At 70.1% G+C, this 185285-nt stretch carries 173 protein-coding genes and 3 pseudogenes; 79 read left to right on the plus strand and 97 right to left on the minus strand.

Translation table 11 applies throughout. The features are described 5' to 3' along the window. Positions 1–110: 110 nt before the first annotated feature. The gene (locus tag ABGB08_RS15765) at positions 111–1259 is read right to left on the minus strand and encodes an acyl-CoA dehydrogenase family protein (RefSeq protein ID WP_347590838.1); all 1149 of its coding nucleotides are present in this window, start codon (positions 1257–1259) and stop codon (positions 111–113) included. Positions 1260–1367: 108 nt separating this feature from the next. Between ABGB08_RS15765 and ABGB08_RS15770 the strand changes: the two genes are divergently transcribed. Together ABGB08_RS15770 and ABGB08_RS15775 are read left to right on the plus strand one after the other, a co-directional pair. Continuing rightward, complete coding sequence (locus ABGB08_RS15770) at positions 1368–1925, plus strand: TetR/AcrR family transcriptional regulator (RefSeq protein WP_347590840.1); 558 nt, start codon at positions 1368–1370, stop codon at positions 1923–1925. Next, positions 1915–3027, plus strand: a complete 1113-nt coding sequence (locus tag ABGB08_RS15775; RefSeq protein ID WP_347590842.1) for a CaiB/BaiF CoA-transferase family protein — start codon at positions 1915–1917, stop codon at positions 3025–3027. The genes ABGB08_RS15770 and ABGB08_RS15775 overlap by 11 nt, the downstream gene beginning before the upstream one ends. A 64-nt stretch (positions 3028–3091) precedes the next feature. Here ABGB08_RS15775 and ABGB08_RS15780 read toward each other — a convergent pair whose 3' ends face one another. The 6 genes from ABGB08_RS15780 to ABGB08_RS15805 form a co-directional block, all read right to left on the minus strand. Continuing rightward, positions 3092–3430: a hypothetical protein gene (locus ABGB08_RS15780; RefSeq protein ID WP_347590844.1), complete on the minus strand. Its 339-nt coding sequence runs from the start codon at positions 3428–3430 to the stop codon at positions 3092–3094. A gap of 220 nt (positions 3431–3650) precedes the next feature. Beyond that, positions 3651–4808 carry an FAD-binding oxidoreductase gene (locus tag ABGB08_RS15785; RefSeq protein WP_347590846.1) on the minus strand — a complete coding sequence of 386 codons (1158 nt, stop codon included), beginning with the start codon at positions 4806–4808 and terminating at the stop codon, positions 3651–3653. A 94-nt stretch (positions 4809–4902) separates the two neighbouring features. Then, positions 4903–5850: an LLM class flavin-dependent oxidoreductase gene (locus ABGB08_RS15790; protein WP_347590848.1), complete on the minus strand. Its 948-nt coding sequence runs from the start codon at positions 5848–5850 to the stop codon at positions 4903–4905. After that, complete coding sequence (locus ABGB08_RS15795) at positions 5847–6929, minus strand: CaiB/BaiF CoA-transferase family protein (RefSeq protein ID WP_347590850.1); 1083 nt, start codon at positions 6927–6929, stop codon at positions 5847–5849. The genes ABGB08_RS15790 and ABGB08_RS15795 overlap by 4 nt, the downstream gene beginning before the upstream one ends. After that, a complete protein-coding gene (locus ABGB08_RS15800; RefSeq protein ID WP_347590852.1) occupies positions 6926–7744 on the minus strand; it encodes an enoyl-CoA hydratase/isomerase family protein in 819 nt (272 codons plus the stop codon). The genes ABGB08_RS15795 and ABGB08_RS15800 overlap by 4 nt, the downstream gene beginning before the upstream one ends. Positions 7745–7769: 25 nt before the next feature. Next, entirely contained in the window at positions 7770–8588 is an 819-nt protein-coding gene (locus ABGB08_RS15805) for an FCD domain-containing protein (protein WP_347590854.1), read from the minus strand. A 113-nt stretch (positions 8589–8701) separates the two neighbouring features. On the opposite strand from ABGB08_RS15805, the gene ABGB08_RS15810 reads away from it, so the two are divergent. The 14 genes from ABGB08_RS15810 to ABGB08_RS15875 all read left to right on the plus strand — a co-directional run bounded on the left by ABGB08_RS15810 (position 8702) and on the right by ABGB08_RS15875 (position 24274). Then, the gene (locus ABGB08_RS15810) at positions 8702–10213 is read left to right on the plus strand and encodes an AMP-binding protein (protein ID WP_347590856.1); all 1512 of its coding nucleotides are present in this window, start codon (positions 8702–8704) and stop codon (positions 10211–10213) included. Between the two features lie 62 nt (positions 10214–10275). Further along, positions 10276–11079 (plus strand): enoyl-CoA hydratase/isomerase family protein, encoded by an 804-nt coding sequence (locus tag ABGB08_RS15815; RefSeq protein WP_347590858.1) that lies wholly within the window; start codon positions 10276–10278, stop codon positions 11077–11079. Continuing rightward, positions 11076–12275 carry an ABC transporter substrate-binding protein gene (locus ABGB08_RS15820; protein WP_347590860.1) on the plus strand — a complete coding sequence of 400 codons (1200 nt, stop codon included), beginning with the start codon at positions 11076–11078 and terminating at the stop codon, positions 12273–12275. Before ABGB08_RS15815 ends, ABGB08_RS15820 begins: the two co-directional genes overlap by 4 nt. Before the next feature lie 31 nt (positions 12276–12306). Further along, the gene (locus tag ABGB08_RS15825; protein ID WP_347590862.1) at positions 12307–13176 is read left to right on the plus strand and encodes a branched-chain amino acid ABC transporter permease; all 870 of its coding nucleotides are present in this window, start codon (positions 12307–12309) and stop codon (positions 13174–13176) included. Next, positions 13173–14225, plus strand: a complete 1053-nt coding sequence (locus ABGB08_RS15830; protein ID WP_347590864.1) for a branched-chain amino acid ABC transporter permease — start codon at positions 13173–13175, stop codon at positions 14223–14225. The genes ABGB08_RS15825 and ABGB08_RS15830 overlap by 4 nt, the downstream gene beginning before the upstream one ends. After that, entirely contained in the window at positions 14222–14962 is a 741-nt protein-coding gene (locus ABGB08_RS15835) for an ABC transporter ATP-binding protein (RefSeq protein WP_347590866.1), read from the plus strand. The genes ABGB08_RS15830 and ABGB08_RS15835 overlap by 4 nt, the downstream gene beginning before the upstream one ends. 5 nt (positions 14963–14967) lie before the next feature. Beyond that, on the plus strand, positions 14968–15771 hold the full coding sequence (locus tag ABGB08_RS15840; protein WP_155352749.1) for an ATP-binding cassette domain-containing protein: 804 nt from the start codon (positions 14968–14970) through the stop codon (positions 15769–15771). Next, entirely contained in the window at positions 15768–17330 is a 1563-nt protein-coding gene (locus ABGB08_RS15845) for an AMP-binding protein (protein ID WP_347590869.1), read from the plus strand. The genes ABGB08_RS15840 and ABGB08_RS15845 overlap by 4 nt, the downstream gene beginning before the upstream one ends. 5 nt (positions 17331–17335) lie before the next feature. Then, complete coding sequence (locus ABGB08_RS15850) at positions 17336–18127, plus strand: SDR family NAD(P)-dependent oxidoreductase (RefSeq protein WP_347590871.1); 792 nt, start codon at positions 17336–17338, stop codon at positions 18125–18127. Further along, on the plus strand, positions 18114–19286 hold the full coding sequence (locus ABGB08_RS15855; protein WP_347590873.1) for an acyl-CoA dehydrogenase family protein: 1173 nt from the start codon (positions 18114–18116) through the stop codon (positions 19284–19286). The genes ABGB08_RS15850 and ABGB08_RS15855 overlap by 14 nt, the downstream gene beginning before the upstream one ends. Next, complete coding sequence (locus ABGB08_RS15860) at positions 19283–20317, plus strand: acyl-CoA dehydrogenase family protein (RefSeq protein ID WP_347590875.1); 1035 nt, start codon at positions 19283–19285, stop codon at positions 20315–20317. The genes ABGB08_RS15855 and ABGB08_RS15860 overlap by 4 nt, the downstream gene beginning before the upstream one ends. Next, positions 20314–21486 carry an acyl-CoA dehydrogenase family protein gene (locus ABGB08_RS15865; protein ID WP_347590877.1) on the plus strand — a complete coding sequence of 391 codons (1173 nt, stop codon included), beginning with the start codon at positions 20314–20316 and terminating at the stop codon, positions 21484–21486. Before ABGB08_RS15860 ends, ABGB08_RS15865 begins: the two co-directional genes overlap by 4 nt. Then, positions 21486–22430 (plus strand): acyl-CoA dehydrogenase family protein, encoded by a 945-nt coding sequence (locus ABGB08_RS15870; RefSeq protein WP_347590879.1) that lies wholly within the window; start codon positions 21486–21488, stop codon positions 22428–22430. Before ABGB08_RS15865 ends, ABGB08_RS15870 begins: the two co-directional genes overlap by 1 nt. A 164-nt stretch (positions 22431–22594) precedes the next feature. Beyond that, positions 22595–24274, plus strand: a complete 1680-nt coding sequence (locus ABGB08_RS15875) for a thiamine pyrophosphate-dependent enzyme (protein ID WP_347590881.1) — start codon at positions 22595–22597, stop codon at positions 24272–24274. 4 nt (positions 24275–24278) lie between these two features. On the opposite strand, the gene ABGB08_RS15880 is transcribed toward ABGB08_RS15875, so the two are convergent. Then, positions 24279–27167: a BREX system ATP-binding domain-containing protein gene (locus ABGB08_RS15880; RefSeq protein ID WP_347590883.1), complete on the minus strand. Its 2889-nt coding sequence runs from the start codon at positions 27165–27167 to the stop codon at positions 24279–24281. 90 nt (positions 27168–27257) lie between these two features. Here ABGB08_RS15880 and ABGB08_RS15885 point away from each other — a divergent pair, with 90 nt between their 5' ends. Both ABGB08_RS15885 and ABGB08_RS15890 read left to right on the plus strand, forming a co-directional pair. Beyond that, positions 27258–27560: a nickel-binding protein gene (locus ABGB08_RS15885; RefSeq protein WP_155352758.1), complete on the plus strand. Its 303-nt coding sequence runs from the start codon at positions 27258–27260 to the stop codon at positions 27558–27560. A gap of 11 nt (positions 27561–27571) precedes the next feature. Further along, entirely contained in the window at positions 27572–28432 is an 861-nt protein-coding gene (locus tag ABGB08_RS15890; RefSeq protein WP_347590885.1) for an AfsR/SARP family transcriptional regulator, read from the plus strand. Here the strand turns inward: ABGB08_RS15890 and ABGB08_RS15895 are convergent. Together ABGB08_RS15895 and ABGB08_RS15900 are read right to left on the minus strand one after the other, a co-directional pair. Continuing rightward, positions 28394–29581 (minus strand): FAD-dependent monooxygenase, encoded by a 1188-nt coding sequence (locus ABGB08_RS15895; RefSeq protein ID WP_347590887.1) that lies wholly within the window; start codon positions 29579–29581, stop codon positions 28394–28396. The genes ABGB08_RS15890 and ABGB08_RS15895 overlap by 39 nt on opposite strands. 371 nt (positions 29582–29952) lie before the next feature. Then, positions 29953–30729 carry a FadR/GntR family transcriptional regulator gene (locus ABGB08_RS15900; RefSeq protein ID WP_347590889.1) on the minus strand — a complete coding sequence of 259 codons (777 nt, stop codon included), beginning with the start codon at positions 30727–30729 and terminating at the stop codon, positions 29953–29955. Positions 30730–30830: 101 nt separating this feature from the next. Between ABGB08_RS15900 and ABGB08_RS15905 the strand changes: the two genes are divergently transcribed. After that, positions 30831–31586: a class II aldolase/adducin family protein gene (locus ABGB08_RS15905; protein WP_347590891.1), complete on the plus strand. Its 756-nt coding sequence runs from the start codon at positions 30831–30833 to the stop codon at positions 31584–31586. Here ABGB08_RS15905 and ABGB08_RS15910 read toward each other — a convergent pair. Beyond that, positions 31583–32836, minus strand: a complete 1254-nt coding sequence (locus ABGB08_RS15910) for an MFS transporter (RefSeq protein WP_347590893.1) — start codon at positions 32834–32836, stop codon at positions 31583–31585. The two genes, ABGB08_RS15905 and ABGB08_RS15910, sit on opposite strands and share 4 nt — an antisense overlap. Positions 32837–32912: 76 nt before the next feature. Here ABGB08_RS15910 and ABGB08_RS15915 point away from each other — a divergent pair, with 76 nt between their 5' ends. From ABGB08_RS15915 to ABGB08_RS15945, 7 genes are all read left to right on the plus strand, one after another. Beyond that, a complete protein-coding gene (locus ABGB08_RS15915) occupies positions 32913–33734 on the plus strand; it encodes an NAD(P)-dependent oxidoreductase (RefSeq protein WP_347590895.1) in 822 nt (273 codons plus the stop codon). Between the two features lie 97 nt (positions 33735–33831). Further along, positions 33832–34458, plus strand: a complete 627-nt coding sequence (locus ABGB08_RS15920) for a cupin domain-containing protein (protein WP_347590897.1) — start codon at positions 33832–33834, stop codon at positions 34456–34458. An 85-nt stretch (positions 34459–34543) separates the two neighbouring features. Next, on the plus strand, positions 34544–35668 hold the full coding sequence (locus ABGB08_RS15925; RefSeq protein ID WP_347590899.1) for an ABC transporter substrate-binding protein: 1125 nt from the start codon (positions 34544–34546) through the stop codon (positions 35666–35668). Then, the gene (locus tag ABGB08_RS15930) at positions 35665–36777 is read left to right on the plus strand and encodes an extracellular solute-binding protein (protein ID WP_347590901.1); all 1113 of its coding nucleotides are present in this window, start codon (positions 35665–35667) and stop codon (positions 36775–36777) included. The genes ABGB08_RS15925 and ABGB08_RS15930 overlap by 4 nt, the downstream gene beginning before the upstream one ends. A 74-nt stretch (positions 36778–36851) precedes the next feature. Next, positions 36852–38582 carry an iron ABC transporter permease gene (locus tag ABGB08_RS15935; RefSeq protein WP_347590903.1) on the plus strand — a complete coding sequence of 577 codons (1731 nt, stop codon included), beginning with the start codon at positions 36852–36854 and terminating at the stop codon, positions 38580–38582. Between the two features lie 29 nt (positions 38583–38611). Further along, positions 38612–39757 (plus strand): ABC transporter ATP-binding protein, encoded by a 1146-nt coding sequence (locus ABGB08_RS15940; RefSeq protein ID WP_347590905.1) that lies wholly within the window; start codon positions 38612–38614, stop codon positions 39755–39757. After that, entirely contained in the window at positions 39750–40973 is a 1224-nt protein-coding gene (locus tag ABGB08_RS15945; protein ID WP_347590907.1) for an MFS transporter, read from the plus strand. The genes ABGB08_RS15940 and ABGB08_RS15945 overlap by 8 nt, the downstream gene beginning before the upstream one ends. A gap of 1 nt (position 40974) precedes the next feature. On the opposite strand, the gene ABGB08_RS15950 is transcribed toward ABGB08_RS15945, so the two are convergent. From ABGB08_RS15950 to ABGB08_RS15975, 6 genes are read right to left on the minus strand one after another with little or no spacing between them, the layout of a single operon-like run. Next, complete coding sequence (locus ABGB08_RS15950) at positions 40975–42738, minus strand: thiamine pyrophosphate-binding protein (protein ID WP_347590909.1); 1764 nt, start codon at positions 42736–42738, stop codon at positions 40975–40977. Further along, complete coding sequence (locus ABGB08_RS15955; protein ID WP_347590911.1) at positions 42732–44177, minus strand: aldehyde dehydrogenase family protein; 1446 nt, start codon at positions 44175–44177, stop codon at positions 42732–42734. The genes ABGB08_RS15950 and ABGB08_RS15955 overlap by 7 nt, the downstream gene beginning before the upstream one ends. 53 nt (positions 44178–44230) lie before the next feature. Beyond that, complete coding sequence (locus ABGB08_RS15960; protein ID WP_347590913.1) at positions 44231–46003, minus strand: thiamine pyrophosphate-binding protein; 1773 nt, start codon at positions 46001–46003, stop codon at positions 44231–44233. Further along, positions 46000–46896 (minus strand): AAA family ATPase, encoded by an 897-nt coding sequence (locus ABGB08_RS15965; RefSeq protein WP_347590915.1) that lies wholly within the window; start codon positions 46894–46896, stop codon positions 46000–46002. Before ABGB08_RS15965 ends, ABGB08_RS15960 begins: the two co-directional genes overlap by 4 nt. A gap of 2 nt (positions 46897–46898) precedes the next feature. Further along, positions 46899–47966 (minus strand): cupin domain-containing protein, encoded by a 1068-nt coding sequence (locus ABGB08_RS15970; RefSeq protein WP_347590917.1) that lies wholly within the window; start codon positions 47964–47966, stop codon positions 46899–46901. Beyond that, on the minus strand, positions 47963–48949 hold the full coding sequence (locus ABGB08_RS15975; protein WP_347590919.1) for a cupin domain-containing protein: 987 nt from the start codon (positions 48947–48949) through the stop codon (positions 47963–47965). Before ABGB08_RS15975 ends, ABGB08_RS15970 begins: the two co-directional genes overlap by 4 nt. A gap of 134 nt (positions 48950–49083) precedes the next feature. Between ABGB08_RS15975 and ABGB08_RS15980 the strand changes: the two genes are divergently transcribed. Both ABGB08_RS15980 and ABGB08_RS15985 read left to right on the plus strand, forming a co-directional pair. After that, the gene (locus tag ABGB08_RS15980; protein ID WP_347590921.1) at positions 49084–49437 is read left to right on the plus strand and encodes a 2Fe-2S iron-sulfur cluster-binding protein; all 354 of its coding nucleotides are present in this window, start codon (positions 49084–49086) and stop codon (positions 49435–49437) included. Next, positions 49434–50684, plus strand: a complete 1251-nt coding sequence (locus ABGB08_RS15985; RefSeq protein ID WP_347590923.1) for an FAD-dependent oxidoreductase — start codon at positions 49434–49436, stop codon at positions 50682–50684. Before ABGB08_RS15980 ends, ABGB08_RS15985 begins: the two co-directional genes overlap by 4 nt. Here ABGB08_RS15985 and ABGB08_RS15990 read toward each other — a convergent pair. From ABGB08_RS15990 to ABGB08_RS16000, 3 genes are read right to left on the minus strand one after another with little or no spacing between them, the layout of a single operon-like run. Further along, complete coding sequence (locus ABGB08_RS15990) at positions 50681–51703, minus strand: amidohydrolase family protein (protein WP_347590925.1); 1023 nt, start codon at positions 51701–51703, stop codon at positions 50681–50683. The genes ABGB08_RS15985 and ABGB08_RS15990 overlap by 4 nt on opposite strands. Further along, positions 51700–52389 (minus strand): 4-carboxy-4-hydroxy-2-oxoadipate aldolase/oxaloacetate decarboxylase, encoded by a 690-nt coding sequence (locus tag ABGB08_RS15995; RefSeq protein ID WP_347590927.1) that lies wholly within the window; start codon positions 52387–52389, stop codon positions 51700–51702. The genes ABGB08_RS15990 and ABGB08_RS15995 overlap by 4 nt, the downstream gene beginning before the upstream one ends. A gap of 13 nt (positions 52390–52402) precedes the next feature. Beyond that, positions 52403–53512, minus strand: a complete 1110-nt coding sequence (locus ABGB08_RS16000; RefSeq protein ID WP_347590929.1) for an alcohol dehydrogenase catalytic domain-containing protein — start codon at positions 53510–53512, stop codon at positions 52403–52405. 82 nt (positions 53513–53594) lie between these two features. Between ABGB08_RS16000 and ABGB08_RS16005 the strand changes: the two genes are divergently transcribed. Beyond that, positions 53595–54530 carry a hypothetical protein gene (locus ABGB08_RS16005; protein WP_347590931.1) on the plus strand — a complete coding sequence of 312 codons (936 nt, stop codon included), beginning with the start codon at positions 53595–53597 and terminating at the stop codon, positions 54528–54530. Between the two features lie 11 nt (positions 54531–54541). After that, positions 54542–54994, plus strand: coding sequence for an RpiB/LacA/LacB family sugar-phosphate isomerase (locus ABGB08_RS16010; protein ID WP_347590933.1), 453 nt, complete (start codon positions 54542–54544; stop codon positions 54992–54994). Positions 54995–55105: 111 nt separating this feature from the next. On the opposite strand, the gene ABGB08_RS16015 is transcribed toward ABGB08_RS16010, so the two are convergent. From ABGB08_RS16015 to ABGB08_RS16030, 4 genes are all read right to left on the minus strand, one after another. Beyond that, positions 55106–55960: an alpha/beta hydrolase gene (locus tag ABGB08_RS16015; RefSeq protein WP_347590935.1), complete on the minus strand. Its 855-nt coding sequence runs from the start codon at positions 55958–55960 to the stop codon at positions 55106–55108. Between the two features lie 127 nt (positions 55961–56087). Beyond that, complete coding sequence (locus tag ABGB08_RS16020; RefSeq protein WP_347590937.1) at positions 56088–56909, minus strand: 3-methyl-2-oxobutanoate hydroxymethyltransferase; 822 nt, start codon at positions 56907–56909, stop codon at positions 56088–56090. Positions 56910–56931: 22 nt separating this feature from the next. Beyond that, complete coding sequence (locus tag ABGB08_RS16025; protein WP_347590939.1) at positions 56932–57441, minus strand: hypothetical protein; 510 nt, start codon at positions 57439–57441, stop codon at positions 56932–56934. 2 nt (positions 57442–57443) lie between these two features. Then, positions 57444–58730 (minus strand): Rieske 2Fe-2S domain-containing protein, encoded by a 1287-nt coding sequence (locus ABGB08_RS16030; protein WP_347590941.1) that lies wholly within the window; start codon positions 58728–58730, stop codon positions 57444–57446. A gap of 434 nt (positions 58731–59164) precedes the next feature. On the opposite strand from ABGB08_RS16030, the gene ABGB08_RS16035 reads away from it, so the two are divergent. Beyond that, positions 59165–59395 carry an SDR family NAD(P)-dependent oxidoreductase gene (locus tag ABGB08_RS16035; protein ID WP_347590943.1) on the plus strand — a complete coding sequence of 77 codons (231 nt, stop codon included), beginning with the start codon at positions 59165–59167 and terminating at the stop codon, positions 59393–59395. A 1024-nt stretch (positions 59396–60419) separates the two neighbouring features. Here ABGB08_RS16035 and ABGB08_RS16040 read toward each other — a convergent pair. Further along, positions 60420–60662: a hypothetical protein gene (locus tag ABGB08_RS16040; RefSeq protein WP_347590945.1), complete on the minus strand. Its 243-nt coding sequence runs from the start codon at positions 60660–60662 to the stop codon at positions 60420–60422. A gap of 425 nt (positions 60663–61087) precedes the next feature. Here ABGB08_RS16040 and ABGB08_RS16045 point away from each other — a divergent pair, with 425 nt between their 5' ends. Continuing rightward, positions 61088–62254 carry an ImmA/IrrE family metallo-endopeptidase gene (locus tag ABGB08_RS16045; RefSeq protein ID WP_347590947.1) on the plus strand — a complete coding sequence of 389 codons (1167 nt, stop codon included), beginning with the start codon at positions 61088–61090 and terminating at the stop codon, positions 62252–62254. Here the strand turns inward: ABGB08_RS16045 and ABGB08_RS16050 are convergent. The 4 genes from ABGB08_RS16050 to ABGB08_RS16065 all read right to left on the minus strand — a co-directional run bounded on the left by ABGB08_RS16050 (position 62230) and on the right by ABGB08_RS16065 (position 70051). Next, positions 62230–62625, minus strand: coding sequence for a hypothetical protein (locus ABGB08_RS16050; RefSeq protein ID WP_347590949.1), 396 nt, complete (start codon positions 62623–62625; stop codon positions 62230–62232). The two genes, ABGB08_RS16045 and ABGB08_RS16050, sit on opposite strands and share 25 nt — an antisense overlap. Positions 62626–62911: 286 nt before the next feature. After that, positions 62912–65098: a BTAD domain-containing putative transcriptional regulator gene (locus tag ABGB08_RS16055; RefSeq protein WP_347590951.1), complete on the minus strand. Its 2187-nt coding sequence runs from the start codon at positions 65096–65098 to the stop codon at positions 62912–62914. A gap of 129 nt (positions 65099–65227) precedes the next feature. Next, positions 65228–68929, minus strand: a complete 3702-nt coding sequence (locus ABGB08_RS16060; RefSeq protein WP_347590953.1) for a hypothetical protein — start codon at positions 68927–68929, stop codon at positions 65228–65230. 87 nt (positions 68930–69016) lie between these two features. Continuing rightward, positions 69017–70051: a GNAT family N-acetyltransferase gene (locus ABGB08_RS16065; RefSeq protein WP_347590955.1), complete on the minus strand. Its 1035-nt coding sequence runs from the start codon at positions 70049–70051 to the stop codon at positions 69017–69019. Positions 70052–70367: 316 nt separating this feature from the next. On the opposite strand from ABGB08_RS16065, the gene ABGB08_RS16070 reads away from it, so the two are divergent. Next, a complete protein-coding gene (locus ABGB08_RS16070) occupies positions 70368–71300 on the plus strand; it encodes a lysophospholipid acyltransferase family protein (protein WP_347590957.1) in 933 nt (310 codons plus the stop codon). Positions 71301–71405: 105 nt separating this feature from the next. Here the strand turns inward: ABGB08_RS16070 and ABGB08_RS16075 are convergent, their stop codons facing one another. Next, entirely contained in the window at positions 71406–72203 is a 798-nt protein-coding gene (locus tag ABGB08_RS16075; RefSeq protein WP_347590959.1) for a PHP-associated domain-containing protein, read from the minus strand. A gap of 24 nt (positions 72204–72227) precedes the next feature. Between ABGB08_RS16075 and ABGB08_RS16080 the strand changes: the two genes are divergently transcribed. The 7 genes from ABGB08_RS16080 to ABGB08_RS16110 all read left to right on the plus strand — a co-directional run bounded on the left by ABGB08_RS16080 (position 72228) and on the right by ABGB08_RS16110 (position 77453). Then, entirely contained in the window at positions 72228–72590 is a 363-nt protein-coding gene (locus tag ABGB08_RS16080) for a hypothetical protein (protein ID WP_347590961.1), read from the plus strand. Positions 72591–72701: 111 nt separating this feature from the next. Next, on the plus strand, positions 72702–73400 hold the full coding sequence (locus ABGB08_RS16085) for a methyltransferase domain-containing protein (RefSeq protein WP_347590963.1): 699 nt from the start codon (positions 72702–72704) through the stop codon (positions 73398–73400). Then, positions 73397–73987, plus strand: a complete 591-nt coding sequence (locus ABGB08_RS16090) for a GNAT family N-acyltransferase (protein WP_347590965.1) — start codon at positions 73397–73399, stop codon at positions 73985–73987. The genes ABGB08_RS16085 and ABGB08_RS16090 overlap by 4 nt, the downstream gene beginning before the upstream one ends. A gap of 52 nt (positions 73988–74039) precedes the next feature. Then, positions 74040–74819 (plus strand): ArsR family transcriptional regulator, encoded by a 780-nt coding sequence (locus tag ABGB08_RS16095; protein WP_347590967.1) that lies wholly within the window; start codon positions 74040–74042, stop codon positions 74817–74819. Next, entirely contained in the window at positions 74816–75211 is a 396-nt protein-coding gene (locus ABGB08_RS16100) for a VOC family protein (RefSeq protein ID WP_347590969.1), read from the plus strand. The genes ABGB08_RS16095 and ABGB08_RS16100 overlap by 4 nt, the downstream gene beginning before the upstream one ends. Positions 75212–75379: 168 nt before the next feature. Then, positions 75380–76255 carry a phosphorothioated DNA-binding restriction endonuclease gene (locus ABGB08_RS16105; RefSeq protein WP_347590971.1) on the plus strand — a complete coding sequence of 292 codons (876 nt, stop codon included), beginning with the start codon at positions 75380–75382 and terminating at the stop codon, positions 76253–76255. A gap of 100 nt (positions 76256–76355) precedes the next feature. Further along, positions 76356–77453: a serine hydrolase gene (locus ABGB08_RS16110; protein WP_347590973.1), complete on the plus strand. Its 1098-nt coding sequence runs from the start codon at positions 76356–76358 to the stop codon at positions 77451–77453. A 77-nt stretch (positions 77454–77530) separates the two neighbouring features. Here ABGB08_RS16110 and ABGB08_RS16115 read toward each other — a convergent pair whose 3' ends face one another. Continuing rightward, positions 77531–78436: a hypothetical protein gene (locus tag ABGB08_RS16115; protein ID WP_347590975.1), complete on the minus strand. Its 906-nt coding sequence runs from the start codon at positions 78434–78436 to the stop codon at positions 77531–77533. A gap of 259 nt (positions 78437–78695) precedes the next feature. Here ABGB08_RS16115 and ABGB08_RS16120 point away from each other — a divergent pair, with 259 nt between their 5' ends. Both ABGB08_RS16120 and ABGB08_RS16125 read left to right on the plus strand, forming a co-directional pair. Beyond that, positions 78696–79913 (plus strand): MFS transporter, encoded by a 1218-nt coding sequence (locus ABGB08_RS16120; protein ID WP_347590977.1) that lies wholly within the window; start codon positions 78696–78698, stop codon positions 79911–79913. Positions 79914–79963: 50 nt separating this feature from the next. Next, entirely contained in the window at positions 79964–80659 is a 696-nt protein-coding gene (locus ABGB08_RS16125; protein ID WP_347590979.1) for a CGNR zinc finger domain-containing protein, read from the plus strand. 5 nt (positions 80660–80664) lie between these two features. On the opposite strand, the gene ABGB08_RS16130 is transcribed toward ABGB08_RS16125, so the two are convergent. Next, on the minus strand, positions 80665–81159 hold the full coding sequence (locus ABGB08_RS16130; RefSeq protein WP_347590981.1) for a hypothetical protein: 495 nt from the start codon (positions 81157–81159) through the stop codon (positions 80665–80667). Here ABGB08_RS16130 and ABGB08_RS16135 point away from each other — a divergent pair. Then, a complete protein-coding gene (locus ABGB08_RS16135; protein WP_347590983.1) occupies positions 81148–81666 on the plus strand; it encodes a response regulator transcription factor in 519 nt (172 codons plus the stop codon). The genes ABGB08_RS16130 and ABGB08_RS16135 overlap by 12 nt on opposite strands. A 46-nt stretch (positions 81667–81712) precedes the next feature. Here the strand turns inward: ABGB08_RS16135 and ABGB08_RS16140 are convergent, their stop codons facing one another. Further along, on the minus strand, positions 81713–82174 hold the full coding sequence (locus ABGB08_RS16140) for a VOC family protein (protein WP_347590985.1): 462 nt from the start codon (positions 82172–82174) through the stop codon (positions 81713–81715). Then, positions 82171–82758: a DinB family protein gene (locus ABGB08_RS16145; protein ID WP_347590987.1), complete on the minus strand. Its 588-nt coding sequence runs from the start codon at positions 82756–82758 to the stop codon at positions 82171–82173. Before ABGB08_RS16145 ends, ABGB08_RS16140 begins: the two co-directional genes overlap by 4 nt. 62 nt (positions 82759–82820) lie before the next feature. On the opposite strand from ABGB08_RS16145, the gene ABGB08_RS16150 reads away from it, so the two are divergent. From ABGB08_RS16150 to ABGB08_RS16160, 3 genes are all read left to right on the plus strand, one after another. Continuing rightward, positions 82821–83846 (plus strand): YafY family protein, encoded by a 1026-nt coding sequence (locus ABGB08_RS16150; protein ID WP_347590989.1) that lies wholly within the window; start codon positions 82821–82823, stop codon positions 83844–83846. 144 nt (positions 83847–83990) lie between these two features. Continuing rightward, positions 83991–85142, plus strand: a complete 1152-nt coding sequence (locus ABGB08_RS16155; protein ID WP_347590991.1) for an MFS transporter — start codon at positions 83991–83993, stop codon at positions 85140–85142. A gap of 213 nt (positions 85143–85355) precedes the next feature. After that, positions 85356–86267: an aminoglycoside phosphotransferase family protein gene (locus tag ABGB08_RS16160; protein ID WP_347590993.1), complete on the plus strand. Its 912-nt coding sequence runs from the start codon at positions 85356–85358 to the stop codon at positions 86265–86267. Positions 86268–86341: 74 nt separating this feature from the next. Here ABGB08_RS16160 and ABGB08_RS16165 read toward each other — a convergent pair whose 3' ends face one another. Next, entirely contained in the window at positions 86342–86941 is a 600-nt protein-coding gene (locus ABGB08_RS16165) for a helix-turn-helix domain-containing protein (RefSeq protein WP_347590995.1), read from the minus strand. Between the two features lie 91 nt (positions 86942–87032). On the opposite strand from ABGB08_RS16165, the gene ABGB08_RS16170 reads away from it, so the two are divergent. Beyond that, on the plus strand, positions 87033–88430 hold the full coding sequence (locus ABGB08_RS16170; protein WP_347590997.1) for an MFS transporter: 1398 nt from the start codon (positions 87033–87035) through the stop codon (positions 88428–88430). 42 nt (positions 88431–88472) lie between these two features. Here the strand turns inward: ABGB08_RS16170 and ABGB08_RS16175 are convergent, their stop codons facing one another. The 4 genes from ABGB08_RS16175 to ABGB08_RS16190 form a co-directional block, all read right to left on the minus strand. Continuing rightward, positions 88473–89249: an HNH endonuclease family protein gene (locus ABGB08_RS16175; protein WP_347590999.1), complete on the minus strand. Its 777-nt coding sequence runs from the start codon at positions 89247–89249 to the stop codon at positions 88473–88475. 249 nt (positions 89250–89498) lie between these two features. Then, positions 89499–89831, minus strand: coding sequence for a hypothetical protein (locus tag ABGB08_RS16180; protein WP_347591001.1), 333 nt, complete (start codon positions 89829–89831; stop codon positions 89499–89501). Between the two features lie 295 nt (positions 89832–90126). Beyond that, positions 90127–91143 (minus strand): CNNM domain-containing protein, encoded by a 1017-nt coding sequence (locus tag ABGB08_RS16185; protein ID WP_347591003.1) that lies wholly within the window; start codon positions 91141–91143, stop codon positions 90127–90129. Next, the gene (locus ABGB08_RS16190) at positions 91140–92489 is read right to left on the minus strand and encodes a hemolysin family protein (protein WP_347591005.1); all 1350 of its coding nucleotides are present in this window, start codon (positions 92487–92489) and stop codon (positions 91140–91142) included. Before ABGB08_RS16190 ends, ABGB08_RS16185 begins: the two co-directional genes overlap by 4 nt. A 315-nt stretch (positions 92490–92804) precedes the next feature. Between ABGB08_RS16190 and ABGB08_RS16195 the strand changes: the two genes are divergently transcribed. Then, positions 92805–93776: a sporulation protein gene (locus ABGB08_RS16195; protein ID WP_347591007.1), complete on the plus strand. Its 972-nt coding sequence runs from the start codon at positions 92805–92807 to the stop codon at positions 93774–93776. A 360-nt stretch (positions 93777–94136) separates the two neighbouring features. After that, on the plus strand, positions 94137–94976 hold the full coding sequence (locus ABGB08_RS16200) for a hypothetical protein (RefSeq protein WP_347591009.1): 840 nt from the start codon (positions 94137–94139) through the stop codon (positions 94974–94976). 1 nt (position 94977) lies between these two features. On the opposite strand, the gene ABGB08_RS16205 is transcribed toward ABGB08_RS16200, so the two are convergent. After that, positions 94978–96078 (minus strand): alpha/beta hydrolase, encoded by a 1101-nt coding sequence (locus tag ABGB08_RS16205; RefSeq protein WP_347591011.1) that lies wholly within the window; start codon positions 96076–96078, stop codon positions 94978–94980. Positions 96079–96176: 98 nt separating this feature from the next. Between ABGB08_RS16205 and ABGB08_RS16210 the strand changes: the two genes are divergently transcribed. After that, positions 96177–96767: a TetR family transcriptional regulator gene (locus tag ABGB08_RS16210; protein WP_347591013.1), complete on the plus strand. Its 591-nt coding sequence runs from the start codon at positions 96177–96179 to the stop codon at positions 96765–96767. A 54-nt stretch (positions 96768–96821) separates the two neighbouring features. On the opposite strand, the gene ABGB08_RS16215 is transcribed toward ABGB08_RS16210, so the two are convergent. Both ABGB08_RS16215 and ABGB08_RS16220 read right to left on the minus strand, forming a co-directional pair. Continuing rightward, positions 96822–97157, minus strand: a complete 336-nt coding sequence (locus ABGB08_RS16215) for a hypothetical protein (protein ID WP_347591015.1) — start codon at positions 97155–97157, stop codon at positions 96822–96824. A gap of 31 nt (positions 97158–97188) precedes the next feature. After that, positions 97189–97345, minus strand: a pseudogene (locus ABGB08_RS16220) (thioredoxin domain-containing protein); the annotation flags it as partial. Positions 97346–97552: 207 nt separating this feature from the next. Here ABGB08_RS16220 and ABGB08_RS16225 point away from each other — a divergent pair. Beyond that, a complete protein-coding gene (locus tag ABGB08_RS16225; protein WP_347591017.1) occupies positions 97553–97774 on the plus strand; it encodes a hypothetical protein in 222 nt (73 codons plus the stop codon). Positions 97775–98215: 441 nt separating this feature from the next. Here ABGB08_RS16225 and ABGB08_RS16230 read toward each other — a convergent pair whose 3' ends face one another. The 11 genes from ABGB08_RS16230 to ABGB08_RS16280 form a co-directional block, all read right to left on the minus strand. Then, a complete protein-coding gene (locus ABGB08_RS16230) occupies positions 98216–98689 on the minus strand; it encodes a low molecular weight protein-tyrosine-phosphatase (RefSeq protein WP_347591019.1) in 474 nt (157 codons plus the stop codon). A 31-nt stretch (positions 98690–98720) separates the two neighbouring features. After that, positions 98721–99830: an AAA family ATPase gene (locus ABGB08_RS16235; protein ID WP_347591021.1), complete on the minus strand. Its 1110-nt coding sequence runs from the start codon at positions 99828–99830 to the stop codon at positions 98721–98723. Then, positions 99827–100465, minus strand: a complete 639-nt coding sequence (gene pnuC / locus ABGB08_RS16240; protein ID WP_347591023.1) for a nicotinamide riboside transporter PnuC — start codon at positions 100463–100465, stop codon at positions 99827–99829. Before pnuC ends, ABGB08_RS16235 begins: the two co-directional genes overlap by 4 nt. A 139-nt stretch (positions 100466–100604) precedes the next feature. Then, entirely contained in the window at positions 100605–100928 is a 324-nt protein-coding gene (locus tag ABGB08_RS16245) for a DUF202 domain-containing protein (protein WP_347591025.1), read from the minus strand. Next, entirely contained in the window at positions 100925–101278 is a 354-nt protein-coding gene (locus tag ABGB08_RS16250; RefSeq protein ID WP_347591027.1) for a DUF202 domain-containing protein, read from the minus strand. The genes ABGB08_RS16245 and ABGB08_RS16250 overlap by 4 nt, the downstream gene beginning before the upstream one ends. A 13-nt stretch (positions 101279–101291) precedes the next feature. Next, positions 101292–102422, minus strand: a complete 1131-nt coding sequence (locus ABGB08_RS16255) for an ROK family transcriptional regulator (RefSeq protein ID WP_347591029.1) — start codon at positions 102420–102422, stop codon at positions 101292–101294. Positions 102423–102429: 7 nt separating this feature from the next. Next, complete coding sequence (locus ABGB08_RS16260) at positions 102430–103470, minus strand: Gfo/Idh/MocA family oxidoreductase (RefSeq protein ID WP_347591031.1); 1041 nt, start codon at positions 103468–103470, stop codon at positions 102430–102432. Beyond that, a complete protein-coding gene (locus ABGB08_RS16265; RefSeq protein WP_347591033.1) occupies positions 103467–104477 on the minus strand; it encodes an aliphatic sulfonate ABC transporter substrate-binding protein in 1011 nt (336 codons plus the stop codon). Before ABGB08_RS16265 ends, ABGB08_RS16260 begins: the two co-directional genes overlap by 4 nt. An 11-nt stretch (positions 104478–104488) precedes the next feature. After that, complete coding sequence (locus ABGB08_RS16270; protein ID WP_347591035.1) at positions 104489–105265, minus strand: ABC transporter ATP-binding protein; 777 nt, start codon at positions 105263–105265, stop codon at positions 104489–104491. Then, positions 105265–106113 carry an ABC transporter permease gene (locus ABGB08_RS16275; protein WP_347591037.1) on the minus strand — a complete coding sequence of 283 codons (849 nt, stop codon included), beginning with the start codon at positions 106111–106113 and terminating at the stop codon, positions 105265–105267. Before ABGB08_RS16275 ends, ABGB08_RS16270 begins: the two co-directional genes overlap by 1 nt. Before the next feature lie 17 nt (positions 106114–106130). Next, a complete protein-coding gene (locus tag ABGB08_RS16280) occupies positions 106131–107117 on the minus strand; it encodes a hypothetical protein (protein ID WP_347591039.1) in 987 nt (328 codons plus the stop codon). A 376-nt stretch (positions 107118–107493) separates the two neighbouring features. On the opposite strand from ABGB08_RS16280, the gene ABGB08_RS16285 reads away from it, so the two are divergent. Beyond that, entirely contained in the window at positions 107494–108402 is a 909-nt protein-coding gene (locus ABGB08_RS16285) for a sugar phosphate isomerase/epimerase (protein ID WP_347591041.1), read from the plus strand. A gap of 110 nt (positions 108403–108512) precedes the next feature. Further along, positions 108513–111407, plus strand: a complete 2895-nt coding sequence (locus tag ABGB08_RS16290; protein WP_347591043.1) for a PQQ-dependent sugar dehydrogenase — start codon at positions 108513–108515, stop codon at positions 111405–111407. A 44-nt stretch (positions 111408–111451) separates the two neighbouring features. On the opposite strand, the gene ABGB08_RS16295 is transcribed toward ABGB08_RS16290, so the two are convergent. Continuing rightward, positions 111452–112642 carry an ROK family transcriptional regulator gene (locus tag ABGB08_RS16295; protein ID WP_347591045.1) on the minus strand — a complete coding sequence of 397 codons (1191 nt, stop codon included), beginning with the start codon at positions 112640–112642 and terminating at the stop codon, positions 111452–111454. A 127-nt stretch (positions 112643–112769) separates the two neighbouring features. Between ABGB08_RS16295 and ABGB08_RS16300 the strand changes: the two genes are divergently transcribed. The 5 genes from ABGB08_RS16300 to ABGB08_RS16320 all read left to right on the plus strand — a co-directional run bounded on the left by ABGB08_RS16300 (position 112770) and on the right by ABGB08_RS16320 (position 118688). Continuing rightward, a complete protein-coding gene (locus tag ABGB08_RS16300; protein WP_347591047.1) occupies positions 112770–113141 on the plus strand; it encodes a DUF488 family protein in 372 nt (123 codons plus the stop codon). A gap of 121 nt (positions 113142–113262) precedes the next feature. Then, complete coding sequence (locus ABGB08_RS16305; RefSeq protein WP_347591049.1) at positions 113263–114942, plus strand: alkaline phosphatase D family protein; 1680 nt, start codon at positions 113263–113265, stop codon at positions 114940–114942. 143 nt (positions 114943–115085) lie between these two features. Beyond that, positions 115086–116852: an ABC transporter ATP-binding protein gene (locus tag ABGB08_RS16310; RefSeq protein WP_347591051.1), complete on the plus strand. Its 1767-nt coding sequence runs from the start codon at positions 115086–115088 to the stop codon at positions 116850–116852. Positions 116853–116908: 56 nt separating this feature from the next. Then, complete coding sequence (locus tag ABGB08_RS16315; protein WP_347591053.1) at positions 116909–118012, plus strand: AAA family ATPase; 1104 nt, start codon at positions 116909–116911, stop codon at positions 118010–118012. Between the two features lie 25 nt (positions 118013–118037). Next, positions 118038–118688: a DUF4276 family protein gene (locus ABGB08_RS16320; protein WP_347591055.1), complete on the plus strand. Its 651-nt coding sequence runs from the start codon at positions 118038–118040 to the stop codon at positions 118686–118688. 793 nt (positions 118689–119481) lie between these two features. Here ABGB08_RS16320 and ABGB08_RS16325 read toward each other — a convergent pair. Beyond that, positions 119482–119970: an SRPBCC family protein gene (locus ABGB08_RS16325; protein ID WP_347591057.1), complete on the minus strand. Its 489-nt coding sequence runs from the start codon at positions 119968–119970 to the stop codon at positions 119482–119484. Beyond that, positions 119967–120299, minus strand: a complete 333-nt coding sequence (locus tag ABGB08_RS16330) for a metalloregulator ArsR/SmtB family transcription factor (RefSeq protein WP_347591059.1) — start codon at positions 120297–120299, stop codon at positions 119967–119969. The genes ABGB08_RS16325 and ABGB08_RS16330 overlap by 4 nt, the downstream gene beginning before the upstream one ends. A gap of 127 nt (positions 120300–120426) precedes the next feature. Between ABGB08_RS16330 and ABGB08_RS16335 the strand changes: the two genes are divergently transcribed. After that, positions 120427–121593, plus strand: coding sequence for a sensor histidine kinase (locus tag ABGB08_RS16335; RefSeq protein WP_347591061.1), 1167 nt, complete (start codon positions 120427–120429; stop codon positions 121591–121593). A gap of 110 nt (positions 121594–121703) precedes the next feature. Beyond that, a complete protein-coding gene (locus ABGB08_RS16340) occupies positions 121704–122228 on the plus strand; it encodes a hypothetical protein (RefSeq protein WP_347591063.1) in 525 nt (174 codons plus the stop codon). Between the two features lie 54 nt (positions 122229–122282). Here the strand turns inward: ABGB08_RS16340 and ABGB08_RS16345 are convergent, their stop codons facing one another. Further along, the gene (locus ABGB08_RS16345) at positions 122283–124802 is read right to left on the minus strand and encodes a LuxR C-terminal-related transcriptional regulator (RefSeq protein ID WP_347591065.1); all 2520 of its coding nucleotides are present in this window, start codon (positions 124800–124802) and stop codon (positions 122283–122285) included. Positions 124803–124890: 88 nt separating this feature from the next. On the opposite strand from ABGB08_RS16345, the gene ABGB08_RS16350 reads away from it, so the two are divergent. Then, positions 124891–126081: an NAD(P)/FAD-dependent oxidoreductase gene (locus tag ABGB08_RS16350; protein ID WP_347591067.1), complete on the plus strand. Its 1191-nt coding sequence runs from the start codon at positions 124891–124893 to the stop codon at positions 126079–126081. 32 nt (positions 126082–126113) lie between these two features. On the opposite strand, the gene ABGB08_RS16355 is transcribed toward ABGB08_RS16350, so the two are convergent. From ABGB08_RS16355 to ABGB08_RS16365, 3 genes are all read right to left on the minus strand, one after another. Continuing rightward, on the minus strand, positions 126114–126455 hold the full coding sequence (locus ABGB08_RS16355) for a DUF5713 family protein (RefSeq protein WP_347591069.1): 342 nt from the start codon (positions 126453–126455) through the stop codon (positions 126114–126116). Between the two features lie 46 nt (positions 126456–126501). Next, a complete protein-coding gene (locus ABGB08_RS16360; protein ID WP_347591071.1) occupies positions 126502–127083 on the minus strand; it encodes a hypothetical protein in 582 nt (193 codons plus the stop codon). An 83-nt stretch (positions 127084–127166) separates the two neighbouring features. Then, the gene (locus ABGB08_RS16365; protein WP_347591073.1) at positions 127167–127568 is read right to left on the minus strand and encodes a phosphotransferase; all 402 of its coding nucleotides are present in this window, start codon (positions 127566–127568) and stop codon (positions 127167–127169) included. Between ABGB08_RS16365 and ABGB08_RS16370 the strand changes: the two genes are divergently transcribed. From ABGB08_RS16370 to ABGB08_RS16380, 3 genes are all read left to right on the plus strand, one after another. Next, positions 127540–128355 (plus strand): APC family permease, encoded by an 816-nt coding sequence (locus ABGB08_RS16370; RefSeq protein ID WP_347591075.1) that lies wholly within the window; start codon positions 127540–127542, stop codon positions 128353–128355. The two genes, ABGB08_RS16365 and ABGB08_RS16370, sit on opposite strands and share 29 nt — an antisense overlap. 97 nt (positions 128356–128452) lie before the next feature. After that, entirely contained in the window at positions 128453–129622 is a 1170-nt protein-coding gene (locus ABGB08_RS16375) for an AAA family ATPase (protein ID WP_347591077.1), read from the plus strand. A 283-nt stretch (positions 129623–129905) separates the two neighbouring features. Further along, entirely contained in the window at positions 129906–130199 is a 294-nt protein-coding gene (locus tag ABGB08_RS16380; protein WP_347591176.1) for a helix-turn-helix transcriptional regulator, read from the plus strand. On the opposite strand, the gene ABGB08_RS16385 is transcribed toward ABGB08_RS16380, so the two are convergent. The 17 genes from ABGB08_RS16385 to ABGB08_RS16465 form a co-directional block, all read right to left on the minus strand. Then, entirely contained in the window at positions 130196–131812 is a 1617-nt protein-coding gene (locus ABGB08_RS16385; protein WP_347591078.1) for an amidohydrolase, read from the minus strand. The genes ABGB08_RS16380 and ABGB08_RS16385 overlap by 4 nt on opposite strands. A gap of 10 nt (positions 131813–131822) precedes the next feature. Beyond that, positions 131823–132017, minus strand: coding sequence for a flavin reductase family protein (locus ABGB08_RS16390; protein ID WP_347591079.1), 195 nt, complete (start codon positions 132015–132017; stop codon positions 131823–131825). Then, positions 132005–132322 (minus strand): flavin reductase family protein, encoded by a 318-nt coding sequence (locus ABGB08_RS16395; protein ID WP_347591080.1) that lies wholly within the window; start codon positions 132320–132322, stop codon positions 132005–132007. The genes ABGB08_RS16390 and ABGB08_RS16395 overlap by 13 nt, the downstream gene beginning before the upstream one ends. A gap of 8 nt (positions 132323–132330) precedes the next feature. Then, positions 132331–133227 carry an alpha/beta hydrolase gene (locus ABGB08_RS16400; RefSeq protein WP_347591082.1) on the minus strand — a complete coding sequence of 299 codons (897 nt, stop codon included), beginning with the start codon at positions 133225–133227 and terminating at the stop codon, positions 132331–132333. 17 nt (positions 133228–133244) lie between these two features. Then, positions 133245–134399: an aromatic ring-hydroxylating dioxygenase subunit alpha gene (locus ABGB08_RS16405; RefSeq protein ID WP_347591084.1), complete on the minus strand. Its 1155-nt coding sequence runs from the start codon at positions 134397–134399 to the stop codon at positions 133245–133247. Then, positions 134389–135474, minus strand: coding sequence for an LLM class flavin-dependent oxidoreductase (locus ABGB08_RS16410; protein WP_347591086.1), 1086 nt, complete (start codon positions 135472–135474; stop codon positions 134389–134391). Before ABGB08_RS16410 ends, ABGB08_RS16405 begins: the two co-directional genes overlap by 11 nt. A gap of 139 nt (positions 135475–135613) precedes the next feature. Continuing rightward, positions 135614–136063 carry a MaoC family dehydratase gene (locus tag ABGB08_RS16415; protein WP_347591088.1) on the minus strand — a complete coding sequence of 150 codons (450 nt, stop codon included), beginning with the start codon at positions 136061–136063 and terminating at the stop codon, positions 135614–135616. A gap of 12 nt (positions 136064–136075) precedes the next feature. Continuing rightward, a complete protein-coding gene (locus tag ABGB08_RS16420) occupies positions 136076–136867 on the minus strand; it encodes an enoyl-CoA hydratase-related protein (protein ID WP_347591090.1) in 792 nt (263 codons plus the stop codon). Then, a complete protein-coding gene (locus ABGB08_RS16425) occupies positions 136864–137769 on the minus strand; it encodes an OB-fold domain-containing protein (RefSeq protein ID WP_347591092.1) in 906 nt (301 codons plus the stop codon). The genes ABGB08_RS16420 and ABGB08_RS16425 overlap by 4 nt, the downstream gene beginning before the upstream one ends. A 7-nt stretch (positions 137770–137776) precedes the next feature. Continuing rightward, on the minus strand, positions 137777–138931 hold the full coding sequence (locus ABGB08_RS16430; RefSeq protein WP_347591094.1) for a thiolase domain-containing protein: 1155 nt from the start codon (positions 138929–138931) through the stop codon (positions 137777–137779). Further along, entirely contained in the window at positions 138928–140052 is a 1125-nt protein-coding gene (locus tag ABGB08_RS16435) for a hypothetical protein (protein ID WP_347591096.1), read from the minus strand. The genes ABGB08_RS16430 and ABGB08_RS16435 overlap by 4 nt, the downstream gene beginning before the upstream one ends. A gap of 31 nt (positions 140053–140083) precedes the next feature. Continuing rightward, positions 140084–140794 carry an SDR family oxidoreductase gene (locus tag ABGB08_RS16440; RefSeq protein WP_347591098.1) on the minus strand — a complete coding sequence of 237 codons (711 nt, stop codon included), beginning with the start codon at positions 140792–140794 and terminating at the stop codon, positions 140084–140086. After that, complete coding sequence (locus tag ABGB08_RS16445; RefSeq protein ID WP_347591100.1) at positions 140791–141159, minus strand: hypothetical protein; 369 nt, start codon at positions 141157–141159, stop codon at positions 140791–140793. The genes ABGB08_RS16440 and ABGB08_RS16445 overlap by 4 nt, the downstream gene beginning before the upstream one ends. Further along, positions 141156–142280 carry an acyl-CoA dehydrogenase family protein gene (locus ABGB08_RS16450; protein WP_347591102.1) on the minus strand — a complete coding sequence of 375 codons (1125 nt, stop codon included), beginning with the start codon at positions 142278–142280 and terminating at the stop codon, positions 141156–141158. Before ABGB08_RS16450 ends, ABGB08_RS16445 begins: the two co-directional genes overlap by 4 nt. A gap of 19 nt (positions 142281–142299) precedes the next feature. Beyond that, positions 142300–143472 carry an acyl-CoA dehydrogenase family protein gene (locus ABGB08_RS16455; protein ID WP_347591104.1) on the minus strand — a complete coding sequence of 391 codons (1173 nt, stop codon included), beginning with the start codon at positions 143470–143472 and terminating at the stop codon, positions 142300–142302. Beyond that, positions 143469–144386: a cyclase family protein gene (locus ABGB08_RS16460; RefSeq protein WP_347591106.1), complete on the minus strand. Its 918-nt coding sequence runs from the start codon at positions 144384–144386 to the stop codon at positions 143469–143471. Before ABGB08_RS16460 ends, ABGB08_RS16455 begins: the two co-directional genes overlap by 4 nt. 56 nt (positions 144387–144442) lie before the next feature. Next, on the minus strand, positions 144443–145435 hold the full coding sequence (locus ABGB08_RS16465) for an LLM class flavin-dependent oxidoreductase (protein WP_347591108.1): 993 nt from the start codon (positions 145433–145435) through the stop codon (positions 144443–144445). Positions 145436–145656: 221 nt separating this feature from the next. Here ABGB08_RS16465 and ABGB08_RS16470 point away from each other — a divergent pair, with 221 nt between their 5' ends. From ABGB08_RS16470 to ABGB08_RS16480, 3 genes are all read left to right on the plus strand, one after another. Further along, positions 145657–147369, plus strand: coding sequence for a helix-turn-helix domain-containing protein (locus ABGB08_RS16470; protein WP_347591110.1), 1713 nt, complete (start codon positions 145657–145659; stop codon positions 147367–147369). Between the two features lie 55 nt (positions 147370–147424). Beyond that, complete coding sequence (locus ABGB08_RS16475; RefSeq protein ID WP_347591112.1) at positions 147425–148993, plus strand: AMP-binding protein; 1569 nt, start codon at positions 147425–147427, stop codon at positions 148991–148993. A 93-nt stretch (positions 148994–149086) separates the two neighbouring features. Further along, positions 149087–149983 carry a cyclase family protein gene (locus ABGB08_RS16480; protein ID WP_347591114.1) on the plus strand — a complete coding sequence of 299 codons (897 nt, stop codon included), beginning with the start codon at positions 149087–149089 and terminating at the stop codon, positions 149981–149983. A 52-nt stretch (positions 149984–150035) separates the two neighbouring features. On the opposite strand, the gene ABGB08_RS16485 is transcribed toward ABGB08_RS16480, so the two are convergent. After that, positions 150036–151820: an NAD(P)/FAD-dependent oxidoreductase gene (locus ABGB08_RS16485; RefSeq protein ID WP_347591116.1), complete on the minus strand. Its 1785-nt coding sequence runs from the start codon at positions 151818–151820 to the stop codon at positions 150036–150038. A 257-nt stretch (positions 151821–152077) separates the two neighbouring features. Between ABGB08_RS16485 and ABGB08_RS16490 the strand changes: the two genes are divergently transcribed. From ABGB08_RS16490 to ABGB08_RS16505, 4 genes are read left to right on the plus strand one after another with little or no spacing between them, the layout of a single operon-like run. After that, positions 152078–153193 (plus strand): substrate-binding domain-containing protein, encoded by a 1116-nt coding sequence (locus ABGB08_RS16490; protein ID WP_347591118.1) that lies wholly within the window; start codon positions 152078–152080, stop codon positions 153191–153193. A 5-nt stretch (positions 153194–153198) separates the two neighbouring features. Next, positions 153199–155679, plus strand: coding sequence for an ATP-binding cassette domain-containing protein (locus tag ABGB08_RS16495; RefSeq protein WP_347591120.1), 2481 nt, complete (start codon positions 153199–153201; stop codon positions 155677–155679). A gap of 2 nt (positions 155680–155681) precedes the next feature. Then, positions 155682–156674 carry an ABC transporter permease gene (locus tag ABGB08_RS16500; protein ID WP_347591122.1) on the plus strand — a complete coding sequence of 331 codons (993 nt, stop codon included), beginning with the start codon at positions 155682–155684 and terminating at the stop codon, positions 156672–156674. Positions 156675–156715: 41 nt separating this feature from the next. Further along, entirely contained in the window at positions 156716–157333 is a 618-nt protein-coding gene (locus tag ABGB08_RS16505) for a TetR/AcrR family transcriptional regulator (RefSeq protein ID WP_347591124.1), read from the plus strand. 9 nt (positions 157334–157342) lie between these two features. On the opposite strand, the gene ABGB08_RS16510 is transcribed toward ABGB08_RS16505, so the two are convergent. The 4 genes from ABGB08_RS16510 to ABGB08_RS16525 form a co-directional block, all read right to left on the minus strand. Beyond that, the gene (locus ABGB08_RS16510) at positions 157343–157798 is read right to left on the minus strand and encodes a nuclear transport factor 2 family protein (protein WP_347591126.1); all 456 of its coding nucleotides are present in this window, start codon (positions 157796–157798) and stop codon (positions 157343–157345) included. Continuing rightward, positions 157791–158801 (minus strand): LLM class flavin-dependent oxidoreductase, encoded by a 1011-nt coding sequence (locus tag ABGB08_RS16515; protein WP_347591128.1) that lies wholly within the window; start codon positions 158799–158801, stop codon positions 157791–157793. The genes ABGB08_RS16510 and ABGB08_RS16515 overlap by 8 nt, the downstream gene beginning before the upstream one ends. An 83-nt stretch (positions 158802–158884) precedes the next feature. After that, positions 158885–159643 carry an SDR family NAD(P)-dependent oxidoreductase gene (locus ABGB08_RS16520; RefSeq protein ID WP_347591130.1) on the minus strand — a complete coding sequence of 253 codons (759 nt, stop codon included), beginning with the start codon at positions 159641–159643 and terminating at the stop codon, positions 158885–158887. Next, on the minus strand, positions 159643–160050 hold the full coding sequence (locus ABGB08_RS16525) for a nuclear transport factor 2 family protein (protein ID WP_347591132.1): 408 nt from the start codon (positions 160048–160050) through the stop codon (positions 159643–159645). The genes ABGB08_RS16520 and ABGB08_RS16525 overlap by 1 nt, the downstream gene beginning before the upstream one ends. A gap of 91 nt (positions 160051–160141) precedes the next feature. Here ABGB08_RS16525 and ABGB08_RS16530 point away from each other — a divergent pair, with 91 nt between their 5' ends. Both ABGB08_RS16530 and ABGB08_RS16535 read left to right on the plus strand, forming a co-directional pair. Next, positions 160142–160900, plus strand: coding sequence for an SDR family NAD(P)-dependent oxidoreductase (locus ABGB08_RS16530; RefSeq protein WP_347591134.1), 759 nt, complete (start codon positions 160142–160144; stop codon positions 160898–160900). A gap of 18 nt (positions 160901–160918) precedes the next feature. Further along, a pseudogene (locus ABGB08_RS16535) lies at positions 160919–161203 on the plus strand (zinc-binding dehydrogenase); the annotation flags it as partial. Positions 161204–161283: 80 nt separating this feature from the next. Here the strand turns inward: ABGB08_RS16535 and ABGB08_RS16540 are convergent. Then, entirely contained in the window at positions 161284–162030 is a 747-nt protein-coding gene (locus ABGB08_RS16540; RefSeq protein WP_347591136.1) for a hypothetical protein, read from the minus strand. Positions 162031–162269: 239 nt separating this feature from the next. Here ABGB08_RS16540 and ABGB08_RS16545 point away from each other — a divergent pair, with 239 nt between their 5' ends. Beyond that, the gene (locus ABGB08_RS16545; protein WP_347591138.1) at positions 162270–162410 is read left to right on the plus strand and encodes a hypothetical protein; all 141 of its coding nucleotides are present in this window, start codon (positions 162270–162272) and stop codon (positions 162408–162410) included. A gap of 376 nt (positions 162411–162786) precedes the next feature. Here the strand turns inward: ABGB08_RS16545 and ABGB08_RS16550 are convergent, their stop codons facing one another. The 9 genes from ABGB08_RS16550 to ABGB08_RS16590 all read right to left on the minus strand — a co-directional run bounded on the left by ABGB08_RS16550 (position 162787) and on the right by ABGB08_RS16590 (position 173722). After that, the gene (locus ABGB08_RS16550; RefSeq protein ID WP_347591140.1) at positions 162787–163605 is read right to left on the minus strand and encodes a neutral zinc metallopeptidase; all 819 of its coding nucleotides are present in this window, start codon (positions 163603–163605) and stop codon (positions 162787–162789) included. Between the two features lie 102 nt (positions 163606–163707). After that, entirely contained in the window at positions 163708–163923 is a 216-nt protein-coding gene (locus tag ABGB08_RS16555; RefSeq protein WP_347591142.1) for a hypothetical protein, read from the minus strand. Between the two features lie 75 nt (positions 163924–163998). Next, on the minus strand, positions 163999–164439 hold the full coding sequence (locus ABGB08_RS16560) for a GtrA family protein (RefSeq protein WP_347591144.1): 441 nt from the start codon (positions 164437–164439) through the stop codon (positions 163999–164001). Continuing rightward, complete coding sequence (locus ABGB08_RS16565) at positions 164427–164816, minus strand: hypothetical protein (RefSeq protein ID WP_347591146.1); 390 nt, start codon at positions 164814–164816, stop codon at positions 164427–164429. The genes ABGB08_RS16560 and ABGB08_RS16565 overlap by 13 nt, the downstream gene beginning before the upstream one ends. Before the next feature lie 14 nt (positions 164817–164830). Further along, entirely contained in the window at positions 164831–166918 is a 2088-nt protein-coding gene (locus ABGB08_RS16570; RefSeq protein ID WP_347591148.1) for a galactose oxidase early set domain-containing protein, read from the minus strand. After that, positions 166918–167658 (minus strand): polyprenol monophosphomannose synthase, encoded by a 741-nt coding sequence (locus ABGB08_RS16575; RefSeq protein ID WP_347591150.1) that lies wholly within the window; start codon positions 167656–167658, stop codon positions 166918–166920. The genes ABGB08_RS16570 and ABGB08_RS16575 overlap by 1 nt, the downstream gene beginning before the upstream one ends. 22 nt (positions 167659–167680) lie before the next feature. After that, on the minus strand, positions 167681–169213 hold the full coding sequence (locus ABGB08_RS16580; protein WP_347591152.1) for a glycosyltransferase family 39 protein: 1533 nt from the start codon (positions 169211–169213) through the stop codon (positions 167681–167683). Beyond that, positions 169210–170460: a glycosyltransferase gene (locus ABGB08_RS16585; protein ID WP_347591154.1), complete on the minus strand. Its 1251-nt coding sequence runs from the start codon at positions 170458–170460 to the stop codon at positions 169210–169212. The genes ABGB08_RS16580 and ABGB08_RS16585 overlap by 4 nt, the downstream gene beginning before the upstream one ends. A 469-nt stretch (positions 170461–170929) precedes the next feature. Then, positions 170930–173722 carry a M14 family zinc carboxypeptidase gene (locus ABGB08_RS16590; RefSeq protein WP_347591156.1) on the minus strand — a complete coding sequence of 931 codons (2793 nt, stop codon included), beginning with the start codon at positions 173720–173722 and terminating at the stop codon, positions 170930–170932. A 363-nt stretch (positions 173723–174085) separates the two neighbouring features. Here ABGB08_RS16590 and ABGB08_RS16595 point away from each other — a divergent pair, with 363 nt between their 5' ends. Continuing rightward, complete coding sequence (locus ABGB08_RS16595; protein WP_347591158.1) at positions 174086–175237, plus strand: DUF6596 domain-containing protein; 1152 nt, start codon at positions 174086–174088, stop codon at positions 175235–175237. Positions 175238–175262: 25 nt separating this feature from the next. On the opposite strand, the gene ABGB08_RS16600 is transcribed toward ABGB08_RS16595, so the two are convergent. The 4 genes and pseudogenes from ABGB08_RS16600 to ABGB08_RS16615 all read right to left on the minus strand — a co-directional run bounded on the left by ABGB08_RS16600 (position 175263) and on the right by ABGB08_RS16615 (position 178923). Next, on the minus strand, positions 175263–176057 hold the full coding sequence (locus ABGB08_RS16600; RefSeq protein ID WP_347591160.1) for a Gfo/Idh/MocA family oxidoreductase: 795 nt from the start codon (positions 176055–176057) through the stop codon (positions 175263–175265). Continuing rightward, positions 176054–176815: an ATP-binding cassette domain-containing protein gene (locus ABGB08_RS16605; protein WP_347591162.1), complete on the minus strand. Its 762-nt coding sequence runs from the start codon at positions 176813–176815 to the stop codon at positions 176054–176056. Before ABGB08_RS16605 ends, ABGB08_RS16600 begins: the two co-directional genes overlap by 4 nt. After that, the gene (locus tag ABGB08_RS16610) at positions 176812–177780 is read right to left on the minus strand and encodes an ABC transporter permease (RefSeq protein WP_347591164.1); all 969 of its coding nucleotides are present in this window, start codon (positions 177778–177780) and stop codon (positions 176812–176814) included. Before ABGB08_RS16610 ends, ABGB08_RS16605 begins: the two co-directional genes overlap by 4 nt. Before the next feature lie 96 nt (positions 177781–177876). Further along, a pseudogene (locus ABGB08_RS16615) lies at positions 177877–178923 on the minus strand (substrate-binding domain-containing protein). A 199-nt stretch (positions 178924–179122) separates the two neighbouring features. Between ABGB08_RS16615 and ABGB08_RS16620 the strand changes: the two are divergent. From ABGB08_RS16620 to ABGB08_RS16635, 4 genes are all read left to right on the plus strand, one after another. Further along, positions 179123–180442 carry a sugar ABC transporter substrate-binding protein gene (locus ABGB08_RS16620; RefSeq protein WP_347591166.1) on the plus strand — a complete coding sequence of 440 codons (1320 nt, stop codon included), beginning with the start codon at positions 179123–179125 and terminating at the stop codon, positions 180440–180442. Between the two features lie 66 nt (positions 180443–180508). After that, positions 180509–181387: a sugar ABC transporter permease gene (locus tag ABGB08_RS16625; protein WP_347591168.1), complete on the plus strand. Its 879-nt coding sequence runs from the start codon at positions 180509–180511 to the stop codon at positions 181385–181387. Further along, positions 181384–182217 carry a carbohydrate ABC transporter permease gene (locus ABGB08_RS16630; RefSeq protein WP_347591170.1) on the plus strand — a complete coding sequence of 278 codons (834 nt, stop codon included), beginning with the start codon at positions 181384–181386 and terminating at the stop codon, positions 182215–182217. The genes ABGB08_RS16625 and ABGB08_RS16630 overlap by 4 nt, the downstream gene beginning before the upstream one ends. Beyond that, entirely contained in the window at positions 182214–184076 is a 1863-nt protein-coding gene (locus ABGB08_RS16635; protein WP_347591172.1) for a beta-L-arabinofuranosidase domain-containing protein, read from the plus strand. The genes ABGB08_RS16630 and ABGB08_RS16635 overlap by 4 nt, the downstream gene beginning before the upstream one ends. Here ABGB08_RS16635 and ABGB08_RS16640 read toward each other — a convergent pair. Continuing rightward, a complete protein-coding gene (locus tag ABGB08_RS16640; RefSeq protein WP_347591174.1) occupies positions 184024–185082 on the minus strand; it encodes a LacI family DNA-binding transcriptional regulator in 1059 nt (352 codons plus the stop codon). The two genes, ABGB08_RS16635 and ABGB08_RS16640, sit on opposite strands and share 53 nt — an antisense overlap. Positions 185083–185285 lie beyond the last annotated feature (203 nt).

Here is a 185285-nt window from a genome sequence, read left to right on the forward strand (position 1 = left end):
ATTTGGAGACGACCAGGATCACTCGGCACGCGTTCCGCCCGGACTGGAACTACACCATCCACCCGGCTACCACATCGAAGATCACGGTCGAGCCAGCCTGAGGCGTTATTTCAGGCTGAGCTCTTAGTGAGCGCACGACTGATCACCAGACGCTGGATCTGGTTCGTGCCCTCGAAGATCTGCATGACCTTCGCTTCGCGCATGTAGCGCTCGACCGGGAAGTCGCGGGTGTAGCCGTAGCCGCCGAGGACCTGGACGGCGTCGGTCGTGACCTTCATGGCGTTGTCGGTGGCGATCAGCTTGGCGATGGCGGCCTCCCGGCTGAACGGGCGGCCCTGGTCCTTCAGGCGCGCGGCGTGCAGCGTCGTGGCGCGGGCGCTTTGGACGGCCGCGTCCATGTCGGCGAGGAGGAACGCGAGGCCCTGGTGCTCGATGATCGGCTTTCCGAAGGTCTGGCGCTCCTTCGCGTACTCCACCGCCTGGTCGAGGGCGCCCTGGGCCAGGCCGGTTGCGACCGCCGCGATTCCCAGCCGGCCGGAGTCGAGGGCGGTCAGCGCGATCTTGAGGCCGTCGCCCTCGGCGCCGATCCTGCGGCGGGCGGGAACGCGGACGTGGTCCAGGCGCATGGTGGCGGTCGCGGATCCGGTCAGGCCCATCTTGCGCTCGGGCGGGTCGGCGGTCAGGCCTTCGGCGTTCGCCGGGATCAGGAAGCAGGAGATGCCCTTGCGATCGTCCGAGGTCCGCGCCATCACCTGGTAGAAGTCGGCGTGCCCGCCGTGCGTCGTCCACGCCTTCGCGCCGTCGAGCACGTAGTCGTCCCCGTCCCGGACGGCGCGGGTCCGCATCGCGGCGGGATCGGAGCCCGCGTGCGACTCGCTCAGGCAGTACGCCCCGAGGAGGTCGCCGCCGAGCATGCCGGGCAGCCACTCCCGCCGCTGCTCCTCGGTGCCGAATTCGACGAGCCCGAAGCAGGACAGCGCATGCACGCTGACGCCGACCCCGACGCTCGACCAGATCGCCGCGATCTCCTCGAGCACCTGCAGATACACCTCGCACGGCTGGCCCCCGCCGCCGTACTCCTCGGGGTACGGGAGACCGAGGACGCCGGCCGCGCCGAGGATCCTGAAGACCTCGCGCGGGAACTCCTCGTCGGCCTCGGCCCTGGCGGCCCGGGGCGCGAGTTCCTTGCCGGCGATGTCCCGGACGAGGCCGATCAGCTCGGCGCTCTCGCTGGTGGGCATGACACGTGACGCGGGCATGAACAATCCTCCGAGAACTAATCTGAGTACTACAGTATCAGCTCTGGTACTCTGCCATAAGGTCAGCGCATGCCACTTCCAGGGAAAGCTCGTGCACGCCGCGAGGAGATGCTGGTTCAGCTCCGGGAGCTGTTCCTGACCGAGGGATTCTCTTCGTTCAACATCGGAGACCTGGCGGAACGGCTGCGCTGTTCGAGAACCACTCTGTACGCCGTGGCGCCGAGCAAGGAGCAGATCGTTGTCGCAGTCGTGCGCTCGTTCTTCAAGACCGCGGCGGAACGCATCGAGGCCCGGGTCGCGGCCTCCGAGGACCCGGCGAGGCGACTGGCGATCTACCTGGAGGCCGTCGCCGCGGAACTTCAACCGGCCTCGGCCATGTTCTTCGCCGACGTGGCCGACTTCGGCCCGGCCAACGACGTCTACCAGGAGAACACCCAGTACGCGGCCCGGCGGGTGCAGGCTCTCGTGACCGAGGGAGTGCGGGCCGGAGCGCTGCGCCCGGTGCACGCGTCGTTCGTGGGAGCCGCCGCGGCCGAGGTCATGGGCGCGATCCAGCGCGGGACGATCCAGGCGACCACCGGGCTGGACGCCGCCGAAGCCTACCGCCAGCTCGCCGACCTGGTCATGACAAGCCTGGCCGATCCGAAAGAACACCGTGACCACTGATACCGGCCCCCTGGCGGGCTTGCGCGTCCTGGAACTCGCCGGGCTTGGGCCGGCCCCGCACGCGGCCATGGTGCTGGCGGATCTCGGCGCCGACGTGGTCCGGGTGGACCGGCCGAAGGGACGCGCGCTGGAACTCGGGAACCCCGGCGACGATGCCGTCCTGCGCGGCCGGCGCTCGATCCCCGTGGACCTGAAGGAGCCGGAAGGGCGGGCTCTCGTCCTGGACCTCGCCGAGCGCGCCGACGTCATGATCGAGGGCTTGCGCCCCGGAGTGGTGGAGCGGCTCGGAGTCGGGCCGCGGGAGTGCCTGGAGCGCAACCCCCGGCTGGTCTTCGGGCGGATCACGGGATGGGGTCAGGACGGGCCATGGGCCCGGGACGTCGGCCACGACATCAACTACATCGGGCTGACCGGCGCGCTGCACGCCATGGGCCGCGCCGGCCAGCCCCCCGCTCCCCCGCTCAACCTCGTCGGCGACTTCGGCGGCGGCTCCATGCTGCTGCTGATCGGCGTGCTGGCCGCGCTCTGGGAACGCTCCCTGTCGGGCAAGGGGCAGGTGGTCGATGCGGCGATGGTCGACGGGACCGCGCTGCTGAGCCAGATGACCCTGGCGCTTCGCGGCATGGGCGAGTGGCACGACCAGCGGCAGGCCAATCTGCTTGACGGCGGCGCCCCGTTCTACGACACCTACGCGTGCGCCGACCAGCGGTATGTGGCGGTGGGCGCGCTGGAACCCCAGTTCTTCTCGGCCCTTCTGGACGGGCTGGGCATCGACGCGCGCGAGTTCGGAAGGCAGCACGACCGGGCGTGCTGGCCGGAGATGAGAAGGCGCTTCACGGCCACGTTCGCGACTCGCACGCGCGAGGAATGGGCCGCCCGTTTCGCGGGCACCGACGCCTGCGTCACGCCCGTGCTCACCTTCGCCGAGGCGACCGGGCATCCCCAGCTGGCGGCACGCGGCACGTACGTCGAGGTGGACGGGGTGGTTCAGGCGGCGCCCGCACCGAGGTTCTCCAGAACTCCCAACGCGCCGCCGGCGCCGGTCGACAGCCGGGCGCTGAGCGCGGAGGAGATCCTCTCGCGGTGGGCGCGCGGACGCTGAGCGCGGTGGGGCGCTGAGACCGCCGGACGCTGAGCGCGGAGGGCGTGCTGAGACCGCCGCGCTCCTACCCCTGCTCGGTCGGTAGTTCGGCGCGTCCAGCTCGGCCGTTCCAGGTCGGGGGTGGCACCAGCGCCGGGACCCGCAGTGCGCTCAGCACATCCGGCAGGGTGTCCTGGGCCGCCCGCAACTCGGGTGTCTGGGTGAGTCGGCGGCCAGCACATTGGTGATCGCGCCGTCCCCCTCGGTGACGGCCAGCTTCAGCATGCCGGGCCGCAGCGCTCCCACGATGACCTTCGGCCGCACGCCGCTCGCGGAACGCCCAGCCGCGCGCGTCACGCGCGTCGTCGACGTACGACAGCGACACGACGTCCTTCAGCCCGGCCAGGTCGCGCACGATGGCCACCCGCTGCGCCCACGGTCACACGTACGCGACGTACACGTGGTAACGGCCGGGCTCGGCCGGATAGCCGCTGGAGCCGTCGGCGGTGATCCGGCCCTGGAACGGGTAGACGGGCCGGTCGTTCGGACGGTCGAGCCTGCCCGGCCCGTACGGCCGAAAGCGGCGACGTCGGCGGGACCGGCGTAGGCGGGGGCATGGGTGGTCATGGGGCCTCCTCGGTGGGTCAGCCGATGATCCGGGCCGCGCCGAACCCGGCGGCCAGTTCGCCGCCGGTCGCGAAGCGGGAGGGACCGAAGGCGGCGAAGCGGGGGTCGGGGTCGTCCAGAAGCAGCCGGGCGACGTGGTCGCCCCAGGCGGGCGCGAGTTTGAAACCGTGGCCGCTGGTGCCCGCGTCGACGAACACGTGCTCGCTGACCTGACCGGCGACCGGCTGCCAGTCCGGGCTCACGTCGTAGACCGAGGCCCAGCCGCCGATCACCGTGGCGGGGCGGCGGGCGGCCGAGCGGGCGGCGGAGGCCGCGGCGAGCTGGTGCAGCTCACCGGGGAGCGGGCCGGGGAAGTCGCCGGGGTCGGCGGCGGAGCCCGGGATGACACCGCCGGTCAGGTACTGGGTGCGGGGCTGCGGGGTCGTGTAGTAGCCGCCGGGGATGTCGATCAGGATGTGCGGCACGAGTCCGGCGGTGTCGGCGGGGTCGTGCTCGGCGACGTCCACGACGTGCCGTTCCACGGTCAGCGGCAGGTGCACGCCGAGCGGCCGCAGCAGGGCGGCGGTCCACGGCCCCGCGGCCACGAGCAGCCGTGCGAATCGGTGCACCCGGCCGTCGGACGTGGTCACCGCCGCCCCGCGGCTCTCCTCGGTCAGCGCGACGGCCGGTCGGTGGGGGTGGAACACCGCCCCGTGGCGCCGCGCCGCCGCGGCCAGCCCGACCGTCGCCGCGTACGGGTCGGCGTATCCGGCGTTCGCCTCCCACACCGCGACGGCGACGCCGTCCAAGTCCAGGTCCGGCAGCCTGGCGGGCAACGCGTCGGCGCCGACGAGCTCGCTGTCGACGCCGAGCGAGCCGAGCCGCGCGGCGGTCTCGGCCGCCGCCGCGACGTCGTCGGGGCCGTGCAGGTAGAACGCGCCGGTCCGGCGGAACCCGGACTGGTGCCCGCCGGTGCGCTCCTCGAAGTCGGCAAGGAACGCGATGCCGTCACGCGCCGTCTCCGCCAGGAACGGGTCGGTGTAGTAGGCCCGGCAGATGCCGCCCGAGCGCCCGGTGGGGCCACCCGAGATCGGACCCTGATCGAACACGACCACGGACACGCCGCGCCGGGCGAGGTGAAACGCGGCGGCCGCGCCGTGCACACCGGCCCCGATGATCCCGATGTCGTACGTCATGCCACGACCTCCAGATTTCCTAGTAAAAAGGTAGGAAAAGTGGCTTAATCTGTCAACAGCCTCCAGGTCAGTGATTTCGGCGCGGTCGCCCTGCTCACCAATTCGAGTTCGGACGCGCGACAGCGTCCTCGACCTGCTCGGTCAGTAGTTCGGCGAGCATGGCGACCCGTTCGACGGCCTCGACCGCCTCGGCCGCCGGAACCGAAATGCTCAGCCGGGTCGCGCCGGCCGCAATGTACCCCGCCAGCCACGCGGCGATCTCGGAGTCCTCCCCCACACCACACAGGTGGAGCAGGCGAGGGGCCGCGGGGCCGAACCAGCGGCTGAGGCTCGACTCGAGCTGTCCCCGGGAGGACGCGCACCAGACATTGAGACCGAACCAGTCCGGAGCGGGACGGCCCAAGGCCGCCGCCCGCCGGACGATCTCCTGGCGGGTCTCGCGGTACCGGCGCGGCGTGCACAACAATCCCAGCCAGCCGGATCCGTAGGTGGCCGCGCGCTCTATGGCCGCCTCGCCGGATCCGGCGATCACCAGAGGCGGGGCGGGACCCGTCGGCACGATCGACGCCTGCTCCAAGTCGAAGTGCGCGCCATGGTGGTCGACCACCTCACCGCGCATGAGCCGGGTCAGCACGTCGAGACTCTCGTTGAGGCGCTCGCCGCGGCGACGGGGGTCGACGCCGCAGTTGGAGACCTCCCTGGGGTCGTCGCCGCCCGCCCCGACGGCGAGGACGATACGTCCCGGCGCGAACGAGGTCACGGTGGCGAGCTGCCGAGCGGCGACGAGCGGGTGCCGCAACGCCAGCTGGAAGGCGCCGACGACCACGCGGAGGTCGGGTCCGGCCGCCAGGAGCGCCGCCGCCGCGACGAGACCATCGATACCTTGGCCGCCCCGATAGCTGACGTGATCGCCCACCGACACGTGGTCGAGGCCGGCGTCGCGGACGGCCTGGGCGAACTGGGCGAGATCGGTGGCGGTGAGCAGGTCCGGCTGTATCGCGATCCCCACCGCGCAGGCCCTGCGCGGCGACGCGGCCGTCATCGGTCGGCCTGAACCGGATCGAGGCCATAGAGCTCGTTGTGCTCGCCCAGCGCCGGAGCGTCGGGACATGCGGTGACGGCCTGGCCGTCGAAGAGCAGCGGTTGCCGGACGGACTGGTGGCCTGACGAGACGTCGAGCAGGAGCCGTCGTGCCTTGACCTGCGGGTCGCCGAGCACGTCCGAGGGACGGCGCACGTGGCCGCAGCTGACACCCCGTTGTTCAAGCCGGCGAATGACGTCACCGGAATCTCGCGCGCCGAGCGCACGGCTCAGGAGTGTTCGCAACTCGTCGGCGCGACTCTCCCGTTCACCGGTGCGGAGTTCGCCGAGATCGCCCAGCTCCAGCACGTCGCAGAGCGCGGCCCACTGCGGCTCCTCACCGGCGATCGCAAGCGTCACCGAACCGCCGTCCCCGCACCGGAACACCCCGTACGCCGGTTCCCGAGGCGGATAACCCGTGGTCTCGTCGCCCGTCAGGTGTCCGGCCATCCGCACCGCCTGCCAGGCCACCAGGCAGTCGAGCATGGAGACGTCGACGTGCGACCCGCCGCGAGCCTGACGTCCGAGGAGGCCACTCAGCACCCCGATGACGGCGAAGGCTCCCGCCACGAGATCAGCGGTAGGGACCACCCCGACGCCATCCTGAGCCCCGTCCAGCAACCCGGCCCGTCCCTGCACGGTGAGGTCGTGGCTGCCGAGTTCACGATCCGGCCCCGTCTGCCCGTAACTCGACACCGACGCGATCACCAGGTCCGGGAAATCCCGCCGAAGCTCTTCCGGGGGGAAGCCCAGCCGTCCCATCACGCCGGGCCGGAAGCCCTCGATCAACACATCGGCGTCCGCCAGCATCGACCGCAGGGCCGACTGCCCCCGCGGGGTCTTGAGATCGAGCGCGATGGACCGCTTGTTGCGGTTCAACGCCCGGAAGAGCGCCGCGTGACGCCGAGTGGGGTCACCAGAAGGCCGCTCGACCATGGTCACCTGCGCGCCGAGGTCGGCCAGCACCATGGTGGCGAAAGGCCCGGGATACTGCTCGGCCAGGCTGACGACGACGATTCCCGCCAGGGGTCCGGAACTCATCCGGCCGTCCACCGGGGCTCACGGCGCTCGGCGAACGCGCGGGGTCCCTCGACGAAATCCGGGTGCGACCAGTGGGATCGCACGAGCGACCAGCCGTACTCGGCGGCCTGGGAATAGGGCATCTCGGTCGACGCCCACACGGCCTGCTGGGACAGGGACACGGCCTGCGGCGAGTTGGCGGCGATGTCCCGGGCGATCTGCAGCGCCGTGTCCATGAGCTGATCGGGCGCGGTCAGCTCGTCGACCAGGCCGAGCTGGTACGCCCGTGCCGCCGGGAGGCGGAAGTTGCGCCCCTGAAGCGTCATGCGGAGCGCCGTACCAAGCGGGAGCCGCCTGGCCAGGCCGGTGTTCTCGATCCCGCCCACCTGCCCCACGTTCACATGCGTGTCGAGGAACTCCGCGTGCTCGACGGCGACCACGATGTCGCTGTCCACGACGAAGTGCAGGCCGCCGCCGGCCACCAGCCCGTTGACCGCGCAGATGACCGGCTTCCACACCCGGTTCTGGCGGGAGGTGAAGTGGAGCTCGTCGGAGATGTTCCCGCTGCCCATGGCGACCCGCCCGGTCTCCGCGACGGAGTCGACGTCGACACCGGTGCAGAAGTGCCTGCCGCCCGCTCCCGTGATGATCACGCAACGGATCTCGGCGTTCATCCGCACCTCCTCCCAGACGGCGCGGAACTGCGGGAACATCGCCACGGTGAGCGAGTTGCCGCGGGCGGGACGGTTCAGGGTGATGCGCGCGATGCCGTCGGCGACGTCGAACAGCAGATCGGCGTCGGCATCCTCGGGCAGGGCGCCGAACGGCACAGGCATGGAAACTCCTTGATGGTTGGTACGCCTAACGCCCGCCGGTCGCCCTGGAATGCGTCAGCGGCGTGACCGGAAGGTGCTCCCGCTCCGCCAGGACGTGGTGGTGCGACGCCAGGGAGTGGGCGCGCATCAGTGTCGTCGCCTGATGCCTGTCCCCTGCCGCGATAGCCGCGATGATCATGCGGTGGGTCTGCAGGACACGGCGCTGCTGCTCCAGCGCGGGGTAGCTGGCCGTGATGGCGACGACGTCGGCCCACTCGAGCTCCTGCGTCGACCAGAGGCCCGCCAGGGCTCCGGCCGTCAGCGTGAGCGTCGCGTTCCCGCACAGCCGGACGAGCGTCTCGTGGAACTCCCGGCCGATGAGGGTGAACTGGTGCGCGACGCCGAGCGCGCCTTCCTGCTTGTCCACCAGCTCGTTGAGCTGCGGGACGACTTCGCGCTGCCGGTCGGGACGGGACGCCGCCACCCCGGCGCAGAGCGGTTCGATCTCGCTGATGGCGTCCGCCAGGTCGCCGACGGTGACCTGCTGGAAGCGGAGCAGGAGTCCTAAGCTGTAGGTGGTGCCGATCTGGGACGGCGCGTGGACCACCGCCCCGCCCTGGTTCCCGCGCCGCACCGACACGAGCCCCTCCGCCTCCAGGATGCGCAGCGCCTCCCGATACGACGGCCGGCTCACGTTGAGCTCGCGCATCATCTCCTCCTGCCTCGGCAGGAGCGAGCCCTCCGGCAGTTCCCCGCTGATGATCCTGTTCCGGATCAGATCCGCCACCATGTCCGCGATGGCGGGCTGGGCCATCTGCGGGAGGGTTCCGGCGGGCTGCCGGACCAGGTCGGAGTCGCTGCTCACGCAGCCTCCTTCTCTTCCACCGTCACGGGAACTTACTGTACAAAGATAACACAGTTAGCGGGTTGTGGTGGACCAGTCAGGAGACGATGATGACGACTGAAGGTTGCGCTCAGATGACCTTCGCGCACGCGTTCTGGCAACGTTGTCGCGAGCGCCCCGACCGGACGGCGCTCGCCACGGCGGAAGCGCAGCTCTCCTACCGGGAGCTCTATCGCCGCGCGGAGGCGGTGGGCCGGGCGCTTCGCGAGCTCGGGGTCGGGCGCGGTGACCGGGTGGCGGTGCTCGCGCCGAACCGGCTCGAGGTGGCGCTGCTCATGGTGGCTACGGCCACGGCCGGCGCCGTCGTCGCGCCGGTGAACTGGCGGCTCTCCGCCGAGGCGGCCACGGCGGTCGTGGCGGATCTCGCGCCGAAGGCGGTCTTCGCGACGAACACGTTCGCCCAGGTGGCGCGGGCCGCCACGGACGTCCCGGTGGTGGACCTGGACGACGGCGATCCCCGGTGGCTGGGGCTCGGCGCGTCCGGGGCGGACGGGATCGACCCGCACGCGGTCCAGGGCTCCGACCTGATCACCATCATGTCGACCAGCGGCTCGACGGGACGGCCCAAGGGCGTGGCGATCTCCCAGGCCGCGATGGTGGCCCGCGCGCTGGTGCTCCACGCCGAACTGGGCGTCGAGCCGTCCGACGCCTTCATCGGCTGGGCGCCGCTCTTCCACATCTCCTCGGCCGACTACCTGTACGCCACGCTCATCCTGGGCGGCACTTTCGTGCTCCTCGAACGCTTCGACGCCGAAACCATCGCGACTGAGCTGGTCACCCGCGAGGTGGGCTGGCTGTTCCTGATCCCCGGCGTGATCGACGATGTCCTCGGCGCGCTGGGCACCCGGCGCCCGCGCTCGCTCAGGTGCGCGGGCGCGATGGCGGACCTGGTCCCCGCCGAACAGCTCCGCGAAGCGGAACGCCGCCTGGGGGCGCCCTTCCTGAACACGTTCGGGAGCACGGAAGCGGGTCTCGTCCCCGGCGCGTCGAGGCTCACCTGGGCCGGCGACCAGCCGCTTCTCGACAAACGCCCCACGCTGTTCTGCCAGCACCGGGTCGTGGACGCCGACGGCGGCGACGTCGACCCGGGCTCGACCGGTGAGCTCTGGCTGCGCGGACCAACGCTGTTCAGCGGCTACTGGTCGGCGGGTAGCGTGTCGAGGGCGGAGTTCACGGACGGCTGGTTCCGGACCGGGGACCTCGTCCGCGCCGGGGCCGACGGCGCACTCGCCTTCGTGGAACGGCGCGGGCGCATGTTCAAGTGCGGCGGCGAGAACGTGTACCCCGCCACCATCGAGCGGGCCCTGCTGAGCCATGCCGCGATCGCCGAGGCCACGGTCATCCCGGCGGCCCACCCGCGGTTCGGGCAGGTGCCGGCGGCCTATGTGGCGCTGGCCCACCAGGCCGACGCGCGCGCGGTGCTGGAGTCCGCGACGGCCACTCTCGCCCGCTTCGAACGCCCTCAGGCGGTGCACGTCCTGGCGGCGGAGGAGTTCCCGAGAGGCGTGACCGGCAAGGTCGAGCGCCTTCTGCTCGCCGCGGCGCACCAGGCCTGCGGGCCCGGCTGCTTCATCCCAAGCCGTTGACTATCTTCTAAAAGATAGCTTAGATAGCCGTCACCAACCTCACAAGTCAGGAGAGCCGCATCGTGATATCCACGCCGTCGTCGACCTTCGTCCGCGTCGAGGTGGCGGATCGTGTCGCGTGGCTGACGCTCGACCGGCCGCGGGCGAAGAACGCCCTCAACCGCGAGATGTACGCGGCGGTGCGCGATGTGGCTCGTGCCGTACGCACCGACACCTCGATCGACGCCCTCGTCGTCCAGGGCTCGGCCGGGGCCTTCGCCGTCGGCGGCGACCTCAAGGAGATGCTGGCGCTGCTCTCGGCCGCGGACCCCGCGGCGATCCTGTCCTACGAGGACGATCTGCCGTTCGAGGCGCTGCGGCAGGTTCCGAAGCCGACCGTCGCGGTCATCGACGGCCTGTGCATGGGCGGCGGTCTCACCCTGGCCATGATGTGCGACCTGCGCCTGGCCACGGCGACGTCCACCTTCGCCATCCCGGAGGCCCGGGTGGGGATCGTGGACGGGCACCTGCCGCGCCTGCTCCGGGGGCGGGTTCCGGACGCCGTGCTGCGCCGCTGGATGTACACGGGTTCGCCGTTCACGGCCGAGGAGGCCCTGCGCGCCGGGCTGCTGTCCGAGGTCGCCGGGGACGCCGGCGACCTGGACGCCCGCGTCCGCACCCTGCTCGACCAGCTCAAACAATCCTCGCAGGCGGCCATCGCGAAGCTGAAGTCGATCTTCAACGAGGCGATGCCGCTGCCGTCCATGAGCGATGCCTACGACTCGCTCCTGAGCGAGGAAGCACGACTTCATCTCCAAAGGTTCGGGGCGAGAGTGAAGCCGGATGTCCCACAAGTTCCACAAGGTGATGAAGGGAACGACCAGTGATTCACAAGAACACTCCGGCCGCCGCCGCCCTGGCGGCCGGCCTCGCGGCGACGCTGATTCTGGCGGGCTGCGGGGGCGCATCCGAATCCTCGGCCGAGGGTGACTACCCCATCGGGATGTCCATGGACCTGTCCGGCGCGATCTCCTTCAACGGCAAACCGGCGGCGGCCGGATTCCAGGCCTACGTCGCCGACCTCAACGGCCGGGGCGGGGTGAACGGCAAGAAGATCGACCTCAAGGTCCTCGACGACGGCTCCGACGTCGCCAAGGGCCGGGCCAACGTCCAGCAGTTCGCGTCGGAGAAGCGGCTGGCCACGTTCGGCTTCATCCTGTCCAACCTCAGTCTGGCCACGCTGCCCGTGGCCACCCAGAACAAGATGCCGATCGTGGGTCTCGGCGGTCCTGCCAGCCTCTTCGACCCGGTCCAGTCCTACTACTTCTCCTACGAGCTCCGGGCGGAACGCCTGGAGTCGGCCATCCTGAACTACCTCGCCACGCGCGCGCAGGAGGACGGGATCGAGAAGCCGCGCATCGCCGTCTTCTCCGTCGACACCCCCTCCAACCGCGACATGGTGAAACTCGCGACCCAGGACATCGCCAGTCGTGGCTGGACAGAGGCGACCGTCCAGTACATGCCCGTGGCGCCGACCGACGTGACCGCGCAGGCGTCCGAGATCAAGGCGAGCAACCCCGACTACGTCCTGATGAGCCACAACGACGCCGGATCGCTGGTCGCGGTGCGCGGTCTGCGCGCGCAGGGTGTGGACGTGCTCGTGGTGAACCAGTGGGCGGGCTCGTCCGACGCCACCCTGAAGCAGCTCGGCGACAAGTACGCGGCGTTCCGCACCTACGCGAGCCCGACCGAGACGGGCAACGCCGCCGTCGACGCGATGAAGGCGGCGGCGACCAAGGCGGGCGAGGCGAACAACATGACCAACCCGTACTTCACGCAGGGCTGGGTGGCCGGCTCCCTGCTGGAGAAGACGCTCCAGGCCTGCGGCGCGCAGTGTTCGACCGGGGAGAGCTTCCGGAACGCCCTGGAGAAGCTCGGCGACATCGACACGAGCGGCCTTTCCGGGCCGCTGCAGGTGAGCGCCGGCAGCCACGAACTGGTGAAGACCGTGCGTTTCTTCACCTGGGACCAGAGCGCCGACCAGGCCAAGCCGCTGACGGACTGGGTCAAGGCCGTCTCATGATCGTTTTTCTCTCGCGGCGGAGGGTCCGCCGATGCTGACCCTCCTGCTCGGCACGCTGACGCTGTCCGCCATCTACGCTCTGGTGGGATTCGCCTGGGTGCTGCTCCGGCGGACGAACGGCATCCTGAACCTGGCCACCGGCGCCCAGCTGGCGATCGGGGCGTTCATCTTCAACCAGTTCGCGACCAGCTGGCAGCTGCCGTGGCCGGTGGTGGTGCTCGGCACCCTGGCCACCGTGGCCGCGCTCGGCGGCGTGACGCACTGGGTGGTGTTCAAGAAGCTGTCGGGGCAGCCCGAGTTCGCGCTGGTGGTGGCCACGCTCGGCCTGGCGAGCGCGCTCAAGGGGGTCAGCTCCCTCATCTGGGGCACCGAGGCGCGCGTCATGCGGGAACCGGTGCCGAGCCAGGTGGTCACCTTCGGCGACCAGGCGACGACCACCCTCTACGGCCTGTGCGGGCTCGGGGCCGCCGTCCTGGTGTTCGCCGCGGCGCACACCTTCTTCAAGTTCTCGACCGTCGGGATCCGCATGCGGGCGGCGGCGGAGAACCCGGTGCTGTCCGCGCAGGGCGGCATCGCCGTCGACTGGGTCTACGTCCTGGGCTGGGCGATGGCGCTCACCGTGGCGGCCATCGCGGGGATCATGTACGCGTACCAGACCGCGCTGAGCTTCCACGGCGTGGAGGCGCTCGGCATGCGCGGTCTCGCGCCGGCCCTGATCGGCGGCCTCACCAGCGTCCGGGGCGTGATTCCCGGCGCCCTGATCGTGGGCCTGGCCGAGACGTTCGGCACCAAGGTCTTCGGCGGCTCGTTCCAGGACGTGGCCGCCTGGATCGTCATCCTCGTGGTGCTGCTGATCCGGCCCCAGGGACTGTTCGGAGACAAGCAGGTGCAGCGGGTATGACGACGGTACGGACCCTCTTCGACGCAGCCGCGACCACGAGCGAAGGTGGCCGGGGCCCGGCGCTGCGGCGCGTCGCGATCCTGGCCCTGGTCTGCGTCCTGCCGCTCGCGCTGCGGGACTACCAGCTCTCCCTGGTGACCACCGCCCTGATCGCGGCGCTGGGGGCGCTCGCCCTGACGCTGGTCACCGGGTTCGTCGGCCTGGTGACGGCGGGGAACAGCGCGCTGCTGGCGCTGGGCGCGTACGGGGCGGCCATCGGAGCCGTCCAGCTGGAGCTGCCCTTCCTGGTCGTGCTCGTCGGCTCGGTGCTGGTGGGAGCGGTGGTGGGGCTGCTCGCGGGCCTGCCGGCGCTCCGGGTGTCGGGCATCTACCTGGCCATCGCCACCCTCGCCCTGCACTTCATCCTCATCTTCGTGTTCAACGAGTACCAGACCCGCGCGGTGGGGTCGGCGGGGTTCTTCCTCCCGACGGCCTCGATCGGCGGCCTGCTCATCGACAACGCCATCAAGTGGTACGCGGTGCTCGTCGTGGTGGTGCTCGCCACCTGGCGCCTGGTCGAGAACCTCAAGAGGAGCAAGTTCGGCCGCGCGTGGATGCTGATCAGGGACACGCCGCTGGCGGCGGCGAGCCAGGGCATCTCGCTGCCGGCCTACAAGCTGGCGGCCTTCGTGGTCTCCTCCGCGATCATCTCGATGTCGGGAACGTTCCTCGCGTACTTCCAGCAGGCGGTCTACATCGAGAACTTCACGCTGGAGCTGGCCATCCAGTACATCGCGATGGTCATCATCGGCGGCATGGGCTCGAGCGGCGGAGCCATCGCCGGCGCCTGCTTCGTCGTCCTGCTGCCGCCCATGTTGTCCCGGGCCATCGCCCTGCTGCCCTCCGACGCGGTGGTGGCGGGATTCCTCCAGCAGAACCTGGGCGACTTCCAGCTGATCATCTACGGCACCCTGGTCGTGGTGTTCCTGGTCTGGCGCCCGGACGGCCTGGCCGGTCTCGGCCGGCGGGTGGCGGCCCTGCGGCTGCCGTCCCGGAAGGGGGCGCGATGAACGGCCCGCTGCTGGAGGTCCGGTCCCTCACCGTCTCGTACGGCGGTGACATCGTGGCGGTGGACGGCGTGGACCTGGTCGTACGCGAGGGCGAGGTCTGTCTCGTGCTGGGCGCCAACGGGGCGGGCAAGACGTCCCTGCTCCGCGGGATCGGCGGGTTCGCGTCGAGCGAGCCGGGACGGGTGCGCGGCGGGCGGGTGACGTTCGCCGGAGCGGACGTCACGGGCCTGTCGCCGCGCGCCATGGCCAGGCGCGGGCTGGTGCTGGTGCCGGAGGAGGCCAAAGTCTTCGCGAGCCTCACCGTGGACGAGAACCTCCGGGCCGTCCCCATGTCCGGGGGCAGGGCGGCGCGGCGGGCGCTGGTCGACGAGGTCACCGCGATGTTCCCGTTCATCGCCGAGCGGCTGAGCCTGCCCGCCGGTCAGCTCAGCGGCGGGGAGCGGCAGCTGCTGGGCATCGCGCGCTCGCTGCTGCTGAAGCCGCGGCTGCTGATGGTGGACGAGGCTTCGCTGGGCCTGTCGCCGATCGCGGTCGAGATGGTCTTCGACATGCTGCGCTCGGTGGTGGCGTCCTGGGGCACGACGCTGCTGGTGGTCGAGCAGAACGTCCGCGCCGCGCAGAGCATCTCGGACAACGCGTACGTGCTGGAGACCGGTTCGGTGGTGCTGAGCGGCCCCGCGGGCGACGTGCTCGGCAGCGAGCGGGTACGGCAGACCTACCTCGGCCTGGAGATGTGACGGCGATGTCGGCTGAAGCGAAGAACGACGCGGTGCGTACCGAGGCCCTCGACGTCTGGCTGGGCGGCACGCACGCCGTGTGCGGCGTCACCGTGGCGTTCGCGGCGGGGCAGACCTCGGGCCTGGTCGGCCCCAACGGCGCGGGCAAGAGCACGCTGCTCAACTGCGTCAGCGGGCTCGTCCCCGCGAGCTCGGGCGAGGTCTACCTGTACGGCGACCGGACGACCGGGATCAAACCCCATCAGCTCGCGCTCCGCCGGATCAGCCGGTCCTACCAGGGCGCCCAGCTGGTCCGCGAGCTCTCGGCGGTGGACAACGTGATGGTGGGCGACCATGTGGGCCTGCGTACCGGCCTGGTCTCGGCGGCGCTCGGCCTGCCCAGGGCCCGCAGGGCTGAGCGGGCCGCGCGCGAGCGGGCGCTGCACGCGCTCGAACGGGTCGGTCTGGCGCAGTACGCCTTCCGGCCGGTCAAGGAGCTTCCTTACGGCATCCAGAAGCGGGTCGATCTGGCCAGGGCGCTGGTGAGCGACCCGCGCTGCATCTTCCTGGACGAACCGGCGGCCGGGCTCTCGCGCGCGGAGAAGGAGGAGGTGGTGGAGGTCCTCGCCGGTCTCCGGGTGGAGGGCGGGCCGACGCTGGTCGTGGTGGAGCACGACATGCGTGTGATCAACCAGCTCTGCTCGGATGTCGTGGTGCTGGCCGCGGGGGCCGTACTCGCCGCAGGACCGCCGGAGACGGTGCTGAACTCGCCGGAGGTCGTCGCGGCCTACATCGGGCGCGGCTCGAAAGAACAGGTGGAAAGCGAGTGAATCCCCTTCCGCGGCTTCTGGACACCTGGCTGAGCGGCGACGCCGGTCTCCGGGTGGACGGCGCCGACGTGCAGAAAACGTCGTTGATGGGGCGGGTGAGCGCCGTCGGCGAGCAGTTGCGGTCGCTCGGGGTCGACAGTTCGTCCCGCGTGGCGACCTACATGGACAACAGCGAGGAGGCGATCGCCGTCTGGTTCGCCTCGGCGCTGCTCGGCTGCCTGGAGGTGCCGCTCAACACCAACTACCGCGGCGAGCTGCTCACCTTCCTGCTGCGCGATTCCGGAGCGCAGGTCGTCTGCTGCGACGCCCAGCACCTGGCCACCGTGCTGGCGTGCGTCGAGGGCACCGACGTCCGCCACGTCCTGGTGTCCGGCGCGGCGGAAGAGGTCCTGGGGAGAACGATGGTCCACCCGCTGGCTCCCGCGTCGGGCGCGGCGGACTACGGGAAGCTGCGTTCTGCCACGTCGTCAGGTGTGGTCCTCTACACCTCCGGCACCACCGGGCCGTCCAAGGGCGTGCATCACTCGCAGGAGTCGTGCGTGGAGCTGGCCCGCGCCGTCGCGCGGCTCAACGGCTACGGCCCCGGCGACGCCCTGCTCAACTTCTTCCCGCTCTACCACCAGAACGCCCGGTACACGGGCGTCGCCGCCGCGCTCGTCGCCGGCTGCGGCGTCCAGCTGGACCGCGCGTTCAGCAGCTCGCGCTTCTGGGAGATCTGCCGCGCGGGCGGGATCACCGCGTTCAACTACCTCGGCTCCGTGCTGGGAATGATCCTCAAGGCGTCGCAGGAGCTCAGCGCCTCGGAGGTACGCGACCACGCGGTCAGGCTCGCCTGGGGCGCGGGCGCGCAGCGCGAGGTCTGGGCCCGGTTCGAGGGCCGCTTCGGCGTGGCGATCACCGAGGTGTACGGCCTGAGCGAAGCCCCGATGGCGACGATCAACCGGTCCTCTGACCCCTCCCCCGTCGGATCCGTCGGCCGTGAGGGCGACCTCTTCGCGGTGCGGGTGATGCGCCCCGACGGCCAGGAGGCGGACCCGGGCGAGGTCGGCGAGATCTGCCTGCGTCCCAAGCGGCCGAACATCTTCATGCGGGGGTACCTGGGCAGGGAGCAGGACACCGTTAAGGCCACCCGTGACCTGTGGTTCTGGACGGGTGACTCGGGCTGGCTCAACCCGGACGGGGATCTGTTCTTCAGCGACCGCATCAAGGACGCGATCCGGCGCAAGGGGGAGAACATCTCGGCGTGGGAGGTGGAGTCCCTCCTGCTCGCGCAGCCCGGCGTCATGGACTGCACCGTCTACGCCACCCGTCCGGACGCCGCCGAGGAGGACGAGGTCATGGTCGCCCTGGTGCTGGCACCGGAAGCCGACCTGGACGAGGTGATCGCGCGCGCCGCCGAGGACCTGCCCCGGTACGCGCTCCCCCGCTACTGGCGCGTCCTGCCGGCACTCCCCCGGACGCCGACCCACAAGGTGGAGAAGGCGCGGCTGCGGGCCGAGGGCCTGACCGCCGGCGTGGTGGACCGCCTGACCAGCAACGATTCAACGACAGGTGAGTGAAGTCAGTGGATTTGGACATCGAGGGCCGGGTGGCGATCATCACCGGCGGCAGCAAGGGCATCGGCCTGGCGGCGGCCGAGGAGCTCGGCAGGGCAGGCGTCAGGCTACTCCTGACAGCCAGGGGGGAAGCCGAACTGGAGGCCGCGGTGGCACGGCTGCGGGCCGCGGGGGTTGACGCCGTGGCGCACGTCGCCGACGCCGCCCAAGCCGATGCCGTCGACGGCGTGTACGAGGCCGCGATCGCCGCGTACGGCCAGGTGGACATCGCGGTATGCGTGGCCGGCGGCGGGCACGGCCCGCTGCGCACCTTCAGCTGGGCGGAATGGATCCGGCTGTACGAGCTCAACGTGCTCAGCGCCGTGGCCCTGGCGATGAAGTGCGTGCCGTCCATGCGCGAGCGGAAATGGGGGCGCGTGCTCTTCGTGGGATCGACGGCCGCGCGAGAGGCCGATCCGCGCTGGGCGGCGTACGGGGCGGCCAAGGCCGCACTCCTCCACGCGGCGAAGTCGCTGGCCCTCGCGTACGCGAAGGACGGGGTCCTGACCAATTGTGTGCACCCTGGCCTCACCCGGACTGAGGGAATCGTGGCGGGCTACCAGGCGCAGGCGGAACGCCTCGGGTCGACGCCCGAGGAGGTCGAGCGCCGCATGCTCGAACTGCAGCCCGTCGCGGCGGGGCGGGTCGGCGAGGCCCGCGAGATCGCGGACGCCATCGCCTTCCTGTGCTCGGAGCGGGCGTCGTGGATCGCGGGCGCGTCGCTTCAGGTGGACGGGGGAACGATCCGTGTCACTCCCTGAACAGAACGGCCCGGCCGATCTCGCCGGGGAGGTGCGGACCTGGTGCCGGTCCGAGGACGCCGCCGGGTGGCGTGAACGCATGAGCGCCTCTGATCCGGCGGAGCGGGCGGAGCTGCAACGGGCGTGGTTTCTCCGGCTGGCCGAGCGGGGCTACGCGTTCCCGCACTGGCCCGCCGCCTGGGGTGGCGGCCGGTCGCGAGCCGATCAGCTGACGATCGCGCGCGAGCTCATCCGGGCCGGCGCTCCCCGGCTGGATCTGCACTTCGTCGCGCTCTACCACGCCGCGGCCACGCTCATCACCGCCGGCTCGGACGAGCAGCGGACGGAGTACTTGCCCGCGATCCGCGCCGGGCAGCGGTGGTGCCAGGCGTTCTCGGAGCCGGGCGCGGGCTCCGACCTGGCGAGCCTGCGCACCCGGGCCGAACGGCGCGGCGACCACTACGTGCTCAACGGCCACAAGACGTGGTCCAGCGGCGCCACGCAGGCGCAGATGTGCCTGCTGCTCGCCCGTACGGGAGGTCCGGGACGAGCGGGTATCTCCTACTTTCTGCTCGACCTGTCGGCTCCCGGCGTGTCCGTCCGGCCGATCCGGAACGCGAGCGGGCACGAGGAGTTCGCCGACATCTTCCTCACCGACGTCGCGATTCCGGTGACGGCCCTGGTCGGCGCGGAGAACGAGGGCTGGCGGACCGCGAACGCCACCCTCGGCGAGGAACGCGGTCTCACCATGCTGGAGCGATCCGAGGAGATGATCGCCGGTCTGCGGTACCTGACGCTGGAGGTGGCCGCGCTGCCGCCCGGCGAGCGGGCCGCCGCCCTTGAGACGCTGGGGTGTTACGCCGAGCGGGTGGAGTCGTTTCGACTCCTGGTCGCCCGCGTCCTGGACGCCTCGATCGACGGGACGGACACCGCCGCAGCCTCCATTCTCAAGCTCGTCTACAGCGAGCTGCTGCAGGACATGACCAAGGAGGGGCTGGCCATGGCGGGGCTGGCCGGGCACGAAGGCAAGCACGGCCGGTCGGGAGCGTGGCAGACCGGTCACTGGTTCGACGACTACCTGAGCTCGTGGGAGTGGACCATCGGCGGCGGCGCCAACGACGTGCTCCGCAACGTCGTCGGCGAGCGCATCCTGGGCCTGCCCAGAGGAGGCTCCCGATGACCGCCGAGCGCGCGAGCTTCCGGCAGGTCGTGCAGCGCGTGCTGGCCGACTCGTGGCCGCCGCTCGCCGAGTACGCGTCCAGCGGCGCGCTTCCCCCCAGCGCGGAGCGGCTGCGCAAGGTGTCCCACGGTCTGGGCTGGTGGGATCTGGAGGACGAGGACGACGGGTTCGCGTTCGCCTCGATCGCCATCCAGGAACTGGGCGGCGTCCTCGGCCCGGGCGAGCTGCTGGCGGGCCTGTGCGTCAACCCGGTGCTGCCGGCGGATCCCGGCGGGGTCGCGTGCTCCTGGGGCTCCGATCCGCGGCGGGACGCGCCGCCGAAGCTGGCGGATGGGCGCGTCTCGGGTGAGGTCTCCTGGTGCCTGGCCGCCGCCGACGACGTGGAGCGTGTGCTCGTCTTCGCGGAGGACGACGGCGAGCCCGTCGCGGTCCTGGTCAGGTCGCATGGAGAGGGCGCCCGGCTGGAGGAGATGAGCGGCTCCGACCCGACGCGCAGGTTCTGGCGCCTCGTCATGGACGACGCTCCGCTCGACGAAATTCTCGCCCGAGGTGATCAGTCGACCGCTCTGAGGCTCGCGGTCGAGCGGCGGATCTCCGTGGGCCTCGCGCTCGACAGCCTCGGGATCGCCAAGAGCGCGCTCGCGCTCTCCGTGGCGTACGCGAAGATCAGGGAGCAGTTCGGGGCGCCGATCGGGTCCTTCCAGGCGGTCAAACACCGCTGCGTGGACATGTTCGTCCTGGTCGAGTCGGCCGATGTCCTGGTGGAGGCGGCGGTGGCGTCCGGCGACACCCCGTCGATCGCCATGGCCAAGGCGGCCGGCTGTGACGCGGCCGCCGAGGTCACGCGGCTGGCCCTGCAGATCCACGGAGGCATCGGTTACACCTGGGAACATCCCTGCCACCTGCTCGTACGGCGAGCCAAGCTCAACCAGGCACTCGGCGGCAGCGCGCGATCGCTGCGGCGCGCCGTGGCCGGCGGCCTGCTGGCCGCGCTCGGCACCGATATTCCCGCACGGGGTGAGAGGAGATGACAACCGTGCTCGACTTCACCATGGGGGAATCCGCCGCCGAGCTGCGCGGCAGGCTGCGGCGGATGGTGGCCGAGTTCTTCCCGGCGGACTTCCTGGGGGCCTTCACCGACGACCCCGCCGACCTGGCGATGACGCAGCAATTCTCGCGCAAGCTCGCCGGCGAAGGGCTGCTGACGGTGGCCTGGCCCCGCGAGTTCGGCGGCTCGGACGGATCCGTGTGGGAGCAGACGGTCGTCCGGGAGGAGATGTGGGCGCACCACGAGCCACGGGGGCCCCAGTACATGGGGTTGAACTGGGTCGGCCCCGCGATCATGGCGTACGGGACGGCGGAGCAGAAGGCTCTGCACCTGCCTCCCATCGCCACGGGTGAGGCGATCTGGTGCCAGGGGTTCAGCGAACCGGGAAGCGGCTCCGACCTCGCCTCCCTCCAGACGCGCGCGACGCGGGTCGGCGACCATTGGGAGATCACCGGGCAGAAGATCTGGACCTCCTATGCCGGTATGGCCAGCTGGTGCGTGCTCGCCGCCAGGACGGGTGCCAAGGACAGCGGCCGACGGGGCATCTCGCTCTTCCTGATTCCGATGGACCGCGAGGGCATCACGGTCCGGCCGGTCCGCACCATGCTCGGCCCGCACCACCTCAACGAGTGTTTCTTCGACTCGGTCGTCGCGGCCGACGGCGAGATGCTCGGCGAAGTCGACGCGGGCTGGAGCGTCATGCGGACGGCTCTCGCCCACGAGCGCGTCGGCATCGCCCGGTACGCACGCTGCGAACGGCTGCTGTGGTTGCTGCGAGCCGTGCTCCGCCATGAATGGGCCGATCACGACGAAGGGGTCAGAAACGACTGGGCCAGCGCTCTGGTCCAGGTAAGGGTGGCGCGCCTGCTGGCCTATCGCGTCGTCGAACGCCAGGAAGGGAACCAAATGGTCGACCTGGAAGCCAGTCAGGCGCGGATCGCGGCCACCACCTGCGATCAACAAGTGGCCGAGGTGGTGTCCCAGCTTCTCGGACCGCGTTCCCTCCTCGGTCCCGCAGCCGGCGCACCCTCACACGGCGCGTTCGAAGACCACTGGCGATACGCCCAGGCCGCGACGGTCGCGTCCGGAACGATCGAGATCCAGCGCGAGATCGTGTCGCGCGAGCTGCTCGGCCGCCCGGCGGTGGGCTGATGCGGATAGAACTGCCGGAGGCGGCGCTCGACTTCGGACGCGTCGCCGACAGCGCGCTGCGCGGCGCGGGAGGCATAGATCTGGCGCGTGACGCGGAATCCGACCCGCGTGCCGCCGCCAAAGCGGAGGAATGCCTCGCGAGCATCGGGCTGTACGACATCGACCCGCGCGACGGCCTCGACGACGCCGTCGCCGCGGCCGAGCTGTGCCGGGTGGGCGGAAGCCACGCCGTGCCGTACCCCCTGGCCGGGGTCCTGCTCCGGACCTCCCCCGGGACACCTTTCGCGCTCGTCGACGCCCAGCATCCCGTCATCGATCACGCCCTGGCCGCCGGGACGTGGACGGCCGCGACCCTCGCGGGAGACCTGTTCGACGCCGAGCCCGTCACCGCCGTGGACTCGAAGATCGCGCCATTCGCGATGACGGCCAAGCTGCGGCCCCTGGCGGGCACGGCGACCGTGCTCGACCGGCGGCTCAGCCTGGTGCTCGGGGCCTACCACCTGCTCGGGATCGGGCAACGGGCGCTCAAGCTCGCGATCGGGCACACCAAGGTCCGCAAGCAGTTCGGTCAGCCCCTCAGCGACTTCCAGATGATCCGGCACAGCCTGGCCGACCAGTCAGTCGGGCTGGAGGGCTTGGATCTGCTGTGCCGCTTCAGCCTGTGGAGCACGTTCACCGACTCCTCCCCCTCGCTGGTCGACGCCCTGAGCGTGCGCCTGGAGGCGCAGCGGGTCGTCAAGCACACGCTGCGCGTGGCGCAGCAGCTGCACGGCGCGTCCGGCTTCGCCGACGAGTACGACATCTCGGTTCTCGTACGCCACGCCCAGCCGGGACTGCGGCTCCCCACGGACCGGGGGGCGACGCTCGCACTGCTCCGCACCGCCATCGAGGAGTTCGGCTTCGCCGGGCCCTTCTCCCTCGCGGAAGAGCAGGGCGCAGGCTGACCCCGGTCCACATCGCGTGCGGCGTCCGTACCAGGGCGGCGCTCCGATCCGGTTGATCGCGGCGGCGTCCGTACCAGGGCGGCGCTCGGTCCGGTTGATCGCGCAACGGGAGGCCCCCCCCCCGCGCGCCCGCTGCCCTGTTCGATGGAGAAAGGTCGACAACGGTGAATTCGTTCCACGCAGAACTCGCTCGGGTATGCGCCGAGCTGGAGACGCCGCTCTTCGGCGTGACGGGTGACAGCAACCTGTTCTTCGTCGACTCGTTCGTTCAGCGCGGCGGACACTATGTCGCCGCGACCCACGAGGGCGCCGCGGTGCTGATGGCGGCGGGTTACGCCAGCGTCTCGGGCCGGGTGGGCCTCGCCACGATCACGCAGGGGGCTGTCACCAACACTGTCACAGCGCTCGCCGACGCGACTCGGTCACATCTTCCATTGGTGCTATTCGCCGGAGAGACGCCGTCCTGGGACGACGACAACGTCCAGCGCGTGCCCACAGACGCGATCGTGCGCTCGTCCGGAGCCGAGTATCTGCGGCTCGAACACCTGGCCGACGCGGACGACGTCCTCTCCCTCGCGTTCCGCCGCGCCCGCCGCTCCGCGCAGCCCATCGTCGTGGGCATCCCCACCGACTACGCGCACGAGCCCTGCTCCCTATCCACCCTGTCCACGACTCCGTCCGGATCCCCGTCCCCGTTCCCGTCCGAGATCGCACGTCCGGGTCCGTCCGGGGCCGAGATCCTGCCCGCCCGGGACGCGGTGCGGTCGGCGGTGGACGTGCTCCTGCGGGCGCGCCACCCGCTCATCCTGGCGGGACGCGGGGCGATCGCCGAAGCGGACCGCGCCGCGACGCTCGCCCTCGCCCGCCGCCTGGGCGCCCGGGTGGCGACGACCCTCCGCGCGAAGGAGTTGTTCCGCGGCGACCCCGCCGACCTCGGGATCTTCGGGGGCCTCAGCGCCGGTCGGTCCGCGGCGTATTTCGACGCGGCCGACGTGATCGTGGCCATCGGGGCGAGCCTGAACTCCTACACCACCTCCCAGGGAGCCGCGACACACGGCAAGCGCATCGTCCACATCGACGCCGACGCGGCGAAGGCTCGCTCCACCCCTTTCATTCACGGCGGCGCGGCACCGACCGCGCGGGCGCTGCTGGAGGAACTGGCGGCGCACGGCATCGATTCCGACCAGCCGCTCTGGGATGTCGTCAGCCCCGCGGACTCGGCGAACTCCATCGAGTCCGGACCGGCACACCGTCCGCCGTCCGATGACCGGCGTCCCGGCACGGTCGAGTACATCGAGAGCCTCGACCTCCTGGATTCGCTGCTCCCCAAAGATCGCCTGCTCACCGTCGACGGCGGCCGGATCTTCTTCGAATCGGTGCGGCGCGTCTCGGTCGCGTCGCCGCGCGATTACGTGCACACGATGAGCATGGGATCGATCGGCCTCGGTCTCAGCCTGGCGATGGGGGCCTCCTTCGCCGACCCGGCCCGGCTCTCCGTCCTGGTCAGCGGTGACGGAGGCTTCATGCTCGGCGGCCTGTCCGAGTTCACGACGGCTGTCCGCCATCGACTCAAGCTGCTCGTCGTCGTGCTGAACGACGGCTGCTACGGGGCCGAGCACAACCACTTCGTCAAGCGCGGCCACGACCCCGCCACGACCTACTTCGACTGGCCTGACCTCGCCCCGGTCGCCAGAAGCCTCGGCGGACGCGGCGTGGAGATCCGTCAGCTCGCCGACTTCCAGCAGGTCACGGACGCGATCGCGAGCGAAACCTGGCCGCTCCTGGTCGACGTCAAACTCGACCCGAACCGGATCCCGATGGACTTCCACCGAACCCGGCCCTGAAGACTCACTGTCCCGGCGGCTCGCGCCGGACGGTCGCGCACCAGGCCGCGATCTCGGTACGCCGTGCCGCGCCCAACTTGGTGAGGATGTGCTCCACATGCGCTGACACCGTCTTCGGCGACAGCACGAGCCGCTCGGCGATCTGCCGATTGGTGAGCCCGGCCGCGACGAGTTGCGACACCTCGAATTCGCGTCCACTGAGTGGATGCCACGGATCCACGGGCCGACCGCCGCCGGACGGGACGGCGAGCCGGTCGGCCGCGTCGACGAGAGTGGTGGCCCCGACTGATTCCGCGCTACCGCGCACCTGGGCCACGAGCCGCGCCGCCTCAGCATGGCGCCGGGCTTTGGCGGCCACGGCCGCCAGGTCGAGCAGCGCCCAGGCGCCCTCCCAGAACCGGCGCCTGACCTGCCACGACTCACTCGCCGCCGCAATCGTCCGCTGCGCCGCGGCTACGTCCCCGCGGGCAAGAAGGAGGAGTCCGCGCGCGTGCTCGACGGCGGGCAGCGTGCCGGGGATGCCACGGGCCGCGAGCACCACGCCGACCCGGTCCGACCAGGCCTGCGCGGCCTCGACGTCGTCGCGCGCCAGGTGCGCCCGTACCCCCGTGAGCAGGTACGGGAACAGATAAGCGGCGTCGGTGACATTCGCCGAAACCTCGTGGCCACGCTCACAGAGCATGAGCGCCGTGTCATGATCGCCCCGGCACCGCGCGGCCTCGGCCAGCCCCCACAGCGGTGGCGACAGCCGCTGCAGCTCGGCCATCCGCTCCCCCTCGGCGAACGCCTCCCCCAGCAACTCGGCGGCGGCGTTCCAGTCACCGCGTCCCATCGCGAGGTAGCCCAGCACGTACTGCGCGGTGATCCTGGTCGTGATGCCGCCACGCCCGTCGGCGAGCGCCTGCTGCGCGGTCATCTTGGCCGTGTCCCACTGACCGGTGGCCCACTGGACATGCGCGAGATGCGACGCCATGTAGTGCCGGTGGTTCCAGAGCTCGACCTTCTCCCCGTAGCGCACGCCTTCCGCGAGCCAGTGCTCCGCGCGGTCGTACTCCACCAGCACGGACGCGCACGATCCGATCATCCGGTATCCGCGCGCCGCCTCCGCCTCCTGATCGGTGTCGCGGGCGCGGGCGATCGCGCCTTCGAGCAGCTCCCAGCCCTGTTCCATCCGGCCCACGAAGACCAGCACCGAGCCGAGCGTCGCCTCGGCGTTGAGCACGGCCTCGTCGTCGCCGATGCGCCGGCTTTCCGCGCGACCGCGCTCACCGTGGACGATGGCCTCGTCCAGGCCGTCGTCCATCAGGAAGGTGGCGGCCATGGCCGAGCGCAGCCTGGCCCGCTCGCGATCCGCGCCAGTCACCCCCTCCAGGCTGTCGAGAGCGCCGCGCAGGGTCCGTACCCGGGCGTCGAGACCGGTGCCGAGCAGGTGCGCGACCGCGACCATGCGCGGCACCAGGGCCGCCGCCGCGCGCACCTCACCCACGCCGGTGGCCAGGTCATGAGCCGTTTTGTACGCCTCGGCGGCGGCCGTGTTGTCGTCAGTGGCCGCCGCCTCGTCGCCGAGCGCGGCGAACAGGTCCGCCCGATCCACCGCCGAGAGCCCGGCGGGCAGGTTGCGCACCGCCCGGCGGAACAGTTCGCGCGCCTCACCGTGAGCCGATATGGACGCGGCCTCACGCGCGGCGATGAGCGCGTGGTGGTACGCGCGTTCGGCGAGTTGTGCCTGCTCGAAATGGGTGGAGATGAACTCGTCGCGATAGCCGCGTTCTGACGCGGTCCGTGCCACGCTCTCGTGGAGGCGGCGCCGTACGGGCAGGTCGGTGTCGGCGTACAAGGTGTCGCGGATCAGCGCGTGCCGGAAGTCGAAGGTGACGGCGTCGGTTCCCGGCATGACCAGGTATGCCTCCCGCAGCTCGCGCAGGGCGTCGGCGACCTCGGCCGGGGCGGCTTCGGTGACCGCGGTCAGCAGGTCGAAGTCGAAGGAGCGGCCGATGACGGCCGCCGCCGACGCCACCTCGCGGGTCCGCGCGGCCAGATGCCGAGCGCGGCTCAGCACCGCGTCGGCCAGCGTGTCGGGCACCGCCGCGGCCAGCACCACCGCGCCGGACTGCGGCGTCAGCGCGTCCTGGTCGATGGCGGCGAAAAACTCCTCCACGTGCAGCGGGATGCCGTTGCTCCGGTCGTGGATCGCCGCCACCACCTGGGCCGGAGCCGGTCGGCCCAGCACCGCGCCGGTCATGGTCGCGATCTGGTCCGGGTTCAGGCGCGGCAGCCGGATCTCCTCGGCGAGCCGCTGCGGCAGCAGGCGGGCTCGCAGGTCGCGCATGGGCAGCTTCGGGTACAGCTCGTCGCTGCGGTACGCGCCCGCGACCAGCATCGGCCTCGACGCGAGCCGGCCGGGCAGGTGGCCGAGCACGTCGAGGCTCAGCTCGTCGGCCCAGTGCAGGTCCTCCAGGATCAGCAGCATCGGGCCGCCCGGCTCGGCCATGACGAGCAGGTCGACCACGTTCTGCACCAGCAGGCGGCGCTGGCGATGCGCGTCGCCGTCGGCCGTGGAGATCGCGCGCAGCCGGGACGACAGGCTGCGGCCGAGGTCGCTCAGCGCGGGCTCGCGGGCCGACGTCAGATCCCCGGCCAGGTCAAGGAGCAGACCCGCGAACGACTGCGCGTCACCGGGGAAGGCCGCCGCGCGTACCACCGTGAAACCCCTCGCCCGGGCACGCCGCGCGATCGCGCCGAGCAGGCGCGTCTTGCCGATGCCCGCCTCACCGGCGACGAACAGCAACTGGCCGGCCCCGGCCGCCGCCTCGGCGAGCCGGCGATCCGCCAGCGCGACGAACTCGTCCCTGCCGACGAGAACGGGCGACTGGACCACACCATGAGCCGGCATTGCGCACCCCCTCCACGTCAGTATCCGGCAACGGCGCAATAGGTCACCTGACCGATGATTCGCACGCTATCCGCATGGAGGCTTGTACCTATGGCGAAGTTCATGGACGTGCACAGCGGATTCGTCGATGTCACGGAAGACCAGTTGCGTGAGGTGCACGAGCGCGCTCTGGCGGTCGAAGCGAGCGAGGGCGTGCGTTTCGAACGCGCGTGGCTCGACCCGGAGGCGGGCAAGGTCTTCTGCCTTTCCTCCGGTCCGTCGAAGGAAGCGGTGCTCCGGGTCCACGACAAGGCCGGACATCCCACGACGGAGATCTACGAGCTGCAGATCGAGCTAGCCGGTCGGGCAGACCAGGTACGGGGCGATGGTGCGGGTAGCTCCCGCCGGATATGAGGAAAACTGAGATGGGCCAACCGACAACCCTCCACGCGGCAATCGAGATCCGGCGCGGGACGTGGGCGATCAACGTGCTCGGGCCGCTCGAGGCGCGGTGCGGGGGCCGCGCCGTCGAGCTGCCCCCACGCCGCAGGGGCCTGCTGGCGCTGCTGGCGCTCAAGGCGGGCAGCATGGTCACGGCCGAGCAGCTGGTGCACGGACTGTGGGGTGAGGACGCGCCGCCCACGGCCATGCGCACGCTGCAGGCGCACATCGCCAAGCTGGGCGCCGCCCTGACCGAGGTCGAAGGAGGGCGGGCGATCCAGCGGCGGGATCCGGGGTACGCGCTGGCCGCGGATGCCGTACGGGTCGATCGGGACTGGTTCGAGGAACTGGCCACGAGCGGCTTGCGCCACAGCGCGGAAGGGCGATACGCCGAAGCGGCGCGGAGTTTCGCCCGCGGCCTGGCGCTGTGGCGCGGGCAGGCGTTGACGGGCTGCCCGGTGCACGGCTGGGCGGTCGCGGAGGCGAACTACCTGGAAGGACTGCGGCTCCAGGCGTACGAGGGCCTGTTCGCCGCCAGGCTGGCCGCGGGCATGCGCGACACGACGGTCAGCGAGGTCGAGCGCCTGGTCGCCGAGCATCCGCTGCGGGAGCGGCTCTGGGAGCTGCTGATCGTCGCGCTGCAGGTGAACGGCCGATCCGGGGACGCGCACCGGACGTATCGGCGGGCCCGCCGCACGCTCATCGACGAGCTCGGCATCGAGCCCGGCGAAGGGCTGCGGCACGTCGTGGCCGGCGTCCTGCGGGGAGTCGCGGATCCGCGGCCGCTGCTTCGCCTGGCGCCGGCGTCAGGCCGTCCGCACGACGGAAGCCGTCGCGCATCCTGAGGTCAGGAGCTCCACCTCCTGGCCCATCGCCCCGGAGAGGCGGCGCAGCAGGCGGTGGACCTCGCGCAGGTCCCAGTCGTAGGAGGCGATGGCGTCGGTGGCGGTGAAGAGGTCGGCGGACAGCTCATCCCGCATGCGCTCGTAGCGGGCGAGCGCCGTCTCGATCGGTTCCGATCCGCCGTGACCGGCGACGATCGATTCGGCGAGCAGCTGCGCGTCCCGCAGGGCCTGCGTGATCCCGTGCGTGCCGAGGGGGTCCTTGAAATAGCCGGCGTCGCCGACGAGCGCCCACCCGGGGCCGTGCGCCGCGCGGATGAGGCCCGGGACGCCCGGCCAGCCGCGTACCGGCCCGGCGGGGACGGCCGAGCGGAGTTCGGCGGACGCGTTCGGGGCGGCCCGGGCGAAGGCGTCGGCGAGCGCCTGCCGGTGGTCCTGCACGCGGGACACGCCGAACAGGCTGGCGGGCATGCCGGCGAACACGCAGGTGGCTCCCCCGTTGGTGGGGATGAGGCCGGCCGCCGCCCCCGGCCGGTAGAACCAGCGGTAGCCCTCGTTCGCCAGGCCGGTCACGTACGAGTACCACACCGCTCCCGCGCTCCCGCCGCGTCTGGTCACGGGCGCGCCCACCACCTCGGCGATGGTCGACCGCAGGCCGTCGGCGCCGACGACCAGCGGCGCGTACGCGTGGAACACGTTCCGCCGTTCCCGGCCGGTGATACCGCACACCCGGCCGAGCCGATCATGATGGACGCCGGTCACGTTGACGCCGAGCGCGATGTGGGCACCGGCCGCGGCGGCCTTGTCGAGGAGCAGGGCGTCCAGCACGGTCCGCCGCGGCGCGTACAGGGCCGGCACTCCCGCCGCGGCTCGAATGGGGACGGTGGCGGCGTGGGTCCCGTAGTCGAAGTGGGTGTGGGTGATCGCCGGCGTCCCGGCCGCGATGATGCTTTCGAGCAGCCCCCACTTGGCCAGCTGCAGCACGCCGGCGCGCATGAGCGCGTGCGTGGACAGGGTGTCGGTCCCGGATTCGGCGCGGTCGACGACCAGGACGCGCAGTCCGGACCGGGCGAGCAGCATCGCCGTGGCGGCTCCCGCGCAGCGGGCACCGACAACCAGTACGTCGTACCGGCCGGCCGATGGAGAGTGCATGGGGAACCCCTTCCGTTCCTCGATCAGTTGGCGGCGACAGGGGAGGCGTCGCTCATGTCGAGGTCTCCTCGAGACGATGTGGCGCGGCCGGACGGCTGCACGCTGAGACATGAATAGCCGGGCCCTGTTGCCGCCGCGTTGCCGCTCAGCAGCCGGCCGCGATGACCACCCCATGTTCGTGTCGGGCCTGCGGGCCCTGCTCGACGCCGAGGCCGACATGACGGTGCTGGCCGTCGCCGACACCGGTCAACCGAACCCCGGTAACGACCTCCCGGACACGACATCACCGACCCGGACAGCCATAAGGGCCTCGACCAACGTTCAACGCTCGAGAAACTCGGGATCGGTGAAGACTGCTGCGAGGGACTCGGTCAGGTTTCCGAGGTGCTCTTGGCGACTCGGTCGGCTGTGCGCTGGAGGTGTTCGCGCATGATCTTGGTGGCGGCCTCGGTGTCGCCTGCTTCGATTGCGTCCACGAAGGCCTGGTGTTCGGTGTTGCCGCGGCGGCCCATCAGTGGAGCCAGTGTTTGAGCCTCTCGCAGGGACATCAGCAGGGGGCCGTGGAAGCTCTGCACCAGCATTTCGATGGCGATGTTGTGGGTGCAGGCGGCGACGCGGACGTGGAACTCGGCGGACAGGGTCATCGAGTACGAGTCGTCCTTCAGCGCCGCGCGCTGGCGGGCGCAGATCTCCTTCAGCGCGGCGATGTCCTCTGCGGTGGCGCGCTCCACCACGAGCGGGACGATGCCGAGTTCGAAGACCATGCGCGCCTCGGTCACCTCGGCCGCGGTGAGCGGGCTGAGCTTGAGCAGGTCGGCGAGGCCCTCGCCGAGGCGGGCGTTGGTCGGCGTGGTCACGAACGCGCCGCCGTGTGCCCCTACCCGGATGTCGACCAGGCCGCCGGCCTCCAGCACCCGCAGTGCCTCGCGGACGGTGACCCGGCTCACCCCGAAGCGGCCGCACAGCTCGCGTTCGCTGGGCAGGCGGTCGCCGGGCTTGAGCTTGCCCTGGCGCATGAGGAGGCGGATCTGGTCGACGATGACCTGGGAGACCCGCGAGAGGCTCACCGGACTGAACAGTTCGGCTCCCGACTCCACGGACCCGAATCGGGAATCCTCATCGCCGGCCATCAGGTCGTCCTCTCGCATCGAGCGCCGCTACCCGCCGCTGTCGATATTGTACGGTGCGATGGGAGTGTGGTCATACCAATAGACTATTCCCCAGTTTGGTCAAAAGGAGGGCGGGGTTGGTGACGTCAACACCAGCGGGACGGCTGCGTCGAACCGTGGCGCTCGCGTGCCGGATCCTCGCCAACGCCGGACTCGCCTCGGACATCCTCGGCCACGTGAGCGTGCGCGCCGGCGCCGACACGCTGCTCATCCGGTGTCGCGGTCCGCGCGAGGAAGGGCTGCTCTTCACCACCGAGCAGGACATCCACCTGGTCGGCCTCGACGGTGGGGACCAGCCGCTCGACGGCTGGTCGGCCCCCGCGGAGCTGCCGATCCACACCGAGGTGCTGAAGGCGCGCCCCGACGTCGACGCGGTCCTGCACGCCCATCCGCCCGGCGTCCTCCTCGCCGGGCTGGGGGACGTCCCGCTGCGCCCCGTCTTCGGGGCCTACAACATCCCGGCCGCCCGGCTCGCCCTCGACGGGGTGCCGGTCTACCCGCGCTCCGTGCTGGTCCGCCGTCCCGAACTGGGCCGCGAGGTGGTCGCGGCGATGGGCTCGGCGCCGGTGTGCGTGCTCAGAGGCCACGGCATCGTCACGGTCGGCTCGGGTGAGCACGCGGTCGAGCAGGCCGTCGTCCGGGCGCTGAATCTGGAGGTGCTCGCCGGGCTCGGCCTCGAGCTGGCCCGGCTGGGACGCCCGGTCGCCGACCTTCCGCCCGAGGACGTGGCGGAGTTGCCCGATCTGGGCAGCGCCTTCAACGACCTGCAGATCTGGCGTCACCAGCTCGCCCGGTTGCGGCTCGCGGGGCTCGGCCTGCCGGAGACAGAAGACTAGGCCGAGCCGGTCGCCCGGGCCCGGCGCAACATCGGTGTCACGGCCGCCGCGGCGGCGCCGACCGAGACGGCGGCGAGCAGCAGCCCGGCGCCCGGGCCCCACCGCTGGCACACCAGCCCGGTGATCGGGCCGCCGATCGGCGTGCTGCCCAGGGAGATGAGGCTGTGCAGCGCGATGACGCGCCCCTGCATCGCGGGCTCGACGCCGATCTGCAGGAGGGTACGGGCGAGCGTGTTGAACACGATGTTCGCGACGCCCAGGCCGACGATCACCGCCAGCGCGGCGGCCAGCCACGGGGTGACCGCGGCGACCGCGCTCACCCCCGCGAACACCCACGTCCAGCGCAGCAGGGACCAGGCCATGACGGACTGGCGGGCGGCGCTGCCCAGCGCGCCGATCACCGCGCCCACGCCGAGCGCGGAGGTGAGCCAGCCGTACACCTCGGCGCCGCCGCCGAAGGTGTCGCGGGCGAGCAGCGGGAAGACCACGCGGAAGTTCTGGCCGAGCAGGGCGACCACCGCCACCAGGACCAGGCAGGCGCACAACTCGGGACGGTGCCAGACGTACCGGAGCCCTTCCCTGGCCTGGCCCCGGGCCCTGGCCACCGGCGGGAGCCGGCGTAACGCCGTGGGGTCCATCCGGGCCAGCCCGAGCAGCACCCCGGCGAAGGACAGCGCGTTGACCGCGAAGGCGATGCCGACGTCGACGGCGGCGATGAGCAGACCGGCGATCGCCGGGCCGACGAGACGGCCGACGTTGTGCACCGTCGAGTTCAGCGACTGGGCGTTGATGTAGTCCTCCGGGCCGACCATGTCGGTCACGAACGCGTGCCGCGCCGGGGTGTCGAGCACGGTGACCAGCCCCAGGCCGAGCGCCAGGGCGTACACCATCCAGAGCCGCACGCTGCCGGTCAGCACGACCGCGGCGAGGGCGGCGGCGAGCAGGGCGCTCACCGTCTGGGTCAGCATGATGATGCGGCGCCGGTCCCACCGGTCGACGAGGACGCCGCCCCACAGCCCGAAGACGAGCGTCGGCAGGAACTGCAGCGACGTCGAGATGCCCAGGGCCACCGCCGAGTCGGAGAGCTCGAGCACCAGCCAGTCCTGGGCGACGCGCTGCATCCAGGTGCCCGCGACGCTGATCGCGTGCCCGGCGAAGTAGAGGCGGTAGTTCCGGATGGCGAGGGACCGGAACACCCGTTGCCCGGCGGCACGCGCGCGCACGGCGAGACCGGCGCTCAGTCGACGCAACGAGCAACCCTCCCAGATTGGACGAATGGTATTACATTTCTACCACACGTGAATCACCACGATCAGGAGGAAAATCATGGGAGTTGCGGTGATCGGCCTCGGGGCGATGGGGCTGCCCGTCGCGCGGCACCTGCTCGCCGCCGGCGTGCGGGTGACGGTGCGCGATCTCGACCCGGCGGCGGTCCGGGCCGCGCGGGAGCACGGCGCCCACCCCGCCGCCGGCGACGCCGAGGCCGCCAAGGACGCCGACGCCGTGGCCGTCTTCGTGCCGACCGACGCGGACGTCCTGGAGGTCTGCCTCGGTTCCTCGGGCGTGCTGGCCGGCGCCCGCGCGGGCGCCGTCGTCCTGCTGTGCTCGTCGGTACGGCCCGAGACGTGCCGGCAGGTCGCGGCGGACGCGCCGGCGGGCGTGGACGTGCTCGACGCGGCGCTCACCGGCGGGGTACGCGGCGCGGAGGCGGGCGAGATCAACCTGCTCGTCGGAGGCGACCCCGCCGCCCTGGAGCGCGTGCGCCCGCTGCTCGCCCCGTGGACCGCCGCGGTCCACCACCTTGGCCCCCTCGGCTCCGGGCAGGTCGGCAAGACCGCGAACAACCTGGTGCACTGGGCGCAGATCTGCGCGGTCACCGAGGCGCTGGAGCTGGCGCGCCGCGCCGGAGTCGACGTCCGCGTGCTGCGCCGGGCGCTGATGGACGGGCCGACCGACTCCCGGACGCTGCGGGAGCTGGAGCAGATGCGCCTGACCTGGCACGCCAAGGATCTCGCCAACACGGCCACGCTCGCCGCCGAGGTCGGCTTCGAGATTCCGGTCGCCGAGACGGCGCAGCGGATGATGACCGCCATCGGCGTGGGTGATGTCGCGCGGCTGCTGGGTAACGGGCCGCTCTACCAGTCATAACGGGCGTAACATTCACGTAACAGTATGGACCATAGGTTAGACCTTTAGCCCCAACAGGGATCTACTCATCGTCAATACGGCGTTCTGGAGGAAAAAAGTGCGTGACGAATACCTGAAAGGCGTCCTGTCGAGCGAGAAGAAGAACCGCGACGCGTCCGAGATCGCGGCGCGGGACGAGTTCAACAAGCGACACCCCCCGATCAAGGGCCTCGTCGTCCCGCACGACCTGCGGAAGATGGATCTGCCGGAACGGCCGTGGCGCAACAACCGTGGCCAGTGGTTCGACCTGGCCGACTACGAGGTGCTCAACGCGCACCTCGCGGAGCTCAAGCCGGGCAGCGCCTCGGTGCGCCACCGGCACACCACGGAGGCCTACCTCTACATCGTCAAAGGCAGCGGCTACTCGCTCCTGAACTACGATGACGACCCGGTCGAGGTGGTCGAGTGGTCGGAGGGAACCCTCTTCGCGCCGCCGCGGTGGGCCTGGCACCAGCACTTCAACCTCGACGAGAACGACACCTCACGGTACCTCGCGATCCAGGACACCGGTCTGCTGCGCACCATGCGGCTGCACAACATCGAGCGCCACTCGGTCCAGCTCACCAAGGAGCAGGGGTTCGAACTCCTGCGGGCCGCGATCGACAGCGGGACCGTCCACGGCGGGCACCAGGGTCGCGAGGCCGACTCGATCGTCGAGCCGGTCAGCGACCCGCACACCAGCTGACCACCGCTCATCTCTCGGGGGCACATGAACCACGCCATCACCGCGCCGGCGGACACCGGCCCGGTGAGCACTGCAGGAGCTGCATATGCGACACCCCTCGATCCTTCCCGCGGTCGCCGCGATGGCGACCGCGCTCGTCCTCACGGCCTGCGGTGCGTCCCCGACCGCGACCGGCACCACTGACACCAACGCGAAAGACGCGGCCGCCGCCAAGGCGCAGGCGGTCTACGACCGCATCAACGGTCTCACCGGCGAGGAGCGCCACAAGACGCTGGTCGAGCTCGCCGAGAAGGAGGGCAAGCTCTCCATCTACACCTCCAACACCGACATGGACAGTCTGGTCGAGGGGTTCGAGAACACCTACAAGATCGACGTCAGCGTGTACCGCGGCAACTCGGAGTCGGTGCTGCAGCGCGTCCTGCAGGAGCAGCAGGCGAACTACTTCGGCAACGACTTCATCGACACCAACGCCGGTGAACTCAACATCATGAACAAGGAAGGCTTCTTCTACCCGTACCAGGGTGAGCTTCGCGAGGCGGTCCGCAAGGAGGGCAAGGCCGAGGGCTGGACGGCGTCGCGGTTCAACGCCTTCGTCGTCGGCTGGAACACCACCAAGGTCAAGCCGGGCGAGGAGCCCAAGACCATCGAGGATCTGGCCGATCCGAAGTGGAAGGGCCAGGTCTCCATGGAGGTCGGGGACGTGGACTGGTTCGCCGGTCTGTACAGCTACTTCCTGCAGCAGGGCAAGTCCGAGGCCGAGGTGCGCGACCTGTTCACCCGGATCGCCGCCAATTCGAAGATCGCCAAGGGGCACACCACGCAGGGCGAGTTGTTGTCGGCCGGGCAGTTCGGGATCACGGTGTCCTCCTACAGCCACACCGTCGACAAGGCCGCCGACAAGGGCGCGCCCGTCAGCTGGCATCCGGCGGCCGGCGGCCCGGTCCAGCCGATCATCGTCCGGCCCAACGGCGTGGCGCTGATGAAGACCGCGACCAGCCCGGCGGCGGCGATGCTCTTCATCGACTGGGAGCTCACCGAGGGGCAGAAGATCCTCGCCGAGGCCTTCCGGGTGGGCTCGATCCCCGGTGCCACGGATCCGTTCGCCGATCTCGCCGTGGTCCCCGTACCGGAGCAGGAACTGCTCGCCGACCCGAAGAAGTGGGACGACCTCTACGCCCAGATCCTCAGCGCGGGACAGGAAGTGCAATGAACGCGAACCGGACACGGGTCGCCCTCGCCGGGCTCGTCCTGACGGTGGCGGCGACCGGCTGCGGTTCGTCCCCGACCGCAAGTACCGGCGCCAGCGGCGCCAGCGGACCCAGCGCAGCCGAGAAGCTGTACGCGGAAATAGGCCCGCTCTCCGGTCAAGCCCGGCGCGACAAGCTCGTCGAGCTGGCCGAGAAGGAGGGCACCCTCGACCTGTACACGTCGATGACGAGCGACGTCGCCACCGTGGTCACCGACGCGTTCGCCGACACCTACGACGTCGAGATCAACCTGTACCGGGCCGGTTCCGAGACCGTCCTGCAGCGGATCCTGCAGGAGCGCGGCGCCGGTTACCAGGGCAACGACATGGTGGAGACGAACGCGAACGAGCTCTTCGCGCTCAACAAGGAAGGGCTGCTCGGCACGTACGCGGGCGAGCGCCGGGACCTGGTGCCGGAGGCGGGCCGGTTCGACGGCTGGACCGCGACCCGCTTCAACCTGTTCGCGCCAAGCTGGAACACCACCCTGGTACCCGCCGGGCAGCAGCCCAAGACCTGGGAGGAGCTGGCCGACCCGAAGTGGGACGGCAAGCTCTCGATGGAACTCGCCGACTACGACTGGTACCTGACGCTCTACACCTACTGGCAACAGCAGGGGAAGTCCGCGGCGGACATCGACAAGATCTTCGCCGACATGGCGAACGGCGCGAAGATCGTCAAGGGGCACACGGTGCAGGGCGAGCTGCTGTCGGCCGGCCAGTTCTCCGTGGTCGCCTCCAACTACTCCTACATCGTGCAGCGCGCCAAGACCAAGGGCGCTCCGGTCGACTACCTGCCGTTCGTCGAGCCGATCGTCGCCCGCCCCAACGGCTTCGGCCTGATGAAGAGCGCCAAGCATCCGGCGGCGGCGATGCTGTTCGCGGACTGGATGCTGCAGGAGGGCCAGAAGCTGCTCGTGGACGAGGGGCTCACCCCGGCCATCGTCGAGGGCGACGACCCGCTCAAGCAGCTGAAGATCATCCCGATCGACGTCAAGACGCTCGTCGAGAAGGGCCCGGAGTGGAGCCAGCGGTACGAGAAGGTCGTCGCCGGCGGCGAGGTGCTGTCCGAATAGCCCGTGCGGGCGCCGGCCCGGCGCCCGCACCGCCATCACGCGTCCCCACGTCCGTACGTCCCAAGGAGAGAGGTATGTCGACCGCATCCCCCGTCGTGACCGCCAACCGGTCGGCGCCGCTCACCCCGCGACGCCGGTGGTGGCCGACCCCGAAACTGATCATCATCATCGCGGTCGCGGGCGCCATCGGCTACCTCGCCCTCGTGCCCCTCTACTACCTGCTCTGGGGCACCTTCTTCGACGCCTCGGGCTTCACCCTCGGCGGGTTCGCCACCGCGTACGGCGACTCCCGGATCGGCAGCCTGATCGGCAACTCGCTCTGGTTCGCGGCCGGCTCCGCGGTGCTCTCCCTCGTGGTCGGCACCAGCCTGGCCTACCTCAACGTCCGGACCGACGTGCCGTTCAAGGCGCTGTTCTTCGCCGCGTCGATCATCCCCCTGATCATTCCGGGGATCCTGTACACCATCTCGTGGATCTTCCTCGCCAGCCCCGACATCGGCCTCATCAACAAGGCCCTCGAACCGGTCTTCGGCCCCGCCGCCGTCGACGTCTTCACCATCTGGGGCATGATCTGGGTCGAGGGGCTGCACCTGTCCCCCATCGTCTTCCTGCTGATGGTCGCCGCGTTCCGCTCCATGGACCCGTCGCTGGAGGAGTCGGCGCTGATGTGCGGCGCGAGCCGCCTGCAGGTGTTCCGGAAGATCACCGTGCCGCTGACCCGCCCGGCCATCGTCGCGGCCGTGCTCGTCATGGCGGTGCGCAGCCTGGAGAGCTTCGAGGTGCCGGCGCTGCTCGGCCTGCAGAACGGCATCTACGTCTTCACCAGCCGGATCTACTTCGTACTCCGCAGCTACCCGCCGGACCTCGCCGCCGCCGGCGCCCTGGCGCTCGGCCTGCTGGTCCTGGCCGTGCTCGGCGTGGCCATCTCCAACCTGGTCGGGCGGGCCGGGAAGAGCTTCCAGACCGTGACCGGCAAGGGCTTCCGCCCGCGCCCGATGGAGCTCGGCAGGTGGCGCCCGGTGATGGGCGCGGCGATCGTCTGCTACTTCCTGCTGACCGTCGTGGCGCCGCTGGTCGTGCTCCTGTACACCTCGCTGCTCAAGTTCTACCAGGCGCCGTCGATGGCGGCGCTGCGGTCGATGTCGCTGGACAACTACGTCGAATTGCTGGGCCTGTCGCAGGCGGCCACCGCGCTGCGGAACTCGCTGTTCCTCGGGGTCGCGACCGCGACGCTGGTGATGGCCGTGATGGCGATCGCCGCCTGGATCACGGTGCGCTCCCGCATCCCCGGGCGCCAGCTGATCGACCAGTTCGCGTTCGTCCCGCTGGTCATCCCCGGCCTGGTGCTCGGTCTCGCGCTGTCCTTCGTATACCTGCGCAGCCCGATTCCGATCTACGGCACCATTTTCATCCTGCTCATCGCGTACGTCACCCGGTACATGCCGTACGGCATGCGCTACTCGGTCACCTCAATGCAACAGATCGCCACCGAACTCGAGGAGTCGGCGCAGGTCAGCGGTGCCAGCTGGTGGCAGACCTTCCGGCGGGTGCTGCTCCCGCTGCTCGCGCCCGGCCTGCTGGCCGGCTGGATCTACATCCTCGTGGTCTCGTTCCGCGAGCTGTCCAGCTCGATCCTGCTCTACAGCCCCGGCAACGAGGTCCTGTCCATCCTCATCTTCGAACAGTACGAGAACGGCCAGTTCACCGTGCTCGCCGCGCTCGGCGTGGTGATGGTCCTGACGCTGGTCGTGCTCGTCACGGTGGCATACAAGCTCGGCGCCAAGGTCGGCTTGCGGGAGAACTAGGCCCGGCGGGCCACGATCAGGAGGACACGATGCTTCGCGTCGAGAATCTCGTCAAATCGTTCGACGGCGAACGTCGCCGCCGCCGCGCGGCGGCCACCGGCGCCACCGACCGCGTCTTCGCCGTCAACGACGTCAGCTTCACCGTGCCCGAGGGCGACATGTTCACCCTGCTCGGGCCGTCCGGATGCGGCAAGACGACCACCCTGCGGTCGATCGCCGGGCTGGAACGGCCGGATTCCGGGACCATCGAGGTCGGCGGCCGGGCGCTGTTCCGATCCCTGGAGGGCCAGCGGGTGCTCAGCGTGTCCGCGAACGAGCGCGGGCTCGGCATGGTCTTCCAGTCCTACGCGATCTGGCCGCACATGTCGGTCTTCGACAACGTCGCCTTCCCCCTGCAGGTACGCCGGCGCGGGCAGCGCCCCAGCAAGCGGGAGATCGCCGAACGCGTCGGCCGGGTGCTCGCCACGATGGAGCTCGACGCGCTCGCCGGCCGGCAGGCGACGAAGCTCTCCGGCGGCCAGCAGCAGCGCCTCGCCCTGGCCCGGGCGCTGGTCATCGAGCCGCCGCTGCTGCTGCTGGACGAGCCGCTGTCCAACCTGGACGCCAAGCTGCGGGAGTCGCTGCGCTACGAGCTCAAGCGGCTGCAACGCGAGCTCGGCATCACCTCCGTCTACGTGACCCACGACCAGACCGAGGCGCTGGTGCTGAGCAGCTCGGTCGCGGTGATGCGGGACGGCAACATCATCCAGCTGGGCAAGCCACGGGAGATCTACCAGAAGCCGAACAGCAGGTTCGTCGCCGAGTTCATCGGCACCTCGAACTTCATCCCGGCCAAGGTCGAGGCCCGGGACGGCGAACGGTACACGGTGAACGCCCTGGACGGTCCGCTGGCGCTGAACTCGACCGCGGACATCGCCGTCGGCGCCGACGTCATCGTCTCCATCCGGCCGGAGGCGGTCGAGGTCGGCACCGTCCCGCGTACCGGGGAGGCCCTCAACGAGTGGAAGGGCACCGTGCTGACCCGCGCCTTCCTCGGCGAGGCCGTCGACCACGTGGTGCGCGTGGGCGAGCGCGAGATCCGGGCGCGCGGGAACCCGTCGGTGTCCATCCGGCCGGGCACCGACGTCTTCGTGCGGCTGGACCCCGACCAACTGTCGCTGGTGCCGGTTGACTGAACGCTCCGTCCTCCGCAACCGCGACTTCACCCTCTACTGGGCCGGGGTCGTCGCCTCCCAGATCGGCACCCGCGGCACCGTGGCCGCCAACTTCTACCACGTGTACCAGCTGACCGGGTCCATCGCGTACACCGGGCTGGTCGGCGCGGCGCAGGCGGTCGCGCTGCTGGTGCTCAGCCCGCTCGGCGGCGCGCTGGCCGACCGGGTCGACCGGCGCAGGCTGCTGCAGGCGGCGCAGGGGGTGGCGCTCGTGGTGGCCGCCGCGCTGGCCTGGCTGACCCTGACCGGTCGCGTCCAAGCCTGGCAGGTCGTCGCCTCCGTGGTGCTCACCACCGCCGCCGCGACGTTCGACCAGCCGGCCCGGCAGGCGCTCATCCCGGCCCTGGTCCCCCGGGCCCAGATCGGCCAGGCGATCGCGCTGCTGAATCCGTCGCGGGAACTGGCGATCCTGGTCGGGCCGCTGCTGGCCGGGATGCTGATCACCGTCGCCGGTCCCGGGCTCATGTACGCCGTCGACGCGGCCACCTACGGCCTGCTCGTCGCGGTGCTCGGCGTCATGCGGATCGCCGGCCTGACGCCGCGCGGGGAGCGGCGCTCGGTGCTGCACTCCATCGCGGAGGGCGCCCGGTACATCCGGCACCGCCCGCTCATCTACAAGCTCATGGCGCTGGACCTGTCCGCCACCGTGTTCAGCGCCTACCGGGTCCTGCTCCCGGCCCTCGCCGTCGACGTCCTGCAGGTCGGCTCCACCGGGTACGGCGTGCTGTCTGCCGCCCCCTCGGCCGGGGCCCTGCTCGCCACGTACTCCGTCTACCGGACCGTCCAGCGCAGCAGCAGGCAGGGCGCGGTGCTGCTCGTCGCCACCGCGCTCTACGGCGTGTCGGCGCTGCTGCTGGCGCACGCGCCGCTGTACTGGACGGCGGTCGTGGCGGCCGGGCTGCTCGGCGCCTGCGACGCGATGGCCACCACCATCCGGCACGCCGCCGTGCAGATCGACACGCCGGACGAGATCCGCGGCCGGGTCACCGCCTTCTACCAGATGTCCTCCCGCGGCGGCCCGGCCATCGGGGACGTCGTCGTCGGCGCGTTCGCCGGGCTGGTCGGCCCGGTCGCCGCGCTCACCGTCGGAGCCTTCGGCCCGATCCTGGTGGCCGCGGCGTTCTGGACGCGGGAACCCGTGGTGCGCTCCTACACCGGCGGCGTCGCCGAGGAGTGAGCTACTTGGGCTGGCACACCACGTCGACGAGCGCCGGGCGGCCGGTGGCCATAACGTGGTCGGCGGCCCGGCGGACCGCGGCCCGCACCGCGTCGGGGTCGGTCACCGGCCCCTCGGCCTGCCAGCCGAAGCCGCGGGCGACGGCGGCGAAGTCGGGGGCCGGGGTGTCGATCGCCATGCCGATGGCGGCCCGGTCCAGGGGGGTGCCGCGCTGGCGGGCCAGCCGCTCCTGGTGCTCCCAGTCGTTGTAGTAGGCGCGGTTGTTGAACATCACGACCAGCATCGGCAGTTCGTACCTGGCGGCCACCCACAGCGCGCCCACGTCGAACATGAGGTCGCCGTCGGGCTGCAGGTCGACCACCAGCCGCCCGGTGCCCTTGTGGGCGAGGGCGACGCCGAGCGAGATGCCGATCTGGGTGGCGGTCCCGAGCTGCCGGCCCGGGTGCCGGTAGGGGCGGTCGAAGTCCCAGGTGCGCAGGGCCCACTCGGCGGCGGTTCCCGCGGTGAGCACCCAGTCGTGCTCGCGGACCACCTCCCAGACTTCGGCGGCCAGCCGGGCGGTGGACACCGGCGAGTCCCCGGCCTGCTTGTCCGCGGCGGTCCGCCAGCCGGCCCAGGTGTCCCGGTGCAGGTCGCGCAGCTCGTCGCGCCACGCTTCCCGCCGCGCCCGCCGTGCCTGCGGCTCCTGGGCCAGGACGCGGCGGCACTCGTCCAGCAGCAGCGGCAGCGCCACCGAGGTGTCCGCGGTGACCTGCAGGTCGGTCGGGACCAGCTCGGCGTAGTCCTCGCTCCACGAGGAGATGCCCACGTCGTTGAAGCCCAGGTCGAGGATGGCGGTGCCGGCGGCGAGGCGGGAGGTGATCCGCCGGGTGGCGGACTCCAGCCGCTGGGTCGCCTTGCCCATGTCCTTCACGTCGACGAACAGCACGCAGTCGGCGCGCTCCAGCGCCGCGGAACCGGTCACGTTGAGCTCGTGCCGGTTGGGGAAGTTCAGCCGCCAGTGGGTCTCGACCGCGCCGATCCCCACCTCCTCGGCGAGGAGGGTGAGGGTGTCGAAGGATTCCGGGTGCCTGCCCGGATAGCCGAGCACCATCACCGGGCGGTCGGCGGCGCACAACCGCCGGGCCAGATCGCTCAGCGCGGCCGGCTCGGGCGCCAGGGCCGAGGGCGGCGCGGCGAGGCGAGCCAGGTCCTGGAGCGGCACGGGGTCGCTCACCTGGTCCTCCTGCAGCCCGGCGTCGAGCGCGACGTAGACCGGACCGGCCGGTTGCTCGCGGGCGATCCGGTGGGCGCGGGCGAGGATGGCCGGCACCGAGGCGAGCGAGCGCGGCTCGTGGTCCCACTTGGTGTAGGCGCGCACCGCCTCGCCCTGCACGTTGGCGGAGTGGATCCAGTCGATGTTGGGCCGGCGGCGGACGTGGTCGGCGGGGCCCGAGCCGCCGAGGACGAGGACCGGGGTGCGGTCGATGTAGGCGTAGTAGACGCCCATGGTGCCGTGCAGCAGCCCGACGAGGTCGTGCAGGATGACCGCCATCGGCTCGCCGGTCACCTTCGCGTACCCGTGCGCCACGCCCATCGCGATCTTCTCGTGCGGGCACTCGATCATGGTGATCTCGTCGCCGCCGTAGTTGACGAGCGAGTCGTGCAGCCCGCGGAACGACGAGCCGGGGTTGAGCGCGACGTACTTGAGCCCGAGCCCGCGCAGCACGTCCACCATGACGTCCGAGCCCCAGACCGGCTCGGAGTAGGGGGCGAAGTTCACCACAGGGTCACCGTCACGGTCTTCTCGCGGGTGTACGACACGAGCTCCTCCAAGCTGTTCTCTTTGCCCAGGCCGCTGCTCTTCCAGCCGCCGAACGGGGTGCCGGTCGGGCGCCTGCCGGTGCCGTTGACGTAGACGTAGCCCGCCTCCAGCGCGGCCGCGGTGCGGTGCGCGGCCGACACGTCCCTGGTCCAGACGTTGGCGGTCAGGCCGAGCGGCGTGTCGTTCGCGCGGCGGACCACGTCGTCGACGTCCCGCCAGGTGAGCAGCGACATGACCGGTCCGAAGATCTCCTCCCGGACCACGGTCATGGTGTCGTCCAGGCCGGTGAGCAGGGTCGGTTCGACGAAGAAGCCGCGCGGGCGACCGGCCGGGCGACCGCCGCCGTACGCGACGGTCGCGCCCTCCCGGCGGGCGATGTCGAGATACCCCATCACCCGGTCGTGGTGGGCGCGGAAGGCGAGCGGCCCGACCTGGGTGTCCTCCCCCATCGGGTCGCCGACGCGCAGCCGCGCCAGCCGTTCGACGAGCGCGTCCTGGAACCGCCCGGCGATGTCGGCGTGCACGTAGAGGCGGGAGGTGGAGCCGCACGACTGCCCGGTGCACCGGGCGATGTTCATCCCGGCGATCGCGGCCGCGGCGGCCCGGTCGACGTCCACGTCGGGGAAGACGATGATCGGGTTCTTGCCGCCGAGTTCGAGCGTGACGTGCTTGATCCCCTCCGCCGCGCCGTGGAGCACCGCGCGGCCGGAGGGGACGGAGCCGGTGAAGGCGATCCGGTGCACGCCGGGGTGGGCGACCAGCGCCGCGCCGGCCGCCGCGCCCGTGCCGGTGATCACGTTGAGCACGCCGGGGGGAAGCACGTCGGCGGCGATCCTGGCGAGTTCGAGCGCGGACAGCGACGACTGCTCGCCCGGCTTGAGCACGACCGTGTTGCCGGTGGCGAGCGGTGCGGCGACCTTGCCCGCGGCGAACTTGAACGGATGGTTGAACGGCACGATCCTGGCCACTACGCCGTACGGCTCGCGCACCGTGTAGGACAGCGTGCCGGGCGCGGGCGGAGCCGTACTGCCCCGGGCTTCGGGCGCCAGCCCGGCGTAGTAGCCGATCTCGGCGACCGCGCCGGTCACGTCGGCGCGCGCGCCGGACAGCGGCAGACCGGCGTCGCGGACGTCGAGGTGGGCCAGCCACTCCGCCTCGGCGTCGATGCGCCGGGCCAGCTCCCGCAGCAGGGCGCCGCGGCGCGCCCAGCCGAGGTCCCGCCAGCCGGGGGCGGCCGCGTGGGCGGCGTCCACGGCTGCCTCGACGTCCGCCGCGCCGGCGGCGGGCAGGGTCGCGATGAGCTCTTCGCTGGTCGGGTCCACGGCCTCGATCCGGCCACCGGAGGCGGCGTCCACCCAGGCGCCGCCGACGAGCATCAGGCGGTGCGGCACATCGTTCATCACGGAGCCTCCCAATGCGGGACCTTCCGACGCCGGGCCAGGCTCGGCCGGGCTCATCGGGGGGCCACCCGGGCGTGGACCACTGCGGTCGCGCCATCACGTACCGCCGCGAGCGCGTTGCGCAGCGCCGGGCCCAGCTGGTCGGGATCCTCGACCGGGCCTGCCGCCCAGCAGCCGTACGAGCGGGCCAGCGCGGCGATGTCGACGGCAGGGTCCGCGATGCGCATGCCGATCCAGCTGTTCTCAGCCGGGCGGCCACGCTCGTTCGCCACCTCCGCCTGATGCGGCTCGTCGTTGTAGAAGGAGCTGTTGTCGTTGACCACGATCAGCGCCGGTATCCGGTAGTGGGTGGCGGTCCACAGCGCACCGGCGGCCATCAGCAGGTCGCCGTCGCCGATGATGCCGACGGCGAGCTGGCCACGGTCGCGGGCGGCGAGCGCTCCGCCGATCAGCGCCCCCGGCCCGTAACCGACGCCGCCGCCCCCTGAGTGGCCGAGGTAGGAACCGGCGCCCGGCAGCTGCCAGAGCCCTTCCGGCCAGGTCCGGGTGTTGCGCAGGCACAGCAGATGGTCAACGTCGCGGACCGCCTGCCAGACCTCGCCGACGAGCCGGGCCGGAGAGATGCGCCGGTCCGCCCAGCGGGCCTCGACGGCCTCGCGTTGCCGCCGTCGAAGCCGGGCCGCGCGCTCGCGCACGACCTCGCGGCGGGCGGCGGTGGCCGGTTTCACCCGGTCGGCGAGCGCGTCGAGCAACATCCGCAGGCCGAGCAGCGGATCGCTGAGCAGCGCGATGTCGCGTGGGTACGGCGCGGCCCCGGCGTTGCTCCAGGAACGCAGGCCGAGGTCACCGTGGGACAGGTCGATGACCACCCGGGCGTCCGCCGGGTGTTCGGGGCCGCCGTGGCGCGGGCCGCGCGGGCGCGGGTTCAGAATCGCGGCCAGATCGACGACGTCGACGGCGAGGACGACGTCGGCCTCGCCGATGGCGCCCCGATCACCCGTGCAGTTCTGCGGGTGGGCTGTTGGGAGCGCGGTCATGTTGCGGTCGTCGTGGTAGGCCGCGCCGAGCAGCTCCACGAGCGCGGCCAGTAGCGGGGCCGACGCCGGGTCGAGCGCGACGCGCCCAGCGATCACGACCGGGCGCTCGGCGGCGGCGAGGGCGTTCACCGCCTCCTCCAGGATGGCCGGATCCGGTCCGAAGGCGGGTGCGGGGAGGAACGCGCGGGGGTCGGGAAGGGGTGGGACCGCATCGAGGCGTTCCTCCTGGCCGCCGGCGTCGAGCGAGACGTACGCCGGTCCGCGCGGCGCCGACAGCGCCCGCTGCCCGGCCCGCAGCAGGTCGGCGGCGAACGCACCGGCGGTGGCGGGTTCGGCGTCCCAGACCACGAAGTCGCGGACCAGCTGCGCCTGGGTGGTGGCGGAGTGGCTCCAGTCGATGGCGCGGCGCAGCGCCGGGTCTGCCGGGCCGCTGCCGCCGAGCAGCAGCAGCGGGCTGCGGTCACACCAGGCGTTGTAGACGGCCATCGAGGCGTGCATCAACCCGACGAGATCGTGCACGGCGGCCACGCCGAGCCGTCCGGTGGCCTTGGACCAGCCGTGGGCGAGCGAGACCGCGATCTCCTCGTGCAGGCACAGCAGCAGCTGCGGGCTCCGGTTGCCGCCGTGGTTGACCACCGAGTCGTGCAGGCCCCGGAACGATGAGCCGGGGTTCATCGGCAGGTACGGCACGTCCTGGGCATGCAGCAGGTCGACGACGAGGTCACTGCCCCACGCGGGGAGCCCCCGCGTGGGCGACAGTCCCTCCGGCCGTTCCACCTCGGGATTCACGCTGTCACCGCCGGGATAGCGGCGACATCGACGGCGGCCAGGAGGTCATCGGCGGTCAGGCGTTCGGGGTCGGCGGCCAGTTCGGGCCGCTGTGCCACGGCGGCGAGGACGGTCTTGCGCATCCGGCGGCCGTCGAAGCCCGCGCAGGCGGTGGCGAGTTTGGCGTGCAATGGCGTGTCCTCGGCCAGCGGCCGCAACCCCGGCCAGAGGGTGGCGAGTTCGGCCAGCGACGAGGCGACGATGCGGGCGAGGACGCCGGTGTCCGGCAGGTCCAGCTCCAGTACCAGGTCGGCGCGGGACAGGAACGCCTCGTCGACGGCCCCGGTGAGGTTGGTGGTGGCGAGCAGCAGCAGATGGGGGCACGCGTCGCGGAGCGAGTCGAGGCCGGCGAGGACGGCGTCGGTGGCGCGGTGCACGTCGACCGGGTTGGTCTCGAAGGAGGCGGTGCTGCGGCGTACCGCGAGGGCTTCGACCTCGTCGACGAGCACGACGGTGTGCGGTCGGCGGGCGGCTAGTTCGGGCAGGGTCTCGGTGAACAGCCGCCGGACGGCGCGCTGGCTTTCGCCGAGCATCTCGCCGGGGAAAGCATGCGGATCGACCTCCACGAACGTGGTCGCGCCGCGGGCGGCGACCGCGGTCGCCGCCGCCTGGGCCAGGCCCTGGCACAGGGTGGTCTTGCCGGTGCCGGGCGGCCCGGAGAGGACCACCAGGCCGTGCGGCGGCCCGGAGAGCGAGCGCAGCGCCCGCCCGTGGCGCAGCACGAGGACGGCCGTGCCGAGCAGGCGCTCTTTCGTCCCCGGTGGAACGATCATCGAGTCCCAGGGGCCGTCGTGGTGGTCGGCGGGCAGGGTGTGGATGCCGCTGATGCCCGGCGGCAGGCGCAGGTCGGCCACGGTCAGGGCCAGGTGGGGCGGTGCGGCGCCGGCCAGTCCACGGTGCCCGGATCGCCGGCCTGCCGGTCGCGGATGTGCGTCGGCGGCTCCTCGAAGAGCACGAGCGGGTCGCACAGCGCCCGCATCGTTTCGAGCAGGCTGTCGAACATGTGGATCCGCACCACCTTCGCGGTGCGTTCCGGGTCGTCGTTGAAGTGCTGGTGCCACAGGAAGTGGTCGACGACGATCAGGTCCCCCTTGCGCCACGGGTGCACCGTGCCGCCTTCCGGCTCGGCGCCCAGGTAGGTGTGGCCCTGACCCTCCAGGACGTACAGCCAGGCCTCGCCGGGGTGGCGGTGCATGGACTGGCCGCGCCGCGGCGCGATTTCGAACATGGCCATGGTGATGCCGGACGCCTGGTAGCCGATGGCGCGGTCGAGCAGGAAGGTGGTGCGCGTGCCGCGCGGGGTGTTGACGAGTTCCAGATCGTCCCAGCTGGTGTGCAGCCGTCCGGCGCGGCGGGTGGCCTGCTCGCGGCCGAGCCGCCGCACCCGCCGTGCGTACGGGTCGTCCCCGTCCAGGTGCGCGGTGAACTCGGGCCTCGGCGCCAGGTCCCGGTACGGGGCGTGCCCGGCGTCCTCCACGATCGACATGCCCATGGTGGCGAGCATCGGCTCGCTGGAGAAGGTGAGGTAGCGCGCGGTCGCGGAGCCGTCGTTGCCGGTGCGGTGCCAGGCCCAGGCGGGGATGTGCAGCGAGTCGCCGGGCCCCCATTCGACGCGCTGCCCGTCGATCTCCGTCCATCCCCATCCGGCGACGACGAGGACCATGGCGTCCCACGAGTGCCGGTGCACGGTGGTGACCGTGCCGGGCGGGAACTCGTGGGCGAGGGCGTCCATGGTCCGGGTGGGACGGTCGCCGTCGACCCCGACGTACACGCCGACCCGGCTGCCGCGCGGACTGTCGTGCAGGGTGACATCGGCGAGGGACACCACGTCGCGTCGGTTGTCCCGCCAGTCCTCGATGAACTTCGCCCGGCGGGTCTTCTGCACCTCGTAGTGGCTGACGCCGGTGGTGGTCCGGGCCCTCACGAGGCCGGCTCGAAGTAGTGGACGGTGTCGTAGCCGAGGTGCTTGAAGACGCGGTTCTGGGCGTTGAACAGCCGCAGCGGGGTGCCGTCGGCGGCGAACAGCTGGCAGACGTGGTTCTGCGGGACGTAGAGCGTGTCGCCGCGGGTGATCTCGTACCGCTTGGGCTCGAGCGCGACGCGGGCGTAGTACTTCTCCGCGATCTCGGCCTCGACCTCCCACTGCAGGGCGTAGCCGGAGCCGTCCAGGACGTAGTACACCTCGTCGGCCATCTTCCAGTACTTGCCGCTGTGGCCGCCGGCGGGGATGTCCAGTTCGAAGGCGTCGGTGCTGAAGATGCGGCCGTCGGTGCGGGCCGGCGAGGCCATGACGCGGACCCGGCCCAGCGGGGTGTCCTCCCACACCGTGTCGGCGGGGCTGATGACCTTCTTGCGCTCCAGCACGCCCGGCGTCCAGATCCGCGACCAGTCCTCGCGCGGGCCGAACTCCTCCGGGCGGTCGATCGGCTCGGAGCGTCCCTGCTGGATCAAGCCCATGAACATCCAGGTGCACTTGGCCTTCACGACCAGCGCGACGGCCCGCTCCTGGTAGGGGTTGAAGTGCCGGTGCACCGAGTCGGTGTGCACGTAGACGAGATCGTCCTTCGCCCAGTCGTAACGCTGGTCGTCGTGGATCTCGTAGCCGCGCCCCTCCAGGATGTAGAAGGCGGCCTCGTTCTGGTGGCCGTGGCCGTGGTTGGACGATTCCGGCGGCAGTTCCACGAAGTGGACCTGGATCGTCTGGGTGAGGAACTCCTCGTCGCCCGGGCCGATGCGCCACCAGGTGCGGCTCTTCTCGCTGTCACCGGAGTGACCCACCTTCGCGTCGTCCACGACGACGCTGTCGTCGCGGACCCGGTGCACGGCGAGTTGGCGGTTGCGGAACTCGCCGAGGCCGTAGGTCTGCGATGTCAGTCCGCGTACGAAGACACGTCCACTCTTACCCAATGCCCGCTCCATTCCTCATCGACCGGCCGCAAGCTCGATCGAACTGGACGAATGGTATAACCGTTCTACCAGACGTCGCAAGGCGCTATCGCCCGCGAGTCCCGTTAGGGTAATATGGTTAGTCCATTAGCCATATGATTCCGGAGCGCGAGAGGACTGTGATAGTGCCTACGGTCACCTTCGTTTCCATTGACGGATCCCGGCACACGGCGAACGCCCGGGTCAGGGAGTCGGTCATGGCAGCGGCCGTCCGCAACGGCGTCCCCGGCATCATCGGGGAATGCGGCGGCAACGCCTCGTGCGCCACCTGCCACGTCTACGTGGGCGAGGCCTTCATGCCGCTGGTCGGCCCGCCCGGCGACCTCGAGGACGACATGCTCGACCTCGCCGTCTCCGACCGCCGGCCGACGAGCCGGCTGTCCTGCCAGATCAGCGTGACCGAGGCGCTCGACGGCCTCGTGGTCGAGACGCCGAAGGAGCAGCCGTGACCGGCGCCGGTGTCCTGGTCGTCGGCGCCAGCCAGGCCGGCGTGCAGCTGGCGGTCTCGCTGCGCGAGCACGGCCACGACGGGCCCATCACTTTGGTCGGCGCTGAGCCGCGACCGCCATACCAGCGTCCCCCGCTGTCCAAGGCCTACCTGGGCGGCGCCGCCGACCCCGCGTCCCTCGAACTGCGTGACCAGGCGTTCTACGCGAACAAGCGGATCGACCTGCTGCCCGCGGAACGTGTCACCCATATCCGCCAGTTTCCGTCCGGCTGCGGCACCGCGCTCACCGATCAGGGGCGCGCGCTCGAATTCGACCGCGTCGCCCTGACCGTCGGGGCGCGGGCCAGACGGCTCACCGTGCCGGGCTCCGACCTCACCGGCGTCTGCTACCTGCGCGATCTCGCCGACGCCGCCCTGCTGCGCCACCACCTCACCCCGGCCCGCCACGTCGTGGTCGTCGGCGGCGGCTTCATCGGGCTCGAAGTCGCGGCGGTCGCCCGGTCCGAGGGCCGGAACGTCACCGTCGTCGAGGCGGCGCCGCGGCTGATGACCAGGGCGGTGGCCCCGGTGGTCTCGGAGTTCTACCGGCGCGCCCACGCCCGGCGCGGGGCCGAGGTGCTGCTCGGGGCGCAGGTCACCCGGATCGAGGGCGAGCATGGCCGGGTCACCGGGGTCCGCCTCGCCGACGGCACCCGGCTGCCCGCCGACCTGGTCGTCGCGGGCGTCGGCGTCGTGCCGCGCACCGAGCTCGCCGAGCAGCTGGGCCTCTTGTGCGACGGCGGGATCGTCGTCGACGAGTTCGCCAGGACCAGCGATCCGTCCATCGTCGCCGCCGGTGACTGCACGGTGCTGCCGAATCCGCTGACCGGCGAAGGGCGGGTGCGCCTGGAGTCGATGCCGAACGCGATCGCGCAGGCCCGGGTCGCCGCCGCGACGCTGGCCGGCAAGCCGCAGCCGTACGCGGACGTGCCGTGGTTCTGGTCCGACCAGTACGACCTCAAGCTGCAGATCGCCGGTGTCGCGGACGGCTACGACCAGGTCGTCGTGCGCGGCGACCCGGACGGCGAGGCGTTCTCGGCGCTGTACTACCGCGGCGGCGCGCTGCTGGCCGTCAACGCGGTCAACCGCACCGCCGACTACCTGGTGATACGCAAAGCGCTGGCCAAGGGCACCCCGCTGCCGGCGGACCTGGCCGCACGCGCCGACGTGCCGCTCAAGGACCTGCTCGTCGCGACCCCCGCTCCCTAGAGCCCGGCCGCCCTGAGCCGGGCGTCGAGGCGGGGGTACACCCGCCGCGTGTTGCCCTCCAGCACCTTCGCCCGCGCCTCGGCCGGCAGGCCGAGGGCGTCGATGTAGCGCTTCGTGTCGTCCCAGTGGTGCCCGGTCTCGGGATCGACGCCGCGCACGGCGCCGAACATCTCGGAGGCGAACAGGATGTTGTCGACGTCGATGACCCGGTGCAGCAGGTCGATCCCGGCCTGGTGGTAGACGCAGGTGTCGAAGAAGACGTTGCGCATGACATGCTCCGCCAGCGGCGGCCTGCCGAGCCGGTCGGCCAGCCCCCGGTAGCGGCCCCAGTGGTACGGCACCGCGCCGCCCCCGTGCGGGATCACGAACCGCAAGGTCGGGAACCGGCCGAACAGGTCACCCTCGAGCAGCTGCATGAACGCGGTGGTGTCCGCGTTGATGTAGTGCGCGCCGAGCGCGTGGAAGTTGGGGTTGCAGGATTCCGAGACGTGAATCATCGCCGGCACGTCCAGCTCGACCATCGCCTCGTACAGCGGGAACCAGTACTCGTCGGTCAGCGGCTTGGCGGTCCAGTGGCCGCCGGACGGATCCGGGTTGAGATTGCAGCCGACGAAACCCAGGTCTCCCACGCATCGGCGCAGCTCCGCGATCGAGTCGTCCAGCGATCCGCCCGGCGTCTGCGGCAGCTGGCAGACCCCGGCGAAGTGCCGCGGGAACAGCTCGGCCACCCGGTGCACCAGGTCGTTGCAGACCTGGGCCCAGGCGCGGGCGGTGGCCGGGTCGGCGACATGGTGCGCCATGCCCGACGCCCGCGGCGAGAAGATCATCAGGTCGCCGCCGCGCTCGCGCAGCAGCCTGAGCTGGGTGCCCTCGATGCTCTCGCGGATCGCGTCGTCGCTGATGGCGGCGAGCCGCGGGGCCGGGCGGCCCTGGTCGGCCAGGCGGGCCAGCTGGTCGTCGCGGAAGGCCCCGAGCGCGGCCGGTGCGGTGGTGTAGTGGCCGTGGCAGTCGATGATCATTCGTCCGGCTCCTGGTCGACGTAGGTGAGTCCGTGGCGCGCGAGCCGCTCCCGCATCCCGCCGACGTCGAGGCTGAGCTCTCCGGCCAGGTATCGGGCCCGGGAGGCCGCCTCCTTCACCTCGCGCGCCCGCGCGGCGGCCAGCACCGCGCCGGCCCGGCGGCGCGGCACGACGACGACCCCGTCGTCGTCGGCGACGATCACGTCACCGGGGTGGACCAGCGCGCCGGCGATGACCAGCGGGGTGTTGACGTCGCCGAGGGTCTCCTTGACGGTCCCCGTCGCGGAGACGCACTTCGACCAGACCGGGAAGCCCATCCGGGTCAGCTCCGCCACGTCCCGGCACCCGGCGTCGATCACCAGGCCGCGTACCCCGCGCACCTGGAGCGCGGTGGCGAGCAGTTCGCCGAAGTAGCCGTCCCCGCACGGCGAGGTGGGGGCCACCACCAGGAGGTCGCCGTCGCGGCACTGCTCCACCGCGACGTGGATCATCCAGTTGTCCCCGGGCGGCACGCTGACCGTCACCGCGGGGCCGCAGGCGCGCGCCCCCGGATAGATCGGCCGCAGGCGCGCGTCCAGCAGGCCGGTACGCCCCTGCGCCTCGTGGATCGTCGCGACGCCCAGCGCCGCGAATCCCGCCACCACCGACTCGTCGGAGCGGTGGATGTTACGGACGACGATGCTCATCCCACTCCCCCGGTCAGGCGTTCGGCAGCACGGACACGTGGATGGCGCCGGGATCGCCCTGTCCTGCCACCGTGCGGACCGCGCTGTCCACGTCGTGCAGGCCGAACGTGTGCGTGGTGAGCAGGTCCAGCGGGAAGCGGTCCGAGGCCAGTTGCGCCAGGGCCAGCTCGCAGGACCGGTAGCTGTGCCCGCGAGCGCTCTTGATGGTGATGGCCTTCTCGGTCACCTTCTTCACCGGGAAGTCGGGGAAGGCGGCCATCTCCCCCTGGATCAGCAGCGTCCCGGCCCGCCGCTTCAGCGCGTCGATGCCGAGCAGAACGGGGGCGACGCCCGCGCCCGAGGTGCAGTCGAGCACCACGTCGACGCCCTTCCCCCCGGTGATGTCCATGATCTGCTCCAGCGGGTCGTGCGCCTGGACGTCGATGACGTGGTCCGCGCCCAGGGTCCTGGCGAGCTCCAGCCGGGCCGCGTCCCGCGTCGTGCCGGTCACGATGACGCGCGAGGCGCCCGCCTGCTTGCACGCGACGGTCTGGGCCAGGCCCTGCTGCCCCGGCCCCTGGATGAGCACCGTCGAGTCGTAGCCCACGCCCGCGTCGAACAGCGCCCACTCGATGCCGTTCGACATCGGCGTGGCGATCCCGGCGCGCTCCGCCGAGACTCCGTCCGGCACCCGGTGCAGGACAGCGTTCCACGGCAGGTACATGTACTGGGCGAAACCACCCCAGAGGTGGTACGGATTCTCCGCCGAGGTGTAGCCGTAGCGGCGCGCGTCCGGGTTCGTCCGCCAGTCGGTCGCCTCGCAGTGGCGGTACTCGCCGAGGTGGCACCATTCACACCGGCGGCACGGCACGTAGTGTTCGACGAAGACCCGGTCGCCCTCGGCCAGGCCCTGCCGTTCCCGGAAGGTCCGGCCCGCGCGGGCGATCACGCCGACGTTCTCGTGGCCCATGATGACCGGGTCCTTGATCACCGGCTTGCCGTACATCTTGACGTCGGTGCCGCAGATGCCGGCCACCTCGACCTTGAGCAGCGCGCCGTCGTCGGGAATGTCCGGCATCGGGTACTCACGGAACTCGGTCGTGCCGGGGGCCGTGCGCACGGCTGCCACCACCTGCTCTGCCATGAACGTTCCTCATCTCAACGGTGCGGCCACTCTAGCTGAAGGTATTATGGTAATACCATAAGACGTGCTACGGTCTCCAACCATGGCGCTCGTACCGCTCACCGCCGTGACCCGCACCCAGGGCAACAACGCAGCCCTCAAGGACGGCGCCGTCACGCCCGACGGCTTCACCCTCGCCTTCCAGGAGGTGCCCGTCCTGGTCCAGGCGTTCCGCCGGATGGTGCGCACGCTGGAGTTCGACGTGTGCGAGATGGCGTTCACCACCTACCTGTGCGCGAAGGCGCACGGCAAACCCTTCACGGCCCTGCCCGTCTTCCTGGTGCGCGGGCTGCACCACGGCGCGATCCGGCGCGGCGCGGAGGTCCGCACGCCGACCGCGCTGCACGGCCGGCGGGTCGGCGTCAGCCGCGGCTACACCGTCACCACCGGCGTCTGGGCTCGCGGCATCCTCGCCGACGAGTACGGCGTCGACCTCGACCAGGTGACCTGGGTGCGCTCCGGCGACGAGCACGTGGCCGAGTACCGCCCGCCGGGCAACGTGGCGGACGTTCCGGCCGGTTCCGACCTGGAGACGATGCTGGCCGACGGCGACCTCGCCGCGGCGATCGGGGTGGAGTCGGACGCGTTCCCGACCCTCATCCCCGACGCCGAGGAGGCCGCCTTCGACGCGCTGCGCCGCCGCGGCCTCTACCCCATCAACCACCTCGTGGTGGTCAAGGACGCGCTGCTCGCAGAGCACCCCGGGCTCGCGCCCGCCCTCTTCGAGGCGTTCGCCGAAGCCAAACGGCGCTACGTCGACCGCCTCCGCCGCGACGCGATCGGAGCGCCCACCCGGATCGACCGGATGCACCGGCGGGTCATGGACATCACCGGCGCGGATCCGCTGCCGTACGGCATCGCCCCGAACCGGCCGATGATCGACGAGCTGATCCGCCATGCCGTCCGGCAACGGATCATCGAACGTCCGCCTGCCATGGCGGAGCTCTTCCCGGAAAGCACCCACCAGTTGATCGCCTGAGGAGGTAGGCCATGCGGATCGTCATCGCCGCGGACCACAACGGAGTGGCCATGAAGAAGCGGCTCGCCGCCTGGCTCGCGGATCGGGGCCATGAGGTCGACGACCGGGGAACCCACGGCGGCGACGTCGTCGACTACCCGGCCCTGTGCGCGTCCGTCGGGGAGCAGGTCGCCGGCGGCCGCGCCGAACGCGGGATCGTGATCGGCGGCACCGGTGGCGGCGAGGCGATCGCCTGCAACAAGATCCGGGGCATCCGCGCCGGGCTGTGCCACTCGGAGTTCCTCGCCGAGATCTCCAGCGCCCACAACCGCAGCAACGTCCTCGTCCTCGGCGCCAAGGTGATCGACGAGGAGGCGGCCGTGCGGATCACCGAGGTGTGGCTCACCACGCCGTTCAAGGGCGGAGTGCACCAGCGGCGGCTCGACCAGATCGCGGCGCTGGAGCGCGGCGAGCCGCTCGACTGACGGACAACTCGGCCGGACGGCGAATCGACCAGCCCTCGAATCGGTGAGCCCTCGAATCGGTCAGCCCGCATTCGCGTCAGTGAAGATCAGCCACGTTCGCGGCTGCGAAGATCAGATTTTGTTCGCGTCCAGGAACTCCAACACCCGGGCCGGTGCGCTCTGCTCCGTCTGCTCGCTCACCGGGGCGTCCCAGTACTCCGCCCGCGGCAGGCACTCCTGCAGGTAGCGGGCGGCCGACGGCGCGTGCGAGGCGTCCTCGCCGGGGACCACCAGCGCCGGAACGTCCAGCTGCATGAGATCCTCCGGCTCGGCACCCGGCGCGGTGTCCCGGTCGAACAGCACCCGGGCCATACCCGCCACCAGCGCGGTGTAGCGGCCGGTGTCCAGCCGCGTGTACGCCTCGGCGAAGCCCGGATCCCGGCGCAGCACGGTCACCCACGGGCCGAGTCGGGGATCCTGCGTGAAGGCGGCGTCGGTAGTACCGGCGAGCGCGACGACCTGCGCCAGGCCGTGCTCGGCGACGTACGCCAGGTGACGGCCGAGCCGCTCGTGCTGGGTGAGCCGGTACCGGGGGCCACCGGCCGGGGAGTAGAGCACCATGCTCGCCACCGCCTCCGGATAGGCGACCGCGAATGTGGTGACGATGGAGCAGCCGACGCAGCCGCCCATCAGATGCGCCCGCGCGAAACCGAGGTGCTCGATCAGTCCCTTGCCCTGCACCGCGTAGTCGAGCCAGCCGATGCGCTGGACCCGGCCACCGGACCGCCCGGACTCGCGCTTGTCGAAGGTGACGCAGGTGTACCTGGTGGCCAGCTGGTCGAGCAGGTTCAACCGCCGGTAGACGCCCTGCGACCGCCAGTTGTCCCGGACGGCGTTGAAGCCACCGGGCGAGAACATGAGCAGCGGCGGCCCTTCGCCGAGGGTTTCGTAGTCGGTGACGATGCCGTCGATGAGTGCGGTGGGCACGGCGAACTCCGTTCCAGTGAGGTGGACGCCCGGTCCGTCGTCAGGCGGCCAGGACGTCCGGTGAGATGGATTGCCCTGGCCGTCGTGCGGCGCGCAGGCGACCGATGAGATGGACGCCGGGCCGCCATCAGGCGCGCAGGCCGCCTTTGATCTGCTGCCCAGCGCGTACGTCCTCGGCGTAGGCGGTGATGGCGTCATAGCTGATCCGGGCGACGTTCGCGTAGGTCTCGGGTGGGTCGTCCAGCGCCGATTCCGCATAGCCGATAGCCGCGGTGGCCATTCGCATCCGCCCGTCCAGCCACGGTCCGCCGCCATGACCCCCGACCACCGGAATCGACACAGCACCCGCGACGGCGGCGCCGACTACAGGCCCGGAGTTGGTGAAGTTCAGCAGCGCCGCTCCTGCGGCCTCCAGCCGCTTGGCCTCCTCGACGAGAGCCTCGGTCATCTCCGCCGGAACCTGCGCGCCGGAGCCCGGGTTGGCCGAATACGGCAAGCCGTACCGCAGCGCCGTCTGCGGAGTGATCCCGAACTGGGCGAAGACGGGGATGCCGGCGCGGTCGACGGCCGCCACCGCGTCCAGGTGGTCGGCGGCGCCGTCCAGCTTCACCATGTCGACGCCGGCCTCCTTGACCAGCCTGATCGCGGCTCGTACCGCACTGGCCGGCCCTTCCTGCAGCGGCCCGAACGGGAAGTCGCAACTGACCAGCGCCCGGGTGACCCCCCGCCGTACCGCCTGGGCGACAACGATCATCTGGTCCATCGTCACCTCGAAGGGGTTCGGCTGCCCCCAGAGGTTGATGCCCACCGTGTCGCCGACCGAGACGATGTCCACGCCGGCCCGGTCGACGATGCGGGCCATCTGGTAGTCCCACACCACCACTCCGACGATCTTCTTCCGGGCCCGCTTCATCGCCTGCACCGCGGGGACCGTAATCTGGCTGCTCATTGTCGACCTTTCAGTACCGGCTCTAGGCCCGCAGCGCCGTGAGCACCTCGGTCACGTCGTTCTCGTCCTCGCTCACCAGCAGGACCCGGGCGTGCGGGCGCAGCGCGGCGACCGCCAGCCGGGTGTCCCGCCCGCCGGTCAGCACCAGACCGGCGGTCATGATCCCGCCCAGCGTGCAGGCGTCGCCGATCGCGGCGGCGACCGCGGCGCCGTCGTTGGCCGTGGCGACCATGACGGCCGCGTCGACGCCGACCAGTTCGTCGCTCAGCCACGACTCGGTCCCGTCGACGGACCGCAGGACGACGTCCGCGACGTCGCCGTCGGCGGCGGGCGCGGGCGCGGCCTGCGTGAAGAAGCGGGCGTTGTTCCAGCGCCCCTCGGCGGCCCGGCGGATGACGGCGGCCGCCGCCTCGTCGAGCGCCACGACGCGGGTCGCCCGGGCGGGGGCGATCGGTACGTTGATCCTGAAGCGGGCCTCGGCCGCGGTGGCGGCGCGGGCGCAGCTGTTGAGCAGGATCGGCTGGCCGGCCATCGTCACACCGAGGCCTGCGGGACGCCCGGGGTGACCGTCACGGCGTCGCGGCACGCTTCCAGGAACGACTCCTCGCGCGGCAGGACGACGGCGGCCGACCGCACCCGGTGGTGCGCCGGGTCGACCCCGGGCGGGGTCACCCCCTCATCCCGGAGCGCGATCGCCGCCTTGCGCAGCTTCTGCCGCGCCTTGATGATCCCGCTGTCGGCGGGGACCAGCCGCTCCTTGGAACGGTCGACGATCGGGCCCATGCTCTCCTGCAGCGAGGAGTCCTGGATCGCGATGCCCCTGATCCCGGAGTAGTCCTCGCCGCGCCGCTGCGCCTCGCGGTCCATCAGGTAGTCGTTGTCCTTGTTGCGCACCGGCCGGTACGTGCCCGGGATGTTCTCGCTGTGCACGCCGAAGCCGTCCATCATGGCCTGCCGCTCCGCGTCGGTCAGCGGGCGGACCGGATGGTAGTCGAAGGTGTAGACCCAGCAGTTCTCGTCGTCGATGGGGACCCAGATGTGCCCGTGCACCGGATGGTCGCCGCGCGGCGGGACCATCGTGAAGCTCGGCATGATCCACGGCGTGATGCGCCAGTAGTACGTGCCCTCCTCCGCGTTGCGCCGGGCGCCGACGAACAGGCCCCCGTCCGCCTCCGCGACCTCGAAGTACGGCTTCAGGTCCTTCATGTTGTACTGGTTGCCCCGGGCGCCCTTGAACAGCGGGTCGGTCTTCAACGCGCCGGAGTGCAGCCAGGAGACGTGGCTGGAGTCGATGCCGCCCTCGAGCGCCTGCAGCCAGTTGCACTCCTGCCAGCGCTTGGAGGTGAAGGTCTGCTCCGGCGGCACCTGGGCGAACTCGAACTCGGGCAGGCCGGGACGCTTCGCCAGGTCGCCCATGTACGTCCACAGGATGTCCCCGACCTTGACCAGCGGATATCCGGTGAGCTTGACGTTGCTGCAGAAGTTGCTGTTCTCCGGCTCGGAGGGGACCTCGACGCACTGGCCGGTCACGTCGTACTTCCAGCCGTGGTAGCTGCAGCGCAGGCCGCCCTGCTCGTTGCGGCCGAACCACAGCGACGCTCCCCGGTGGGCGCAGAACTCGTCGATCAGCCCGTACCGGCCGTCGCTGTCGCGGAAGGCGATGAGGCGCTCGGAGAGGATCTTCACACGCACGGGCGGGCAGTCGTTCTCCGGCAGTTCCTCCGCGAGCAGCGCAGGCATCCAGTATTGCCGGAACAGGGCACCCATGGACGTGCCCGGCCCCGTCTGCGTCAGTAGCTCGTTGAGCTCCTGTCTGAGCATCCGCTGTTCCTTCCCTTGGTGCGACACCGCCATCCTTAAGAGCTAATCATCATACCATTTGACAGTTTGCGCAAGACGGCGCCAACACGCGTTGACCTGTGCCTGAAGGCGAGCCGCGCAGATCGAGGCCCTGGCTTTCCCTCGACCTGCGCGACATGATGGGGAACTTCTAGGCCTCGGGCGCGACGGCCATGGCGCTGGGCTGGTCGGCCTCCCGGGTAGCGGACCTTGAGGTCGAACAGCAGCGCGCCCACTAGCTCGGCCCGCAGGGCTGGGTTCTCGCCGCCTATCCGCTCGGCGAAGTCAGGCAGATAGCCCTCGCAGATCTGCGTACGCAATTGATCGCGGATAGCCGGGCGTCCCGCGGAGCGCAGCATGACCAGGCCAGTCCTAGCATTCTCGTCATCGACCGATGACTTAAGGGGTGCTTCGAAATGCGCACATACGTGATCACTGGCGGCACGGATGGCATGGGCAAAGGCTTGGGGCTACATCTCCTGCGGCGCGGGGACAACGTGATCGCCGTGGCCAGCGGGGAAGCCAAGGGGCGTGCCTTCCTCGCCGAGGCGCACCGGCTCGGCGCCGAGGGCAGGGCCGTGTTCCTCCAGGCCGATCTGAGCACAGTCGCAGGAATGCGGCCGCCGCAGCACGCCTCGACCGTATGACGACGGACCTGTTTGGACAGATCACCGCAACTCGGTAACGCACTGTGGCGATCCGCAGTAAGCGCGAGGATCGAGCTCGGCGAGGTTGCTCGTCATGTACCCGGCGACCGCTGAAACGCCGACCCCGCAACGCCAGATCGCAGCGGATGTCCAGCTCGCTTCCGCCGGACGCCCGGAAGCTAACGGGGCCGACGGTGGCCAGCGTGAGAGTACGGACTGCGCCGCCGAAGACGTGACTGGATGAGCACACGGGTTTGTTGCCATGAGTTAACCAATGCCGCCTGGGAACACATCGCGCCTCTGCTTCCAGGCAACCCTGATCGGTGCAGCCGGTGGCTGGATCACCGTCAGGTGGTCAACGGGACCATGTAGAAGCTCCACACCGGGAGCCGTTCATCGGTGTCCCGTCTCATTTGATCTGAGGCACCGGCGAAGCGCTGAGCTGCAGTGCATCAGATGCGTTGAGCCGGTCGAAAGCTCCTCGACTCAGTGAAGGTGATGCAGACAGAAGGTGGTGCCGCCCTTGCCGGACGGCGCCGGGCTGGGCGGCATCGGTTTGGCCGAGCCGAGACATCGGGTCGCCGCTCCTTGCGAATCAGATGTAGCGAGCCCGCATCAAGTTCGCTGAGCCAGGACACTGATCAGGCTGGGTGACGAACCCCCGACGACGTTCCTGCTGCTCACCGGCCACATCTCTCACCGTAGACCGGAGCTCACCCAGCGTGGTCGGAATCCGACCGCCGACACCCTCGATTACCGACATGACTCTCCCCCGAAGAAGTGGGCCCCGCCCACAGATCACTTGCTTCCCAGCAAGATCACTTTCCACATCTAGAGGGATACCCCCGCCTGCACTTGGCGTCGGTTTTTGGGTCATGCTGGTGGTGTGTTTGTGGATCTTGTTGAGGCTGCGGGCCGGTGTGGTGTGTCGGTGGGGTCGGTTAGACGGTGGGTGGGGGGAGGGGTGGGTGGGGGAGGGGTGGTTTGCGCGTGATGCGGCTGGGCTGCCTACGACGGTGTTGGATCAGCGTGGTCGGCGTCTGGGGCGTCTTGATCGTTTGTTGGTGGTGGAGCATGAGGTGCGGGCGCGGCGGTGTAATCGGGGGGCGCGGTGGCGACCTCGATAGGTGTTGCGTCGTTCGTGGTTGCGCGCCTGTCGGATGGCGGTGAACATCCCGATGACGGCCAGCGCGAGCAGGAGAAGCTCGTCGACAAGGTCGCGGAGGAGGCCGATGGCGGTGATGAGTTCGCGAAGGATGTCGGCCATGGCGGGGTCCACCTGCGTTTGCTAGGTGGACCGGCGACAGCGATCCTGCGACTGTTCGAGGATGTCAGTATGCCAGGGGGTTGGGGTCTGCGTTGGGGGTTTCGCGCGACAGGTGTCCTGTCTCGTTGAACTCGAGATACAGGAAGGCCCTGACCTGCGGTGCCTCAGCTTGGATGAGTCGCATGGAGTCCAGGTTGACTCACTGGTCACAGCCGTCGCTTTCACTCGCGGGGCTGTCGGTCGGGCCTGGTCACAGCCTGGCCGTCTCACGTATCTGAGGCATCCGAGCGAATACCTCATGATCAACGAGACGTGCCTCAGGTCGGATGAGACCGAACAATCGGCCTGGGCTGCAGGCGCTGCGTGACAGAAACTTAACATGATCATAGTTGCCAAATTGGAAACTGCCTGGCAAAGTTGGTGACATGAAGGAGCAGTCGGTAGGTGCGCGAATCGCTGCGCTGCGGGCGGTGCGCGGCGTCACCGGAGCGGAGCTGGGCCAGGCACTCGGTCTGACGAAGTCCCAGGTCTCGAAGATCGAGAATGGCACTCGGAAGCTCGATGTCAGTGAGGTCGCATTGGTCGCCGAGGTTCTCGGCGTCACACTGGCGGAGGTGCTCGGCGTGAGTCGTAAGGGCACCCTGGCGCTGGCCGCACGCGTGATGAGCGAGCCGGGTCAGGACGAGACCCGCCCGGCCCGGCGCCGCGTCAGGCAGCTCCTGGAGTCCGAAGCGGCCCTGAGCGACGCCGTCGGGTTGCGGCCGTCATCGCCGTCGACGGCCGGCACCACCGTTATGCGACGGGCCGAAGCCGAGCTTCTATCTGAGGGGTCCCCGGTGCGTGCGGGGACACGCCTGGCGGGGATCGTTCGTGAAGAGCTCGGCCTGGGCCGCGCGCCGATCGCGGACCTGCTCGCCCTCTGCGAGCGGCATTTCGGGCTGAATGCAGTGGTTTGGCCGATAGGCAAGGCGGTCAGTGGCCTCTGCGCCCACGGCGCGGATGTCGCACTCATGCTCGTGAGTTCTTCGTACCCCCGGGGGCATCAGCGTTTCACCGGCACGCATGAGCTCGCTCACCACATCCTCGGCGACCCTCGCGAGGTCATCGTCGAAACTGACGTGTTCATGGTGAGAACACCCGCTGAGCAGCGCGCGAACGCTTTCGCCGCGGCCCTGCTCATGCCCGTCGACGGGCTTCACGAGGTGATCGCCGGGCGCCCACTCGACGAGGGTGTTATCGGCGAGCTCATGCGGGAGTTCGATGTCAGCTACCGTGCGCTGGTCTACCGGCTCGCCGACCGCTCAGTTCGCCTGCTCAGCGACGCCCAGCGCGACGCCTGGCTGGCGCAGACCCCGACAAGTGTGCTTCGCGCCGCAGGCGACCTCACCCCACACGATCTGACCACCCCCGACGAGACCCGACGCCTTCCGCCGCGCCTGTGGATGGCCGCTCAGCAAGGCTACCAAAGCGGCCGTGTGGGGCTCGGGGTGCTCAGCTCATTACTCGACGAGGACCCGGACATCCTGTTCGCGCGCCTCGCCGACGCCGGTATAAAGCCTCCCGCCGTTCAGGACGACCTGGCTGATCTATGACCGAGACTCCAGCAGCCTTCCTGTTCGACACCTGCTCGATCATCAATCTGTCGTACTACTCGCCGGTCGCCGCGCTTTTCAAGAATCGGTACGCCGGTCGCGCCGGGTGGACGCGCGCGGTCCAGACGGAACTGACCCGGCAGCGCACGCGGAAGCCTCCCCGGCGAGCCTGCAACTGGGCGATAAGCTGGCTGGGCCGCCCTATCGAGATCACTGACGAAGCCGACCAGGTCGCGATCGAGGGCATTCGCACCGCGATCGCTGTCGGCTGCGATGACGACAATCTCGACCACCTCGGGGAGGCCGCCAGCATCCACCTGCTGACGAAAGCCGGCACCGGCCGCCTCATCAGCGATGACCACGGTCCGCACCGACGGCAGCCTCCACCCTGGACAGCAGGTTCCCACCTCATCGCGAAGCTCGTCCGGGCAGCTCACGTAGCTGTTGACCACCCGCCCGACCAGGTGTGGCGGGACTTCGAGCCGGAATCGCTGGAGAACTACACCCAAACGCTACAAACATTCGCCGGGTCCGACCGACCGCGGATCCGGCGAAGGTTCTACCACTGCGGGCCGCTGTACGACCGATATACGCCGCTTGTACCTGACGTCGAGAACCTCGGTGGTGAACAGCACGGCAGGCCTGCCGTGATCTCGATCAGCAAAGGGGACACTTTCCGTGAACTCGCTCCTCAAGAAGATGGCCGCGGTCGGCGCCGCGGCGTTCACCGCCCTGGTCGTCACGGCCGGACCGGCGGCCGCCGCCAGTGCCTGGTGCCGCATCGTGGTCTCTTCCTGCTCGACAGGCGTCATCCCGCCCAGCAGCGACCATAAGATCTATGTCGAGGCTCGCGGGAACCACATCTGCGCCGGCGGCTGGAAGGTGTACGACACCGGGAACGGCGCTCTGGTCGGGTCGGGCGTGGTGCCCTACGGCCAGGTCGTCAAGGCGACGATCCCCGGGCTCTACGGCCGGTACTACCTCAAGATCAACGGGTGTCTCGGCCACACGGGGACGATCAGCAACTAAGCGTCCTTCGGCGCGGGAGAAGTGGCCCCAGGACCACCCACTGGGGCCACTACCTGCGAAAGCCGTACCACGGTCCCGGGGCGCGTCGGCGACGGCGCGTTCGCGGGCGTACAGGCGGACGAGATCGTGAAAACGGTAGCGGGTGGTGCCCGTGTCGTCCTTGCCGGCGACTTCGAGAAGGTGGGTGCCGACCAGTTCCCGCAACAGCGTGGTCGCCGACTCCGCGTCGATGCCCAGCAGCGCCGCGCCCACGCCGGCCGGGAAGTCGGGCGCCTCCAGCAGGCCGAGCCCGCGGAACAGCGCCGCCGCGGGGGCGGTCAGGGTGGCGTAGGTGACCGCGAAGCCGGTGCGCACCCGCACGTCGCCATGGCTGAGCTCGTCCAGCCGGCGGCCGTCCACGGCGAGCCGGTCCGCCAGTTCCCGCGCGCTGAGGTGCACGTCGGCGGACAGCCGCGCCGCGGTGGTACGCAGCGCCAGCGGAAGACCGGCGCACAGGGCGGCCAGCCGCTCCAGCGTCGGGGCATCGGCGTCCGGCCCGCCGTGCGCGGCGAGCAGGGCCAGTGAGTCACGGGCGTTCAGACCGGCCAGCCGGACCAGGTGGGCGCCGTCCCCGGCGGCCAGCCCGTCGAGGCGGTTCCGGCCGGTCACGAGCACGGCGCTGCCCGGCGATCCGGGCAGCAGCGGCCGGACCTGGGCGGCCTCGCGCGCGTTGTCCAGCACGATGAGCACGCGCCGCCCGGACAGGACGCTCCTGAGCAGGGCGGCCCGCTCATCGGGATCGCCGGGAACCCGGCGCACGCCCAGGGCACGAAGGAAACGATCCAGAGCGTGTCCGGGCGAGAGCGGCCGCGGGCCGTACCCCCGCAGATCGGCGAAGAGCTTCCCGTCGGGGAACCGGTGGCTGGCGGAATGGGCCCAGCGGAGCGCCAGCGCGGTCTTCCCGACACCGGCCAGGCCGGTGAGCCCGACCAGCACCGGAATCCTCAGGTCCCGCGTCAGCAGATCCAGCTCGGCGAGCTTCTCCCGCCTGCCCGCGAACGCGGCGATGTCGGCCGGAAGCTGCGACGGGCGCTCTGGCCGGCTCAACCGGACGGTCGCCGGCTGCCGGCCCAAGGCGGCGTCCGCACGAAGGATCGCCTCGTGCAGTTCCCTGAGTTCGGGTCCCGGCTCCAGGCCCAGTTCACGTACCAGAATCTGGCGCCCTTCCCGGTAGACCCCCAAGGCGTCGGCCTGGCGGCCGGACCGGTGGAGCGCGAGCATCAGCTGGGCGCGCGGCCGCTCGCGCAACGGATGGTCGGCGACCAGGGCGGTGAGCTCGGCGATGAGGCCGGTGTGGCGGCCCAGGTCCAGGTCCGCGGTGATCCGCTGCTCGACCACCCGCAACCGGGCCTCGGTCAACCGCAGCACACTCCGCCGCACGAGCGGCAGCTCCGCGAGGTCGCCGAAGGCCGGGCCACGCCACAGCGCCAGCCCTTTCCCGTACGCCTCACTCGCCCGCGCCGGCCGCCCGTCGGCCAGGGCGCGATCCCCCTCGCGGGCGAGCTCCTCGAAGCTTTCCGCGTCCATCTCGCCCGGCCGGACGACCAGCCGGAATCCCCCGGGCTCGCGGGCGATGCGATCGAGGTCGCCCAGCGCGCGGCGCACCTGGTAGAGGTACGTCCGCAGGTTCTCGGCGGCCGACACCGGGGGTGACTCCCACAGCGACTCCATGAGGCGCTGGACGGACACGCTCCGCCCGGCGTGAGCGGCCAGGGTGGAGAGCAGTATGCGCTGTTTGACCGAACGAAGCTGAACCGCCTCCCCTCCGACGGTCAACGCCAGAGGACCGAGAATTCCCAACCGCATCCATTACCGCCCTTCCCGAAAAATCACCTTGATCACGGGGATTCTCCGAGGTGAGCGAGTTGTTCGCCGGGACTGGCGGGACTAATCAATCAATTCCGGTCAACCACAGATCGGCCGGTACGGCGTCGCGGGCAGATAGGCCGCCCACTCCGCCCGGCCGAGCCCGCGCCCGACCTCGCGGCAGATCCGCGCCGCGGCCCGGTCCGGATCGAGTGACCACCGGATGATCCGGTGGTCATTCCCCCCGGAGAGGAGATCCCCGTCGGCCGTGAACGCCAGGGCGTGCACCGGCGCCCCGTGCCCGCTGAGCACCGCCATCGGCACCAGGGACGCCAGATCCCACACGATGATCGTGCGATCGGACCCGGCCGAGGCCAGCCACCGCCCGTCCCGGCTGAACGCGACCACCTCGACCGTCCCGGTGTGGCCGACCAGGCCGGCGGTCTCCTCGCCCGTCGCCGAATCCAGCAGTTTCACCGTATGGTCGGCGCCCGCGGTCGCGATGACCGCTCCCGACGGGCTGAAGGCGACGTCCAGGATCGCGCCCTGCCCGGTGCCCGTCCGGTAGCGCGGCGCGTTCGCCCCCGGATCCCAGACGGTCAGCACGCCGGAAGGGCCGGTCGCGGCGAGCAGCCGTCCGTCCGGCGCGTAGCTCACCCCGGTCGCGAAGACGGTGGGCGGTGGGAACGGGGTGGGGTCGAGCCGACCGCCGGAACCGGGCGTCCACCGGAACAGGCCGAGCGCGGCGGCCACCAGGCTCCCGCCGCGCGGATGATAGGCCAGGTCCGTGGAGGCCCCCAGCCCGTCATAACGAAGTGTGGTGATCTTCTTGCCCCGGGCCGGATCCCAGAGGACCACCTGGTGGTCGCGGGTCACAGCCGCCAGGCTCGTCCCGCCCGGGCCGAAGGCGACGGCCTCGGCGTGGTCGGTGAGATCGTCCAGCCGGCGGAGCGGGTTGCCCGCGCCGTCCCACAGCCGCACGGTGCCGTCGCTGCCCGCGGAGGCGATGACCGAGCCGTCCGGACTGGTCTCGACCGCGTTGACGGCCGCGCTGTGCCCGCCGAACGGCGGCAGCACCGGCTCCCGCACCACGATCGTCCCGCCGAACCCGGCCGAGACCAGGCGGCGGCCGTCCCGGCTGAGCGCCACCGCCAGCGTCTCGGCCCGGGTCCGATCCTGATAGGTCTCGATCAGCTCGTTCCGCCGATAGTCCCAGATGGTGATCAGGCCGTTCTCGTCGGCCAGCGCGATCCGGTCCCCCAGCGGGGCCGAGATGTTCCACGCGTACGGCGTCAGCTTCGGCAGCGCGCTCACTTCGACCGGCCGCTCCCGATCGAGGTCCCAGAACCGCACGCCCAGCCGTTCGGCGGCGGTGACCAGCAGCCGCCCTGGCCCGAAGGCCACCCGGTGGACGAAGGCGGCGGGGATGGCGAGGCGCCGCCGCCCGGTGGCCGCCGCCCAGACCACCGGCCCGTCCTGCCCTCCCGAGGTGGAGACCAGCAGGGCCCCGTCGTGACTGAAGGCCAGACCGATGACGACGGTTGGATGGCCGCGGAGCACCCGGTGGGTGCCGTCGCTCAGGTTCCACACCTCGATCCGGCCGCGGCCGGTCCCGAACGCCAGCAGCGTCCCGTCCGGGCTAATCGCCATCGCGTCCGTGACCTCGTCGGCGGCCCGCCGGAAGACCTCCCGTCCGGTGTCCGGATCCCGCGCCACCACCAGGCCCGCGGTCGGCGGCCGCCCCGGCCGCCGGCCCAGCGAGGCCAGCACCCGGCCGTCGCCGGTGTAGGCGACCCGGCGGACCAGCATGGGGTCGGCGGGGTCCACATGTTCGGTGAAGGTCCTGACCACCGCGCGTCCGGCCGGATCCCACAACGTGACCAGGCCGTCGGCCCCGCCCGTGGCCAGCAGCCCGCCGCGCGGGTCCAGGGCCGTCTCGAAGATCGAGGCGCCGCCGGTGTTCAGCTCGATCCGGCGGCGGGCGGCGGACGCGGCGCTGACCAGGCCGCCCGTGGTCTCGGCGTCCGGGCTCAGGCCGTACGCGGCGAGGGCCAGCAGGCCCGCCAGGTCGGGGTCGGTGCCCAGCAGGTCGCGGGCCCGCAACGACACCTGGTGCGAGACGGCCACGTTCCGCTGGCGCTCGGCCTCCCCGCCCTGCCGCAACGCCACGCCCCCCGCCGCCACGGCGGCCAGCAGCAGCACCGCCATCACCGCCACCGCGCGGGCGAGCAGGCGCGTCCTGCGTCGTTCCAGACCACGGCTGGCCTGCAGGAAGGCCGCCTCCAGCTGGTTCAGCTCGGCCGGGTGGTCGGCCGCCCAGGCTACGGCCACGGCCAGCTGCGCGCCCCGGTAGAGCGCGCCGGAGTCGCGGCGCAGGTCCCGCCAGCGGTACGCGGCGTCGGTGAGCCGCCGGTGGGTGAGCAGGTTGGCGCGGTCGTCGGTGAGCCAGCGGTGCAGCCGGGGCCAGGCCCGGATCAGCGCCTCGTGGGCCACCTCCACCGACTCCTCGCCGAGCACCACCAGGCGGGCGTCGGCCAGCCGGGCCAGCACGCCGGCGACGGCCTGGGGGTCGCCGACGCCGTCCAGTTCGGCGCGGGCGATCGGGCGGCGGGTGTCCTCGGTGCCGTCGCCGAGGGCGGTGAGCCGGAGGAAGATCCGGCGGGCCGGCTGCCGATGCGCGGCGTCGAGCTCGCCGTACACGCGTTCCGCGCTCTGGGCGATGGCGCCCCTGACCCCGCCGGTCGCCTGGTAGGCGGCGAGCGTCAGCCGCTCGCCGGTCCGGTTCCGCCAGGTTTCCTGTAAGGCGTGGGAGAGCAGCGGCAGCGCGCCCGGCTCGGCTTCGGTGTCGGCCAGCACGGTGGCGAGCAGGTCCGGATCCAGAGTGAGCCCGGCTCGGGCGGCGGGCAGCAGCACGATCTCCCGGATTTCGCCGGTGACGGGCGGCCCGACCACGAGCTGGGCGTCCGCCATGAGCGCCATCAGGCGGGGATCCAGGTGGCCGATGAAGTCGGCGCGCACGCCGAGCACGACCGTGGTGCGCCGCTCGGGACCGAGCGCGAGGTCGAGCAGAGCGGCCACGAAGGCGCGTCGTTCGCCGTCGTCGGCGCAGAGCGTGAACACCTCCTCGAACTGGTCCACGACCAGCAGCGCGCGGCCCTCGTCCAGGAGCGCGCCGCGCACGGCGATGTCCAGGGTGGCGGGATCGCCGGCGAGTTCCTCGCGGAGCCGGTGCACGTCCAGGCCGGACATCTTCGCCACCTGGCCGGCCAGCGCGTCCAGGGGGTGGGCGGTGGGGGTGGTGAGCATGGTCCGCCAGCGGGGGTCCCCGCTCAGCGCGCCCATCAGCCCGGCCCGCAGCAGCGACGACTTGCCGCTCCCCGAGGCGCCGAAGACGGTGATCACGGGCTGCCGGGCGGCCAGCTCGCGAAGGCGTTCGAGCAGCCGGTCGCGGCCGAAGAACCAGTCGCCATGCTCCGGCTGGAAGGTCATCAGCCCCTGGTACGGGCAGGGCGGCTCCGGCTCCCAGTCCTGGTGGTCCGGCCTTTCGGCCGCCGCCCGCCAGCGCGCCCGCCACTCCTCCTCGTCTCCGCCGAGGGCGCGGACGTAGGCGAGGGTCACCTCCAGGGAGGGCAGCCGCTCGCCGTTGGCGGCGCCGGACAGCGAGCTGGCGGAGTAGTGGGCCAGCCGCGCCAGCCGCCGGTAGCTCATCCGGCCGGTCCGCTCGCGCAACTGCCGCAGCTGCCAGGCGAAGGCCTGAACCGGGCCGTCCGCCGGATCGAGCGGACGTTCCGGTCTCCCCATGACCGCCTCCGCCGTCTGTTTGGTCCCCTTGATCATCGTATGACGCGCGAGACAACCAACCACACCTGACGTCCTATCGTCCAGGGGTTACACGACGCGCTGGATGAAGCCCGGGGCGCCGTCGATGCGCTCCCACCGGCGTTCCCCGTCGTGGAAGTGGTCGGTCGGTGCCAGGCCGACGTGGGAGGCGACCGCCATCGACGCGTGGTGGTCTGGATGGATGTGCGCCCGCAGGTGGCGTACGCCGCGCGTGGCCAGCTCCTCGACCAGCAGCCGGGCGGCCTCGCGGGCGTACCCGTGGCCTTGCCAGGGCAGCCCGACCACCCAGGCGATCTCGGCTCCCCCATCGGCGACGGTCGCCTGCACGGTGCCGATCGCCTGGTTGTCGTTTCGACGGCGGATGATCCAGTTGAGCCATTCCTGCCGCCCGTCGGGGGAACGACCGGCCGCGAGCTTGGCGTACCGGTTGCGCAGTTCGGTCAGGGTTGGCGGCGTGCCGCCGATGAAGGCGTACAGATCCTGCCCGGCCAGGACTTCCACCATGTCGTCGGCATCGCCCACCGTCAGCGGGACCAAGATCACCCGAGTGTCCATGTGGAGCGTGTAGGTCCAGCCTGGCTGCCAGGCGAACGGCGCATCAACCAGGTCCTCCAGCGCGGCGCCGGTAAGCAGATGGTCCAGGGCCCATCGGTTGGCCGAGTGGGCGATCACCAGGATTCGCGCGCCGTCCCACATCGTCACGAGGTCACGCAGAAAGTCGCGGGTCTGCTCGACAACCTGCCGATAGCTCTGCCCGCCCGGCCACGGCACGTCGATGTGCGCGGCCCGTTCAGCGGCCAGCCGCGCGACCGGCATGCCGTTCCCGTCGCCGTAATCGCACTCCCGCAACCGGGTATCGATCTGAATGGGGATGGCACTGCCCGCGAAGGCGATCTCGGCCGTCTGCACCGCCCGCCACAAATCCGAGCTGAACACCGCGGCCAAACCATCGCCGCGACGACGCTCCCCCAACTCCAGCGCCAACTCCCGGCCACGCGACGACAACTCCCCCGGCGACCATCCACTCGCGACCCCCGCCTCGTTGTCGGTCGTGATCGAATGCGTCTCATACACGATCGTCACCGCCACGCATCCGCCCCCTCTCGGTCAGTACTTCTCCGCATGGTGTGCGGCAGTCGAGCGCCCCAAGCAGCTGCCGCCCGCTGATTAAGAGTCACCAACAGGTGTCTTCCACAGCAGAGTCAAGGTCGATCGCCCGTTCCTCGATTGATATCGAACTTCCCGAGGCGACCTGGTAGGAGGTCAACCTCCGGAGCCGTGACCAGAGATATTCACCTGTCTAATTAACCGCCTGGTCATGCAGATTTCAGATGTCCGTATTGTCCGGTTCGGTCTTCGTCTTGATGATGGAATTTGTCGGAAGTAGGGAGACCGCACGGTGTCATCCGTATACTGGCTTGCGCGCTCCGGCATTGCCGTTGCGGGTAGGACGCCGCGACGTGTGCGGCACGGGCTTGCCGCAACCGCTACTTCGGTGACCTACCTGGGGTGGCGTTCCAAGCGCTTGGTAACCCAGGAGAACATGGCGAAGGTCCTGGATCTGCCCGCCTCCGACCCTCGCGTCAAGCGCGCCGCTCTGAGTTCCTGGAGCAACTACGGCCGAACCGCGGCGTCATTGATTTGCTTGCCCTACGTGGACATGCTGGACGTCGATGCGCGCACTCAGGATCTGACTGAAGGCATGACCTGGCAAGAATGCGTCCGGTTGGCGATAGCACCCGGCAAGGGGGCGATCATCACTACCGGGCATTTTGGCAGCTGGGATATAGCCGGTGCCATCGCCGCGCGCCACGTCCCGCTCTCGGCTATTGCGGACACTTTCAAGGACCCGCGGCTGAACAGCCTCCTTCAAGGGCATCGACGAGAGAAAGGCGTTGACATCATCCCGGTGTCGAGTGCCGCCCGCCGCGTGCTGCAGGAACTCGTCGCGAGCAGAGCGGTAGCGATCGTCATCGATCGACCGGTGATCAGAGAACGGGGCGTGGAGGTGACGTTCTTCGGCCACAAGACCTACGTGCCTCCCGGCTCGGCCGCGCTGGCCGTCAAGTCGGGCGCGTCAATCATGCCGGGATATTTCTGGTACGCGCCCCGCAATCGCTTCTACATTCGAGCGTTCCCGCCGATTTTCCCGCGCGCGGTGAGCAACCGCACGGAGAGAATGCAGGAGATACAGCGCCTGACGCAGTACATGTTCGCCTGTCAGGAAGAAGTGGTACAGAAGTGCCCGACGCAGTGGTTCATGTTCCGCCGGTTCTGGCCAGCCGATGCGGAAGCACCTGATGCGGATGCCACCGAGGCGATTGCCATATAGAACCACCACATTGATGCGGCGGGCGCGGTGCCGGTCTCGCCAATGGACACTGGTCAGCGCCTCTACCGGTACCAAGCCTGGCAAGGGGTGTGACCGACACCGGGATCAACCTTCGTGAGCCCGGTTCTCGGCACGGGACTCACGGCGTCGACGGATCATACGGCGCGGAGGATCCACAAACCAGCTCCAGGCGCATTGTGCGGCATAGACGGCCGGGTTGAGGCGGGCGGGCCGCTGGTCCTGCCCACCGGCTCGCGCGGTGCGGTCGATGATGGCTCGGCGCAGATCATCGGGTGTGGTCCCGGGGAAGCGCGTGTAGGCGGCACCGATGTGCTGCCAGAAATGCGCGTCGCTCGCACCGATCTCGGCCAGGCCCCACTCCTTGTTGGCCGAGAGCACGGCGGCGCGTTGAGCCGAGTTAGCCGGACTGGGGTTATACGTCTCAATCGCGTCGATCTCGTACCCCGCGGCCAGCAGTGAATCGATCCTCCGGCGGCTCAGGCTTGGAACCAGCTTCCCGAGGGGGTGCGGCACAACCACCAGCCCTCCCTGCTCCTTGATGGCGTCGATGCTCTCTTGAACCGGGCGCAGCGGCCTGGGCGCTTTCTTGACGAAGAGGCCGAGGAGGTGACCGTGACGGGTCGAGACCTCAACCCCGGTGATCATCCTCATCGTGCAGTTCTGTTCGGACAGCAGTTCTTCGACCCGCCGCGCACCCTCGACATGGTCGTGATCGGTTACCGCGATCAACGTCAGCTGCCTGAGACTCGCCGTCTGGACCAACCGCGCGGGGCTGATCCAGCCGTCACCCAAGTTGGTATGCATATGAAGGTCGGCCCGGCCAGCATCGGCAGCCGCCGGCGTCGTCTCGTCTCCCGGCGCGTTGCCTGTCTCGTCGTTCACGTAGCAATCGTAGGCTTGGCAGGGTTGGCGGCGGGTCGTGGCTCGGGGTCGACGGCCGCACTGGAGGTCCACCGTCGAGCCTTCGTTCCTGGGGCCGCTGACCTGCGGCGTCTGGCGAAGACTCGGCGTCTGAACCGCATCATCTTTCCCGACGACCTCGACTTCAGCACGCTCTTCCCCGTCGGTGAGGAGCCGGAGTGGTTCGTCGATCTGCTGAACTCGCTGGCCGAACTGGGGAGGTCGGACGTGGACCCGGACCGCAGGTCAGTTCTCTCCGCCGCGGTGTACTCCATGGCGTCGCTGGCCTTGCCGAGTGAGGCCTGGTGGCAGCGTATGGCGCAACGTCAGGGCGCGGGGCACAGTTGTGGATTTGTCGTTTTGAGATAGGAATGCCTGGCTGGAACGCTCCTTGTCGGCTGGTACGGGGGTTGCCACGCTCGACTCGTCAGCCGGACCCAGCCACGGGGGCGCCACATGGCGGTGTTTCACGGTCAGGACATGCGCGATTATCTCGAGCGGGTCTCCCGCCAGCCCTTGGTCAGAGCAATCCGGGATCAAGGCCTAGAACTACTGAAGGTAACCCCGGGAGAGCGCGTCCTGGACGCCGGTTGCGGTCCCGGCGACATGGCCGCCCGCTTCGCCGACCTCGGCGCCTCCGTGACGGCAATGGACCACGACCCCGCGATGGTCGCAGTGGCCGGCGACATCCCCGGCATCACCGCGGTAACCGCCGACCTCACCACCCTCGACCGTCCGGGCGAATTCGATGTCATCTGGTCGGAACGGGTCCTCCAGCACGTCCACGATCCCGACCAGATCGTCGGCAACCTCGTCAGGGCCCTCGCCCCCGGCGGCCGCATCTGCCTGGTCGACGTCGACTGGACCGGCCTGGTGGTCGACGGGGTCGACGACGACCTCACCGACCAGGTGCTCGGCGTGTTCCGCACGGTGGTCGCCAACCCCTCGATGGGACGCACCCTCCGGCGTCGCCTGGCCCGGCACGGCGTCGTGAGGACAGAGGTCAAATCTTTCCTCGGGGTGTCCACCGAGCTGGCCGAGGCGGCGGCGGTCATCCCCGTGCTCGACGAACGGGTGATCCCCGGCCCCGCCGCCTGGTTCTCCGCTTTGCGGGCGGCCGACGAGAAGGGGGAGTTCCTCACCGCCCTGCCCGTCTATCTCGTCCTGGGGTCGGCATGATGACCTTCGAGGTGTACCCGCCTTGCGCGGACTTCGGCGCCGAAGCCTGGCACCGGGAGCTCCTGGAGTTCCGCGGCCGGGTCCTGCGGTCCATCGGCATGGCGGTCACGGTCGACGTCGACGACCACGACGCGCTGGCCTACCACCTGATCGCCCGCGCCCTGGACGGCGCGATCGCCGGGGCTGCTCGGCTGGCCCCGCTGGAGGACCTGCGCCCGAGCCGAGTGCTGACGCTGGAGCCGCAGGCGTCCGACATCCTGCGCCGGGACGGGCTCACCTCCTCCGACGTGCTCGAAGGTGGCCGCTGGATGGTCGACGAGCGGCACCGGCGCGGCGGGGTGGGCTGGTCGCTGGTGCTGGCGGGCGCCGTCCTTTCGGTGCGGCTTGGCCGCAAACTGGCCTGGGTGCTCGCCGGTACGGCCCGCGGCCAGGACCTGCTCCTCACGAAGAACGGATTCCGCGCCGCCTCCGACCGGGTGCATGCGATGCCCGGCGTTGGGGATCATGTGCGCCTGCTGACGGTCCGGCCCGACCGGCTGCTTGAGGGCCAGAGGGAGCCGGAGTTGGACTACGTGGACGAGTATTGACACCCTTCACGGGGGCCAGTTCCATCAAAACAGTTTGATGTATCATGCGGGCATGGCATCGCCCGGGCAAGCCGTCCTGCCGACGTTCGTCCGGCTGGCCGCCCACGAGGTGCGCTGGCGGCTGCTAGGCGAGCTGGCGCGCAGCGACCTGCGCGTGCGAGAACTCGTCACCCTTGTCGGCGAGCCGCAGAGCCTGGTGTCCTACCATCTGCGGCTGCTGCGCTCCGCCGGGCTGGTCAACGCCCGCCGCAGCAGCTTCGACGGCCGCGATAGCTACTACCACCTGGACCTGGAGCGCTGTGCGGACGCGCTGGCCGCCGCCGGCGCCGCCCTGCACCCCGCGCTGCGCCTGCTCCCCCCCGAGCCGACGCTCACGGCCAGAGCCTCGGCGGCGCCCTCCGTGCTGTTCATGTGCACCGGTAACAGCGCCCGATCACCCATCGCCGAGGCCCTGCTGCGGCACCGCGTCGGCAGCCGCGCCGAGGTGACCAGCGCCGGCAGTCACCCCAAAGCGCGCCTGCACCCCCACGCCGTGCGCGTGCTGCGCCAGCGGTACGGCATCGACATCGCCGACCGGCGTCCACGGCATCTGGACACGATGACCAGCCGACGCTTCGACTACGTGATCAGCCTGTGCGACAAGGTCCGCGAGGTCTGCCCCGGCTTCGACGACCACCCGCAACGCCTGCACTGGAGCATCCCCGACCCCGGCGCCATCAGCAGCGACGACACGGCCCGGGACAGCTACCCCGCGTTCGACCGTACCGCCTCGGAGATCGACACCCGTATCCGGTACCTGCAACCCATCCTTTTTCGGGAGGTCCAGCCATGACAGCAGCCGACCAGGTCGCCAGCGTCCGCTACATCGTCGACGACGTCCAAGCGGCCATCGACTTCTACACCACTCACCTCGGATTCACCCTGAACATCAGCGCCGCGCCCGCTTTCGCCGACGTAGTACGCGGGCACCTGCGCTTGTTGCTGTCGGGACCCACCAGCTCCGGCGCCCGCGCCACCCCCGACCAGGCCGTCGCGGGCCGCAACCGCATCCACCTGGTCGTCGACGACCTGGACACCGAGATCGCCCGGCTACGCGACGCGGGCCTGCCGTTCCACAGCGACGTGGTCACCGGCCCCGGCGGACGCCAGATCCTGCTCGCCGACCCCGCCGGCAACCTGATCGAACTGTTTCAGCCCGCTCGCCGGCCCGCGCCCACGCCCTGAGCAACGCCACTACGAGAGGGCCTCACATCCCACCGCCAGGTGCCCCATGCGGTGACCTGTCGTTGGCGCGTCCCGGTCGGAGGCGGTCAGCAAGCCGATGAGTTGGTCATGATCACGACTCCAGAACGGGCAGGACGACGGCTTGCCGTGATCGTTAGAGTGACAGGCGTGGACCTGGTGGAGCGGGTACTGAAGATCAGAAAGGGCCGCAGCTCGACTGGGCGCGCCCCGCACAAGCCGTTGCTGCTCCTGTACGCCCTGGGGCATTATCAGCGCCAGGGCGACACTCCGATCGCCTACTCCGCCGCCGAGACGGCACTTGCCGACCTGATCAGGGAGTATGCCCCGCCGAACGCCAGCGGCCCCGCCTATCCGTTCCACCATCTGACCAACGATGACGGCTTGTGGGTAGTCCGTACCGCCGAGGGTGGCGGCAGCCCGGGGCGTTCGGCCAAGGAGCTGATCCGCAGCGGAGCTGCCGGACGCCTGGGCCCGGAGATGGTGGCTGCGCTGGGGCAGGATCCGGGAGCGTTGTCGCGAGTCGTGCATGCTCTCCTGGAGGACAATTTCCCCGACTCGCTGCACGAGGAGCTCTGCCAGGCGGTCGGCCTGGACCTGTATGCGGGCGATGTGGGCTGGGTACGGACCGCCCAGCGCCGCCGCCGGAACCGGGAATTCCGGCTCCAGGTGCTGCGCGCTTATGAACACCAATGCGCCTTCTGCGGATACGAGGGACGTCTCGACCAAGGTGGCACGGTCGGGCTGGATGCCGCCCACATCCGGTGGTTCGCTTTCGACGGACCCGATGCGGTGGACAACGGGGTGTGCCTGTGTTCGCTGCACCATGTGCTGTTCGACAAGGGCGTGCTGGGCTTGGGCGCCGACCTGCGGGTCATGGTGTCGGCTGGGTTTGTCGGCCGTACGGCTGCCGCCCGCACCCAAGTGCACGACCTGGCAGGACGGGAGATCGAGGGTGACCTCCACGCGGGACACCTCGCCTGGCACGGCAGCCAGGTCTTCCGCGGACCGGCGCGAGCGGCGTAACAGCAGAAACTTCCGCATCAGCGAGTGCCAGCCGTACCACACCGGAGCGGAGACAAACATCAGGGGATCCGTGAGATCGCGTACGAGACGCTCGACGCGGATGCTGGTCGTCGCCATGACAGCGCTGGCCGTCTCGTCGTCAGGTCTGCAGCCGGTGAACACCACCGTGGACTGCGACACCATCTGGCGACGAACGGGGAGCGGCTGGTACGAGAGCAACCCGAGCTACACCGACAGCCGGGACGACACGGCTGACTGGCAGTTCTCGATCCCTGAGGCGCAGGGGATGAACTCAAGGACGCTGAACAGCGGGCTGAACAGCCTGCGGGCGAACAAGTCCATCCTCAGCGCGATCGTCATCCGGCACGGCAAGATCGTCACGGAGTCGTACTACAACGGAAGCACGCGCTTCAGGAGCAACAATGTGCACTCCGCGTCGAAGAGCATGATCCAGGCACTCCTTGCGATCGCCGTCCAGAAGGGGTACATCACGAGCCTCGACGACAAGGTCTCGAAGTACCTCCCGCGGTACCCGAACGGTGCGCGGATCAGTCTCCGGAACCTGATCTCGATGGCCTCCGGCCTCCGGTGGGAGGAGGACAGCACGGAATACAAGATCCGGATGCGGTCGGATTGGGTCGGGGCGGCCCTCTCGCAGGGGTTCCAGAGCACGCCGGGGGCGCGATTCACCTACAGCAGCGGCAACACCCATGTCCTGTCGGGTGTGCTGCAGGCAGCCACGGGCATGAGCACGTGTGCGTTCGCCGACACGAACCTGTTCACCCCGCTGGAGGTCACCCCGGAGCACTGGGGACGGGATCCGCAGGCAATATTTGCGGGTGGCTACAACCTGTACATGACGCCCCGTGAGTTGGCGAAGTTCGGCCTGCTCTACCTGCAGAACGGTGTCTGGAAGGGTACCCAGCTCGTGCCGACCTGGGCGATCACGGACGCGGCGACCACCCTGTGGCAGGTGGATGACACGTTCAGCTATTCCCAGGGCTGGTGGAACCAGACCGTGTCGGGACACAAGATGTACTTCGGCTGGGGCTACGGCGGCCAGTTCTCGTACGTCATCCCCTCCCTCGACATCGTCTTCACCACAACCGAGAACACGGCGGACGGTCACGACAACATCGAGATCAACTCGAGGGAGTTCATCCAGAACTACCTCATCCCGGCGGTCACCGGACCGTAGGGATGTTGACCATGTCGGGCGGGTCAGCCTCCGAGGCCTCGCCGGAACATCCGCGGCGGGGCCTCGGTTGCCCGTCGTCACGTGGAGGCGGTGGCCGACCCGCCGAAGTTACTCTTGACGGTGATGCGCAGGGGGTTGAAGACCCAGCCCCGCTGGTCCGCGTAGCGGCCGCCGCCGAGGTTGGTGAGCGTGAACATGAAGGAGTCGGACGAGGTCAGGTAGACGCTGAGAATGGCGTTGGGGTTGGTGCTGGTGGCCTCGATGCGCAGGAGGCGGCCCTTCCACTCAGCGCGCTTGATCCGGACCACGTCAGAGACCGGGGGCGTGGTAGCGGGGACGACGGTCAGCGTGCCGGTGCGAATGACGCCGAAGGCGGTGGCGGTGACGGTCACCGTGGTGCCGGCGCTGACGGAGGTGGTGGTCACGGGGAAGGCGCCGGACGACTGGCCGCCGCTCACCACCGTCTCGGCGGGGACACCGACCACGGCCGGGTTGCTGCTGGACAGTGTGACCACCGCGCCATCGGTCACGGAGGCGAACCGGACCGTGCCGGTGGCCGGGCTGCCTCCGGCGACGGTCGCCGGGCTGAACGTCACCGAGGACAGGACCGGGCCGGACGGGACCGGGTTGACGTTGAGGCAGTCCACCTGGGTGATCCCGCCCGCCGTGCCGTTGACGCACGCGAAATCGCCCGGGCCGGTGAAGGGGACAGTCGTCACGGTGAAGTCCGTGCTCAGGGCCCCGGCCGGGATGGTCGTCGAACCGGGGACCCTGACGACGCCGGTGTTGGTGCTGGACAGGGTGACCACCGTGTCCTGGTCAACGGCGGCCGCCAGCGTCACCGTGCCCTGCGCCGGGGTGCCCGCGACGACCGTGCCCGGGGAGATCGACAGGCTGTCGAGCGTCCCGGCGCTGAGCCCGTACGCGGTGGAAGGGAGGCCCGCCAGCGAGCCGCCGCAGAGAACAATCGCCGAGGCGGCCACGATGGACAGCCTCCTGAGTAAGCCTGCAATCACCTTTACCACAGCCTTCGCTGAGATCGGATCGGACGTGTCCGTAGCACAACACGGATGGCCGCCCCTCGCGGTTCAGCGTGCCGGAGCGCAGCGGCTGCACCAGCATCGATGAATGAAACCATCTAAATTGAGTTGAGTGGTAGCACGATCGCGTCTACATTCGTGATGACTGTCATTGAGCTACCTCCATTGTTCAAAACGATGGTGATCCAATCGAGGGGGCAGCGTGCGAGAACCGTTCGGAAGCAAGTCGGCGATCGTGACTTTGATCGCCCTGACCCTGGCGGTCTTCAGCTACGTGACGACCGAGTCGCTGCCGATCGGCCTGCTTCCCCTGATCGCGAAGGATCTCGGCACCAGCGCGTCGGCGGTCGGACTGCTGGTCACCGGATACGGCCTGATCGTCGTGGTGGTGTCCCTGCCGCTCACGCGGCTGACTCGCCGGCTGCCTCGACGGCGGCTGCTGTGCGTCCTGTTAGGCGTCTTCGTCGTGGCGAACTGCCTGTCGGCCGTGACGTGGAACTACTGGCTGCTCATGGGTGCCCGGATGGTGACCGCGCTGAGCCAGGCGCTGTTCTGGGCCGTCGTGACGCCGGCCGCCGCCGGGCTGTTCCGGGCCGAGGTGCGCGGCCGGGCCGTGTCGATCCTGTACGCCGGCGCCTCCGCCGGCGCGCTGGCCGGCATCCCGACCGGCACGTGGCTCGGCCAGCAGACCAACTGGCGATTGGCGTTCGTCGCGCTCAGCGGCCTGGGCCTGCTCGTACTCGGCACGGTCGCGGCGGTGCTGCCCAATACGCCGCCCGGGCGGGGCGCGGCGGACCGGGGCAACGCACCCGATCGCGGCCGGTACCTGTCGATCGTGGCCACCACGGCGATTGCGATCACCGGCGCCTTCACGGCCTTCACCTACATCAGCCCGTTCCTGACCGGCGTCAGCGGCTTCGCCGAGTCGTCGATCGGCCCGCTCCTGCTGGCCCGCGGGATCGCGGGCCTGGCCGGCGTGTTCGCGGTCGGCTACCTCATCGACCGCCACGGCTGGCTCACCATGACGGGGCTCATCGGACTGCAGGTGCTGGCGCTCGCCGGGCAGTACGCGTTCGGCGCCTCCCAGCTCGCGACCGTCATCATGATCTCCCTGTCCGGCTTCACGCTGGCGGGCCTGACCGCCGCTCTGGGCTGGCGAGTGCTCGTGTACGCACCGGGCGAGTCGGACATGGCAAGCGCCGGTACCTCCACGGCGTTCAACATGGGCATCACCGCGGGCGCGTTCTTCGGCAGTGTCCTGCTGCCCGGCCCGGGCCCGCGCAGCACGGCACTCGCCGGGGCGCTGCTCAGCCTGGCGGCGCTCGCCATCGTGCTGGCCGAACCGGTCTTCTCCAGCCGGCGGAAGGCCGCGCCGGCGACCGCCGACGAGCCCCTGCCCGAGGTCACCCGAGTCACGTAACCCGATGCTCTGCAACCTGCGTCAACACCTTAGGTGGTAGCCTGGCTGGCATGCCACTCGACGTGTGCCAGCTGCCACTGGTCGGCGGGCACCCCGCACTCGATCTGGTCAACACGCTCGAACGAGGAACACCGCTCGACGGCACGCCGCCCTACGACTTCCTGTCCGGCACCTCCGCACTACTGCGCTGGACGGTCAGGGCGGGCCTGATCAGCGACGCGGAGGCCGACCGGGCCGGTCGGGCGTGGCGCGACGATCCCGCGGCGGCCCACGCGGGACTGGCCGCCGCGCGGGACATTCGGGAAGGGCTGCATCTCGTGCTGCTCGCGGCGATCCAGCCCGCGGACGGCGGGGCGGCGGGTGACCCAGGCGGCCTCGCCGGGGGCGACCCGATCGCGGCCGGGGCCGCGCTGGTCGGGCTGCACGAGCGGTGGTCCGGGGCGGCCGCCCGGGCGACGCTGGTGCTCGACAGAGGCGACCCGCCGCAGGTACGGCTCACCTACGGCACGGTTCCGGCCATGCTGATCCCCGACCGGATCGCCGAGGCCGCACTCGACGTACTGCGGACAGCCGACCTGACCCGGGTACGCCGCTGCCCCGTATCCGAAGGCGGCTGCGGGTGGCTGTTCCTCGACCAGAGCCGCAACGGTTCCCGCCGCTGGTGCCGCATGGCCGACTGTGGCAGCACGGCCAAGGCCCGGCGGCTCACCGAGCGCCGCCGCGCCGCGCGGGCCGGCGCCCCGTAGATCTCTCACGACCGCGCGTCCGCGTGAACGGGCTGCCGGCTCAGCGGGGCGAGCCCCACGAGGTTGAGCAGGGCGCTGAGCGGGAGGAGATCCCCGCTGACGACCACCACGACGACACCGAGCGCGACGAGCGCCGGGCTCCACCAGCCGACCCGCCCGGCGACGGCCTGCATGGCGACCAGGACGACCAGCCCGAGATAGAAGAACGTCGGCACGACGATGTAGATCGCGAGTTCTACTCCCGGGACCTGCTGGACCTGGTCGAAGAGCTCGCCCATTTCCGGCCTGTCCGCCGCGAGGAACCCGACGACCAGGTCGATGACGACCTGGACGGCGCCGGCCGCGACACCGACCAGGCTGAACGCCGCGACCGCGGCCGCGGCCCGCCGGTTCCCGGCCCGGCGGGCGAGTTCGAGGATGAGCGGGACGAACAGGGCCAGGGCGGTGTGGTGGCCGAGGCGGGCGACGGCCTCGCGGCGATCGAGGCGGTGCGCGCGCACCGGCCCCAGGTGCTCCTCCTCGACATCCGGATGCCGCGAATGGACGGCATCGACGCCGCGCGGGTGGTGTGCGGGGAAACAGACGCACGCGTCCTCATGCTGACCACCTTCGACCAGGACGAATACGTCTACGACGCCCTCCGCGCCGGAGCGAGCGGCTTCCTGCTCAAGGACGTGCGCAGAGACGACCTCGTGCGTGCCGTCCAGGTGGTGGCGGCCGGGGAGTCGCTGCTCGCGCCGACCGTGACCCGCCGGCTGATCGACGACATGGTGTCCAGGCGGCCGCGGAAGCCCGTCGGGCTCGGCCTCCTCACCATCAGGGAGCGGGAGACGCTCCTGCTGCTCGGTCGCGGCCTGTCGAACGCGGAGATCGCCGCGGAGTTCGTCGTCAGCGAGCACACGGTGAAGACCCACGTCAGCAACGTGTTCGCCAAGCTGGCGCTCCGGGACCGGGTCCAGGCGGTCATCGCCGCGTACGAGTCGGGCTTGATCCAGCCGGGCGGCTGAGTCCGCCCGCCCATCCCCGCGGTGGTCCGAAGATCGGCGAGCCGCGTCAGTCCAGGCAGAACTCGTTGCCCTCGGGGTCGGCCATCACGATGAAGCCGGCGCTCATCGGGGGTTCGGGCTCGTCGAGACGTACCCGCGTCGCTCCCAGCGCGACGAGCCGGTCGCACTCGGCCTCCAGCGCCGCCATCCGCTCCTCTCCCCGCAGTCCGGGAGCCGCACGGACGTCGAGGTGGACGCGGTTCTTGGCGACCTTGTCCTCCGGCACCTGCTGGAAGAACAGCCGCGGGCCGCGCCCGTCCGGGTCCTCGATGGCCGATCTCGTGTTGCGCTGATCCTCCGGCACGCCGACCCGCGCGAGGAAGTCGTCCCACGCGGCCAGCGGGTCGGCGCCCTCGGGCAGGTCGACTCCGGGCGGGCCGGGGTGGACGTAGCCCAGGACCTCGCGCCAGAAGAACGACAGCGCCCGCGGGTCGTGGGCGTCGAAGGTGACCTGGATGTGGCGGCTCATCGGGTTGCTCCGTTCGTAGCGGGTTTCGTGTGCAGGTAGAGGTCGCGCAGCAGGCAGACCTCGGACAGGTGGTGGATCAGCTCGCGGTGGATGTGCAGCACCAGATCGGCCATGGGCGCCTCGGGGTAGGGTTCCTTCGCGCCGACCGGGACCCGGAGCGCGCCGTCGCCGAGGCCGCGTACCCCGGCCAGCCAGAGGTCGAGCTGGGCCTCGAGCTGGTCGAGCGCGGTGGCCGCGCCGCCGGCGTACTCCCAGGTCTCGTACGACGCCGCCGGCGCGCCGAAGTGCGCCGCGTTGCGCGCGGCGAGCACGCCGACGATGACGTGACCCAGTCGCCAGGCGATCGTGGTGAAGGCCGCGGGAACCGGCTCGGGGAAGGCGTAGTCCATCGTGAAGTCCCCGGCGCCGACCTGCACGGGCGCCGTCGAGCTGCCGCGCGGCCGCACGCTCCAGGCCTCCGGCACCGGCGACCAGAAGTACTCCTCGTCGGTGAGGCCGTCGAGCCGGGCTCGGAGCTGATGGTTCCAGTGGAACTCCCACTGCTCGCGCAGCGTCCGGTTCCAGTCGAGTTCGTCTGCGTCCATGGAGCCACCCTGGCACCCCTAGCGGACAGAATCGGTCCGCTATCTCTGCCAGAGTGGAAGACATGGTCGTGGCAGGCGGTGACGAGCGGGGTACGACGGAGCGGGTGCTCACCCTGCTCGGGCTGCTGCAGCAGCGCCGGGTCTGGACCGGCCCCGAGCTCGCCGACCGGCTCGGGGTCACGCCGCGCACGGTGCGGCGCGATGTCGAGCGGCTGCGCACGCTCGGCTATCCGGTGCATGCCAGCCAGGGTGTCGGCGGCGGCTACCAGCTCGGCCCGGGGCAGGACCTGCCGCCGCTGCTCCTCGACGACGAGGAGGCGATCGCCACCGCGGTCTCGCTGCTCGCCGGCGCGGGTGGCGCGGTCGCCGGCACCGGCGACGCCGCCCTCCGGGCGCTGACCAAGCTCGACCGGGTGCTGCCCACCCGGCTGCGGCACGAGGTGCGCGCGCTCTCCGGCTCGGTGGAGTCCTTCGGCGGAGGCCGCACGCCGGTCGACCCCAAGGTGCTCATGACGCTGGCCAGAGCCTGCCGCGACGAGGTCGAGGCCGGCTTCGGCTACCCGTCCGGGAGCTCCGGGAGCGAGGTGCGGCGGCGGTGGGTCGAGCCCTACCGCCTGGTCGCCTCCGACCGGCGCTGGTACCTGTTCGCCTACGACCTCGATCGCGACGACTGGCGCAGCTTCCGCGTCGACCGGATGACCGATGTGTCCGCACGGATCCGGCCCTTCCGCCCGCGCGCGGCGCCCGACGCGGCGACGTACGTGCAGGAGGGGGTGGCGAGCCGGGTCTACCCGCACCAGGCGCGCTTCCTCGTGCACGCGCCGGCCGGCACGGTGCGCGCGCAGATTCCGGCGTCGGCGGCCGTCGTACGACCGCGCGGGAGCGAGCTCTGCGAGGTGCTCAGCGGCGCCGCCAGCCTCGACTTCGTCCTCATGCACGTGCTCCTGCTGGGGCACGACTTCGAGGTGCTCGACCCTCCGGAGCTCGGAAGGCGCTGCCGCGCGCTGGCGGAGAGACTGCTGACGGCCGGTGCGACGATCTCACCGGTGCCGGACAGCCCAGCAGTGCAACCGCGTCCGCTCCCCTGACCGGATCTCGTGCATGGCACACGCCTGCGGGTGGATCGTGCGGGCGGTGCGCCCTGAGGTGGCGTCACCGGCCAGGCGCAGGCCTGCCGGTTCTGTCGGCGGCGTGTGCGAGCATGACGCTTGCCGGGCGTCGAGGGGAACCAATTGTTCAGATCACTGCCCGCGGCGGCCAGGACGCTGGTGTGGGTGCGGATCCTCAACCAGCTCGGCGCCTACGCGCTGTCGTTCCTGGCGGTGCTGGCCGGGCCGGATCTGGCCGCGGCGGCGCTGGCCCTGTTCGGGGTGGCGGCGCTGGCCTCGCGCTGGGCGGGGGCGTTCCTGCTGGATCGCTACTCACCCCGCGGCGTGCTGGCCGGCGGGCTGACCGCAACCGGCGTGGCGCTGTTCGGGCTTGCGCCGGCGCACGAGCCGGCGCAGGTGCTGATCGCGATCGCGCTGGTCGGGCTGGCCTTCGAGCTGTATGAGCCGGCGGCCCAGGAGCTGCTGGCGCGGGCGAGTTCGGGCGAGCGGCGCCATGCGACGTACGCGGTGATGGGCGTGGTGTTATCGGCGGCCGGAGCGGTCGCGGGACTGCTGGCCGCGGTGTTGCTGCCGCTGGGGGTGCGCTGGCTGGTGGCCGCCGACGCGCTCACCTGCCTGGCGGCGGCCGCCGTGTCGATGGCGTTCCTGCCGCGCGAAGCCGGCGAGGGCAGGCGAGCCGCGCGCCGCACCCGGCCGGGTGGGCGCTGGCGGCCACCGGCGGCGCTGCTGCGGCTGACGGTGGCCAGTACCGCGTTCGCGGTCGGTTACCTGGCGGTGATGATGTACCTGCCGCTGGCGCTGCTGGAGCGTGGCGTGGCCGCGTGGGTCCCCGGTCTGACGCTGGCGGGCGCGGCCGTGCTGGCCCCGCTGGCCCTGTGGGCGGCCCGGCGACTGCTGGCCGGACGTATGCACCGGGTGATCCTCGGCGTCGGCACGGTGCTGCTGGGAGTGCTGGCGCTGGCGCTGGTCATGGCTTCGACCACCAGCGCGCAGCTCACCATCGCCGCCTACCTGGCCGGCACCGCGGTCAACGGCGTGCTGCTCGGCCGCTGGCAGTCGATGATCGCCGATGCCGCGCCGGAGCGGGAACGACCTCGCTGGTTCGCCTTCCAGGGATCGTCGTGGGGCCTGGCGCAGCCCGCCGTCCCACCGCTGGCCGCACTGGCCGCCGGTGCCGTGGGCACCGTCGGGGCGGGCGCCTTCCTGGCCGCGGGCGTGGCGTTCCTGCTCGTGCCGTTCGCACTGCGCCGCGCCACGGCTGCTACTACGGCCTGACGGTCCCGCCTGACAGTTACGGCGAGCTGGAGTCTCCGCTGTCACGCCAGGGCCGGTACCGCCTCCACTCCCGTCCCCACCGCCGTACAAAAGGCCGCGTCCAGTTCGGCCGGTGGGGTGAGCTCCTCATCCCCTCACACATGACAGCGTCCACCTTCGATGGACGCCGAAAACCCTTTGCAGGGCAGCGGGAGTGGCCGACACACTCTCGGGGTGGTCGAGAACCTGCACATCGATGGGCGCGCCGGCATCGACGCGGGGCTGGTGAAGCGGCTGGTCGCGACCCAGTTCCCGCAGTGGAGCGCCCTTCCCGTGACACCGGTCGAGGTCGACGGGTGGGACAACCGCACCTACCGTCTCGGTGATGAGATGTCGGCGCGTCTGCCCACTGCCGCCGGTTATGCCCCCGCGGTTGACAAGGAACATCGATGGCTGCCGATTCTCGCACCGTCGTTGCCGGTCGCCATTCCCGCGCCTCTGGCGAAGGGGGCTCCGGGCGAGGGGTACCGGTTCAGCTGGTCGATCCGCGGCTGGCTGGACGGCGAGACCGCGAGCGTTGACCGCATCGACGACCTGTCGGCATTCGCGACCTCGGTCGCCGGCTTCCTTCTCGCCCTGCAGCGCGTTGACGCGACTGGCGGGCCGCCGGCGGGCGCGCACAGCTTCTATCGGGGTGTGTCACCGGCTTACTACGACGATGACACACGCCGCTCCCTCGCCTTGCTGGACGGCCGCATCGACACCACCCGGGCACTAGGCGTGTGGGACGCCGCCCTTGAGGCGGCCTGGTCCGGGCCGCCGGTGTGGTTCCACGGCGACCTTGCGAGCGGCAACCTGCTGGTCAGGAACGGAAAGCTGGCTGCCGTCATCGACTTCGGGACATCAGGCGTCGGCGATCCCGCCTGCGATCTGGTGATCGCGTGGACGATGTTCTCAGGCGAGAGCCGGGAGACCTTCCACAGCGCTGTCGGTCAGGATCCCGCCATGTGGGCGCGGGCTCGCGGCTGGGCCCTGTGGAAGGCCCTGATCACCCTGGCCGAGGACATCGACAGGGACGAGAAGCGAGCCGCGGGCAACCGCCGCGTCATCGATGAAGTCCTGGCTGACCACGATCGCGCCAACTGACCCCCGCGGGTTGGTGGTTCTCGGTGGCTGCTCTGGAGCGCCCGTACCTGGCACTGCCTGAGCGAGAACCGGGCCTACAGGTTCGAACTACCTGGCGGTCCGGTGAGGAGCGACTGCACCGTCGCGATGACGACGCGGGCGACATCCTCTGTCTTCAGGCGCCCGGCGCGGTTCTCCTCCGCGGCGCCTTTCAGGATGTAGTGCACGGCACTGACCAGCCAGGTGATCGGCAGGTCGGTGCGGAACGCGGCTTCGTTCTGGCCACGGCGGATGAGCTCTTCGACACGCTGTGCGGGAGCGGCGTGCAGCTGGAGGATGCGTCCGGGGGGAAGAGTTCCCTGGGCCGCCGTCAGCAACGCCATGGACTCGGCCACGAGGGACCAGCTGGAGTCGAGCAATCGGGCCAGCGCGTCCTGCGCGTCCCCGGTGAGATCGACGGCTGACAGCACCTCCTCACCGGCGCGCATCGCGTCGACCAGGGCGGCCTCGACCAGTTCCGCCCGGGTGCGGAAGTGGCCGTAGAGCGTCATCCGGCCCACACCGGCGGCCTTCGCGATGTCGTCGACGCTCGCATTCGGATCACTGCTCAGGCTCTTGCGTGCCGCGGAGACGATGCGGGCGATGCTGCGTTCGGCGTCCGCGCGCCGGCGCGGACCCGCAGCGGCGGTTGGCATACCACCATCCTAACTCGTACGGAGATGTATGTGTTAATCTCCGGAACTAGAAGTCGTACACCGACATACGAGTTATCGCCGGAGGCTCCCGATGGCACAGCAGCAGAGCGACAAGACATCCGCGCAGAGCAGTTCGTCCCATCCGTTGCGATGGCGCATCCTGGGATTCCTCGGGGTGGCCCAGCTGATGTTGATCCTCGACATCACCGTCGTGGCCATCGCGCTGCCGCACATCGAGATCGACCTGGGCCTGAGCCGCCAGGCGGTGACGTGGACGGTCAGCGCGTACACCTTGACGTTCGGCGGCCTGATGCTGCTGGGCGGGCGGCTCGCCGACCTGATCGGGGCCAAGCGGGTGGTGCTCGCCGGCCTGCTGATCTTCACGGCGGCATCGCTGGTGACCGGATTGGCCGGCTCGGCCGGCCTGCTGCTGGGCGGCCGCGTCGCGCAGGGACTCGGCGCGGCGCTGCTGTCCCCGTCGGCCCTGTCCCTGGTGGTGAGCCTGTTCGACGGTGATGAGCGGAACAAGGCGCTGGGTGTGTGGTCCGCGCTCGGCGGCGGGGGCGCGGCCCTCGGCGTGCTGCTGGGCGGGCTGCTCACCGCCGGACCAGGCTGGCCATGGGTCTTCTTCGTCAACGTGCCCATCGGGCTGGTGATCCTCGCCGCTCTCGCCCGGATGCTGCCGCGCCAGAGCCTGGCCGGGCCCCGGCCCCGGCTCGATGTGCTCGGTGCGGTGCTGGTCACCGCTTCGTCCGGCGTCTTGATCTACGCGATCACGCGCGCCGGAGACCACGGGTGGCTCACCGCCACGACCGGGTGGCTCGTGCCGGCGGCCGTGCTGGGCTACCTGGCGTTCGTGATCAGGCAGAAGACCGCCAGGTCGCCCTTGATGGACCTCACCCTGCTGGTACGGCGCCCGGTGGCCACCGGCACGTTCCTCATCCTGATGGCGACGGCGCTGATGATCGCGGTGTTCTTCCTCGGCACCTTCTACTTCCAGCACGCGCGGGGATTCGGCGCCCTGCAGACCGGCCTGCTGTTCCTCCCGGTCGCGGTGGGGACGACGCTCGGGGCCAACCTCACCGGCCGGGCCATCGCCAGGGCCGGAGCGCGCCGGCTCGCCGTGGCCGGACTGCTCACCACCGCGATCGGCATGGCCGTGCCCGCCCTGTCGATGCACCCCGCGACCGTCGTGGCGGGCACCGCGGTGGCGGCCGCCGGGGCCGGCGCGATGTTCGTCGTCGCCTCGGCGACCGCTCTCGGCCAGGTGGCTCCGCACGAATCCGGCATCGCCTCCGGCATCGTCAGCACCTTCCACGAATTCGGCGCCTCCATCGGAGCCGCGGTCATCTCCAGCGTCGCGGCGGTCAGCATCACCGGGGACACGCTCTCCGGGTTCACTGACGGCTTCATCCTCGCCGCGGTCACCGCGGGTGTCGCGGCCCTCGTGGCCGCCATCCTGACACCTGGGCGAGCCGGCACACGCTGATGTGACGCCGCCGCGCAGCAGGTCCCGCGCGGCGGCGACCGCTTAGAGGCATTGAGCGAGCATGGTGGTCTTGTCTTGCTCGGTAACGCGAAGGTCGTACTTCGCGGCGACCTGGGCGAAACGGGTGACGTAGGCGCAGCGGATCTTCTGTACCGGAGGGAGCCAGGATGCCGGGCCGGCGCCGCCCTTGGCCTCGTTGATGGGGCCGTAGACGGGCATCAGGTTGAGGGGGTCGTTGGCGATCCGTACCCGCTTGTCTTCCGGCCACTCCCAGGCGCCCATCCGCCATTCGTACGACAGGGGCACCACGTGGTCGACCTGCACCTGGCCCGCGTCCTGTTTGCGCCACTCGATCGTCTTGCCGGTGTAGGGGTCCGAGAGTTTCATCGCGACGACTTCACAGCGCGATCCGGGACGGAATTTCAGGTCTGCTCCGTCCCGGGCGAGCAAGTCATCGCGGGTACGACATCCGTTCCGCGCATAGGGGACGTCTATCGCGGTGTCCGCCCAATTCTCGCCGAACCAGGAGCGTGTGTAGCCCCATAGGGAGTAGGGCTCCATGACCCCCAACTTCTTGATCAATTCGACGGACTTCGCCCGGTCCGCGCGTGAGGTGATGGGAACCAGTCCTGGCCTGGTCCCGTCCGGATTGTGCAGGGGGTTCGCGCTCACGCCGGCCGGGGAAACGCTCGGTGTGACCGCGGGTGTCGGGCGTCGGGCGTCGGGGGTTCGCGTGGCGGTCTGCCGGGTGGTGACCACGAGCCAGCTTGTGGCGGCGCATGCGAACAGCAGGAAGGCGATCCGTTTGGTGATTGTCACGAGGTCTCCCTCTGGTCTGCATCGTCTGGGAGGTTCGTCCCGCCCGCTCACGATCAGGAGCGATAGCCGACGAGGCCCTTCGCCGCCTTCCGCGCGATCGGCGGCCGCCGGGGATCGCGGCGCGGGGCCGCGTCAGGTCAGCGCGCTGGTACGCGGCGCGGCGGCCGGTAGCGCGGAGGAGCGATTCGGTGGATTTCTCGTCCCCGGCCGACGCGATGGACGACGGCCGGGGACGTCAGCTCACATCTGCTACTTACTCAACCTGACCAGGTACTTGGCGGAGGCCCAGCCGGGCTTGCCGCAGGAGGACTTGACCGCCACCCAGTTCCTGACGGGCTGGCAGGCTCCGGCGAAGAACCCGTCGGCCACTTTGAGCTTGCCGATGGGGTGAGAGCGCAGCGAGGGGTTGAGGCGGACATTGAGGTAGCTACTCGGACGCACATGCCCAACTTGGTACACGCACGCAAGGGCGGCCCGGGGCACCTTGGGGTGGGGGTGGGTGCTGGCCGAGGCCGGCACGCTGGCGACCGTGAGCCAGCCCGCGGCACAGACGATCATTGAGGCGGCGATTCGTTTTCCCATGGGAATGTCTCCCTTCGCTTGCATCGCGTCCGTGGGCCCGAACCCGTCGGATGGTCAAGTCCTGGTACTTGACCTGCGATGATTACGTAAGGTACATAGCCAGTTACTCTATGTATAAACATGGAAGCAATGGAAGGCGCTGCCACGCACCTGGAGTGATCCAAGGGGAGGCAATGCCTTAAGCGTCCGCCGGAGCCCACGGCAGCTCCAGCCGGCAGCCTGACCCTGGCCGCGACGAGCAGGCTCGCCAGAACGGCCAGTCGTGCCGCGAACGCGGCGACCTCCCCCGGCGGGGTCAGGCGGGGACGAGGAGGGTTGTCAGCAAGTCGTCGAGGGTGATCAGGCCCTCCAGGGTGCCGTCGGCGGTGCGGACGAGGGCGAGCTGGCTGTGGGCGGCGCGCAGGGTCGTGACGGCGTCGGTGATCGAGGTGCCGGGGGTGAGGGTAGGTGTCTGGTGCGCCAACCGGCGGGCTGTGACGGGCCGGCCCGCTCTGCGGGCGAGATAGGCGTCGCGGACGTGCACGACGCCGATCGGCGTCCGGTCGTCCCAGACGATCAGGCGGGTACGGCGGGTGGCGGCCGAGGTGTCGATCACATCCTGCGCGGACGCGCCCGCTTGCACGCCCACGATGTCGGCCACCGCGACGACGAACGGGGCGATCTTGGCGGTGGGGGCGTGCAGCGCCCGGGTGAGCACGGCGTGGTCGTCGCTTTCGATGAGGCCGAGCCGGCGGGATTCCTCCACCAGGTGCTGCAGTTGCTGCGGAGTGCGGGGGTTGGCCTCGCCGTCCGCCCGGGGGCGGACGCGAACCAGGCGCAGCAGGCCGTTGCTGACGCTGTTCAGGACGCGCAGCACCGGCCGGACGATCACGGTGAACGCGCGGAATGGCGGCGCGAGCAGGGTGGCGGAGCGTTCTGGGTGGGCGATGGCCCAGGACTTGGGCGCCATCTCGCCGATGACCATGTGCAGGAACGTCACGAGAGCCAGGGCGATGACGAAGGCGACGGCGTGCGCGGCGGCCTCGGGCAGGCCGATGGTGTGGAAAAGGGGCGTGAGGGTGCTGGCGATGACCGGTTCTGAGACCACGCCCAGGCCGAGCGAGCACAAGGTGATGCCCAGCTGCGCCCCGGCGAGCATGAGCGACAGCTCCTTGATGCCCGCGAGCGCGGCGGCGGCCGCGCGGCTGCCCTGGGCCGCGGCCTTTTCCAGCCGGTGTCGTTTGGCGGCCACCAGCGCGAACTCGGCGGCGACGAAGAAGCCGTTGCCGATCAGCAGGAGCAGGGTGAGCAGGAGCCCGGTGGACAGGTTCACGAGGTGCGCTCCTGGCGGTCATGGCGGACGGGGGTGAGCCTGACTCGTTCGGGTACGTGCCGGTCCAGGCTCAGCACCTCGATCTCGACGTGGGTGGGCGCCTCGGCCTCCAGGGTCGGGGCCAGCTCCACGGCCAGGACGTCGCCCACCACGGCGAAGCGGCCCAGGCGCGCCAGGATCAACCCGGCCAAGGTTTCGTAGTCGTCTTCATCGGGCAGTTCCAGGTCGGTCTCCAGGGCGATCTCGTCGACGCGCAGCCCGGCGTCCAGCTCCCAGCGTTGTCCCCGCCGTACGGCGAGGGGGTCGTCGAGGTCGTTTTCGTCGGCGAGATCGCCGACGAGTTCCTCGGCCACGTCCTCCCAGGTGACCAGACCGGCCAGGCCGCCGTGCTCGTCCAGAACGCAGGCGACTTCCTCGCCGCGCTGGTGCATCTGGGCGACCAGGTCGGGCAGCGAAGCCGAGAACGGCACCACCAGCACCGGGCGGGCGATCTCCGCCACCCGTGTGGACGCGGCGTCGGCGGGGGCGACCATGACGAGTTCGCGCAGGCCGACGATGCCGACGACGTCGTCCACCCGCTCGCCCAGAACGGGGTAATGGGTGTGACCGTGGGCGGCGAGGATGCCGTCCAGCTGTGCCACGGTGGCCGTGGCGTTGACGCTGACGACGTCCACGCGGGGCCGCATCACCTGGCCGGCGGTGTGCTCGGAGAAGGCCAGCGCCCGCTCGAGCAGGTCGCCCTGGCTGCCGGGCAGATGACCGTGGGCCTGCGATTCGCCGATGATGTGGCCCAGCTCCTCCAAGGTGGCGCCGTGGTGCAGTTCCTCGACCGGTTCGATGCCGGCCGCGCGCAGCAGCTTGTTGGCGGCGGTGTCGAACAGCTTGATGATCGGCCCGGCGATCATCAAATGGATGAGGGTGGAGCCGGCCAGCGCGCGAGCCAGCGGTTCGGGTCTGGCCAGCGCCCAGTTCTTGGGCGCCAGCTCACCCAGCACCATCTGGATGATCGTGGCCAGGATGAAGCCGAGCGCCAGGGCGAAGCCGCCCACCATCGGGGCGGGCAGGCCAACCGCTTCCAGGGCCGGCGCGATCAGCTCGGCCAGCGCGGGTTTGGCGATGAAGCCGACCACCAGCGCGGTCACGGTGATGCCCAGCTGCGCGCCGGAGAGCATGAACGACAGCCGCTCCATCACCTTGATCGCCTTGGCGGCCTTCTTGTCGCCGCCGGCGGCCTGCTGCGACAGGGCCAGCCGATCGGCGGTGACGAAGGCGAACTCCTGCGCGACGAAGTAACCGGTGGCCAGCGTCAGCACGAAAACCGCCAGCAGGCCGAGCGCGACGCTCACCGCGACACCCCGGCTCGTATCCGCCTGCGGTTACGGACCTTGGCATCCGGTGACACGGATTCCACCACCTGGTTCTTCTCGACGTTGCTGACGACGTGTCCGGTACCGCACTCCCCCACGAGGATCGTTGCTTGAACACGTCGAACAGGCCGTTGGGCAGAAGAACGAAGAGGCGGCGCTTCGCGTTCCGTCCGGTGACAACGATTGGCGAGGAAACTGTCACCCATCCGAGCCCGATCGCCGGAACCTCACGCCCGAGATGATCGTTTGGCCCTCCGGCATGCACCATCGTCCAACGTGACAGGAGAAGCAACGGTGGTCTTCAAACGGATGCTCGGAGCCTTCGGCGTCGGCGCACCCTCGGTGGACACGGTCCTGGCCGTGCCCCGGATCCAGCCCGGCGGATCGCTGGCCGGGGAGGTGCGGCTCAAGGGCGGCGACTTCGACGCCGAGATCGAGCACATCTTCCTGGGCCTGGTGGCGCGGGTGGAGATCGAGCACGGCGACGGCGAAGGCAGCGGGCTCGGGGAGTTCTTCCGCTTCCAGGCCTCCGGTCCTTTCATCCTGCACAAGGGCGAGGAGCGGGTCATCGACTTCCAGACCCCGATCCCGTTCGAGACGCCGATCAGCGAGATCGGCGGCCGGCAGCTGCACGGCATGCAGGTTGGGGTGCGCACCGAGCTGGCCATCGCCAAGGCCGTCGACAAGGGCGACCTGGACAGCATCGTGGTCCAGCCGCTGCCCTCCCAGAACGCGGTCCTGCACGCTCTGATTCAGCTCGGCTTCCAGGTCAAGTCAGCCGACCTCGAAGCCGGCCAGGTCTTCGGCACCCGCCAGGAGCTCCCGTTCTACCAGGAGATCGAGTTCTACCCGCCCGCCCAGCACGCGGGCCACGTCAACGAGATCGAGCTGACGTTCGTGGCCAGCGCGACCGGGCTGGAGGTCATCCTGGAGGCCGACACGCGCTCGGGCCACTCCGGCGACGCCGTCGGCCGCTTCCACCTCAGCCACGACGAAGCCCTGCGCACCGACTGGGCCGGCGAGATCGACCGCTGGCTGATCGGACTCGCCCAGTACGGATCCGGCGGCCATCACATTCCCCACCACGACGGCTACGGCGACCACCACCACGAGCACCACCATGAGCACCACCATGAGCACCACAGCGGGCCAGGCTGGGGTGCGGTCGCGGCCGCCGGTGCCGCGGGCGTGGTCGGCGGGCTCGTGGCCGGGGAAATCATCGAAGAGATCTTCGAAGACGAAGAGGAAGAAAGCGACGAGGACTGATAAACGGCGTCTGGGCCGCCCCTCCAATGGGGCGGCCCAGAACCAAGGTTCGCAGGGGCGGCGGTCAGCGTAGGACTACGGTCTTGTGGCCGTTGAGGGCCACCCGGTTTTCGGTGTGCCAAACTCGCGGAACTACTGCTGGGGGCCGCCGCGACCTGACCCACCGGCAGAAGGCAGTCCTGGACATCGAGCTGGCGGCGGCCGGCTGACGACCACGGCCAGGCGGCGGCCCGCCAATGGGAGCGGAGCATGCCGCCCGGCGGTCGTGTGGCACCAGGATTTGAGCGCGCGGAAACACGCTCGCAGTCCGGGTCGTTCAAGGGTTACCGTCAGGATGCCAGATCTACGGGGAGCCGCCTGATGACCACCTCTGCCCCGCCCTGCCGTCTTTACGTGCTCGTCGCCACGGCCGCGCCCGTCGCGCTGATCATGCGCCGTGGTCCGTCCAGCTGGTGGCACCTGCTGGAGTGGGACCTGCGGCTTCCCGAGGTGCGACCCGGCGCCTGGTTTCGCGGGACGCTCTATCCGCGCCGGTGCGACATATCGCCCGACGGGAAGCTTCTCGGGTATTTCGCATTCGGGGACGGGCAGCCCCCGTGGGACGCATATTTCGCCGTATCCAAGGCGCCGTGGCTTACCGCGCTCGCGGCCTGGCGCACTTACGGCACCTGGACCGGCGGCTGCGAATTCGCCGCCGACAACAGCCTGACGATCTCCGCTTCGATGGAGAAGCAGCCCTTTCACGGCAGCCACCCGTACGGCGCGGTCGTGGAGGGCCTCACCACCGACTGGACCTACCGGGACCTGCAGAACGAGTTCAAACGCGGCTGGCACCTCCTGGAGGGAGCGGCGGATCGTTTGCCCCCCGAGTTGCGCGAAGCCGTACTTATCGGCCGCATCCAGCCGGGCGGCGACCGCGCGCTGGTGCTGGCCCGCACCGGGACCGACTTCCAGCAGCATGGGATCGAGGGCGTACAGGTCAGTTACCTCCGCGAGGAGGACGACGGCGCCCTCACGCCGCTGCCCGAGGCGGCCTGGGCCGACTGGGACAGCGAGGGGCGGCTGCTCATGGCCACCCGCGACGGCGAAGTCAAGATCATCGAAAGCCAGTCCGGCACGTGGACGCAGACCTGGTCCCAGGACCTGCGCGACCTCACCCCAGACCCAGCACCGTCCCCTGCCTGGGCCCAGACCTGGTAGCTCAACGGGAGGATCCGTCGAGTCTGTCGTGCAGGAATTTGACGGCGGCGGTGCGGGCCTGGATCGCCTCGGGGAGTGTGGGTTCCCAGTGGAAGCCGTGCCACATGCCCTCGGAGACCAGCAGCCTGGTTTGGATCCCGGCGTCGTCGAGCCGCCAGGTGAGGCGGACGATATCGCTGAGGTTGAGGTCGCGGGTGCCGGTGGTGAGCACGGTGGGCGGGAAGTCGGCGCTGTAGTCGGCGTAGACCGGGGAGAGGCCGGGCGAGTCGAGAGGTTCGTCCCCGGCGTAGAAGCGGGCGGGGACCTCGACGCGGAGGTTGGCGACGAGCCCGTCCCTGCGGTCGTTGGCGACGATGCTGTCGCCGACGCCGGTGAGGTCGGTCACCGGGGTGAACAGCCCGAGCGCGGCGATCATCGGCAGCCCTTCGGCCTTGGCCGCGAGGACGGTCGCGGTGAGCAGGTTGCCCCCGGCCGAGCTGGCGACGCCAACGATGTTCGCGGGGTCGTGGCGGCGGACGAGTTCCCGGTAGACGGCGAGGCTCTCGTTCACCGCCTGCGGATATATGGCCTCCGGCGCGAGGGTGTAGTCGATCGAGTAGACGCGCACGCCGAGTTCGCGGGCCATCAGCAGACCGACGCGGTCCTGGGCGGTGCCCAGGAAGAATCCGCCGCCGTGAATGTTGATCGCGATCTGGTCCCGCCGGTTCGGGGCGATCGCGGGAGGGATGACGACCGTCACGGGTACTCCCCCGATTGTCTCCCGGTGGAGGATGAGACCGTACCGGGCGATCAGCTCATCCTCGACGATCTTCTCCGTGGCGGTGAAGTTCTCCCGTTCCTGGATGAGCCGCTCTCTCGTGACCAGCACCGAGGTGAGTGCGTCGGGCAGGAACAAGGGTCGCATGTCCGCCAGGAACCGTGCCGCCTCATCGCTCATCGTGGTGCGCTGGTCCGCGGTCGCGGCGAGGGGACGGTTGCCGTAGGTGAGGGCCAGGTGGGTGCCGGTGGGGATCAGGACGGCCAAGGCGACGGCCATCCCGATCAGCCATCGGCGGCGGCGACTCTTCCTGGAAGGGCTGGGACGGAGATCAGGTTCGGACATGGCTCGGCTACTCTCATCAGATCTAACCAAACGGTTGGATACATACGGTACGCAATCCCTTCTCCTCTTGCAACCAACCGGTTGGATATGGTGGGCGGGTGAGCATACGCAACGCAGACGCCACCCGGCAGCGCATTCTTGACGCCGCCCGCCACGAGTTCGCCCGCTATGGGGTCGCCGGCGCCAGGGTCAACCGGATCGCGGAAGCCGCGGAATGCAACAAACAGCTGCTGTACGCCTATTACGGCGACAAGAACGGCCTGTACGCAGCGACCCGGGAAGAGGTCACCCGGCAGACGGCGAGCGGGGTCCCCTTCGACGCCGACGACCTGCCCGGCTACGCGGGGCGGCTGTTCGACCACCATCAGCGGCACCCGGAGAACCTGCGCCTAATCAGCTGGGCCCAGCTCGAAGGGCTCTCCACCGAGACCATCTCCCCCGCGGGCTCCGAGTCGGTGTACCAGAAGATCGCCGCGATCCGGGCGGCCCAGGAACGCGGCGCCGTCCGCGCCGACCGCTCCCCCGAGGAGATCCTCGCCCTGGTCCTCAAGCTCTCCGCACTCGGCAGCCCCGGCTCCCCCGAGTCGACCTATCCCGGCAAGACCCCTGCGGACTTCCGCAGGCTCGTCGTCTCCGCAGTCCACGAACTCGTCGCGACCGCCCAGAACCGGCAGAGCACCGTCACCTGAACGCCCCGGCACGAGCGGGCTCGCTTCGCTGTTCAAGCGAACCGCCTGGGACTTTCATTGGTAGCGCTGGCAGCCCTTCGGCGGCGGCTGATGTGGATCATGCAACGGGTCAAGCAGGATGCAGGCCAGCCACGCCTGGTCGGTGCCGACCTCCTGCAGTGCCGCTCGCAGAGGTCCGGTCGGTTCGCAGCCGATCAGGGTGTAGTGCTCTGGGGCCGGTGGCGGCTCGAGATCGGCGAACAAGCCGTCGATCTCGGCGCAGAGCGCCATGAGGATGTCCGAGCCGTTCACATCACCGGTGTACTCATCAACCAGCAGCCACGCCAGCGGCACATCCACGTCCCAGGCCCATACCTGCTCCGTACGGCCTTCACCCGAGAAGGTGCTCATCGCGCGACCCTACTGCTGGCCACGTCCCAAGTCAGATAATGCCCTCTCGTTCGCGCAGCAGCATGGCCTTTGGCTTGGCGCCGGTGATCTGCTTGATGACCTCGCCGTCCTTGTAGAGGTTCATCGTGGGGAGTTGGAGTACGCCGTACCCGTGGGGTGGCCGGGTTCTCGTCGATGTTGAGCTTGACCCGCCCGCTCTCCCCGGGCGCCACCTTGGGCAGCTGAATGAACCACGCGCAGGCCACCCAGCCAAGGCCGCGGTGAGCCCCAATGTCTCACCCCATCCTGACCGTTGGCCAGCAGCCGAGCCATCGGCGCCGAGACCACTCCCCGGCCCGCACAGCGGGACGGGGAGTGAGGCCTAAGCCCTAGTGCCCGTGGCCATGCCCATGCCCATGGCCGTGGCCATGCCCATGCCCATGCCCGTGGCCATGGCCGTGCCCGTGCCCGTGCCCATGCCCGTGGCCATGGCCGTGCCCGTGCCCGTGCCCGTGACCATGGCCGTGCCCGTGCCCGTGCCCGTGCCCGTGCCCGTGCCCGTGACCGTGGCCGTTGTCGTGCCCGTGACCAGGCGGTGGCTTCAGCGGGGATTCCGCGTTCATCGCTGTGACCGTTGAGGCGCCGATGGATGTCGTGTTCGCAGGAATCTGGCTGGCTGACGCTTCGGATACCTGGCCCATCACCAGAGTCGCGGCTCCGAAGAGTGCTGCGGCCAGCAGTGACAGTCGCTTACGCTCCATGAGCGTCTCCTCCTGGATTCGCCTGACGATTGCGAATCCATCATTCACACGGGCGTCGAATGGCGTCCAGACAAGCCGGTACGGATTTAGCGGCAGACGGCCCAAGCTATATTTCCTCGTATACGCGCGCTTGCCACACGCCAATCCGGAATACCCTGTACCTGCGATTTCATGAATCGCGAAGGAGAAACCAAGCGTGCCGTACTCATGGAAGCGACCTGGGGATACCCCGCCATCGGTTGAATGCCTGGGCCCTCAAGGGTTCGCAGCCGCGTCAGCAAACCCCACATATTGGTAAGGACAGACGGGCGCGAAGTCTCATTTTGGCGCGGCGGAAGGCTGCTGAGTGCGAATCGCGGCTATGAGACCGGGGATGGCCGCTTCGATCTGCGTGCGTACGCGCTCGAAATCGGCGCGGTCGCCGTAGTAGGGGTCCGGCACGTCCAGCGAGTCCGCGCTGGGGTCGAACTCGCGGAGGAGGCGCACCTTTTCGCGTTCCAGGTCCGTGCGGGCCATCGAGCGCAGGTCCCGGTGGTGTCCCCGGTCGAGCGCGATGATCAAGTCGTACCGGTTGAACCAGAGCGGGCGGAACTGCCGCGCCGCGTGCGCCGAGGTGTACCCGGCCCGGCGGAGCGCCGCCACCGTGCGGCGGTCGGCCGGGTTGCCCGCATGCCACCCGTGCGTGCCCGAACTGTCCACCTCCACCTCCAGCCCTTCCTCCGCGAGCCACCGCCGGACGATGTGCTCGGCCATCGGGGAACGGCAGATGTTGCCCGTACACACGAATGTCACGCGAAAGACCATGTGATCCAGTGTGGAGGTGTCAGAGCGGTGGCGCGAACGGGCGGCCGGTGGCGACGAGGGTGTCCACCGCCTGGACCGCGGCGGCCAGGCGCTCCTCGTGCGGGCCCCTGACGACGAGGTGCGGCAGGCCGCGAGCGGCGAGTTCCGCGCGGAACCGCCGGTCCATGCCGTGGCGGATGTGCTCGCCGTCGCGCCAGCCGTCCTGCTCGAACGGCATGCCGTCCACGCTCGTATGGATCCACAGGTCGTGGCGGACCCGCTCGTGGACACCCACGACGTCCTGGCCCACCGTGCCGAGATAGCGCTCGTGCCACAGAGCCGTGCTGAGCGCGTCGGTGTCGCAGAACAGCAGCGGAGACCCTGCCCGCGCGGCCGCCTCCTCCCACGCGAGCTGCCTTTCCGCGATCAGGGTGAACTCCTCCGGCGCCCACCGCAGGTCGTCCAGCCACGGCTCGGGCTCCCCCGCCGCCTTGGCGGTCCGGCGGGCCAGGGCCAGCTTCTCCTCGCAGTACGTCCTGCCGTACTCGGGCACCCACCGGGTCGCGGCCCAGACGCCGCCGCGATCCGCGTAGTGCGCGGCCAGCGCGCGGGCGAGCGTGGTCGTGCCGGTCGACTCGGCGCCCACGACCACGACGCGCCGGGCGAGATACGCCCGCACGGGCGGGGTCAGCCAGGGCCAGGCGGCCACGGGGTCCGCCCGCGCCAGGGTCCCGCTCACCGGGTGGCGCTCCCGCCCGGGGTCGACCGCCACGTGCTCGGCGGCGAACCTGCGGGCCAACTCGGGGCCGTACGCCTCGGACGAGAACACGGCGTCGATCCCGGGGCCCTCCGCGCCGTGGGCCAGCGCCAGCGCGTGCCGGAACACCTCGATGTGCGCGGCCCAGATCTCCGGGTCGTCGTAGTCGACCTCGATGTCGTCGACCACCGGCGCGATCACCACGTGCGGCTGCGGATGCGCCTCCCGCAGCCACGCCGTACGGCAGGCCAGCGGGATGCTCTCCACGCTAGAAGCGGCCACGACCACCGTGACCAACGCGCAGCGGTCCGCGGCAGTGTCGATGAGGTGGTGGTGACCGGCGTGCGGCGGATAGAACTTGCCGATGATCAGACCGTGCGCGAATCCGGTCATGAGGCGGGCACCGGGACCTGCCGGGATGCCAGATCGCGGTGCCAGGCGAGCAGCCCGGCGACGCACAACGCCAGGAAGATCACGTAAAGGGCGCTGGTGAGATACAGCTCCTTGTACGCATAAAGCGGGATGTAGATGAGATCGGCGGCGATCCACAGCCACCATGACTCCAGCAGCTTCCTGCACTGCCCGTACGTCGCCATCAGGGACAGCGCGGTCGTCAAGGCGTCCCACAACGGCACGACCGAGTCGGTCCACGTGGACAGCACGGCCGTGAGCAGCGCGGTGACGGCGACGCCGGCGAGGATGAGCCAGGTCCACTCGGCGCGACCGGTCCTGGTCACGGTGAGCGAGGTCCGCCCGGCCCCGCCATACAGCCACTGCCACCACCCGTAGAGGCCGAGGGCGACGTAGACGATCTGCAGCGCGGCGTCCGCGTACAGGCCGGAGGTCAGGAACACTAACCCGAGCAGAACGACGTTCGCCACGCCGATCGGCCAGTTCCAGACATGCTGGCGGACCACCAGCCAGACGGTGAGCACCCCCGTCGCGAACCCGAGCACCTCCGCCCAGCTCATCGGCACCCCGCCGAGGGTGATCGCGGGCTCCAGCAAGGGCCCCAGCACATCGGTCACCACGACCTCCATAATCGTCGGATTGACGATAACAGTCGGTGGCGATCAGTGGCACCCCCTCGTGTCGCGGACCGATCGCGCTGAGCGCACCGGTCACGATCGGCCTCGACGCGCAGGCGGGAGCACGCCTGCGCCGCCGCTAACCCCGGCCGACGAGCACCAGGATCAGGGCCGAGCACCCGAGCAGCAGGGCGGCGCACGCACAGACGGTCACCGTGACGCCGCCCAGCCCGAGCCGGGGCTCGGGCCGCGCGAGGGACCGGTGGGCGCGCCGGTACCGCAGCGTCGCGGCCAGCCACCCGGCCGCGGCCAAGACCAGCGCGACGAGCGCCACCAGCACGCTGACGCCGCTGGCGGTCACCCGGACCACGATCGCGCTGCCCACGACCAGCGACAGGCAGGTACGCCGCCAGGCCAGCAGCGTACGCTCCGGCTGGAGCCCGGCGTCGAAGGGCGGGCTCACAGCAGCAGACCCACGCCGACCAACCCGGCCGCGACGAGCACCCCCGCCGTCATGACCGGACCGAGCGACGGTCCCGGCAGCGCGCGGTTCTCGCGCAGGGCGCGTTCGGCGCGGACCCAGCCGAGCCAGCCCTGACCGGCGGCCAGCAGGCCGAGCATCACCAGGACGACCGTCGAGGCCGTCTGGAACCCCGCGGCCAGCGGCACCTGCACCGCGTTCAGCGCGACCCCCGCCGCCACCAGCGCCAGCGAGGTGCGGATCCAGGCCAGGAAGGTACGTTCGTTGGCCAGGCTGAACCGGGGATCCGGTTCGGTGCCCCGGTCGTACACCCAGCGCGGAAACCGCGACATGGACGTCTCCCCCTCACGTGTAGAAGAAATGGTCGAGCGCGACGGTCGCGCCCCCGATGACGCCGCCGTCGCGCAACGTCGACCGGCCGACCCGGACCACGTCCCGCAACACCGGGAACGCCTTGCGGCGGACGGCCTCCTCGACCCGGGTGATGAGGGCCGCGGGAGCGTCCTCGAACATACCGCCCAGCACGATCAGCCGGGGGTTGAGCAGGTTCACCGCGAACGCCAGCCCCATGGCCAGGTGTTCCACCAGGTCCTCCACCACCGCCTCGGCGCCGAGGTCGCCGGCGGCGGCCAGGCCGGCGAGCCGGCGGAGCGGCGCGTCGGCAGGGTTGCCGAGAGCGGCCAACCGCTCGGCCAGCCGGGGTTCGGAGACCACGGTCTCCAGGCAGCCCTCGGCGCCGCAGGCGCAGATCCGGCCGCTGTCGCTGACGCGCAAGTGGCCCAGCTCGGCGACCCCGTAACCCCCGGACCTGAAGGGTTTGCCGTCGATGACCACCCCGGCGCCGACCCCGGTCCGCACGTACACATAAAGGAGCGGATCGGCGTCGGGATGGCCGCCGTGCCGGGCCTCGCCAACGGCCATCGCGCGCACGTTGTGGTCGACGACCGTCGGCAGGCCGAGGGTGTGCTCCAGATGGTCGCTGAACGCGACGTCCCGCCAGCCGAGGTTGACCGACAGCAGGTTGCGCCGCCGGTGCGGGTCGACCGGGCCGGGCGCGGCCACCCCCACGCCGAGTACCTCCTCCCGCGTGACCCCGGCCTCGGCCATCAGCTTGCCGAGGCGGGCGGCCAGGCGGCCGAGCACCACCGTGGCGTCGGTGCCCGCCACGTCGAAGTCGAATCTGGTGGTCCGGCGGGGCTGCCCCAGCAGGTCGCACAATCCGAGGCGCACGACCCCCACGCCGACCTGGACACCGATGACGTATGCCGCCGTCGGCACCAGGGCGACGTGCACGCGGGGACGGCCCAGGCGCAGGCCCGGGGCGTCCACCCCCGTCTCGGTAACCACCCCCCGGTCGAGCAGGCGCGCCACCACCTTGGTCACCGTGGTCGGTGACACGCTCAGGCGGCGGGCCAGCTCGATGCGGGGTTGCGGGCCGTGGTCGCGCAACGCCCGGAGGACTGACCGGAGCGGCATGGCACCGTCATCCGGGGTCGGGCACGGCGACCGGTTCCCACGCGCGGCTGGCCATCGAGCGGTACCCGGCGTCGATGACGGAGTTGTCGATCAGGCCGTCCCGCAGGGTCTGCCGGGGTGTGACCCCGCGCCGGAAACAGTCGACGAAGTGGTTCAGCTCGGCGTGGTAGCCGTAGGTCCACGGCTCGTCCGGGACCGGGTTGATCCAGCCTTTGTCGGAACCGGCCTTCTCGACGACGTACCCGGCCGAGTCGCCGGTGAAGGCGGTCAGGCCGGTGCTGCCGGTCTCGTCGGTGCCGATCCAGCCGTGCGAACCGTGGATCTCATTGCGCACGTCGAGCCCGGCCACGTGGGTCCAGCCGACCTCCACCTGCGTGAGGCGGCCGTCGTCGAAGCGGACCAGCATGACGGCGCTGTCCTCCGAGGTCACGTCGTCGCGAACGAGCCGGTCGCCCCAGGCCATGACCTCGACCGGCTGGGCGCCTTCGAGGAACCAGCGGCCGATGGCCACGCAGTGGCAGCCCAGGCCGCGCAGTGGGCCGCCGCCCATGCGCGCCTTGTCGCGGGCGTGCGGGTGAGGGCTGCCGTGCGCCTCCCGGGCGCGGACCCAGGTGACCCTGCCGATCGCGCCGGAGTCGGCGAGTTGCTTGGCCTTGACGAGACCGGGGGCGAACACTTCGGTCTCGGCGTAGCCGTGCCAGACACCCGCGCGTTCCACGGCGTCCAGGCAGACCCGCGCCTCCCTCGCGTCGCGGCCGAGGGGCTTGGTGCAGATCACCGCCTTACCGGCCCGCGCGGCCGCCGTGACAGCCTCGACGTGCAGGTCGTGGGGTACGGCCACGAGCACCAGGTCGACGTCGTCACGGGATACGAGCGCGTCGACCCCCGTGACGACGGCCGGCACGCCGAACCGTTCGGCCATGGCCTTGGCCCGCTCGGGGCCGCTGCCGGAGATGGCGGTCACCTCGTGGCCCCGGACGTATTCCAGGGCCCGGAGGTAGAGATCGGCGACGAATCCGGCGCCGAGGACTCCGATGCGGACGGTCACGCGGTCTTCTCCTTGGCCTGCTTGAACAGGTCAACGTTGACCCACTGCTCGACCGGCGTCTCGGCCTGGAGACGGCCGAGCTGCACGAACAACTTCTGCAGCGCCGCGAACCGCTCGCGCGTCTTGCCCGAGGCGTTGTCGGCGAGCATCTCGTCGGAGGTGTACCACTGCAGGTTGTCGGCCTGGCCCTGCAGCTGCTGGGCCGGGGCGCCCGACGCGGCGGCGGCCAGTTCGACGGCCTTGGCGGTGTTGGCCTTCCGGAAGTCGTTGGCCTCGATGTAGACCTCCAGGAAGCGGGTGAGCGCCTCTTGCTTGCCGCTCACCGCCGACGGCGAGGCGACCCAGGCGCCCAGGAACGTCGTCTCCGGGAAGTCACGGTTGTTGGCGAGCACGACGGCGTCCGGCACGCTCTCGCGGATCTGGTCGCTCAGCGGGGAGAAGATCGCGGCCACGTCGATCTGGCCGCTCACGAACGACGACACGACGGCGGGCGGGTCGAGCGGGACGCGGGTGATGTCGTCGATGGTCAGCCCGGCCTTGTTGAGCGCGAGGTTGAGGATCATCTCGCCGGAGCCGCCGTCGGGCACGCCGACCTTCTTGCCCTTGAGGTCGGCCACGGTCTTGGCGCCGGAGTCGGGCGAGGCCAGCAGGAAGTCACCGAGGGTGGCCTCGCTGGGCGCGATGATGACGGCCTGCCCGGAGGCGGGCATCCAGGTCGCGCCACCGCCGATGTAGCCGACGTCGAGCGACCCGGCGGCCATCGCCTGGATCTGGGTCGGCCCGTTGGTGAACGGGATCAGCTTGACGTCGATACCGGCCTTGTCCCACAACTTCAGGTCGTTGGCGACCGAGATCAGGCCGACACCGTTGATGCTGGTGTCGATGTAACCGACGTTGAGCTGCACCCGCTCTCTGCCGTCACCGGTCGCGGCGGGCTCGGGGTCCGCGCCGCACGCGCTGACGACCAGGGCTATGGCGAGGGCCGCGACGGCCTTCCACATTCTCATCGGGGAGCTCCTTACTGTGCAGGCACTGCTGGGGGGTGGTGCACGCCGCGCCAGACCCGGCCGCGGATCTCCGCGAACTCCGGGCTCAGGCGCATCTCTTCCGTGCGGGGGTACGAGAGGGGAACGTCGACGATGTCGCTGATCCGGCCCGGTCCCGGGCTCATGACGATGACCCGCCCGGCCAGGTAGACCGCCTCATCGACGTCGTGGGTGATGAACAGGACGGTGCGCCGCTCCTGCTGCCACGTGGCCAGCAGGTCGTCCTGCATCTGCACCCGGGTCAGCGCGTCCAGGGCGCCGAAGGGTTCGTCCATGAGCAGCAGCGACGGATGCACGGCGTACGCACGCGCGATGGCGCAGCGTTGCTTCATGCCGCCGGACAGTTCCTTGGGCAGCGAGTCGGCGAACTTGCCGAGACCGACCAGTTCCAGGTACCGCTGGGCGCGCTCCCGGCGTTCGGCCTTTCTCAACCCCTGGAGACGCAGGCCGAACTCGACGTTCTGGCGGGCGTTCAGCCAGGGGAACAGGGCGTACTGCTGGAAGATGACGCCCCGGTCCGGGCCGGGACCCTCGACCGGTTCGCCGTTGACCAGCACCTCGCCGGTGGTCGGCTGGAGCAGCCCGGCGACCAGGTTGAGCAGGGTGCTCTTCCCGCAGCCGCTCGGGCCGACGAGCGTGACGAACTCGCCCTGGGCCACGTCCAGGTCAACCTCGGAGAGGCTGGTCACCAGGCCGCGCGACGACTCGTAGGTCTTGCTCACCGACCTGATGGAGATCATGTTGTCCATCAGCGGACCTCCTGCCAACTCGTGAGCCTGCGCTCCACGACGAGCAACAACCGGTCCATGGCGAAGCCAAGGACGCCGATCATCACAATGCCGACGACGATCCGGTCGGTCTGGAGGAACTGCTGGGCACTCTGCATCATCCGGCCGAGCCCGGTCGGCGCCGCCAGCAGCTCGGCCGCCACGAGCGTCGCCCACGACGACCCCAGCGCGACCCGCATGCCGACGAAGATGTACGGCGTCGACGCCGGGATCACCACACGAGCGAAGATCGTCCCATCCCCCGCGCCCAGGACCCGCGCCGCGTTGATGTACGTCAGGTCGACGTTGCGCACGCCCTGGAAGGTGGCGATCACGCACGACAGGAACGCGGCCAGGAAGATCACGAAGATCTTCGCCGACTCGCCGATGCCGAGGAAGACGATCACCAGCGGGATCAGCGCGAGCGGGGGCACCGTCCGGAAGAACTGCACCCACGGTTCGAACATCCCCCGAGCCAGCTTGTACCAGCCCATGAGGAACCCGGCCGGGATCGCCAGGACCACGCCGAGCAGGAACCCGGCGCTGACCCGGCCGAGGCTGGCGACCGTGTGGTCGATCAGCCAGCCCTCGCGCAGGCCGTTCCAGAGCGAGGCGACGACGTCCGGCGGCTTGGGGGCCAGCGTGTTGTCGGTGACCTCGGCCAGGATCCACCAGGCGGCGATGCCCAGGACGAAGGTGGCGACGTACATCCAGGCGAGGGAGCCGGACCGGTCACGTCGCGCACGCCTCTGCCGGGCCGGGGGCGTGGGCGCCGCCGGCGTCTCCGGCCGGTCTCGCTGCAGGACCGGCTTACCCGAACTCGGGGACATCGGTCTCCTCCTCGGGCTCAGACGCCCACGGCACGCCGGGCAAGCCGCAGTTCGTGCGCGCCGTCAGGCCGGGTCGTCTCGAAGTAGATCCACCACTCGCCGTCGATGACGTGGGCGTCGACGTAGCGCACCGATCCGGTGGCGTGCGGCACGACGGTCCAGGGCCCCTGCGGTGTCAGGCGGCGCCAGGTGAACAGGTCGGCGGAGACGGCGAGACCGGTGCGCTCCTCATAGTTCTCCTGGTGGCCGGCCGAGCCGTCGTAGAAGCCCAGGTAGCCGCCGCCGTCGAGGGCGACGACGGAGTTGATGCGGGCCTGGTAGCGATCCCAGCCCTCGCCGACGCCCAGCACCTCGCCGTGCCAGGCGAAGTCGCGGCCGTCGACGCTGGTGGCCAGGCCCGTCGGATGCGTGGTGGCGCCCACGTTGTAGATGTCGGCGGTCGCGTGCGCGGCGGCGGCGTCGCCCGTGGCGGGCAGCGACGCCGCGTAGCTGGCGATCAGGTACGTCACCGGCCCGCGCCGCAGCACATAAGGGTCCTTGACGCCCTCGGTGCCGGTCGAGGCGGCCGTCAGCACTTCCTTGCGTGCGGCGATGTCGAAGCCGTCGACGTCGGTGGCCTCCAGCAGGTCGACGCGCCAGCGGTTGTCGGCCGGATCGACGTAGCTGATGTAGAGCTGGTAGCCGCCGTCGACGGCGATGACGCTGAACCGCTCCATCGAGGGCGAACCGAGTTCGTCCTTGGTCACCGACCACACGTCGGTGAAGGTGACCCCGTCCTCGCTGACCGCGACAGCGCACCGGTGACCCCGGTCACCACCCGCGTGCCCACGCGGCCGGCGCTCGCGGTAGGTCATCACGAACCGGTTGCGCACCGGCTCGTGCAGCACGGACGCGCAGCCGATCCAGTAGCCCGGCTCGGTGGCCTCGGGGCTCAGGACGACCGTGGACTCCAGGGGATTCAGGCGGCGCAGCGGCAGATCGATACGCGCCGTCGCAATGGACATCAAAGAACTCCTCATCCAGCGATCGTGTTCAGGGGCCGAGCAACATCCTGGGATTTTTTGCTCACGTGGAAAAACTCCTACAGACACCTCCACGTTGTCAACGGGTCACTTCGGATTTTCGGTCACGTTCCGACTGCCAGAACAGCGACGCCACGTGATAGATCGACGTCAGAGCGTCGCAGTAGTTCACTCAACAGAGGCCCGGAAAGTGCTCGTCATCGGTCCGTAACAAACACGCAACCTCTTGACCCGCCAGTGATCGAGGCTTACTTTCTCCCCGTGAAGGAGTAACTCGGATCCCTTCCCTTGGGCCCGTATCGCGCCGCTGTCGTTCCGCGGATCGCGGCTCCGGCACCCCTATGAGCAGGAGGACCTCATGTCCCATACCCCCACTGCACGGCGCCGCATGGGCGTCGCCGCCAGTGCCGCTCTGGCGCTCGCCGCCACCTGCACCGTGTTCACCGCTCCGGCCGCCGCCAAGCCCGGGCACGACTGCGGGCACCGGCCCGTCCCGGCCTCGAAGCTCTCCTTCCAGCTGTTCACCTACCGGAACTGGATCGCCCAGATCGGCCAGGACGCGGTGTTCGGTGAGCTCACCGGCATCGGCTACAAGCAGGTCCAGCCGTACGTGGCCACCTACAGCACTCCCGTCGAGGAACTGCGCTCCCTGCTCAAGAAGCACCACCTCAAGGCGAGCAGCGGCCAGGGCAACGTCGACGAGGCGACCTTCGACCCGACGATCGCCTACGCCAAGCGGATCGGCCAGAAGTACATGGGCTCGGGTGGCTTCGCCGCGCCCGGCATCGGCAGCTACGAGAACACCCTGGCCACCGCCGCCACCATGAACCGCCTGGGCGAGCGCTCGGTGCGGGCGGGCGTCGGCAAGCTCTTCGGCCACAACCACTGGCAGGAGTTCACCACCAAGTACGCCGACCCGGTCACCGGCGAGCTGAAGAGCGCCTGGCAGATCCTCGTCGAGAACACCAACCCGAGGTACGTCGCCTTCGAGGTCGACATCTTCTGGGCCGAGGACGCCGGCGTGAACACCGCCGAACTGCTCAAGAAGTACGGCAAGCGCATCGAGCTCCTCCACATCAAGGACGGCTTCCTCAACGGCGACGCGCGAGGTGTGCCCACCGATGTCGGCGACGGCGACCTCGACTGGGGCCCGATCCTGGACGCCGCCCGGCCGCACGTGAAGCAGTACGTCGTCGAGCGGGACAACGCCCCGGCCAGCCGGGAGACCGCCGAGAAGAGCTTCCGCTTCCTGACCTGCGGCCAGTAGCGGAAGAGCGGCACGCCGACCGCTCCGCCGACCGGTGCGACCGGGTGTGCCACCACCCGCTCGTACCGGCCAGGCCCCCAACCCCCCTCCCACCGATGGAGACGCACCTCATGAAAGCCCCGCTGACCAGGCGGTTCATCGCGCTCTTAGCGTGTACCGCGCTGGCCGTGACCTCGGCCGCCGTCCCGGCCGCGGCCGCCGTGGAACCGCCACCCCCCGCCAACTTCCAGAAGGTCCCCCTCAACACCGACGTGACACAGCCGATGTCGCTGGCCGTCGCCGGTGATGGCCGGGTCTTCTTCGTCGAACGCACCGGCGGCATCCGGATCTGGAAGCCGGACACCGGCGCCACGGTGACCGCCGGCGCCATCAACGTCGACACCCGGGGCGAGAGCGGCCTGCAGGGCATCGCGCTCGACCCCGACTTCGCCGGCAACGGCTGGTTATACGTCTACTACTCAGCCATCGAAGCCGACGAGAAGCGGCTGTCCCGGTTCCACGTCGAGGGCGACACGATCGACCCCGGCAGTGAGATCGTGATGCTCACCGCACCGACCACGTTCCCGCCGCGCCCGTCGCACGTGGGCGGCTCCATCGAATTCGACCTCGACGGGAACCTGATCCTGTCGACCGGCGACGACACCCAGCCCTACGAGTCGTCCGGCTACACCCCGATCGACGAGCGCCCGGGTCGTGCGGAATTCGACGCCCAGCGCAGCTCGGCCAATAGCAACGACCTGCGCGGCAAGCTGCTGCGGATCACGCCCACCGACACCGTGGCGGGCGGTTACACGATCCCCGAGGGGAACATGTTCGCCCCCGGGACGCCGAACACCCGGCCGGAGATTTACGCGATGGGCTTCCGGAACCCATTCCGGATCGGGATCAACCCCTACAACGGCGACATCCTGCTCGCCGACTACGGCCCGGACGCGAACGCCGCCAGCCCGACCCGGGGCCCGAACGGCTTCGTCGAGTGGCAGACGGTCTCCGAGCCCGGGTTCTACGGCTGGCCGTACTGTCACGGCCCGAACCTGCCCTACTACGACTTCGACTTCGCCACCAACCAGTCGGGCAGCCTGTTCGACTGCGCCAACCCGGTGAACGACTCGGTCAACAACACCGGTATCCGCGAGCTCCCGGCCGTCATCGCGCCGGAGATCTCCTATTCGGGCAGCACGGCCGACCCGGACTTCCCCGAACTGGGGACAGGCGGCGCGCCGATGGCCGGGCCGGTCTACAAGTTCGATCCCGCCCTGGAGTCCGACCGGAAGTTCCCCGAGTACTACGACGGCAAGGCGTTCTTCTACGAGTGGGGCAAGCACTTCCTGGCCACCCTCGACCTCGACGCGAACGGCGCGCCCACCCAGGCCACCCGGTTCCTGCCGGACACGACGTTCAACGCCCCGATGGACATGACCTTCGGCCCGGACGGCGCGATGTACATCGTCGAGTGGGGCCGCGGTTTCGGCCGCAACAACCCCGACGACGGCGTCTACCGCATCGACTACGCCCTGCCGGGCGAGCGCGCCCCGATCGCCAGGGCATCCGCCGACCCCGGCCACGGCGAGGCGCCGCTCCAGGTCGCGTTCTCCAGCGAGGGCACCGCCGACCCCGACGAGGGCCAGGCGCTCACCTACCACTGGGAGTTCGGTGACGGCAACGACTCCGACCAGGCCAGCCCCACCCACACATACGCGCGGAACGGCGACTACCAGGCCGTGCTCACCATCACCGACCAGACCGGCCGCGCCGGCCGGGCGAGCGTGACCGTCACGGTGGGCAACACCCCACCCCAGGTCGAGTTCGTCTTCCCACCAGATGGCGGCTTCGTCGGCGAGGGCGACAAGGTGCGATACCGGGTCAAGGTCACCGACGCCCAGGACGGCGACATCGACTGCTCCGACGTCGTCGTACAGCCCGCCATCGGCCACGACGCGCACGCCCACCCGCTGGAGGAACTGCGCGGCTGCGAGGGCGAGTTCACCACGGCGGCCGCCGGGCACGGCGCCGACGCCAACATGTTCTACGTCGCCGTGGCGACCTACCAGGACAAGGGTGCCCCAGGCAGCGCGCCGCTGATCGGCACCGCCGACATCCTGCTCCAGCCCAAGCATCGCCAGGCCGAGCACTACAGCAGGCAGTCCGGCACCTCGGAGTCGCGCAACGACGAGTTCGCCGAGGGCGCCTACCGGGTGGCGAGCATCTCCACCGGCGACTGGATCGCATTCGACCGCATGAACGTGCTGGGAATCGACGCCATCAGCTACCGTGTGGCCAGCACGGGCACCGGCAGCATCGAACTGCGCGCCGGCGCCCCGGACGGCCCGCTGCTGGCCACCACCCCGATCACCGGAACAGGTGGCCAGACCACCTATGCCAACACCCCGCCCGTGGCCGTGACCCAGCTCGCCGGGACGCACACGCTCTACCTGGTGTTCACCGCCGCCCAGGCCAACGCCTTCAACATCGACGCCATCGACTTCATCGGCGACGGCGTCGTGGGCGTGGACATCGACGCCCCCGAGATCACCGTCACCGGGGTCGAGGACGGCGAGTCCGCCAGCGACGCCGACACCCGCACTATCGGGTGGACCGTCACCGACACCTCCGAGATCACCGAGGTCACCGCCACCCTGGACGGCGCCGTCTTCCAAAGCGGAACCCAGGTCAAGCTCTGGCAGCTCCCCCTCGGGGAGCACGAACTGGTGATCACCGCGAAGGATTCCGCCGGGAACGTCTCGACCAGCACGACCGCGTTCGGGACCACGGCGAGCGTCGAAGGTCTGCGGCAACTGGTCGAGCAGTTCGTCGCCTCCGGCGCGATCGACGCCAAGCTGAAGAAGGACCTGATCCACTGGATCGACAAGATCGGGGAGCGGTCGGACGATCCGCGGAAGCTCAACAAGCGCATCGACCAGTTCATCCACCACGTCACCAAGAAGGTGACGAACGCTGAGGCCAAGGCCGTCCTCAGCAGAGACGCCGAAGCACTGCGACCATAACGGAACCGAACCTGGGGTGGGGTGCGGTCGCGCCCCACCCCTTCCTAGTCGTAGAACAGCTGGTCCAGGGCGATGGCGGCGCCGCCGTTCACCCCGGCGTCCAGCCCCAGCCGGGAGCGCTGGAGCCGCACGGCGTCCCTGATCACGGGGAAGACGGCCTCCTTGGTCGCCTCGGTCAGCCGGTCGACGAACGAGTCCGGCACCGTGGTCAGGAAGCCGCCGAGCAGGATCAGTTCCGGGTTGAGCATGTTGACCATGAACGACAACCCGGTCGCCAGGTGTTTGGTGATCAGCTCGGTGTGCGCGGCGGCGGCCGGGTCCTCAGCGGCGGCGGCGAGTAGCGCCTCGAACGGGTTGGGCGGGTCGGACGGCCGGCCGAGCGCGGCCAGCGCGTTCCGCAGCGCCCGTTCGGACAGGACCGTCTCCAGGCAGCCGACCCCGCCGCAGATGCACTTCTCGCCGCCCTCGACCACCCGCGAGTGGCCGAGCTCGATGGCGCCGTGCAGCCCGCCCTGGAACGCCTGACCCTGCACCACCAGGCCCGCGCCGACACCCATGCGCAGGTAGATGACGGCGACGCTGCCGACTCCGCGCCCGTCTCCGAAACGCGCCTCGGCCAGCGCCATCGACCGCACGTTGTGCTCGACGATCACCGACACCCCGAGAGTGGACTCCAGCCGGTCGGCGATCGGCACGTCGCGCCAGGCCAGGTTGATCGGCATCAGCAGCTTGCGGTGGTCCTCGTCGACCGGCCCCGGCACGGCCACCCCGATGCCCAGCAGCCGAGACGGATCGAAGTCGGCGCCCGCCAGGAGCGCGGGAACCGCCCCGGCGATCATGTTGAGCACCGAGTCGGCGGTCAGGTCCGGGACGAAATCGAACCCGACCACCTTGCGGATCGTGCCCACCAGGTCGACCACCCCGAGCCGGACCGTGCCGACGCCGACGTGCACGCCGATGACGTAGTACGCCATGGGTTCGATCGCCAGCTCCGTCCCGGGGCGGCCGGTGCCGACGCGGGAGACCTTGCGGATCTCGGTGACGCAGCCGTCGTCGAGAAGCTGGCCGACGACCCGGGTCATTGTCGTCGCCGAGAGACCGAGGCGGCGGGCTACCTCGGTCCGGGTCAGCCCGGGCTCCTCCCGGAGCAGCCGAAGGACCTGGCCGTTGCGCCCTGAATCCTCATAACGGGAGGCAGCGCGGGGTTCCTCGGTCCACGGGGGTTTCTTTCTCACAACTAGAAAATAGCATCGCGACCCAGGTCACACGCTACGGGTGACGATCTCGGGGAGGCAGGGTATGTGACTTCCCCTTTACGCATGCCGCTACGGGCGGCGGCTCCGCAGGTGGGACGATGGAGACGTGCCCTTCCTCATCAAGCGGATCTACGACGAGGCGGATCCCCGTGACGGTTTCCGAGTCCTGGTCGACCGGCTGTGGCCGCGGGGAGTGTCCAAGGAGGAAGCCCATGTCGACCTGTGGCTGAAGGAGGTGGCGCCGAGCACGGAGCTGCGAACCTGGTTCGACCACCGAGCCGATCGTTTTGCCGAGTTCTCAGCTCGCTATGTCACCGAGCTCGACAGCAACCCGGCAGTCGCCAGGCTCCGGCAGCTGGGCCAGACGAATCCGACGGTGACCCTGCTGTACGGCGCCAAGAACCCGCAGATCAATCAGGCTGTCGTGCTGGCCGGCTACCTGGCCGCGGACGACCATGAGACCCCAGGTGGTAATTGAGCCACTTACCGTAGCCCGCAGCCCCGCCGCCCCACGTCCTGCACGCCGAACCGGCCCAGTTCACGATCACTCTCACCCCGTTGCAGAGATGGTCTCCGGCTGAGGTCGCGGTTTCCGAGGCGTGGCGCGTGACTCGCTCGATGTTCCCGCGCCGTTCGTCGCGGCGACGGACAGCGCGGCGATAGTGATCGGCATGCCCGCTCTTGAGCTCAGCCGCCGCCACCTGCTCGGCGGCGCGGCCGCCGTCGCCGGCGCGACCCTCCTGCCCTCCCTCAGCAGCAGTCCCGCCGCGGCCCACGCCGGGCAGACGGCTGACCCTTTCCTGCTCGGCGTCGCCAGCGGTGATCCGCTACCGAATCAGGTCGTGCTGTGGACCCGCCTGGTCCGCGACCTCGCCAGCGCCGCGTTCTCGTCCCGACCGGTGCCCGTGAGCTGGCAGGTGGCCCGCGACGAGCGGTTCCGCCGCCCGGTCCGCTCCGGCGTCGCCCTGGCCGGCCCCGAACTCGCCCATTCAGTACATGTCGACGTGACGGGGCTGGAGCCGGGTCGCGAGTACTTCTACCGATTCAAGGCCATGGGAGACATCAGCCCCGTTGGCCGTACCAAGACGGCGGCGGACCGGTGGACCGACCTGTCCCGGCTGCGCGTAGGCATCGTCAACTGCCAGGACTTCCAGAACGGGTACTGGCCGGCGTACTGGGGCCTGGCCGAGGAGGACCTCGACGTGGTCTTCCACCTCGGCGACTACATCTACGAGTACGACCCGCGCAGCCGCTTCCCCGACCGCGCCCACACGACGCCGGAGACGCCGGGGCTCGACCAGCTGAGCACGCTCAACGACTACCGGCAGCGGCACGCGCAGTACAAGTCGGATCCGGCGTTGCGCGCCGCCCACGCCTCCTTCCCGTGGGTGGTCACGTGGGACGACCACGAGACCGAGAACAACTACGCGACCTTGACCGATGAGATCGACGACACCGGCCCGGCCAAGCAGACACCCGAGCAGTTCGCCGCGCAGCGCGCCAGCGCCTACCAGGCGTACTACGAGCACATGCCCATCCGGGCCGATTTACGCCCGGGCAGCGCCGACCTGCGTATCTTCCGGCGCTTCGACTTCGGCCGGCTGGTCCGCTTCAACGTGCTCGACACGCGGCAGTACCGTACGGACCAGCCCGGCGGCTTCCCCACCGACTTCGGCCCGCCGGCGGCCGGCACGGCGAACACCGCCGGCACGCTGACCGGCGAGGCGCAGGAACGCTGGCTCGCCGACGGGCTGCTCCGCTCGCACGCGCGCTGGAATGTGATCGCCCAGCAGGTCATGATGGCCCGCACGCTGTTCCCCAACCCCACCGGCCAGCAGCCGCCGGTGCTGGCGAACCTGGACCAGTGGGACGGCTACGCCCCCCAGCGCACCCGCCTGCTGCAGTTGCTGGCCGACGCCAGGATCTCCAACCCGGTGGTCCTCGCCGGCGACATCCATTCGACCTGGCTGAGCGAGCTGAAAGTGGACTTCGACCGGCCAGAATCGCCCTCGGTGGCCGTGGAGCTGGTCGCCACGTCGATCAGCTCGGACTTTCCGGTGGCCTTCGACGCCCCCATCAAGGCCGCCAATCCGGTGTTCAACCCGCATGTCCGGTACTTCGACGGGCTCAAGCGGGGCTATCTGCGGTGCGATGTGCGACGCCACTCCTGGCGCACCGACGTACGCGTCGTGGACACCATCGAGGTTCGCCAGGCACCGGTCAGCACCAGCGTCTCGTACACGGTGGAGAACGGGAGGTCCACCCTGATTCCCGGCTGAGCTTCCCGGCGGAAAATCGTTCGCTCCTTCCATACGCCCTGGTGCACCATGGCCACGGCGGGCTGGTATTCAGGGGGCGAATGGCTGTGGTCGGATCACTTGACTCCCCGGGAGACAAACCGTCGGCCCGGAAATCGGCCGTCATGCTGGCGCTGCGGTACTACAACCGCGAACTGCGCCAGCAGTGGCGGGTCGCGGCGCCCGCGCTGATCTTTCCGGCGCTGGGGAACATCTGCCTGTTCTACCTGGCGCCGCTGGCGGTGGGCGCGCTCGTGGGGCATCTGGCCGGTGGCGGGGACGGCACCGTCGAGGTGCTCTTGCCGTACGTGCTGGTCTTCGGCGCGCTGCTGCTCATCGGCGAGGCACTCTGGCGGGTGGGCCTGCACTTCCTGAACCGCACCGACGCCCGGGGCATCGAGCGGCTCGGCGTGGTGGGCATGGACGAGTTGCTGGCCAAGGACGCCGCGTTCTTCCACGACAACTTCGCCGGCTCGCTGACCAAGCGGGTGCTGAGCTTCTCCAGCGGGTTCGAGGAGTTCGCCGACACGCTCACGTTCTCGATCATGGCCAAGGTGGTGCCGCTGGCGTTCGCCTCGGTGGTGCTCTGGCAGTACCACCCGCTGCTGGTCTTCGTGCTCGTGGGCCTCATCATCGTCACCGGGTTCCTCATCGCCCCGCTCATCCGCCGCCGCCAGGCGCTGGTGGACGAGCGTGAGGCCGCCAAGGTACGCGTGTCCGGACACGTCGCCGACGTGCTCGCCAACATGGAGACGGTCCGCGCGTTCGCCGCCGAGGACCGCGAGGCCGTGGAGCACCGGGCCCGGCTCGCCGAGCAGCGCCGGCTGTCGCTGCGCTCCTGGGATTACGGCAACCTCCGGGTGGACACCGTCGTCGCACCGATGTCGATCCTCACCAGCACCATCGGCCTGCTCCTGGCCGTAGCCCTGCGGGGTGGCCTGGGCGTGGAGGCGATCGTGGTGACCTTCACCTACTACACGAACACGACCGGCTTCATGTTCGAGTTCAACCAGATCTACCGTCGCATGGAGAGCGTGCTGACCGAGGCCGCCCAGTTCACCGAGCTCCTCCTCACCCCGCCGGACGTGACCGACCCCGACAACCCGCAGCCGCTGCGCCCCGCCGACGCCGGCGTCCGCTTCGAACGGGTGACGTTCGCACACGCCGGCAACCCGCTCCTGTTCGACCGCCTGGACCTGGACATCCCGGCCGGCACCAAGATCGGCCTGGTCGGCCGGTCCGGCGGAGGCAAGACCACCCTCACCCGGCTGCTGCTCCGCCTCATGGACATCGACGGCGGCCGGATCCTGATCGGCGGCCAGGACATCACCCGGCTCCGCCAGACCGACCTGCGCAGCCTGATCGCCTACGTCCCCCAGGAACCCGCCATGTTCCACCGGTCGCTGCGCGACAACATCGCCTTCGCCCGCCCTGGCGCCTCCGACGCCGACATCCACCGGGCCGCCCACGCCGCCCACGTCACCGAGTTCGCCGAAGCCCTGCCCATCGGCTTCGACACCCTGGTCGGCGAACGCGGCGTCAAACTCTCCGGCGGCCAGCGCCAGCGCGTCGCCCTGGCCCGCGCCATCCTCCGCGACGCCCCCATCCTCCTGCTCGACGAGGCCACCAGCGCCCTGGACTCCGAAAGCGAAATCCTCGTCCAGGAAGCCCTCTGGCACCTGATGCGCGACCGCACCGCCCTCGTGGTCGCACACCGCCTGAGCACCGTCGTCCGCATGGACCGCCTGGTCGTCCTCGACCACGGCCACATCGTCGAACAGGGCACCCACAACGAACTCCTCCAGACCCAGGGCCCGTACGCCCGCCTCTGGCACCACCAATCCGGCGGCTTCCTCGTCGAAGAGGACACCCCAGACGCCGTCCACCGCTGACGACACCAGCAGCGATTGCGGTGATCGGCGAGTTCTTGCCGATCTAAGCTGGTGTCATGACGCGCCACAGGCTCCGGTCGATCACGGTCGAGGGATACACCTCGATCCGCTCGGCCCAGGTGAGCCTGCGCGACCTCAACGTCCTGGTCGGCGCCAACGGCGCGGGCAAGAGCAACTTCATCTCCGCCCTCGCCCTGCTGGGCCGCATCGTCGACGGAGAACTCAACCTCTTCGTCGGCCAGGCGGGCGGCGCATCCGCCCTGCTCCACGACGGCCCCAAGGGTGACGCGCGGATCGTTTTGCGACTGGACTTCGAACCGAACGAGTATGAGGCAACCCTCATACCCGCCGCCCGGGATGAACTGATCTTCGGGGACGAACGCATCCGGTTCCACGGCGAAGGCCACGCCACGCCGTTCGACGCCTCACTTGGCAGAGGACACCGGGAAACCCGCCTGCTGGACGAAATCAGCCAGCGCGGCTCGTCCTCCGTCGCCGGGCACGTGGTGGACATGCTGCGCGGCTGCCGGGTCTTCCACTTCCACGACACCGGCCCCAGCGCCCCCGTCAAACAGACCGGATTCGCCTCCGACAACATCGCCCTCCACCCTGACGCGGGAAACCTGGCCGCCGTCCTGCTCCGCCTGCGGCAGAGCGACACCACCTCCTACCGCCGGATCGTGCGCACCATCCGGCACGTCGCCCCGTTCTTCCGGGACTTCGTGCTCGTCGAAGAGAACGGCCGGTTGCGGCTGCGCTGGCAGCAGGAAGGCTCCGACGTCGTCTTCCCCGCCGACGCGCTCTCGGACGGCACCTTGCGTTTCATCTGCCTGACCACCCTGCTGAGCGTGCCCGTCCTGCCCAATTTGGTCGTGCTGGACGAACCAGAACTCGGCCTACACCCCTACGCCATCGTCCAGCTGGCCGACATGCTGCGCGCCGCCAGCCACGACAGCCAGGTCCTCATCGCCACCCAGTCAGTCACACTGATGAACCAGTTCGAACTCAACGACCTCATCGTCGTCGAACGCTCCAGCGGCTCCTCGATCTTCGACCGGCCCGACCCCGAACGGCTGCGGGACTGGCTGGCGGACTACTCGCTGGGCGAGTTGTGGGAGAAGAACCTGCTCGGCGGCAGACCGCAGCCCGAGTCCAGGTGACCGGCATGCGCCACCTGCACATCCTGTGCGAGGGCCAGACCGAAGAGACCGTCGTCCGCGAGGTCATCGCCCCCTACCTCGAAACGCCGACGTCTACGTCGCCCGATCCATCTTCACGACCAAACGTCCTGCGGGTGGCCCCTCCTACCAGGGCGGATTGTCCACGTGGGGCAAGCTCGCCACAGAGATCCGCCTGCTCCTGCGGGACACCTCGATCACCGTCCTGACGACCCTGCTGGACTACTACGGGCTCCCCGCCGACGTTCCCGGGATGTCGACACGCCCGCCCGGCTCACCGCACAACCGGGTAATTCACGTCGAGCGAGCCATGGCCGACGCCATCGGCGATCCCCGTTTCCTGCCCAACCTGGTGCTCCACGAGATCGAAGCATGGGTGCTCCTCGGCCACGAGGCTCTCGGCGAGCTGACCGGCGATGCCGCACTGGCCCACGCCGCACAGGCGATCGTGACCGACGCCCAAGGCGCCGAACTCGTCAACGACGGAGCCGACACCGCCCCCTCCAAACGGCTCCTGCACCTGTATCCGCGCTACCGCAAGACCTCCGACGGGCCACTCGTCATCGCGGAGATCGGCATCGACTCCATCAGGAAGGCCTGCCCCCACGCCGACACCTGGTTCACCGCGGTCAACGCCGCCCTCACCCAGAATCAATGATCGCTTCACACGACGCCATCAGAAGAGTGGCACCCCTGTCGACCAGGACGACAGGATTTGAACCTGTGACCCTTTGACCCCGCGACTGCGGGTGGGCGTGTTCGGGTGCGCCGCCATCGATGCCGTCGCTCCGCTGCTCATCGGCTGAGCCGAAGTCGGTCCTGGACTACTGCGCCAGAACCACATCACAAGAGTCCAGGGCCGGGCGAGGTCAGCCGCGTCTCATGCTGAGGATCTCGCGTCCCCGTTCCGGGGTGATCAGCCGGGCGGTTCGGGGATCGGCCAGCAGGGTGAGCGGGGCGAGGTGGTCGTCGCTCATTGGCAGGCACTTCGGACCCTCAAGGGAGATCGCCGCCGTTGTGTACTGCGCCGCTATGCGTATGACCACGGCCAACGGTGGCGCGGTAGCCGAAACCGTTCCCCCCGACCCGTACGTAGTTGCCCCGCGGGCTCGTACCGATCCGGAAACCGGGGACGCCCACGGAAACGCCCAGTCCGGCCTGTGACAGGTTGAAGCGGAACGGTCCAGCTTTCAAGGTGGTGCGCACATAGATGGCCATGTAGCTCCGACCCGTGTGATCAGTTGAGGGCCTGACAATACGTGATCAGCCGTTGGTTCCAGCTACTTAATGAATCGATCTGACCTCACGTTTGATTACAGAAAGTGGTCACAAATCTGAGCGGCCGTGGACGCCCGACCACAGGTAACACGGGCAGGCGTCCGCTTGATCACGAAATCCCGCCTTCTCGATCGGGCGGCTGAGCTAAGCCAGATGATTGGAGGGTTGGTCCGTCAGAGGGACTTCGCGAGTTCGACCAGTTGGTCCAGTGCCATGCCCCAGCCTTCGGTGAAGCCCATGTCCTCGTGTGTCTTTCTTGTTGAGGAGTCGGCGTGCATCGCGATGGCGGTGTACTTCGTGCCGTTGCCGTCGGGCTTGATGTTGATCACCGCGGTGAACGGGAAGTCGGCCTCGCCCTCGGCGGTCTGCGGGCGGAAGCCGGGGGCCAGGCCGGAGGTGAAGATCAGCGTGGAGCCCTCCTCGACCAGGAGGATGCAGCCGCTGTTCGGGTATTCCTCGCCTTCGGGCGAGCGCATGGTGGTGTTGAACCTGCCGCCGGGCTGCAGGTCGATCTCGCAGAAGGGGGTCGACCAGGGCCTCGGGGCGAACCACTGCTTGAGCAGCTCGGGAGTGGTCCAGGCCTTCCAGACCAGTTCGGGGGCGACGTCGACGGTGCGCTCCAGAACGAGATCGAGTTCCGGGTTCAGGGTGTAGACGGTCATGTCTGCTGCTCCTTCAGGTCGTAGAGAAGCGCGTCGAGTTGATCGAGGCGCCGGGTCCACAGCGCGCGCCGCGCGGCCAGCCAGGTGTCGACCGCCTCCAACGGCTGGGGCGCGAGCCGGTAGGTCCGCACCCGTCCCTTCTTCTGGGACGTCACCAGGCCGGATCGCTCGAGAACGCTCAGGTGCTGAGTGAACGACGGCAGTGCCATGTCGAACGGACGGGCCAGGTCGCTGGTCGTCGCGGGCCCCTGGCTGAGGCGCTCGACGACCCGGCGGCGGGTGGGGTCCGACAACGCGTGGAACACACCGTCCAGATCCGCGTCGATCACGCCGTCCCCCTCACTTAGGTACCTACCTAAGTATGCGAAACGAGTGATACTTAGGTCAATCCCTAAATGTTGCCAGGGGCCCTGGTCGTGGACGTGACATCCGGCGGTGGGCAACTACGCTCGGCTCATGCGATGGCGTCAAGCCCTCTCCCGCGTCGGCGCGGCTGACTACCTCGTCGCGGGGGCCGTCGGGCTGTTCGCGGTGACCGAGGAGCTCATCGGAGGGACGAATCTGCCCGAGCGGCCCAGTCTCGCGTTGTGGGTGGCCGCCGGGATCGTGACGGCGCTGCTGGTGCTGGTCCGGCGGCTGGCTCCGTTCGGGGTGATGGCGGCCTACACCGGCGTGTCCCTCGCGGTCTTCCTGCTCGCGGGGCAGGAAGCGGGCGCCTGGCAGTGGTACACCCAGCTGTTCCTGCTGTTCACCCTGCTCAGCGAGGTGCCGCCGGCCAGCCCGAAGGGGCTGTTCGGACCGGTGGCCACAGCCTTGTTCCTGGCGGGCATGGCGATCTCGTACCACAGCGAGTTCGCGGAGTACGCGATCGCGGTCTCGATGGCCGCCATCGCCGGAGGCGCCGGATTCGGCGTACGGCGGCACCGGATGCGGGCCCTATCGGCGGACAGGCGCAGCGAGACGCTGGCCGCGCAGAGCGAGTTGCTGGTCAAGGAGGCCGTCGCGGAGGAGCAGGCCCGGCTAGCCAGGGAGCTGCACGACATCGTCGCCCACAGCGTGAGCCTGATGGTCATGCAGGCGGGCGGGGTACGGCGGATGCTCCGCGACGACCAGACCAGGGAACGCGCGGGTCTGGCCCTGATCGAGGAGACCGGGCGCGGCGCGGTGGAGGAACTGCGCCGCATGCTCCACCTGCTGCGCGGTCCCGGCACCGACGGGCTGACGCCGCTGCCGAGTCTGGCCCGGCTGGACGACCTGGTGGAGCAGGCGCGCTCGGCGGGTCTGGACGTCAAGGTCGACGTGGAGGGCGAGCCGGTGCCGCTCCCGGCCGGGCTGGACCTGTCGGCGTACCGCATCGTGCAGGAGTCGCTGACCAACGCCCTGAAGCACGCCGGGCCCACGGCGGTCTCCGTCACCATCGGCTACCGGCCGTACGAGCTGTCCCTGGACATCACCGACGTCGGCCCCCGCGACGGAGGACGCGGCGCGCCCGCGACGGAGGGCGGCCACGGGCTGATCGGCATGCGTGAGCGGGTGGCCTTGTTCAGGGGCGATCTGACCGCCGGCCCGCTGCCCGAGAGAGGCTTCGCCGTGCGGGCCGCGCTTCCGCTGAGCGCCCGCTAGTGCATTTACTTTCATCCATCCGAGCAGGCCGAACGCTCAACTAAGTTTGTACAGTTAGCAAACTTACTCACAGCTGCCTACGTTCCCGGCACGCGCTAGCCAAGGTAGGGATGATCCCGCCTCCGCTCCAGTCGCCGACCATCGCGCCAGAGCGGCAATCGGGCAACAACCCGATCGTCCAGGAGACCTGCTCGGACGTCGCCCGCATGCAGTGGGCGTTCAACTACGTCTCCGGGCCCACCGCGCCCCCCACGGACCGGGTCTGGTCCGGCAACGCCGACGGGTTCGCCGCCACCAGCGGAATGGGCCTGACCACCACCACCGGCGGCGCCGCCGGCGCCACGGTCACCGTCTCCACCTACGCCGGCCTGGTCAGGTACGCCACGGCGAGCACGCCCTACGTCATCCGCGTGAACGGCACGATCACCGTCACCCCGTACGGCACCGAGATCCGGGCGGCCTCCAACAAGACCATCGTCGGCGTCGGCACCCGGGGCCACATCGTCAACGGCGGCTTCTTCCTGGGCTCGGGCGTCACGCCGAACTCCTTCTACTCCTACACGCTTGACCCCGCCTCCCAGCTCCCCGCGCTCCTGCGCACCTACGCGGGACCACAGGCCAACATCGGCGTGTGATCGATTCCTCGGGCGACGGCTGGAACCCCCATCGGCTGCGGTCGAGGGACGATCTCAGGGAGAGATGATGTCGGGGAGCTGGCTTCGATGTTCGATGTTCAGCTTGCGATAGATCCGGTACAGGTGGCTGTGGACGGTTCGTACGGAAAGATGCAGGCGTTCGGCGATTTCGCGGTCGGAGAGACCGCGAGAGGCGAATCCGGCCACCTCGTGTTCCCTGCGGGTGAGGATCGCGGGGGGCGAGGAGAGGCCTGGGGTGCGGGCGCCTTCGCATGCCGGGGTCAGGTCGTTGAGGCGGGCCGATGACGCCAGTGCCGATCCGAGGCGGCCCTCGGCGCGGTGGATCAGGCTTGCGGTCGACGCCGCCTCGGCGGCCCACAGCACGCAGCCGGTCGCGGCGGCCTCGCGGGATATCTCGTCGAGAGCGGCCGCGTCCCGCCGGGACAGGGCGGCGGCGTTCCTGGCCATGAGTGACTGCAGAGCGCTCTGGCTGGATGCGGCGAGACGCTGCAGATCGTCGGCGACCGTCGTGGCGGCGCCCAGGCGTGCGGCGTCGTGCAGCACCCAGGAGGCCATCAGCAGCGACCCGACCTGTTCCAACTCGGCGGCCTGGCTGAGGGCGAGGTCGACTGCGGCCGTGAGATCGCCCTCGGCGTATCGGGCCCAGACAGAGCCGCTCCGGCGCGGGGCCGCGAACCCGCCGGGAAGGCCGGCCCGCAGCCGCTCCATCGCCTTCCCCGCGCGGTACGCGTCGCCGAGCACGGACTCCGCCTCGCTCAGCGCGTCCAGACCCCACATCTGCGGGCTCGCCGCGATGCCCTGGATCGGCATCACGGCCAGCGCCTCCCGCAGCCAGCGGCGGGCGGTAGCCGGCCGGCCGGAGAGCAGGAATACCTGCCCGAGATCGTGAGCCCAGTAGGCGCGCCACGTCGCGGCGGTCCCCGTCGCCTCCGCTTCCAGGGCGGATTGACCGAGTTCGATGGCATTCGCGATCTGGCCGTCGAGAGCCAGCGCTTGGAGGAGAGCCATGCGGATGAGTTCCGCGCGCGGACCGTCGCTGCCGTCCAGCGCGACATGAGCGAGTTCGATGGCATCCCGGGTCCGGCCCGCGCACGCGAGCGCGCGCACCTGGGAGACCGCGAGCGCGGCGCGGTCCGCCGGGTGCCGCCGGAGGATGCGATCCGCGAGCTCCACCGACTCCCCTATATACCCGACCGCGAACGCCTGGGCAGCCCGGCTGATTTCCAGCCGCAACCTGACCTGCGGATCGGCCGTCGTCAGTACCGCGAACGTCAGGGTGTTCCGCGCCTCGCTGACCTGGCCGTGAATCAGGTGGACACGCGCCCGCGCCGAGAGCGTCCTGGCCCGCGACGCGTCGTCCGGCGCTTCCGCCTCAAGCGCCTGGGCCAGTTCGAGGGCGCGCGTGGCCTCTCCGAGGTAGGGCAGTTCGGCGACGAGCGCCAGCCGCGACTCGAATGATCCATCGGCGTCGACCGCGGCCTGGAGCAGGCGCCCGGCGAGCTGGTGGTCGAGCGCCTCTGACGCTTCCCAGGCCGCTTCGCGAAGCAGCGCGGGATCAGCGGCCACGCCCGCCTCGACTCGCCACACCGCGATCCTGACCTTGTCCCGCCGCCGGCGTGCTCCCGTGGCCTCCACCGCGTCGGCGAGCCTTCTGCGGTGGTCGCGGGCCCGCAGCGGCGGAAGCGTCGCGCGCAACGCCTCGCCGTACAGGGGATGGACGAGCGCGACGAGGTGTCGTCGCCGGTCGGGAGGGGCGGTCAGCAGCCGCTCTGACTCGAGATCGGCGATCACCTCGGGGGCGATGAGGCGTTCCAGGATGGCCGCGCCGACCGGTTCGGCGAGCGCCACGAGCTCCGCCGCGGCCCGTACGGCGGGAGCGAGCCGGTCCAGCCGGGCGGCGATGGTCGCGGGCAGGTTCGTGTCTTCGAAGATCGGCTGAAGCAGCCGCCAGACGCCGTTCATCTCGGTGAAGGTCGCGGCCTCCACGAGCTCGCGTAGTAAGAGCGGATTTCCCCCGCTCAACCGCAGCAGATGAGCGGGCAACGTCGATTCCACCTGACCGCCGAGTGCGGTCGAGAGCAACTCGGCCGTATCGCTCTCGGTCAGCCCTTCCAGGGCAATTCGCTCAAGGTCCCGCCACCACCCCGCGGTCCCTTCGCCTCGTACGGCCAGCACGACCGGAATCGCGGCGCCTTCGACAAGATGCCGCGCCAGGGCGGCCGACGCCGGATCGAGCAGGTGAGCGTCGTCGATCACCAGCGCGCCAGAGCCGGTGATGTGCGCGGCCGCCGCCGTCAGCGTACGCGTGAGTTCACCATCCGCGGCGGGCAGCAAGTGCGCGAAGGGCAGCAGCGGGATCCCGCCCGGCGTGGCGAAAACCCAGCTCACCCCGGCTCCCCAGGCCCCGGCTCTGGACCGTGCTTCGGAGAGCAGCCGGCTCTTGCCGATCCCGGCCGGGCCGGCGACCACCAGGCCGTTCCCGGCGCGTCCGGTCATCACGGCCACGATGCGATCCAGTTCGCCCGCGCGCCCCACCAGTGGCCAGGAGCTCATGGCCGCAGGGTACTGCGCATGCCGTACGCCGAGAATGCAGTAATCCACTACCGATGTGATGGATTCCGAGGTCCCGCACGGTGGTCCCATGACATACGACGTGGTAATCGTGGGCGCCGGTGTGGCGGGGTGCACCGCCGCGATCCTGTACGGCAGAGCCGGCCTGCGCGTCGCGATCATCGATAAACACCACAACATCTCCACGCACAAGGCGCTGTGCGGGCACTTCGTGCTGGGCGGGACGCAGCCGATGTTGCGGCGTACCGGCCTCTGGCAGGCCATGGTCGACGAGGGCGCGGCCGTGGGCGGCATCGCGCGCTGGACCGCGGCCGGGTGGGCCGTGCCGGAACCCGGCCTGCCCGAGTGCATCAGCCTGCGGAGGGAGAAACTGGACCCCCTCCTGCGGACGCTCGCGGCCGGCACACCCGGTGTCGATCTTGTGCTGGGGCGTACGGTGACCGGGCTGATGGAATCGGGCGGGCAAGTCACCGGTGTGCGCGTGGGTGACGAGGAGATCCCGGCGCGGCTCGTCGTCGGCGCGGACGGGCACCGGTCGCCAGTGGCACAGTTCGCGGGGGTCGCCGAGGACGTGGCGCCCAACGAGCGTTTCGGACTATGGGCGTACTATCGCGGGGTTGTCCCACGGGGCCCGGCTGAAAGCCAGATATGGTCACTGGACCCGGACGTCGGCATCCTCGTCCGGACCGACGATGACCTTCACATGCTGGTGGCGTTCCCGGCCAAAGCCAGACTCGCCGACTTCCAGGCCGACCGAGCTGGTGCGCTGGAGCGATTCATGGCGTCACTTCCAGACGCGCCAGACTTGTCCTCAGCCGAGCGGGTCTCCAAGGTGATCGGCACGAACGACTACCCGTGCGTGAAACGCGATCCGGCCCCGAGGCCCGGGCTCGTGCTGGTGGGGGACGCGGCCATCACCGGCGATCCCACCCCGGCCGTCGGCTGTGGCTGGGCGTTCCGTGCCGCCGAATGGCTGGTGGAGTCGACGACTCCGGCACTGCTCGACGGCTGGGACCTCGAAGCCGGCATCGCCGCCTATCGCAAGGCGCTCGGCTTCATCGTGAGCCATGACCGGTTCAGCCGGCAGGACGCCCTGGCCCGGCCCAGGAACCCAGTGCAGAAACTGATCAACAAAGGAGCTCACCGCGATCCCAAGCTCGCCCGCCGCGTCTACCTGTTCGCGATGCGCGCCATTCCCGCATCCGATCTGATCAACCTCCGGACCCTCCTCCGCGCCGCCTGGGCCGCGACCCGTCCGTGAACGATCCTCAAGATCCGACATGCTCCGCCGTGTCACCAGTCCCGAGTGCCGATCAGCTCTTCGGCGTCCGCGTCCGCGAACCCGTAGGCGTCGGCCACGAACCAGAACTCCTCGGCGATCAACTCCCGCGCGACCGTCTCGATCTCGCTGCCAGCCTCCCAGAAGTCGTCCTGAAGGTCGTTGAACTCGCAGGTCGCCGCGTGGGTGAGGACGTAGAGAGCGGTCAGGTCGGCGGGCCGCTGGGCCTCGATGCGCTCACATAACCTCAGCAGGATCTCCCTGCCCTTGTCGACGACCTCGTCGGGGTAGTAGCCATCGGCATACATCCCCTTGAGGAAGGCACGATCCGCGACCTGCTGGTTGGTGAGCGGCACCACGGGCTCCCGTCATGACGGCGATCAGACGGTCCCCCATCCTGCCTCACGGCACCGACATTCCCGGGACAGGATCCTCCTCGGGGATGATCACTATTGTGCCGTCGTCTTTGTAGTTCATCATGAATTTCAGGCCGCGGGAGCGCAGGTCGCGCATCAGGGCTTCGGCTTCCGGCTTCGGGAGGCGGATGGGGGGATCCAGGGAGTATCTGGGTCTTGTGCCGCATACGGTTGCGGCCTCGCCGAATTCTTCGCGCAGTCTGCCGGACAGGGCGTCCAAGTCCACGCCCCGGCGACGCAGCCACCGGTCGAAGGAGCCCGATCCGGCGAGGCCGCCCACGAGGAAGCACAGGCTCCAATCCGCGTCGCCTCCGAGGCCGGCCTGCATGCCTCGGGCCCAGCCGATGGCGTGGTTGAGGACATGGTCCAGCCGGAAGGCGCCGTCGCCGAGCGGTTCCGGCTTGCCGCGTTCGGGGACCGTGAATCCGGTTTCCGTCAGCAGCCTCCGGGCGCGGGTGTCGTCGACCATGCAGGCCTCGAGGTAATGGTGAAGCCGGATCGTGGTCATGGCCTCCGGGTCCTCTTTGTCGGCTTCCGCGTATGACCTCGCGATTTCGATGAGTTTCATCTCTGCTCCACGAGAATGCCGGACACGCCGTCATATCGAGGCTAGCCCGCGAGCCGCGCGGACGCGCGTCAGTGCGGCCGGTCTCAGTCGAAGTAGCTGTTGAGGTAGGTCCACGAGTCGGTGATGTCCTGCGTGGCCTGATGCGGGCCGCGGAGTTCGCGCACGAAGATGGCGATGTCGGTGAGCCGCCAGCGGAGGCGGTAGTAGGACAGTCCCGCCGAGTCGGCGACATAGCCGGTGATTTCCGTGTACGCGTCGAGGGTGTCGAGCATCCACAGGTCGCGTTCGGGCGGGGCGAGGCGCACGGTCTCCCAGTCGATGAGTTTCAGGCCGGTACGGGTGCGGATGAAGTTGCCCGGGTGGGGCTCGCCGTGGGTGATGACCTGGGAGCGGTGCCGTATCTCAGTGGCGAGCTGGTCGAACTCGTTGAGTTGGCGTTCGATGTGGGGCGCGTGGGTGGTCAGCAGGCGGCGGGCCGGTTTCATCGGCTTCGAATCCACGGCGATCTTCCGCACCGAGATGCGGGATCCGGACCGGACGATTCCCCGGTCCACCTACTTCGCGATCGGCACCATCGGCCTCTTCTATGTCCTCGCGTCCTGGGCGGCGGTCGTCGCGTACGGCCCTGGCTCGGTGACGGGGGCCGCCCAGCAGAATCCGGATGAGTTCTTCACCGCCTCGGTCCAGACGTATCTGGGCTCCGTCGCCGTCCACGTGGTGTCGGTGATGCTGGTCATGAGCTATCTCGCCGGTGTCATCTCCGAGCAGAGCATCCTGTCGAGATATTTCCACGCGCTCGGCGCGGACGGCGTGCTGAAGCGTACGGTCGGGCGCGTGCACGAACGGCACGGGTCCCCCTACATCGCCAACATCCTCACCACCGCGGTCCTGTTCGCGCTGTTCCTGCCGTGGGCGTCGACCGACGAACCGACCACGCCCGCCTCCGTGCTGGGGGCCGCCGGACTGCTGACGCTCATGGTGGTGCTGACGCTCGCCAGCGTCGCGGTGTTCGTCTACTTCCGCCGGAGCGACACACCGGCCGGCGGCCTCTGGCGGACCGCCGTCGCACCGCTGGCCGCGGCGGCCCTGCTCGCGACGGTCACGGTGCTCGGCGTGCGCAACTTCCACCTGCTGAGCGGCAGCTCCGGCACCCTGCCGGGGATCTTGCTCGCGGTGACCGTGGTGACGGCCGTTCTCGGCGTGGTCGTCGCGCTCGCGTACCGCCGGCGACGCCCGGACGTCTACCGCCGGATGGGCCGCCGGGAAGCTTGACCCTCACCGGATCCGGCACCCTACACTTGCCCGAATTGGACAAGTACTCCCCAAACGGTCGTTTCGCCGGTCCCGTAGATCAGGAGGTGGCGAGCCAGTGGGTTCACCGTCGAGTCGCACGCTCCCCGCCGACCTGACCCCCTTCATCGGGCGCCGCGAGGAGGCCGCCGACGTCCGCCGCCTGCTCGAATCGAGCCGGCTGCTGACGTTGACCGGTCCCGGCGGCATCGGCAAGACCCGCCTCGCCCTGCACACGGCGCGCACCAAGCACCGGGCGTTCCCCGGCGGGGTCTGGTCCGTCGACCTCAGCACGCTGACGGACCCGAGCCTGCTCCCGCAAACGGTGTCGGCGGCGATGGGCCTGCCGGACGTGTCCTCCACGTCGCGGACGGAAGCGCTGATCGACTACCTGTCCGACCGGCAGGGGCTGCTGCTCCTGGACAACTGCGAGCATCTGGTCGACAGTTGCGCTCAGCTCGCCCGCGCCCTGCTCCGGGCGTCCGAGAGCCTGCGGATCCTCACCACCAGCCGTCAGCCGCTCGGCGTGGAGGGTGAGCAGATCTTCCAGGTCCCGCCGTTCACGGTGCCGCTGGAAACCTCGGCCGTGGCACCCGCCGAGGCTCTGCTGCGCTACGAGTCCGTCAGCCTGTTCGTCAGCCGGGCCCAGGCGGTCTTCCCGGGTTTCCGGCTGGACGCCGGCAACGGCCCGCTGGTCGCCCGCCTGTGCCGCGATCTTGAGGGGATCCCTCTCGCCATCGAACTGGCCGCGGTCCGCCTGCGGTCGCTGTCCGTGGAGGAGATCGTCGCCCGTCTCGATGACCGGTTCCAGCTGCTGACCATCGGGCACCAAGGTCCGGGGGCTGTGGCTGGCGGGCTGGCTGGCGTTCTATCAGGGGGACATCGGGGCAGCCCACCGCCACGGCGACGAGAGCGCCGCGCTGGCCGAGCGGCTCGGCGACGACCTCAGCCGGGCGTACGCGACCTATGTCCGCGGGCTGGCCGCCGCCTGCGACCACGACTACCCGGGGGCGAAGGCCCTGCTGAGCGCGGCGCGGGAGCATTACGACCTGGCGGGCGACCGGCCGGGGCACTGGCTCGTCACCGCGGACCTGGCGGGAGTGCTGGGTGTGCTGGGCGAGATCGACGCGGGCGTGGCGCTGTGCGGTCCGGCGATCGAGCAGTGCGCCGGCCGGGGCGCGCGCTGGAACCAGTCGTATCTCCAGTGGATCCTGGCCGACCTCAGGCGCCTGCAGGGAGACCTCGATGAGGCGACCCGCCTGCTCAAGGAGATCCTGGAGATCAACCGCGACTTCGACGACCCCACCGTCATCGGCGCGTGCCTGGAGTCGCTGTCCTGGGTGGCGAGCGGGCGGGAGGACGCGGACTCGGCGGCCTGGCTGCTCGGCGCCGCCCACGCGACCTGGGGCAAGGCGGGAATCTCGCTCCTGCAGTACGCCGCGTGGGGAGAGGCGCACGCGGACGCCTGCGCGGACGCGCGTGCGTCGCTGGGCGAGGCGGCGTTCGACGAGTCGTACCAGCGGGGCGAGCACATGACGCCCGCGACCGCGATCGACCACGTCCTCAAGAAGAAGGCGTCGCCCCACGATTCGCCCGCCAGGACCCACATCGACGAGCTCACACCCCGGGAACTCGAGATCGCGAAGCTGGTCAGCGAGGGTCTGACGGACAAGCGGATCGCGCAACGCCTGGTCATCGCGCAGCGTACGGCCGAGGGTCACGTGGAGCGGATTCTGCGCAAGCTGGGATGCACCTCCCGGGCGCAGGTGGCGGCCTGGTGGATCTCGCACTCGGGCGGTCCCGGAACCCGGTCGGCCGCGGGCTAGGACAGTCGCGCGACGCCGCCCGCGTCGTACTGCAGTTCCCCGCCGACCACCGTGGCGCCCACCGAGAGGGAGGCCAGCCGATCGGGAGAGACCTGGAGCAAATCGTCGGACAGCACCGTGAAGTCGGCGAGCTTTCCCACCGTCAGGCTGCCTTTGACCCTCTCCTCGTGCGCCGCGAACGCGGAGCCGATCGTGAAGGCCCGCAGTGCCTCCCGCGCGGTCAGCCGCTCGCCCGCGCCCAGGACCTGGCCGCTCGAGGTCGTGCGGTTGACCAGGTCGTGGATCCCAAGCAGGGGCTCGCCGCGGACCACGGGGCAGTCGCTGCTGCCGGGGAGATCGAGGCCGGCGTCGAGGAAAGACCGGCCGCGGTAACACCAGTCGGCGCGCGGCAAGCCCAGCGCGCGGATCATGCCGTCGCCCAGTTCGCTGACGAAGCGTCCCTGGGGGACGGGGATCACGCCCAGCCTCGCGAGCCGTGGCAGCTGGTCGGGCCGGGTCACCGCGCAGTGCTCGATGCGGTGCCGCGGATCGGGCCGCGGGTGCAGCCGCCGCGCGCGCTCGTAGGCGTCCAGGACAAGGTCGATCGCGGCGTCTCCGATCGCGTGCGCCGCCACCTGCCAGCCGAACTCGTGTGCCCGGACGATCCGGTCGATGATGACATCGCGCTCGTCGCGGAGAAAGCCGGACTCCGCGTCCGCGTACGGCTCCGACATGCTGGCGGTACGGCCGACGAGCGATCCGTCGACCATGAACTTAACCGACGAGACCTTGAGCCACTCATCGCCGCCTCCGCTCGCCAAGCCGAGGTCCAATCCGAACCACGGCCGGTCGCCCTCGTACGGAGTGATCTCGTGCAGCAGTTCCGCGACCGGCATGACGTTGGTCCGGACCCGCAGCAGCCCGCGGTCCCGCGCCCGCGCGAAGGCGGCCAGATCGGCACAGTTGTTCCCGAGCATGCCGGCGGTGCCGATCCCCGGCTCGGTCACGGACGTGATGCCGGACGCGACCGCCTCCTCGGCGGCCCGCTCGATCGCGGTGACGAAGTGCTCAGCCGACGCCGGTCCGACGGTCTCGGCGGCGAGCTCGGCCGCCCGCTCGGTCAGCAGGCCCGTGTCCATGTCAACCGTCCCGCCGGCGACTGACCCGATGCCCATACGTTCCAGGGCCAGGGAGTTGACCACGCACATGTGCCCGGAGCAGTGCTGGAGCCAGACCGGCCGGCCGCCGCCGGCCTCGTCGAGCCGCTCCCGGCGCGGGTGCGCGCCGAGTTTGTTCTGGTCGTAGCCCGCGCCGATCACCCAGGCGCCGGCCGGCAGGGTCGCCGCGTGCTCGGCGACCCTGCGGTAAAGCTCGTCCAGGTCGCTCACCATGTCGGCACGGAGGTCGAGTTGCAGCAACCGAATGCCGTACGCGCTGAGGTGGTAGTGCGCGTCGTTGAAACCGGGCACGACGGGCGCGCCGCCCAGGTCCACGAGCTGGGCGGCGCTCACCCCGTCGAGATCCTCGTCAAGACCGACGACACGTCCCGCCAGCACACCGAGGCGCCGGGCCGCAGGCCGGGAGCCGTCGAGGGTGGTGATGCGGGCGTTGGTGTAGATCGCGTCTATCCGCACGGATCGTCCTTCAGGAAGCGTGGTGGCGCCGGGCGAGATCGCTGACGCCCCCGTACCGGCTGCGGTAGAACACCAGCGGCTTGAGCGGCCGCGGATTCAGCGACAGCTCCGCCAGCGAACCCACCACGATGACGTGGTCGCCGGCTTCGTGCACGGCGGCCATGTCGCAGGCGATCCACGCCAGCGCGTGACTCAGGTACGGCAACGACGACGACCCCGGTGCCACCGCAGGCCACCGAACTTGTCACCGCCGCTCGCGGCGAACCGGCTGCTGACGTCCTGCTGATCCTCCGCCAGCACGTTCACGCAGAACCGCGCGCCCCCGGCGATGCGCGGCCAGGACGTCGACGTCTTCGCGACGCAGAAGCCGACCAGGGGCGGCTCCAGCGACACCGAGAAGAACGAGCCGCAGGCGAAGCCGTGCGGCGCGCCGGCGTCGTCCGTGCCGGTGATCACGACGACGCCGGTCGGGACGTGACCGAGGACCGCACGGAAGCGCTGCGCGTCCACGCTTCGCATCAGCTGCCCGCGAGGCGCTTGCCGAGGAAGTCACCGACCCGGGCCAGCGCCTCCTGGCCCTCCGGCAGATCCGGCCCGAAGGCGGGCCAGTCGTGGATCAGCTCCGGGTAGACGTCGAGGACGACCTCGACGCCGGCCTCCTCGGCCCGCTTGGCGAACACCACCGAATCCTGGTGCGTGAGGTCTCTCGTACCCGTCTGCAGCAGGACCGGGGGCAGGCCGGCGAGATCGGCGAACAGCGCGTTGTTCGCGGGATCGTCGGCCGCGGCGCCGGCCAGGTAGCTGGCGGCGAGCCAGCGAAGGTAGGCGACGGTGAGCATCGGGTCGTCGCTCTCCCGCTCGTCGGGCATGTCCGGGCGGAAGCTGATGTCGATCCACGGCGAGAACGCCACCACGGCGGCGGGCACGGGCAACCCGGCGGCGGCGATCCTGGCCGCGAGCAGCAACGCCAGGCCGCCGCCGCCCGAGTCTCCGGCCAGCGCGGTCCGGGCCGCGTCGGCGCCCCGGGCGAGCAGCCATCGATAGGCGGCCAGGCAGTCGTCGAGCGCGGCGGGCGCCGTCGCCTCCGGTGCGCGCCGGTAGTCGACGACGGCCACCCGGGCCTTGGTCGCCGCCGAGATACGGCTGGCGAACTCGCGGTAGGCCTCGGCGGAACCCAGCACGAAGCCGCCGCCGTGGACGAACAGTACGTGGCGTTCCGGGTCCGCACCGGGAGCCGTCACGAGATCGACCCTGATGCCGTCCGCGGATTCGGTGGAAACAGTGGTCCCTTCGACCGGGGTGAAAGCGAGAAGGTTCTGGTCATAGCCTTCTCTCAGCTCCGCCAGGGTGGGGTCGGCGGGAGCCTGCGCGTTCATCAGATAGTGCACGATCGCTTCGTGCTGAGGGCTGGGCATGGCGATGTCTCCTTCGGCTACCAGCTCGCGGTGCCCTCGGCACCGTCGGCCATGCGGTGGACGTACCAGCGGTGGAAGGCCCAGACGGGCAGCTCACGCTGGTTGTACGGCCCCGGCTCGTAATCGCCGGAGTTCATCGACTCCTGCACCGGCCGGGTGCACACCGCGTCCTCCCCTTGCACGAGGTCGGCGAAGTCCTCCTGGGCCTTCTTGAACTTCTCGTAGTTCGGCGACGCCTTGGCTTCCCTGTTCGTCACGTATGCCCAGGTGAACGTCGAGTCCTGCGGGCCGTGCGGGAGGGTGATGTAGGTCTGCAGGCCATCCGGTGTCTGGTTCATGATGAGATTCGGATACACGGCCCAGAACACGAACTTCTCCGACGCCCAGGACGGCAGGCCGGGCAGAGCCGGGACGACGGCGTCCTCGGCGAACAGCTCACCGGCCGCGATGTTGAACGGAAGATGGATCTCCGCGTAGTTGCGGCCGTCCCCCGGCGCGCCGTAGCTGATGTGCGTCGGAAGCGGATCCTCCAGCGACGCGCGATGCGTGCCGAGAATGTGGTAACTCTCGATGCCGTTCTCGAACATGATCTTCCAGTTCCAGTCGCACGAGTACGGCCGCTCGTACACCAGCTCGAGCTCCCCGGCGTGCCACGGCTCCAGCATCGAGCCGAGCTGAGCCAGCTGCTCATGCAGGTCGGGCGGGTCTTCCCGGAAATTGACGAAGACGATGCCCTGCCAGATGGCCGTGTGCACTTCGGGAAGCCTGATGCCGCAGTCCTTCAGTTCGGGCATCTCGGGCGCGTGAATGAGCGCCCCCGAAAGGTCGTACGCCCACCGGTGATAACCGCACTGAAAGCTCTTCTTGTTGCCCTGGCCGAGCGCGACCTGCATGCCGCGGTGCCGGCAGACATTGCTGTAGCAGCGGATCTCTCCCGCGGCGTCGCGAACGAACAGCAGCGGTTTTCCGGTCAGTTCGACGGCGAGGTAATCGCCGGGATTGGGCAGCTTGGCCGCGTGGAACACCGCGACCCATTCACGGCGGAAGATGTGCTCCATCTCCGCGTCGTAGATCTCCTGGTCGTGGTAGATCCGGCCGGGCAGGCATCGGGCCTGGTCGAGAGGCTTGATCGTCGCCGCGATCTCGTCCTCGGTCAGCAGCTCAGACCGCATCGGTGGCCTCCGTGTTCCAGCACTTCAGCTCGGGGAGGACCCGCTCGGCGAACAGGCGCAAACTGCTGCGCGCCTGCTCGAAGTCGATGTCGCCGAAGTTCACGGCCACGCCGAGTTCGAAATCCCCGAGCAGTTCCCGCCGCTTGGCCAGCTGGTCGATGATGCGGGCGGGATCTCCCCAGAGATTGGCGCTCAGATAACCTTCGAAGGATTCCTCTTCCGAGGTCCCGCGCATGGCTTCGGCCATGCTCGCGTAATGGGCGTACGAGCCGAGCGTCTCCTTGAAGTGATCGCTCAGCAGTTCGTAATGGCTCAGCACGGAGACGAAGTAATCGCGGGCGTGCACCCTGGCCAGTTCCTCGCCCCGCCGGTCGTCGCGATGGCAGATCATGACGTCTCCGGTGACCAGCGGAGGCGCCGTCGTGCCGTGGTGCGCGGTGAAGTTCGCGCGGTACTGGTTGACCTCGTCGACCGCGTACTCCCACGGGGCCGCGGCGAACTTCATCGCGCCGAGGCCCAGCCGCGCGGCCATGTCGATCGAGGTGGGAGAGGTGCCCACCATGTACGACCGATCCCGGAACGACCGGAACGGCCGCGGCCGGATCTCGACGCGCGGCTGGACGTAATGCGGGCCGTCCCCCTGGATGAATCCGGTCTCGAGTGCCTCCAGCACCATCGCCGCGGCCTCGTCGAACCGATCGCGAGACTCGGCCATGCTCTGCCGGAACGCGTCGAACTCGACGCGAGCCAGGCCGCGCCCCAGCCCGAGAACCACCCGCCCGTCACTGAGGTGGTCCAGCATCGCCGCCTTTTCCGCCACGCGGACGGGGTCGTTCCAGGGGAGGATGAAGGCGGCGGGAAACAGCTCTATCGTGCTCGTCTTGGCTGCGACATAGCTCAGGAATTGGGCATTGTCCGGGAAGAACGCATAATCGGTGAAATGGTGCTCCACAGCCATCACCCGGTCAAAGCCCATGGCTTCCGCGTCGAGCGCCAGTCGCAGTTCCCTCTTGTAGATCTGGACGTCGTCCGCGGCGCTGTTGCCTGTGAACATGCACAGCAGATTCACCCGCATCTGATCTCCCCTTCCGTGGCTCGGGGCACCCCTCCATGCCCGACTACGAGAAGGCTGGCAGCGGCACCCCCGGTCAAGTAACGGGAGGAATCCCCGATGGGTACCTGAATCGAGCGCGCAGGAGGACGCGGGGTGACGGCTAGGTCAATAGCAGGGTGAGCGTCTCGGCCACGCAAGCCGGCTTCTCCGCGCCCTCGATTTCCAGGACGCAGCTGAGGCCGAGCCGGAGGCCGCCCCTGATCTCGGAGATCGACCTCAGCGTCACGACGGCGCGGACCCTCGATCCGGCGACCACCGGCTGCGGGAAGCGCACCTTGTCGAGGCCGTAGTTGAGCCGCCGGGACGCGCCTTCGAGGGTGCATGCCTGCCGGACCAGCATGGGCAGCAGGGACAGGGTGAGATAGCCGTGCGCGATGGTGGCCCCGTAGGGTCCGCCGGCCGCTCGGGCGGTGTCGACGTGGATCCACTGTTGATCGCCGGTTACCTCGGCGAACCGGTCGATGCGCTCCTGGTCCACCAGGAGCCACTCGCTCGTCCCGAGCTCGGCCCCGACCAGGTCGGCCAGCCCGTCGATGGCGTGGGTCGTCACGATAACTCCTCCTCAGCGGCCGGTGAACACAGCGGTCCGCTTCTCGGCGAAGGCGGCGATGCCCTCGGCGTGGTCCTGGGTGGCCCGGGTGACCGCCTGCGAATACGCCTCGAGCTCGATGACGTCCTCGAAGCCGAGATGCGTCGACTGGTCGAGCATGCGCTTGGTGAGGGCGAGGGCGACGGTGGCTCCGCGGGCGAGCTCCCGCGCGCGGGCCCTGGCACGCTCGATCACCTCGCCGTCCGGCACCGCTTCGGCGATGAGGCCCATCGCCAGCGCCTCGGCGCCGGTGAACCGCCTGCCGCTGAACAGGAGCTCCTTCGCGCGAGCCATGCCGACGAGCCGCGGCAGGACGTAGGTGATGCCGCAGTCCGGGGTCAGGCCCCGGTGCACGTAGCCGAACGACATCGGAGCGGACTCACCGGCGACGACGACGTCGCAGGCCAGCGCCAGGCTCAGCCCCGCCCCGTGCGCGTGCCCGTGCACCGCCGCCACCACCGGCTTGGAGAGGCGGGCCAGCGGGAGGAAGACCGCGTTGAGGAGCTTGTGCTGCCGGGTCCGCGCCTCCTCCGGGGAACGTTTCGGGTCCATCTCCGAGAGATCCCCGCCCGTGCAGAAGGCCCGGCCCTCCCCCGTGACCAGCACAGCGCGCACCTTCTCGTCGTACGCGACCTGCCCGAGCACCTCCCCCAGCCGCTCCTTCAACTCGAGGTTGAGCGAGTTGAGCGCCTGCGGCCGAGCCAGGGTCAGCTCGAGCAGGCCGTCCTCCAGGGACACGGTCAGGACCCCGCCGGACCCGATCACGACGGCTCCCCCGGGATGAGCTCGAAGTGGTCGATGTCGGCGAGGCTGCCGGTTCGCCGGTCGCTCCAGACCGCGCGCACCCGGCTGCCGGGGGCGACGGCCGTCCTCGCATCCGCGGGATCGATCCCGCCGACCATGTGGATCAGCCGGGTCGAGGTGCCGTCGAGAACCAGCTCGGCGTACACGTACGGCGGCTTCAGCCGCTGGCCGATGAACTCGATGTGCACCACGGAGCAGGCCTGCACGACGCCGACCGCCTCGACGTCCACCCACTCCGCGGTGGGGGCGAAACAGACGTCGCACCTGGCCCGGGGAGGAAGCAGCGTCCGGCGGCACCGCGAGCACTTCACGCCCCGGAGCCTGCGGTCGGTCCGCACGGCGTCGAAGAGCGTGCCGTAGTAGTGGCCGTAGGCGTGCTGGTAGTCGAGCGTCATGGTGTACTCGACCTGCTCGAACGGCTGGGCCAGCCCGTCGGGCGCGGTGCGTGGTTCGAAGCCGGGCCCGTCACCCGCCGGCCCGAACCCGGCCAGGTCGAGGACCCCGCCGGTGGGCTCGTCCGCCCAGACGGCGGCCACCCGCGCGCCGATCGCGAGGTCGGCCTCCGCGAATCCGACGATGCGGTGCAGGAAGGGGACGTCCGCGCCGTCCACCAGCACCAGGCCCAGCACGCCCTGCGCCGTGACGGTGAAGGCCTCCAGCCGCCCCACCGGGGCGAGCTCGACGAAGCCGCCGGCCGGCTCGCCGGTCGCGCCGTCGAAGTCCTGCGCCGGCACCAGGATCCGGTCCCCGTGGCGCGACCCGATGAGGCGCCGCCTGCCGAGCTCGGCCAGGAAGATGCCGGTCGCCTCGCCTGGAGTAAGCGTGTAGGGCATCTGGATCCGGGTGGCCATTGTGGTCATCATCGTCACCTCATCGTTTCTCGGAGCTCACCACGGCGACGCCGCGGAGATTGGCCCAGCCGCCGCCCGCCTGCACGAGCGCGAGCGAGGCGCCGGGCACCTGGTGCCGGCCGGCCTTGCCCGTCACCTGCATCGCCGCCTCGGCCAGCCGGATCAGCGCGGTGGCGCCGATCGGGTTGGCGCCCATGCAGCCGCCCGACGGGTTGACCGGAAGCGAGCCGCCCATGGCGGTCTCGCCGGAGGCCACCAAGTCGGCCGCCCCACCGGCCGGGCACAGGCCCAGACCCTCGTAGTAGCTGAGCTCGAAGCAGGTGTACGGCTCCTGCAGCTCGGCCACGTCGAACTGCCGGAACGGGTTGGTGATGCCCGCGTCCCGGTACACCCGGGCGGCCGCGATCTGCAGCGGCTCCGACTGGAGCATCGAGCGATCCGCGCCGTTGTCGGCCTCGCTGTAGTACGCCATCCCGTTGATCCACGCCGGAGTGTCCGTGATCGCGAGGGCGTCCTCGTCCGCGGCGAGGACGACCGCGCAGGCCCCGTCCGAGATCGGCGGCACGTCGAGCACCTTGATCGGCCAGCACAGCGGCCGGGAGGCCAGCACCTCCTCGACCGTGACCTCCTTCCTGACGTGCGCCTTGGGGTTGGCCAGCGCGTGGCGGCGGTTCTTCACCGCCACCATCGCCGCCGCTTCCTGGGTGTGGCCGAGCCGGTCCATCCGGGCCCGCCAGTACGCCGCGGAGAAGCCCATGATCCCGACGGCGAACTCCCGCCCCCAGAACGGGTCGTAGAGCGTCGAGATCGAGGCCTGCAGGGCCCCTTCCGAGAGCTTGTCGTAGGCCACGACGAGGACCCGGCGGGCGGCGCCTCCCTTGATCTGGTTCACCGCGGCCAGCGCGCCGGCCAGGCCGGTGCCCCCGCCGCTGGTCACCCGGACGACCGGCTTGAACCGGGCGCCCAGCGCGTCGACCAGCCACTTCTCGGGCTGGTTGACCGCGCCGAACATAGCGGGCCCGCTCGCGACGACCACGCTGTCGATGTCGTCCATGGTCAGCCCCGCGTCCTGGAGCGCCTCGACGACGGCCTCCCTGGCGAGCCCCGCCTGGCTGACGTCGGTCCGCCGGCGCGCGTGGGCGGTCTGGCCGGTTCCGACAATCGCGATGCTCATGCAGCCACCTCCATCGTGACCACGCAGTGGTTCTGCATGGCGAATCCGCCGGTGCCGTGAACGAGCGCGGTCCTCGCCTGGCCCGCCGCGAACCCGCTCCTGCCCGCCAGCCGGGAGGCCGCCTCGTGGAACCGGGCGAGACCGGTGGCCATGATCGGGTCGGCGGGCAGCGCGCCACCCGACGGGTTCACGGCGGTGGCGCCCCCGCCGTCGTACAGGTCGAGCGCCTTGTGCCGGGGTGCGAGGCCGAGGGCCTCCAGCACCATGAGCTCCCCCACCGTGGAGGTGGCCGAGACCTCGGCGATGTCGAAATCGGTCGCCCGCGCCGTCCCCAGCGCCATCCGCGCCGCGGCCGCGCACGCGGGGAGCGCGTCGGCCTCCCGGGCGGCGAGGAAGTGCTGGTCGATCGCCGAGCCGTGGCCGGTCAGCCGTACCGGCCGGGTGGTGATCTGGTCGGCGACGCCGGCGGCGGCCAGGAGCACCGCCACGGCGCCGTCGACCGGGCGGGCGAAGTCCGAGCCGTGCAGCGGGCTGGCCACCCGCTCGTGCCAGAAGGGCTCGGCCGAGGGCACCTCGTCGAGGTCGACGTTCGGGTTCCGCACGGCCGCCTCCCACGCGTGCCGCGCGACCACCTCGAGGTCCTTCGGCTTCAGGCCGGCCGCGGTGAGGTAGCGCTGGGCGTACAGGCCCGCCGCGGAGAAATGGTCGAGTCCCACCGGACGCTGGGTGAAGGGCTCGAGCAGGGTGCACCAGAACGAGCGCGCGTCGAGCTCGGACGGCTTCGCGTACGCCACGACCAGCCCGACCGAGGCCGAGCCTGAAGCGATCTTGTTCATCGCGTAGGAGAGCGCCCAGAGGCCGTCCTCCTCGACTCGGGACTCCTCCTTGTGGTGCGCGCCCATGGCGCCGAGAAAGCCGCAGTTGGAGATGCTGCGACCGTCGAGGAAGTCGCTGCCTGAGTCGATCACGAAGTCGACGTCGTCGATCCTGAGACCGGTGCCCTTCAGGACACCGGTGACGGCTTCGGAGATCAGGTCGACATGCTGGCGGTCCGCCCACGACGGCTTGAACAGGGTCTGCGCGCTGTTCACCACCGCGACGGGCCGGGGTGCGTAACTCATGAGGGGGTTAGACCTTCCATTTGGGAGAATTTCACGGGGCGATGCTGCGCCCTCCGCACACCGTCAGGACCTGGCCCGTGATGTAGGACGCGTCGTCGGACGCCAGGAAGGCGACCGCCTTCGCCACGTCCTCGGGCTCGCCGATCCGCCCGGCGGGGATCCTGGCCACGAGGCCGTCGAGAACCCGCGGCGGCATCGCCCTGCTCATCGGGGAGTCGATGAGGCCGGGCGCCACGGCGTTGACGCGGACCCTGGGGGACCAGCGCAGCGCCAGACCCCGGGTGAAGCCGATCAGGCCCGACTTCGACGCGACGTAGTTCGCCTGGCCGAAGTTGCCGAGCGCCGCCCTGGAGCTCATGTTGACGACCGAGCTGCCGTCCCGGAGCTCCTCCTCGAGCGCGAAGGTCAGCCTCATCGCGGCGAGCAGGTTCACCTCGACCACGGCGGTGAAGTCCGCCTCCGTCATCGTGGCCAGCCGGGCGTCCCTCGTGATTCCGGCGTTGTTGACCAGGACGTCCACCGAACCGTGGGTCTCGCGGACGAAGTCACGGACGCGGCGCACGTCCTCGTCGGCGGTCAGGTCCGTGACGACCGCGCTCGCCGTACGCAACTGCTCGGCCGTGTCCCGCACCGCGTCGTCCCGGTCCACGAGCACGAGGGCGTGGCCGCGGTCCGCCAGGAGCCGCGCGATGGCGAGTCCCAGCCCGCGCGCGCCGCCGGTGACGACCGCGATCCGCGTCATGGGATCACCTTCCCGATGAGTCCGGCGCCGAGTGTCAGCACCTGGCCGGTCAGTCCGAGGTCGCGGACCGCCGTGATGATCGCCTCTTCGTCCCCGGCGTCCCCGTCGGGGAGGGCCACGACGTTGACCTGCCAGCCGGCGCGGGCGCCCTCGAACCCGGCCGCGCGCGCGATCCCCGCCAGGCCGTTCGCGTAGGCCGCGCCGTACACCGAGTGATGTCCGAGCAGGTCGCCCGCGCGGACGAGGATCACCACCGGGCGGCCCCCGGCCACGGCGTCCCGCACCGCGACGAACGCGGCCCGCAGCCCGTCGCCCACCTCGTCCAGACTGCGCGGATCGGCGGGCCGGATCAGCACGGGTCTCATGCCGGCCACCCCCTGCGGACCGCGTCCATGCGCGCGTACGCGGTGACCGGTCCGGACAGGATCTCCAGGTCGGCCAGGGCCCGCTTGTAGTACCGGCCGATGTCGAACTCGTCGGTGAACCCGACGCCGCCGTGGAGCTGGATGCCCTCCTCTGACGTGCGCTTCAGCGCCTCCCCCGCCCTGGCCAGGGCCAGCGGGGCGAACAGGGCCAGGGCCGCGGCGTCACCCGTGTCGGCGGTCTCGGCGGCGGCGAACACGAGTTCCTGGGCCGTGGTGAGGCCGACGGCGAGGTCCGCGCAGCGGTGCTTGAGGGCCTGGAAGGAGCCGATGGGCCGGCCGAACTGCCGGCGGGTGCGCAGATAGTCGAGCGTCTGGTTGAGGCAGGCGATCGCGGCGCCCACCATCTCGGCCGCCAGGAAGACCGCGAGGCGGTCCACGAGAGCGTCGATCCTGGCCCGGTCGAAGGTCTCCCGGTGCAGGGCCACGGCCGGCGTCTCCCGCAGCAGCAGGTCGCCGAAGGCGCGGGTGCTGTCGACCGTCCGTACCGGGTGGCTGACGCCTTTGGCGTCCACGCCGAACAGCCCCCAGTTTTGCCCGTCGATCGCCGCGACGACGATCAGCCGCTGCGCTCGGGCCGCGTCGGGGACCAGGGGGACGGCACCGTCGAGGACCCAGCCCGTGCCGGAGCGGGTGGCGGTCACCAGCGGCGACGGCGCGGACGACCAGCCGCGTCCGTGCCCGAGAACCAGGGCGAGCAGGGTCGGCTCCCCCGCGATCGCCGCCAGCAGGCCGCCGGAGAGCTCTGGATCCGCGAGCTCGGCCAGGGCCGTGGCCGAGAAGGCGGAGGTCGCCAGGTACGGCGAGGGCGCCAGCCGGGCGCCGAGCTCACGGTGCACAATGCACTGGACGAACACGCCGAGTTCCGCGCCGCCTGCCACGGCGGGCACCCCGAGGCCCGACCAGCCGAGCTCGACCATCTGCTTCCAGGCGGGCTCGTCGAACCCGGGCGCGCCGGCGGCGGCCTCGCGAACGCGGTCCGAGCTGAAGACGCGCTGGGTGAAGTCGCCGACGATCGCGCTGATCTCTAGATGATCGCTTGAGGTGAGCGGGTCGGTGATCACCGGCTGCGTCCTTCCTGGCTCATCGCGGTAGTCCGAGGAGACGCTCGGAGATGATGTTGCGCTGGATCTCGCTGGTGCCGGAGTAGATGGAGGCGGCCCGGCTGGCCAGCCGGTGGTGGGTGTCGGGCCGGCCGAGCACCAGGCCGCGCGCGCCGGCCACCTCGGCCTGCAGGCTGCCGAGGTCCTTCTCGAGCTCGCCCCACACCAGGTTGGTCATCGACCCGACGGCGCCCAGGCTCTGGCCCGCCGCGGCCAGCAGCGTCCCCCGGTAGTTGAGAAGGCGGAGCTCCTGGCAGCGCACCCAGAGCCGGCGCAGATCCTCGCGCGCGGCGTGGACCCGCTCCGGCGGGAGGTCGCCGGGATCCCCGAGGACGCGTTCGCAGTCGAGCAGGCGGACGAGCAGCCGGGCATGGTCGGTGTAGCCCTGGTCGCCCCGCTCGAACTGGAAGAGGGTCATCGCCACCTGCCAGCCCTGGCCGGCCTCGCCCACGACCCAGTCGCGGGGAACCCGGGCGCCCTCGAAGAAGATCTCGCAGAACTCGGCGTCGCCGCTGATCTGCTGGATCGGGTGGACGGTCACGTTCGGCTGGTCCAGCGGGCAGATGAGCATGCTGAGGCCGTGATGGCGGGCCGAGCCGGGCTCGGTGCGGGCCAGCACGAAGCAGAAGTCGGCGTACTGGCCGAAGGTGGTCCAGGTCTTCTGGCCGGTCACCACCCAGCCGTCCCCGTCCGGTTCGGCCCGCGTCCGCAGCGAGGCGAGGTCGGAGCCGGAGTCGGGCTCGGAGAAGCCCTGGCACCACATCTGGCCGCCCGACAGGATCCCCGGGAGGAAGGCGCGCTTGAGCAGGTCGGAGCCGTGCGCCATCAGGGTGGGGCCGAGCAGGATCAAGCCCGGCGTGTTGACCGGTTCCGGCGCCCGCGCCAGGGCCAGCTCCTCGTAGTACATGAACTGCAGCACCGGGTCCGCGCCGCGGCCGCCGTACTCGACGGGCCAGTGCAGGCCGGTCCAGCCGCCTTCGGCCATGGTGTGGTGCCAGCGCCTGCGGAACTCGAAGCGCGCGTCCTGGTCCAGCGGTTCCGGCTCTCCGGTGGCGTGCTCCCGCAGCCAGGCGCGGAACTCGGCGCGGAAGGGATGGTCGTAGGGGGCTCGCGGGAGCGCGGGACCCAGGACGTGATGGTCGAGAAGCTTCACAGCACCGCCAGGGCGTTGGAGGGCGAGCTGGCCCCGCCCGCGAGCGGAAGGGGGACAGCGACGAAGAGGAACTCCCACCGGGCGAGCTCCGCGCACCTGGCGGCCAGGGCGTCGAGGTCGAGCAGCTCGGCCACGGCCATCCCCAGCAGGGGGATCAGGCGGCGGTGGAGGGACCCCACGGCCGGGTCGCCCGGGGTCGACTCCAGCGCGGGGTTGTCCGCCGCGACCGCGGCCACCTGGCCGTCCCAGAGGAACCGCGCCATGGCGGCATCGGCGCGGAGCCCGGTGCAGCGGGGGGCGAGGGACGCGCGGGACCCGGCGGCCAGTCCCCGGTAGGCCGAGACCCAGCCGGTGCGGACGCAGAGGATGTCTCCGGTCCTGAGCTCGACGCCCTGATGGTCCGCGCAGGCGCGGAGGTCCTCGTCGCCGATCACGTGTCCGGAGAGCGGGTCGATGGGCGATCCCTGGGCCTCGGCCCAGCGGGCGATGTCCAGCAGCACGCCCCGCCCCACGATGCCCGCGCGCGCCCACCGCGATATCCCCGGACCTCGTGACGCCTGCTCGAACGAGGTCTCCCCGCCGAAGAAACCGAACTCCCGGGCCCGGACGTGGAGGAGCCCGTCCCACTGGGAACCCGACTGCGGGTTGAAGTCGTCGATCACGTCCTCGTAGGTGTTCCGACCGACCTGGACGTGGCGATGCCGGTGCGCCGACCGGCCGTACAGCGGCGGGTCGATCAGGCCGAGGGGAAGGTCGAGCGAGACGGACTCACCGGCGCTGACCAGGGCGGCGGCCTCCCGTCTGAGCTCGGGCGTCAGCAGCGAGAGGCTGCCCAGCTCGTGATCGAGCACATCCCACGCGTGCGGGAGCCCCAGCCCGTCGAGCACGGGGAGCAGGTCGTACGCCGGTCTCATCTTCCCTCCGAATTCTACCGAATGTTTGGTAGATTAAGTGGCTCTGACCAGCCCTGTCAACGGCCGGAGGCCAGCCGCGGCAGCACCTTCGCGGCGAGGTACTCCAGCCGGACGGTCGCCGCCGCCACGTCCTCGCCGGGCAGCATGCCGAAGAAGTGCACCTCGTCGACACCGGCCGCACCGGCCTCGGCCAGCGCGGCCAGCGCGCCTTCCGCGTCCACGAAGGTGTAGAACCCCTCCTGGATCAGCCGGCGCGGGTCGGTGTAGGGCGGGACCTTCAGGAACCCGTAGTCGATGTACTGGTTCACCTGGTAGAGCATGTGCTCGCCGAGCGCCGCGAGGGCCCGCTCGGGATCCTCGTCCACCACCATCCACGCGGTCCTGGAGGCGGGCTTCCGGCCGGCGCCCAGGCGCTCGCAGGCCCCGTGGAACGCGACGACCTCCGCGTTGACCGACGCCATGAAGCCGTCGGCGGTCCGCGCGGCGCGGTCGAGGGCGGCGGGAGCCGTACCGCCCAGCCAGATCGGCGGCCCGCCCGGGCGGACCGGCCCCGGCCGGACGCCGAGTTCCGGGATCGACCAGTGCCTGCCCTCGAACCGGAAGGGCTCCCCGGAGAACGCCAGCCGGAGGATCTGAAGGGCCTCCTCCATCCGGGAGGCCCGGTCTCGCGTCGACGTGCCCAGTGCCTGGAACTCCAGCTCGCGGTAGCCGACGGCGACGCCGAGCCGGAACCGCCCCGCCGACAGCGCGTCCACGGTGAGGGCGTCCTCGGCCACCCGGAGCGGATGGTGCAGCGGCAGCTGCAGGATGTTGGTGGAGACGCCGACCCGGGTCGTACGGGCGGCGATCGCGGCCGACAGCGCGAGCACCGACGGCGTGTAACCGTCGTCGACGAAGTGATGCTCGGAGACCGACACTTCACCGAAAGCCGGGGTGGACTCCACCCAGTCGATCTGCTCAAGGATCTTGCGATAGCGCACGTCCCACGGCTCGCGCCAGGGAGCCGGGTTGCGGAAGTCGTAGAAGACGCCGAATCTGCTGGGAGCCATCTGGGTCAGCCCTCTCTCACCGGATGCCGGAACGGCACCGCCCGCCTGTCGCGCCACTCTGATCGCGGCGGCCCGCGGGCGAAGGGCGACCGTTCCAGATTGGGACAGTCAAGCCGGCGAGTCAGGGCTCCCCGCCGAGCCGATGGCGTCGCGGGTCTGGTGCCGCGCTGGTCAGAGGGGTAGGGTGCTCCCATCCTACCGTTTGGTTGAATGGAGCGAGCATGACTCCCTCACCTTCGGGACAGCCGCTGATCCTTCGTTCCTGGGAGCGTTCCCGCATGTGCGGCCTGGACCGGGGGGACAGGCTGACGCTCCCCTACCAGGCGGATTTCGAGGCCAGTGGCAGGTTCCTGCGCGCCGCGGAGCCGGTCATGGACCGGCTCGCCGAGTGGCTGCCCGGGTGCGGCACCTCGGCCGTGCTCACCGACGCCGCCGGTCAGCTGCTGCTGATCCGGTGCGACGACGACGAGCTCTCGCGGCGGATGGAAGCCGGTCAGAGCGCGCCCGGGTTCGTCTGGAGCGAGGAGTTCTCCGGCACGAACGCGGTGGGGATCGCCCTCGAGGAGCGCATCGCGACCTGGACCACGGGGAACGACCACTATCTCGAGGTGCTGCGGGACCTCGCCTGCGCGGCCGTTCCCATCGTCAACCCCCTCACCCAGCGGCTGGAGGGCGCCGTCGACCTCACCACCTTGCTCCACCGGGCGAGCCCCCTGATGATGCCCATGGCGATGCAGGCGGCCAAGGCGATCGAGGACCGCCTCGTCGAACTCGGCTCGGCCGCCGAGCGCTGCCTCCTGGAGGCGTTCATGTCGGCGACCAAGCGCCCGGGCCGTTCGGTCGTCGTGCTGAGCGACCGCGCGGAGTTCAGTTCCGCGGCGGCGTCGAAGCTGCTCGGCGCGGACGACAGGGCGCTGCTGGGACAGCGGGCCGAGGACCTCGGCGAGGGTGCGGAGCGGCGACCGGTGGAGGTGCCGCTGAGCAACGGCGAGGTCGCCGTGGCGAGGTTCGAGCAGATCAGGCTGGCCGGCCGGCGCATCGGGACGCTCGTGCAGCTGACCATTCCGGCGAGCTCCTCCCGCCGCTCGCCGGGCACGGTCGTCACCGGGCGGTTCGGCGGCCCGAAGGAGTTCGGCTTCCTGGGCCGCAGCCCCGCGGCCAAGCACGTCAACCAGCGGATCCAGGAGGTCGGTGCTTCGACTTTCCCGCTCGTGATCGACGGCGAGGCCGGCGTGGGGAAGTTCACGGTCGCCAAGCTCATCGCGCGGCGCACCGGCAAGCCGGTGGTGTTCGACGTGAGCAACACCCCCAGCGTCAACGAGGCGAACCTGCTCCGCGAGCTCGGCGATGTGCTCAGCGCCGGTTCGCGCTGCGTCATCGTGAAGGGGATAGGAGACCGTTCTGAGGAGTTCAACAGCCACCTCGCGACGCTCGCGGAGACCGCCGAGAACCATGCCAGCCGGGTCATCGCCACGCTCACCTCCGGCTCGGCCGCGCGCGTCGCGAAGGCGGCGGGTTTCGGCGTCCGGCTGACCGTTCCCTCGCTGCGGGAACGGCCCGAGGACATCCTGGACCTGGCTCCCGCCCTCATCAGCCGCCGCGGAGCCCGGGTCAGGATCGCCCCGCCGGTGCTGCACGCCCTGATGCGTTACGAGTGGCCGGGCAACGTCCGCGAGCTGGACAGCGTGCTCTCCGCGATGCTCAACCGCAGCCGCGGCTCCGAGATCACCCTGTCCGACCTGCCCGCGCACTACCAGCGAGGCAGCCGGCGGCTGCGCCGCATCGAGCACATCGAACGCTCCGCCATCATCCAGGCGATCACGGAGGCGGGCGGCAACAAGACCCAGGCCGCGGAGCTCCTGGAGATCGGGCGGGCGACGCTCTACCGCAAGATGAAGGCCTACAAACTGGATCCCGACCTGCTCGGGGGCTGAGGCGTTTCACATTGGGACGGCCCGGGCGGCGGGGATCCCGCCAGGATTCACTGGTGTGAAGACCTATCCGAAGTCAGTCGGGGACATCGTGGCGATCGGCGCGCGTCGCGCGCCGGCGAGGGTGGCGATCAGGGATCGGGCCGGCACCGAGCGCACCTACGCCGAGCTGCACGAACGCAGCACCCGGCTGGCCAACGGGCTGGTGGGTCTTGGCCTGAAGCCGGGGGATCGCGTCGCGGCCTGGATGGAGGACTGCGCCGAGCACGTCGAGGTGTACTTCGCCTGTGCCAAGGCCGGGCTGGTGGTCTGCCCGGTGAACGCGCGCTTCACCGCCTCCGAGGCGGCGTACATCCTCGCGGACAGCGAGGCCCGCGCGCTCCTCTGGACTCCTGGCCTGGAGGAGCGCGTCGCCACGCTTGCGGATATGTCCGGCGAGTTGCTTCTCGTCTCGCCGCCCGGGAGCGGCCTGCCGGCCCATGAGTACGAGGCGCTCGTCGCGGGTGGTGCCTCGCTGGAGCTCCCGCCGCCGGCTTCGGACAGCCTCTTCATCCTCGGATTCACCAGCGGCACCACCGGGAAGCCCAAAGGGGCGATGCTGACCCATCGCAGCGTGCTGGCCATCGCCCGGATGAACGCGCGGTCGTTCCGGCTGAGCGGGTGGCCGGCGGTCGCGCTGACCGGATCGATGTCGTTCGTGGCCGTGGTGCCCGCCCACGTGCTGTGCGCGCTGAGCCTCGGCGGGACGGTCACGATCATGGGCAAGTGGGACCCGGACTCGCTGCTTTACGTCATCGAACGCGACCGCGCCACGTTCACTTACGTACCGTCCCCGCTCCTGCCCGAGATGACCGAGGCGCTCTCTCGCCGCCGGGCCGCGTGGCAGTCCCTGGACTCGGTGCTGCACTCCGCCAGCCGGGCCAGTGCCGACCACCTCGGCGCGCTCTACGACGTGGTGGGGAACCGTCTGATCGAAGGCTGGGGGATGACCGAACACTCGGGCGGGCTGGCCACCGCGACCGTTCCCAGCGACTACCTGGGCGCCACCCGCCAGTCGGGGATCTTCGCCGGTGTGGGGCGGGCGGCGGTCGACGTCGACATCAAGGTGGTGGACGGCCAGGGAGCGGAGCTGCCCCACGACGGTGTCTCGGTCGGCGAGCTCTGCCTCTCGTCCCCGGCGCTGATGGCGGGCTACTGGCGCCGCCCGGACGCCACCGCGGCGGCGCTCGCCGACGGCTGGTACCGCACGGGTGACGCGGGAACCATCGACCCGGACGGGTACGTCACGGTCTCAGACCGGCGGACCGACCTGATCGTGAGCGGTGGCGCGAACGTCTACCCGAGCGAAGTCGAGATCTGCATCGCCGCCATCCCCGAGGTCAGGGAGGTCGCGGTCGTCGGTGTGCCGCACCCCCGCTGGGGGCAGGCGGTCGTGGCCGTCGTGGTGAAGCGGCCGGACGGCTCGCACCTGACCGAGGACGCCGTCATCCAGCACTGCAGGCGGGAGCTCGCGAGTTACAAGAAGCCCACCCAGGTGATCTTCATGACCGAGCTGCCGCGCACCACCAGCCTCAAGATCTCCCGCGTCCGGCTTCGTGAACAGGTGGCCTCCCGGCTGACCGCCTAACAACGCGGGACCTGTCTCAGTGCGAGACGATCCGGCCACCTCGGGCCCGCCCGCTCCTAGCCTGACATGCGACTGAGCCGAGGAGGACGTGAGATGACCGAACAGAAGATCGGCAACTGGGGCCGGTGGGGAGCCGACGACGAACGCGGTGCGCTGAACCTGCTGGACCCCGGCACCACGCTGGCGGCGACCAGGGTCTCCCGCACCGGCAAGGTCTACCCGCTGGGCCTGCCGATCCAGCGCGCGGGCATCCCCCTGGTCGACTACCGGGGGACTCCGCAGCGGCTGACCCTGCTGAACCATCTCGACGAGCACATGTACGAGCCGTACGGCGGAAAGCCCGGCGTGGGATGTCACGAGGACGTGCTGACGCTCGCGTCGCACACCTCGACGCACATGGACGCCCTCTGCCACGTCTACTCCGACGGCAGGACGTACAACGGTTTCGGCAACGACGCCATGGAGACGTACGGCGGCGCGGCCCGATGCGGCATCGAGAAGGCCGGCCCCATCGTGACGCGGGGGGTCCTCATCGATGTCGCGGGATACAAGCAGGTCGAGTGGCTCGAGGCCGGCTACGTCATCACCCAGGAGGACCTCGAGAACACCCTCAAATCCCAGGGCGTCCAGCTGCAACCGGGTGACGCGGCGCTGATCCGTACGGGCTGGGTGGACTGGTTCTTCGCCAACGGTCAGGAGATGTCCCTGGTGCAGCCGGGGATCGGGCTCGAGGCGGCCGCCTTCCTCGCCTCGCGGGACGTCGTGGCGGTGTGCTCCGACAACACCGCCGTCGAGGCCCAGCCCTTCGACCGCGACGAGTTCCTCGGCAGCCATGTCGAGCTGCTCGTCCGCCACGGCATCTACCTCATCGAGCATCTCAACCTGTCGGAGCTCGCCGCCGACCGGTGCCACGAGTTCCTCTTCATGGTGAGCCCGCTGCGGATCACCGGAGCCACCGCCAGCCCGGTGAACCCCGTCGCCGTGGGCTGAAACGACAACGACCTCCCTCTCCAGGAGAGAGGGAGGTCGTTGTTCACGCGGATCAGGTGAGTTCCAGCCCCGCGAAGTCCCCGGACCGCCGCCAGTCCGCGAGCATGGCGAAGAACTCGGTGGAGGGGAAGTACATCCCGGAACCGATGGCGCTCCGCATGTCCTCGGGCCTGCCCTCGGCGTTGAAGTAGCCAGGGGTGCACGCCTCCTGGAACGGCCGCCGCAGCGCGGTCTTCGCCGCGATGACCTGCTGCCACTCCCGCTCGGCTTCGACCGTGGCCTCGACGCGGGTGACCCCCGCGTCGAGGCAGTGCCTGACGATGTGGGTGATGTGGTTCACCTGCTCCTGCAACATGTGCGGGACGCTGATCGTCGTACCCGTCTGGGTGAGCCCCATGAAGAAGCTGTTCGGGAAGCCGTGGCTGAAAAGACCGTGGAAGGTCTTGATGCCGTCGGCCCACTTCTCCGACAGCCGCGCACCGCCTCGGGAGACGACGTCGTAGCCGGCCTGGTGGCACCAGGTCGTGCCCAGCTCGAAGCCGGTCGCGAAGATCACGCAGTCGAGTTCGTGTTCGACGCCGTCCACCACGACTCCGCGCTCGGTGATCCGCTCGATGCCCCCGCTCACGTCGACCAGGCTCACGTTGCCCCGGTCGAAGGCGGGCAGGTAGTCGTCGCTGAAGCCGGGCCGCTTGCAGAGCGTCCGGTAGTAGGCCTTCAGCAGCTCGGCCTTCCGCGGATCATGGACGATGGTGTCGACCCGGGCGCGCAGCCTCTCACCCCACTCGTAGTCGGCCGCCTCGGTCGCCGACCCGATCGCCTCGGGAGTCCGCTCCGCCTCGGGCAGGCGTTCGACGGCTTCCAGCTGGTGGCGGAAGAAGCGGGCCCACCCGTCGTCGACGGGACAGTCGACGTCCTCCATGGACATGAGGCGGTTGAAGCTGTCCTCGCGCGCCTTCTGCCAGCCCGCCGGCAGGGACTTGAACCACTCCAGGTCGGTGGGGCCGTTGTCCCGGACCCCCACGGCGGTCGGAGTGCGCTGGAAGACGGTCAGGTGCTGGGCGCCCTCGGCCAGTTTCGGCACCATCTGCAGCCCGGTGGCCCCGGTCCCGATCACCCCGACGCGCTTGTCATGGAGCCGGTCGAGGCCACCCGTGGAGTCGCCGCCCGTGTACGCGAAGTCCCAGCGCGCGCTGTGGAACATGTGGCCCTGGAAGGTCTCGATGCCAGGAATGCCGGGCAGCTGGGGCCGGTTGAAGATCCCGCTCTGGGTGACGACGAATCGCGGCCTCAGCCGGTCGCCTCGCGACGTGCTGACGGTCCAGCGCGCCGCTTCTTCGTCCCACTCCAGGCCCGTGACCTTGGTCTGGAAGAGCGCGCGCTCGTACAGCCCGAAGTGGCGGCCGAGCTTCTGGCAGTACTTGAAGATCTCCGCTCCGGTCACGTAGCGCTCGCTCGGAATGAACCCGGTCTCCTCCAGGTACGGCAGGTAGATGTACGACTCGACGTCACAGCGGATCCCCGGGTAGCGGTTCCAGTACCAGGTGCCGCCGAAGTCGGCCGCGACGTCGAGGATCCGGAAATCGTGGATGCCGGCCGAACGCATGGTCGCGGCGGCCTGCAAGCCACCGAAACCGCCGCCGATGACGAGCACGTCCAGTTCCTCGTGGCGGGGCTCCCGGAACGCCGGCGGGGCAGCGTGCCGGTCGTCGTCGAAATGGGCGTACCGGCCCTCGGCGAACGTGTACTGGTCCGTTCCGGTCGTCCGGAGCCGCTTGTCGCGTTCCTCGCGGTACTTCTCGCGCAGAGCCTCCACATCTACGTCGATGTCTGCCACGTGTTCCTCCTAGCCACATCGGAGCGGACTTCGCCCTTCACTGTGGCGAGTGTGGCCGCCGGTCCAGCGGGCGGACTGTCTCACTTCAATACGCCCGGCCGTGTGAGCACTCCAGTGTCTCGACTTGAGACGTTGTCCGATCGTCGTCACCCGCGCTGGCACCATCTGGGCATCCGACGGCGCCCTGCTCTGAGCAGGAGTGCATGGAACCCGCAGCGGGCTCCAGCCCGGCCGTGACAGAGCAAGGAAACCGAATCATGCATCGACGCAAGTCCACGACAATGCTCCTGGTGAGCGTGGTCGGCCTCGCGCTGGCGGCCGCGTGCTCGACCGAGAACAACGCCGCGAACACCGCCACGGCAGGCCCCCGCAAGGCCGAAGAAGGATTCCAGCAGTCCGGCTCGGGCGGCGACATCACGCGGTTCTGCGGGACCAAGCCCATGAAGGTGGGCTTCCTCAAGAGCGCGGGCGGCAACACCTGGGTCCTGCAGGCCGCCGCCGAGTTCAAGGACGAGGCCGCCAAGTGCGGCAACGTGACGGAGGCGCTGTTCGCCCAGGCGATCAACGACCAGCAGAAGGCGATCTCCGACATCACCAGCTATGTCGCGCAGGGTGTCAACGTCCTGGTCATCTCCGCCGACTACGGTGTCGCCGAACTCCCCGCGATCAGCAAGGCCACCCAGGCCGGGGTCAAGGTGGTCACCATCCTCGGCGACGCCGGGGGGAAGCCCGGCACCGATTTCGTGGACGCGGTCACCTTCGACACCGACTTCATCGGCAAGAAGTGGGCGGACTTCCTGCACGAGCAGGTGGGCAAGGGCACGGTCGCGTTCCTTGGCGGCACGCCGGGCAACGAGACGAGCACCCAGTTCTTCGCCTCCTTCCAGGAGGCCATGAAGGCGTACCCCGAGATCGAGATCGTCGACGACCGGGTCCAGGACACCAACTGGGACCCGGCCCTGCGCCGGAAGGTGATGACCGGCCTGCTGTCCAAGCACGGCCGTATCGACGCGATCGTCAGCGACTTCAACGGACCCGACACCGGCGCCATCCAGGCCTACGACAGCGCGAACATGGAACGGCCGGTCGTCGCCTCGATCACGAGCAACAACGAGATCGGCTGTGACTGGGCGAAGAAGCCGTACCCGTTCCTCGTCATGGGCCAGACCTCCAGCCTGCCCAGGCTCGCGCTCCGCATCGGGGTCGCGGCGTTCCAGGGAACCGCCAACACCGAGTCGGCGAAGCTGCACCCGGAGCCGTTCACCTACCTCCCCAACGGCACGGCGCCGGACTGCAAGCCGGCCCTGCCGCCGGACGCGGACCTCACCGCGGACCTCACCGAGTCGCAGCTCACCGAGCTGTTCAAGAGCTAGCGGAGATGGAAACCACAGCCCTTCGCGTCAGCGCGGTCACCAAGACGTTTCCCGGCGTCACGGCGCTTGACGAGGTCGCGCTGGAGGTCGGGGCCGGCGAGGTGCACGGGGTCGTCGGCGAGAACGGCGCGGGCAAGTCGACGCTGATGGCGGTGATCTCCGGAGCGCTGGTTCCCGACCGCGGCACGGTCGAGGTCGCGGGCCGGCCGATGGACGGCGGGCCGGACCTGGCGCGCGCGCTCGGCGTGGCCATCGTGCGGCAGGAACCCGCGCTGCTCCCCGACCTGACCGTCGCCGAGAACCTGTATCTCAAGGTCCCACCGGCCCATCGCCCCCGGCCGGGGGCGATGTCGCGGTGGGCCGAGGGGTGCCTGCGGGAGTGGGACCAGGAGACCCGGATCCGTCCGGACGCCCGGGTGTCCCAGCTCGTGGCCGAGGAGCGGTTCATCGTCGAGATCTCGGCCGCGCTGTCCTCGCGTCCGAAGGTGCTCATCCTGGACGAGCCGACCGAGCACCTCGGTGAACGGGACGTGGAGCGCCTCTTCGGCAAGGTCCGGGCGCTCGCGCGGCAGGGCTGCGCGGTGATCTACATCAGCCACCGGATCCGCGAGGTGCGCGCGGTCGCCGGCGTCATCACCGTGCTCCGGGACGGACGGGTCCGCGGGACGTATCCCGTCGGCGCGCTGTCCGAGTCCGACATCGTCGCCCTGATCATCGGCAGGACTCTGGACGCGACCTTCCCCGCCAAGCCCACCCCGGCCGCGCCGGCGCCCCCGCGGCTCGAGCTGGCCGACTTCCGGAGCGCCGGGTTCCAGGGGGTCAACCTCCGGGTCGGCCCCGGCGAGGTGGTCGGGCTGGCCGGGATCGAGGGGAACGGCCAGCGGGAGACGCTGCGCGCGCTCGCCGGGCTCGGCGGCTCCCGGGGAGAGGTCCGCGTCGACGGCAGCGTCGTCCGGGTGCACCGCCCCCGGTCGGCCAGGAAGCACGGGTTCGCGTTCCTTCCCGGCGACCGCCATCGGGAAGGCGTGCTCGGCGAGCTCAGCGTCGCCGAGAACATCGTCTTCCGGAACCTCGGCTCTGCGTCCCGGTGGGGCGTGGTCAGCGCCCGGCGGAGCCGCGAGCTGGTCGCCGCGACCCTGGACGGGCTCGCGGTCAAGGCGGCGAGCGCGTCGGCGCCGATCGCGAGCCTGTCCGGTGGCAACCAGCAGAAGGCCGTGCTGGGGAGCATCCTCGCCACCGACCCCCGCGTCCTGCTCATCGACGAGCCCACCCAGGGCGTGGATGTCGGGTCCAAAGTCGAGATCTACGCCTACCTCAGGAGACTCGCGGCCGGCACCGGCACGGCGATCCTCGTGGTCTCCTCCGACGCGCTCGAGCTCGCCGGGCTCTGTGACCGGGTCCTGGTGTTCTCCAGAGGAACCGTCGTGGCGGAGGTGTCGGGTGCGGAGCTGACCGAGGAGACGATCACGGCCGCGGCCCTGACGGCCTCCACCGGCCGGCGGCAGGCCGCGAAAGGCGGCGCCGGTCGGCTGCTGTCCTGGCTGGCGGGCGACTCCGCGCCGGCGATCCTCATCGCCGCCGCCATGGTCGCCCTCGGTGTGTACGTGGCGACCCGGAACCCGATGTACCTCTCGACTTTCAACATCTCGTCGCTGCTCGCCCTCGTGGTGCCGCTGATGTTCGTGGCGATGGCGCAGACGACGGTGATGATGGTCGGCGCGATCGACCTCTCGGTAGGCCCCCTCATGGGGTTCCTCGTGGTCGTCGGCTCCTTCTTTCTCACCGCTGAGGATGCCCAGGGCCGCCAGGCGCTCGGCTGGATCCTGATCGTCGTGGTGGCCATCGCGGTCAGCGCGCTCAACTGGGCGTTGGTGGACGCGCTCAAGCTCCCCCCGCTCGTCGCCACCCTCGCGACCTTCTTCGCGCTCCAGTCCGGATCACTGCTCCTGCGCCCCCAGCCCGGTGGTGTCATCGACACCCGGATCGTCACCGGCCTGGGAGCCCAGATCGGCGTCGTCCCCGTGGCCTTCCTGGTCGCCGTGGCCGGTGCGATCGCGCTCCAGTTCGCGCTGCGCAGATCATGGGCGGGCCTCGCCCTTCGCGCGGTGGGATCCGACGAGAGGCGCGCTGGCCTGGCAGGCGCTCGCGCGGCAGTGATCCGGCTGGCCGCCTTCGTCGGCTGCGGGCTGCTGACCGCGGCCGCCGCCGTGTGCCTGATCGCCCAGGTCGGTTCCGGGGATCCCGCGGCGGGGACGACGTACACGCTGACCAGCATCAGCGCGGCGGCGATCGGTGGCGCCAGCATCTTCGGCGGGCGCGGCTCGTTCCTCGGGGCCGTCCTGGGCGCGCTTCTGGTCCAGCAGATCCTCGGCGCGATCCCCTTCCTGTCCCTCAGTACGGCGTGGGAGTCCTACCTCGTCGGTGCGCTGACGCTGGTCGCGGTGGCCACGTTCTCGAAGTCACGCCAGATGAGTGAGGTCGCCTAGCAATGGACCAGACCACCACGCTCGGCACGCCCCGCGCGACCGGCGGGAACGCGCTGCTGTCCGGCTGGGAGTATCGCAGTATCTGGGCCGCCGCGGCGGGTGTCTTCGTGCTCAGCGCGCTGGTCGCGCCGCGGTCGCTGTCCTCGTCCTCGGTTCTCTCTTTGCTGAGCTTCTCGGCCGTGCTCATCGTCGTCTCCGTCGGGCAGACGCTGGTGGTCCAGCAGCGCGGCATCGACCTGTCCGTGCCGGGCGCCGTGACGTTGTGCGCGATGGTTCCGCCGTTGCTGATCTCGAAAACCGGGGTCACCCTCGCGGTGGCGCTGGTGGGCACGCTGCTCATCGGCGCCTGCGTCGGTCTCGTCAACGGCCTGCTGGTGACCAAGGCCGGGATCACTCCGCTGATCACGACGCTGGCCGTGAACTCGCTCCTGCTCGGCGTCCTGCTGACCTACAGCGGAGGCCTCCCCTCGGTGGCCGCGCCGCCGGCGCTCGTCTCCTTCGCCACGCACCAGGTCCTCGGCGTCCCGCTGGTGTTCTGGGCCGCCGTGTGCTTCGTCGCCGTCGTGGCCTTCGGCGTCGGCAGTACAGTCCTCGGCCGGCGATTCGTGGCGGCCGGGGTGAACCCGGCCGCGGCGAAGTCGGCGGGCGTGCCGGTGGACCGGTACGTCATCGGCGCGTACGTGTTCGGGTCGATGAGCGCCGCCCTCGCCGCGATCCTGCTGCTCGGGTACCTGGAGTCCGCCTCGGTGCGGATCGGCAACGACTACCTCTTCGCCTCGATCTCCGCCGTGGTGCTGGGCGGCACGTCGCTGGCGGGTGGCAAGGGCAGCGTCGTGGCCAGCGGCGTCGCGGCCGTGTTCCTCACCCAGCTGACGCAGTTGCTGCTGACGGCGGGCGCGCCGACGTCCATCCAGCTGCTCGCGCAGGCCGTGGCGATCGGGCTGGCCGTCTGCCTGCGCACGCTCGCGGGGGCGGGCGCCCGGCGTACGGGATAGAGTCAAACTAACGTTTGGAAGGTCTGAGCGAGGAGATTCGGGTGCGACCGGCAAGCAAGGCGAGCACTGCCAAGAAGTCGTTGGACGGCGGTCGGGCGCGCGACCGGGAGGTCATCGAGGCCGCCGTCAACCTGTTCTGGGAGAAGGGCTACTCCGCCACCTCGGTGCAGGATGTGGCCGACGCCCTGGGCATGCTCAAGGGAAGCCTCTACTACTACATCGACTCGAAGGGCGACCTGCTCAAGAAGATCTTCGAGGACTCGCACGCCGAGGTGCGCGTGATCGCCGAGGCGGCCGTCGCCCTCGAGCTGCCGGCCATCGAACGCCTGCAGATCTTCATCGAGCGGTATGCCGACTGGTCCCTGCTCCACCTGCGCAGGGCCAGCCTGTACGCCCGGGAGTGGCGCCACGCCGACCCCGAGCTGCGGAAGGTCATGCTCGCCCAGCGCCAGTACTACGACCAGGTCGTCATGACCCTGATCGAAGGGGCGAAGAACGAGGGCGCCGCCGACCGGGAGCTGGACACTAAGCTCGCCACGTTCTTCATCCTGTCAGCCGTCGCCGCACTGCCCGACTGGTACCGCCCCTCGACCGCCAAGAACGCTCAGTCGGTCGCGCGGGGCTACGCGGAGCTGGCGCTGCGCATCGTCACCGCCTGACGCGCCGGATCAGGTGCGCGCGCGCCGCTCGTCGATCCGGAAGTGGAACTCGATCTCGTTCAGGTGGTCCACCTGGATGGTCTTCTCGGCGAACCGCCACCGCCCGGCCCGCCGGACGAACCTGTCGAAGTACTGACCGCCCACGACGATCCGGTACGGCAACCCCGGAGGGCGCTGAAGCACCGTGAAGTAGCACCGGGACGTGGCCTCGTCACCGTTCAGGGTGATCACCTGGTTGGTGAGGAGATGCCGGGTCATCGGACTGCCCCTCTTGTAGGTGATGACCTGATCGACGTAGAACGCCTCGATCTGGGCCCGGCCGCGAAGCTCGTCACCGCGTACGCCCGCCATCACCGGACGGAGCACGGCGTCGGACAGCAGCTCGCCGACGCCGGCGAAGTCGCCGCCGTCCAGCCGGAACGTGTACTCCGCCGTCAGGTGGCGGATCGCCTCGTACTCAGACATCGGGTTCTCCTGTCGCGCCGGGTGCCAGGCTGTGGATGATCTGTTGGCAGCTCGCCACGAACGCGGCGCCGCCCACCTCCGCGCCCACGGTCTGGAACGCGATCTCGGTGACGCCCAGGTCACCCAGCTCGCGCTCGAGCCGCCGGACGCGGCGGGCGGCGGTCGCCGGCGTGCCGGAGACGGTGAGCTCGTCCACGACGCTGTCGGGGATCAGCTCGCCCAGCCGGGCCCACGAGCCGCCGACCGCCTTGAAGCCGCGCTGCACCTCCGCCGGGATGTGCTCCCAGCCGGTCCCCGCCGCCACGGTCCGGTAGCTCGGCGTCGAGAAGTAGAAGGCCAGCTGGGCCCTGGCCCGGGCCCGGGCGACCTCCTCGTCGTGGTCGATCGAGGTGACGCACCAGGCGATCACCTTGGGCGGGCGCCCCGCGCGGGCGCTCGATCCCTCCGCCACCGCGGGCAGCAGCCGCTCGACCAGGTGCCGCCTGGCGATGGCCAGCGGGTGCAGGAGGACGCCGTCGAGGTGGGCCGCGACATGCCGGCCCATGACCGGGTTGAGCGCCGCGCCGAGGACGGGCGGTGGCGGGCCCGCCAGGTCCTCGTTCTGGCTCCACGCCGCACGAAGCGCCGCGGCGTACGCCACCAGCGCGGGCGCGGGCGGTTCGAAGTCCGCGCCGAACCATCGCCGTACGCCTCGCGTCCCGGGGCTCAGGCCGAGCGAGAACCGGCCGCCGGAGAGGCGCTGCACGTCCGCGGCCATCGCCGCCATCGCCAGGGGGACGCGCGCGAAGGCGTAGGCGATGCCGGTGCCGATCTCGATCGTCTCGGTGCGCAGCGCCACCGCCAGGGCGCGCACCACCGCGTCGCGATGGGGATACTCCGTCGTCCAGACCCGCTGGAAGCCCGCCGCCTCGGCCTGCCTGGCCAGGTCGCCCAGGGGATCGAGCTCAGCGGTCGCGAACACCAGACCCCGCCTGAGCGGCCGTTCTTCGCCGCTCCGCGTCATCCTCTGCGTCATCACGTCAGCCGTCCCGCTCCAGCGTGTTGCCGATGGGGGTCCGGACCGCGTCGACGACGTACGCCTGCGGGCTACTGGGCAACGTAGCCGCCGTCCACGGGGAACGGCACGCCCGTGATGTAACTCGCGGCGTCGCTGGCCAGGAAGATGACCGCTTCGGCGATCTCGCGCGCGTCCGCGACCCGGCCCAGGGGAACCCGGGACGCGTACAGGTCCGCGACCTCGTCGGTGAACGCGGCGTCCTTCTGCATGAATCCGGCCAGCATGGGCGTACGCACCGGACCGGGACAGACCGCGTTGACCCGGATGCCTTCGGGGGCGAGGTGAACCGCGAGCGCCTTGGCGAGACCGATGACCCCCGCCTTGGTGAGCGAGTAGAGCGGGGTCGTGTACGACGCCACCAGTCCCGCCGCGGAGGAGGTGAAGACGATGGAGCCACCACGGCCGGACTTCCGGATCAGGGGCAGCAGCAGCTGGGTGAGGAAGAAGCCGCTCTTCAGGTTGACGTCCACGGAGCGCTGCCACTGCTCCTCGGTGATGTCCATGATCCCGTGCGGGTTCGGCATGCCGACGTTGTTGAACAGGATGTCGACGTGGTCGACGAGCGAGGAGATCTCCGCCACCACCCGCGTGAGATCGCTCACCATTCCGCAGTCGGCCACATGAGCGGTCGCCTGGCCCCCGATCTGGGCCGCCACCGCCTCCGCCGCTCCCTTGTCCAGGTCGATGACCGCGACCCGGGCGCCCCGCTCGGCCAGTCCGAGCGCCGTCATCCGGCCGATGCCGGATCCGCCCGCCGCGACGACGGCGACCTTGCCCTGCATGCTCATCAGCTCTCCCAGCGTTCGGGGCGGTCGATCGCGACCACCCGCTCCTTCAGGAGCCATTCGGCGCGGACCCGTTCGAACCTGTCCCGGTAGACCGCCGTGTAGCTCATCGAGACTCCCTCGGCCATGGTCACCAGCAGTCCCGCCGAGCAGCGGCCCGCGAGTTCCGCCTCCAGGACCAGGTGGTGCCACGTGATGTGGCGGGACGGCCCGGGCCGGGACGCGATCCAGGACTCGGCGAACGCGCGCAGGGCCGGCCGCCCTGTCACCTCCAGCGGGCGGTTCGTCCGTAACACCCCGTCCGGGGTGAAGCAGCGGGCCCACGCCTCCGCGTCCCCGTCGTCGATGGCATTGGCGTACCGCGCGTGGAGGTCCATCACCTCGTCGCGAAGCTGCCGGTTAGATTCCACATTCCGACCATGGCCGAGCGGATGTGACGCGTAACGTCCCACTTTGAAACGGCTCGGAGCACTCCGGCGGCGGCTGCGTACGCTCCGATCCATGGAACACGTTCTCTCCGGCACCGTCGCGGTCGTCACCGGAGCCGGCGGCGGCATCGGCCGGGCGATCGCGCTCCGGCTCGCCGAGGACGGCGCGCTCGTCGTCGCCGCCGACCGGCGCGCGGAAGCGGCCGAACAGACCTGCGCGGCCGTCGTCGCCATGGGGGGTGCGGCCGAGTTCCAGACGGTGGACGTCACGCGGTCGGCCGCGATGGAGCACCTGCTCAGGACGACCGCCGAGCGCCATGGCTCGCTGGACGTCCTGGTCAACAATGCCGGCATCTCGGGTGGCCCGGCGCCGATCGCCCAGTTCGACGAGACGTTCTTCGACCGGCTCGTGGCGGTCAACCTCAAGGGGGTCTTCCTCGGGCTCCGGCACGGCCTCCCGATCATGATCAGCCAGGGCCGGGGCCGCGTCCTCAACATCGCCTCGGTGAGCGCGGTGCGCAATGTGCCGGGAATGGGGCCCTATGCCGCGACGAAGGCCGGGGTCATCGCCCTGACCAGGGCCGCCGCCACCGAGGCGGGCCCGCACGGGGTCAGGGTGAACGCCCTGCTCCCCGGTGCCACGGACACCCCGATGGTGAACCCACCGGGCCGGGAGAGCAACGGCGAGGAGACCTTCGTCAGCGGGATCCCCCTCGGCCGCCTCGCCACCGCCGCCGAACAGGCCGAGGTCGCCGCATTCCTGGTGTCCCCGCGGTGCACCTACATGAACGGCGCATCCGTGCTCGTGGACGGCGGCATGGCATTCGCCTGAGCATCGTTCGACGCCGTCGTCGACGGCGCCGTCCTGCACGCGGCGGCCCTCGTCGCCGTCCGCGACGGCGGGACGTTCGTCGGCGTGGTCTCGGCGTCTCCCGCGACGTCCGAGCGGGGCATCGAGATCGGCATCGTGAACGTCGAGCCCGACGGCGCGAGGCTCGCCGAGCTGCTCGCCCTCGCCGCCTCCGGCGTCCTGGAGCTGCGGGTGGCCGGCCGGGTGCCACTGGCCGAGGCCGCGACGGCGTACGACAAGGTCGCCGGCGGCGGGCAGCGGGGGCGGTGGCTGCTGGTGCCGTGAGGGCGGCCCTGACCCGGCTCGACGCGCGAACGCCCGTCCGGCAAACCCGGGCGGGCACCAAAGTCCTGGAGCAGATGGCCTTACCCTGAATTCGAAGGGGAAGGATTATCCTCGTTGCTCGCGCGTAGCTTTTCGTAGAGGCGCGATATGTAGCGCATGTAGTCTTCGTCGATGCCGACGGTACGCACATAACCATCGAAGTAGATCGATTCGACGAGCCGGAGGTAGCTCAGTTTTGTCATGGCGGCCAGCGCATCGGGGTTAGACGCGATGTACAGGTCCGCGGGCAGTTCTGTTGCCCCCTCCATCGCCTTATAGTCCATGTCCGGCTGGATATAGTCGATGGGCGCTTTCCGAGTGGCCAGGCCGCGCATCCGGGCGTATTCAGTGAACAGTCGTGCCTTCGCGCGTGATCGGGCTGACTCGGCGACGGGCGGTGCGATCTCGAAAATCAGCGTGAACGGGGATTTCAGGGTCTTCGCGTGGTCGTGCCAGGCGGTTTCCAGCATCGTCCAGCTGACGCCTCCGGTGGACGGCAGCGCACCCAGGTAGTCGATGAGCGCGTAGTTGCGATCGACGCTGGTGAGCAGGTTCAGGAAGCCGACCACACGGTCGCCCTGCACCGCGAGATAGAGGGAGTAATCGATCGGCTGTGGGTCGCCTTCGCGCGAGAAGTCTGCAAGCCGCCGGTCGGCGGCATGGCCGAGGATAATCGTCGGCGACATTTGCTGATTCGCTGGTATGAGGCGACGGAAGAGCTCACAGAACTGGTCCGCATACTGTCGTGTGGCGCGATCTCCGTACCGCACGACGCGCTGCTCGTTCATCTCAGGGCAGGCCGATCAGCTGGGTCGCGCCCAGGAAGAACGCCGTGTGCACCCGTTCGGGCTTCACCAGGTCACACGCGTTGGCCATCGTGCCCAGTTGGCGTTGGGCAGGATCGCGGGGAAGGAGATGTTTCCCTCGCCCTTGGAGTGCGCGCCGGTGAGTCGGATCAGCAGGACCTCGGACTTGGTCAGCCACTCTTCGACCGGCTCGCCGAAAACCGGCCCTGAGCTTTTTCCTCATGTCGGTTCCTCCCTTCGTTCGCCGGGTCAGGGCCGGCGAAGCGGGCAGCGCCCAGGAAGAAGGCGGACTGGAGTTCGGGCAGCTTCACGATGTCGCTGCCATGACCTTGGGTCAAGCGCTGCTGACCGGCCTGGCCTAACCGCCCAGGTCGCCACCATATTTACTGGCTTGGGAGATCGCCCGGCACCTGCGCGAGCGACCGCGGACCGCCGCAGGCGGGCGCATCGTCAACGTCGGCTCCCGCGGGGCATTCCGCGGGCAGGCGGTCGCCTGGCTCGCTTCTCCTGAGGCCGAGTGGGTCAGCGGGGCGGTCGCCGACGTCGACGGCGCCTCGTACACGCACTGACGCCGCGCCGCCGGTCAGGTGCGCCACCGCGGCTGCCGCGCGAGAGCAGGGCGGCGACCTCGATATACACAGCGAAGCCGTCTCAGCATGTGACCGTTCTACCTCAAGACGGCGCCGACCGGTGCCCCGTGGGACGCCTGCTCCCGGAATGGACCCGTTGGGTCTCGAGTCAGGCGACCAGCTTCCCGGCGACGGTCCAGGTGTTGCATCGTGCGGGGGACGGCTTCGTGAATCCCCGGTTCACCCAGTACACGATGTTGCGGCCCGTACCGTGCCATCGCTCCTCCGTGGACCTCATGTCGTCTCCGGTACCGCGCATGGCGTCGAGGAATTTCCGCCAGTCACGCGTAGGGCGGTGGAGGGACTTCCAGACGCTCCCCAGGAAGGCACCCGCCAGGCAGTGGGCCTGGAGGTTGTAACGGCGCAGGTACTCCGACTCCTGCTGGGACTCGCCACTGCCCATCAGGCTGTCGGCTGCTTTGCCGATGCCGGACAGGTCCTGGATGTGATTGCCGTACTGGTAGGCGACGATGTCCAGGAGGACGAGCCCGTCAGGGGCCTTGAGGAGGCTGTCCTTCAGGTAGATGACGATCGTCCTGTCGCAGTACTGTGCCACGCCGACCCCCTGCCAGCCGGTGCCGCAGACCTCGGTGCCGGGATCGGTGACAAAGCGGACCATAGGCTTGGCGAAGGGCAGCCGCGCGACTTTCAGCAGCGGCCGCCACGACTCGTCCAGGCAGCCGAGCCAGGCGCGCAGGTACTTCGCGGCCGACTTGGGGTCGTTCTTCCTGACTCCTGGGACGGAGCAGGCCCGCCGGGGAAGCGGGCCCGTCCGATAGAGGGGGTTGCTGGCCAGCACCGCGGGCATGGCCGGCGCCCGAACGTATGAGCCGATCTGGGTCGCACTTGCGGTCTCCCCGGCCGCCGGCCCAGGGAGGAGCCCGGTGATCAGGGCCACGGCGAGAGTGAAGAAAAGCGGGGTGCGCATGAGGCGGGAAGGTAGCCTAGCCGTACCGTGCCCGCAAGATCCGCATGTCAGTCCTTGCGCTCCCGGTCAAAATCGTCGGCACCGTCGCCGTCGCAGCCCCGATTACTCGGCTTCGGCGGCGAGGTATCCGGCCAGCATGACCGGTGCCACGTCGGTCACGGCCTCGTCCGGGGGTAGGAAGTCGGCGCCGTGCAGGCGGGCTCGCTCGCCGGTGTCCACCCCGACGAACATCATCAGGCCGGGCAGTACCGTCGGCAGGTAGGAGAAGTCGTCGGCGCCGAAGGGGTAGGTCTCCTCGCGCGGCTGGAACACCGCCACCAGCGGTTGCGCACCCGGAGTGGCGGCGACCGCGAGGAGGACACCGACCCGCGGGCCGTCACCCGTAGCACCGCCTCACCCCCGGAGGCCCGGCCGATGTCCGCGGAACACCAGGTGGTTCGAGCCGGCGTAGTTGAACACCATGCCGGCGGCCACCCCGGCCGCCGCGGCGGCGGAGATGCCCGCCGTTCGGTAGGCCAGGGTGAAGACCGCGGTGTTCACGCAGAGTGCGGTCATCGCGGTCGCGTTGTAGGCGAGCAGCCGGCCCAGCACCCGGCGCGGGGATCCGCCGGGCCGGTCCTTCCAGGTCAGCAGGGAGCTGAGGGTGAAGTTGAGCTGGGCCGAGACCGCGATGCCCACCGCGTTGGCGATGGGGGCGCGCACGCCTGCCACCATCAGGCTGGTGAGCAGCAGGTACTGCACCGCGAAGCAGGTGCCGCCGACGCCGGCGAAGGTGATCTTGCGCCGGTGCCGCCGCACCAGTGCCGTCGCGGCGCGGTACGTCAGTTGTCGCATGCGATCCCATTCCGGTCGGGGTCCAGCCGGTGCCGGTCCCGCGGGTTGTTGACGGTGATCCCGGCGAGCTTGTGCGCCCGGATCCAGTCGCAGCGGCTCTCGCCTCTGGCCAGCTTGGGAAAGTCCCACGGCACGCACTGCCCGGCCGTGCCGTAGGCGTGGTCGCAGCCGTCGATGCTCGCCGGGATGGCGGTCTTCTTCGGCCGGGCGGTGAGCCGTGGCCGGGGCGACCGCAGCTTCTTCGCGAACGGCAGCACATGCGGGCCGGGGGTGGCCTGGACGGCGGGAGCCGGACGCGCGCCCGGGGCGCCGGACGCCTGGGCGGCGAAGAGCACGGCGGACGGCACCGCCACGGCGGCGGCCGTCAGGGCCGCCACGAGCCGGATCCTCATCATGCGCCTCCCACGTGTACCCAGCTGGCCGCCGATGGCACCCCGGCCGCGTTGACCACAGTGAGCATGTACCAGCCGGGGGGTGCGATGTTCGGGTTGGTCGTCAGGTTCAGATCGATCACGTTGCCGGGGAACACCGTCAGCGGCAGGTCGACGTACCGCTGGTTGGGGTCGGAGGAGTGGGTGACAGCGGCCGGGCGGATCAGCGACGCCTTGACGATCGGGCCGTCGGTCACGATGCGCTGCGCCGAGCCGTACGTCCACTGGGTGTTGGGAATGGACGTGATGACGGGACGGTCGCCGCGGAACAGGTACGGCGGTGAGTACATCGAGATGCGCAGGTCGAAGCTGCCGTCACCGGGATTGTTGCCGAAGGTCAGCACGCGCCCGTCGGGCAGCAGTACGGCCGAGGAGTGGTAGGTGCGGGGCACCGGGTCGGTCGCCATGCCCGGGGTGAAGGCGTTGGTCGCCGGGTCGTACATGGAGGCCTCGAAGACCGGTGTCTCCCGGTAGGTGTGCAGCGCGCCGCCCGTCTCGAAGACCTTGCCGTCCGGCAGGATCACCGTGGACAGGTAGACCTTTCCCTCCGCGCCGGTCTGCGGCGTGCCGTCGGTGTAGTGGCCGTGCGGCAGGTCGGGTCCTGGCACGTACGCCGGTGCGGGCTGCTTGAGGTCGATCAGGTCGGTCAGCCGGTGCGCGCTGGGGCTGACCGTGTGGTTGCCGCCGCCCACGGTGAGCACCTTCTGGTCCTGCGCCGGCGGCAGCAGCACGCTCATCGACTGGTCCCGTTCGTCCTTGCGGCGCAGCCCCGGCACATCGGTGATGGTGCCCGCGTCGTAGTCGTAGATGGACGCGCCGGTGCCGGGCAGCCCGGGCCCGAAGACGTGCGAGCCGGTGTAGAACAGCCGCCCGTCCTGGAGCAGGATCATCGCCGGGTACAGGCCCCAGAAGCTCCACGCCTGCTTGGCCTGGCCCATCGGCAGCCACTGTCCCTGCGCGGCCGAGTAATGCTCGTTGACCACGGTGCCGGAGGAGTCCTCGGCGAGACCGCCCAGCGAGATGACGTCGCCGTTGCCCATGATCGTGGCGGACGGGTACCAGTGCCCGGCCAGCATGTCGTTGATGCGGGTGTAGGAGTTGGTGGCCGGATCGAAGATGTAGGAGACCTTCAGGCCCTTGTACCCGACGCTGCCGTCCGGCGCGGCGTAGTCCTTGTTCCCGCCCATCACCAGCACCCGGCCGTCGGCGAGCTGGACATGGCCCGCGCAGAAGAAGTCGGCCGGGGTGGGGATGTCGGTGAAGGTGCCGGCCACGGGATCGTAGAGGGTGGTCTTGAAGGTGCCGGCCTGGAACAGGTCGGTGTCGTTGCCAGATCCGGCGATGAGCAGGACCTTGCCGGTGTGCAGCAGCACCGCGTGCATCGCCCGGGCCGGCGACAGCTCGGGGCGCACCTGCCACTGCCCGACGCATTCGGGGCCGGTGCCGGCGCACGGCGTGTCGGGGACCGGGGCGGCGGTGTCCACCATCGCGTAGTCGTCGGTGACCAGGGTCCCGACGCCGTAGTTGGTCACTCCCCAGGTGAGCCGGTCGGTGCCGGGCGGCACCGGCGGGGTGCGCACCAGGGCGTGCTGGAACGTTCCGGTGACCGGCAGCGCGGCCAGGTCGGTCCACCACTGCCAGCCGGCCGTCGTGTCGTGCCGGAACACCGTGATCACCGTGTTGGGCTGCGATGTCGTGTACCAGACCGACAGGTCGTACTGGTGTCCCTGGCTCACCGGCGGCGCGCAGTCCGGGTCCTCCGTCATCATCGCCTTGCGGTCGCCGCCGGCCAGCCGGGTGATGGTGAGGTCCAGCGCCCGGGAGCCGCCGTACGCCGTCCCGGTCACGGTGAAGGTGTGGTCGTTGTCCCCGTACCCGGACTTCTCCCAGCACTGCGGGAAGCCGGTGGTTCCGTCGAGGATCTCCAGGCCGGGGTTCTTGACCAGATTCACGTCGGCGGCGGCCATCGGGGCGCCGAGCGCGGCCAGCGTTAGCGCGCCCGACGCTCCCAGCATCACGGCCGCCCGGCGCCGGTACGGCCAGGCCATCACGCCTCCCTCGGGCCGGCCAGGGTGGCGGAGCCGGTGGAGACCCGGAGCCGGGCCAGGTGCCGGAGGAATCGCACGCCCTCGCGTACCGAGGATTTGGAATCCCCGGTGACGCGCTCGCGGAAGCCGTACGGGACCTCGCTGATCCGCCGGATCTGGCAGCGCACGATCACCTCCAGCAGGACCTTGTAGCCCACCGGCCGCAGCCGGTCGGTCCGCAGCGCGGTGCGGCGCACCGCGAAGTAGCCGCTCATCGGGTCGCTCACCCGGTACAGCCGGCGGAACAGGACCTTGGCCGCCAGGGTGGACAACCGGGAGGCCAGCACCCGGTGCCGCCCGGAGAGCCCGCCGTGGTCACCGCCGGGGATGTAGCGCGAGGCCACGACCAGGTGCGCGCCGGTCCGCTCACCCTCGGCGATCAGCGCGGGGATCACCGACGGCGGATGCTGCAGGTCGCCGTCCATCACCACCACCCAGGAGCCGCGGGCCACCCGCAGGCCGTCGGCGACCGCGCCCGCCAGCCCTCCGGTGGCCGCGGCGCGGTGGATCAGCGACACGCTGCCGCGCCGCCCGGCGGACTCCTGGTTGATCACCTCAGGTGTGTCGTCGGTGCTGTCGTCGACGAAAATGATCTCCACCGCGGTCCGCGCGTCGATGGTGTCGTCGATCTCGGCGAGCAGCGGCGCGATGTTGCCGGACTCGTTGAACGTGGGTATCACGATGGAAAGTGACGGCGTCACGATGCCTCCTGTTCGGGGCGTGTCAGCGGGTCGTCGTGAGCACTTCGCGGACCTCGATCCGGCCGTCGCCGGCGCCGAAGGTCGCCACCACCCGCGAGTGCGCGAGCGCGCCCGCGAGCGTGGGCAGCTGTGCGGCCTCACCGCGCACCGCCGGGGTGGACACCACGTAGTCGATGTCGCGCCAGCCGCCCGGCAGGGTGCGCTGCACGGCGGGGTCGAGGTCGATCTTGTAATGCCAGATCGCCCCGAGGCCGGGCGCGTGCCCGGCGCGGACCAGGTCCACCCAGAGCACGCCGTCCACGATGGTGCGCTGTCCGGGCCGGACCGGCATCTCCTCCCGGAGCCATCGGGATGCCGCCGTGTACCCGTCGTTGGTGGACTCGGTGAGCATCCGCGCATCGGTGACCGGCCATCCGGTGAGCGCGATCGCGCCGGTGACGATCAGTGCGGTGGTGACCAGCGCGCTGCCGAAGCCGCGTTCGGTCCGGATGACGACGGCGGTCGCGACCCCGGCCACCGACAGCGCCAGGAACGGCACCAGCTGGACGATGTACATCTTCGGCAGGTAGCCGTCCGGCCGCAGTGCCACCACCACCAGCAGCAGCACGGCCAGCGCCGGGGCGCGCGCGGGGCGCACCGCCAGGCCGGCGACGGCCGCGGCGAGTCCGCCGATGAGCAGGACCGGATCGTTGCCGAGCCAGCTCATCAGCAGCTCGTGCGCCTCCGTGCCGGGGACGAACACGCTGCCGGTGCCGGCCCGGTCGTGCAGCTGGAAGGCGAGCGTCCCGAGCAGCGACACGTGGTCCTCGCCGGCGAACAGCTCTCCCTTCAGCGCCGCGTAGAGCGGGTACAGCGACGCGGTGAAGACCATGCCGGAGAGGAAACCGGCCAGCGAGAAGCGCCGGGTGCTCGGGTGGCTGCCCTGCCACAGCGCCACGATCACCGCGGGCACGGCGATCGCGATGGTCTCCTTGGAGAGCAGCGCGAAGCTGGTGGCCACCCCCGCCGCCACGTGCTGCCACAGGTGCCTGCGCGGGGACAGGGCCAGCGCGAACGCGGCGAGCAGCCACATGACCGCGAAGTTGTCCAGGTACACCTGGTGCTGCATGCTCAGCGCCAGCGGGGACAGCCCGGCGATCGCCATGGCCAGCAAGGCGGTCCATCGGGTGCCCTGCAGCCGGCGCGCCACCGTGTACACCAGCAGCAGGGTGATCGCGAGCACCACGAGCATGGCGATCCGGCCGTGGACCAGCGCCGGCAGGCCGGGCAGCAGCCACTGGCCCGGCCAGGACAGGACGGCGAGCTGGATCCAGCCCAGCGGCGGGTGGTCGTACCAGTAGGTGTAGTGCGCGAGCTGGCCGTGCTGCACGGCCCAGGCCTGCGAGATGTACGCGCCTTCGTCGTCGTTGGGGAAGGGCTGGTCGGCCAGGTTCCAGGCGTGCGCCGCGATCAGGATCACCAGCAGCACGGCGACGGGCAGGAACCGGTGGTGGCGGCCTGGGCGGACCGGGGCGTCGACCTGCGGGGAGGAAGGCGCCAGCAGGACGGCGGTCATGTGTCCTCCCTGAGCCGCAGGTGGGCGCCGACATGATGGGTCAGCTCCCAGTCGCCCCGGCCGGTGGACTCCCGCCAGACCGATCGCAGCGCCGCCACCGCCAGGATCGCCTGGTACAGCGGCAGTCCCGCGATCAGCTTGGCGTAGTGCCCGGCCCGGACCCGCACGCCGTACTGCCCGCCGAACTCGTGCAGTCCGGCCAGCTCGAAGGCGAGCATGGTCAGGGTCGGCAGCAGCGGCAGGAAGGTGATCAGCGCCACCCCGTCGGGCACGTCCAGCAGGAAGCCGGCCAGGATGCCCACCGGGATGACGGCGCCGGTGAACGCCTGAATGAACGGTGAGGTGAGGGTGAACCTGGCCAGCAGCCGCTGGCGCAGCGTGGGCAGCGCCTTCCACTCGCCCTTGCGCAGCACCTGCAGGAACCCCTGATTCCACCGGGTGCGCTGCTTGACCAGCGCCTTGATCGAGCCGGGGGTCTCCTCCCGGGTGACCAGCACCGCGTCGTAGGCCACCGCGAACTTCTTGCCCCGGGTGGAGAGCCGCACCCCGAGATCGCAGTCCTCCGCGAGGCAGTCCTGGTCCCACCCGCCGTTCTCGCGCAGCACCTCGGTACGGACGAACACGGTGTTGCCGCCCAGCGGGATGAAGCCCATCCGGGCGTGCAGATGCAGCCGGCTGCGGAACCAGAAGAAGTACTCCATGCAGTTGCGCAGGCTGTACCAGCTGGAGTGGAAATTGATCAGTTGCACGCCGCCCTGCAGCACGTCGGCGCGGGTCTTGCGGAACTCGTGGTCGACGTGTTCGAGAAGCAGCGGATGGACCTCGTCCTCGGCGTCGAAGACACCGACGATCTCCCCGGTGCAGTGCGGCAGCGCGGTGTTGAGCGCCTTGGGCTTGTTCTTGCGGGGGTTGGTGTCCGTGATCACGCGGACCTGGTCCGGGTGGTCACGGGCGAGTTCCGCGGCGATCGCGGCGGTGCCGGGATCGTCGTGCCCGACGATGACGAGGATCTCGAAATCGCGGTGGGTGGACTGGAGCAGGCCGGTGACGGTGGCGGCGAGGACGTTCTCCTCCATGCGGGCCGGAACCAGCAGGGAGAAAGACATCCGCTGCTCGCCGTCGGGATCGGAAAAGCGGGTCGCGTGCAGCGTTTCGGGAGTGCGCCACGCGTGCAGCATCCACCACATCGTCAATGCGGCGGAGGCGGTCAGAATCACGGAAATGAAGATCGCCAGAAAGGAGATCATGGCTGGAATTTATTTCGAAAGCCGCGTATCTGCGACAAGGCCGAGCTGAGGGTTTTCCTATCTCCCCGCGTGAAAGCCGAGCTCGCGTTTTGCAATACACCTACGAGAGCGATCCCTGCCCCGCGTAAGTGATACCCCTGAATGCTGGCCACATATCACCCCAGGCCTCGAAGACTTCTGGTTTGGTACGTGCCAATCGTCGTGAGCACTCATAACGAAACGGAATCCCCAAAGTAATTGGGACGTTAAAAGAGATCCAGCTACCGCGAAAATCCAGTTGTGACATATGTGTCACAACAATTACGCATTGATTATGACGGTCCCAAAATGCGATAAGGCAGCGGTCCTCGGCATGCGCCCCCAGACACACCGATATTCTCACCGCAAAGCAGCCACAAGGGTCACTTCCCACGAAAATCAACCCACCTGATGGGGCCCGGCCGGATGAACCGGCCGGGCCCCGACGCGATCAGGCCACGACGGAACGGAGCGGGATGCCCGCCACGCCGAGGTCACGGATCAGGTCACGGACGTAGGGATGCTCGTCGGCCGGCAGACCCTCCGGGTTGGGGATCGTGAGGTACGCCGAGCCGCCGGCGCTCGCGATCTCCGCCGTGTCGGTGTACCGCTCGACCACCGCCTGAGTCCGGGCGAGGTCGGCGTCGGCCACCTGGATGACGATCGGCCGCCACTCCCCGCCCAGGTTGGGCAGTTCCTCCGGCTCGGCGGCGGGCGGCGGCAGCGCCCGGGCGCTGCGCTGCTGCGCGGCGGGCGCGCCCGCCGGCTGGAGCAGCGCGTTGGCCACCAGGTGGATGCCGTTCTCGTTGTACGCCCGGAACAGCGGGTTGTAGGCGAACAGGACGGCGTGCCCGGCGCCGGTCGGCTCGTTGACCAGGGCCGCCGTGCCCTTGAGGGTGTCCGACCCCACCGTGTAGCCGTTGGACCAGAACCTGCCGTCGGTCGGGTAGGTGAGAACGTTGACGCCGGTGGTGCTCGGGTTGAGGATCGGGTCGCCGTTGTTGAACTGGAAGTCCTCCGCCGGACGGCCGAGCGCCACCGGGTCGGCGGTGGCCGTGTCCACCCGGAAGTGCGAGCCGATGACCTGGTAGCCGGTCGGCTTGGCCTTCTCGGTGGTGGAGGTCAGCCCGGCGGCCCGGGCCACCCGGGTGCCCTCGTTGCGGAGCCCGAGGTAGGTGCCGCCCGCGGCCACCCACTGCTTGAGGTTGGCCAGGCCCTGCGCGGTCAGGCCGCCCGTGGAGCTACTCCCGTCCGGGACCACCAGGGCGGTCCGCTCGGTGAAGGCCGGGGTGTTGCCGTTGATGTCGGCCGTGGTCACCGGCTTGAGGTTCAGGCCCCAGCGGGCGCCGAGCACGTAGCGTGCCTCGCCGTACGAGCCGGAGGTGGTGGAGATGCCGGTGCCGTTGAACAGGCCGACGTCGGGGGTGCGCAGCGCGGTGCCCGAGGCCGCCGCCCCGCTGCCCGTGACGGTCACGCCGAGCGAGGTGGCCAGTTCGTCCAGCTCGTGCCGGTCGACCGAGGGGGTCGGCAGGCTGACGACGCCGGTCGCCAGGTCACGCGAGAGCGGCACGCCCTGGGCGAGCAGCTTGAGGGTGAGCTCGGAGGCCGCGGCCGAGTCCAGCGGGTAGGAGTAGGACCCCTTCTTCGAGGCCCCGGAGGCGACGCCGCCCTCCGCCTTCCTGACCAGCTCGGCCTTGGGCGACAGCTCGTCACCGGTGTAGACCGTGTCCACGCCCGCCAGGAGCGGGTTGCTCCAGGAGGAGACGTCGTAGAAGTACGGGAACGGCGTGTACGGGTCCTCGCCGATGGTCGCCTGGATCCAGTGCTTCTGCGGCTGGTTCATCGGGATCCAGTACGCGCCCTCGGGCACTTCGAGGTTGCTGGCGGTCCGGCCGCCGAAGATCCGGGCGCTGGGCACCGTGACGGACTTCTTCAGCCGGTAGACTTCGACGTCCATGCCACGCAACCGCTCGACCAGCTTGCGAACGTCGCCGATCTGGCGGTCGGGCAGCAGGAAATACGAACGGATCTTGACGTCGGGCACCGGGAACTGCACGGTGTTGGTCGGCTGCACGACCTCGTTGGGCTGGAGGGTGCCCGCCGCGCCCTCGGCGAGCGCGGTCTTCCAGATCGAGTAGTAGCTGCTGAGGACCTCGTGCTTGTTGTCCGAGGCCCAGCCGACCGTCGCCCACTGGGTGTTGAACTGCTGCTGCACCCGGTCCTGCACGGCCGAGGTGCTGCCCTTCTCGTACGTCATGCCGGCGGCGCCGAACCCGGTGGCCGGCACGGTGTCGCCGTACCCCATGTAGAACAGGTCGTACGTGGCGTAGTTGAAGTAGCACTCGGTGGTGACGGCGCCGCCGCAGGCGCCGTTGAAGCCGAAGCCCGCGGCGTTCGCGGCCCCGATGCGGTTGATCCAGTCGACCGGCTGGTCGGCGAGTTCGTGGTGGATCGGGTCGGCGTTCGGCGGGAAGAAGTACTGCCGGCCGCCCATCTCGTGCGCGTCGACGAAGACCTGCGGCGGGTACTTCCTGAGCAGTTCGATCTTGCCGTCGGTCTCCGGCTGGGTGCGGGCGAACCAGTCCCGGTTCAGGTCGAAGCCGTAGTCGTTCTGCCGGCGGCTGGCGTCGCGGCCGTCCGGGTTCTGGGTCGGCACGATGATCGTGATCAGGTTGTCGTTGCGCTCGGCCACGTCGCAGGACAGGCCGCTGGCCAGCTCGTACAGGGTCTTGAGCGCGGCGTCCGCGCCGCTCTTCTCGCCGCCGTGCACGTTGCCCGCGATCCAGACGATGGCCGGGGAGTCCGCGGCGATGCGCGCCGCCTTGTCCTCCCCCAGGGAGCGCGGGTCACGCAGCGCGTTGATGTCATCGGCGATCTTCTTCAGCCGCGCGTCGGACACGCGGTCCGGATCGGACACGATGGCATAGGGCAGTTCCTGGCCGGAGACACTGTGCGCCATCGTGCCCAAGCGGACACGGTTGGAGGCGCCGCCCACGGCCTGGACGTAGTTCTTGATCTCTTCAGTGGTGAGAATCCTGGGCTGTCCCGCGCCCAGGGGGAAGCCGAAGAACTGCTCGGGACTCGGGACGGTGGTCACATGGGCGCTGGCGTCGGTGGTGCAGTCGGCCGGATCGGCCTGAGCCGATGTCGTCGGCGTCAGGGTGAGCGCGGCCGATACAAGGACCGCGACACCTAACGCCTTGCCATAAGGGGATCTACTGCGCACCGTTGCGCGAAACCGCATCTCGCCTCCAGGGCGGAGGGACGGGAGAACTCGGGAGAGCCCGTCCAGGGAACACAAACCACTGCGGACGGTATTGGAACGCAACAAAACGGACAAGACAGAAGGAAATCTAACTGTCTCATGTTGACTAATGTTATAGGAGCGTTCTTCCAGGTCAGGATGGTTTAGCGGGACCAAATTGACGCTTTATAACGTCCGATAACAACTAGGCGTCGGGTTCGTACACAAACGAGAACGGCCAGGGTCGGCGCATCAGCATGACCTGCTCCTCGCCGGGCACGCGCGAAAATCTTCCGGCGCGTTGTCGATTCCCGTGGAGGTGGCACGTCATCCAGGTGACCCTGATACACGGAGGCGAGACACATGAAGTACATGCTGTTGTTGTGGGGCGATGAGAAGCCGTGGGCCGAGGCCGGGCCCGAGGAGCGCGAGCGGCTCTACGCCGAGCACGGACGCTTCGGTGAGCTGCTGGTGACCGCGCGGCGCAAGGCCGTCGATCGGCTGCGCCGCGGTGCCGTGGCCGCGCGCAGGCTGCCGCTGCTGGTCGTCGACGACGAGCCCAGCCCCGACTCGGGCATCCCCGACGATCGGCTGCGGATGGCGTTCACCTGCTGCCATCCGGCGCTGGCGATGCCCGGCCGGGTGGCGCTGACGCTGCGTTACGTAGGCGGGCTGACCACGCGGCAGATCGCCCGGCTGTTCCTGGTGACCGAGACCACGATGGCCGCCCGGATCACCCGGGCCAAGAAGAAGATCGCCCAGGCGGGCATCCCGTATCGGGTCCCGTCCGGCCCGGAGCTGCCCGCCCGGCTGGACGGCGTGCTCGCCGTCATCTACCTGATCTTCACCGAGGCGTACGCGCCGGCCGGGGGCGGGCGGCTGGTCCGCGACGAGCTGGCCGCCGAGGCGATCGGGCTCGGCCACACCCTGCGGGAGCTGATCCCCGGCGACCCCGAGGTCGCCGGACTGCTGGCCCTGATGACGCTGCACCACGCCCGCCGCGACGCCCGCACCGGCCCGCACGGCGAGCTGGTACGCCTGCCCGACCAGGACCGCTCGCTCTGGCACCACGACGAGATCGACATGGGCCTGCGCCTGATCCACCAGGCCGGCGCCCACCCGGATCCCGTCGGCCCCTACCTGACGCAGGCGGCCATCGCGGCCGAACACGCCTCGGCGATCCGCGCAGAAGACACCGACTGGCGCTCGATCACCCTGCTGTACGGCGAGCTGGAGCGACTGACCGGATCAGCCGTGGTCCGCCTCAACCGTGCCGTCGCGCTGGCCGAGGCCGAAGGCCCTGCGGCCGGGCTGGCCCTGCTGGCCGACCTCGACGCGGCCCTGCCGCACCACCACCTGCTCCCGGCCACCCGCGCCGAACCGCTCCGCCGCCTGGGCCGGGCCGAGGACGCCCTCACCCAGTACGGCAGGGCCCTGGCTCTGGTAGGCAACGACGCCGAACGAGCGTTCCTGCTGTCGCGCCGAGACGAACTACTGAAGGCCCCGAATTCGTAGCGTTATGGTCCCGTCGAGAACCCATTCAACAACCGTCGACGCCGGGTGTGAGCACGTGCCGCCAGTCGCCCGAGCTGGTGGACACCGCGTCGAGCACCCGCTGGACGCGCAGCCCGTCCTCGAACGACGGTGTGGGCCGCAGGCCGGATCCGATCGCCTCGACGAGGTGCCGCGCCTGGTGGGTGAAGGTGTGCTCGTAGCCGATGGCGTGGGAATACCACCAGGCGGGGTGCGCGACCCTGATCCGGCGGAAGCCCCGCTCGGCGGGCGGGTCGGTGGTGTTCAGGAACGACACCTCGTTGGGTGAGCCGAGGTCGAAGATCACGCTGCCGAGCGAGCCGTTCAGGTACGCCGCGCGGACGTGCCTGATCTCTCCCGCCCGCTTCGCCACCAGCTCCCGCGCGAACTCGACCGAGGGCAGGCGGCGGAAGTTGAACCCGGCCATCGCGAGCCCCGGCGCGTCCCGGGCCGCCCGCACCATGGCCTCGGCCTCGGCGACCGAGTTGGCGAGCGGCTTCTCGCAGAGCACGTGCTTGCCCGCGCGCAGGGCCGCGATAGCGATCGGCGCGTGCGTGTCCCCGGGGGTGCAGATGTCCACCAGGTCCACGTCGTCGCGCTCGACCAGGCACCGCCAGTCGGTCTCCCAGGCGGGGAAGCCGAGCCGTACGGCCGCCGCCCCGACCGCGGGCGAGCGTCCGCACAGCACCGACAGTCGCGGGCGCAGCGGCAGGTCGAAGAAGTGCCCCACGCTCCGCCAGGCGTGCGCGTGCGCCCTGCCCATGAAGCCGTGCCCGACGACTCCCACCCGCAGGTCGGTCATGGCGAGCCTCCTCTCGTACGGGCCTTGCGGTACTCCGCCACGACCAGGTCGGTGAGTTCCTGGAGCGAGGTCTCCGCCGTGGGCTTGTCAAAGGTGATCGTGCCGTGCTGGAGGAGGTGGACCCGGTCGCAGACATCGAGGATCTGGGCGTAGTTGTGCGCGATGATCACAATGGACACCTCGCCCCGCGCCTTGAGGTCCCTGACCAGGTCGAGGATCAGGGCGCCCTCCTTGGCGCCCATGGCGGCCAGCGGCTCGTCGAGCAGGAGGATCCGCGACCGCGAATAGACCGAGCGGGCGACGGCGATCGCCTGCCGCTGGCCGCCGGAGAGCTTGGCGACCTCGACGTCGACCGAGGGGATGCGGACGCCCATGGCGTCCAGGTGCTCGCGGGCGAGCCCGCGCATCCGGCGGTTGCTCAGCAGGCGGGCGAACCCGACGTGCTCCCGGCCGAGGAACATGTTGTGGTAGACGCTGAGCTCGTTGATCAGCGCGAGGTCCTGGTAGACGATGTCGATGCCGAGCGCCCTGGCCTGTCGCACCGACCTCAGCGTCACCTCCTCGCCGTCCAGCAGGATGTGGCCCGAGTCCGGCTGGTGGAAGCCGCACAGGAGCTTCACCAGCGTGGACTTGCCCGCGCCGTTGTCGCCGATGAGCCCGAGGACCTCACCCGCCGCCAGGTTCAGGTTGACCTCCCGCAGCGCGGTCACCGCGCCGAACCGTTTGGCGACGCGCTCCATCTGGAGGACCGGGGTCATGTCCTGCCCGCCCTTCGCAGCCGGGTGAGATACACGTTGGCGATCATGGAGACCAGGATGGCCAGCCCCAGGATGAGGAAGTAGGGGTTGGCGGAGATGCCGATGAGGTTCATCCCGTTCTGGAGCACGGCCAGCACCAGCGCGCCGAGGGCGCCGCCGACGATCGTCCCCGAGCCGCCGGCGAGTGCCGTACCGCCGATGACCGCGGCCGAGACCGCGGTGAACATCAGACCGGTGCCGCCGCCGATGTTGGGGTCGATGGTGTGGATCCGGAACGCCTCGATCAGCCCGGCGAAGGCCCCCAGCGTCCCAGCAATCATGAAATTTCCTATTTTGATGCGGGCGGTGCGCACGCCCGCCTCCGCGGCGCCCAGCGGGTTGCCGCCGACCGCGACCGTGTGCAGTCCCCACCGGGTCCTGGTCAGCACGACGTGCAGGAACACCACGATGACCAGGGCCCAGCCGAGATGCGCCCAGTCGGCCGCCCCGAGCCACTCGCCGATCGCGCCGTCGACCGGTCCCGGGATCTCGGCCGGGTAGGCGTGCGAGGTGGTGAGCACCACGCCGGTGACGAAGTACAGGGTGCCCAGCGTGGTCACGAACGACGGCACCCGCAGCACCACGGTGACGAACCCGTTGCCGAACCCGATCAGGGTCCCGGTCAGTACGGCCAGCAATATCGCCGGGACCGCGGGCACCCCCCAGAAGTCGATCGCGTAGTGCATCATGAACGGCGCCAGCGCGGCCACCACCCCCACCGACAGGTCGATCTCGCCGCTGACCAGCAGCAGCACCGTCCCGCATGCGACGATCGCCGCGGGAGCCGTGGCCTGGGAGATGTTGACCAGGTTGGCGGCGGACAGGAAGACGTCCGTCACCGACATGAAGTACAGCCCGAGTCCCAGCGCCACCACCAGGACGCTGGCCTCCCGGTGCCGCAGGAACTCCTCGCGGACCCTACGCATGGGGGATGGCGCCGGAGCGTTCGACGACCTTCTGCGCGGTGTCGGAACCCTCGAAGCGGGTCTTGGTCGTCTGGTACGGGCCGACGTTGTCCTTGGTCACGAAGAGCAGTCCCGTGTTGGTCTCGGAGGGGAAGAGCAGCCCTCCGGAGAGCTTGTACAGATACAGGTAGAGCACGGGCAGGAAGCCCTGCAGATAGGGCTGCTGATCGATGGTGTAGTCCAGGTCGCCGTCCTTGATGGCGGCCAGCGTCTCCGGCACCAGGTCGAAGCCGCCCGCGACCTTGAGGCCCTTGCCGCGCATGCCGTACTTCTTGACGGTCTGCCCCACCGACTGGGTGGACCCCGCGTCGACGGCGAGCATCCCGGCCAGGTCTGGATGACCCTGGGCGTAGGCGTCGATGATGGACAGGCCCTTGGTGATGTCGGCGTTGGTGCCGATCGCGGTGAACGTGATCGGCTTGCCCGAGTCCTTGATCGCCTGCTGGGCGCCGTCGATCCTCGGCTGGATGTTCAGCGCGCCGGGGGTGGCGATGAAGCCGGCGACCTCCCCGAGTCCAGCTGCCGCAGGGCCCGCTGGCCCAGGGCGTACCCGGACTCGTAGAGCCCCTGCCCGACGTAGGCCAGCCGCGCGGTGCCCTGGTCGTCGCGGGCGCCGTCGGCGTTGTACGAGATGACCGGGATGCCCGCGTCGAGCGCCTTGTTCACCGGCTCCCGGAACGCGGCCTTGTCCACCACCGTCACGGCGAGCCCGTCGACCTTGGCCGAGATCGCGGTGTTACACGCGTTGACCATCTCGGCCACGATCGAGTCCCTCGAGCCCGTCCACTGGAACTCGGTGCCGAGCAGGGCGCACGCGTCCTGCGCGCCGTACTGGGTGGGGGTGAAGAACGGGTTCGTGGTGACGTGGCAGACCAGCGTGAACTTCCACCTGGGCGTGGACGGGAAGTCGCCGGCCCCTGCCGCGGCGCTTCCCGAGGCGGCGGGTCCGTTCCCGCCCGAGTCACTGGTGCACGCGCTGAGCAGCGCGGTCGCGGCGGCCGAGGCGCTGACCAGGCCAGCTCCGGTCAGGAGGCGACGGCGCGCAACGCGGTTCAGGTTGAGCGTGTCGAAAGCTTCCTCAACCTTCGGATGGATTTCTTTCATGATCCTGCCTCATATGTCACCTGGCGATTGGCCGTGGTTGCGTTAACAACTCGCCGCGCAAGCACCTGCGAGCGATGCCCGGGGAGCTGGATTACGAAATGAATACGGTTGTATGCAATCGTATTCATTTCAGTTACGTTGCCAGCAGCAGGGGGTCATGTCAACACCGGTCCACACTCCGACGAGAGGAGCCTGGCAAATGAGGAACCGTCCCAGGTGGCCTGTCCGGGCGGCCGCAGTGGCGCTGTTGCTCGCAGCCGCCGCCTGCGGCCAGGAGGAGTCGCCCCCCTCGGCCAGCCAGGCGGCGCAGGCCGCGACAACGACATGTGCCAGCAAAGGCGCCCTGACGATGTGGGAGCGCTCAGGCGGCAACAAGCAGATGGTGGACATGCTGGTCGAGGCATGGAACACCAAGAACCCCGACTGCAAGATCAATCTGACCTACATCCCCCATACCGAGATGGTGGGGAAGATCGCCCAGGGGGTCGCCTCGGGCGACGTGCCCGATCTGATGGGCATGGACCTGATCTACGCCCCGCAGTTCGAAAAGGAACAGCAGCTGGTCGACATCACCGACCAGATCAAGGATTGGCCAGAGCTGAAGACCGCCAGCGCAGGGCACATGACGGTGGCGACCTACCAGGACCGGCTTTTCGGGGTGCCCCTTTATGCGGACGTGTCCGCCCTCTTCTACAACAAGGATCTTTTCGCCCGGGCCGGGCTCGACCCCGACAAGCCGCCTACGAGCCTGGCTGAGCTGCGTAGCTACGCCGACAAGATCACCGCGCTGGGCGGTGGCGTCAAGGGCTACTACCTGCCCGGCAACTGCGCCGGCTGCAACATCTTCACCGTCGGTCCGCTGATGTGGGCCTCGGGGGCCACGATCGAGGCGACAGGTCCAGGAGACGAGCCGCTGGTCGGCGACGGCGTCAAGCAGGTGCTGCAGTTCACCCGCGACATGGTCAAAGCCGGCAACGTGCCCGAAGGAAGCCGTACAGAGAACGGGGAGACGTTCCACCTCCAGTTCGGCTCCGGCAAGGTGGGCATGATGGGCACCGGCAACTTCAACATCACGCTGGCGCGCCAGCAGAATCCGGGGATGAAGTTCGGCATCGCCCTGTTGCCCGGAGTCGCACCGAATTCCTCGGCCTCTTTCATCGGCGGCGACCTGGTGGTGATTCCCAAAGGGAGCAAGCGGGTCAACGACGCGGTCAACGTGATGAAGTTCCTGCTCTCCGACGAGGTACAGGTCGAGGTCTACGCCAAGGCGCTCAACCTCACCACGCGAACCGACATGGTGGACAACAAGTACTTCGAGGCCGAGCCGCTCGTGCGCGACGTGGCCAAGGCGCTCACGGTGGGGCGCACGCCGTACACGGTCACGTTCTTCGAGCAGATCAACTCGCCGCAAGGACCGTGGCTGAAGATGCTGCAGCGCGCCTATTACGGCGACGACGATCTCGACACCGTCATCGCCGACACCAAAACCGAGATGAAGGCCATCGCAAGCCGGTCGTAGACCCTCGCCGTGTCCGCCGGACGGCCCATCGTCCGGCGGACACCTGACTCACCAGGAGGAGCTGCCATGCGCCACGGCCCACGCGGCCGTCTGGTCGGATTCGCCTACCTCGCACCGGCTCTGATCTTCGTACTCGCCTTCACCGCCTATCCCCTGGCGCAGATGGCCTGGATGTCGCTGCACAACTGGTCCCTGCTGTCCCCGCCAAGATTTGTCGGGCTGGCGAACTACGAGCGGGCTTTCAGCGACACCCAGTTCTGGGTCTCCTTCCGCTTCACCCTGCTCTACGCCGCGCTCATCACTCCGGTCCTCATCATCGGCGGCTACCTGTTGGCGCTGCTCACCGCCCGGAACACGGTCCTGCGCCGGGTCACCCGCACGGTGGTCTTCATCCCGGTCGTGATCGGTCTCGGGGTGTCGAGCCTGCTCTGGTACTGGCTTTTCAGCACCGATTTCGGTCTGGTGAACCGGGCCCTGCTCGATCTGGGGGTCATCGACAAGCCCGTGCTGTGGCTGGGCGTGGACGCCACGGTCTCCAGCGTCGCGATCAGCGCCTCCGTGGTCTGGAAGGTGATCGGCTTCGGGATGATCCTGTTCGTCGCCGCGATCCAGGCCGTGCCGACGGACGTGGTCGAGGCCGCCCTCGTCGACGGGGTGAGCTACTGGCAGCGGGTCACCCGGGTGATCCTGCCGTTGACCCTGCGCACCGTCCTGCTGGTGACCCTGGTGAGTGTGATCGGCTCGCTGCTCGCCTTCGACCAGTTCTACATCATGACCGCCGGTCAGCCGCGCAATGAGACGGCGACCTCGGTCTTCTACATCTACCTGAATTCCTTCCCCTATCTGAAACTCGGGTACGGTGCCGCCCTGTCGATGATTCTGGCCGTCACGATCCTCGTCTTCACCGTGATCCAGCTGCTGCTGACCCGCCGGAGCCACCAGTGAAGGGACGCGGAAAGTACCTGGTGGCGGCGGCTTGTCTCGTCGTCTGCATCGTCATGCTGATGCCGCTGGCGATGTCGATCCTCGCCTCGGTGAAGCCGACCGAAGAGGCGGCCGCCTCCCCGCCGACCTACTTCCCGCACGGGCTCAGCTTCGACAGCTATACGCGTCTGTGGGACTACCAGGAGGGCCTGCCGGTCTACCTCGCCAACAGTCTGGGCACGGCTTTGCTGGCCATCGTGCTCACGCTGCTGCTGACCGTTCCCGCGGCCTACGCGCTGGCGCGCTTCCCCATCCCGGGCAAAGAGGTGATCTTCGTGGTGCTGCTGCTCGCGCTGATCATCCCCTACCAGGCTCTGCTCACGCCGATGTTCCTCATGTTCGCGAAGATCGGCCTGACCAACTCCCTGGTCGGCCTCGCGATCCTGCACACCGCCATCCAACTGCCGTTCAGCCTGTACGTGCTGCGCAACAGCTTCAGCGCCATACCCAGGGAGCTGGAGGAAGCGGCCATCATGGACGGTTCCTCGTCATGGGAGGCGTTGCGCTGGGTCTTCATCCCCTCGGCTGTGCCCGCGATCGTCACCACCGCGCTCTTCGCCTTCATCACGTCATGGAATGAATTCCTCGGCGCGCTGGTGATGATGAGCCGCAGCTCCACATTCACCCTGCCGCTGATCCTCGCCACGTCGAGGACGGAGACCAGCCTCGGCGGCACGGACTGGGGCATGCTGCAGGCCGGCGTCACCATCTCGATCATCCCGTGTGTCCTGGTCTATTTCCTGCTTCAGCGGTACTACGTGTCGGGTCTGATGAGCGGAGCCATCAAATGAACGCAGGCAGCGTGTGGCCGACCGCAGCGGCGAAACAGCGGCTGTGCCCGATCGAAGCGTCCAATGTGGAGATCGTCGGCGGGTTCTGGGCGCGGCGGCAGCGGCTCAACCGCGAAAAGACGATCATGCATGGCTTCGGCCGGCTCCAGCGATCCGGGGCGCTGGGCAATCTCCGGCTGGCCGCCGGCGGGCAGGGGCGGTATCAGGCCGAGTCCGACAGTGGCGGCTCGACCTTCCCGTTTCTCGACTCCGACGTCTACAAGTGGCTCGAAGCCGTCGGCTGGGAGCTGGCTCGTGGCGCGGATCCGGTTCTCACCGCCGCGGCGGAGGAGGCGATCGGGGTGGTGGCCGCGGCGCAGCGGCCCGACGGCTATCTCAACAGCTTCGTCCAGGTGGTCAAGGGTGGCGTCCCCTATGGTGATCTGGCCTGGGGGCACGAGTTCTACTGCGTGGCGCATCTGACCCAGGCCGCGGTCGCCTGGCACCGGGGGCTCGGCGACGACCGGCTGCTCACTGTCGCCACGCGCGCCGTGGCCCATATCGACGCCGAGTTCGGCGCGCAGGGCAGGCCTGGCATCGATGGGCATCCGGGGATAGAGATGGCGCTGGTGGAGCTTGCCCGGGTCACGGGCGAGGAGCGCTACCTCACGCTCGCCGAGCGCATGCTCGGGCTGCGCGGGCACGGGCTGATCGGTCCGGGGCGCTTCGGGCCCGAGTACTGGCAGGACCACGAGCCCGTGCGCGAGGCGGCGACCGTTGCCGGGCATGTCGTCCGCCAGCTCTATCTGGACTGCGGCGCGGTCGACGCCGCCGTGGAACTCGGCGATGAGGAACTGCTCGCCGCCGTACGGCACCGCTGGAGCGAGCTGACCCGGAGCAGGACCTACCTCACCGGCGGGATGGGCAGCCGGCATCGCGACGAGGCCTTCGGCGACCCCTACGAACTGCCTCCCGACCGCGCCTACACCGAGACGTGCGCGGCCATCGCGAGCGTGATGCTGGCCTGGCGCCTGCTGCTCGCCACCGGCGAGCCGGAATACGCCGACGCGATCGAGCGGGCCATGTACAACGGCGTGCTTTCCGGGATCTCGCTCTCCGGCGAGGAATTCTTCTACACCAACCCGCTGCAGCGGCGGACTCACCGCGCCGCGGAGCCGGTCGGGCACGGCCGGCGCGCCCCGTGGTACCCGTGCGCCTGCTGCCCGCCCAATCTCATGCGCCTGTTCAGCTCCTGGCACCACTACCTGGCCACGGGTGACGAGGGCGGCATCCAGATCCACCAGTACGCGGACGCCGACCTGACGGTCGGGGACATCCGCCTCGCGATCCGGACGGAGTACCCGTGGCAGGGCCGCGTCACCGTGCACATTCTCCAGACGCCGGATCGGCCATGGACGCTCTCGCTGCGGGTGCCGGCGTGGAGCCGCTCGGGCCCGGTGGTCCAGCATTCGCGACAGTGGAACGCGGGCGACAGCGTCGTACTCGACCTCGAGCCGGTGATCCGGGTCACCGTGCCCGACCGGCGCGCCGACGCGATCCGCGGGTGCGTCGCCGTCGAGCGCGGTCCACTGGTCTACTGCCTGGAAGCCGTTGACGCTCCGGCCTCGACGGTGCTGGAGGACCTGGCGTGGGACGGCGGCCGCCAGCCCCAGGAGGTGCCGCGGCCCGACATCGAGCCGGCGATGATCGGCGTCAGCGTCCCGGTCGTCGATCTGAGCTCGGCGCGGAACCTTACCGCCGGCGCGATCCCCTACTTCGCCTGGGCGAACCGGCGGGTGGCGGCGATGCGGGTCTGGATCCCAGCATTTACCTCAGAACCGGAGCTGCGGTCGAATCTCGCACTATCAACTCCGGCCTGAAGATCTCGAGAGCCGGCTGGCGCTGGACCTCGGCCGGTTCTCGAGCCAGCCTGACCGCCTGCGTGACCGCGTAGCCGACGATCTCCGATATCGGCATCCGCACGGTGGTCAGCGCCGGCACGGTGTGCGCCGCGATGAGAATGTCGTCGAAGCCGACGACCGACAGGCGATCGGGCACGGTCACCCCCAAGCTGTGCGCGGCGTGCAGCACGCCCACGGCCACCACATCGGTCGAGGCGGCGACCGCCGTGGGCGGGTCGGGCCGGTCCATCAGGCGCCGCAGCGCGGCATCGCCGCCGGCCAAGGTGCTCGGGCTGCGCTCGGCATAGCCCGGCGGCACGGCGCCGAATCGATCACGCATGAATTCGAGATAGGCCTCCTCCCGCGCCCGATATTCATTGGGAAGTTCCGCGTTGACGAAGGCGATCCGCTCGTGTCCCAGGGACACCAGATGGCTCAGCCCCGCCCGGATGCCGGCCCGGTCGTCGGCGTCAACGGTCGGGAACTCGCGCGGGCTCGTGCCCGGCCAGAGCGCGACCACCGGCACGATCGAGTTGCGCAGGTCGACCAGGAGCTGCGGATACTCCTGCATGTCACCGAGCAGCACCACCGCATCGGTGTGCCGGGTCTCCAGCACGGTGGTCAGCGAGACCGCCACATCGCCCAGCCGACCCGGCGCGTGGCCCAGCACGACGTTGTAGCCGTGCGCCATCGACTCGACCACGAGCGCCTCGATCGCCCCGGCGAAGAAGGGATCGCTGAAGTCGCGCACCACGGCGCCGATGAGGTTCGTCGAGGCGCCGCGCAGCCCGCGAGCCAGCGGGTTGGGGCGGTAGCCCAGCTCCCGGGCCGTCCGCAGCACCCGCTGGCGGGTCTCCGGCGCGATGGGCACGGTGGTGGGCGCGCCGCTGAGGACACGGGACACGGTGCTCTGCGAGACGGCCGCGGCGGCGGCGATGTCACGCATGGTAGGCACCGGCCGCTTGGCCGACTGGTCTTCAGACATCCAGTCGAGCCTAGCATCACGATGCAGGCATACGATTTCGCCCACCTGACGAGCCACGTACACCACCGGCTCACCCGCTAGGCCCGTTTTCCGTAGGTGGGGATGATTGGGGCATCTTCGGCGCGGCTTGTTGATCGTGGCAGTCCGAGCCGGTAGTTCCTGAGCCTCGTGAGACAACCAGCGCAGTTCGGCGGCCCGAGTGT

It is taken from the genome of Acrocarpospora sp. B8E8, assembly GCF_039871605.1.
Classification (GTDB): Bacteria; Actinomycetota; Actinomycetes; order Streptosporangiales; family Streptosporangiaceae; genus Acrocarpospora; species Acrocarpospora macrocephala.

What these genes read in the sequence shown, in the direction of transcription:
- ABGB08_RS16265 (WP_347591033.1), bottom strand. Translation starts at nt 104,477, where the DNA reads ATGAGAATGTGGAAGGCCGTCGCGGCCCTCGCCATAGCCCTGGTCGTC.
- ABGB08_RS16090 (WP_347590965.1), top strand. Translation starts at nt 73,397, where the DNA reads ATGATGACCTTCGAGGTGTACCCGCCTTGCGCGGACTTCGGCGCCGAA.
- ABGB08_RS16500 (WP_347591122.1), top strand. Translation starts at nt 155,682, where the DNA reads ATGGACCAGACCACCACGCTCGGCACGCCCCGCGCGACCGGCGGGAAC.
- ABGB08_RS15930 (WP_347590901.1), top strand. Translation starts at nt 35,665, where the DNA reads ATGAACGCGAACCGGACACGGGTCGCCCTCGCCGGGCTCGTCCTGACG.
- ABGB08_RS16520 (WP_347591130.1), bottom strand. Translation starts at nt 159,643, where the DNA reads ATGAGCATGCAGGGCAAGGTCGCCGTCGTCGCGGCGGGCGGATCCGGC.
- ABGB08_RS16170 (WP_347590997.1), top strand. Translation starts at nt 87,033, where the DNA reads ATGGCACAGCAGCAGAGCGACAAGACATCCGCGCAGAGCAGTTCGTCC.
- ABGB08_RS15935 (WP_347590903.1), top strand. Translation starts at nt 36,852, where the DNA reads ATGTCGACCGCATCCCCCGTCGTGACCGCCAACCGGTCGGCGCCGCTC.
- ABGB08_RS16255 (WP_347591029.1), bottom strand. Translation starts at nt 102,422, where the DNA reads ATGCCGCTCCGGTCAGTCCTCCGGGCGTTGCGCGACCACGGCCCGCAA.
- ABGB08_RS15860 (WP_347590875.1), top strand. Translation starts at nt 19,283, where the DNA reads ATGACCGCCGAGCGCGCGAGCTTCCGGCAGGTCGTGCAGCGCGTGCTG.
- ABGB08_RS16100 (WP_347590969.1), top strand. Translation starts at nt 74,816, where the DNA reads ATGACAGCAGCCGACCAGGTCGCCAGCGTCCGCTACATCGTCGACGAC.
- ABGB08_RS16010 (WP_347590933.1), top strand. Translation starts at nt 54,542, where the DNA reads ATGCGGATCGTCATCGCCGCGGACCACAACGGAGTGGCCATGAAGAAG.
- ABGB08_RS15785 (WP_347590846.1), bottom strand. Translation starts at nt 4,808, where the DNA reads ATGACGTACGACATCGGGATCATCGGGGCCGGTGTGCACGGCGCGGCC.
- ABGB08_RS15810 (WP_347590856.1), top strand. Translation starts at nt 8,702, where the DNA reads ATGACCTTCGCGCACGCGTTCTGGCAACGTTGTCGCGAGCGCCCCGAC.
- ABGB08_RS15980 (WP_347590921.1), top strand. Translation starts at nt 49,084, where the DNA reads ATGATTCCGGAGCGCGAGAGGACTGTGATAGTGCCTACGGTCACCTTC.
- ABGB08_RS16125 (WP_347590979.1), top strand. Translation starts at nt 79,964, where the DNA reads ATGCCACTCGACGTGTGCCAGCTGCCACTGGTCGGCGGGCACCCCGCA.
- ABGB08_RS16140 (WP_347590985.1), bottom strand. Translation starts at nt 82,174, where the DNA reads ATGAGCCGCCACATCCAGGTCACCTTCGACGCCCACGACCCGCGGGCG.
- ABGB08_RS15865 (WP_347590877.1), top strand. Translation starts at nt 20,314, where the DNA reads ATGACAACCGTGCTCGACTTCACCATGGGGGAATCCGCCGCCGAGCTG.
- ABGB08_RS16060 (WP_347590953.1), bottom strand. Translation starts at nt 68,929, where the DNA reads ATGGGGAGACCGGAACGTCCGCTCGATCCGGCGGACGGCCCGGTTCAG.
- ABGB08_RS16285 (WP_347591041.1), top strand. Translation starts at nt 107,494, where the DNA reads ATGTCCCATACCCCCACTGCACGGCGCCGCATGGGCGTCGCCGCCAGT.
- ABGB08_RS15835 (WP_347590866.1), top strand. Translation starts at nt 14,222, where the DNA reads ATGAACGGCCCGCTGCTGGAGGTCCGGTCCCTCACCGTCTCGTACGGC.
- ABGB08_RS15940 (WP_347590905.1), top strand. Translation starts at nt 38,612, where the DNA reads ATGCTTCGCGTCGAGAATCTCGTCAAATCGTTCGACGGCGAACGTCGC.
- ABGB08_RS16585 (WP_347591154.1), bottom strand. Translation starts at nt 170,460, where the DNA reads ATGATCTCCTTTCTGGCGATCTTCATTTCCGTGATTCTGACCGCCTCC.
- ABGB08_RS16215 (WP_347591015.1), bottom strand. Translation starts at nt 97,157, where the DNA reads ATGAGCACCTTCTCGGGTGAAGGCCGTACGGAGCAGGTATGGGCCTGG.
- ABGB08_RS16340 (WP_347591063.1), top strand. Translation starts at nt 121,704, where the DNA reads ATGATCCCGCCTCCGCTCCAGTCGCCGACCATCGCGCCAGAGCGGCAA.
- ABGB08_RS15990 (WP_347590925.1), bottom strand. Translation starts at nt 51,703, where the DNA reads ATGATCATCGACTGCCACGGCCACTACACCACCGCACCGGCCGCGCTC.
- ABGB08_RS16205 (WP_347591011.1), bottom strand. Translation starts at nt 96,078, where the DNA reads ATGTCCGAACCTGATCTCCGTCCCAGCCCTTCCAGGAAGAGTCGCCGC.
- ABGB08_RS16595 (WP_347591158.1), top strand. Translation starts at nt 174,086, where the DNA reads ATGAAGTACATGCTGTTGTTGTGGGGCGATGAGAAGCCGTGGGCCGAG.
- ABGB08_RS16035 (WP_347590943.1), top strand. Translation starts at nt 59,165, where the DNA reads ATGCGCACATACGTGATCACTGGCGGCACGGATGGCATGGGCAAAGGC.
- ABGB08_RS15955 (WP_347590911.1), bottom strand. Translation starts at nt 44,177, where the DNA reads ATGAACGATGTGCCGCACCGCCTGATGCTCGTCGGCGGCGCCTGGGTG.
- ABGB08_RS16410 (WP_347591086.1), bottom strand. Translation starts at nt 135,474, where the DNA reads ATGCGGGTGAATCTGCTGTGCATGTTCACAGGCAACAGCGCCGCGGAC.
- ABGB08_RS16150 (WP_347590989.1), top strand. Translation starts at nt 82,821, where the DNA reads ATGGTCGTGGCAGGCGGTGACGAGCGGGGTACGACGGAGCGGGTGCTC.
- ABGB08_RS16280 (WP_347591039.1), bottom strand. Translation starts at nt 107,117, where the DNA reads ATGTCCATTGCGACGGCGCGTATCGATCTGCCGCTGCGCCGCCTGAAT.
- ABGB08_RS16605 (WP_347591162.1), bottom strand. Translation starts at nt 176,815, where the DNA reads ATGACCCCGGTCCTCCAGATGGAGCGCGTCGCCAAACGGTTCGGCGCG.
- ABGB08_RS15895 (WP_347590887.1), bottom strand. Translation starts at nt 29,581, where the DNA reads ATGCACTCTCCATCGGCCGGCCGGTACGACGTACTGGTTGTCGGTGCC.
- ABGB08_RS16465 (WP_347591108.1), bottom strand. Translation starts at nt 145,435, where the DNA reads ATGGCTCCCAGCAGATTCGGCGTCTTCTACGACTTCCGCAACCCGGCT.
- ABGB08_RS16040 (WP_347590945.1), bottom strand. Translation starts at nt 60,662, where the DNA reads ATGGCCGACATCCTTCGCGAACTCATCACCGCCATCGGCCTCCTCCGC.
- ABGB08_RS15995 (WP_347590927.1), bottom strand. Translation starts at nt 52,389, where the DNA reads ATGAGCATCGTCGTCCGTAACATCCACCGCTCCGACGAGTCGGTGGTG.
- ABGB08_RS16045 (WP_347590947.1), top strand. Translation starts at nt 61,088, where the DNA reads ATGAAGGAGCAGTCGGTAGGTGCGCGAATCGCTGCGCTGCGGGCGGTG.
- ABGB08_RS16270 (WP_347591035.1), bottom strand. Translation starts at nt 105,265, where the DNA reads ATGGACAACATGATCTCCATCAGGTCGGTGAGCAAGACCTACGAGTCG.
- ABGB08_RS16590 (WP_347591156.1), bottom strand. Translation starts at nt 173,722, where the DNA reads ATGCGGTTTCGCGCAACGGTGCGCAGTAGATCCCCTTATGGCAAGGCG.
- ABGB08_RS16005 (WP_347590931.1), top strand. Translation starts at nt 53,595, where the DNA reads ATGGCGCTCGTACCGCTCACCGCCGTGACCCGCACCCAGGGCAACAAC.
- ABGB08_RS16430 (WP_347591094.1), bottom strand. Translation starts at nt 138,931, where the DNA reads ATGAGCATCGCGATTGTCGGAACCGGCCAGACCGCCCACGCGCGCCGG.
- ABGB08_RS15885 (WP_155352758.1), top strand. Translation starts at nt 27,258, where the DNA reads ATGGCGAAGTTCATGGACGTGCACAGCGGATTCGTCGATGTCACGGAA.
- ABGB08_RS16025 (WP_347590939.1), bottom strand. Translation starts at nt 57,441, where the DNA reads ATGGCCGGCCAGCCGATCCTGCTCAACAGCTGCGCCCGCGCCGCCACC.
- ABGB08_RS16325 (WP_347591057.1), bottom strand. Translation starts at nt 119,970, where the DNA reads ATGACCGTCTACACCCTGAACCCGGAACTCGATCTCGTTCTGGAGCGC.
- ABGB08_RS15900 (WP_347590889.1), bottom strand. Translation starts at nt 30,729, where the DNA reads ATGCGAGAGGACGACCTGATGGCCGGCGATGAGGATTCCCGATTCGGG.
- ABGB08_RS16625 (WP_347591168.1), top strand. Translation starts at nt 180,509, where the DNA reads ATGCGCCACGGCCCACGCGGCCGTCTGGTCGGATTCGCCTACCTCGCA.
- ABGB08_RS16530 (WP_347591134.1), top strand. Translation starts at nt 160,142, where the DNA reads ATGGAACACGTTCTCTCCGGCACCGTCGCGGTCGTCACCGGAGCCGGC.
- ABGB08_RS16425 (WP_347591092.1), bottom strand. Translation starts at nt 137,769, where the DNA reads ATGATGACCACAATGGCCACCCGGATCCAGATGCCCTACACGCTTACT.
- ABGB08_RS16315 (WP_347591053.1), top strand. Translation starts at nt 116,909, where the DNA reads ATGACGCGCCACAGGCTCCGGTCGATCACGGTCGAGGGATACACCTCG.
- ABGB08_RS16225 (WP_347591017.1), top strand. Translation starts at nt 97,553, where the DNA reads ATGGCCGTGGCCATGCCCATGCCCATGCCCGTGGCCATGGCCGTGCCC.
- ABGB08_RS15800 (WP_347590852.1), bottom strand. Translation starts at nt 7,744, where the DNA reads ATGCCTGTGCCGTTCGGCGCCCTGCCCGAGGATGCCGACGCCGATCTG.
- ABGB08_RS16580 (WP_347591152.1), bottom strand. Translation starts at nt 169,213, where the DNA reads ATGACCGCCGTCCTGCTGGCGCCTTCCTCCCCGCAGGTCGACGCCCCG.
- ABGB08_RS16165 (WP_347590995.1), bottom strand. Translation starts at nt 86,941, where the DNA reads ATGCCAACCGCCGCTGCGGGTCCGCGCCGGCGCGCGGACGCCGAACGC.
- ABGB08_RS15870 (WP_347590879.1), top strand. Translation starts at nt 21,486, where the DNA reads ATGCGGATAGAACTGCCGGAGGCGGCGCTCGACTTCGGACGCGTCGCC.
- ABGB08_RS16560 (WP_347591144.1), bottom strand. Translation starts at nt 164,439, where the DNA reads ATGCGACAACTGACGTACCGCGCCGCGACGGCACTGGTGCGGCGGCAC.
- ABGB08_RS15770 (WP_347590840.1), top strand. Translation starts at nt 1,368, where the DNA reads ATGCTGGTTCAGCTCCGGGAGCTGTTCCTGACCGAGGGATTCTCTTCG.
- ABGB08_RS16110 (WP_347590973.1), top strand. Translation starts at nt 76,356, where the DNA reads ATGCTGGTCGTCGCCATGACAGCGCTGGCCGTCTCGTCGTCAGGTCTG.
- ABGB08_RS16020 (WP_347590937.1), bottom strand. Translation starts at nt 56,909, where the DNA reads ATGAGCAGCCAGATTACGGTCCCCGCGGTGCAGGCGATGAAGCGGGCC.
- ABGB08_RS15795 (WP_347590850.1), bottom strand. Translation starts at nt 6,929, where the DNA reads ATGAGTTCCGGACCCCTGGCGGGAATCGTCGTCGTCAGCCTGGCCGAG.
- ABGB08_RS16490 (WP_347591118.1), top strand. Translation starts at nt 152,078, where the DNA reads ATGCATCGACGCAAGTCCACGACAATGCTCCTGGTGAGCGTGGTCGGC.
- ABGB08_RS16360 (WP_347591071.1), bottom strand. Translation starts at nt 127,083, where the DNA reads ATGAAACTCATCGAAATCGCGAGGTCATACGCGGAAGCCGACAAAGAG.
- ABGB08_RS16510 (WP_347591126.1), bottom strand. Translation starts at nt 157,798, where the DNA reads ATGTCTGAGTACGAGGCGATCCGCCACCTGACGGCGGAGTACACGTTC.
- ABGB08_RS16405 (WP_347591084.1), bottom strand. Translation starts at nt 134,399, where the DNA reads ATGCGGTCTGAGCTGCTGACCGAGGACGAGATCGCGGCGACGATCAAG.
- ABGB08_RS16495 (WP_347591120.1), top strand. Translation starts at nt 153,199, where the DNA reads ATGGAAACCACAGCCCTTCGCGTCAGCGCGGTCACCAAGACGTTTCCC.
- ABGB08_RS16290 (WP_347591043.1), top strand. Translation starts at nt 108,513, where the DNA reads ATGAAAGCCCCGCTGACCAGGCGGTTCATCGCGCTCTTAGCGTGTACC.
- ABGB08_RS16030 (WP_347590941.1), bottom strand. Translation starts at nt 58,730, where the DNA reads ATGCTCAGACAGGAGCTCAACGAGCTACTGACGCAGACGGGGCCGGGC.
- ABGB08_RS15890 (WP_347590885.1), top strand. Translation starts at nt 27,572, where the DNA reads ATGGGCCAACCGACAACCCTCCACGCGGCAATCGAGATCCGGCGCGGG.
- ABGB08_RS16345 (WP_347591065.1), bottom strand. Translation starts at nt 124,802, where the DNA reads ATGAGCTCCTGGCCACTGGTGGGGCGCGCGGGCGAACTGGATCGCATC.
- ABGB08_RS16250 (WP_347591027.1), bottom strand. Translation starts at nt 101,278, where the DNA reads ATGTCGCGGTTTCCGCGCTGGGTGTACGACCGGGGCACCGAACCGGAT.
- ABGB08_RS16440 (WP_347591098.1), bottom strand. Translation starts at nt 140,794, where the DNA reads ATGACGCGGATCGCGGTCGTCACCGGCGGCGCGCGCGGGCTGGGACTC.
- ABGB08_RS16275 (WP_347591037.1), bottom strand. Translation starts at nt 106,113, where the DNA reads ATGTCCCCGAGTTCGGGTAAGCCGGTCCTGCAGCGAGACCGGCCGGAG.
- ABGB08_RS16435 (WP_347591096.1), bottom strand. Translation starts at nt 140,052, where the DNA reads ATGAGTTACGCACCCCGGCCCGTCGCGGTGGTGAACAGCGCGCAGACC.
- ABGB08_RS16640 (WP_347591174.1), bottom strand. Translation starts at nt 185,082, where the DNA reads ATGTCTGAAGACCAGTCGGCCAAGCGGCCGGTGCCTACCATGCGTGAC.
- ABGB08_RS16620 (WP_347591166.1), top strand. Translation starts at nt 179,123, where the DNA reads ATGAGGAACCGTCCCAGGTGGCCTGTCCGGGCGGCCGCAGTGGCGCTG.
- ABGB08_RS16480 (WP_347591114.1), top strand. Translation starts at nt 149,087, where the DNA reads ATGACCGAACAGAAGATCGGCAACTGGGGCCGGTGGGGAGCCGACGAC.
- ABGB08_RS16570 (WP_347591148.1), bottom strand. Translation starts at nt 166,918, where the DNA reads ATGGCCTGGCCGTACCGGCGCCGGGCGGCCGTGATGCTGGGAGCGTCG.
- ABGB08_RS15790 (WP_347590848.1), bottom strand. Translation starts at nt 5,850, where the DNA reads ATGACGGCCGCGTCGCCGCGCAGGGCCTGCGCGGTGGGGATCGCGATA.
- ABGB08_RS16610 (WP_347591164.1), bottom strand. Translation starts at nt 177,780, where the DNA reads ATGCGTAGGGTCCGCGAGGAGTTCCTGCGGCACCGGGAGGCCAGCGTC.
- ABGB08_RS16365 (WP_347591073.1), bottom strand. Translation starts at nt 127,568, where the DNA reads ATGAAACCGGCCCGCCGCCTGCTGACCACCCACGCGCCCCACATCGAA.
- ABGB08_RS15840 (WP_155352749.1), top strand. Translation starts at nt 14,968, where the DNA reads ATGTCGGCTGAAGCGAAGAACGACGCGGTGCGTACCGAGGCCCTCGAC.
- ABGB08_RS16085 (WP_347590963.1), top strand. Translation starts at nt 72,702, where the DNA reads ATGCGCGATTATCTCGAGCGGGTCTCCCGCCAGCCCTTGGTCAGAGCA.
- ABGB08_RS16380 (WP_347591176.1), top strand. Translation starts at nt 129,906, where the DNA reads ATGACGCCCGCGACCGCGATCGACCACGTCCTCAAGAAGAAGGCGTCG.
- ABGB08_RS16470 (WP_347591110.1), top strand. Translation starts at nt 145,657, where the DNA reads ATGACTCCCTCACCTTCGGGACAGCCGCTGATCCTTCGTTCCTGGGAG.
- ABGB08_RS16350 (WP_347591067.1), top strand. Translation starts at nt 124,891, where the DNA reads ATGACATACGACGTGGTAATCGTGGGCGCCGGTGTGGCGGGGTGCACC.
- ABGB08_RS15925 (WP_347590899.1), top strand. Translation starts at nt 34,544, where the DNA reads ATGCGACACCCCTCGATCCTTCCCGCGGTCGCCGCGATGGCGACCGCG.
- ABGB08_RS16515 (WP_347591128.1), bottom strand. Translation starts at nt 158,801, where the DNA reads ATGACGCGGAGCGGCGAAGAACGGCCGCTCAGGCGGGGTCTGGTGTTC.
- ABGB08_RS16310 (WP_347591051.1), top strand. Translation starts at nt 115,086, where the DNA reads ATGCTGGCGCTGCGGTACTACAACCGCGAACTGCGCCAGCAGTGGCGG.
- ABGB08_RS15880 (WP_347590883.1), bottom strand. Translation starts at nt 27,167, where the DNA reads ATGCCGGCTCATGGTGTGGTCCAGTCGCCCGTTCTCGTCGGCAGGGAC.
- ABGB08_RS16400 (WP_347591082.1), bottom strand. Translation starts at nt 133,227, where the DNA reads ATGCCCAGCCCTCAGCACGAAGCGATCGTGCACTATCTGATGAACGCG.
- ABGB08_RS16335 (WP_347591061.1), top strand. Translation starts at nt 120,427, where the DNA reads ATGCGATGGCGTCAAGCCCTCTCCCGCGTCGGCGCGGCTGACTACCTC.
- ABGB08_RS15765 (WP_347590838.1), bottom strand. Translation starts at nt 1,259, where the DNA reads ATGCCCGCGTCACGTGTCATGCCCACCAGCGAGAGCGCCGAGCTGATC.
- ABGB08_RS16550 (WP_347591140.1), bottom strand. Translation starts at nt 163,605, where the DNA reads ATGCGCACCCCGCTTTTCTTCACTCTCGCCGTGGCCCTGATCACCGGG.
- ABGB08_RS16180 (WP_347591001.1), bottom strand. Translation starts at nt 89,831, where the DNA reads ATGGGAAAACGAATCGCCGCCTCAATGATCGTCTGTGCCGCGGGCTGG.
- ABGB08_RS15915 (WP_347590895.1), top strand. Translation starts at nt 32,913, where the DNA reads ATGGGAGTTGCGGTGATCGGCCTCGGGGCGATGGGGCTGCCCGTCGCG.
- ABGB08_RS15830 (WP_347590864.1), top strand. Translation starts at nt 13,173, where the DNA reads ATGACGACGGTACGGACCCTCTTCGACGCAGCCGCGACCACGAGCGAA.
- ABGB08_RS16095 (WP_347590967.1), top strand. Translation starts at nt 74,040, where the DNA reads ATGGCATCGCCCGGGCAAGCCGTCCTGCCGACGTTCGTCCGGCTGGCC.
- ABGB08_RS16635 (WP_347591172.1), top strand. Translation starts at nt 182,214, where the DNA reads ATGAACGCAGGCAGCGTGTGGCCGACCGCAGCGGCGAAACAGCGGCTG.
- ABGB08_RS16445 (WP_347591100.1), bottom strand. Translation starts at nt 141,159, where the DNA reads ATGAGACCCGTGCTGATCCGGCCCGCCGATCCGCGCAGTCTGGACGAG.
- ABGB08_RS16600 (WP_347591160.1), bottom strand. Translation starts at nt 176,057, where the DNA reads ATGACCGACCTGCGGGTGGGAGTCGTCGGGCACGGCTTCATGGGCAGG.
- ABGB08_RS16540 (WP_347591136.1), bottom strand. Translation starts at nt 162,030, where the DNA reads ATGAACGAGCAGCGCGTCGTGCGGTACGGAGATCGCGCCACACGACAG.
- ABGB08_RS16545 (WP_347591138.1), top strand. Translation starts at nt 162,270, where the DNA reads ATGTCGGTTCCTCCCTTCGTTCGCCGGGTCAGGGCCGGCGAAGCGGGC.
- ABGB08_RS15825 (WP_347590862.1), top strand. Translation starts at nt 12,307, where the DNA reads ATGCTGACCCTCCTGCTCGGCACGCTGACGCTGTCCGCCATCTACGCT.
- ABGB08_RS16200 (WP_347591009.1), top strand. Translation starts at nt 94,137, where the DNA reads ATGACCACCTCTGCCCCGCCCTGCCGTCTTTACGTGCTCGTCGCCACG.
- ABGB08_RS16235 (WP_347591021.1), bottom strand. Translation starts at nt 99,830, where the DNA reads ATGACCGGATTCGCGCACGGTCTGATCATCGGCAAGTTCTATCCGCCG.
- ABGB08_RS16000 (WP_347590929.1), bottom strand. Translation starts at nt 53,512, where the DNA reads ATGGCAGAGCAGGTGGTGGCAGCCGTGCGCACGGCCCCCGGCACGACC.
- ABGB08_RS16460 (WP_347591106.1), bottom strand. Translation starts at nt 144,386, where the DNA reads ATGAGACCGGCGTACGACCTGCTCCCCGTGCTCGACGGGCTGGGGCTC.
- ABGB08_RS16145 (WP_347590987.1), bottom strand. Translation starts at nt 82,758, where the DNA reads ATGGACGCAGACGAACTCGACTGGAACCGGACGCTGCGCGAGCAGTGG.